The sequence below is a fragment of the Variovorax sp. UC74_104 genome (genome assembly GCF_044055375.1).
GTDB lineage: Bacteria > Pseudomonadota > Gammaproteobacteria > Burkholderiales > Burkholderiaceae_C > Variovorax.
Genome location: NZ_CP171978.1, coordinates 5,044,418 through 5,275,103 on the forward strand (window position 1 = coordinate 5,044,418; position 230,686 = coordinate 5,275,103).

The following is a 230,686-nucleotide window of genomic DNA, read 5'->3' on the forward strand; positions in this document are numbered from 1 at the left end:
AGGCCGGCCAGCCGGTGGTGGTGACGCAGGCCGAGCTGCGCGGCCAGAGCTTCAAGGGCGAGGTGGCGCGCACCTCGGGCGCCATCGACACGACCACGCGGATGATGCAGGTCGAGGTCTCGCTGCCCAACAAGGACGGCGCCCTGCTGCCCGGCGCCTATGTGCAGGTGTCGCTGCCGCTGGCCGCGAGCCGCACGCTCACCGTGCCGGCGAACGCGCTGCTGTTCCGCGCAGAGGGCACGCGCATCGCGGTGGTCGATGCGCAGGGCCGCGTCGCCCTGCGTGCGGTGACGCTGGGGCGCAACTACGGCGAGAACGTGGAAGTGATCGACGGGCTCCAGGGCAGCGACCGCATGGTGCTGAACCCGTCGGACTCGCTGGCCGATGGCGACATCGTGGCCGTCGCGCCCGAACAGCCTCCCGCCAAGGCGGCGCCTGCCGGGACAAAGAAGGATCCGGCGTGAAGTTCCTTCGACTGCCCTGCGCGGCCGCGCTGCTGGCACTCGCAGCCGGCTGCGCCGTCGGCCCCGACTACAGGACGCCCGACACACCCCTGCCCGTCAGCTGGAAGCTCGAGGAGCCCTGGCGCCTGAGCACGCCCAGCGACGGCGCCGACAAGGGCTCCTGGTGGAAGCGCTTCGACGACGCCACGCTCGACACGCTGCAGGCGCAGGCCCTGGCCGGCAGCCCCACGCTGGCCATCGCCAACGCGCGGCTGGCGCAGGCGCGCGCCACGCTGGCGGCCACGTCGGCAAGCCGGTATCCGCAACTGGGCCTCGGCGCGCGCGCCTCGCGCCTGAAGATCTCGGCCAACCGGCCGCTCACCAACTACGCCACCGCCAATTCGTCGACGGTGCAGAACGACTTCGCCGTCTCGCTGAACGCGAGCTACGAGATCGACCTCGCGGGCCGCGTGCAGCGCACCGTCGAGGGCGCGGCCGCCTCCGCCGAGCAGTCGGCCGCCGACCTCGCCAACACCCGGCTGCTGCTGAGCGCCGAGCTCGCCAGCAACTACTTCAACCTGCGCTCCACGGATATCGAGCTCGACGTGCTCTCGCGCTCGATCGGCCTGCAGCGCCGCGCACTGGAGCTGGTCACGGCGCGCCACGACCTGGGCGCGGTGTCGGGCCTCGACGTGGCGCAGCAGCAGGCGCTGCTCGAAACCACGCTCACGCAGGTCGACGTGCTGAAGAAGCAGCGCTCGCAGTACGAGCACGCATTGGCCACGCTCACCGGCACGCCGGCGCCCAACTTCTCGCTGCCGGTCGACCTGCGCGAGATCCGGCCGCCCGCGGTGCCGCTGGGCGTGCCGTCCGAGATCCTGCAGCGCCGCCCCGACGTGGCCTCCGCCGAACGCGCGATGGCCGCGGCCAACGCGCAGATCGGCGTGGCGACGGCCGCCTTCTATCCGAGCTTCGTCATCTCGCCCACCGTGGGTGTGGACAGCCGCCTGATCGAGACGCTCTTCAACGGCCCCAGCCTGCTGTGGTCGGTGGGCGTGTCGGCCACGCAGGTGCTGTTCGACGGCGGTCGCATCCGCGCGAACGTCGACTTCGCGAAGGCCGGCTACGACGCCACCGTCGGCAACTACCGCCGCACCGTGCTGACGGCGATGCAGGAAGTGGAAGACGGCATCACCGGACTCTCGGCGCTCGACAGCGCCACCACCCAGGCACAGTCGGCCGTGACGGCGGCTCGGCGCGTGCTCGACATGGCGACCAGCCGCTACGAAGGCGGTGCGTCGACGTATCTCGACGTGATCACCGCTCAGCAGTCGCTGCTGACGGTGGAACGCCAGGCCGCGCAGTTGCAGGGGCAGCGGCTGCTGACATCGGTGTTCCTCGTGAAGGCGCTGGGAGGAGACTGGTGCGGCGCCGATGTGTCCGGTGCGCCCGCGAACTGCCTCGCGCCCGGCGCCGACCGCACCGCCAAGGCCGACTGATCGTCGCCGGCCGGCGTTTCAGCCGGCGGGCATCCCCGGAGAAGCCGGACTCCAGTCCGGGCTGGCGGCAAGCTTCTCCATCGCCATCTCGACGAAGGCCGAGACCGCGTGCGGAATGTGATGGCGGCTGGCGTAGATCACGCTCAGCCCGCGTCCGGCGCGCCTGTACTGCGGCAGCACGCGCACCAGCCGGCCGGCGGCCAGGTCGGAAGCCACCACGATCGAGGGCAGCGCCGCGATGCCCAGGCCGGCGCACGCGGCCTTGCGCCGCACGTCCTCCATGTTGCTCACGAAGCGGCCGCACACGTGCACGTCGTGCTCCACGCCTTCGGCGTCCTGCAGGAGCCAGGTCGACAGTCGGCCCGTGTCCGGCGGCGGCGTCACGCAATGGTGTTCGCCGAGTTCATCCAGGCTGGCGGGCTGGCCGTGCGCAGCCACGTAGCCGGGGCTCGCGAAGAGGCCGCCGTAGCTGGCGAATATCCGGCGCTTCGCATCGCTCGCATCCCGCAGCGGACCACCGCGGAAAGCCACGTCGATGCGCTCCGCGACGAGGTCGGCCACCGCGTCGCTGAGGACGAAGTCGAGCCGCACGCGCGGATTCGCCGACAGAAAGGCGGACACCCACTCCATCGGGAAGAAATCGAAGAAATTGGCCGGCGCGGCCACGCGCACCGGGCCGCTCGGCTCCTGGCCGCCCGCGAGCTGCAGCTTTCCGGCACCCATGAGCTCCTCGACCGCGGGCAGGCAGCGCTCCAGAAAAGCCTGCCCGGCGCTCGTCAGCGCCAGCTTGCGGGTCGAGCGCTGCAGCAAGCGGGTGCCCCAGGTGCGCCTCCAGCTGCCGCACTCGCCGGCTCAGGGTCGCGGAGGGCATGCGCAGGTGTCTCGCGGCTTCGGCAAAACTGCCCAGCCGCGCCACCTGCACGAACATGGCGACTTCGTTGAGATCCAGCACCGGGAACTGCCTGCCTGTGCTTTTTCAGAAGTCCATCAGCTTGTCGACTTCCATCGTCTTGCGGCGTGCCAGCGCGAGGTTGGCGCGCTGCTTGTCGAGCACCACGTATAGGAAGAGCCCCTCCTTCGCGGCCGAGGGCCGGAGGATGTGGTACTGCTTGCCGAGCGTGATGAGCATGTCCTCGATCACGTCGCTCAGGCCCAGCGCGCGCATGGTCTTGAGCTTGGCGCGCACCACTTCCGTGTTGCCGGCCGCGGCGATCTCCATGTCCACGCCCGACCCCACGCTGCCGAGGATCATGCCGCTGCCGGCGTCGACGACGGCCGCGCACATGGCGCCGTCGATGGTGAGGATGTCTTCGAGCGTCTGCTTGATGGAAGCCAAGTTTTTCTCCAGTGGAACAGTTGAAAGTTGAAGTTGCTGCGTACAGGAATGCACCCGCGCCACGCAGCCGCGCGCGGGAAGATCGGTGGTCATGCCTCGGCGAGGGTCCTGGCGAGTTGTGCGGCGCGGTAGGCCACCATCGCGGGCACGGCGCTGTCGCGCGCCAGGACGTTGATGACGAGTTCCGCGTCGCGGCGATGCACGCTGTGGAACACCGCGAAGCCCGAGTCCGTGAGCACCATCACGCTCTCGCGGCGGCCGAGGCGGGCCTCCTGCGAGACCACGTCGCCGATCGCCACGATGGAGCTGCCCATGGCGGCCACGCGCGCCGGGTCTGCATCGCCGGCGGAGGCGGAGGCCACGTCGAAGCCGTCCGCGGTGGCGACCACCGCCGCCGTCACGCCGGTCAGTTCCTCGACGAGCTTGCGCACTTCGCGCTGCGCGTGCGCCGTGGCTGTCCTGGAAAGGCCGTGTCTTGAATTCACTCTTTGTCTCCCCGCATGTCGGCTTCGAGTTGCATGAGCAGCGTGTCGATCAGCAGGAGCACGTCGTTCCTGCGGCGCACGTCCACTTCGAGAATGGGAAACACCCGGCCGGTGGATGCAAGCCGGTCGGCATAGTCGTCGAGGGTGGGCACGGGGTGGGACTGCATCCGTCCCACGCCCACGACGCAGGGCAGCGTCCGAAGGTGCTCGGCGAAGCCGTCCAGGTAGACGCACAGGTCGGCCAGCGGATCGCTCCGCGAGTTGTCCATCAGCACGATCAGGCCCAGCGCGTTCCTCGCGAGGATCTTCCAGAGAAAGTCGAAGCGGGTCTGCCCGGGCGTGCCGAACAGGCGGACGATGTCGCCGTTGTCCAGCGTGAGCTGGCCGAAGTCCAGGCCCACCGTCGTGCGGGCCTTGTCGATGGACGCGTCGGAATTGCGCACGTCGGTCACGACGGGCGCGATCTCGCTCACGAGGCCGATGGCCGTCGTCTTGCCGGCACCCACGGTACCCGTGACGAGGATCTTGTATTCCCTCATGGCACGCGCAGGCCCAGCCGGCGGCGGATGCCGTTGATGAAGCTGCGCGCGAAATCGCCGCTGCCCCCCGTCTTGTCGCTTCGGGGCATGACGGGCGGCAGGGCCTGTGCCACGTGCAGCTCCAGCACGCCGGCCTTGCGCAGTTCGAGCAGGAAGGCCACGCACTGGGAAAAAGGAAGCTGGCTGATGTCCGACAGCTCGGTCGCGTTCAATGCGCGGCGCGACAGCAGGCTCGCCATGCGGATGTTGTCGAGGTCGTTGCGAAGCAGCAGGGTCGGCGGCCAGCGGCGCAACATGAAGTACTCCGCGTCGGACACCTCGACTTCCAGCGCCGTCTGCTCGTGCGGCATGAGGCCGCCGGGCTGCGCCTCGCGCAGCGCCTGTTCGATGCTGCAAAGCCACTGCTGCAGCCTGTCGGCACGGATCGGCCGCTCCATGGTGCCGGGCTGCCCGCCCGTGTTCATGCGCGTGAGCCTGAGCACCGCGGCGGCCATGCTGCCGACCACGCCGGGATATTCATGTTCCGCCGAAGAGTTGTCGACCAGCAGCGCGTCGTAAGGCGGCGCATCGACCAGCTGCCAGGCGAAGCCGGGCTGGCTCGCCGAGAGCCGGACGATCGTCCGGACCAGGACGACCTCGGCCATCGGCAGTTTGTAGACACCGAGCCTCAGCACGACAAGCTCCCTTCCGCCATGCCCGTGTCAGTTCATCGCCGGAACTTCGCGCCAGTTCAGCAGGCGCAATGAGATGCCGCTCGCCAGGTCCGCGTCGACCTTCTTCGTGTCGCCCTTGGTGGTTCCGGCAATGATGCGGGTGGTGCCGTCCACGCTGACGAAGCGCAGATCGATGACCGAGCTCGAGACGCTCACGAACCCGGTGCTTGCCGGCAGCAGCACCGACCTGCCCGTGCCGTAGTTGACGGCATAGACCCTGCTCTGTCCCGAGGGGCTGCAGGCGTCGCCCGCCGTCAGCAGGCTCGAGAAACCCACGATCCCGTTGAATGCGACCGGGTTGATCACCATGCGCCATCCGACGGCACCGGTGGTGCCAAGGTCGAAATACCAGCCCTTGGATGTGTTCGACAGGGTGATGCCCGCCGTCACGTCGGTCACCTGTGTGAGTTGGCTGCGCGTGATGGGAGTGCTCACGGCGTTGAAGGCTCCCGCAGTGCCGTCGAGGATGGCGTAGAAGGTCTGTGCCGCAGTCGAACTCACGTCGGACGAGTCGAGCAGCCTGCCGGTGCCCAGCAGCACGAAGCGCTTGCGCGAGACGGGGTGGATCTCGATCAGCGGCGCGGTGGTGACGGGCTGCGCGTTGGTGGACGCGTCGGTCAGCGTGGCCAGCAGGGTCGGCGCCGGATAAGAACCGGTGCTGCCCTTGTCAGCGGTGAGGTCGAAGCGCCAGAGCTGGCCGTCCAGGTCGCCCGCGTACACCGAGTCGGTCGTGTTGTCGCCGAAGTCCGCGACGTAGGCCGAGGCCTGCGTCAGCCCGTTTGACGACGTCGGCGTGGCGATCTTCTCGAGCAGCGCGCCGGTCTTCGGATTGACGAGGTACAGGTAGCCCTTGCCGTCGCTGTTACCGTAGCCCGAAGTGAGCATCACGACCCAGCCGTACTTCTTCGTCTTCACGACGACGGGGGCGCCGTAGCTGTAGCCCATGGTGGTGTCGGTGAACTCCCACTTCACCTGGCCCACGACGGCGGCCTCCGTGCCCATGCTGGCGGGGTCGGTCACGTCGATCGCGTAGTAGCTCTTGCCGCCCTTGCCGAGGCCGCCGATCAGCAGTGTGTGCCAGTCGGCCCCGGTGCCGTTGCTCTTGGTGATGAACGCGCCCCCGGCGCTGCCGAAGTCGATGTCGAAGGCCAGCGGCGTCGCGTCGACGTAGTAGTGATGGGCGTAGCCCGGATTGCCGAGCTGCGCCAGCCCGTCGACCTGCGGCGTGCCATTCGGTCCCTGGAACAAGGCGCTCGGCATGTAGGCGAACTGCTCCGTGCCTGCCGTGCTTCCGGTGAGCGCGCCGTTGAAGGCGTGCAGCATGCCGTCGTTGGCGCCCACGTAGACCATGGTGGGGCGCGCATTCCACTTCGTCTTGAATGCAGCGTAGCCCGGGTTGCTGTTCTCCGCGTAGATCGAACTCGGCGGCCCCACGGGCGTCACCTTGGCGTTGACGATGTCGCCCAGCAGCAGGGTGCGGCTGCGCAGCGCCTTGGTGCTGCCGGCGGCGGTCGAGGTGCTTTCGTTCGTGCGGTCGCCACGCAGGTAGTTGAGATAGTCGGCGGCGGTGTTGCTCTTGGCGTAGGAAGGCGTCAGCGCAGCCAGTTGGGCCGCGCTCAGGCCGTCGGCGCGGAACGCGACGCCCTTGCTGCCGTCCCACGTGGCGACGCGGCGTGCGGTGTCCCAGCCGCCGCTGGCCAACTGCGCCTCCAGCGTAGTGCTGCTCGTCCATGCGGTGGCGGTGGACGGTGTTCCGTCGCTGGCGAAGCTGATGGTGCTGGCCGTGAGCACACCGGTCCAGCCCTTGGAGTCGTACTGCGAGGCGTAGGACGCACTGCCCGTGGAAGAGACCTGAGCGCTGGAGAGCGAGAACGACGTGGTGAAGGCCTGGATGGCATTCGCGATGTCGATGAACGCGGCCTTCAGCCCGCTGACCATCTGCCCCGCGTTGCCGGCCAGGAAGTAGTTGTCAGGCCGCAGGCGGGTGCTGCCGTTCATGTTGATGCTGTCGCCCGACGTGTTCCACCAACTCTGCGTGAGCGGCGTCTTGGTATTGGCGGGGTCGTAGTTGGAAGGCACGCTGAAGCCGCCGTACTTGGCCGCAAGGTAGTACGGGTTCAGGTTCTCCGCCCGCTGGTATTCCATGACGTCCATCCAGTAGGTGGAGATGTTCTGGACTCCAGTGAGATCGGGCCGGATGTCGTTGACGTGCACGCCGTAGGCCAGGCCCGCGATGTAGTAGGTCGAATCCGTGCCGCCGGTGCGCCACCATGGGGTGGTGGTCGAGAAGCCCTCGAGCGTCTGCAGGTTCTTCGTCCAGGTATCGGCCTTGTTGAACGTGTCCGCCGTGACGGCCGAGGGTGCGGCACGCCCGCTCATGGTGACGGAGCTGCCGCCGACGTTGTAGTCGTAGTGCGTGTGGTCGTCGCCGATGCCCAGGATGAAGTTCTTCTGGCACGAGTAGGCAATGGGGTCCTTGCCGCTCCAGTCGATCACCGCAGGAAAGCCGTCGAGCTTCGCGTCTCTACCCGCCGCGCCCGTGGCCACCGAATTGGTCCACTCGGGCACGTTGCCTAGGTTCTCGAAGTAACGCACCGCCGCGTAGTAGAGCTCGCTGACGTTGTCGTACGTCATGTAGGTCTTGGCGGCCTGCCCGAACTTGTTCAGGTAGTTCATCACCCCGCTCTGAGAGACGCCGCTCGCCGTGGCGGAATCCGTGTCGGGGTTGGTGTTCATGATGCCGGTGGTGGCATCCCATTCGCCCCGGGTGTTGGTGATGACCGAGGTGGAAAGCGGCTGCGGATAGGTCGGTCCGATGAAGCCCATCGGCGCGCGCATCACGCCGCCCTGCTGCGTGTTGCCGCCAGCGTTCAGGTAGGAGAAGGCACCGTAGCGAATCTTGTTGGCGTTCTGCTGCAGCAGGCCTTCGGGCTTGTAGTTGGTTCCGTACTTGACGCAGTTGGCCTCCACGCCACCGGCCGCATCGGACGAGTCGCAGACCTTCACGCGCACGTAGACCCGGTAGACCGACTTCGCGCCGTTTTTCTTGTTTGCGGAGTCGAGGTCGCTCAGGTCCGTGGCCGAGCCGGTGGAATCCCCCGTACCGGTGAATGCCATCGCGTTGCCACGGGACCAGATGCTGGAGTTGAAGTTGCTCCACTTGTCGAATGGCGTAACGGAGGAAACCAGGCTTTGCGGCAGCTTGTGCCCTCCGTTCTGGTCCGTTCCCCGCAAGGGGAAGTTGCCCAGGCCGCCCTGGGCGGAGCCCCATGCCTTCTCGAGGATCGTCAGGCTCGTGGTGTCGACGCTGCGGTAACCGCCCGAAAGCGCCCAGCGGAACGGGTCGATGGTCTGCATCGTGGCCCAGTTCATGAAGTTGCCGCTCCACTGGCCCGAGCAGCTGTGCTTGTTGGTGCCGGTCGACGCGCCCGCGGGCTGGAAGTAGCTGTCGGACGCGGGATTGGTCGACACGGCCGGCGCGACGTACTGGTACGTGTAGCACTTCTTCGGATCGAAGTAGCCCAGATACTCGGTGGCATCGGCGTAGTCGCCGAGGTTGGCCACGCTGATGGCGGTGGGGTACTCGACCGAAAGTGCCAGCGCGAGGTTGCCCGGCACGTCCGACGTGGCGAACACCGGCTGGTCGGCCAGCTTGGTGGCCGCCGCGGCGGTCATGCAATGCAGCAACAGCAATCCGAGAACGGCTGTTGAAACGGGAAGCGGCGAGCGACGAAGAACGCGTGTCATGGCGATGCGGTGCTTTCTCAGTCCGGCTTGGTGAAGGTCGATTGCAGGAACACTTGCGTGTCGCGCGGGCCGCTGACCCGCATGCTCAGCCGGTAGACGGTGGCCGTAGGTGGAGGCGGAGGCGGCACGGGGCCCGCGGTGCCGCCACTCGGTGCGGCGGAGGATTGCACGCAGCCTGTGCTGGTAGCCGTGCCGCTTGCAGCACATAGGCGGTCGATCACGTAGCGGATGCTCACCTGCGCGGTGCTGTCCACGATGTCGTTGGCGACCTTGCCCACAGTGGCGAAAGCCGTGTCGTCGAAGAGCACGGTGGGCATGCCCTGCGCGTTGGTGTCCAGCCTGCTCGCCTTGAAGTTCTCGGCCGGCATGTCGGCAGTGGCGGTCGCGAGCGTGCCGCCGGTGGCGAACTTGGCGAGCACCGCGGACACGGCCCGCTCTCCCTGGTTCACGAGGTCGCGCCTGAAAGCCAGGTTGCCGGCGGAGGTCAGCGACGTATGCATGGACCGCACCACGGCGACGCCGCCGGCCAACAGGATCACGAGGACGATGAGGCAGAACAGCAGGACGACGCCGCGCTCCCGCTTCGCCGTCCTCCGCAGCATGGGCAACTTCGTCTTCATGGCAGCAGGAGCATGTTTCGCAGCGGGACGGTGAAGTCGATGACGCGGTAGCGGTAGAGCGTGTCGTCCGCCCCCTTCAGGCTGACGGTCTGCGCCAGCGACTTCTTCGAAGCATCCACGGCATCGCCGAAGAGGGTGAGCGAGTCGGCCGACACGGCGTCCCGCTCCTTGCTCGCGCTGCGCATGACCAGCGCGACGCGGACCGCCACGATCTGGCGCAGCGTGGCGGTCGTCGTCATGACGGTGGAAATGTCGTAGCCCGTCGCGCCCGGGTCGGCCCAGGCGTCGAGGATGCCGTCGCCGTTGGTGTCGAGGCCGTACAGGGCGCGCATCTGGATCACGCCGTCGGCCAGCGCCTGCGAGGTGGTGGTTCCTCCGACCTGCAGCAGGTCGTATCCGTAGAGCGTGCTGTTGTCGCCCACGCCGAAGAGCTGGACCTGCACGTTGCCGTTCGCGGGGTTGCCCAGCGGCGTGACGTAGGTCGAGGTGCTGGCTGCGAGCGTCTCCAGCGAGATGGTCTTGCCTGCGGTGTAGTAGGTGCCGCCCACGGTCAGCACCTTGGCCGATGTGCCCGTCACCTGCTCGAGCAGGCAGTCGGCGGTGCCGTTCTGGCTCACCAGCACGAGGTCACCGGCGGAGATGCCGACGGTGTTGTCCATCGAGAGCGTGTTCGCGCTGCCAGGGTCGGTCAGGCCGCGCGGCACACCGCCGGCGACTGCGTCGCCGCCCATGACGACCAGCACGTCGGAGCCTGCGTCGGACTGGCTCTTGCCGATGAGCACGGGTGCGACACGCAGGTTGGAGGGCTTGCCGGCCAGGAAGCTCTTCTTGAAGGGCGCCGGGAACGCGCTTGTCGACGGCAGCATGGACGCCACGTTGAGCCTGCAGCCGAACACGCCCCGGTCGGTCGGCTGCGTGGACTGGATCAGGCTCGAGCCGGCGCTGCGCACCGCGCGGTCGAGCAGGTAGGCGGCGTAGGCGCCGGCCTGGTCCATGTCATTGGTGGAGGTGGTGGTGCGCCTCTTTCCTTCCCCGACCGTGATGACGCTGGTGACAGCCAGCGTCACGATCAGCCCGATGACCATGGCCACGAGCAGTTCGATCAGCGAAAGGCCTCGCTGCCGCGATGGCAGCGCCGTGGAGAAAGCGCCCCTCATGGCAGCGTCACCTGCGTGGAGAAGGTGCTGCCGTCGGAATCCGTTCGGGAAGGCGCCTTCCAGGCGATCACGATCGTCGCGCTGTTGGTGCCGACCGGGGTCACGGTGACGGAGCCGTTCGGCAATCCGCCATTCGCCTGGTCGGCCACCCGCTTCTGCCATGCCGAGCCCGCACTGGTGTCCACGGAGACCGACTTGCCCAGCCACATCGCGCTGGCGATGTCGCTGGCCAGCAACGCGGCGCGGTTGCGATCCTCCGCATCGGTCGACAGCGAAATGGCGCGCGCCTGCAGACCGACGAGGCCGAGCACGCCGAACGAGAAGATCAGGATGGAAACCAGCACTTCGAGGAGGGCGAAGCCCGGCTGCCGAGAGGCGCCACAGGAGGAGCGCCGGAGAATCGGAAGTCTTTTCTTCATGGGCAGCCGTCGGGAGAGTCGGCCAGCTTGCGGGCCGGATCGCACATGCGGACCTGTCCTCCCAGGGCGACCAGCACACGCAGCGGACGATCGGCTCCCGGGGACAAGGTGACGTCATAGGTCTGCAGCGCCGAGGTCGCATCGCAGCTGGCGCCATTCACGTCGGTGTCGGTGTTCGTGACGATGCGCCCCAGGGCGTTGAAGCAGACGGCCGCGGGGCCGGTGATCTGCACGCCGGACGCGACGTCGGAGAGCACGCCGGCCTGCACGAACGCGCTCTTCGCGTCCAGGCTGGACTTGGACACGTTGATCGACCAGCCGCTGCCGTTGGCCACGGCCGTAAGACTGGTCTGCGGCGCCGGGCTGTTGGTCAGCGAAAACACCACCGGCCGGCTGCGTCGCAGCGCCTCGGCCTGCGCGAAGCGCAGTCCGTTCTGCAGCGAATCGCTCACGGTGCGGACCTTGTTGTTGTTGATCCAGGTGGAGAACGAAGGCATGGCCAACATCGCAAGGACGCTCAGCAGCACGATCGTCACCATCAGTTCGATGAGGGTGAAGCCCGCCGGTGCATGGCGCGCGCGACCTTCTCTCATGCCGGGCACGCCTGGCCTCGTCGCGTCACCCAGGCGGTCTTGCAGCCGGTCCATCCCGACACGCCGGTGATCGTCGTCGACTGCACACCGAGCTGGTCGATCGTGAAGGTGAAGCCGGCCGTCGGGCCGCTGCCCACGGCCTGCAGCGTGTAGGTCGTCGATGTCGCCGCGGGGCTCGCGGCGCAGGACAGCGTGAAGTAGCCGGCGACGTTGGTCTTGCTGCAGGGAGGCACGAAGCTGCCGGTCTTGAGATAGCTGCGGTTGTCCTGGTAGAAGCGCTCCATGTCCGCTCGCAGGGCGGCCAGGCCATTGGTGCCATCGACGAGTTGGCCCCGCAGCACGTAGTCGCGGTAGCTGGGCAGCGCGAGCGCCGCGAGGATGGCAACGATGGCCACCGTGACCATGACCTCGATCAGCGTGAAGCCGGCGGCGCGGCGCATCCGCCGCCCGCCTCCCGATTGCTTCGCCGCGCTCATGGACCGTGTCCGCATCTGCTTCCCTTTCCCCTGTCCAAGAAAATCCATCCATTCCGGAAAGTGCGGAAAAAGATGAAAATGAATGAACTGGTCCAGCACTGAAGCTCGCCCAATTCGAAGCAATCCAGCCGCCGTTCTCCGCGACACCAAATTGGATTGCCGATACACGTGCCCGCAACGGACCGCTTGTGACAATTGTTTACGAACTTTGTGGCTTTCTACTAGCGTCCAAAATGAGATTCAGCTGCTCAACTTTCGATGCAATCGGCACGGCAAGGCTCCAACGACGCGCACCAAAATAATGCCGGCCGCCCCAATATGGCTCACCTTTGCAGGGCGATGAATTAAGAAACCAATTTCTTGGTCAATTGGAGAAAGAATTGCTACCCGCTGAGCTCACGGCGTCGACGCGCCTGACGACGGCGTCCACTCCCGCAGACTGAGCTTTTCCACCGCCATGTCGACGAAGGCCGAGACGGCCAGAGGCCGCTGCTGGCGGCTGGGATAGACCACGCTCAGCCCGCGTCCCGCGCGCATATACCCGGGCAACACAGGCACCAGCCGGCCCGCGGCCACATCCGCCGCTGTCAGGATCGTCGGCAACGCGACGATGCCCAGCCCAGCGCATGCGGCCTCGCGCAGCGCCACCTGCACGTTGCTGGTGAAGCGTCCGCGCACGCGCACTTCCTCCTCCACTCCGTCGGGGCCCTGCAGGCGCCATACGGCGAAGTTGCCGGTGTCGGGCGGCTGCGTCACGCATTCGTGTTCGCCCAGTTCGCGCAGATCGGCGGGCGCACCGCGTGCTGCCAGGTAGGCCGGACTGGCAAGAAGCCCGCCATAGCTCGCGAATATCCTGCGCGCCACGTAACTCGAATCTTCCAGCGGGCCGATACGAAACGCGACGTCGATGCGGTCGGCAATGAGATCGGCCGGAAGGTCGCTGAGCACGAAATCGACCTGCACCAGCGGATGCGCGGCGAGGAACGCCGAGACCCATGTCATGTCGAAGTACTCGAAGAAGCTCGCCGAGGCCGCCACCCGTATCGCGCCACTAGGCTCCTGACTGCCAGAGACGTGCGACTGCCCGGCCTCGATCAATTCCTCGACCGCCGGACCGCACCGTTCGTGGAAGGCCTGGCCCGCGCTGGTCAGCGTGAGCTTGCGGGTCGAGCGCTGCATCAGCCGGGTGCCCAGGCGCGTCTCGAGTTGCTGGATGCGGCGGCTCACGGTGGCCGACGGCATGCGCAGGTGCCTCGCCGCCTCGGCAAAGCTGCCCAGACGCGCCACTTGCACGAACATCGCGACTTCGTTCAGATCGAGCACGGAATCCTTTCCTGATTGATTGAATGAATGGCTGCAATGCATTTGCCGCCTTATCAATTCATTGATTGCTATCGATTGATCACCAATTTGCAATCACTCCATTCAAAAGAATGAGATAAACACTCTATTGCCAGAGAAAAAAAATCGAAGTCAAACTGAGCAGCAGCTGACTTAATGGAATTGACGGGAAGCTGGATAAACAATCCGCAAACCACCTTGCCGTTGCGGCAATATCCATCCTTGTGATTGTTTATAAATATTAACAAGTAATTAACCTAATCCATTACCCACCGCCGCGGTGGGTCGGTCTTCTTTCCCTGTATTCGCCCGGATTCCCATGCAAGTTTTCACCGATACCCAGGCACTGCGCGCCCCGCGCTCCCTGGACGACCTGCTCCTGTACCGCCTCCACCGTGCCATGCGCCCGGGCAGCGGCATGGCGACGCGCCTCGTCGAAGGCGGCTTCGGCATCACGCACCGCGAGTGGGGAATGATCGGCATGCTCGCGCAGATCGGCGAGATCACCTCCTCGGCATTTGCCGAGCGCCTGCAGCTCGACCGCGTGCGCACCTCGCGCGGCCTGCGCAGCCTGGCCGAGAAGAAGCTGGTGGAGCGCAGGCGCGATGCCGACGACGGCCGCGAGGTGCACGTGCGGCTGAGCGCCGCGGGCCGGGAGATGTGCGATTCGGTGTTTCCTCGGATCGCGCGCCTCAACATGGACCTGCTCGAAGTCATCGACGAAGAGCACCTCGACGTCTTCCTCATGTGCCTGCACCGGCTCGAGCTGCGAGGCAAGGAACTGAGCGCGCTGGGCGCGGTGCCCGAGAAGGCCGACCGGCGCTCGGGCGGCACCCGCCACAGGTGGCCGGGCCGCAGCGCCTGAGCGGGCCCGAAGCGCGATCGTTCGGAGATCGTCGGAAATTTGACAGTTCCGGCGCTGCCCGGTGCCTACCATCCGGCACCACATGAACACCGACACCGAAGACGACCGCCCTTTCCGTCGCACCCGCCACACCCGCCGCACCCGGCGCGCCCTGCTGACCGGCGCCGCGCTGCTCGCGGGCGCGGCGGCCGCGGGTGCCGGCTACGTCCTCACCCACCCCGACCAGCCCATCGCCATGGCCGATTTCTCCGACCTTCCCCGCGCCATGCGCACTCTCGAACGCCTGCGGACCACGCCGCTGCGCACCCGCTCCGGCTGGGACCTGGCGCAGGTGCTGCACCACAGCGCGCAGAGCATCGAGTACTCGCTGGACGGCTTTCCGCAGCTCAAGCCCGCGTGGTTCCGAGCCTCTCTGGGCAGCATGGCGTTCGCGGTGTTCTCGGCGCGCGGGAAGATGAGCCACGGGCTCGAAGAGCCCATCCCCGGCGCACCGGCGATCGCCTCGGGCCAGCCCCTCGACGCGGCCGTGGAGCACCTGATGAGCGCACTGGGCCGCTTCGAGCGGCACGGCCTGGCGCTCGCGCCGCACTTCGCCTACGGCGCGCTGAGCAAGCCGGAGTACACCCGGGCGCATCTCATGCACCTGGCGAATCACTGGGAGCTGGTGGACGCCGGCTGACCCGTGCCGGCGCGCAGCAACCGCCCACGCAAGGGGCGGCGGCTGCGCGGGTATCCTCCCGGGCCATCGAAGACCCGACGGAGACAAGGCGGTGGACATCTACATGGAACAAGGCGGCGAAGGCCCCGACCTGCTTCTCATGCTGCACGGGATGGGCGCGACCGGCGCGGTGTGGTCGCCTCTGTGCGCGGAGATGCACACCGGCACCAGCGCTGGCTGGCAAGGCCGCTGGCTGGCGCCGGACCTGCCCGGCCACGGCCGCTCCGCCGCACAGGACTCCTATGCCATCGGCCAGCACGCCGCGAGCGTGGCGCGCGCGGTGCTGCCGCACATCCAGCCCGGAGGACGCCTCGTGGTGCTCGGGCATTCGCTCGGCGGCGTGATCGCCCTCGCGCTCGCCACCGGCTGGTTCGGCCTCGTGCCGCATCGCGTGTTCGCGGCGGGCATCAAGATCGCGTGGAGCGACGAGGAAGTGCAGCGCATGGACTCGCTCGCGCTGCAGCCCGCGAAGCTGTTCCCGACCGAAACGCAGGCGCAAGAGCGCTACCTCAAGGTGTCGGGCCTCGCGGCGGTTGCCGGCACAGCATCAGCGGTGGCCGCGCGAGGCGTCGCCCGTGAAGGCGACGGCTGGCGCCTGGCGATGGATCCGCGCGCCAATGCGGTCGGCAAGCCGCCGCTGTCCGAACTGATGGCGCTCGCGCGCTGCCCGGTCCATCTCGCGCGCGGAGGCAACGACGCGATGGTGACGCTGGAGCAGACCCGCTCGCTCGATGCCGATGCGCGCGACCTCGGCCCTCATGGGCACAACGTGATGGTCGAGGCGCCTGCCCAGGTCCTGGACTGGATGGCTTCCTTCAGCTGACGCGCAGTTCTTCGATCCTGCGGATCGGTATCGCTGCCTCCGCAGCACGCGCCCTGAGCTGGCCGCATCCGCCGTCGACGTCCTGCCCGGCCGAGTGGCGCAGCTTCGTCAGGATGCCGCGCTGATGCAGCGTGCGGGCCATCTCCTCGCAGCGCTCCAGCGACGGGCGGCTGAAGCCGACGCCGTCCACCGCGTTGAAGGGAATCATGTTCAGCACGCCCCACTTGCCCGAGAGCAGCCGCACGATGCCGTCGATCTCGTCCTGCCCGTCGTTCACGCCCTCCAGCAGCGTCCACTGGTACTGGATGGGGTAGCCGCTGGCCCGCGCATAGCGTTCGCCCGCCTCTACCAGTTCCTCGGGCGTCATGCCTGGGGCGCGCGGAAGCAGCTTCCTGCGCAGCTCGGCCTTGGTGGTGTGCAGCGAGAGCGCCAGCGCGGGCCTCACGCGCTCCTTCATCAGCCGCTCGAACACGCGCGGATCGCCCACGGTGGAGAACACCAGGTTCTTGTGGCCGACGTTGCCGACCGTGCCCAGCAGTTCGATCGCCTCCAGCACGTTGTCCATGTTGTGCGCCGGCTCGCCCATGCCCATGAACACCACCTTGCGCACCGGCCTGCGCATGCGTGCGAGCGCGACCTGCGCAATGATCTCGGCGCTTCCAACCTGCCGCAGCAGGCCGTCGCGGCCCGTCATGCAGAACTGGCAGCCGACGGCGCAGCCCACCTGCGAGGAGACGCACAAGCCGTCGCGCGGCAGCAGCACGCTCTCCACGGTCTGGCCGTCGGCGAGAGCGACCAGCAGCCGCTCGGAACCGTCGGCGCCCGGATGCGCCGCGACGACGCGCGCGAGCCCGGCCAGCTCGGCCTCGATGGACGGCAGTTCCTCCATCAGCGAGGCGGGGAAGAAGCTCGCGGGCAGCCGCCTGCCGCTGTTCCTGGGCAGCGCGTGGGACCACAGGCGCAGGATGCGCTGCTCGTGGCTGGGGCCGGCTCCGGCCTTTCTCAGCCGCTGTTTCAGTTCGTGGATTCGCATGTGCCGCCTGGGGCAGGAAAGCGCCCGCATGCTTGCGGGACGGTGATCGACATGCGCAGGATTGTGCACGGCGCCGGCGCCTCACCCCTGCGGCTGCAGCCGGCCAGGCACATCAATGCACTACGGCGCCCGGCTCTTCGGCAACGCCGCGCGCAGGCCACAACGCGAGGCCGCCCGAGAGGCTCCATGCCTGCGCATGGCCGAGGCGACGAAGCGCCTTGGCGGCCTGCGCGCTGCGGTTGCCGCTTCGGCAGTAGAAAAGCACCGGTGTCGCAGCCGGCAGCGCCAGCCATGCGGGCAAGGCATTGAGCAGGCCCGACAGCGGCACGGCCTCGCAATGCGCGCTGGCGCCGAAGGGCAGCGATTCGCTCAGGCGCTGCTCGTAGGGCTCGCGCACGTCCACCAGCAGCAGGCCCGGGGTTTCGCGCAGCAGCCGCTGCGCTCCGGCGGCGCTCATCTCATGGCCAGCGCCGGCGCAGCCGCTGTCGACGCGCGCGCCGCATGCCAGGGTCTGGTATTCGGTCAGCGCGAGTCCTTCTTCGAGCTCGGCCTTCGCCGCCGCGAAGTGGTGTGCGTCGATGCTGCCGGCGAGCACCTGTGCGAGCAGCGGCTGGGCGGCGCATTCGCGGGCCAGGGTGCTCGCGAAGCGCTCGTCGTAGTCGTGCGCCGACAGCAGCAGCGTGTGCGGGCCCACGGCCTGCTGCAGCCTCTTCAGCGAAGGGCCGAATGCCAGCGGCGCACTCTGCGCGAAGTCGCTGCGGCCCAGCGCGCCGGGCATCACGGTGTCGCCCACGAAAGCCAGGCGGATGTTCATCTGCGCGTCGTGCAGCAGGTAGGCGGTCGAGTCGGCGGTGTGCCCGGGCGTCGCCAGCCGGGTCAGCATCTGCGCACCGAGGCAGATCGCATCGATGCCCAGCGGCCAGCCGAGCGCATCGACCCCGCCCTGCGCCTGGAGCCGCGCGGGAAGCGCCGCGCGCAGCTCGCCGCCCGAGGACACGTGATCGCCGTGGCTGTGCGTGTCGAGCACGGCGACCAGCGTGTACTCCTGGCAGCGAAGCAACTGCGAGATGCGCCCGGTGAGCTCGGGCAGCGGATCGATGACGACGCAGCGCCGGCTCTCGGCGTCGGCCACGAGGTAGCAACAGGCACCGCCCACCACGAACCGGGTCAGGCCGTCGAGCGCGCTGCCGGGGCGCGGCGCCTCTTCCGAGGTACTGAGGCAGCTGGCGCGCAGCGAAGCGCCGCAGGAGCCGATGCGCGCGCAGGCTTCGTCGATGAAGGTCGGATCGCTCGCCGGGCCGAAGGACAGGCGCACGGCCGATGCCGCCTGCCAGGCGGGCAGGCCCATCGCCTCCAGCACGTGGCTGGGCAGCGCCTTGGCCGCGCCGCAGGCCGAGCCCCCGCTCACCCGCACGTCGGCCGCGTCGAACAGGTCCTGCAGCAGCTTGGAGTCCAGGCCGGGCACCGAGAAATTGAGGGTGGTCGGCAGGCTCAGATCGAAGGGGGCGTTGAACACCACGCCGGGGAACGCGCTCTTCAGCGCGGCGGCGATGCGTTCGCGGTACGCCTCCAGCGTGCGCCTGCCCATGAAGGTCTGGCCGTCCTCGAGCGCCTCCAGTACTGTGCCGAGCGCGGCGATGCCAGACATGTTCTCGGTTCCGGAGCGCAGCGCGCCTTCCTGGCCGCCGCCCGCCATCAGCGGCGTGAACGGCGCGCCCTCGCGGACGTAGAGCAGGCCGATGCCCTTGGGAGCGTAGAGCTTGTGCCCCGAGAACGGCGCGTAGTCGATGCGGTGGGCCGCGAGACGCAGCTCGAGCTTGCCCAGCGCCTGCACGCTGTCCACCATCCACAGGGCCGGGCTGCCGGCCAATGCCTGCTCGATGCCGTCCAGGTCGCTGATGACGCCGGTCTCGTTGTTGGCGGCCATGGTGCAGACCAGGCCGGCCCGGCCGGCATGCGCGCGCAGCCATTGCAGGTCGTGGCGGCCGTCGCGGCCGACCGGGATCGGCAGCACGCGCAGGTCCAGGCCCAGCAGCCGGTTCCAGTGCCTGATCGCCTCCGGCACCGCCTTGTGCTCGGTCGCTCCGTACAGGATGCAGTCGACGTCCGTGCGGCCGCGCAGCGAGCTCAGCGCCGACAGCACCGCCGTCTGGATGCCTTCGGTGGCGCCACTCAGAAAGAGCAGGTCGCCGGAGGGAGCGCCGAGCAGGCGGCGCGCGCGGGAGCGCACCGAATCCATCAGGGCGCGCGCCTTCAGCCCGGTGCTGTGGACGCTGCTGGGATTGCCGAAGTCGTCGGCCATGGCTGCGAGTGCCGCGGCCCGTGCGCGTGGCAGCACGGGCGTGGTGGCGTTGGCGTCGAGGTAGATGTCCATTGGGGTGATTCCGGCGAAAGGGGCGGCGCGGCGGGTGCCGCGCTCCTGAAGGAGTCTGCCGGCCGGGCCTGGGAATCGGCTTGCCTTTTGCGCAGGCGATACTTATAAGATTGGAATCTGATGCTCTTTTCTGGATAACTAGTGAAACTGGATTCCATAGATATCCGAATTCTTGATCTCCTGCAGCGCGACGCCGAGCTGCAGGTGGCCCAGATCGCCGAGCAGGTCGGCCTCTCCGCCACGCCGTGCTGGCGGCGCATCCAGCGCCTGAAGGAGGCCGGCGTCATCACGCGCTCGGTGGCGCTGCTCGATCCGCGCAAGGTCAACGTGGCGGTGACGGTGTTCGTGTCGGTGCGCACCAGCACGCACTCGCAGGAGTGGTTCGACCGCTTCACGGCCACGGTGCATGCCATTCCGGAGGTCGTCGAGTTCTACCGGATGAGCGGCGACGTCGACTACCTGCTGCGCGTGGTGGTGCCTGACATCGCGGCCTACGACGCGGTCTACAAGCGCCTGATCGCGGGCACCAACCTGCACGACGTCAGCTCGAGCTTCGCGATGCAGGAGCTGAAGCAGACGACGGCGCTGCCGCTGAGCTACGTCTAGAAGGAAAAAAAGAAAGAGAGAAGGCCCGACGGCCCTCGACTCGTCAGAACAGGCCGCCCTGCCCCACGGCACCCGGCGGACGGAATGCCGACACATCGAGCGGAATGCGCTCGCGGTTGTAGCCCAGGCGGTTCGTGGCCTTCTGGAAGCGCTGGTGGATCAGGTCGGCCCAGAGGCCCGAGCCCTTCATGCGCGTGGCGAAGTCGGCGTCGTAGTCCTTGCCGCCTCGCATGTCGTGGATGCGCGCCATGATGCGGTCGGCGCGCTGCGGGTAGTGCAACGCGAGCCACTCCTTGAAGAGCGGCGCCACTTCCCACGGCAGCCGCACCACCGTGTAGAAGGCGCTGCGCGCGCCGGCCTCCCACGCGGCCTCGAGCACCTGTTCCATGTCTTCGGTCACGAAGGGAATCTGCGGCGCCACGCTCACGCCGACCGGCACGCCGGCCTCCGCGAGCGTGCGAATGGTGCGCAGCCGGCGATGCGGCGCGGCGGCGCGCGGCTCCAGCTTGCGGGCGAGGTCGCCGTCGAGCGTGGTCACGGTGACGTACACGGCCGCCAGGCGGTCGGCGGCCATGGGCGCGATCAGGTCGAGGTCGCGCTCGACGGCGCTCGACTTGGTGACCAGCGCGAACGGATGGCGCGCTTCCCGCAGCAGCTCGATGACCGAGCGCGTGAGCCGCAGCTCGCGCTCGATGGGCTGGTAGCAGTCGGTCGCGGTACCGATGGCGATGTGGCTCGGCCGGTAGCTGCGGCGCCCGAGCTCCGTGCGCAGCACCTCGACGATGTTGCGCTTGGCGATCAGCTTGGTCTCGAAGTCGAGCCCCGGCGACAGGTTGAGGTAGCTGTGCGTGGGCCGTGCGAAGCAGTAGATGCAACCGTGTTCGCATCCCCGGTACGGGTTGATCGAGCGGTCGAAGGAGATGTCGGGCGAGTCGTTCTCGTTGAGGACCGACTTCACGTCCTCGAAGCGCACTTCGGTGGCGAGGGGCTGCAGTTCCTCGGCCTCGGCCGCGCCTTCCTCGAGCGTGCCCCAGCCGTCGTCGAAGGCATTGCGCTCGTCCTTGGAGAACCGATGCGCGATGTGCGTGGCCGCGCCGCGGCCCTTGATGGCATGGATGGGAATGAAGGCGGCTGGCATGGTCGGCGACTCCTTGGCAACTCGGTTTTCTGTTCTATTTACTGTTTATTCATACAGTATTCCACCGATTCACCGTCGCTGCCGAATTTTTAATTTCTTTCTTGACAGAAATTTCGAGAATCCTAAACTCGGCGCATGGAACTCACCGACATCCAACGCAAGTTCGTCCTGCACTGGGGCGAAATGGGGTCCCTTTGGGGCGTGAACCGCACCGTCTCGCAGATCCATGCCCTGCTCTTCGCCCACGGCAAGCCCATGAACGCCGAGGAGCTGTGCGACACGCTCGGCGTGGCCCGCTCCAACATCAGCAACAGCCTGAAGGAGCTGCAGGCCTGGAACCTGGTCCGCGTGACCCACACGCTGGGCGACCGGCGCGACTACTTCGAGACCAGCGTCGACGTGTGGGAGCTGTTCCGCACCGTGGTGCGCGAGCGCAAGGAGCGCGAGTTCGACCCCACCGTGCGCGTGCTCCGCGAACTGGTCTCCAGCCCCGACTTCCAGAAGGAGCCTGCCGACGCGCAGGACCGCATCCGCTCCACGATGGAGCTCATGGAAAAGCTCGCCACGTGGGCCGACGAGATGCTGCGGCTGTCGCCCGGCACGCTCGACAAGGTGATGACGCTGGGCGCGAGCGTGCAGAAGTTCGTGCGCGGCGATTCGTCGCAGGGCGGCAAGGGCACAGGCAAGGGCGAAGACCCGGATGCGCACCACGCCAGCCTCCCAATGATCTGAAGGTCTCTTTTTTTGCCCATCAATTTCTGTTTTGACAGAAATATCGATAACAAGGAACATCATGAGCCGCATCCCCACTCCCGCCTACCCGCTCACCGTCTATTTCGACGCGAGCTGCGCGATCTGCTCGGCCGAGATGGGCAGCCTCAAGGCGCGCGACACGGCGGGCCGGCTGCGGATGGTCGATTGCTCGCCGGCCACGTTCAACGACGGCCCGGCACCGCGCGAGGCGCTGATGGCGGCCATCCATGTGTCGGACGCCGAGGGCCGCGTGCACGTCGGCGTGCCGGCCATCCGCATCTGCCGCACGGCGGTGGGACTCTCCAGCGGCAGCTTCCTGCTCGACCTGCCGGTCGTCGCTCCGCTGGCCGACCGCGCCTATGCACTGCTGGCGCGCAACCGCTACCGCATTCCGCGCTGGCTGGCCACGAGGCTCGCCGGGCGCGTCGCGCCCTCATGCGACGACAACTGCCGCATCTGACCCGAAAAGAAACCCGACGAACAAACCAGCGAGGGAACCGCCATGCCGACCGTCTTCCAGCCCGACTTCCGCATGCCGCACGAGACGCTCGCGCACAGCCAGTCCGAGAACACCGTCACAACTGAAGACACGCAGGACTACTTCACCGAGGTCGCGACCGACTACAGCGCCTGGAGCCCCAGCTACAACATGCACTTCGGCTTCTGGCGCGCGGGCCTGAACCCGCTGCGGCGCGAAGGCATGCTCGTCGAAATGAACCGCATGGTCGGCCGCGCGCTGCGTCTCGGCGAGGCGTCCCAGGCCAGCGACAGGCGCCGCTGCGTGATCGACATGGGTTGCGGCGCCGGCGCCACCGCGCGCACGTTGGTCGGCGACGACGCATCGCTCTACGCCGTCACCGTGACCAACGTCGCCGTGCAGAACCGCATCGCCGCGAAGCTCGACGCTGCCGCCGGCGTGGCCGACCGCATGGCGCACATCGAAGCCGACTACACCCGCACCGGACTGCCCGCCGCACAGGCGGACGGCGCCTGGGCCCTGGAAAGCGCCTGCTATGCCGGCGGCACCGACAAGGCCGACTTCGTCCGCGAAGCCGCACGGCTGCTGAAGCCCGGCGCGCGGCTGGCCGTGGTCGACGGCTTCCTGCTGCGGCACCGGCCCGGCCGCCTGGCGAACTGGCTGCACCGCCTGTGGGCCGACAGTTGGGCCGTGCCCACGCTGGCCGTGCGCGACGACTTCGTCGCGGCACTGCGGGCAAACGGCTTCGACAACGTGGAAGTGAAGTCGCTGCGCTGGCGCGTCGCACCCAGCGCGCTGCACATTCCCGTGCTGGCCACGCGCTTCACGCTGGCCGAGCTGTGGAAGGCGCGCGGCAGGCTCAGCCCGTGGCGGCGCAAGCACATCGTGGCCAGCTACTGCGCACTGGCGCTGGGCATGTTCTGGCGCGACTTCGACTACTGCATGGTCACCGCCACGCGCCATTGCGACTGAACGGCAGCCCCCGAAACGACACAACGAGGAGAAGAAGAGGTTCCCGCATGCAAAAAGACTCCGAAGAAAGCAGGTTTTCCGAACTCGCCCCCATCGAGCAGCCAGCACATGAAGAAGCGCAGCCCAAGCCCGTTCGTGGCATGCCGTTCGGCTGGTTCTGGCCCATGGCGTCCGGCGCCGCGATTGCGCTCGTGCTGCGCATCGTCTTCAGCAGCGCACCCGGCAAGCCCTACTCGGCCATGCTGGGCTCCTTCGTGTACTTCGTGCCGGCGGTGTGCGGCGCGGTCACCGTCTACATGGCCGAGCGCATCGAGCGGCGCAGCTGGGGCTACTACATCTGGGCGCCGTGGGTGGCGACCTCGCTCTTCGTCGGCGGCACGCTGCTGGTGTTCATCGAAGGGCTGATCTGCGCCATCGTCATCGTGCCGCTGTTCGCCACCATGGGCAGCGTCGGCGGGCTGGCGATGGGCATCGTGTGCCGCATCACCAACTGGCCGAAGCAGGCCGTCTACAGCTTCGCGATGCTGCCGCTGGTGCTGGGCGCCATCGAGCCCCAGCTGCCCAACCCCGACCGCTACTCCGACACCTCGCGCGCACTCTTCATCGCCGCGCCGCCCGAGCGCGTGTGGCACGAACTCAACGCCGCGTACGACATCCGACCCTCCGAAGTCGGCGACGCCTGGGCCTACCGCATCGGCGTGCCGATGCCGGTGTCGGGCGTGACGGTCGACACACCCGAGGGCCGTGTGCGCCAGGTGCAGTGGCAGAAGAACGTGCACTTCGAGGAAGTCATCACCGAGTGGCAGCCCAACCGCCTGCTGAAGTGGCGCTTCCGCTTCTCGCCCGACTCCTTCCCGGCCGGTGCGCTCGACGATCACGTGATGATCGGCGGCCAGTATTTCGACCTGCGCGACGCTACCTACACGCTGACGCCGCGCGATGGCGGCACCGAACTGCGCGTGGCTGTCTCGTGGCGCATGAGCACCAGCTTCAACTGGTATGCCGACCGCGTCATGCATCTCATGCTGGCGGATGCCTCGCAGAACATCCTGCGCTTCTACAAGGCGCGCAGCGAGGCGGCCGTGACGGCGGCGGCAGCTGAAGCCCAATGACGATGCAGCCCGTCTTCCAGCAGGCGCTCGGCCCCGCCTGGGACCGGCTGGGCGGCGTCATCCGCCGCCACTACGCGATGCGGCCGTTTTCCGACGACCACGTCTGCGTGCGCGGCACCATGAGCGAGGTCTGGCACGCGCCATGGGCCGCGCTGCTGATGCCCTTCGGCCGGCTGTTCGGCGCGCTGGTGCCGCACCAGGGCAAGGACGTGCCGATCGAAGTGCACTACCGCTGCCGCCCCGGCAACGCCATGCTCCACTGGGACCGCATCTTCAGTTTCCCTGGCAGGCCGCCCTTCCATTTCCGCTCGCACATGGAACACGATGCGGCCCGGGGCAGCGAGGTGATCGAGTACGTGCGCTTCGGCATCGGCATGCGCCTCGCGGTGAGCGCCGAAGAAGGCGCGCTGGTGTTCCGCGACCTGGGTTATGTCTGGCGGGTCGCGGGGCTGCGCATTCCGCTGCCGCTCGGGCTCTTCCTCGGCACTGCCTACGTCGAGGAGCGGCCCGACCCCGCCGACGCAGACCGCTTCACCATGAAGATGCTGCTGCGCCACCGCTGGCTGGGCGACGTGTTCCGCTACAGCGGGCGCTTCAGCCTCGGAGCGCGAACGGGATCACAATGACCGCACCATGCCACGCCGCCCAGAAAACCTCTACGCCCAGTACCACGCCCACGTCTATTTCGGCCCCGACACCCTCGCGCAGGCCAAGGCCCTGTGCGAACGCGCGGGCCACGAATTGATGGTGGTGGTCGGCCGCGTGCACGAGCGGCTGGTGGGCCCGCATCCGCACTGGAGCTGCCAGCTTGCCTTCGACGCCGCCGAGTTCGACCAGGTGATCGGCTGGCTCGAGGCCAACCGCGACGGGCTCGACGTGTTCGTGCACGGCGTGACGGGCGACGACCTTGCCGACCACACGACGCACGCGATGTGGCTGGGCGAGGAAAGCGAGCTCGACCTGCGGATGTTCAGGCGCTAGACCTCTTCCCGGGCCTCTTTCCGGGCCTCTTCCTCGATCCCGGCGCCGTGCACCTTGAAGAAGGAGGCGCCCTCCACCTTCTGGCCGATGGCCTGCTCATAGGCCACGCGCACCTCGTCGGGCTGCCCGGCCTGGCCGAAGAAGTCCTTCAGGTACGGCCCCAGCAGCGGATGCGCCGCCAGCTCCCTGCGCGGCAGGCCGTTGATCATCTCGTCGCGGCAGGCCGAGGGCAGGAACACGTTGCGGTTCTTCTCCGGATCGCGGATCAGCCCCTTGGGCTCGTGGGCCGGGTCGGCCTGCATCGCCTCGAGTTCCTCGAAGAAGCGGCGCCGCATCATCACGATGCCCTTGTCGCTCTGGCCCAGCTTCTCGCGCGTGCGGTCGGTGATGGCGCCCTGCCCCACCCACACCACGAAGTCCTGGTTGGCGACGTGGCTGATGATCCAGCGGCCCGTCACCGGGTCCTTGATCGGGCCGTACCACGACGGGATGCGATCCTGCACGTAGGGCTCCTGCTCGCTGGGCACGCGGCTCAGCACCCACAGCACGCTCAGCGTGTTGTGGTCGTCGATGGGCACGCGCCATTCGAAGTGATGGCCCAGGAAGAAGCCGTTGGGCCACAGCGTGACGCGGCCGGTGGTCCACATCACGTTGTCCTCGCGCTCGCCGCCGCGCAGGCGCTTGTAGACGAAGCCGTGCTCGAACTCCTCGAAGGCCAGCTTCAGGTGCGTGGGCACGTACGGCCCTTCGTCGCCCTGCAGGCGCGTGGTCCAGTTGTTGTGGGTCCACTCGAAGTGCACCGGGTCGATGGAGTTCTCCTGGCACTGGAACCAGTTGCAGGGGATCTCGGCGAACACCGCCTGCGCGAAGCCGTTCGCGCAGTTGAAGAGTTCCCAGTCGGGCAAAAGAGGCGCGGGCTGCGGGCCCATGTACGTCCACAGCAGGCCGGCCTTCTCCTGCACCGGGTAGGCCTTGATCCTCGTGTTCCTGCGCATGCGCGCGCCGGGGTCCAGCGTTTCCTCGAAGGGCTGGTGCACGCATTGGCCGCTCTGGTCGTACTGCCAGCCGTGGTAGCTGCAGCGCAGGCCGCATTGCTCGACGTATCCGTACGACATGTCGGCGTTGCGGTGCGGGCAGCGGCGGTCGACCAGGCCGTAGTTGCCGCTCAGGTCCTTGTAGAGCACCAGGTCCTCGCCCAGGATGCGCAGCGGCTTCACCGCCTTGTCGTCGAACTCGCTGGCGCCCGCGATCGGGTGCCAGTAGCGGCGCAGGTAGTCGCCCATCGGCTTGCCGGGGCCCACTTCGGTCAGCAGGCGGTTCTTTTCTTCGCTCAACATGCGCAGTCTCCTTGTCGTTGCTTGTCGCTCGTGTTCTTCATCGGTCAGTCGGCGCGGATGCCGAACTCGCGCACCAGCCTGCCGAAGCGCTGGTCGTCGTCTGAAATCTGCTGCGCCAGCACCGAGGGCGCACCGCCCACGGGTTCGATGCCGAGCGCGGCCATCCTCGCCTGCACGTCGGGCATCTTCAGTATCTCGTTGAGATGTCTGTTGAGCGCCTGCACCACGTCGGGCGGCATCGCCTTCGGCCCGAGCAGGCCCATCCATGCGCTCACGTCCACGTCCTTGAAGCCCAGTTCGACGAAGGTGGGCACCTCGGGCATCAGCTTCGTGCGCTGGCGCTCCGCGACGCCCAGCGGCACCAGCTTGCCCGCGGCGATGTGGCTCGCCACCGCGCCCGGCGTGATCCAGCCCACGGCCACGTGGCCGCCCAGCACGTCGTTGACCACCGGCGCCACGCCGCGGGTACGGTGCGTGCGTGGCCGCGATGCCCGCGTCCTTGTTGAAGAGTTCGCCCGCGATGTGCATCGGCGAGCCCGCGCCCGGCGTGCCGTAGCTCAGCGCCTTGCCCGCTTTCGCGCCGGCCACGAGCTGCGCGACGCTGCGGATGCCGGTCACCGGCGCGGTCACCAGCAGCAGCGGGATGTTGCCGGTCTTGACGATGGGGGTGAAGTCCTTCACCACGTCGTGCGCCACGCCGGGGCCGGCCTTCAGCACGTGCTGCGCGATGGGAAAGGTGCTGGGCGTGAACAGCAGCGTGTAGCCGTCGGCCGGCGCCTTCGCGACCCAGGCGTTGCCGATCATCCCGCTCGCGCCGGGCCGGTTGTCGATCAGCACCGGCTGGCCGGTGCGCTGCGAGAGCTTCTCGGCATAGGTGCGCGCGATGGCGTCGGTGTCGCCGCCGGCCGGATAGGCGACGACGATGGTGATCGGCTTCGACGGCCAGGACTGCGCCATGGCCGCGGCAGCGGCGCATAGCGAAAGAACGGCTGCTGCAGCGGCTCGGGCCGCGTTTCGCGGGTGAAACAACATGCTCTTTTCCTTCTCGGTGGGACGACGTTGGTGTCGTCCGCACTGTAGGAACGGGGCCGCGAAGCCAGAAGATATAGTTTCACGCAGTGAACCTTTTTCCGGAGACCGGCATGTCGGACACCACGGGCGCGCAGAGCGTGAAATCCATCGACGCATTGCGCCGCGGGCTCGACGTGATGCTGGCCATCCAGCGCTCCTCGGCCGTGACGCTGCAGGAGCTGCACCGGCAGACCGGCCTGTCGAAGGCCACGCTGCTGCGCATCCTCAAGACGCTGCAGCAGGCGGGCTGGGCAGAGCGCAGCGAGCACGACCGGCGCTACGTGCCCACCTCGGCCACGGGGCAGTCGGGCGCTGCGGCGGCATGGCGCACGCGACTGTCGGCACTGGCGGCGCCGGCGCGCGCCACGCTGCAGCGCGTGGTGCCATGGCCCATCGACCTGGGCGTGCGCGACGGCACGGCCATGCTCATCCTCGACACCGACAGGCCGCGCAATGGGCTGGCGGTCAACTACCGGGCGCTGGGCTTCAGACCGCCGATGCTGCTGTCCTCGCTGGGGCGCTGCTATCTCTCGTTCTGCCCGGAAGACGAGCGCCGCGAGATCCTCTCCGCGCTGGCGCGCTCGCCCAACGACTTCGACCGCAGCGCGCGGCGCCCCGAGAACATCCGCCGCATGGTGGCGCATGCGCGCGACCTCGGCTACGTGGCGCGCGACCCGACCTCGACCAGCATGGATTCGCCCGACCGCTTCGGCGCGATCTCGGTGCCCCTGCGCCAGGGCGAGCGGGTGGTGGGCTGCCTCAGCTGCGCCTGGCTGCCGGCCGTGAAGAGCGAGCGCGAGATCGTGTCCGCCCACCTGGGGGACCTGCAGCAGGCCGCGCAGAGCATCGAGCGCAAGCTGACGCAGGCAGGCTTCGGACCGCCCCCTGCAAGTTCATGAAGCGCGCGGCTCAGAACTCCGCGTCGAGCTCGTCGATCTCGTCGGGCTCCTGCTTCGCGGCCGCCACCCATTCCTTCATGGCGGGCAGTTCCATCACGCGCTTGCAGTAGGCCGCGCACACCGCGTCCAGCGCCACGTCGTAGCTCAGGAAGCGCGTGACCACCGGCGCGTACATCGCGTCCGCCATGCCCGGCTGCTTGCCGAACAGGAAGGGGCCGCCATAGGCCTTCAGGCACTCGCGCCAGATGGCGACGATGCGGTCGATGTCCGCCTGCGCGCGCGACCACACCTTGAAGTTCTTGAAATGGGCCTTGATGTTCATCGGCAGCGCGCCGCGCATCGAGGCAAAGCCGGAATGCATCTCGCCGCAGATGGCGCGGCAATGGGCGCGGGCGGCGATGTCCTCGGGCAGCAGGCCGGCCTTGGGCTTGATCTCGTTGAGGTATTCGCCGATGGCCAGCGTGTCCCACACCTTCACGCTGCCGTGCTGCAGCGAGGGCACCAGCATCGACGACGACAGCAGCAGCATCTCGGCCTTCATGGCCGGATCGTCGGGCGGGATCACCTTCTCGCTGAAGTCCAGCCCCGCCAGCCTGCACATCAGCCAGCCGCGCAGCGCCCAGGCGCCGTAGTTCTTGCTGCTGATGGTGAGTACGGGTTTGGCCATCTCGGAGCTCTCCTTGGGCGTTGCGCCTTTGCCCGTGCCGCGTGCAAGCCCCATGCCATGCGGCTGGCCCGCAACTTGCCTGCGCGAGATTCATGCTGTACCGGGCCTACCAGAACCAAGCCGACCTGCTCTCCCCGGCGCGGCTTGCGGCGCAGTACCTCGCCAAGGCCCTGTGGCAGGAAGGCACCGAGCGCACCATCTTGCGGCGCATGGCCGCCCAGTTCGAGGTGTTCTCGCGCATGCGCCTGACCCACACCCGGCCCGACTACGGCATCCACAGCGTGGTGTCCGACGGCGTCGAGGTGGCCGTGCACGAGGAGAAAACCCTCGTCTCGCCCTTCGGCACCCTGCTGCACTTCCGCAAGAACACCGATGCGGTGCATCCGCCCGTGCTGCTGGCCGCACCGTTGTCGGGCCATTTCGCCACGCTGCTGCGCGAAACGGTGCGCACCCTGCTGCGCGACCACGACGTCTACCTGACCGACTGGCACAACGCGCGCGACGTGCCGCTGTGGCACGGCGGCTTCGGCCTGGACGACTACACGCTGCAGCTCATCAGCTTCCTGGAGGCCGTGGGCCCGGGCGTGCACATGGTGGCCGTGTGCCAGCCCTGCGTGGCCGCGCTGGCCGCCACCGCGCTGATGGCCGAGGACGGCAACCCCGCCACGCCGCGCAGCCTGACGCTGATGGCGGGCCCGGTCGATTGCCGCATCAACCCCACGGCGGTGAACAAGCTCGCGACCGACCGCCCCATCGACTGGTTCCGGCGCAACCTCATCAGCCACGTGCCATGGCCGCACGCCGGCATGATGCGGCGCGTGTACCCCGGCTTCCTGCAGCTGTCGGCCTTCATGAGCATGAACCCGGAGCGGCACAAGAAGCAGTTCGAGGACATGTACACCCACCTGGTCGAAGGCGACGTCGAGAAGGCCCGCACCATCGGCACCTTCTACGACGAGTACCTGGCGGTGAACGACCTGCCGGCCGAGTTCTACCTGGAGACGGTCGAGCGCGTGTTCCAGACCTACGACCTGCCGCTGGGCAAGCTCACCGTGGGCGGGCGCACCGTGAACCCGGCCGCCATCCGCCGCACCGCGCTGCTCACCGTGGAAGGCGAGCGCGACGACATCTGCGCCGTGGGCCAGACGGTCGCGGCGCAAGACCTCTGCACCGGCATCCGGCCCTACCTGAAGGCGCATCACCTGCAGGCCGGCGTGGGGCACTACGGCGTGTTCAGCGGCAGCAAGTGGAACGCGCAGATCTATCCGCGCGTGCGCGAGACGATCCACGCTGCCGCGGAACTGGGCTAGAGCCAGGTCTAAGACGACCGCCGCCCCCGCGCCCCCTTGCCACTCACGCGCCGCACCGTCGCCTCGCCGGCCTGCGGCAGCCGCTCGCGCAGGAAGGCGATGAGCTCCTGCGCCACCACGTTGCGCATCGGCCCCGGCAGGTAGGCCAGCACCACGCGGCGCTCGACGCGCGGCTTCAGCAGCGGCACCACGGCCAGTTCGGGGTCTCGCAGCGACGAGGTGTACAGGCGCGGCATCAGACCCAGGGCCTGGCCGCCGCGGACCAGCGCATAGAGCGTCTCGGAGTAGCTCACGCGGTACGGCTGCGGCCCCTGCGCGAACTGCGCGCGCGCCGGATTGCCCAGCGCCGGCATGCTGCCGCTCTCGAAGAGCACCAGCCGCTCCTTGCCGATGGCCTCCCAGCTCGCATCGCCGGCCGCCGCCAGCGGGTGGTCGCGCCGCACCACCAGCACCAGCGGGTCGCGGAAGAGGTCGATGCAGGTGAGGCCGCCCGGCGGCTCGGTGATGGCGGCCACCGCCATGTCGATCTGGCCGCTGCGCAATTCGGCCAGCAGGGTGTTCGACGGGGCATCGCGCCAGGACAGCTCCACCTCTCGATGGCCGTCCTGCAGGAACTCGCTGGCGGCAGCGGCCACGCGCGCGCTGGCCGAGGGAATCACGCCGATCCGCACATAGGCCCGGCCGCGCTGCACGGTGCTCTCGATGTCGCGCAGCGCCACCTCGAAGGTGTTGACCAGGAAGTCGGTGCGCGCGAGCACCTCGGCGCCCACCGGCGTGAGCTCCAGCCGGTGGGTGGAACGGGTGAGCAGCTCCGCGCCGAGCAGCTTCTCCATCTGCTTGATGGCGTTGCTCAGGGCCGGCTGCGTGATGGCCAGCCGACGCGCGGCCCTGCCGAACTGGCCTTCTTCCACCAGCACCGAGAAGAACTGCAGCTGGCGCAGCGTGAGCGCGCGCAGGGGCAAGGCGGCCATGGCGAATCCCTGGTTATTGATTCAGTGAATCAAATTATAGAAATTCAAAATTTTCCTTATGGGCACGCCATTACTAGACTGCCCGCCATGATCAGCCCCACGTCCGCGCCCGTTGCCTCCGCAGCGCCCCTCACGCTGGAGGCGATGCTGCATGCGATGCCCAAGGCCGAACTGCACTGCCACCTGTTCGGCACCGTGCGCCATGAGACCTTCAAGCAGCTCAACCGGCGCGCCGGCTCGCCGCTGGCCGACGACGAGATCGAAGGCTTCTACACGCGCGGCGAAAAGCCCGTCGGCGTGCTGCGGGTGCTCCGCGCGCTCGACGCCCAGTTGGTGCGCAGCCCTGGCGACCTCTACCAGCTCACGCTCGAATACCTGCAGGACGCCGCCTCCCACAACGTGCGCCACGCGGAGTTCTTCTGGAACCCGACCGGCACGGTGCATGAGTCGGGCATCGACTACCCGCTCGCGCAAAGCGCCATCGTGCGCGCCATTCAAGACGCCAGGCAGGAGTTCGGCATCTCCGGCCGCCTCATCGCCGCCATCGACCGCGAGGCCAGCCCCGAGGCGGCCGTGGAGATGGTCGAGTGGGTGAAGGCCAACCGCTGCGACGAAGTGATCGGCATCGGCATCGACTACCGCGAGGTCGACCGCCCGCCCGAGATGTTCGCCCGGGCCTACACCGAAGCAAAGAAGGCCGGCCTGAAGACCACCGCGCACGCTGGCGAGTTCGGCATGCCGTGGACCAACGTGCGCACCGCGCTCGACGACCTGCAGGTCGACCGCATCGACCACGGCTACACGGTGGTCGACCAGCCCGACTACGCGCGCCAGTGCGCCGAGCGCGGCGTGATCTTCACCGTGGTGCCCACCAACTCCTACTACCTGCGCACCCTGCCGCCCGAGCGCTGGGCAATCGACCACCCCATCCGCCGCATGCCCGGCCTGGGCCTGCGCATCCACCCCAACACCGACGACCCGACGCTGCACAAGGTCACGCCCACGCAGGCCTGGCTGATGATGGTGCGCGACTTCGGCTTCGGCCTGGACCACCTGCGCGGCTTCATGCTCAACGGCCTCGACGGCGCCTGGATCGACGACGCGCAGCGCCGCGAATGGCGCACGCAGTGGAGCGCCGAGTTCGACGCGCTGCGCGCCCGGCTCGAAAGCGAGCCCGCCCCCTCCCCCGATCACCAAGGATGACCCACGCCATGAACACGCCCCGCCGCCTGCTGCTAGCCACTGCGCTCTGCGCCGCCCTGCCCACCATGGCCCTCGCGCAGCAGGCCTGGCCCTCGGCCAAGCCCATCACGCTGATCGTGCCCTTCACCGCCGGCGGCAGCGTGGACGTGAACGCCCGCCTGGTGGCCCAGCGCCTGGGCGAACGGCTCAAGCAGTCGGTGGTGGTCGAGAACGTGGCCGGCGCGGGCGGCGCGATCGGCGTGGCCAAGGCCGTGAACGCGGCGCCCGACGGCTACACGCTGGTGGCGGGCCCCGACAGCGCCATCGCCATCGGCAAGCTGGTGAACCCCTCGGCCTTCCGCTTCGATCCGCTGAAGGACCTGGCGCCGGTGGGCATGCTCAACACGGCGCCGATGGTGCTGGTGGCACGGCCCGGCCTCGAGGCGCAGACCTTCTCCGACTTCGTGAAGCTGGCCAAGGCCAAGCCCGGCAAATACAACTACGCGACCTCGGGCGTGGGGACCGTGCTGCAGCTGGCGATGGAGCTGCTGAAGGAGCGCAGCGGCTTCTTCGTCACGCACGTGCCCTACCGCGGCGGCGCACAGATCGCCACCGACGTGATCGGCGAGCAGGTCGACTTGGCGATGCTGGTGAGCACCAGCGCGATTCCGCACGTGAACGGCAAGCGGCTGAAGGCGCTGGGCATCACCGGCAGCAAGCGGCTGGCCGCGCTGCCCAACGTGCCGACCTTCGACGAGATGCCCGGCCTCAAGGGCTTCGACATGGTGAGCTGGACCGGCATCTTCGCGCCCGCGAAGACGCCGCCGGCCGTGGTCGCGCAGATCAACCAGGAACTCAACGCGGTGCTGCAGGAAGAAGGCGTGCGCAGCAAGCTCGTGGAGCAAGGCGCGCTGCCGGGCAGCGGCACGCCCGAGGCCTTCGCGAAGTTCGTGCAGGCCGAGTACGCGCGCAACCAGAAGATCGTGCAGACCGCCAACATCAAGGAGTGAGCGCATGACCAGGCCTTTGCTGTCCCGCCGCGCCCTGCTGCTTGGCGCATCCGCCGCCGGCCTCGCGGGCATGGCATGGGCCCAGAGCCCGAGCCCCGCCGAACTGGCGCAGGCGCTCGCCGGCACCCCGGCGACCCGGCTGCCTCCGGCAACAGGCAAGCGCCAGGTCATCATCGACACCGACCCCGGCCAGGACGACGCCATCGCCCTGCTGATGGCCATGGCCGCCACCGACCGGCTCGACATCAAGGCGCTGACGGTGAGCGTGGGCAACCTGCCGCTGGCGGTGACCGAGAAGAACGCGCGCATGGTGCGCGACTGGGCCAACCGGCCCGAGATCCCGGTCTACGCCGGCTATCCGCGCCCGCTGGTGCGCGAACCCATCTTCGCCGACGACGTGCATGGCAAGACCGGCATGGAAGGCCCGACGCTGCACGAGCCGCGCGGCCCGCTGATGCCCACCCACGCGGTGCAGTACATCATCGAGACGCTGCGCGCCGCGCCGCCGAAGAGCATCACGCTCGTGGGCCTGGGGCCGCTCACCAACTTCGCGGCCGCGCTCAACTCGGCGCCCGACATCAAGCCGGCCATTGCCGAGATCGTGGTGATGGACGGCTCCTGGGGCGTGGGCGGCAACATCACGCCGGCCGCCACCTTCAACGTGTATGCCGACCCCGAGGCCGCGTCGATCGTGTTCCGCAGCGGCGTGCCGGTCACGGTCATGTCGCACGACGCGGCGCGCCGCGTGCTGCTGACGCCCGAGCGCATCGCGCCCTTCCGCGCCATGCGCAACAACGCCGGCAGGGTGGTAGCGGACATCTTCGACTCGATGATGGCCTACGGCCTGCGTCGACGGGGCGTGGCCGTCGGCCCGATCTACGACCCGTGCGTGATCGCCTACCTGCTCAAGCCCGAGCTCTTCAAGGGCGCGAAGGTGAGCGTGGATGTGGAGACGAAGGGTGAGTTCACGACCGGCGCGACGGTGGTCGACTTTCGCGGCTACAACCGCCGCACGCCCAATACGCTGTGGATCAGCGAGGCCGATTCCGAGGGCTTCTACGCGCTGCTGCAGGCGCAGATCGCGCGGCTGCCCTGAGCAGGGCCCGCCGCGCTGGGGGAGGCCGGCAGGTCAGCCGGCCTTTTCGTCTTCTTCGGGCCAGTCGCGGATGTAGGCCTTGAGCATCTTGTTCTCGAAGTTCTGGCTGTCCACCACGGCCTTGGCCACGTCGTAGAAGCTGATCACGCCCATCAGCATGCGCTTGTCCATCACGGGCATGTAGCGCGCGTGGCGCTCCAGCATGATGCGGCGGATCTCGTCGAGGTCGGTTTCCAGCGTGCAGGTGACGGGGGCGTCGTCCATGGCCTTGCGGACCTGCGTGGTGCCGACCTGGCCGCCGTTGGCGACGATGGTCACGATCACCTCGCGGAATGTGAGCATGCCGACCAGGTCGCCGTGCTCCATGACCACCAGCGAGCCGATGTCCTTTTCCGCCATCGTCTTGGCGGCTTCTGCCAGCAGGTCGTCTGGCGTGATGGTGAAGAGCGTATTGCCCTTGACGCGAAGGATGTCGCTGACTTTCATCGTGTGCTCCTCTCGAACTCGATCCCGGCTATCTGGGCGGGGGTTACGTTTTTGAATATAGCCCACAATCGACGCCGACCTGAGCGCCCCTGTCGCGCACGCATGAATTGCAGACGTAACGGGGCTTTGCCAGGAGACAACAGCTCAGACACGAGAAAGGCCCTCATGCCCGGATATTCCGACCCCGGTTTCGACACCCTCGCGCTGCACGCCGGCGCCGCGCCCGACCCCGCCACCGGCGCGCGGGCGGTGCCGATCCACCTGACCACCTCCTTCGTCTTCGAATCCAGCGACCACGCCGCCGCCCTTTTCAACCTGGAGCGCGCCGGCCACGTGTACTCGCGCATCAGCAACCCGACCAACGCGGTGCTGGAGCAGCGCGTGTCGGCGCTCGAAGGCGGCATCGGCGCCATCGCTACCGCCAGCGGCCAGGCGGCGCTGCACCTTTCGGTGGCCACGCTGATGGGCGCGGGCTCGCACATCGTGGCCAGCACGGCCCTGTACGGCGGCTCGCAGAACCTGCTGCACTACACGATGCGCCGCTTCGGCATCGAGACCACCTTCGTGAAGCCCGGAGACCTCGACGGCTGGCGCGCCGCGGTACGCCCCGAGACCAAGCTCTTCTTCGGCGAGACGGTGGGCAACCCCGGGCTCGACGTGCTCGACATCCCGGCCGTGGCCGACATCGCCCACGAGGCCGGCGTGCCGCTGCTGGTCGACTCCACGCTCACCTCGCCCTACCTGATCAAGCCCTTCGACTGGGGCGCCGACCTGGTCTACCACTCGGCGACCAAGTTCCTCTCGGGCCACGGCACCGTCATCGGCGGCGTGGTGGTCGACGGCGGGAGCTTCGACTGGGAAAAGTCGGGCAAATTCGCCGAGCTGACGCAGGCCTACGACGGCTTCCACAACATGGTCTTCAGCGAGGAAAGCACCGTCGGTGCCTTCCTGCTGCGCGCCCGCCGCGAGGGGCTGCGCGACTTCGGTGCCTCGATGAGCCCGCACACTGCCTGGCTGATCCTGCAGGGCATCGAGACGCTGCCGCTGCGCATGGAGCGCCACATCGACAGCACGCAGAAGGTGGTCGAGTTCCTCGCGAGCCATCCCTTCGTGTCGCGCGTGGGACATCCGCTGATCGAATCGCACCCGAGCCACGCGCTCGCGCAGAAGCTGCTGCGCCATGGCGCGCGCGGCGCCGGAGCCGTGTTCAGCTTCGACATCAAGGGCAGCCGCGCGCAGGGCAAGGCCTTCATCGAGACGCTGAAGATCTTCAGCCACCTGGCCAACGTGGGCGACTGCCGCAGCCTGGTGATCCACCCCGCGAGCACCACGCACTTCCGCATGACCGACGAGGCGCTGGCGGGCGCGGGCATTTCGCAGGGCACGATCCGCCTCTCGATCGGCCTCGAAGACCCGGCCGACCTGATCGACGACCTCAAGCGTGCCCTGAAGGCCGCGGAAAAGGCGGGTGCCTGAGATGAACTACACCGTCAACGGCCACACCACCTACTGCTACACCGGCGGCAAGCCCTTCGATGCGGCCAAGCCCACGATCGTGTTCATCCACGGCGTGCTGAACGACCACAGCGTCTGGATCCTGCAGAGCCGCTGGTTCGCCAACCACGGCTGGAACGTGCTCGCGGTCGACCTCCCCGGCCACTGCAAGAGCGAAGGCCCGCCGCCGGCCAGCGTGGAAGAGGCGGCGCAGTTCGTGATCGCGCTGCTCGACGCGGCCGGCGTGCAGAAGGCCGCGCTGGTCGGCCACAGCTTCGGCTCGCTGATCGCGCTGGAGGCGGCCTCGCGCGCGCCGGATCGCATCACGCAGCTCGCGATGGTCGGCACGGCCTATCCGATGGTGGTGTCGCCCGCCCTGCTCGAAAGCTCGGTGAGCGATCCGCAGCGCGCCATCGCCATGGTCAACACCTTCTCGCATTCGCTGCTGGCGCCGCCGCCCTCCTCGCTCGGCCCCGGCACCTGGCTCTACGGCAGCTCCCGCGCGCTGATGCGCCGCGTGCTCGCGAGCAACCGCGAGGCGAACGTGTTCCACATCGGCTTCAAGGCCTGCAACGACTACGCGAACGGCGAGGCGGCCGTCGAGAAGGTGCAGTGCCCGGTTCTCTTCCTGCTGGGCGATGCCGACCAGATGACGCCGCCGCGCGCGACCAAGGCGCTGGTGAGCAAGGCGCGCAACGCGAAGGTGGTGACGGTGCATGCGGGCCATTCGCTGATGAGCGAGGCGCCCGACGCGGTGCTGTTCGCGCTGCGCGACTTCGTGTCGACCTGACCTACTCCGCCGCGATGCCCGCCCGGTGGGCGAGCGCGCGGTAGCGCGAGATCTCGCCTTCCATCTGCGTGCGGAAGGCCGCCGCGCCGATGGCCACCGGCTCCATGCCCTGCGCGCGCAGCTGCGCCTGCAGCGCCGGGTGCCCCATGGTCGCGACGACCGTGCGGGCGAGCTTGTCGATCACCGGAGCCGGCGTGCGCGCCGGGGCGGCGAAGCCGTACCAGGCATCGAAGGTGGCCTCGGGCAGGCCCTGTTCGGCCAGCGTGCGCACCTCCGGCAGCATGCTGGAGCGCGTCGCCCCCACGATGCCCAGCGCGCGCAGCTTGCCCGCGCGCACGTGCGGCGCCACGGCCGCCACGGTGTCGATGGCGATCTCGACCTCGCCGCCGATCACCGCCAGCGAGCTCTGGCTGCTGCCCTTGTACGGAATGTCCTGTAGCTGGATGCCCGCGGCCAGCGCGAACAGCTCGCCCGACAGGTGCGGCCCCGAGCCCGAGCCGAAGGTGGCGTAGCGGATGCTCTTCGGCTTTGCCTTGGCCGCCGCGACGAGTTCGGGCAGCGACTGCCAGGGCTGGCCCTTGCCCACCACCAGCACCAGGGGCGTGCGCGCGACGATGGCAATCGGCGCGAGGTCGCGCACCGTGTCGTAGGGCAGCTTGGCACGCAGGGCCGGGTTCACGCTGAAGCTGGTCGAGCCCGACAGCAGCAGCGTGTAGCCGTCGGGCGCGGCCTTGGCGACCGCGTCGGTGCCGATGATGGTGGAGGCGCCGGGCTTGTTGTCGATCACGACAGGCTGGCCGAGCTGCTCCGACAGCGTCTGCCCCATCGCCCGCGCGACCAGGTCGGTGCCGCCGCCCGGCGGGAACGGCACGACCAGCTTGATCGGACGTTCGGGCCAGGCCCCCTGGGCGAAGACGGGCGAATGGGCGCCCAGCACGGCGGAAGCGGAAAGCAGCAGGCCGAAGCGGCGACGTGAGATGGCGATGTCCATGGTGCGTGTCAGGAGAGAGTGGAAGCGGATTGCGCAAGCCGGCCGGCAGCCCACGGCGCGAGTCCCGGCTCGCCCAGGTCCCAGTACAGGCCGGCCATGATCTGCAGGCCCTCGCGCGCCAGCGGCGCGAGCAGGTGCTCGTTGGGCGCGTGCTGCGCGCAGGCGGGGTACGAATGCGGCACCCACAGCGTGGGCAGCCCGAGCAGGTCGGCGAAGACGTCGTTGGGCAGCGAACCGGCGAGGTTGGGCAGCAGATCGAGCCGCTGGCCGCTGCTTTCCTCGATGGACCGGCGTGCCCAGCCCACCCAGGGGTTCTCCACGTCGAGCCGCGTCGCTGCGCCGGTCAGCGTCACCTGCACCTCGACCTGGCCGAAGCCGTGCGCGTCGAGGTGCGCGCGAACGATCTTCCGCAGGTCCTGCCAGGGCGTGCCGACCACGAAGCGCAGCTGGCAGTGCGCCACGGCTTCCGAGGGAATCGCGTTGACGGGCCGCTGCGGCGAGCCCGCGCCGAGCGCCAGCACCTCGATGGTGTTCCAGGCCACCAGCCGTTCGGCCGGGCTCAGGCCGGGCTCGCCCCAGCCCTCGTCGACCTCGGGATCGTCCGCGCCGCCGCCGATGGCGATGCTGGCCAGCGCGTCGCGCACCGCCTGCGTCACCGGCGGCGGGCGCAGCGCCTCGACGAGGATGCGCCCGCGCGCATCGACCAGCGAGGCCACCGCATGGCTGATGACCGTGCCCGGATTGACCAGCACGCCGCCCCAGTTGCCCGAGTGATAGCCGCGCGGCCGGGCGCGCAGCCGCAGGCTGAAGTTGACCGCACCCCGCGAACCGAGGAACAACGTGGGCCGAGCGGCGCTCACGCGCGGGCCGTCGCTGGCGATGAACAGGTCGGCGCGCAGCTTGTCGCGCTGCTGCTCGCACACCGCATGCAGGCCGGGCGAGGCGGCTTCCTCGCCCATCTCGACCAGCCAGGTCACGTTGTAGCCAAGCCTGCCGCCGCGCGCGTCCAGCGCTGCCGCGAGGCCGCCGATGTTGATGCTGTGTTGGCCCTTGTTGTCGGCCGTGCCGCGCCCGTACCAGCGTTCGCCGCGCGCCGTCAGCGCCCAGGGGGCGAGGCCCTCTTCCCAGTGCGCGTCCTGACCGCTGACGACGTCGCCGTGGCCGTAGGTCATTACCGTAGGCAGGGACGGATCCTCGACGCGGCGTGCGATGAGGAAGGGGCCGCCGCCAGGCACCGGGTTGGCGACCACCTCGCAGGCGAAGCCGAGTGCGGCGAGCGGCGGAATCATCTCCTCGCGCAGATAGGCCTCGAGCGCGGGCGTGGCGGCGCCGGTGTCGCTCTCGGTGCGGAAGGCGACGCGGCGCTGGAGGTCGGCGAAGAAGCCGCCCTTGTCGAAGTAGGCGGCTGCAGCGGCGAGGCTGTCTTTGCGTGGCATGAAGGAGGTCCTTGTCTGTCTGTCCATCGGGTGGAGCAAGTACAAGGCCTGAAGGCCGATGCTTCCAGCATCGTTTTGGCAAGCTACCATTGCCTTGAAGGCAATACTTCGGGCACTTCCATCCCTGCCATGACGCTCCCGCTCCTCAGCATCCCGATGCGGCACTTCCTCGAAGTGGCGCGCAGCGGCTCGGTCAACCAGGCGGCCGCGCGCCTCTTCGTGGCCTCGTCGGCGGTGAGCCGGCAGATCGCCAAGCTGGAGGACAGCCTAGGCACGCCTCTCTTCGAACGGCATGCGCGCGGCATGGCGCTCACGGCCGCCGGCGAACGGCTGGCTGCGCATTTGCGCAATGCGCAGCTCGACATCGAGCAGGTGATCGAACAGGTACGCGACCTCGGCGGACAGAGCGCGCGGCGCATCCGCATGGCCTGCACCGAAGGCTTCGCGGGGCACTTCATGCCGCTGGTGATGCGCAGCTTCGAGTCGGCGAACCCCGGCTGCCAACTGGAGCTGCACGTGGGCTCGCCCGATGGCGTGAGCGCGCTGCTGGCGCGCGGCGAGACCGACATCGCGCTCAAGTACGTGGTAGCGCCCGAGCCCGGCTTGAAGATCGAGCATTCGGCCACGGCGCCGGTCTACGCGGTGCTGAGGCCCGACCATCCGCTGGCGCGCCAGCGCGTGGTGTCGGTGGCCGACGCGGTGCGCTATCCGCTGGCCGTGGGCGACAAGGGCGTGACCGCGCGCCAGCTGTTCGACCAGGCCTGCAGCCTGCAGGGGCTGCAGTACCGCGCGCTCTTCGTGAGCAATTTCTCGTCGGTGCTGCTGCCGCTGCTGCGCACGCCCGACGTGATGCTGTCGGGCCTGGTCACGGTGATGCACCTGATCGACGAGGGCACATTGGTGGCCCGGCCGTTCGCGGAAGCACCGCTGCAGCAGCGCCAGCTGCAGGTGCTGGCGCTCGAGGGCCGCACGCTGCCGCCGCTGGCGCAGGACTTCGTTCGGCACCTGGTCACGGCCATCGCCAGCGCGGGGCGCCGCAAGCTGGGGCGCGCGCAGGCTTTCGGCGCAACGAAGAAGGAGATCAGCCCAGGGCGTTGATGTCGGCCGGGTCGAGGATCGGCTTCGGCGCACCGTTGCGCGCCACGGCCAGCATCGCGCGCCCCACCTTCTCGGTGGTCGTCACCCGGTTCGGCCAGAGGCGGAAGGCCAGCCCGAGCACGGGCTTGAGCACGACGATGGCCGCGTCGTACAGCGGAGTCTTCGAGCGGATGCCGTGCAGCGGCTGGATCATGCCGGGGCGGAACATGTAGGCCGCCTTGAACGGCAAGCGCAGCAGCGCGTTCTCGGTCGCGCCCTTCACGCGCGCCCACATGCTGCTGCCGCGCTCGCTGCTGTCGGTGCCGGCGCCCGTCACGTAGGTGAAGGTCATGCCCGGGTTGAGCCGCGCGAGCACGGTGGCGGCCGCCAGCGTCAGGTCGTAGGTGATGCGCCTGTACTCGGGCTCCTTCATGCCCACCGACGATACGCCGAGGCAGAAGAAGCACGCATCGAAGCCTTGCAACTGCGATTCGATGTCGCCGTAGTCGTACATGTTCCTGTGGACCAGGTCGCGCAGCTTCGGGTTCTGCTGCCCCGTGGGGTTGCGGCCGATTGCGACGACGCTTTCCACGTCGGGCGCCAGCAGGCATTCACGCAGCACGCCCTGCCCCACCATGCCGGTGGCGCCGAAGATCAGGACTTTCATGGGAAGGGCTCCGGCCGGTCAGACCGCGAAGACGGCTGGCTTCTTGTTCAGCACAGCCAGCAGCAGGTCGACGTCGAGGCTGGAGGGCTGCGGCGCCTGCAGCGCCGAGAGCATGCGCGAGAGCGTTTCGGCATGCGGCAGCAGCGGCCCAAGGAAGCGCGTGCCATCGGCACCGGCGACCAGCAGCGTGGGGAAGGTCTCGACGTCGAAGGCGTCGGCGATGTCGGCGTGGTCCTCGATGTCGACCCAGGCGAAGCGGAACTGCGGATGCGCACGCGCCACTTCCTGGAGCAGCGGCCGGTAGTCGCGGCAGGTGCCGCACCATTCGGCGCAAAGGCAGACGACCCAGGGCGCATCGCCGGCCGGATCGGCGGATTCGGGGGGTGCTTGGAAGGCTTGGAAGAGCGCTCAAGGCTGATGCGTCGGTGGTGTGATCGGAAGACCGGGTGGTACGGCCGGGAGGTCGTGGCTATTATGGACAAAGCCCTCCCGCAGGGTACAGGAGACTCGCACGATGAACACCACGACCGCCCCAGCATCTGCCGTCGATCCTCGCCAGTTCAAGAGCTTCGCGCAGTTCTATCCCTTCTACCTGACCGAGCACGCCAACCTCACCTGCCGGCGGCTGCACTTCGCCGGTTCGACCATCTCGCTGCTGTGCCTGGTGGCGCTGATAGTCACGCTCAATCCGTGGTGGCTGCTGGCGGGCCTCGTGGCGGGCTATGGCTTCGCCTGGGTCGGGCACTTCGGCTTCGAGAAGAACAAGCCGGCCTCGTTCAAGCGGCCGCTCTATTCCTTCATGGGGGACTGGGCGATGTATCGCGATGTCTGGCTGGGGCGGGTGAAGATCTAGCGAGCCCCGTAGACCTTCCCCATCACTGAGTAGCGCTGCTCCCGCCATCGGTCCATACCATTACTTTGGGAAAACGGCACTCGAAGAAGCACTGTCAGACCGCCCCGCGGCGGCGACGATCATCTTTTCCTCTAGACGCACACTAGAACTTTCCAGCAGGCTTTCAATCGCTTCAGAAATAAGTTTGCGAAGCTGGGTGCTAGTAGCCTTGAAACCGAGCATGCGAGAAACAGCAATGATGATCTCGTCTTCGGTCGCTCCGAAATTCGTCGTTACAACGTGAACAACACCAGCTGCAATCTCACGCGGAGGAATCATTTCAAGCTTTCGCAGGCCCGCCGACAAGGTAGCACCACGGTCACGAGGAAACGGGTCATGCCCTGGGCTGGAAAGAAACGCACCATCGCGGGTAATACGGCCTCTACCCAGAGCCAGACCGGCGCCTTGTTCGACTGCAGCCTCAATTCGGGCACCGGCGCGCAGAAGACCCCATGCAGTACGAATCCGTGTGATCACTTCGTCGATGTGAACTGGCGCCTCGACACGCACGACTTGCTCAACCAGATCAGCCATAACGCCGACAGGTGTTTCGTGAAGCTCATATGGCCCCGCTCTCACGGGGGTGGCCTCGACATAGACGCGATCGGAGGGCTTGCCGTCTTCGGCGTCTGACAGACCGATCTCTGTGATGTCCCCCCGATCTACGGTGACGATCTCGACAGGAACTGCACGCTGTTTGAAAAGGCCGTTCTCAAGTCTCGCATCGAGTTCAGCCTTGGCGGCTTCGATCGCGGCGACTGTTCGTTCCAGTTGTTCAATTGGGCGTTGGAACCAGTCCGTACTCCAGATGCGATGAATGATCCATCCATGGTCTTCGAGCACAGCTTGACGCAGGCGGTCTCGATCTCTTGCTGATCGACCCGAGTGGTATGAAGCACCATCGCATTCAATTCCAATCAAGTATCGACCCGGGCGCTGTGAATCTGCTATCGCCAAGTCGATGAAGAATCCGGCAATTCCAACCTGCGGATGAACTTGATATCCCCTGGCTTGAAGTGCATTGGCGACCTGCTCTTCGAAAACGCTGTCCATTCCCCGGCCACTCGACTGTGCAACCGAAAGCCGCCCTGTACGTGCGTAGTGGAGAAACAGCTTGAATGCAAAGACACCCTTGCCTTTTGCTCGGCTGAGGTCGATGTCTTCGTCCGTCATTGAAGCGAACACTTCGCACCGTCGTTTTGCACGGCTGATGAGCACATTCAAACGACGCTCACCACCGTCTGCGCCGAGTGGACCAAAGCGCATAGCTATATACCCCTGCGAGTTCCTGGCATAGCCGACCGAAATGATGATGACGTCGCGCTCATCTCCCTGGACGTTTTCTAAGTTCTTGACGAAAAACGGCTCGCTCGGGTGGGCGTGAAAGAAATCTTCCGTATCCGGATTCAATCGGCGTAGCAATTCCAGCTCGTCCTGAATTGCGCGGCGCTGAGATACGGAGAATGTAGCGACACCCAGCGATTGCTCCGCACTAGTCTTGGCATGCCGAATAATGGCTTCTGCCACCACCCGGGCCTCGATAGCATTCGTCCCGGTGCCACCAGAGTCGAAGATGCCCTCTGGAACATGATGAAAGCGCAGTCCCATTCCCGCTTCCTGCGTATACGGGCTGGGCACGATGAAGAGCTTGTTCTCATAGAACTGACTGTTCGAGATCGCGATCAGGGATTGATGCCGACTGCGATAGTGCCAACGCAACATTCGCTGAGGCAACCCTCGCGCAACAAACAGTCCCAAGATACTTTCGATGTCCGCCACAGGGGTGCCGTCGTCGTCATCCTCGCCAGCTTGTGATCCAGTCATCTTGGAGAAAAACTTCGTCGGTGGAAGCTGCCTTTCATCCCCAACTACGACAACCTGCTTGCAACGCGCGATCGCGCCGAGCGCGTCGACTGGCTGGATCTGACTCGCCTCATCCATTACAAGAAGATCGAAAGTGAGGCGTCCAGGCGTCAAGAACTGCGCCACAGACAGGGGGCTCATCATCAGAACCGGCTTGAGTGCTTGTACGGCGGGTCCGGCCTTCTGCATGAGTTGCCGGATCGGCATGTGTCCCCTGCGCCGCGCCATTTCAGCGCGCAGAACGCCGACAGGGCCAACGCCGCCGTCACGCGGCGGGATTCTCTGATGGTGGGTCCTCACAACCTCAATACTTGCTGCTTTGATGCGCTGCAGATCGAGATTTGCAAACTCTTGAACCTGCCTGGCATGCAGATTTCCGTCGAACCGCCCGATTTCGGCGTCGAGCCGAACTAACTCAGCCAGTATCGCTTCGTAGTATGCGATCTCGAACGTCGAGCGCGCCGCCTCGGTCTTCAGGCGTCCATCAACAAGGCGATCGACGATTGAAGTCAAACCCGCAACTCGGGCCTTGTTCGCGCGCTCTCGGTAAGTGACCCACTTCGACAGTTGTTCAGGGTTAGCAAGCCATGCGACTAGCTTGCTGGCCGCGGTGCGAATGGGCGTCGCTGCGCAGGACGACGTGCCGAAAATCGCGGCGGCGTCCGTTCGCAATGCAACAAGCACCTCGCCAAGCTCAGACGAAGCCGTATCGGATGCACGGTCTACAAAGCGCGCTCGTTCGGCAATCTCCCCGCGATGCGGAAGTCTCGCCGCGAGTTGCCGGTGTGCGCCATGCTGCTTGATCCAATCGATTCCGGACGAAAGGAGCATCCAGTTGGAGGCAAGCCCGGCCCACGCGCCGTCGAACGCCTGGCGACCAGTTTCGTCGTAAGCGCCTATTGTCTTGGCTAGCTCTTGCCATGCCGCGAGGCGTCTAACCAGATCCAATCGTTCGCCCAACCTTTCCGGTACCGTCTTCAGCACCTGGCCCGAAAGGTCGTTCGCCCAGACCATCCCCTTAACTCGCAGTTCGATCAGTTCCAGTGCAACACGCTCCACCGAGGCAGCACCGTTCATGGCACTTGACGCAACGGTCGCAAGGTCGGACCAAAGCCCCATCAGGAGTGGCTGAGTACGGTCAAGGAGTTTTCTCAGCTGGAGCGACCGGTCACCAACCTCAGCACGCTGAGCCAACTTTCCGGCGATCAGCCGCGGCTCGGCTCCAAGGCCTCGCAAGGTCCGCATCCAAGCGACAAGCGCCAGCAATGGTGCGCTCGCGGACCGCTCACCCCGCCAGTCTGCACCGAACGCCGAGCGGCCAAAAGCGTCGCCGTCACGGACTTTGGCCGCTGACGCCTGCCCTCGCACGAGGATATCGAGAAGCTTGACAACCTCCGATGTCTGTGCATTCTGGTCGCTGACGATTGAACGTACGAGCGCTCTCGCCTTGCGCCAACCGCTGTTGAAATGTCTGAGCCAGCCCGTGTTCGTCGCCAGGAACTGGCGCGCGGCCCTGACGTCGGTAGTCCAAGCCACGTCCAGCAGGCGATTCCCAATCTTGCCGCGTGCTTCCTCCAATGCGGCTACGGCCTCAGCCAAGTCACCAGCCTGCTCAACGCCGTGATCCCAGACGGTCGCGGCGAAGGCATCGGGACTGGCATCAGGCGCAGCAGCAACACGTTCACCGGTAGCGGCGATCTTTGCGATCGCCGCGAAGGTATCAATCGCACCAATAGAGCCAAGCTCGAGCCTCAATCTCTCGGCATCGGCCCGCAGCAATGGAAGGACCGCAGTCAACTCTCGCGCTTTCCTGAACACATCGGGCGAGATGTCGACCGGAAGCCAAGCCAGCCCCGCCTCCAAGCCGTCTATGGACGTACCAAGTGCCTGTGCAGAGAACAAAGGCGATAGTTCGTTCGACACCCGTTCAAACATCAATCCGTAATCCACAAGATCTCGGATCTGCGTCAGACCTTGGTCCCATATCGGCGCGGTCAACGCACGCTCGGAAAAATCAGGGCCAGCCTCCATAATCTCCGCGAGTTCGCGAATGCTGCGGACATCCGCAAACGTCTCAGGCAGAGGGTTGAGCTCGAGCGCCTTAGCTAGCTCGGCCACCTCGTTGTGCAACCTTTCAATTTCTGCACGCAGACCGTCCAGCCTCGGGACTAATCTCTCGACAGTCGTGGGCAACACCATATCCAGTCCCACGCCGTTCCATGGGTGGCTGGCAGGCAACCCGATTTCATCGATGCGCTGCGTGAGTTCGTGAATCAGATGACTGCGAGCGGCGAGGCCATCCGGCGTCCATGAAGTTGCACCGTCCAGAGAAACATCTACGGGGCTTTGGCCTTCCTGTCGGAGGCGGGTCAAGTGCCCGATGACGTCATACGCAGTCAATGCCGAAGGCATGTGACGTGCGTGCATGCGAGAAGCATGGCTGTTGAGAAGATCTCGCGCATCCTTGAGCTTTGCGGTCAACGTGGACGGGAACTCACCGCGCGGAGAGCCCAACTCCCAGGTTCGCCGCAATTCGTCAAGCAGAACTCGCTTGTTCGCCTTATTGCTATGAAGCTCTAGACAGGTGTCGCCTACACCGGCTTGATCCAAGCGCCTCTTAACGACATCGAGCGCAGCCATCTTTTCTGCCACGAAGAGAACGGTCTTGCCATCTGCGACGGCAGACGCGATGACGTTGGCGATCGTTTGCGACTTTCCAGTGCCTGGAGGCCCCTGAATGACCAGATCACGTCCGCGGCGCACATCGTGAACAGCCAGGGTCTGCGAACTATCGCAGTCGACGATATGAAGCATCTCCTCGGGCTCAATATGAGCATCGAGCGGCAGATCTTCCGACATGAGAGGCTCTCGACCTTCAAAGCCGTCGGACAAGAGCGAGCGGATCATCGGTTGGTCCGTCAGCTTTCCCACCGCAGGCCAGTTTTCTGGATCTAGATCTCTGTACATCAAAAATTTGGCGAACGAGAAAAAGCCCAGGACGATGTTGTCTGGAACAACCGCCCAATCGGGCTTTGTAGATATCGCTTCCGCCACGGCAGAAAGGTATGCGGCGGGCTCGAACTCATCTCCTGCCTCGAAGGAGGGGAGCTTGAGCGCATGCACTCGGTCCAAATAGGCCTCGAGCGAGAGGTTCGAGGTTTGGTCTTCCGGTCGCAGTCGAAGCCGAAACTTTTCGCCGGCGGTTCCGCGCTCCAGACTCACCGGGATCAGGATCAGCGGAGCATTGCGAATGTTCTCTTTCTTGTTCGGATCCACCCAATTCAGAGTGCCAAGTGCCAAAAACAGGATATTTACGCCCTGCTCTTCCTCAAGCGTACGGGCGTCGTGATAAAGATCCAGAAGGCGCTTTTGGAGCCCCTTCGGCGTCATCCGTGTTTGAAGCTTAGTGTCGGTATGCCGTAGGAATACGCCTCGCGCATCGGCGTCCCCTTCATCTTCCTCAGGTTGGGCAAGTTCAACGACTGAAACCTCTTCCTCGTCCTCTATCTCATCCGCAGCGTCGCTGCCAGCTCGATCTGGTCGCCCGGCAATGAACGTGAACGCCTTGTTCTCGCGCACCAGAAGACGGAACACTTCCGACGACTTCTCGTCGATGACGTCGATGGTTTTGGCGCTCTTCGAGAAGCGGGGAACATGCAAAAGACGATTGCGCGCGGAAAGGTCCAGCAATTCCATCCGAGCTCGCTCGAGCTTGGTTTCCAAAGGCAGATTGCTTTGGAAGACAGAGGATTCAGATTCAGACATTGGGCTCCCTTGACTGAACCGACGGCGCTTCACCGAAGGCACACGCGGCAAAGTAGCTAAAGCTTGAAGGCGGCCCTATTGACCATAAGAAACGCCAACCGCCTCAATCGGTTATGTAAAGTAACACATTGTTTGCAGTCATGGCTTGAGAGTTAGCCCTAAACGGTTCGCTCTTGAAGGCCCGCCGCTTCAAATTGTTTATGCATGCGTCGAGTTCCTAGAGGGCAGCAGCTTGAATTCGGCGCTTGTGCTGAGCTTCAGCTCGCCCCGTCTGAACGAGATCACCTTTGAAACTGGACAACGACGCAAAACCTTGTCTAGCCAGGCCGGCTCCTATTCAGATCAGAAGCACGTCGCCCAGCCTTAGGGAGCGCAGCGGCCCCTTCTGCCAGAGGTCCTCGAGCGGCTCGGCCCGGGGCATCAGCAGTTCCTTCAGCAACGGCTCGATGGGCGTCGAAGGGTCGGCCAGCAGCACGTAGCGCGGGTCTTCGTTGGCGGGCTCTTCCGCCAGCGGCGCGATCCAGTCGAGCGCCACCAGCGTCTCGAGCACCGGCGCGAGTTGCAGCGCATCGACGCGCATGCGCGTCACCAGTTCGGTCGCGCCCATGCCTTTGGCCGGCGTGGCCTGCGCGCGGGCCAGGTGCTGCAGCGTTTCCATGGCAAGTTGCATGGGCCATCCGGCGGAGCCTCCGCGCCGCGCGACGCCCGTCAAGAGGCTCGGCAGGTAGGCCGCGATGACCGCGCCGAGCAGCACGATCACCCAGGCCACGTAGATCCACACCAGCAGGATCGGCACCGTGGCGAAGGCGCCATACAACACCGAGTAGGTCGGCACCAGGCTCAGGTAGTAGCCCAGCACGCGCTTGGCGATCTCGATGGCCGCCGCCACGAAGATACCTCCGGCCCACGCATGCGACCACCGTACGTTGGTGTTGGGCACGTAGTGGTACAGAGACGCCATGCCGACCGCGAGCAGCATGAACTCGAAGGTGTCGAAGAAGAGCTTCACCATGCCGCGCCCCACCACGTCGCTGGTGGCCGAGACCACGTAGGAAGTGGTGGAGAGGCTCACCGCGAGGATGATTGGCCCCAGCGTGATGGCCGCCCAGTAGATCAGCACCCGCTGCGCGAACGGCCGCGGCGAGCGCACGCGCCAGATGTTGTTGAGCGTCTTGTCGATGGTGAGGATCAGCGCGATGGCGGTGATCAGCAGCACGATCAGGCCCGCGATGCCCAGCCCGCTGGCCTTGCTCGCGAACTGGTTCAGGTAGCCCAGCACCTGCCGCGCGATGTTGTCGGGAATCAGGCTCTCGATCAGCCAGCGCTGCAGGCGGCCCTGCATCTTCGCGAACATCGGGAACACGGTGAACAAAGCCAGCGCCACCGTGAAGAAGGGCACCATCGCGATGGTGGTGGTGAAGGTCAGGCTGCTGGCCGTGAGGCCGAGCCGGTCTTCGCGAAAACGCTCGCCCAGCACCGCTGCGGTGTTGCGCCACGGAAAGCGAGAAAGATCCCTCCAGAGTTGCCTGCGATTCATGGCCGGTATCATGCCATCCGCCCTTTTCGCAGCGCCCGCCGCCCACCGTGTCCGACAACCCGCTTACTCCATCTTCCGTCCGCGCCACCCGCTGGGCCGCCGTGGGCAGCGTCGTCGGCCTGATCGTGCTGGGCCTGGCCTGGGAACTGTGGCTTGCGCCTCTGCGGCCCGGCGGTTCGCTGATGGCTCTGAAGGTGCTGCCGCTGGTCGTTCCGCTCGCGGGCCTGTGGAAGAACCGCATGTACACCTACCGCTGGGTCAGCCTGATGATCTGGCTCTATTTCACCGAGGGCGTGGTGCGCGCCTGGAGCGACACCAGCGGCGTGAGCCAGGTGCTCGCGCTCGTCGAGGTGCTGCTGTGCCTCGTGCTCTTCGCCGCCTGCGCCTGGCATGTGCGGCTTCGCCTGCGCCACGCCAAGAACGCTGCCCGCCAACTGGAGGCTTCCGCCCAATGACTTCTTCCACCGACCTGATCGAACAACTGCGCGCCATCGTCGGCGCATCGCATGTGCTGAACGAGGGCGACCTCACCGCCTACGAGCAGGACTGGCGCAAGCGCTCGCGCGGCAAGTCGCTGGCCGTGGTGCGGCCAGCCAATACGCAACAAGTGGCCGATGTGGTCAAGGCCTGCGCCGCGGCCGGCACGGCGGTGATTCCGCAGGGCGGCAACACCGGCCTCGCGGTCGGCTCCATTCCGGACGACAGCGGCACGCAGGTGGTGCTGAGCCTGCAGCGGCTGAACGCGATCCGCACGATCGACGCTGCCAATCTCACGATGACGGTCGAAGCCGGCTGCATTCTTCAAACGCTGCAGGAGACGGCCGAGCAAGCCGGCTACCTGTTCCCGCTGAGCCTCGCGGCCGAGGGCAGCTGCACCATCGGCGGCAACCTCGCCACCAACGCGGGCGGCACGCAGGTCGTGCGCTACGGCAACAGCGCGCGAGCTGTGCCTGGGCCTCGAGGTGGTCACGCCGCAGGGCGAGATCTGGGAAGGCACCAGCGGCCTGCGCAAGGACAACACCGGCTACGACCTGCGCGACCTCTTCGTCGGCAGCGAGGGCACGCTGGGCATCATCACCGCGGCGACCATGAAGCTCTACCCGCTGCCCGCCGCGCAGCTCACCGCCTGGGCCGCGGTGCCATCGCTCGACCATGCGGTGACCCTGTTGGGCCTCGCCCACAGGCACCTGGGCTCGGGCCTCACCGGCTTCGAGGTGATGGGCAAGTTCGCGCTGAGCCTGGTCGACAAGCACATGCCCCAGCTGCGCGTGCCTTTCATCGGCGATGAGGCAGTGCCCTACTGCGTTCTGCTGGAGAACTCCGACAGCGAATCCGAAGACCACGCCCGCGCACGCTTCGAGGCGCTGCTCGAAACCGCCTTCGAAGACGGCTGCGTGACCGACGCGGTGGTTGCCGAGAACCTCACGCAGGCGCATCAGCTGTGGCACATCCGCGAGAGCATTCCGCTCGCACAGGCCGAGGAAGGCCTGAACATCAAGCACGACATCTCGATCCCCGTCTCGCGCATTCCTGCCTTCGTTCAGGAGACCGACGCGCTGCTGGCGCGCGAGATCGCCGGCGTGCGGCTGGTCAACTTCGGCCACCTGGGCGACGGCAACCTGCACTACAACGTGCAGGCGCCGGAGAACGTCGATACCAAGGCCTTCCTGAAGAACGAGGAAGAGCGCATCAACACGCTGGTGTATGACGCCGTCGAGAAGTTCGGCGGCTCGTTCTCGGCCGAGCACGGCGTCGGCTCGCTCAAGGTCGACAAGCTCGAGAAGCACAAGTCGCCGGTGGCGCTGGAGATGATGCGGGCGATCAAGCGGGGGCTTGATCCGAAGAACATCCTGAATCCGGGGCGGGTGATCCGGGTCTAAGGCATCGGCCCACCGCCGAACGGCTGGCTCAGGGACGAACGATCACGCGCCGCAATTGCGGATCGCGTGCGATGTCCTCCTCCCGGAACGGAAAGCGCAGCCAGTCCTTTTTCGCGTAGCGCGCCACGGAGGCAAGGCCTTCGCCGCCGGTCACTGCGGTTTCGCGCTCGCCGTGGGCGAGCAGCGTGCGCGCCTGCACGCCGCGCCGGTCGAAGTACACGACCTGCAGATAGGTATTGCCATGCGAGCGATTGCCCATGGTGTAGTCGCCCCCGTTGGCACAGGCCACCGTGAAATAGCCTTCGGCATCGCAGCCGCCGAAGAGCGGCACCTCGCGGCCCTCGCTGCGGACGAAGCGGCGTTCGCCTAGCGGCGTGTCCAGTGGCCATCCCTTGCGCGCCATGTCTTCCACGGCCCCCACCAGCGCCCGCGCCACGCGCGGGTCCGCGGCATTGATGCCCGAGGGTGTCTGCAAGGGCTCCGCTGCCGAGAACGGTTGCGCGTAGAGCTCCTTGGCGGGGATCTCCAGCACCCGGGTCCAGAAGGCGTCCCACAGCAGCGCGCCCCGGTCGCCAGCGCCGGCGCGGTTCTGCCAACGCCGCAGCACTTCGCAGGCCTGGCGGATGTCGACCGTTCGCGTCCTTGCCGTTGCGTTTTCGGCCGCCAGTTCGACCTGGCCTGCCGCGCAGGCGCCATCGAGCAACGCGGGCTTGAACCTGTCGGCGGTATAGGAGCGTGCTTCCAGCGTCTTCCGCATCACCCGGCTGGCCAGTTCCCCGGCGGAAGTCGAGCCCGCCGCAGCGAGTTCGCCCGCGATGCGATGCCCTTCGCGTCCGCGCATCGACAGTGCCTCGCCCTCGCTGCCGAGGACCGACGCGAAGCCCGTCAAGGGCTGCGCCGGGTTTGCCAGCCAGTGGCTGTCGTTCATGTTGGCGACATAGTCCTCGCGCAGCAGGCTGGGCATGCGCTGCGCCACCAGCGCACCGGACTGCACCGCGTTCTTCGCGGACTGCCATTCGCAGGCCGAACGACTGCCGTCGAGCACGGGCGTGTCCGCATCGAATGCGGCAAAGGCCTTCGACAACGGCGTTGCGCAGGCCGAACGCAGGTCGTCTGGCACGCCGGGTACCGCGCCGATGTCCGCATACCAGGCCCGGCCGTCACCGCGCCCGATGGCCACGGTGTTGACCCACGGCATCGCCGTCTCCTCCCGCTGGATGCCGATGAACTCGTCGAGCGAACGTGCCTGGTCCCAGCGAAAGAAGTTGCGGAAGATGCGCAGGTTGTCGGCGTTGATGTCGCGCATCGCCAGCGCCTTGTGTGCGCTCCACGCCAGCGCGGGGTTTCGCGCGCCGAGGTCGACCACCGGTCCGAAGCGCGTGCGGTAGAGCGTACGGCGCGCCAGGTCCACCGTGCCGTCGGGCCGGCGCACCGCCACGGCCAGCGCCTGGGCCTGCATGGGCTCGGAACGGCCGTCGACGAGGTAGCGCGTGGCGTCGGCCGGATCCAGCGTCAGGTCGAACAGCCCGAAGCGCCGCGCGGCGGACACCGTGTGGCTCCAGGCCACGTCGTTGTTGAAGCCGATCATGATGACCGGGATGCCCAGGAAGGACACGCCCGCTACGTCGAGCTTTCCCGGCAGTGTGAGATGCGCCTGGTAGAAGCGGTCGGGCCCGCCCCAGTACCAGTGCGGGTTGCCGAACAGCACGCTGGTGCCGCGCTCGCCGGTGGCCGCCTGGCCGAACGCCAGCACGTTGCTGCCGATGCCCCTTGCGTCGCCCACCGGGATCTCGAGCCGCAACGACAGCGAGAGCTTGTCCGCCGGTGCGGGCGGTGCAGCCGCCGCGGGTTTTGCGTTCACGATCTCGGAGACGAAGTGCGTGTACCCGCCCGCCAGCCCGGCGGCGATCATCCGCCGGTAGATGTCTTCAGGCCCGATGGTTCGCACCCACGGCGCGCCGGCACACGCGTGCGCCGCGCCATGGCCAGGCTTGTCGTGCTGCGCCTGCAGTGCCCGCACGTGGCGGTTGTAGCCTTCCGCATAGCCGGCTATGAGTTCGTTGAGTTCGGCCGGCTGCTCGCGCCTCAGGGCCTCGACCGCCTCGGGGCCAGCAAATGCCTTGAAGAAGAAGTCCAGGTCGAGATTGGCGGGCTCGCCGAAGGTGGAGCGCGTCTGCGGCTTCCCTTCGGCACCGAAGTACAGGGAGCGCTGCCCGCTGTAGGTGACGAAGGCATCGGCCAGCGTGCACAGCGCGTCTTCGGCCTGCGCCTGGCCATAGCCGATGCCCAGCCCGCGCCAGCTGCTGGCGCGCACATGGGGAATGCCGTCGGCGGTGCGGCGGATCTCGATCGGGGCAGCTGGCGTGTCGCGCCGAGCCCAAGCAGGAGCGGCGCCGAAGGCTGCACACGCGAGCGCGACGGCGGCCACAAGGCGATTCCACGTGAGGGCGCGAAACAAGAAAAAGTCGTTCATGTCGTTCAGTGGTTCCAATGGCTCGACGGCCGTCTATTGCAGGTCAGGGCCGCAGCGCTGCCCCTCTTCGAGCACGGGCTTGACCAGGGCAGCGCCCGCCAGCGCCCACAGCGTGAGCGCCTCGTCGAACGCACGCACGTGGCGGGGGTCTTCGCCCAACCAGCGGATGAGCTGGTCGGCGTGGTCGCGCGAGGGCGTGTCGTGCAGCCGGCAAAAAAGCGCCCATGCGGTGTCGACAGCCGTCTTCGTGCAAGCCGGGGTCCTCTCGACCATCGCCATCGTCGGCCGCCTCGTCCGCGGCCGGCTAGACCCGGACCGCCTGGGCGTCGTCCCGCGCGGTGTTGCGCGTGCGCGATTGGGCGGCAAGCAGCGCGTTGCCGATTTCCCCGGTACGCACGGAAGTGACCGAAAGCAGCGTGTCGCTCAGGCCGTGGCTGTCTTCGCACGCGCCCTGCAGGTAAATGCCCGGATGGAAGTCGGGCGATGCCTTCAGGCGGTAGTAGCGATCGACCTCGTAGTCGCCGAGGTAGGGGGCGAGCGGCAGCAGCAAGTCCTTGTGGTGGTCGCGCGCGTAGCCGGTGGCCAGCACCACCGCGTCGTAGCGCACGGTGCTCTCGCGCTGCAGGTCGCGGTCGAGCAGCGTCAGGTGGACCCCGTCCGCGGAGGCGCGTACCGAGCGCACCTCATGCTGGCGCAGCATGCGCAGGCGGGTTCCGCGCGCCACCTTCTGGTCGTAGAAGACCTTGTAGATCTGCTGGATCAGGTCGAGGTCCGCCACCGCGTAGTTGGTCTGCGAGAACTCGTCGAGCAATGCGGCGCGCTCGTCGCTATCGCGGCTGTACATGTAGTCGGTGTAGTCGGCGTTGAACACCTCGTTCACGAACGGGCTGTCGTCCGAAGGCCGGATGGAACGCGCGCGCATGATCAGGTCGACCTGCGGCGCACCCGGGCGGCCCTGCAGGTCCATGAAGATCTCCGCCGCGCTCTGGCCCGCGCCCACGACGGCCACCCTGCGGGCCTGCGGATGCCCCGCCATGTCCTTCAGGTAGCTGCTCGAATGGAAGACGCGCGCGTCGTCGCGCAGCCCGCGGAAAGCCTCGGGAATGTTGGGCACGCCGCCGATGCCGACCACCAGATTGCGCGCGAGCCGCTCCTGCACCCGGCCGCTTCCGTCGCGCGAGCGCACGCGCAGCAGCGGCACCTCGCCGCCCTGCTTCTCGGGCAGCACCTCGAACACTTCCTCGCCGTAGCGGCAGGCGTCCTCGAACTGGCTCGCTGCCCAGCCCAGGTAGTCGTTGAACTCGTGGCGGCTCGGGAAGAAGCTCTTGAGGTTGATGAAGTCCGTCAGCCTCCCCTTCTCGTACAGGTAGTTAACGAAGGTGAAGCGGCTGGTCGGGTTGCGCAGCGTCGCCAGGTCCTTGAGGAACGAGATCTGCATGTGCGCCTGGTCCAGCAGCATGTGCGGATGCCAGGCAAAACCGGCCTGCCGCTCGATGAACAGGGCGTCCAGCGGCTTGGTGCCGTGGCGCTTCTCGTCGAGTGCGATGGCCAGCGCGACGTTCGACGGGCCGAAGCCGATCCCGATCAGGTCATGGATGTGCTGCATGGATGTCAACTCCTCTGTGCTCTGTGTGTTGGATGCGGGCGGACAGGCGTCCCTCAGGCGGCCAGGCCGTGCGGTGCGCGCGCCCGGTCTTCCTCGATGCGTCCGGCCTTCATGGTGATCACGCGGTCGGCCAGGTGGAAGTAGCGGTCGTCATGAGAGATCACCACCAGCAGGTGGCCCCGCGCACGCAACTCGGGAAGCAGTTCCGTGTAAAAGAGATGGCGGAAGGTCGGATCCTGGTCGGCGGCCCATTCGTCGAACACCAGCACCGGCCGGCCCTCGAGATAGGCATGCACCAGGGCCAGGCGCTTGCGCTGCCCGGTCGACAGATCGACCGTGCTGAACGAGCCGTCCTTGATGCTCACCTTGTGGGCGATCTCCAGGCGCTGCAGGTAAGGCAGCGCGGCTTGCGGCAATGCGTGCGTGCCCGCCTCGCCTTTCTCGTTCGCGACGAGGTTCTCGAACAGGTAGAAGTCGGAGAACACCGTGGTGAAGAGCTGCCGGTAGTCATCGCGAAGTTCGGGCGTGACGATGGCGCCGTCGCGCAGCACCTCTCCATGCTGCGGCGCATACAGCCCCAGCAGCAGCTTGACGAGCGTCGTCTTGCCGGAGCCGTTGTCGCCCACCACGAACACCATCTCGCCGCGGCGCAGCTGCAGGTCGATGGGCCCGAGCACGAAGGGCTCGCCACCGTCGGGCGCCTCGAAGGCGTAGCGCACGCCCTGCATGCCAATGCCATCGGACAGCGTCTGCGGGCCGCCCGCGCGCTCCAGGTGCAGGTGGGGCTCGGGGCTGGCAAAACGCGCCGAGAGGTCGGCAATGCGCAGGAAGGCCACCTTGGCACGCGCCATGTGCGGCAGCGTCCCGGCAATCTGGTCGATGGGCCCGCGCAGGAACAGCAGCACCAGCACGAAGCCGCTCAGCACCGCGGGCTCGGTGGTGCGGAATGCGGCCCAACCGAGGATCAGCGCGATCAACAGGAAGAACAGCGCCGAGCCGAAAGACGTGGCCATCACGAAGGTGTTGATGGCGCGGCTGTTCACGGTACGGATGCTGTCGACGATGCGTTCGATCTGCCCGTCGAACATGCCGACCCGGCGCTCGCGGTGCATGCGCAACTCCTTTGCGCCCTCGCTGATGGCTCGGTAGGCCTTGTGCAGCTGATCTTCATGCTCGCGTGCCTTCCAGAAGCCGATGTTGGCGCGGTTCTGCGCGATCATCTGGAAGGAGGCACCGATGATGAGCGCCACCAGCAGCAGGCAGAACAGCGGCAGCGAAAGCCAGGCCAGGTAGGCCAGGCAGCCCAGCGCGACAGCCACCGCGATGAGCGTGGTCGACAACGCGAATGCAGCGTCGCTGATCATGTCCACGTCTTGCGACAGCACCGGCATGAGCCGATGCGTGCGATAGCGCTCCAGGGCATCGATGGGGGCCGAAAGAATCTTCTGCGCCAGGCTCTTGCGCACCTGGGCCACCAGCTTCTGGCCTACGAAGTTGGTCGACACGTCGGAAGCCATGCGCCCGAACAGCGCGATCAGGCACAGCGCAATGAAGGTCAGCAGCAGTCCGCCGGCCATGCTGCCCTGCTGGTTGAGCACCTGGTTGATGGTGCGCAACAGCGCGACGGTCGCCACGCCCGCACCGACGCCCGTGACCATGGACAGCACGATCCAGGGAAGAAAGGGTTTCAGCAGGCGCGCGACTTCCGCGCCATTGCCGCTACCGCTGCCACCGCCGCCACCGTTGTCACTTGGAGATGTCATGCAAGGAATCTTTCCGCCCGCCGGGGCGATTGCGTTCATGCGGCGCGATGCCGCTCCTTGCATAGACGACCGGGCCCCGCCGATGTTCATGGCGATGCCGGCGCGAGCCCTCCGACGCGTGTCCGGTGAACATGCGGGCCGCTCGCGCGTCTTGGAGGCATGCACCCTGAGCGACGCCTCGCTGCGCTCTTGCGAGCCGGCCCATGATCCCGCTGCTGGCGCCCATCTTCCGGGGCGAACTGGCGCCGCTCGGCGAAGGGCTCCAGTGCGCGCAAGCCCCTCCCGCCGACGCCGTGCGCCTGGCCGACCTGCTGCAGCCGGGCCCACGCCTGGGTGAAGTGCTGCGCCGGCACGCGCGCTTCAGGGGCGATGCCGATGCCGACCCGCGGGCTGTCGCTTCCGTGTGGAGCCTTCGATACCTCGACGTGCTGCTGCCGCCCGTGGTGGCGGGAGCAAGCGTTCTGCAGCATGTGTTTCCGGTCTCGGCCGGGCAGGTCTGGGTGCGGTTCGACGACAACGGCGATGCGGTCAGCTTCCACATCGCCGGGCTCGGCGAGTCGCGGCATGGCGCAACGACCCAGCAGCGCTATGGGCCTTTGCTGTGGCACCACCTCGCACCGCTTTTTGCCGAGCTCGCACGGCGCACGCGGCTGGCACCCAAGATCCTGTGGGGCAACCTGGCGCGCCGCCTCGAACCCATCCTCGCGCAGGGCCTGCTGCTGACCGGCGGCTCCGCCACCATCGCGCAAGACCAGGCCCACCTGCTGCATGCCGCCGCCTGGCCGGACGCCCCCGGCGGCCTCAACCCTTTGCATGGACGCCAGCGCGAAGTGCCGTGGCACCACGAAGGCCGCACCGTTGCAATGAAGCTGCACCGGCAGTGCTGCCTGTACCACCTGCTGCCGGGCGAAGACTATTGCGGCGCCTGCCCGCTGGCGCCGCAGCATCGCCGGGGCCACGGTGAAGACGAAGACGCGGCCGAGGTCGGGTGAACAGATTGCCGGGTATTTCGTCTCCCTCGGAGACCCGAACCATTCATCCCACGCCGACACCCTCCACTTCCATGCCCAAGGCCAAGCTCGTCTACGTCCTCTCGCTGAGAAATGCCGCCGCCGACAAGGCGGGCCAGAACATCGACTACAAGGGAGAGCCGCGCTACATGAAGTCGCCGCTCGAGTACCTCGCGGAGGCACTCGACACCACGCCGCTGGGCGACGCGTACTCGCTCGAAGGCATCGTCTACGACGACGATCCGCAGTCGCCGCGCGACCAGGCCGCGCTGGCCGACTACGGCTTTGCATGGCACCCCGGGCGCAAGTGGATCTTTCCCGGCGAACTGCGCGCGCAAGGCCGGCTGCTGAAAGACATGCTGCACCCGGTGCCCTCGTCGTACCGGCGCCTGCCGATGGATTCGACCGAGCGCGTGGCGGGCAAGAGCGCCTTCGAACGCGCGCTGCTCGACAAGCTGCTCACATTGCGCGCCGACGCAGTGGTGCTCGACGGGCTGCTGGTCATCCTCGATGAACTGGTGCGGCCCGGCGCCCGCTTCTACCGCAGGATCGTCAACATCCATCCGGGCATCACGCGCCTCGAGTCGCCGTTCCAGCGACGCGGCGCCTACGCCACGCTCGATGCGCTGCACGGCGCGCGGGGCGAGAAGGTGGTCGACTGGCAGCGCATGGCCACGGTGGCCACGAAGCCGGTCGTCAAGACCGGCGCGTCGCTGCACTACGTCGACAACGGCATCGATTCGGGCGAGGTCATCTTCGACGTGCTCGGCACCGACATCGGGCCGGACGATTCGATTCTCGAGCTGCGCTGGAACAACTTCAACCGCAGCCTCTTCCCCGCCATGCACCAGGGCCTCGCCCTGCTGGCCCCTCACCTCTGAGCCCGCCCGACGCGGCTCACCCCAAGGAGACATATGACGCTTGCCCCAACGCAGCCCACGCCGGCCCCCCTCCGGAACCCGATCACCCCAGGCGCTGACCGCTTACGTGGACGGTGCACCGCACGACGTCGCGTACGACGGCCGCGGCCTCATGGTCCGCAACCGCGTGAGCGGCTCGCAGTCGCAATGGAGGCTCGACGGCACCGGCGAAGGCCTGGTGCTGGCACAGATCGAGGGCGAGGCGTCGAGCGCCACGCCGCACGTGCTGGCCGCGCTCGAAGCCGCGTTTGCGCACCACCCCGGCAGCAAGGCCCTCACGCTCGCCGGCGCCGGCCGCTTCGATGAACTGGCGCATGCCGGCGTGCTGGTGCCGGCGGAAGACGGCAGCGCGCGCGCCTTCAGCGAACTGCTGTGGCAGCAGCCCAGGCTCTGGCTGCCCGAGGTGCACGCGCCCATGGCCCAGCAGTTCGTGCTGACCCACGGCAAGTACCACCCGCGCCGCACGCCCAAGCCGCGCGGCACGCTCTACCAGCGGTTCATTCCCTGGCTCGGCAAGACCTTTTCTTTTCGCAGCATCGACTTCGAGCGCGACCTGCCGCTGTTCAACCGCTGGATGAACGACCCCGACGTGGCGAAGATCTGGGAAGAAGAAGGCGACCTCGACAAGCACCGCGCCTACCTCACGGCCATCGACCGCGATCCGCACATGTACTCGATGATCGCCAGCTTCGACGGCGAACCCTTCGCCTACTTCGAGATGTACTGGGCCAAGGAAAGCCGCATTGCGCCGTTCTACGACGCGCAGGACTACGACCGCGGATGGCACGTGCTGGTGGGCGATCCCGCGTTCCGGGGCAAGGCCTACGCCACGGCGTGGCTCACCTCGATCTCGCACTACATCTTCCTGTGCGATGCGCGCACGCAGCGCGCCGTGGGCGAGCCGCGCATCGACCACGTGCAGCAGATCCGCAACCTCGACAAATCGGGCTACGCCAAGCTCAAGGAATTCAACCTCCCGCACAAGCGCGCGCAACTGGTGGTGATGCTGCGGGAGCACTATTTCTGCGACGCCCTCTGGCTGCCGCGGGCCCAGGAACCGGCGTCGCACGGCGCCTGAGCGCACAACCGTCGTGAACACGCCGCAAGCCGGCGTTGCGCCGCGAGATAGCGGTCGAGAGCGTGGATTTCTGTGGTCGATGCACAACTATTTGATGCAACAGCAGTATCAAAATAAGAACCATTCTCATTAAAATCCGCCGGCCTAACTATTTTGGAGTCCTTTTCATGCGCCCTCTTCCCCTGCCTCGGCAGCGTCTGTTGAACGCGTCGCTTGCGGCCGCCTTTGGAACCGCTGCAGCGTTCTGGAGCCTTTCCGCTTCCGCCCAAGCCGTCGCCCAGCCGCAGGGGCAGCAGTCCCCCAGGCCGTCGGCCGCCGCCGCACCGTCCGATGCGACAAGCGGCACGCTGCCGGTCGTGACCGTGCGGGACGAGCCCGTCGCGGAAACCGCGAACGGACCCGTGCAGGGCTATGTGGCGCGCCGCAGCGCCACGGGCACGAAGACAGACACCCCGCTGATCGAAACGCCCCAGTCCATTTCGGTGATCGGCCGCGACGAGCTCGAGGCGCGCGGCGCACAGAACATGATGGAAGCGGTGCGCTATGCGCCGGGCGTGGCGGTCGGCAACTGGGGCTACGACGCCCGCGGCATCGACTGGCTGCTGATTCGCGGTTTCGACGCCACCAACGCCATGTACCGCGACGGCCTGCTGCTGCAGCCCTACTCGCTGACCGAACCCTACGGCGTGGAACGTGTCGAGCTGCTGCGCGGCCCGGCCTCGGTGACCTTCGGCCAGAGCGATGCCGGCGGCGTCGTCAACCGCGTCAGCAAGATGCCCAGTGCCACGCCCATTCGCGAAGTCGAAGTGCAGTTCGGCAGCTTCAACCGCAAGCAATTGGCCGTCGACCTCGGCGGCGCGATCAGCGACACGCTGAGCTATCGCCTCGTGGGCGTGGCGCACGACAGCGACACCCAGGAGCGCTATCCGAACGGCGCGGCCGTCAAGGTGAAGCGCGACTACCTGGCGCCCTCGTTCCGCTGGCAGCCTTCGGCATCGACCTCGTTCACGCTGCTGACCGAATTCCTGCAGGCCAAGGCCGGCGACGACACCGGCTATGTGGTCGGCCCCGAAGGCATCCCGACGCGGGTCAAGGAAGGCGAGCCGCGCTACAGCTGGATCAAGCAGAAGCAGAACGCGATCGGCTACCTGTTCGAGCATCACATCAACGACGCGTGGACGGTGCGCCAGAACCTGCGCTACAACGGTTTCGACACCGACAAGCACCACATGATCTCGCGCCTGCTCGACGACGGCCGCACCCGCTCGCGCACCGCGAAGTACGACGGCGAACGCGCCAACCAGCTCACGGTCGACACCAACCTGCAGGGCCGCGTTCGCACCGGCATTGCCGAGCACACGCTGCTCTTCGGCATCGACTGGACCCGCAGCAACACGTCGACCCGTTCGTTCGTCGGCCCGGCACCCGACCTCGACCTGCTGTTCCCGGTCTACGGCCTGCCCATCTCGGAACCGAACGAGGCCACGCTGAATTTCACGCAGAACACCGAGCAGCTCGGCGTTTACCTGCAAGACCAGATCAAGATCGCCGACCGCTGGGTGGTCACGCTCAGCGGCCGGCAAGACCACGTGAAGACCGTCACCTATGACCGCCTGGGCGACACGCTCACCCGGCAGACCGACAACAAGTTCAGCGGCCGCGCCGGCCTGACCTACCTGTTCGGCAACGGCTGGGCGCCTTACGTCAGCTACGGCGAGTCGTTCCTGCCGACTGCCGGCGTCGATGCCGACAGCCAGCCCTTCCGCCCGAGCCGCGGCAAGCAATGGGAAGCCGGCGTCAAGTTCCAGCCCGAAGGCGCGCGCTCGCTGTTCACGGCCGCCGTGTTCGACCTGCGCAAGTCGAACGTGGTGACCTACGACCAGGAGACCGGCATCGGTCGCCAGATCGGCCGCATCCGCTCGCGCGGCCTCGAGCTCGAAGCCAAGACCGAACTTGCGCGCAACCTGAACCTCACGGCCTCGTACACCTGGCTCGACATGAAGGTCACCGAGAGCGCCAACACCGTCGAACTCGGCAACACCCCCATCCAGGTGCCCAAGCAGAATGCATCGCTGTGGCTCGACTACACGATGGACAACGGCTTTGGCGTGGGCGGTGGCCTGCGCTACATCGGCCGCCGCTACAACAACGAGGCCAACACCTCGGCCGAAGGCGGCGTGACGCTGATCGACGCCACCGTGCACTACAAGCGCGGCCCGTGGCGTTTCGCGCTCAGCGCCACCAACCTGGCCAACCGCAAGTACACGGCGTCGCGCGCCTACGGCGGCTACTACCCGGGCAACGAGCGCGCGCTGCTCGCGAGCGCCAAATATCAGTTCTGATCTGACGCATCCGCAAAAAGGCCACGGGGCGCCAATCTGGCGCCCCGTGGCCTTTTGCATTTCCAGAGGCTCGCGCTAGCGGCTACGGGCGCCGGCTTCCTGCAGCGCTTGCTGCACGGCCGCATGCAGCGCGCGATCGGCGAGCACGCCGACATGGTCGCTGCCCGCGATCACCTCGACACCTTCGGTCCGCGCCCCCGGGCTCGCGGCCATTTCCTGCGACATCCACCAGCGCACCGGTGCCGGCTTGTCGTCGCCCGCCACGTGCGCAATGCCGAGCCGCATGCAGTTGACGCGGCTCCAGAGCGTGTGCTCCTGCGAGCCGGCCGCCGGCCCGTCGGCGGGCAGCGCAGCGCCATACGCCTGCACCACTTCGCGTAGAAACATGTCGTGCTGCGGGCGTGCCATGCGGCCCAGCGTTTGCTGCCAGAGACCGCGCATGGCCGAGCGTGCCAGCCAGTCCTGCAGCACGCCGTCGAGCGCCTCGCGCTCCGTGGCCTCGAGCGGCGGTATACCGGCCAGCGCCGCGCGCATCTGCGGAAAAGCCGCGATGTCGACCGCACCGACCCATGCGATGTCGAAACGCTCGCGCAGCAGGCGCGCGACCTCTAGCGCCACGAGCGCACCCACGGACCATCCGAACAAGGCGATCGGCCGTGGCTTCGTCTTCTGCGCATGCAATGCGATGGCCTGCGCGTAGCGGTCGGCCATGGCTTCCACCGAATCGCCGGCCCATGTGGCCTCGCCGTCGGGCTCGCTGAGCACGACGAGCGACGGCGCCACCGCGGAGTCTTGCAGCGCGGCGTACTCGTCGCGCTTCCAGGCCCGTGCGGGAAATGCATACAGCACGACCGGCGCGGAGGCGGCCGTTGCGGGTTGGTCAAGAACGGGTTGCGTCGTCGTCATCAAAGGGTCTCCTCGAGGGTGGCCGCGGGCGCATGGCGCGCGTGCGGATCTGCACGGCCGGCCGGCACCCACAGGGCGGCCGCCAGGTCGTCGAGCACGGGGTGTTCGAACACTTCCGCCAGGCGCATCTTTCTTGCGGGAAGATCCCCGCGATCCACCCGCGCGTTCCACTGCGCGACCAGCCGCGCGGCCAGCAGCGAATCGCCTCCCAGTTCGAAGAAGTTGGGGCACGGTGTCCATGCGGCCTGTCCTCGCTCTTGCTCTTGCTCTTGCTCTTGCGGCGCCGCGAGCACACCGCGCCACGCATCGGCCAGCGCCGCGAGCATCGGTGCCGGCGGCAATGCCTTGCGCGGCGGAGAGGTCCGCGAGGCTTGCTTCATCAACGCGGCCTGCACGCCAAGGGGCGCCGTGGCTTCCAGCAGCGACGCCACCGTGCGGCCCGCGCCGTTCAGCAGGGCCTTGACGATGCCTTCCATCTGCGCGGCCAGCCCGGCCACGCCTTGGGGGTCGAACACGTCGCGCGCGTATTCGAGGAGCAGCCACATCTCCTCACCGTTCGGCTCGACGATCAGCACCAGCGGCACGCCCAGCGTTCCGCTGCTCGTCGAGGCCCGGATGCCGATATCAGGCCCCGTGCCGCCCGAGATCGCCGCGTCCACCGGGTAGTTCTCGAAGATCACCAGCGTGTCGTACAGCGATTGCCCCGGCGTGCCGAGCCAGCCCTGCACGACAGGCAACGGCGCGTGCTCGCGCTGGCGCAGCGCCAGGTTGGCCGAAACGATCTGCCGCAGCCAGGCACCCACGCCCATCGCAGCGTCGGGGCGCAGCATGAGCGGCAGGCTGTTCACGCACAGCCCCACCACGTCGTCGATGCCGCGCATCTCGAACGAGCGGCCCGACATCGTGACGCCGAAGCACACGCCCGGCCGGCCGGTACGCTGCATCAGCAGCAGTGCCCATGCGGCCTGCAACACCGTGTTCAGCGTGACCTGCTCGGCCTGCGCCAGCGCACGCAGTGCGCGGGTGGTGCCGGTGTCGAGCACCACCCTGTGGCTGTGGCTTCCGCCCCGCGCCCAGCGCTGCAGCGGCACGCCGGCGAGCAGCGTCGGCACCCGGTCGATGTCGGCATGGCGGTCGCGCCAGTAGGCCTGCTCCTCGCTGCCGGCGTTGCGCCCACCGCGCACGGCACCGACAAAGTCGGCATAGGGCTGCAAGGCGGACGCGACCCGTTGCCCCGCGTACAGCGCGAACAGTTCGCCCATCACGCGCGAGACACTCCAGCCGTCGAACAGGATGTGGTGCCAGGTCCAGGCCAGCCGGTAGATTGTGTCGTCCACGCGCACCGCCACCCAGCGTGCCAGCGGCGGCCGCGCCATGTCGAACCCGACGCGGCGTTCCTGTTCGCACAGTGCCTCCCACGCCTGTTCCAGCGCTGCTTCGTCGCGGTGCCGGCCACGCCAGTCGAGCAAGCGCACCGGCGCGTCGAGCTGCCGCAGCAGCACCTGCACGGGCTCGCCTTCCGGCAGCCAGTGGAAGCCGCTGCGCAGCGCGTCATGGCGCGACACGGTGGATTGCCAGGCCGACTGCAGGCGCGCCGGATCGAAGTCCACCATGGTCACCAGCGTCTGCACGACGTTGACCTCCGTGTCCGGCGCCAGGCTGCTTTCGAACAGCATGCCCTGCTGGCCCGGCGTGAGCGGGTAGATGTTCTCGATCTGCGCGGCGGCCCCGGGCAGGCGCGAGACCAGCGCGCCAAGCGCCTCGGCCCCGAGCCCCGCCAGCGGAAAGTCGCTCGGCGTGACGCCCTGCGCATCCGCCAGTCCGCTGGTGCAGTGCGCCACCAGCGCCAGCAGCTCCTGCCTGAAAAGATCGACCCAGCCCTGCACGCTGGCCGCGTCATGGCGGGCGCGGCTGTACATCACGCGCAGCGTGAACTCGCCTGCGTACACCTGGCCGTTCACCAGAAACTCGTGCCCCATGGGCGCGCCTTCGTCCACCGAGGCGCCGGTGCCTTCGGCCGCCGGCAGCCACAGCGCCTGCTCGTCGAAGTTGCCGTCGAACTGGCCCAGGTAATTGAAGACCACCTGCGCGCCATGCGGCAGTGGCGCCCCCCAGGTCGCCGCGCTGGCGCAGCAGGCCGAAGCCCAGCCCCTTGCCCGGCAGGTTGCGCAGGCTTTCCTTCACCCGCATGAGCGCCGCGCCCGGCTCGCCCAGCGGCGCCAGCGCCACCGGGAACATATGGGTGAACCAGCCCACGGTGCGCGTCAGGTCGATGCCTTCGAACAGGTCTTCGCGGCCATGCCCTTCAAGGTCGACCAGAATGCGCTCGTTCCCGCTCCAGGCGCAGAGCGCACGGCCCAGCGCGGTCAGCAGGATGTCGTTGACCTGCGTGCGGTAGGCGGCTGGCGCGTCCTTCAGCAGGGCTTCGGTGGTGGCCTTGTCGAGCTGCAGCACCACGCTGTCCTGTTCGGCCGTGGTGGCCGCGCCCGCCGGGCGGTCGCACGGCAGTCGCACCGGCACGCCGGCCAGCGACTGCCAGTGCGCGCGCTCGCGTTCGTCTTGCGCCAGTTGCAAGGCATGGTCCTGTAAGGCCTGCGACCAGTCCTTGTAGCTGCTGGTTTTTTCGGGCAGCACGATGGCCTCGCCCCGCAGCGCCTGCGCACAGGCGGTGCCCAGGTCTTCGAGCAGGATGCGCCACGACACGCCGTCCACCGCCAGGTGATGGATCGCGAGCAGCAGCCGCTGGCTGCCGTCGTCGACCTCGATCGCCAGTGCGCGCAGCAGCGGGCCCTGTTTGATGTCCAGGCTGCGCTGGGCTTCGTCGCACAGTGCCTCGATGTGCGCGGCGTCGCGCGCCTGCCGCACCCAGAGCAGCTCGTGCATGGGATGGCGCGGCGTGGCGCCGTAGCGTTGCGTCCAGCGGCCCTGCGCATCGCGGCTGAAGCGCAGCCTGAAGGCGTCGTGGTGCGCCACCACGGCTTCCAGTGCCTTGCGCAGCGCCGCCAGTTCGACCGGCGTGCGCGGCTGCAGCAGCACCGACTGGTTCCAGTGGCCGGGCACGGGCAGTCCGGCGCCGAGAAAATCGGACTGGATCGGCAGCAGCGGCACCTCGCCGTCGAGCAGGCTCGTGCGGCGCTTCGCCTCGTTGTTCACCGCCTGCACAACCGTGGCCAGCAGTGCCACCGTCTGCCGCTCGAACAACTGCTTGGGCGTGATGCGCCAGCCCGCCTTGCGCATGCGCGCGACGATCTGCAGGCTCAGGATCGAATCGCCGCCGAGCTCGAAGAAGTTGTCTTGCCGGCCCACCCGCGCCACGCCCAGCACCTCGACCCAGCTTTGCGCCAGCGCCGCTTCGGCCTCGCCCTGCGGTGCCTCATAGGCAGCTTCGGCACTGGCAATGTCCGGCGCAGGCAGCGCCTTGCGGTCGATCTTGCCGTTGGCGTTGAGCGGCAGCTTGTCCAGCAAGACGATGGTGCCGGGCACCATGTAGTCGGGCAGCACTTCGCCCAGCGCCTGCTTGAGGCGCGGCACCTCCAGCGCTTCGGCCGCGCCGACATAGCCCACGAGCCGTGCGCCGCCCTGCCCCTCGAGCGCCACCACCACCGCCTGGCGAACGCCGGGCTGCCGTAGCAACTGGGCCTCGATCTCGCCGAGTTCGATGCGAAAGCCACGCACCTTCACCTGGTGGTCGATGCGCCCCAGGTACTCCAGCTGGCCATCGCTGCTCCATTGCACGAGGTCGCCCGTGCGGTACAGGCGGCTGCCCGGTGCGCCGAACGGGTCGGCCACGAAGCGCTCGGCCGTGAGGCCGGCCCGGTGCAGGTAGCCCCGCGCCAGGCCCGCGCCGCCCAGGTACAACTCCCCCGGCACGCCGCGCGGCACGAGGTTCATGTCGGCATCCAGCACGTAGGCGCTGCGCTCGCCCACCGGCCGGCCGATGGGCGCATAGCCTGGCGCGCAACGTTCGTCGGCGCCCACCCTCCAGAGCATCGGCGTCACCACCGCTTCGGTCGGGCCGTAGCCATTGATGAGGATCTTCGGCTTCAGGTAGCGGCACACCGCCTCGAAGCCTTCGCGCGGCATCGCTTCGCCGCCGAACGAATACAGGTGAATGGGCGGGCACTGCCCGCTGTCGCGCGCCTCGTTGGCCAGCTCGCGCAGGTACACCGGCGGAAAGCCCGCATTGGTCACGCCGTGCCGCTGCATGGCGGCCAGCGTCTGCTCGGGCGTCCAGAGCGAACCGTCGCGCACCACCAGGCTGGCGCCGCAGCCGAGCGCGGTGTGCAGCCGCTCGTGCGCACCGTCGAAGGCGAAGGACAGAAAGTGCAGCTCGCGCGAATGCGGCCCCATCTCGTAGAGCACGGCCGTGTCGCGGCAATGCATGTCGAACGGGCCGTGCATCACGCTCACGCCCTTGGGCTTGCCGGTGGAGCCCGAGGTGTAGATCACGTAGGCCAGGCTGTGGTCGTGCAGCGCAACGCCGGGGTTGTCGCCGCGCTGGCCCGACAGGTCTTCGCGGTCTATGCACAGCACGGTGTTGTCGCCCTCGGGGCGCGGCATGCGGCCGGCCAGGCTTTCGCTGGTCAGCAGCAACTCGATGCCGCTGTCCCGCACCATGTAGGCCAGCCGTTCGGCCGGGTACTCCGGGTCCATCGGCACGTAGGCGCCGCCGGCCTTCAGCACCGCCAGGATGGCCACCACCATTTCGAAGGAGCGCTCCAGCGCAATGCCCACCCGTGCTTCGGGCTTCACGCCCAGCGCGATCAGCCGGTGCGCAAGGCGGTTGGTACGCGCGTTCAGCGTGCCATAGCTCATGGCCTCTTCGCCGAAGATGACGGCCACCGCATCGGGCTGCGCCTGTGCCCGGGCTTCGAAGCGCCGATGCACCGCGCGCACATCCGATGGCACGGCCGACGCGCCGGGCGGGTTCACGCCCCAGGCACGCAGCAGTGCCTCTTCCACCGGAGGCATCAGGTCCAGCGCGCGCATGCGTGTGCCGGGACGCGTGGCCAGTGCCGTCACCAGCCCGCGAATCGCCTCCTCCATGAGGCCGCACAGGCGCAGCGCGCCCACCGCCGCCGTGACCTGCGCGCCGATCTCGAAACCGTCGCCCACGTCGTCCACCGACACCGCGACCGGGTAGTTGCTGCGCTCGCGGCTTCCGACGTCTTCCATGCCGAGCCAGGCGTCCGATGGCGCCTGGTCGCTGCGTCCCGCGTGGCGGCAGTTCAGCAGCGAGGTAAACAGCGGCGCACCGCCCGAGAGCCCGCTGCAGCGCTGCGCCAGCGAAAGGCTGGCGTGTTCGTGGTGCAGCAGGCCGCTGAGTACAGTGTGCGTCTGGCGCAGGCATTCCTCGACCGTTTGCGCGCCCAGCCGGATGCGCAGCGGCAGCGTGTTGATGAACAGGCCCAGCGCACGTTCGCCCCCCTGCATGCGCCCGAACAGCACGGTGCCGAACACCACGTCGTCCTTGCCCGCTGTCCGGGCGGCCACCAGCGCCCAGGCCAGGTGGAACAGCGTCGCGGCGCTGACGCCGTGGCGCTGTGCCTGCTGCCGCACCTGCGCCGACAGCGCCGGCTCCAGCGGCAGCCGCACGCCTTCGACATCCGTGCCGTCGCCCCGCACGTCGAGCAGGTTGAACGGTGCCGTGGTCTCCTGCACGTCGCCCAGCAGCTTGCCGAAGAAGGCCTCGTGCTCGGTCCGGCTGGTACCCAGTCTGGCCTGCCCCACAAAGCGGCGAAACGGCACGGGCTCGGGCAGCTCGCCCTGGCGGCCCTGCTGGATCAGCGCGATCTCTTCGACCACCAGTTTCAGCGTGGTGTTGTCGTCCACGAGGTGGTGATTGAAAAGCTGCAGCAGCCAGCGCTGCCGCGCGGGGTCGTGCACCGCGATGGCATGGACCATCGGTGCCTGCCGCACGTCGATGCGGTAGCGCCCGGGTGCCGCGTAGAGGTTCATCCGCTCGGTTGCGCCGAGCGAGGCGCAAGCCCCCTCAGGCGGCGCCACGTCGTCCAGCCAGCGCAGCCGCAGCGGGGCATGCCGGAACACCACCTGCACCGGCTCGGCCAGCTCTTCCCACAGGATTGCGGTGCGCAAGATGTCGTGCCGCGCAATCACCTGGTTGAAGCTGTCGATGAAGCGCTCCAGCCGTTCGCGGCTGTCGAAGTTCAGCGCGCTCGATGTCACGTAGGCATCGCCTTCGGTCTGCAGCAGATGGTGAAAGAGCATGCCTTCCTGCAGCGACACCAGCGGATAGATGTCCTGGATGTTCGCCGCGCCGCCGGGCACCGCGGCTTCGATGCGCCGGATCTGCGCGGCGTCGAGCGTCATCAGCGTCACCATCTCCGGCTGGATCGCCTCGCAGCCTTCGGGTATGCCGTTGGGCGGCACGACCACCTCGCGCCGCGCCTGCAATTGCTCCTGCTCGACCGCCTGCGCAAAGCGCGCCAGCTGCGGCCACTGGAACAGCGTGCGCACCTGCACCGCCCAGCCATGCGCGCGAATGCGCTCCAGTAGGCCGAGGGCCAGCAGCGAATGGCCGCCAAGCTCGAAGAAGTTGTCATTGCGGCCCACGCGCCCGACGCCCAGCACCTGCGCCCAGATGGCGGCCAGCACCGTTTCGGTTTCGCCCTGCGGCGCCTCGTACGCGGCGCTGGCCACGAATGCGGGTTCGGGCAAGGCCTTGCGGTCGACCTTGCCGTTGGCATTCAGCGGCAGCGCCTCCAGCGCCACGATGACGCTGGGCACCATGTAGTCGGGCAGTTGCAGGCCGAGTCGCTCGCGCAGCCCGTCCGGCGCCAGGTCGTGCCCGGCCTTGGCCGACACATAGCCTGCCAACCACGCGCCGCCGGGGCCGTCCCTGGCCACCACCACCGCCTCGCGCACCTCCGGCTGCGCGAGCAATTGCGCCTCGATCTCGCCGAGTTCGATGCGAAAGCCGCGAACCTTCACCTGGTGGTCGATGCGGCCCAGGTATTCGAGCTGCCCCGCATCGTTCCAGCGCGCCAGGTCGCCCGTGCGGTACAGCCGCGCGCCGCCCTTCGCGTCGAACGGATCGGCAACGAAGCGCTCGGCGCTCAGGCCAGGTCGTCCCAGGTAGCCGCGCGCCAGGCCCTCGCCCGCCACATACAGCTCGCCGGGCACGCCGATGGGGGCGGCGTTCAGCTCGCCGTCCAGCACGCGCAGTCCCAGGTCGGGAATCGGCGCGCCGATGGGGCTGCGTCCGCCTTCGAGGTCGCGCCGCGTGATCGGCCGGTAGGTCACATGGACGGTCGTTTCCGTGATGCCGTACATGTTGATGAGCCTCGGCTGTTCGTCGCCGAAACGGTCCATCCACGAACGCAGCGTCTCGGGCTCCAACGCCTCGCCGCCGAAGATCACGCAGCGCAATGCAAGCGGCGTACCGGCCAGCGTCGGCAACCGCGCGAGCTGCCCGAACGCCGAGGGCGTCTGGTTCAGCACCGTCACGCGTTCACGCGTGAGCAGCGACAGGAAGTCTTCCGGCGAGCGGCTGACCCAGAACGGCACCACCACCAGCTTGCCGCCGGTGCACAGCGCGCCGAAGATTTCCCATACAGAGAAATCGAAGGCGTATGAATGGAACATCGTCCACACGTCGCCGGGTCCGAAGCCGAACCACGCGTCGGTGGCGGCCAGCAGCCGCGTCACGTTGCGGTGGCATAGCTGCGCGCCCTTGGGCCGCCCCGTCGAGCCCGAGGTGTAGATCACGTAGGCCAGGTTCTCCAGGCCCACGGCGATGCGCGGGTCGTGTGCGGGCTCGCCCGACAGGTCGAGCGTGTCGAGTTCGAGCACCGCCACGGCGTCCGCCGCCGGCACCTTCTCGCGCACCGCATGCTGGGTGAGCAGCAGCGCGATGCCGCTGTCTTCGATCATGTAGGCCAGCCGGTCCCGCGGATAGTCGGGGTCCAGCGGCAGGTACGCCGCGCCGGCCTTCAGGATGGCGAGCAGCCCGACCACCATGTCGGCCGAACGTTCCACCGCCACGCCGACCAGCGTCTCGGGCTTCACGCCCCGCGCCAGCAGGTGGTGCGCAAGCTGGTTGGCCCGCGCGTTCAGTTCGCCGTAGCTCAGCACCTGCTCGCCGAAAGACAGTGCCGCCGCGTCGGGCCGCTTGGCCACGTGGCGCTCGAAGAGACGGTGGATCGGCTCGACCTCGTGATGTTGCCGCGCGTCGCCTTCCCACAGCGCGAGCCGCTGCCGGTCGAGGGCACCGGTCAGCGCGAAGCTGCCGCAGGGGCGCTCGACATCGGCCGCCATGTGCCGCAGCACTTCGACATAGGCGCCCACCATCCGCTCGATGGTGGCCTGCCCGTACAGCGCGGTGTTGTATTCGAGGCGGCCGCGCACCTGCCCGCCGCCGATGTTGAGGTCGAGCGAGAGTTCGAACTTGGCGCTGCGGTCGGGCGCGGACAACTGCTCGACCTGCAGCCCCTCGAAGTCGGGCCCCGCCGTGCCGTCTTCCATCTGCAGGCCGAACATGACCTGGAACAACGGGCTGCGCCCCGGTTCGCGCCGGTCGTTGCGGCTCGCGAGCAACACGTCGAACGGCAGGTCGGCATGGTCCAGCGCGGCCAGCAGGTCGGTGCGCACCTGCCGGCACACGTCGCGCAACGACATCCGGGGCGTCAGCCGCGCACGGAAGACCTGCGTCGTGACGAAGAAGCCCAGCATGCCGTGCAGCTCTTCGCGGTGCCGCCCCGCCGAAGGCACGCCCACCGCGAAGTCGTACTGGCCGCTGTAGCGCGCCAGCAGCACCTGCCAGGCGGCGAACAACACCACGAAGGGTGTGCTGCGTTCGGCGCGGCAAAGCTTCTGGAGGGCCTCGCCCAGCGATGCATCGAGCGTGAACTGCGCCACCGCGCCGTCGAAGCCCAGCTGTTCGGGCCGGGCATGGTCGGTCGGCATTTCGAGCGCCGGCACGTCGGCGCCCAGGTGCGCGTTCCAGTGGTCCAGGTCGCGCTGCATCGCGCCGGATGCCGCGCGCTCGCGCTGCCAGCGTGCGTAGTCGACGTATTGCAGCGGCAGTGCGGGCAGGCGCACCGCGCCGGCCCGGCGCAGTGCGGCCGCATAGGCATCGGCCAGGTCCTTCGCAAGGATCGGATTCGACCATGCGTCGGACACGATGTGATGCAGGCAGACGGCCAGTACATGCTCCCGCTCCCCAAGCCTGACCAGCCGCGCCACCAGCGCCGGCGCCACGCCCAGGTCGAAGACATGCGAGACCGTACGGCGCACCGCGTCCTGCAGCTTTTCTTCGCGCGCCGCGGGCGATTGGTCCCGCAGGTCGATGCGCTCGATGCCGAAGGCGACCTGTTCCTGCACGGCCTGCAGCGCCGCGCCGTCCCGGTTGAAGAAGCGCGTGCGCAGCACCGCATGCCGCTCGACCAGCGCCTGGAATGCGCGCTCCAGCGCATCGGCATCGAGCGCACCCTCGAGGCGGAAGACGCGCGGCAGGTTGTAGGCCGTCAACCGCGGCTCGAGGTTCTGCAGAAACCAGAGTTGCTGCTGCGCAAAGGACATTGCCACCGCCTCCCCGGGCACCGTGCATGCGGCTATGGCTTCAGGCTCCGCTTCGCGCGGCAACTTCGTGGTCTCGTTCATCAAGCGGTTCCGTTCAAGAAAGTGTGGCTTCGGCGTCGAGGCGCCAGGCGTCGGCCAGCTGCTCCGTCTGCGCAAGGTCGGTGCTCGCGGCGCGCACGGCGGGTGCCAGCGCCGAGACGCTCGGGTGGTCGAACACCAGCCCCGGCGCAATGTCGACCCGCAGCAGCCGGCGGATGCGCGCGGCCAGCTTGATGACCAGCAGCGAGTGCGCGCCGAGTTCGAAGAAATCGTCATCGACGCCGATCGACGCGCGGCCGAGCAGCTCGGCCATGCCGGCGGCCAGCAGGTGCTCCAGCGCATCGCGCGGCGGCTGGGCGGCTTCGGGTTCGTCGTATGCGGCCACGGGGGAAGCAGACGCCAGCGCCAACCGGTCGATCTTGCCGTTCGCCAGCCGCGGGAACGCCGACACGCCAATGCAGCGCACCGGCACCATGTGGGCCGGCAGCAGCGCGGCCAGCCGCTCGCGCAGGCCGCCGGTTTCGCCGACCACATGGGCGACCAGTTCCACGCCGCCGGCCGGAATGGCCACGGGCAGCACCACGGCCTGCCGCACGCCGTCCTGCGCCAGCAGCACGGCCTCGATCTCGCCGGGTTCGACCCGGAAGCCGCGCACCTTCAATTGGTGGTCCGCACGGCCCGCGATGCGGATCGCGCCATCGGGCAGCACGCACGCCAGGTCGCCCGTGCGATAGAGGCGCTCGCCCGGAAGGAAGGGGTCGTCGACGAAGGCATCGGGCGACACGCCGCCCAGGTAGCCGCGGCACAGTTGTGCACCGCCGACGTACAGCTCGCCCAGCGCGCCGGTGGGCGCGAGCCGCAGCGCCGCATCGAGCACGCGCACCCGGTTGTTGGCCAGCACCCGCGACAACGGCAACTGCCCGGGAAATGCGGCACCGGCTTCGAGCCGGTGCACCATCACGCCGACCGTGGTTTCGGTCGGGCCATAGTGGTTGTAGACCGTGCAATCGGGTGCCAGCCGCGCGATGCGCTCCAGCAGCGAACGCGATGCCGCCTCGCCGCCCAGCACGAGCAGCCCCGGCAACACCGGCGCCTCGGCTTCGAGCAGCGCCTCGAGGTGCGAAGGCACGATCTTCAGCGCGTCGATGCGCCGCCCGGCCATGAAGCGGGTAAAGGCTGCCGCATCGTTCGTGGCCTGCGCGCCGGCAACCACCAGGCAGGCGCCGTTGAAGAAGGCGCCGAAGAGTGCCGTGTTGCCCAGGTCGGCCGCCACCGTGCTCGTCAGCGCCCAGCGCCGGTAGCGTTCGAGCTGCATCGCGGCGGAAACGGCGGCCACGTAGTTGAGCAGTTGCGCCTGCCCGATCACCACGCCCTTGGGGCGCCCGGTGGAGCCGGAGGTGTAGAGCACGTAAGCCAGGTCTTGCGGGCCGGCCTGGACACCGGGGGCGGTGACGTCGAAGCCGGCCAGGTCGACATCGGCGGCCACCGCCACGCGCCAGCCGGAAGCGGCGGCGTCGGGCACCAGCGGCTCGGCCTGCAGCAGCAAGGCGGGCTGCGCATCGGCCAGCACCGCGGCACGGCGCGCCGCGGGCCATTCGGGCTCCAGCGGCAGGTAGCCCGCACCCGCGCGCCAGGCCGCGAGCATCGCGACCAGCAGGTCCAGCGAACGCGGCAGCACGAGGGCCACGAGCGACCCGCGAACCACGCCCTGCGTCTGCATCCAGCGCGCCATGCGGTTGATGCGCACGTGGAGCGCGGCATAGCTCAGGCACTGGTCGCCGTCTTCGATGGCCGGTGCTTCGGGCGTTACTTGCGCCCAATGCGCGATGCGACCGGCAATGCCTTGCGTGCCCACGTCCAGCGATTCACCTTCCAGCGAGAGCAGCGCCTGGCGCTGCGCGGCGTCGATCAGCGGCAGGTCTTGCAGCGGCGTTGCGCAAGCATCGACCACGCCTTGCAGCAGGCAGGACAACTGCCGCAGCAGCAGCGCCAGCGCGGCTTGCCCGTAGCGGCTTGCATCGGCATGCAGTGAAAGCGTGACGCCCTGCGCCGCCCATTCGACTTCCAGCGCCAGCTCGAAGCAGGGCAACGGGCCCGGACGCTGCGTCACACGCCACGCCGTGCCCGCACCGGCCGGTGCGTACAGCGCGAATCCGACGGCGAGATGCGCCGCGTCGGGCGCCGCATCGAGCCCCCAGTACTCCTGCGCCCCGATGTGCGCGCCGACCTGTGCGCCGAAGCGCGCAAGCCAATCCGAAAACGGCACATCCGCGGTGGCGGCCACGCGCACCGGCAGCACCTTCTCGTAGACGCCGATGGCGCCCTGCATCACTTCGTAGTCGCGCCGGCAGTCGTGCTGCAAGCCGCCGACGAACGGAGCGAAGCCCGTCAGCCGCGCAAGCAGTGCCCACCAGGCGGCCTGCAGCAGCACCGGGGCCTCGGTGCCGTGCGCCCGGGCCAGCGCGTCGATGCGCGCCAGCAGCTCGGGAGCGAGCGGGCGCGCCACCACATGGCGTGCCGCGCGCTCCGGGCTCCTTGCCTCTGTCTCTGCCTGCCGGCTGGCCAGGCGCGGCGGTGCCGGCGTTTCGGTGGCCGGCATGTGGCCGGCCCAGTAGGCCCGCCCTTGCACCGCGTCCTCTTCCTCGTCGTCCTGCGCCAACGCCTCCCGCCACGCCGCGAACTGCGCGTACGCGAAAGGCTCGGTGGCTTCGGCGGAGGTGCCGGCAAGGGCATCGGCGATGCGTGCGAACAGTGTTTGCAGGCTGCCGCCGTCGGCCGCGAGCGGATGGGCCGCCAGCGTCAACCGGTGGTGCGACGCATCGATTGCCGCGAGCTCAGACAGCACCACGCCGCCCTGCGGCACCAGCGACGCCTGCAGCACGCCAGCCACGTCAGCGCGCAGTTGCGCCGCATCGATCGCGCCGCCGATTTCCACCGACATCACCAACGGCTGCAGCGCGGCGCCGCCGAGCATGGCCTGCACGGCACGCTGCTCGGGGCTGAGCGGCAGGGCCGCATTGAAGTTCTCGAACAGTGGCGGCATCGTCATTCGCTCACCGCCATTTCGGCCGCGCGCAGTGTCGAGCGCTCGAACATCGCGCCCATGGCCACGACGATCTTCCGGGGCCCTTCGTATGGATCGCGCGCATGTGCCGCGAGCATGTTGTCGAGCATCACCACGTCGCCCTTGCGCCAGTCGAAGCGCACGGCGCATTCTTCGTAGGTGCGGCCGACGATGGCCATGGTCTCGTCGTCGATCGGCGAACCGTCGCCGTAGCAGACATGGCGCGGCATTCGGTCGGCGCCGACCAGCGCCAGAAGGTCCTCGCGCACGTCGGGCTCCAGGCAGGCAGGGTGATGCAGCTGCACCTGGTTGAAGAACACGCGCTCGCCGGTCAACGGATGCGTCATGACCGCGGGGCAATGGGTGCGGGTCTGCAGCGTGTCCGCGTCGAGCCAGCGCCATTCGATGCCGCCGGCGGCCAGCCGCGCCTCGACCTCGGCGCGCTGGTCGGTCTTGAAGAAGTCGCGCCAGCTCACGTCCAGGTGCGGCGTGAAGGTGCGAACGTAGATCAGCGCCTTGCGCTCGAAGGCCTCGACGATGTCGACCGGCAGGCGGCGCAACATCTCGCGGCAATCGACGATGGGCGTCGCACCGCCCACGCGCGAGGGCAGCTCGCAGTAGAACCACTGCTTGCGCGGCCAGCGCTCCATGTGCGAGCTCTCGTTGTGGTACAGGATCATCTGCCGCTCGGGGTACGGCGTGGAGCGGTAGGTGCGGCGCCCGCCTTCCTTCTTCGGCAGGTCGCCATAGCTACCGTACAGCTCGGGCTCGACGTTCTCGGCAAAGGCCTCGAAGTCCTGCGGGGTCGCCAGGCCGAAGTTGCGGAACAGCAGACCGCCATGACGGGCCAGCGCATCGTCGACGAAGCCGCGGTGCTCGCGCACCCAGGCCACTGCGTCGAAGCCGCCGCTTGCGGGCTCGATGACGAGCGGGAACTCGCGGTCTTCGGAAAGAAACGATGTCTTGACCTGCGGGCGTTGCGTGGCGGCGGCCACAGGCGCGACCGCGACCGGCTTGGCGGCGGCGGCGGCGAACTTCTTGAGCTTGTCCAGCTTGCCCGACGAGGGCGACGGCATCGGATTCATTGGAGATTCCTTGCGAACAGGTGTTGATAACAGTTGCTCGACCCTTGCATCGGGCGAGGTGACCAGTTGCCGCAGCAGCGCGCACCAGTCGGCGGCCCAGCGTTCGATGGCTTCGCCCGCGTAGAGGCCGGTGTCGTAGACCCATTCGGCGCTCCACGCCTGCGGGCCTTCGTGCACGAAGACAGCCAGGTCGAACTTGGAATGCAGGGTGCGCTGCGGAACGACTTCGATGCGCAAGCCGGGAAGCTCGAAATGGCTGGGCGGCGTGTTCTGCATGACGAACAGCATCCGCACCGGTCCGCCCTGCGCGCGCGGCACCCCCGCGAAATCGAGGATGCGGTCGAAGGGAACGCTGCCGTGCGCAAAAGCCGATTGCGTGCTTTCGTGCACCTGCGCCAGCCATTCCCCCACGCCCGATGCGGCGCCGCGGCGCGAGCGCAGCGGCACCACGTTGACGAAGAAGCCCATCAGCTTTTCGAGCTCGGGGTGGTCGCGCCCCGCCACGTCGGTGCCGACGACCAGGTCATCCGCCGAGGTCTCGCGGTGCAGCAGCAACAGGAAGGCCGCGAGCAGCACGGTGAAGCGCGAGGTCTTGTGGGCCCGGGCCAGCGAAGACACCGCCTCGGCCTGCGCCCGTTCGATGGGCACGCGCAGGCTGCTGCCGGCATGAGAAGAAGCATGGGCGGCGGGCGCCGGCCGCTCGACGGACACGGGGAAGCGCGAGCGCTGCGGCGCCTCCGCGAGATAGCGCTGCCAGAACGCGGCGTCTTGCGTGCGCGTGGCCTCCAGCGTTCGCGCATGCCAGACCGCGTAGTCGGCGTACTGCACGCGCAATGGTTCCAGCGCCAGTGCCGGCGGCTGGTTGGCGCCCAGGGCCTCGTAGGTGGCCAGGAATTCGCTCGCGAAGATGGCTTCGGACCATCCGTCGAATGCGATGTGGTGCACGCACAGCAGCAGGACATGGCGTGCCGGCCCGAAGACCAGCAACGCGCCGCGCAACGGCGCTGCCGCGGCCAGGTCGAAAGGCTGCGCCGCCATTGCCTCCAGTGCGGCATCGACGCACGGTGCCTGCTCTTGCGGCGGCACCGCCGACAGGTCCGTCAGGGGCAGGTCGAACACGGCGCCAGGAGCGATGGTCGCAATGGGCTCGCCGAGTTCGTTTTCCGGATAGGCCGTGCGCAGCACCTCGTGCCGCGACACCATGGCCTGGAGCGAGCGCTGCAGCACCACCGCATCGAGCGGGCCTTCGAAGCGCAGCGCCGTCGACATGTTGTAGGCGGCACGCGCGCCGGCATTCGACAGCCGGTCGACCAGCCACAGGCGATGCTGCGCAGGAGACAAGCTCATCTGCGCGGTGCGTGCCACGGGCTCCAGCGGCGGCGCAGGGGCCAGCGCCGGCGCGCCGGCATCCGCACCGGCGGGCTGCAGCCTTGTCGCCATGTCGCGCAGCACGGCGTGCCCGAACACTTCGCGCAGCGGAAGCTGCAGCCCACCCGCCGCGCGCAGGCGCGAGATGAGCTGCACGGCCATCAATGAATGGCCACCGAGCTCGAAGAAGTTGTCGTTGCGGCCCACGCGCGCCACGCCGAGCACGTCGGCCCAGACGGCGGCGAGCTGCGCCTCGACCTCGCCCACCGGCGCCTCATAGGTCTTGTCGTTCGCGAACTCCGGCGCCGGCAGCGCCCTGCGGTCCAGCTTGCCGTTCGCGTTCTGCGGCAGGGCATCGAGCGCCACCAGCACCGAAGGCACCATGTAGTCGGGCAGCAAGACACCGAGCCTTTGCCTGAGCAGCGCCGTGTCGATGCCAGCGTCGCCCGACACATAGCCGACCAGGCGCGCACCCAGGGGGCCTTCGTTCGCCACCACTACGGCTTCGCGCACTTCGGGTTGGGCCAGCAGCGCGGCCTCGATCTCGCCCAGCTCTACGCGGAAGCCGCGGATCTTCACCTGGTGGTCGATGCGACCTAGGTACTCCAGCTGGCCCTGTGCGTTCCATCGCACGAGATCGCCCGTGCGATAGAGCCGCCCGCCGCGGTCGTCGAACGGATCGGCAACGAAGCGTTCGGCACTCAGCCCCGGGCGCCCCAGGTAGCCGCGCGCCAGCAGCTCGCCGCCAATGCACAGCTCTCCTGCCGCGCCTTGCGGCACGGGGTTGAAATCGGAGCCCATCACGCGCAACGCGCGGCCGGCCAGGGGCACGCCGATCGGCATGCGCTGCGGCAGTTCGCGGCCCGCTTCCAGGTAGGGCGCGCAGTCCAGCACCGTCGCGGTGACGGTGGCTTCGGTCGGCCCGTAGGTATTGAGCAGCGTGACCCCCGCCAACCCGGCCTTGCGCCAGGCATTGAGGCCTTCGGGCGGCATGGCTTCGCCGCCCGCATGAACCTGGCGCAACGCGCCGTAGGAACGGGGCCCGTGCCGGGCAAAGTCCTGCGCCAGCAGCAGCCAGTAGGCGGTGGTGAGGTCGGCCACGCTGACCTGCCGCTCGATCAGTTCGCGGTAGAAGGTGTCGCTGTCCCACAGCACCGGCCCGCGCAGCACGATGGCCGCACCCGCGATCAGCGGCGGAAATGCCTGCTCGACGAAGCCGTCGAAGTTCAGCGTCGAGAACTGCAGCATGCGGTCCGCCGGCGTCAGGCCGAAGAACCGGACCGACTCCTGCGCGTGCTGCACCAGCGCCCGGTGCGCAATGCCCACGCCCTTGGGTTTGCCGGTGGAGCCTGAGGTGTAGATCAGGTAGGCCAGGCTGTCGCCATGGAGCGCGACCTGCGGGTCGTGCGCCGGCAGCGCGCCCAGGTCGAGGGTGTCGAGCGCGAGCGTTTCCAGCGACCGGCTGAAGGAAAGGCGCCGCGCCAGGTGCGACTGCGTGAGCAGCAGCCCGATGGCGCTGTCTTCGACCATGTAGGCCAGCCGGTCCGCCGGGTACTCCGGGTCCAGCGGCACGTAGGCGCCGCCTGCCTTCAGGATTGCCAGGATACCCACCATCATGTCGATGGAGCGCGACACCGCAATGCCCACTTTCGATTCGGGCCCGACGCCGAGGGCCAGCAGGCGGTGCGCAAGGCGGTTCGCCCGTGCGTTGATTTCGCCGTAGCCCAGGGTCTGGTCGCCGAACACCAGCGCAGGCGCTTGCGGCCGTTGTGCCGCATGCTGTTCGAACAGGCGGTGCACGGGCAGCGCGTCGGGGTAGCGTTGCGCGTTCACGCCCCAGGCGGCCGTTTCGCGCTGCTCCGCCTCGGACGTCAGCTCGAGCTCGCAGACCGGCCGGCCGGGGTGGTCGACCAACGCATCGACGATGCCCCGCAGCGCCGCATGCATGTAGCCGCATACGCGGGCCACGTCGACCGCGTCATGCACCTGCGCCACCAATGCAAAGCCTTCGCCCTCGTCGTCCACCGACAGCGCGACGGGGTAGTTGGTGCGCTCCTCGCCCTGGAGCACTTCCATGCCTTCCCAGGCCGGGGGGGTGCGGGTGCTGACTGCCTCGGCCTTCGGCGTGTAGCGGTAGTTCAGCATCGCCGAGAACAGCGGCGTGCCGCCGGGCAACGCGCTGCAGCGCTGCGCCAGCGACAGGCTCGCGTGCTCGTGGCGCAGCAGTTGCGTCAACGCCGCGTGCGTCTGCTTCAGGCTCTGCGCCACGCCGCGCGCGCCCAGCTTTACCCGCAACGGCAGGGTGTTGATGAACAGGCCCATTGCCCGCTCGGCACCCTCGCCGCCCTGCATGCGACCGAACAGCACCGTGCCGAACACCACGTCGTCCTTGGCCGCCGCCTTGCCCAGCACCAGTGCCCAGGCCAGGTGGAACAAGGTGGCGGCACTCACGCCGTGGCGCTGCGCCTGGCTGCGGATCTGCGCCGCCAACGCTGCGTCCAGCGGCAGGTGGGCTTCCTTGACGCGGGTGCCGTCGCCCTGCACGTCCAGCAGGTTGAAGGGGGCCGTGGGTTCGTCCACGTCGCCAAGCATCTCGCCGAAGAATGCTTCGTGCTCGGCCTGGCTCACGCCCAGGCGTGCCTGCGCCACGTAGCGGCGAAACGGCACGGGCTCGGGCAGCGCATGCCGGCGGCCTTGCTGGATGAGCACGATCTCCTCGACCAGCAGTTCCAGCGTGGTGTGGTCCAGCACCATGTGATGGCTGGGCAGCATCAGCAGCCAGCGCTGCCGCGCGGGATCGTGCGCGGCCAGGGCGTGGATCATCGGGGCCTGCCGCACGTCGATGCGGTAGCGGCCGGAGTTGACGCAGGCATGGAGCCAATCCGCCACCGGCAGCGGGTCGGCCCCCATGTCTGGCCATTGCAGGCGGATTTCCGCATGCCGGTGCACCACCTGCACCGCGGCCTGCAGGCCTTCCCACAGCACGGCGGTGCGCAGGATGTCGTGCCGCGCGATCACCTGGTTGAAACAGTCGACGAACTGCTCCAGCCGCTCGCGTCTGTCGAAGCTCAGCAGGTGCGAAATGACATACGCATCGCCTTCCGCCTGCAGCATGTGATGGAACAGCATGCCTTCCTGCAGCGGCGCCAGCGGGTAGATGTCCTGGATGTTCGCGGCGCCGCCCGGCACGCCGGCCTCGATGCGCCGGACCTGCGCATCATCGAGATCGACCAGCGTCAGCATCGCGGGATGGATGGCATCGCAACCCGGCGGAATGAGGTTCGGCGGCACCACCACCTCGCGCTGCCCCTGCTCCCGCGCCAGCACCTGGGCGAATGCGGCAAGTTGCGGATGCTGGAACAGCGTGCGCACCTGCCCCGGCCAGCCCCGGCTGCGCGCACGCTCCAGCAGGCGCAGCGCAAGCAGCGAATGGCCGCCCAATTCGAAGAAGTTGTCGTTGCGGCCGACCCGGTCCACGCCGAGCACTTCGGACCAGATGGCCGCCAGCGCTTCCTCGATTTCGCCTTGGGGAGCCTCGTAGACCCGCTCGCTCGCGAACTCCGCCGCAGGCAGCGCCTTGCGGTCGACCTTGCCGTTCGCGTTCAGCGGCAGGCCGTCCAGCACCGCGAGCACCGAGGGAACCATGTAGTCGGGCAGCGCCGCCGCAAGGCGCTCCCGCAACACCGCCGTGTCGATGGCCTGGCCCGCATGCGCGGACACGTAGCCCACCAGGCGGGCGCCGCTCGCGGCTTCCCGTGCCACCACCACGGCTTCGCGCACTTCGGGCTGCGCCAGCAGCTGTGCCTCGATCTCCCCGAGCTCGATGCGAAAGCCCCGTACCTTCACCTGGTGATCGAGGCGGCCCAGGTACTCCAGCTGGCCCTCGGCGTTCCATCGCACCAGGTCGCCGGTGCGGTACAGGCGGCTTCCATCGGCGGCCGCCACGAAGCGCTCGGCGGTCAGGCCGGGCCTGTTCAGGTAGCCGCGCGCCAGGTTCACCCCGCCCAGGTACAGCTCGCCCGCCACGCCGATGGGCACCTCGTCGAGCTGCGCATCCAGCACATGCGTGCGGGTGCTGCTGATGGGCCTTCCGATGGGCACCTGGCTGCGGCCGTCGTCGCGGCAGGTCCAGTGCGTCACGTCGATGGCCGCTTCGGTCGGGCCATAGAGGTTGTAGAGCACCGCCTTCGGCAGCCGCTTGAAAACCTCGTTCCGGGCCTCGGCCGACAGGGCTTCGCCGCTGCACACGATGCGCCGCAGGCTGGTGCAGTCCTCGATGCCTTCATGCGCCAGGAAAGCCTGCAGCATCGACGGCACGAAATGCAGGGTCGTGACGCGGTGCCGGCCGATGAGCGCGCGCAGGCGCTCCGGCTCGCGGTGATCGCCCGGGGGCGCCACTACCAGGCGTGCCCCGGTCATCAGGGGCCATAGAAATTCCCACACCGACACGTCGAAGCCGAACGGGGTCTTCTGCAGCACCGTGTCGCCGGCATCGAGCGCGTAGGCCTGCTGCATCCAGGCCAGGCGGTTGTGCAGCGCAATGTGCCGGTTGGCGGCGCCCTTGGGCTTGCCGGTGGAGCCGGAGGTGTAGATGACGTAGGCGAGGTTCTCGCCATCGAGCACGACCTGCGGGTCGGCTTCGGGCCGGCCGGTGGTGTCCAGGCTGTCCAGTGCCAGCACCCGCAGGGCCGGATCGACGGGAACCAGCGGCTGGATGCGGCGCTGCGTCAGCAGCAGTTCGATGCCGCTGTCCTGGACCATGTAGGCCAGGCGGTCGGCGGGGTATTCCGGGTCGAGCGGCACATAGGCACCGCCGGCTTTCAGGATGGCCAGGATGCCGACGACCATCTCGATGGAGCGCTCCACCGCAATGCCCACGCGGCTCTCGGGCTTCACGCCCAGGGCCATCAACTGATGGGCTAGCCGGTTCGCTCTTGCGTTGAGTTCGCCGTAGCACAGCACCTCGTCGCCGAAGACCAGCGCGGGGGCCTCGGGGGCCCGGCGCACCTGGCACTCGATCAGGCGGTGCACGGGCTGCGCGCCTTCGTGGCGGTCCGCGTTCTCGCGCCATGCGGCAAGCTGCGCGCGCTCCGCCGTGCCGAGCAGTGCCACCTCGCCCACGCTCTGCCGCGGCGTTTTCGCCAGGGCCTGCAGCACCGCCAGGTAGTGGGCCGCCATGCGCTCGATGGTCTGCAGGTCGAACAGCTCCGACGCATAGTGGATCGTCGCGTCGACCGTGCCGTCTTCGAGTTCGAGCGTCTGCAGGGTCAGCTCGAACTGCGCGGCGTCCTCCTCGAAGTCCAGGCGCCGCACGGCGACGCCCGGCCATTCGCCCAGCGACCGGTGGTCGCGGCGCAGGTGGTTGAACATCACCTGGAACAACGGATTGGTGCTCAGGCTGCGTTCGGGACGCAGCGCACCGACCAGTTGCTCGAAGGGCAGGTCCTGGTGCGCCTGCGCGCCGATGGCGGCATCGCGGGTCTGCGCCAGCAGGTCGGCCAGCGGCATGCGTGCATCGACCTGCGCGCGCAGCACCTGCGTGTTGACGAAGAAGCCCACGACACCCGCCGTCTCGGCGCGGTTGCGGTTGGCAATGGGCACGCCGACGCGCAGGTCGGTCTGCGCCGTGTGGCGGAACAGCAGTGCGTTGAAGCCGGCGAGCAGCGCCATGAACAGCGTTGCGCCCTGCCCTTGTGCCTGCTTGCGCAGCCGTTCGACGGTATCGCCCGGCAGCGCGAAGCCGTGGTGCGCGGCGCCGTAGCGGCCGTCGGCCTTGCGCGGACGGTCGGTGTGCAGCGCAATCACCGGTTGCCCGGTGCCCAGGTGGGTGCACCACCAGGCCAGTTGCCGCTCGCCCTCGCCGCCCTCGAGCCACTGGTTCTGCCACACGGCGTAGTCGGCGTACTGGATCGGCAACTCGGCATGCACGGGCGCCAGGCCTCGCACCAGCGCCGCGTACTGCACCGCCAGTTCGTCGAGGATCAGCTGGACCGACCAGCCGTCCGAGACGATGTGATGCATCACGACCAGCAACCGGTGCGCGGCCGCCCCGGTGCGCAGCAGCACGGTGCGCATCAGCGCATCGCGCGTGAGGTCGAAGGGCTCGGTACGGATTTTCTGCACTTCGCGCTGGATCGCGCCTTCGCGCTCGGGCCCGGCGAGCGCGCCCAGGTCGATGCAAGGCAGCGCAACGGCAACCGATTCCCGGATGAGCTGCGTCACGTCGCCGTCACCCGTTTCGCGAAAGACGGTGCGCAGCGACTCGTGGCGATCGACCAGTGCCTGCACGCTGTCGCGCAGCGCCGCGATGTCGAGCTGGCCGTCCAGCACAAGGCCACCGCTCAGGTGGTACGCGGTGCTGGCCGGGTCCAGCTTCCAGAGAAACCATTGCCGTTGTTGCGCATAGGACAACGCCGCCTGCCCAGGGTCGGCGCGCCGTGGAATCGAAGAATGCCCGCCGCGGCTTGCGCCTCCCGTGCTGCCGCGCAGTCGCTCCGCCAGCCTGGCGCGCTGTTCCGCCGTCAGGTTGGCACGGCGCGTGGAGATGTCTTGGATGTCGGACATGGAACTTTTTCAGACGGTTGCGGGGGATCTGTCGGACGCGGCGTCGGCCGGTGCATCGACCGGATCGGCGGCTTCGATCTCCTCGATCAGCCGCGTCTCGACCAGCACGGCCAGGTCGCGCAAGGTGGGTGCCTTGAAGAAGGCCGCCGGGTGCAGTTCAACGTCGTAGGTCTTGCGGGTACGCGCCAGGATCTGGATGGCGAGCAGCGAGTCGCCCCCCAACTCGAACAGGTTGTCGTCGGCCCCCACGCTGGCAATGCCCAGCATGTCCTGCCAGATGGCGGCCAGGCCGCTCTCGAGCTCGCCTTCGGGTGCGACGAAAGGCGTGGCGAGCGCCGGGCGCGGATGATCGCGGCGCTTCTTCTTCGCGACCGGGCCGGTCTCCAGCAGGTCGAGCATGCCGTTGTCGAGCTCGCCGAGCCGCTGGTTCAGGTCGGTGGTGGAGATGACGACCTGCGCGAACGCCGGGCCATTGACGATGCGCTCCAGCGCCCGCGCGCCTTCGGGGCCGCTCATGCCGATGCCTTCGGGCAGAACACGGCCGGCGGCCATGCCGAGATCGCGCCACGCGTCCCAGTTGACTGAGATGACCGGGTGCCTGGCGCTGCGCTGCCACAGTGCGGCCAGCGCATCGAGGTAGGCGTTCGCGGCGGCGTAGTCGCTCATGCCGAGGCCGCCCGCCATGCTGGAGATGGACGAGCACAGCAGCACGAAGTCGAGCGGCTCGTCGCGCAATGCCTCGAGCAGGAAGCGCGTGCCTTGCAGCTTGGGCGCGAACACCTCCTGGGCTTCGGCGCGCGTGCGGGTGGCGATCATTCCGCTGTTGGCGTGCCCTGCCGCGTGCACTACGCCCTGCACCATGCCGAAGCGCGCGCGGGCCTGTTCGGCCGCTGAGCGAATCGAAGCCGCATCGGCCACGTCGGCAGCCACAACCAGCACTTCGGCGCCCAGGCTTTCGAGTTCGAGCAATTGCGTGAGCCGGGTCCGCAGGGCCCGGGGCTGGTCTTCCGCCGCGGCGATGGCTTCCCATGTGCTGCGCTCCGGAAGCGGTGTACGGCCGAGCAACACCAGCCTTGCCTGCCACGACTTGGCCAGATGCCGAGCAACGGCGAGTCCGACCCCGCCGAGGCCGCCGGTGATCAGGTACACACCCGTCGAGCGCAACCGCTGCTGCGGCGCGGATGCAGCGGGCAGCGGCTCGTAGCTCTTGACCCAGCGGTGTGGGCCGCGATAGGCCTGCAGCATTTCGGTGTGGGCGGCCTGCGCCTGCCCAGCGAGTTGCCGCGCCAGCCAGGCTTCTGCGGCGCTGCCCGGCACGGGCAACACGATGTCGGTCACCCGGCAGGCGATGTGCGGGAATTCCTGCGCGATCACCTTGCACAGGCTGAACAGCATCGCCTTCTCGGGGCACAGCGCTTCGAGGCCGCAGACGTCTTCCATCTGGTTCACGATGACGTCGATGGACAGCTTGCGGTCAGATCCGGCGGAGGTACTGTCGATGGCCTGGGCCAGCGCGAGCAGGCTGAAGTAGCCCCGCTCCAGGACTTCTTCCGGCGTTGGCGGCACCTCCGATGGACCATCGATTCCCCACATGTGGCAGACCCTGGCGACGGGCCCGCAATCGGCCTGCACTTTTCGCAGAAACTGTTCGTGATCGGCGCGCTCGCCGGGGCGAACCGTGAAATGACGCGCCCCCGTTTCGGCATAGCCCGCGCCCGCCGTCACGTGAACGACCGGATGGCCTGGCGATTCGTCCTGCAACTGCCGGATCAACAGTTCGCCCAGCCCGCCCGCTTCCGCGAACACCAGCGTGCACCCGTTGACGGGTACGACTTTCGGCGAGGTGTCCGAAGCTTCGGTGCGCTGCCAGGTCGGCACATGGAACGCGTCGGCCGCCTTGCGCGCGGACGGACCCGATGCCTCGCGGCCCGGTTCCGGTGCGTCGGTCCAGTACGACTGGCGCTGGAACGGATAGGTCGGCAGCGGCACCTGGCGGCTCTGCCGCCCGGGATGGCACGCGACCCAGTCGACCTGGACGCCCGCACACCAGAGGGCGCCGATCACGCTCGCCATCTGGCGTTCGTTGTGTGCCTGTTTTTGCGGATGGGCCTGGCTCGACCAGATGCCCGCGGCCGACGCTGCCAGCGGATGCTGCCGTGCAAGCCCGGCCAGTGTTTCGCCCGGGCCGACTTCGAGGAGCACCCGGCCTTCGACGCGCAGCAGTTCGGCCAGCCCGTCCGCGAAGCGGACAGTGCCACGCAGGTGCCGGCCCCAGTAGGCCGGATCGACCGCCTGCTGCGCGGTGATGGGCTTGCCGGTGACGTTGGATATGAAGGGAATGCGCGGCGCGTGCCGGGGCACGGAGGCAACCACCTGCTGCAGTTCGGCCACGATGGATTCGGTCATCGCCGAATGGGAAGCGATGGACACCAGCAGGCGGCGCGGCAGCAGTTGGCGCGCCGACATCCGGCGCTCGGCGGCCTCGATGGCGGCCAGCGGTCCGGCGAGCACGCACAGCTGCTCGCCGTTGATGGCAGCGACGTCGCAGCCGGTGGCAAGGTACGGCGCGAGCTCGGCCTCCGACAGCGCAACGGCTGTCATGGCGCCCGGCGCCATCGACTGCATCAGGCGGCCTCGCGTGGCCACGATGCGCAATGCATCTTCCAGGCTGAACACGCCCGCCAGGCAGGCCGCCACGTACTCGCCCAGGCTGTGCCCCAGCATCACGGCAGGCTGCACGCCGCGCGACATCCAGAGCCGCGCCATCGCGTACTCGACGATGAACAGCACCGGCTGCGTGTACTCGATGCGGGCCAGCTGCTCGTCGGCCGCGGCTTCGGTGCCGGCGGCCGGATAGAGCAGCTGCCGCAAGTCCATGCCCATCGCGCCGCGCAAGGCATCGCAGCAGCGATCGACTTCTTCGCGGAAAACCGGATGGTCGCGGTACAGCGCAAGCCCCATGTTCGCGTGCTGCGTGCCACCGCCCGGGAAGAGAAACGCGACCTCGGGCGCGGAGGCCGGAATGCGGGTCGCCTCGTCGAAGCCGCTCTCGGGGGCGCGCAGCGCCTGGACCGCTGCGGCGAGTCCGTCCGCGACGATCGCGCCGCGGAATTCCTGTGCGCGCCGGCCGGTCTGCAGCGTGTGAGCAACCTCGGTGAGCGACGGCGCTTCGGGATTCGCGTCCAGATGATCCGCAAGACGCTGCGCGGACTGAGCGAGCGCCGCCGTGTTCCGGGCGGACAACGGCAGGACCTGCCAACCGGGCACGGGCACCAGCCCGGAGGAACGTAGAACCGGCGCCTCTTCGAGCACCACATGCACGTTGGTCCCGCCGATGCCGAACGAGCTCACGCCCGCGCGGCGCGGCGTGCTGCCTTCCGGCCAGGGCTGGCACTGCGCATTCACGTAGAACGGGCTGCCGGCAAAGTCGATCTGCGGATTGGGTTTGGTGAAGTGCAGGCTCGGCGGCAGCGTGCGGTGCTTGAGCGCCATCACGGCCTTGATGAGGCCCGCGACGCCCGCTGCTGCATCGAGGTGGCCGACGTTGGTCTTGACCGAGCCCACGGCACAGAAGCCGCGCCGCTCGGTGTCGGCCCGGAAGGCCTGCGTGAGCGCCGCGATCTCGATGGGGTCGCCCAGCGTGGTGCCGGTGCCATGCGCTTCGACGTAGCCGATGGTGTCGGCCGAGACGCCCGCGATCAGTTGTGCGGCGCGGATCACTTCGGCCTGCCCGTCGATGCTGGGCGCGGTGAACCCCACCTTGGCCGATCCGTCGTTGTTGGCCGCGCTGCCCTTGATGACGGCGTGGATGGTGTCGCCGTCGCGCAGTGCCTCGTCGAGACGCTTGAGCACGACCACGCCCGCTCCGCTGCCGATCACGGTGCCGTCGGCATCGGCGTCGAAGGCGCGGCAATGGCCGTCGCGCGAAAGGATCGCACCGGCCTGGTAGCGGTAGCCGCCTTCCTGCAGGAGGTTGAGCCACACGCCGCCGGCCAGCGCCATGTCGCAATCGTGGCTCAGCAGGGCCTGGCAAGCGGTGTGCACGGCCGTGAGCGATGTCGAGCAGGCGGTCTGCACGGTGACGGCCGGGCCGCGCAGGTTGAGCTTGTAGGCCACGCGCGTGCACAGCGAGCCGGCGGCATTGCCACTCATCAGGCCCAGCAGGTCGGCGATGCCGGTATGCGCGCCAAGGCCGAAAGACGGCAGCAGGTTGCGGATCAGGTAGACGTTGGTGCCTTCGCCCGCATACACGCCGACCTTGCCGGGCCAGCGCTCGGGGTCGCAGCCCGCATGCTCCAGCGAGGCCCAGGCGCATTCCAGGAAGATGCGTTGCTGCGGGTCGAGGTTCTCGGCTTCGCGCGGCGTGTAGCCGAAGAAGCTGGCATCGAACTGGTCGAAGCCGTCGAACAGCACGCCGGCCTTCACGTAGTCGGGATCGTCCAGTTGCGACTGCGGCACGCCGCGCTCTCGCAACTGGTCGTCGGTGAATGTCGACACCGACTCCACGCCGTCGCGAATGTTTCGCCAGAACGCATCGACGTCATCGGCGCCGGGAAAGCGCCCGGCCATGCCGACGATGGCGATCTCGAGACCGGTTGGCTCTGCAGGTTCGTTGTGGATGGACATCAGCTGACTCTCTCTGCCGCTTTGCGGCGTTGAAGCATCGCGGCGCGTTGGCGCAGCGCGCGCTCGTCACCGCCCGCGGCAGCTGCGGCGGCGGTCTGCGCGCCTCCCTGCTCGATCCAGCGGGCCAGCGATTCGACGGTGGGGTACTTGAAAAGGCTGACCAGCGGGAACGTGGCCTGCAGCCGGTCTTCCAGCAGCCGGTGCGCGCGGATGAGCAGCAGCGAATGCCCGCCCAGGTCGAAGAAGTTGTCGTGCAGGCCGACCCGTTCGACCTTCAGCACCTCGGACCAGATGGCCGCGAGCGTGCGCGCCACATGGCCTTGCGGCGCTTCGTAGGCCGTCGCACGGCCCAGCCCCTCGGGCTCGGGCAACGCCTTGCGGTCGACCTTGCCGTTGGCGTTCAGTGGCAGCGCGGGCAAGGTGACGATGGCGCGCGGCACCATGTAATCGGGCAGCACATGCGCCAGGTGTTCGCGCAGCGCGGCGCCATCGACAGACCGACCGGCATGGGCACTGACGTACGCCAGCAGCGAGGCCCCGGCGACACCCTCGCGTGCCACGACGACGGCTTCGCGCACCTCGGGCTGCGCAAGGATCTGCGCCTCGATCTCTCCGAGCTCGATACGAAAGCCGCGAATCTTCACCTGGTGGTCGATGCGGCCCAGGTACTCGAGCTGGCCTTCGGCGTTCCAGCGCACGAGGTCGCCAGTGCGGTAGAGCCTGTCGCCGTTGCCGAAAGGGTCGGCCACGAAGCGCTCGGCACTCAGGCCCGGCTTGTTGAGGTAGCCCCGCGCCAGGCTCACGCCGCCGAGGTAGAGTTCACCGGCCACGCCGCGCGGCACCTCGTTGAGCTCGGCGTCGAGCACGCGAGCGCTGGTATCACTGATCGGCTGGCCGATGGGCACCAGGCTTTGCCCGTCGTCGCGGCAGGTCCAGCGGGTGACGTGGATGGTGGTCTCGGTCGGGCCGTACAGGTTCTGCAAGGTGGCGCCGCTCAGGCGCCGCAGCGTTTCCCTCTGCGTCTCGGCCGGCATGGCTTCGCCGCCCACGATGATGTGCTTGAGCCGCGTGCTGGCCTCGATGTCCTTGTGCGCCAGGAAGGCCTGCAGCATCGAAGGCACGAAGTTGAGCGTGGTGACCTGGTGGCGCTGGATCAGCTCGACCAACCGAGCCGGATCGCGGTGATCGCCAGGGTTGGCGACGACCAGCCGCGCGCCCGCGGTCATGGGCCAGAACATTTCCCACACCGACACGTCGAAGCCGAACGGCGCCTTGTGCAGCACGGTGTCGGCACGGGTCAGGCGGTAGGTCTGCTGCATCCATGCCATGCAGCTGTGCAGCGCGCCGTGGCGCACGGCGGCGCCCTTGGGCTTGCCGGTGGAGCCGGAGGTGTAGATGACGTAGGCCAGGTTCTCGCCATGCAGCGCGACGCACGGGTCGGTGACGGGTTCGCCCGACAGGTCGATGGTGTCGATGTCGAGCACCGCCTGGCCGCTGCGCCCGGCGATGTGGCCGCGCGTGGCACGGTGCACGAGCAGCAGCTCGATGCCGCTGTCTTCCACCATGTAGGCGAGGCGCTGCACGGGGTAGTCGGGATCCAGCGGCAGATAGGCGCCACCGGCCTTAAGGATTCCCAGGATGCCCACCATCATCTCGATCGAACGCTCCATGACGATGCCCACGGGCATGTCGGGCCTGACGCCCAGCGCGATCAGCCGGTGCGCAAGCCGATTGGCGCGGCGGTCGAGTTCGGCGAAGCTCAAGGCCTCATCTGCGAAAAGCAGCGCGGTGGCTTCGGGCTGCTGCCGTGCGTGCCGGGCGATCTGCTGGTGCACGGGCTGCGGCTGCGGTTCGCGCCGCGCGTTCACGCTCCATTGCGCAAGCCGCGATTTCTCGGTGGCGTCCAGCAGGTCGATGTCTCCCACCGCGAGGCTTGCGTCTGCGCAGAGCGTGGACAGCACCGCCACGTAGTGCTGCGCCATGCGCGCGATGGTCTCGCGATCGAACAGGTCTTCGGCGTAGATCACGTCGAGCATCAGGCGACCATCGGGCCGCTCGCGGGCTTCGAGCACCCAGTCGAACTGGGTCTGGAGATCGGGCAACACGTGGTCGCTCACCTCGATGCCGTCCAGGCGCTGGAGCGCCCGGTGGTCTTCGAACAGGTGATTGAACATCACCTGGAACATGGGGCTGTGGCTCATGCTGCGCTCGGGCTGCAGGCGCTGCACCAGTTGCTCGAAGGGCAGGTCCTGGTGGGCCTGCGCGCCAAGCACGGTTTCCCTGGCCTGCGCCAGCACGCGCGACAGCGGCGTGCGGCCTTCGATCGAACTGCGCAGCACCAGCGTGTTGACGAAGAGGCCGATGACGTTCTCGAACTCGACCCGGTTGCGGTTCGCAACGGCGGTGCCGACACGGATATCTTCCTGACCGGTGTAGCGGTGCAGCAGCACCTGCAGGCCCGCGAGCAGCGCCATGAACAGCGTGCCGCCTTCGGCCTGGGCCACGCCTCGCAACCGGCCGAGCAAGGGCGCAGGCAACTCGAAGGCATGGCGGGCCGCGCGGTAGCTGGCTTGCGGCTTGCGCGGGTGGTCTGTACGCAGTTCGAGCACCGGGTGCTCGTCGCCGAGTTGCACCCGCCACCAGCCAAGCTGGCGCTCCGCCTCGCCGGCGGCGAGCCAATCGCGCTGCCATGCGGCGAAGTCGGCGTACTGCACGCGCGGCACAGGCAGCGCCGCCGCACGCCCCTGCAGGCGCGTGGCATAGCCGGCGGCAAGTTCGTCGATCAGCACCTGCATCGAGGCGCCGTCGGACGCGATGTGATGCATCACCACGACGAGCACATGCGTGTCGTCCGCCAGGCGGCACAGTGCTGTGCGCAGCAGCCCGCCCTGGGAGAGGTCGAATGGCGCGGCCTTGATGCGGCGGGTTTCCTTTTGCAGCTGTTCGTCGCGCTGGCCGTCGGGCACGGCTCGCAGGTCGATCACTTCCAGCGCCAGAGTGTTGGTCGGATTGATCCACTGCGCGGCAACGCCGTCGCTGCCAGCGCGGAACACGGTGCGCAGCGATTCGTGGCGCGCGACGAGATCGTTCAGCGCGGCCTGCAGCGCATCGGCCTGCAGTGCCCCGGTGAGGCGCAGCGCGCCGCTCATGTGGTACGCCGCGCTGCCCGGGTCGAGTTGCCAGAGGAACCACTGGCGCTCCTGCGCATGCGACAGCGGCAGCGCATGCACCCGACGCTCGGCCGGCAACACCGCGATGGGCGCGGGCCGTGCGCGCGCACCTTGCGCCAGCCGCTCCCGGATGGCAGCCGCGCTCTCGTGCAGCCGCGGGTGTTCGAACATCAGCCGCACCGGGTAGTCGATGTCCCAATGGCTCGATATGCGTGCCGCCACCTGCGTGGCCGTGAGCGAGCTGCCGCCGCGCGTGAAGAAGTGAGCATCGCGCGAAAAGGGCTTCGCGTCGGCGGGCCTGAGCACTTCGCGCCAGATGGCATCGAGCGCGCGTTCGGTATCGTCGAGCGCGCTCCCTTCGGCTTTCGCCTCGGCCGGGCCGCCCTTGACGAAGGCGCCGCGCTCGTAGATGGCATAGGCGTCGGCGCTGCGGTCCAGCCAGCCTGCGCGGCACGCACTGCGCTGCAGCTTGCCGCTGGTGGTCTTGGGCATGCCGCCCGGGTTGAGCAGCAGCACGGCCGACAGCGGCTCGCCGAAAACTTCGCTGACCGCGGCACCGAGCGCTTCGACCAGCACCTGCGGGGGCACCAGCTTCTGCATGCTGCGCGACACTTCGGCCGCTGCGCCGATGCCTTCGCCATCGGGCCCGCTGGCCGCGAACACCGCGACGCGGCCCTTGCGCACCGCATCGACCTCGGCTTCGATGACACGCTCGATGTCCTGCGGATAGATGTTGTGGCCGCGGACGATGATCAGGTCCTTGATGCGGCCCGTCACATAGAGTTCGCCGTCGCAGACGAAGCCGAGATCACCGGTGCGCAGCCAGCGGCGTCCTTCCCGCTCGACGAAGGTCTCGCGCGATTCGCGCTCCTTGCCCCAATAGCCCGCGCCGACGCTGGGTCCGTGGACCCAGATTTCGCCGATACGGCCAGGCGCCACCACCGACAAGGTCGCGGGGTCGACGATCTCGACGTCGTGATGAACAGCCACCGCGCCGCAGCCGACCAGCAATGTGCCGCCTTCGCTCGGCATGCCCTGCCCGCTGGCCAGGCCCTCGGCGCTGAAGCAGCGCGCGACCATGCCGCCGCCGCGCCGGCCACCCGTCACGAAGAGGGTGGCTTCGGCAAGGCCATAGCAGGCGTAGACCGCTGCGGGATCGAAACTGGCGGCGGCAAAGCGTTCGATGAAGTCGAGTTCGGTGTCGGCGCGCACCGGCTCGGCACCCGTGTAGGCCACGCGCCAGCTCGAGAGGTCGAGTTGCGCGATCTGCGCATCTTTCACGCGCTCCAGGCACAGGCGGAACGAGAAGTCGGGGCCGCCGCTGAGCGTGGCGCGATGGCGCGAGATCAGTTCGAGCCAACGCACGGGCCGCTCGAGAAAGTAGCGCGGCGAGGTCAGCACCAGCGGGATGCCGCTGTACAGCGGCTGCATCAGGCCGCCGATGAGGCCCATGTCGTGGTACAGCGGCGCCCACGAGACGAACTTGTCGTCGGGCCCGATGCCCATGCCGACCTGGATGGCGTGCTCGTTGGCCATCAGGTTGCCGTGCGTGACGATGACGCCCTTGGGCGCCGAGGTAGAGCCCGAGGTGTATTGCAGGAAGGCGACGTCTTCGTCCGCCGGCTCGAAGGGCTGCCACGCATCGGCGAGCGCCGCATCCACCGCATCCACGGCAATGACCGTCACGTCACCGAACTGGCTGCCGGCCCCGGCCATCGCATTGCCGAACGCGGTCGAGGTCAGCACGCAGCGCGCCTGCGAATCGGCCGCCACGCCCGTGAGCCGGGCCAAGTGCTGGGGCCGCGTGGATTCGGGCGGGAACACGGGCACGGCGATCACGCCGCAATAGAAGCAGGCCAGCATGCTCACGGCATAGTGGTCTCCGTTGTCGAGCATGACGAGCGCGCGCTCGCCCTTGGAGAACTGCTGCTGCAGGCGGGCCGCGAGCGCGCGCACGCGGCACTCGAAGACGGCGTAGGTAAAAGTCTGCTCGCTGTAGACGCCATCGACCTCGTCGACCACGGTGAGCCAGACGTCGTTCGCGCGCTGTTCGGCGAGTGCGCGCAGGTGCGCCACGAAGTTGCGCGGTTGCCGCCCGGCGGATTCCGTCGCGAGCAATTGATTCATATCGAGCCTTTAGTGCGCGTGAAGATGCGTCTGCGCGGACAGGCGCCTCGCGAGCGCCGCGAGGAATCCGGTCTCGTGCTGCCGCAGGAAGAAGTGCCCGCCGTCGAACCAGTCGAGCGTGAAAACGCTGGCGGTTTCTTTAGACCAGGCCGCCATGGCCGAGGCCTCGATGTCGTCCTGGCGCCCCGCGAAGGCATGGATGGGCAACGGCAACGGCGACGCACCCGCGGTGTCGTCGACATGGCTGCGGCAGACGCGGCGGTCGGCGCGCAAGGTGTCAAGCGTGATGCGCATGAGCTCGTCGCTGGCGAACACTTCCTCGGGCGTGCCACCCTGCTTGCGCAACTCGGCAATCAGCGAGGCGTCGTCTTCTCCGCCTTCAAAGCGCGAGGGGTCGCGCCGCGAAGGGGCTGCGCAACCCGAGACCAGCAGAGCGCGCGGCAACGGCCGCCGCGATGCCTGGAGCCGCCGGGCCAGACCGTGGGCCAGCAACCCGCCCATGCTGTGGCCGAAGATCGCGAAGTCGTCGCGCATCGCTTCGCCCTGCTCGGCGCAGATCCGCGCGACCAGGGCGTCGAAATCTTCGACGAAGGACTCGCCCATCCGCGCGCCGCGCCCCGGCAATTCCACCGGCACGACGCGAATCCACGGCGGAAGGAAGCGACGCCAGCGCAGGTACATGGCAGCGCTCGCGCCGGCGCAAGGCAGGCACAGAAGCGAGAGAGGCGCCTGCACGGACATCAGCCGGCCACGCGCTGTGCTGCCCGTGCGTTTTCTCTTTCCTGCTGCTGCATCCATTCGCGCAGCGAGCGCGGACGCATGTCGATCCAGTGGCTCTCGACGTAGGCGAGCACAGTTTTCTTGTCTCCGCGCACGCCGTCGATGGCAGACCATCCGCCAGGAACGGCCTTCCAGTGCGGCCAGATGGAATACTGGTCTTCATGATTGACCAGAACGATGAAGGTTTCGTCTTCGCGGTCGAAGCAGCTGGTCGACATCGGTGCATCCTTGTGTGATTGAACAGAAGGAGCGCCCGATGTCCGGTCGTGGACCGGATCGAATCGCGGCGCCCTTGCTGACAGGACGCTTGGCGGCCGAATCTGTTCATTTCACGATGCACCTGCCGGCACTGTCGCATTCGTCGGGCTGTTATCGACGAGGCAACCGCAGGAACGCGCGGCGCGGCGCGCGTTCACGGGCTCGTAAAGGAGCGGGAGTTAGCTGTCGGCCTGGGGCGAGGTGTCGGACGGCTCGTCACCGTCGCCGAAATCATTGACCGGCGGGACGAAGCCCGCGAGCAGCCAGAGTTGCGCGGCCTTGTCATAGGCACGGCGATGCGAGGGCTGCGCCAGGAGCCAAGCCGTCATTTCGGAGCGCGCCGCGTCGTCGAAATTTTCGCGGTCGTGTTCACGCTGCACCCATTCCCATGCGGTGTTCCAGATGGGATCGTTCTTTTCTTGAGTCATTGAAGCCGCTCGCGTTTTCCGTGCAGGCCGGGTCTCGAGCGCCCCTGCCGATGCACCCATCCGCGCATTCTCGCGGGAAACGGGCCAGCCCTTTCCCGCAAGCTGTGGTGCGCGCCTCTAGATCGCGTCTCTTTCGAGCAGCAGGTGGCCGCACGACTTGATGGCCGTCGCAGCCTCGGCGATCAGGCCGTTCACCAGCCCCAGCGCACAGCCCAGGCGCGCCGCGATCTCGCGCTGTGTCAGGCCTTCCAGCCGATAGAGCTCAAACACGAGGCGCGTTCTCGGCGCGAGTCCGGAAAGAACCCTGTCGATCGCGCTGATGACCTGACGCTCGCACATCACGCGGTCGGGCGTGCCGACGGCTTGCACGTCGAGCAGTTCCACGTCGACATCGAAGGTGCGATAGCTCGCTTCGACGCGGTGGCGGCGGCAGTAGTCCAGGGCCATGTTGCGCACCACCTGGCAGCAGTAGCCGATGGGCCGCTCGGCATGCCGCACGCAAGGGCCGTCCACGATCTTCAGGTAGGCGTCCTGCACCACGTCGTCGGCCAGATCCGACGTATTGACGATCTTGCGGGCCACGCGCCAAAGCTGCGCGCGATTGGCGATGAAGACCTCCCCGAGCGGAGACTCGGACGAATGCACTGGCATGTTGAACACCTCTTCCTCCTGTGAGCGAGCCCCAAGGGCCGCAAGTCCGATTTACTACTTTTGATGCACAAATCTAAACAAGAATCATTTCTATTTATATACAAACTTCGAGGCACCCTGTTGACCTATCGCGTCAACGTTCAAAACAATGTGTGGGGCCCCAGAAGCATTCGGCGCGGCGAATCGCTTGGTCCGGAAGCTCTGCAGAAACGCGGAGACCGGCATCGCTCAGGTGGGGACCGCGATGATAGTCCACTTCGCGCGATGTAATCGTCCGTGAACTTGCACGGGGCCGTCGAAACAGACCGCTTCCACTTCGCACGCGACCGGCATAGTTGCGTGCAGACGCAAGCGCCGGTGCAGCCGGTGCCGTCGCGCTACGCCGGCCCATCTAGAATCCCGCCCTCTCCCCGATCCCCGCCCCATGAACATCGTCGTCAACGAAGAACTCAAAGCCTATATCGATCCCATGACACCGGAGGAACACGAGGCGCTGGAGCGGAGTATCCTGGCCGAGGGTTGCCGCGATGCGCTCGTGCTTTGGGGCGACGTGCTGGTGGACGGCCACAACCGCTATGGCATCTGCCAGAAGCATGGCCTGCCGTTCAAGACCGTGCAGAACCCGCGCTTCAAGACCATCGAGGACGTGCACCTCTGGATGATCGATCAGCACCTGGGCCGGCGCAGCATTTCGGACTATCTGCGCGGCGTGCTCGCGCTAAGGAAGAAGGACATCGTCGACCAGCAGCGCAGCCGTTCCGCAACGGCACCGGCGGAGTCGGCAGCCTCCTCGTCGGACGCGCCGTTCGACGTCGATCCGCCCGCCGACGCAACGCCGGACGACGGCGCAGCACCCCTGCCGCCGCCCGCGCCGCTCAACAGCCGCGAAGCCATCGCCCGGGCCGCGCGCCTGAGCAGCAGCCAAGTCGTGATGATCGAGAAGATCCAGAAGCAGGCTGCGCCGGAACTGGTGGCAGCCGTGAAATCGGGCGTGATCTCGATCAACACCGCGGCGGCCGTGGCCACGCTGCCGGCCGAAGAGCAGGTGTCAGCCGCGAATGCCGGCAAGGACGAGCTCAAGCAGGCGGCCAAGCGCGTTCGCGAGTCGAAGAAGAAACCGCGTGCGGAATCCGCCGAAGCCTCGCCGGACGACGAAAGTGGCACGGACACAGTGCAGGCGCTTCAGCAGCGCGTGGCAGAACTCACGGCCGAGAACGAATCGCTGCGCAGGCAGGTCGCCGACCTGCAGGCGCAGCTCGCGCATTGAAAGCTCCGCCGGTCCGCTCGGGACCGACGGGCTTTCTTTATCAAGATTGACTAATTAGGGCTGGATTGCGCTGATCTTGGCGCCCGACAGCGAAACGCCGGCCTCAAGCCCCACGTTGGTCATCACGAATCCCACCACCGGCTGGCGAAGGGTGTTCGTGTCGATGCTGCCGTTGGCTCCGATGGTCGCGAGCGCCACGGTGGCATCCGCACCGGCCGTCCAGCCCTTGCTGTTGCGGAACTGGTCGAGCGCCGCCTGCGTGGTGAAGAGATAGATCACCGCCTTCGACTGCGCCCCGGCCTGGAATCCCACCGAGCCTGCGGTCGTGCTGTAGTAGGCCTGCGTGCGGCCGTTCACGCGCAGGGCGCCTCGCCCATATTCGGCACCCACGCCCATGCTGGCGCCCACCACGGCGGGGAACACCAGCACGCCGCTCGACCTGGCGACCAGCTCACGCGAGCCCTTCACGGAGTCGTACAGCTTGGACAGCGAGGCATCGACCTGAGCGTCGATGGAAGTGCGCGAAGACGCGCTGCTGGCCTGGTCCTGCGGCCGCGTGGTGGTGCACCCGACGAATGCCAGGCTGCACGCCGCCACGATGGACGAGAACGCCAGCGTTCGGAAGTTCATGGCTTTCATGACGGAATCCTTTCCTTGCAGAGAACATGGATCGGCCCATGCTAATTCCGCGAAAACCAGGCAAAACCGGTTGGAGGCATCGGCCTACGCAAGGTCACGGCCTCGATGAACCGATGGCCGCTCGTCCTACCGCATCTGGCGCAATGTTCGTGCAATGCTGGTTCGTAGCATCGCGGCTCAGGAGCGGGCGGCTGCACGCGGCCGTCCGCGATCTGACATCGAACCGACTTCGCGCCCTCCCATGACACTCGACCTCGCAAGGCTCCCGCGCCAATCACGCGCCGGGAGCGTTCGCCGCCTCGAACTGCCCGACGCTCTGCGCGGCTTCGCGCTGCTTTGCACGCCCGTGCTCGATCTGCTCTGCACTTCGGCACTCGAGCTCGCAGCGATGTCAGCCGCCCTGCTCGCATTGCTCCTGGGCGTGAGCTTTGCGACGCGTGTCGACGGCCCCGGCGAGAAGCCCGGGGCCGTACGCCTGATCGCGCGACGCATGCTGAAGGAGTCCGTCGCATACCGGCACCTGTGGGTTCGCCTGCTGCAGGCGGCGCTTGCCGCCGGTCTTGTCGCGGTCGCACTGCCGCAAGGCGGCGCGCCGCTCGCACTGGCTCTGTTCGCGGTCTGCATCGCAGCATTCGTTCTGATGTTCCAGCAGCCGCGCTGGCGCCGATGGCTGCGCAAGCTCTCCCCGACGGGGTGCATCTGGTCGGCGAACTACCTTGTGCAGGTGCTGTTCGTACTTGGCCTTTTCCATGCGCTGGAGCCGCGCTTCGGGCTCCTGCTGGGGGTTGCCGTGCCTGGTGTCGCGATCGCCGTGCTGCAGGCCGTGTTCAGCTGCATGTGGCTGGCGAGGTCCCACCCCGCGGCGCTCGAAGGGGTTCGTCTCGGCGGGCTGGCCGGCTGAACGCGGCCCGCCCCGTTCGCCGTCACCTGCTCAGGGAAGAACCGTGATGCGGTTGGTGGCCGGCGGCGTCAGCGGGCTGTTCGCCTTGATGTAGGCCTCCAGGGCATCCACGTCCTGGTCGCCGCCGAGCGCATCGGTGCCCTGGTTGAAGACGGTGAAGTTGTCGCCGCCGGTGGCCAGGAAGCTGTTCATGGTCACGCGGTAGCTGGTGCCGTCGGCCATCGCGGTGCCGTTCGAGCGACATGTTGCTGATGCGAGAACCGGCGGGCGCCGAGAGGCTGTAGCTGTAGGTGAAGCTTGCCGAAGGCAGCAGCACCTTCGGCGAAGTCGTGGTGTTGGAGCCGCTGTTGAACTGCTGCTCCAGCACCGCCTTGATCTGCGCGCCGGTCATGGTCTTCACCACCAGGCTGTTGCCGAAGGGCTGTACGGCGAAGATCTGGCCGTAGGTCACGCTGCCGTCGCCTGCGGGCGCGAGGTCGGCGCGAACGCCGCCCGGGTTCATGAAGGCGATCTGCGCTTCACCCTTGCCGACGGGCTTTGTTGCGGCCAGTTGCGCATCGGCGATCAGGTTGCCCAGCACGCTTTCCTTGGACGCAGTCTGCGTGCGTGTGGCCGTTGCGGTCAGCGAGCCCACCACGCGCTGTACCAGCGGCCCCGCGATGGCGAGGTACTGGCTGATGAGCGCGGCCACTTCCTGGTTCTTGCCGAAGACGGGGTACTGGTCGGTCAGCGCGACGGTGGTCGAGCCGCTGGTGTAGGCCTCGCCCTGCACGATCACGTTGTCCGCGGCCTTGGCCGTCACCTTGCGCGTGCGCGTGTCGATGGTGAGGTTGATGTCGGTCAGCAGCGTGCCGTACTGGCCGGCGCTGGTCAGCAGGAAGGGCTTGGCCGGATTGGTCTTGCCGTAGTCGCACACGTAGGAGCGGTGCGTGTGGCCCGAGATCACGACATCGACCGCGGAGTCGAGCTTGTTGAGAATCGGCAGGATGTCGCCGCTCAGGCCCGTGCAGCTCCTGTCGTTGTAGCCCACGGTGGTGGTGCCGCCTTCATGGATGACGACGACGATGGCGTCCGCGCCCTGCGACTTCAGCTGCGGAATCAGCGCGTTCGCCGTGTCGGCCTCGTCCTTGAAGCTCAGGCCGGCGACGCCGGCCGGCGTCACGATGTTCGGCGTGCCCTTGAGCGTCATACCGATGAAGGCGACCTTCACCGTGGCGCCGTCTTTCGTGAAGGTCTTCATGCCCGTGGCGGGGAACAGCGTGTTGCCGTCGCTCTTCACCGTGTTGGCCGCGAGGAAGCCGAAGTTGGCGCCCGGGAAGCTCTTGTTCACGCGGCAGGGCTCGAGCGCGGTGTTCTTCGCGCAGCCGCCATTCTTCATGCGCAGCAGTTCGGTCTGGCCCTTGTCGAACTCGTGGTTGCCGACCGCGTTGAAGTCGATCTTCATCGCGTTGACGGTTTCGATGGTCGATTCGTCGAGAAAGAGCGCCGAGACCAGCGGCGACGCGCCGATCATGTCGCCGGCCGACACGACTGCGTTGTTCGGATTCTTTTCCTTCAGCGAGGCAATGGCCGATGCCATGTAGGCAGCGCCGCCGGCGGGCACCGGCACCGTGCCGCCCGCCTTGGCAGGCGCGGTGATCGACAGCTTCGGCGGCTCGAGGTTGCCGTGCAGGTCGTTGAAGGCGATGAGCTTCACGTCCACGCTGCCGGGAGCGGCAGGCGCGGGCGCCGGAGCTGGCGGATTGCTTGCCGTGGGAGGCGGCACGAACGGAATGAAATTGTTCGAACTGCCGCTGCCGCCGCAGGCAGTCAGGGCAGCCGCCACCGCGCCGGCAAGGGCGAAGTGCTTCAACGATGAGCGCATGGGAACCTCTCTCCTTTGTTTGGAATGCAGCGGATGCTGGACATGGCACATGACGAAGCCATGAAGGCCCGATCGCTTCGCAAGGAGATCGGTCGCGGGCTCAGGGCAACTGAACGAGGCGAATCGAGACACCAGGGCCGAAGGCGGCCTGTAGGAGCGTCTTGGCCTGCAGGCTGCGCTCGTCGGCTGGGAACTGCACTGCGAGCCAGCCTTCGGTCGGCCGGCGCTGCAGATGCCAGCCCTCCTGTCCGAGGAGGATGAGCCGGGCGAGCGCGGCTGGATCTGCCACCGGCGGCGCGGCGGGCGTGATGTCTAGCCAGTCGATCACCTGCTCGCTCTCGCCGCCCAGGCGTGCGGCCGCGCTCGCGGCGAGGGCTTGTTGCGTGACGGCATCGCGCACCATGCCCTGCAACACGATGCCGCCACCGTGCCAGCGGATCTCGAGCGAAGGGCTTGCCCTGGCGGCGCTGGCCTGCGCCTCACCCGCAGCGATCAGGCGCCACGCGATGCCCGCCGCCAGGATGGCGACGCAGGCGATCGACGCCGCGAGAATCTTGATCCGCTTTGGCATTGGAGGCATGAGCGTGCCACGCCAGGCATGACGCCGGTGTGACGCCCGCCTGCAGCCGGCCGACAGCCATTCGGCCTACACGGATAAACGCATGCCGGCGCACCCGCTGAGCACCGGATTCCTATACGCTTGAGTTCCGTCCCCCGCATTCCCCAACACCCCGAGGAACGAACATGGCAGCCAATGCGAAAGTCACAGGAAATGTCGAATACCGGGCCGGCGACGGCCCCCTGATCCTCATTCCCCAGGGCCCCATCGAGATCCAGCTGGCGCCCGACAGCGCCGTGCTGAGCTGGGGCGATGCCGGCACCATGCAGACGACGGCGATCCCGATCGCCGAATACCAGCGCTACCTGAACGAGGGCGTGATCCAGCCCGACTGAAGACTCACTTTGTTTGCCGGCGGCAATAGCACTGCCCATGAAAAACGGCCCCGAGGGGCCGTTTTTCGTTTGCTCTGCATCAGCAGCCTGCGGCTACTGCAATGCATGCGTCACCGGTTCTTACTTCTTCTTGGCAGCAGCGGCCTTCTTGGCGGGTGCGGCAGCCTTCTTCGCTGCGGGCTTGGCGGTCGCAGCCTTGCTGTCGGCCTTGCGCTTTGCAGCCTTGGGGTCCACGGCGGCCTTGAAGGCTGCGCCCGGCACGAACTTCGGCACCTTCTGTGCGGCGATCTTGATCTTGGTGCCGGCGCTGGGGTTGAAGCCCGAGCGTGCGGCGCGCGCCACTTGCTTGAAAGTGCCGAAGCCGACGATCTGGACGGGATCGTCCTTCTTCACGGCTGCGACGATCGAGCTGGTGATGGTCTCGAGAACGCGCGCGGCTTCTGCCTTGCTGAGGTTGTGGGCGACGGCGATTTTTTCGACGAGTTCGATGCGGTTCAACTGAGTTCCTAGTAGGTTTGATTTCGCCATGTTGCCTATGGCGGCGCAGCACGAATCACGCTGCAAGCGGGCGGGAGTTTATTCGACTGCGAGAGCCCGGATGTAACGCGGTCGCTTCGGGCTGTCGTTGATTTGCCTCATTCGGTCTTCGAGGAGGTCTTGTGCTCGCATGTCGGCGTGCGCTGCAGGGCATTTCACGGGCAATCCAGGTCACGGATGACCATCTATCCGCGAGAAAAATCTAACTCTGTGCGATGACAAGGACGCCGAGCCACGACGAAGTTCTCCGATGAGATTTGACGACACCGTGCTTGCGAGGGCTGCTGCGGCTCATCAATGCCCCTGCGATGGCGACACTACCGTCGCTACAAAGCTACGTATCGAGCGCGCGTCCGCTACGTTGTTCTCCAACAGCATCGGCGGGCCAAGCATCGGGCGTCTCTACCGATGCTCTTCATGAGCAAGCGCATCGTGAGCTCGCCCCGAAACTGATCGTCCATTCATTCGATACGCCGCACTTGCCATGCTACGAGCGCACGCGCTCGTAGCCGTGATGCAACAGGCGCACGCAGACCAATGAATGAATCGGGAGAGCAAAGAAAAGGCAGAAGCCAGAAAGTGAAAAGCCCCTGCAGCTTTTGACTGCAGGGGCTTCTGACTGGCGGAGTGGACGGGACTCGAACCCGCGACCCCCGGCGTGACAGGCCGGTATTCTAACCAACTGAACTACCACTCCTGGTAGACAACGTTCGCTCCATGCGGAACCGAGTGTTGACGACTCGTGCCGGCTTCACCGAAGTGAAACTGGCGACCCTACGGGGATTCGAACCCCGGTAGCCACCGTGAAAGGGTGGTGTCCTAGGCCTCTAGACGATAGGGTCAAAACCTTGGACGTGCTGCGATCAGCATCTCAAACCATCTCGACACTCTGGTGGAGGTAAGCGGGATCGAACCGCTGACCTCTTGCATGCCATGCAAGCGCTCTCCCAGCTGAGCTATACCCCCGTGTGGGTGTCGAGCCTCAGATTATAGCCCGAATTTCAGGCCTTTCTCAATCGTTCGATAACTTTTTCGCGGGAAAAAATTTCGAGGACTGAATCCAAGGACGGTGTTTGCGGTGTTCCCATCACAAGCACTCGTACTGGCATCGCTAACACTGGCATCTTCAATGCGTGTGTCGCGAGGACTTCCTTGATCATAACTGCGATCGAGGCCTTATCCCACGCGACCGTCATCATTTTTTCTGCGAGCGTTGCGATTGCGGGCTTCACTGCATCGGTGATGTGCTGTGCGCGATCGGCTTCGGTCACGGTGATGTCCGCATAGAACGCAGCAGCCCAGTCGGCCAGAGCCACCGTCGTGTCGCAGCGATCCTTGAAGAGCGCGCAGATCGCAGGCAGACGCTTATCTGCAACGATGCCGCGCTTCTGCAACTGCGCTGCAACGAGCGGCGCGAGTTCATCGCCGCTCTTCGCCTTGATGTACTGCGCGTTGACCCACGCGAGCTTGGCCGCATCCCACTGCGCGGGGCTCTTCGACAGGTGCGAACCGTCGAACCAGCTCACCATCTGCTCGCGCGTGAAGAGTTCGTCGTCGCCATGGCTCCAGCCGAGGCGCGCGAGATAGTCGAGCATCGCTTCGGGCAGGTAGCCGTTGTCCTCGTAGGCAGTGACGCTCACCGCGCCGCGGCGCTTCGAGAGCTTCTGTCCGTCGTCGCCGAGGATCACCGGCACGTGGCCGAACTCGGGCAGCGGTGCACCCAGCGCGCGGAAGATGTTGATCTGCCACGGCGTGTTGTTGATGTGCTCGTCGCCGCGGAACACGTGCGTGATGTTCATGTCCAAGTCGTCGACCACCACGGCGAAGTTATAGGTCGGCACACCGTCGGGCCGCAGGATGATCAGGTCGTCGATCTCGCGGTTGTTGATGGTGATCTCGCCCTTCACGAGGTCGTTCCACGTCACGTCGCCTTCGGGCGGGTTGCAGAAGCGCACCACGGGCGGCACGCCTTCGGGCACGGGCGGCAGCGCCTTACCCGGCTCGGGACGCCAGCGGCGGTCGTACAGCGTCTTCTCGCCGCGTGCACGTTGCGCCTCGCGCATCTCCTGAGCTCCGCTGGGGTGCAGTAGCAGTAGTAGGCGGTGCCCGCCGCGATCATCTGCGCGATCACTTCGCGATAGCGCTCCAGGCGCTGCATCTGGTAGATCGGGCCTTCGTCGTATTCGAGGCCGAGCCAGTGCATCGACGCGAGGATCTGGTCGGTGGAGTCCTGCGTGGAGCGGGCCACGTCGGTGTCCTCGATGCGCAGCACGAACTCGCCGCCGTAGTGGCGCGCATAGGCCCACGAGTAGAGGGCCGTGCGAGCCGTGCCCAGGTGAAGAAAACCCGTGGGGGATGGTGCGATGCGGGTGCGTACTTTGCCGGTCATTTCGTTATCGTGGATTCAGTGTGCTCAGGCCGCGCGCGATGTCGGCCTTGATGTCTTCGACGTGCTCGAGGCCCACCGCGAGGCGGATCAGCCCCTGGCCGATGCCCGCCGCCTGGCGCTGCGCTTCGGTCAGCCGGCCATGCGAAGTGGTGCCGGGGTGCGTGATGATGGTCTTCACGTCGCCGAGGTTGGTGGCCAGGCTCACCACGCGCGTGCTGTTCATGACGTGGAAGGCATTGGCGCGCGCCGTCTCGGGCGAGTCGCCGACCACGTCGAACGACACCACCGCGCCGCCCTGCCCCGACTGCTGCTGCATGGCCAGCTCGTGCTGCGCATGCGAGGCGAGCCCGGGGTAGTACACGCGCGAGACGCCCGGCTGCTTCTTCGAGCCACTGCGCGATCTCCATCGCATTGGCGCAATGCGCCTTCATGCGGATGCCCAGCGTCTCGATGCCCTTGAGCACCACCCACGCGTTGAACGGCGCCAGCGCCATGCCGGCGGTGCGCACGATGGGCCCGAACACGTCGACGATGAGCTTCGAGGGACCGCAGATCGCGCCCGCCATCACGCGGCCCTGGCCGTCGAGGTGCTTGGTGCCGGAATGAATGACGAGGTCCGCGCCCAGCGCCGCCGGACGCTGCAGGATCGGCGTGCAGAAGCAGTTGTCGACCGCCAGCAGCGCGCCCGCGGCGTGCGCCACGTCGGCCAGCGCGCGGATGTCGCAGACCTCGGTGAGCGGATTGGTCGGCGTCTCGGCGAACAGCAGCTTCGTGTTGGGCTTCACGGCCGCGCGCCATTCGGCCACGTCGGTCTGCGACACGAAGGTGGTCTCGACGCCGAATTTGGCGAACTCCTTGCCGAACAGGTTCAGTGTGGAGCCGAACACCGAGCGCGAGCAGACCACATGGTCGCCGGCCTTCAGCAGGCCCATGCACATCATGAGGATCGCGCCCATGCCGGTCGATGCGCCGATGGCCGCTTCCGTGCCTTCGAGCGCCGCGATGCGCTGCTCGAAGCTGGTCACGGTCGGGTTCGAGGTGCGCGAATAGGTGAAACCCGGCTCGGTGCCCGCGAAGCGGCGCATCGAGGTCTCGGCATCGGGCTGCACGAAGCCGCTGGTCAGGAAGAGCGCGTCGGAATGCTCACCGTACTGGCTCGGTGCCAGGCCGGTGCGCAGCGCGAGCGTCTCGGGATGCAGCCCGGGCGGCAGTGTTCGATCGTCGTCGGTCACTTCGGCTGCCCTCACTCGCTGTGATTGGGGAGCGCGAGGCGCGAAGAGTCCTCTTCGGTCTCTTCGATGCGCGGGCGGTTGCCGTTCATGCGCGAGATGGCTTCGGTGTCGATATCGCCGGTCACGTACACGCCGTCGAAGCACGATGCGTCGAAGCCGTCGAGCTTGCCGTTGAGCGAGCCGATGGCGCGCTTCATGGCGTCGACGTCCTGGTAGATCAGCGCGTCGCAGCCGATCAGCTCACGGATTTCCTCGACGCTGCGGTCGTGCGCCACCAGTTCGTCCTTGGTCGGCATGTCGATGCCGTAGACGTTGGGGTAGCGCACCGGCGGCGCGGCACTGGCCAGGTAGACCTTGCGGGCGCCGGCGTCGCGCGCCATCTGCACGATTTCCTTACTGGTGGTGCCGCGCACGATGGAGTCGTCGACCAGCAGCACGTTGCGGCCCTTGAACTCGCTGCCGATCACGTTGAGCTTCTGGCGCACCGATTTCTTGCGCACGCCCTGCCCCGGCATGATGAAGGTGCGGCCTACGTAGCGGTTCTTCACGAAGCCCTCGCGGTACGGCACGCCCAGCAGGTGCGCCAGCTGCGTGGCGCTCGGGCGGCTCGACTCGGGAATCGGGATGATCACGTCGATCTGGTTCGGCGGCACCGTCGACACCACGCGCTTGGCCAGCGTCTCGCCCAGGTTCAGGCGTGCCTGGTAGACCGAGATGCCGTCGAGCACCGAGTCCGGACGGGCCAGGTAGACGAATTCGAAGATGCAGGGGTTGAGCGTCGGCGACTCGGCGCACTGCATCGAATGGACGTTGCCCTCGAGGTCGATGAACACCGCCTCGCCCGGATTGATGTTGCGCTCGAAGGTATGGCCCGAGCCTTCCAGCGCGACCGATTCGCTGGCCACCATCACGGTGCCGTCGGCGCTGCGGCCCATGCACAGCGGGCGGATGCCGTACGGATCGCGGAAGGCCAGCAGGCCGTGGCCGGCGATGAGCGACACCACGGCATACGAGCCGCGCAGGCGCTTGTGCATGCTCTTCACTGCAGCGAACACCTCGGCCGGATGCAGCGGCACGCCACGCGAGGCGCGCTCGAGTTCGTGCGCCAGCACGTTGAGCAGCACTTCGGAGTCGCTCTCGGTGTTGGTGTGGCGATGGTCGGTGGAGAACAATTCCGAACGCAGCGCGTGGGCGTTGGTCAGGTTGCCGTTGTGCACCAGCACGATGCCGAAGGGCGCGTTCACGTAGAAGGGCTGGGCCTCTTCCTCGCTGTAGGCGTTGCCGGCGGTCGGGTAGCGCACCTGGCCCAGGCCCACGCTGCCGGGCAGCGCGCGCATGTTGCGCGTGCGGAACACGTCGCGGACCATGCCCTTGGCCTTGTGCATGAAGAACTTGCGTTCCTGCAGCGTGACGATGCCTGCGGCATCCTGGCCGCGGTGCTGCAGGAGCAGCAGCGCGTCATAGAGCAGCTGATTGACGGGTGCGTTGCTGACAACGCCGACGATTCCACACATGAACGATTCCCCTTAGGGCAGGTAGCTGGCCAACTTTTCAGGCAGGGAGGGCTTGAGGCCCTGCAATGCCGCATCGAGAACAACGGCGCTGCGCGATTCGTGCCACCAGGCACTGTCGCTCAACACCAGCAAATGGACAACGACGGCGAACACGAGCAGGGCCACCACGCCCCGCGCCGCGCCGAACGCCGCGCCCAGAATCCGGTCCACCGGCCGCAAACCCACGACCGTGATCAACTTGCGCGTGAGCGCTGCCACCAGCCCCACGCCGAACACCACCGCCACGAACACCAGCACGAAGGCCAGCGGGTAGCGCCACGCCCCCTGCGGGTCGCCGAACGGCAGCCATGCCGCCACGCCCGAGGCCAGCCACTGGGCTGCAATGAAGGCGGCCACCCATCCGATCAGCGAAATCACTTCGAACACCAGCCCGCGCACCAGGCCGAAAAGCATCGACACCCCGATGAGCGCGACGGCGATCCAGTCGAGCAAGGCCACGGCAACGGAAGGCGACGACTCTTACAACGTGAGGATCGCGGCCGACAAAGACAAGCCCTTGACCTTCTCGGCAGCGCGGTCGGCCTCGGCACGCGAGCTGAAGGGGCCGACACGCACACGCGTGCGCTCACCGTCGGCCGTCTTCGCAACGTGCACATAGGTCTTGAGACCGGCCTTCTCGAGCTTCTGGCGCACCTCGCGCGCCTTGTCGGCATCGGCGAAGGCGCCGACCTGCACCACGAAACGGCCGGCATCGTCGGCTGCGGCAGGCTTGGCCGCGGCAGCGGTGGCGGGCTTGCCCTCGAGCAGCGCGCGGGCACGAGCGCCATCGTCGACGGCGGCGGGCTTGGGTTTCGCTTCAGGCTTGGCTTCCGGCTTCGGCTTGGCCTCGGGCTTGGGTTCCGGCTTGTGTTCGGGTTTCGGTTCCGGCTTCGGCTCCGGTTTGGGCTCGGGCTTCGGCTTCGGTTCGGGCTTGGGCTCCACGTCCGCAACGGGCGGCGTGGCGGGCAAGGGCTTGCCGGGGTCGATCACGGTGCCGTCGGCGGTCTCGGTGATCATGCCGCTGGACGAGGAAGAGGCAACGCGCGAGTTGCTGCCGCTGTTGTCGGGCGCCGCCGACGAGGTGCTCGCGGCAGGCGCGGGCGTCGCGGGAACGGGCAGCGGCTTGACCTTGTTGCGGTCGGGAATCTCGATGGGGATGTCGACCGATACGGGCCGCGGCTGGGTATCGAACAGCAGCGGGAAGCCGATCACGCCGAGCAGCACCAGCACCGCCGCGCCGAGCAGCCGGTGGCGCGCACGCCGACGCATGGTTTCGACACTTTCCGCGGGGACGGCTGCCGGGGCGCCTCGTCCTTCGTTGCCTTGCGGGCCGCGCGTGCGGAACTTGAAAAACGCCATGAAGTTCGATCCCTGAAGGAGTGCAGCGAGCTTGCGCCAGAAGGTGTGTACGGCCCGACGGTCAGCCGCCCGGCGACAGGTGTTTGGCTTGCAGCCGGGGGGTGCCGTTTTCGAGCACGCCACCCACGGTGAAGAACGATCCGAAGACCACGATTCTATCAGCGACCCCTGCCTGCCCGATGGCCGCGTCCAGCGCTTCCATGGGGCTCGCGTGCACGCTGCCGGAGGCGTCGGTGCGCTTGTTCTGCGCCTGCCAGGCGGCCAGCAGATCGGACGCCTTGGCGGCGCGCGGCGTGGGCAGGTCGGTGAAGTACCAGCGGTCGATCAGCGGTCCGATGCGCGCGAGGATCGGGGCCAGGTCCTTGTCCGCCATCACGCCGAAGACACCGTGCGTGGTCGGGTAGAAGCCCATCGCATCGAGGTTCTCGGCCAGCGCGGCCACCGCGTGCGCGTTGTGCGCCACGTCGAGCACCAGTGCCGGCTCGCCCGGCACGATCTGGAAGCGGCCCGGCAGCTCGACCATCGCGAGCCCGTTGCGCACGGCCTGCGCGGTGATCGGCAACTGCGGCCGCAGCGCCTTCGAGCGCCGCCAGCACGCCGGCCGCATTGATGAGCTGGTTGGCGCCGCGCAGCGCCGGATAGGCCAGCCCGCTGTAGCGCCGCCCGCGGCCCGACCAGCCCCACTGCTGCTTGTCGCCAGAGACGTTGAAGTCGGTTCCGAAGCGCCACAGGTCGGCGCCGATCGCATTGGCGTGGTCGACCACGCTCTGCGGCGGCACCGGGTCGCTCACGATGGCGGGCTTGCCCGGGCGCATGATCCCGGCCTTCTCGAAGCCGATGCTCTCGCGGTCGGGACCGAGGTATTCCATGTGGTCGAGGTCGATGCTGGTGATGACCGCGCAGTCGGTGTCGATGATGTTGACCGCGTCGAGCCGGCCGCCCAGGCCGACCTCGAGGATCGCCACGTCGGGCTTCTGCTCGATCATGCAGTGCAGGATGCCGAGCGTGGTGAACTCGAAATAGGTCAGGGGCATCTCGCCGCGCGCCTTTTCCACCACTTCGAAGCTTGCTATCAGTTTGGAAGCATCGACGGCCTCGCCCAGGAGCCGCAGCCGCTCCTCGAAGCGCACCAGGTGCGGAGAGGTGAACACCGCCGTGCGGTAGCCCGCGTGCGTCAGGATCGATTCGAGCATGGCGCAGGTCGAGCCCTTGCCGTTGGTGCCGGCCACCGTGATGACGGGGCAGCCGAAACGCAGGCCGAGACGCTGCGCCATCTCTTTGGCGCGCTCGAGTCCGAGCTCGATGTTCTTGGGATGGAGTCGCTCGGCGCGCTCGAGCCAGTCGTTCAGGGTTTCCATGGAGGCGGGCATTGTCGCCGACCCGTCGACCGGGGCATCATCGCGGCCATGACAACCCTATACGGCATCCCGAACTGCGACACCGTCAAGCGCGCCCGCGCCTGGCTCGACGAACACGGCGTGGAATACACCTTCCACGATTTCAAGAAACAGGGCGTGCCGGAGGCCGAGCTCGACCACTGGCTGAAGAAGCCCGGTTGGGAGGCCCTGGTCAACCGCAAGGGCACCACCTGGCGCAAGCTCGACGACGCCACCCGCGAGGGCGTGGTCGACGCCGCGTCGGCGCGTGCCGTGCTGCTGGCCAACCCCAGCCTGATCAAGCGGCCGGTGGTCAACTGGGGCCCGAAAAAGCCCGTTACGACGGGGTTCGACGCCGAAACCTGGGCTGTCAACGCCGTGTAAACCGCGGAACCCGACCTGCCACCCGGCGTCGAACTTCGATCCGCAGGAGAGACACACCATGAAAAATCGCAGTTTTCGCACTCTCGCCGGCATTTCGGTCGCCGGCATGCTGGCCGCCGGCACCGGCCTCGTTCATGCCCAGCAGAACCAGGTGGTCCAGGCCCGGGTGATCTCCGCCACCCCGATCCGCGAGACGACCGGCAGCGACGTCAACTACAACGTCACCTACGAATACAACGGCCGCCAGTACACCACCCGCATGAACAGCCGGCCCGGCGCGACGATCCCGATCCAGGCCAGCGCTTACGGGGTCACGGGCGTGACGGGCGCCACGACCTCCCCGGTGGCGCCGCAGCCGCAGCTGCAGCCCTATCCGGTCGAGGCCAACAACGGCGGCGGCTATGCCCCGCAGTCCGGCGGTTCGCCGTGGGACAACGTGGTGCCCGAGCCGGGAGTCGTCGTTTCCAGCGCCCCCGCGCCGGTCTACCAGCCGGCCCCGGTTTACGCCGCTCCCGCACCCGTCTACGTGGCGCCTGCCTACGCGTACCCCTATGCCTACCCCTACGTCTACCCGCCGGTCGGCGTCTCGCTGAACCTGGGCTATTCGCGCGGCTGGGGCGGCGGCTACTACCGCGGATACGGCTATCGCGGCTGGGGTGGCTACCGCGGCGGCTGGCACCGCTGAGGCGCCGGCTGGCGGGCTGCAGCGCCCGAGCCCCTAAAATCGAGGACTTTTCCAACCCTTGACGGGTGCGCCGCTGGTGCGGTGCGTCCTCGATTCGCTGGCCGCCAAGGCGCCGGCGCCACCCAATGACGACGACTACCGACACTCTGAACAGCGCCGCAGTGGCCACCAAGGCCAATGTGTATTTCGACGGCAAGTGCGTGAGCCACAGCCTCACCCTGGCGGATGGCACGAAGAAATCGGTCGGCGTGATCCTGCCGTCCACCCTCACCTTCAACACCGGCGCCCCCGAGATCATGGAAGGCACCGCCGGCAGCTGCGAATACCAGCTCGCAGGCTCCGACGAATGGATCGCCTCGGGCCCCGGCCAGAAGTTCAACGTGCCCGGCAACTCCAGCTTCAAGATCCGCGTAACGGGCGAGCCCTACAGCTATATCTGCCATTTCGGCTGAGCCGCCCGAAACCACGCCAACCGGACTACCCAGACATGTCGACCATCCTCCAAAACGTTCCCGCCGGCCAGAAGGTCGGCATCGCCTTCTCCGGCGGCCTGGACACCAGCGCGGCGCTCCACTGGATGCGCAACAAGGGCGCGATTCCCTACGCCTACACCGCCAACCTCGGCCAGCCCGACGAGCCCGACTACGACGAGATCCCCCGCAAGGCGATGCTCTACGGCGCCGAGAACGCCCGCCTGATCGACTGCCGCGCGCAGCTGGCCAACGAAGGCATCGCCGCCCTGCAGGCAGGCGCCTTCCACGTGACCACCGCCGGCGTCACCTACTTCAACACCACGCCTCTGGGCCGCGCCGTGACCGGCACCATGCTCGTGTCGGCCATGAAGGAAGACGACGTCCACATCTGGGGCGACGGCAGCACCTACAAGGGCAACGACATCGAGCGCTTCTACCGCTACGGCCTGCTGACCAACCCCGCCCTCAAGATCTACAAGCCCTGGCTCGACCAGGTCTTCATCGACGAACTGGGCGGCCGCGCCGAGATGTCGGCGTTCATGCAGAAGGCCGGCTTCGCCTACAAGATGTCGGCCGAGAAGGCCTACTCGACCGACTCGAACATGCTCGGCGCCACGCACGAGGCCAAGGACCTGGAGCACCTGAACAGCGGCATCCAGATCGTGCAGCCCATCATGGGCGTGGCCTTTTGGAAGGACGAGGTCGAAGTCAAGCGCGAAACCGTGTCGGTGCGCTTCGAGGAAGGCGTGCCGGTCGCGCTGAACGGCGTGCGCTACTCGAATCTGGTCGAGCTGATCCTGGAAGCCAACCGCATCGGCGGCCGCCACGGCCTGGGCATGAGCGACCAGATCGAGAACCGCATCATCGAGGCCAAGAGCCGCGGCATCTACGAGGCTCCCGGCCTGGCGCTGCTGTTCATCGCCTACGAGCGCCTGGTCACCGGCATCCACAACGAAGACACGATCGAGCAGTACCGCGAGAACGGCCGCAAGCTCGGCCGCCTGCTCTACCAGGGCCGCTGGTTCGACCCGCAGGCCATCATGCTGCGCGAGACGGCCCAGCGCTGGGTGGCGCGCGCCGTCACCGGCGAGGTGACGGTCGAGCTGCGCCGCGGCAACGACTACTCGATCATGAACACCGAGTCGGCCAACCTCACGTACAAGCCCGAGCGCCTGAGCATGGAGAAGGTCGAGGGCGCATTCACGCCGCTGGACCGCATCGGCCAGCTGACGATGCGCAACCTCGACATCGCCGACACGCGCGAGAAGCTGGGCATCTACACCCAGACCGGCCTGCTGTCGTCGAGCGAAGGCGCCTCGCTGCCGAAGCTGGCGAACGACGGCGACGCTAGCTGATCGGCAACAGACCGCTCCAATGACAACGGGCCCTTCGGGGCCCGTTTTTCATGGGTAAAGCGCGTGAAGCACGCGAAGATCAGTCTCCGCCACCTCCGCCGCAGCCGCCCCCGCAACCACCGCCGCCATCGGACGAACCACCGTCGCCGGAGCCGCCGTCACCGCCGCTGCTGCTGCTCGACTCGCTGCCGCCGAAGCCGCCTGCGTCGCCCGAGCTGCCGCCGTCCGACGAGGACGATTCCCCGAAGCTCGTGCCGCAGTGGGCATCCGAGCCGATGTGCCGCTCCACCGCACGGCAGTCGGGCACGTAGTGGAAGCCGCCTTCAACGGCGAACTTGATGTCCAGTGCGAACAGCAGCGGCAGCCGCGCCGGCTTGCGCGGGTCGATGCTCTCTTCCTTGCAGGCCCAGTACCAGGTGCGGCGCAGACCGTCGTTGCGCTTGGCGTCCCTGCCCAGCACCTCCGCCGGGCTGTGGTGCAGCATGCCGCCGAAGGCCGCCTTGCACCAGTTCTGGTAGCCCTGCGTGTGCAGGATGAACTCGTGCCAGGCCGTGTCGACCACCTTCGAAGGCATGGCCACGAACTTTCGGTCGCTGCGCAGGTGCGCCATGAAGAACTGGCGCAGGCCGCGCAGCACCAGTTCGGCATCGCGCCGGCTGAGCTGCGGATGCGCCTGGCACAGCTTGCCGACCAGGAATGGCGGCAGCCGCGCCTCGCGGATGAACTGGCGCCGCAGGCTGGTCTCGAGGAACTTGAGCACTGCGGCGAACAGCAGCGCGAACACGATCACCGCCACCATCGAGCCCCAGCGCCGCGTTCCGAGGACGAGCGCCAGCAGCGCGACCACGGGCACGGCCCGGCGAGCCCAGACGAGGGCACCGATGCGGCGGCGGAAATTCAGGTGCAGGAAGTCGAGGTCCATGTCGCCCGACGGTCCGTCAGACCACCACCGGCTCCGGCTCCAGCCGGATGCCGAAGCGTTCGTACACGCTGGTCTGGATGGCCTTGGCGAGCGTCATCACCTCGCCGCCGGTCACCGGGTTCTCGCGGCCGCCGCGGTTGACCAGCACCAGCGCCTGCCGCTCGTACACGCCGGCATTGCCCACCGACTTGCCCTTCCAGCCGCAGGCGTCGATGAGCCAGCCGGCCGCCAGCTTGATGCTGCCGTCGTCCATCGGGTAGTGAACGATCTTGGGGTCGCGCGCGATGATGTCGGCGCACTGCTCGGGCGTGACCGTCGGGTTCTTGAAGAAGCTGCCGGCATTGCCCAGCACGCGCCAGTCGGGCAGCTTGGCGCGGCGGATGGCGCAGATCCAGTCGAAGATGTCCTGCGCGCTCGGCGTGAAATTGCCGGTTTCCTCCATCTTGCGCTCGAGATCGAGGTAGCCGACCACCGGTTTCCAGGGCTTGGGCAGGCGAAAGCGCACCCGGGTGATCACCGCCCTGCCCGCCAGCCCGAAGTCGTTCGGGCCGCTGCGCACGTGCTTGAAGACCGAGTCGCGGTAGCCGAAGGCGCACTGGGCCGCATCGAGGGTGAAGCTGCGGCCGGTTTCGAGGTCGAAGGCGTCGAGCGAATCGAAGCGGTCCTGCAGCTCGACGCCGTAGGCGCCGATGTTCTGCACCGGCGAGCCGCCGACCGTGCCCGGAATGAGCGCCAGGTTTTCCAGCCCCGGATAGCCGCTGCGCACCATCCATTCGACGGCGTCGTGCCAGGTTTCGCCGGCTCCAGCCTCCACGATCCAGGCGCGCGGGGTTTCCTCGAGCAGCCGCAGGCCCTTGATCTCGACCTTCAGCACCAGCGATTTCACGTCGCCCGTCAGCACGATGTTGCTGCCGCCGCCCAGCACGAAACGGGGCGCGTCGCGCCATGCCGGATCGGCATGCAGCGCGGCCAGATCGGCCTCGCCGGCAATGCGCGCGAGGTTCTGCGCGCGCGCGACGATGCCGAAGCTGTTGTAGGGCTGCAGCGGGACGTTGGACTCCACGATCATGGGAGAATTGTCGCATCTGCACCCGTGAAGAATTCAGGAGAGAGTCCATGCCGTCCTTCGATACCGTCTGCGAACCCAACCTTCCCGAGGTGAAGAACGCGGTCGAGAACACCGCCAAGGAAATCGCAACGCGCTTCGATTTCAAGGGCACGGCCGCCGCCGTCGAGCTCAAGGACAAGGAAATCACCATGATCGGCGACGCGGAGTTCCAGCTCGTCCAGGTCGAGGACATCCTTCGCAACAAGCTCACCAAGCGCAGCGTCGACGTGCGCTTCCTCGACAAGGGCGACGTCCAGAAGATGGGCGGCGACAAGGTCAAGCAGGTCATCAAGATCAAGAGCGGCATCGAGAGCGAGCAGGCCAAGAAGATCACCCGCATCGTCAAGGACAGCAAGCTCAAGGTGCAGGCCGCGATCCAGGGCGACGCGGTGCGCATCACCGGCGCCAAGCGCGACGACCTGCAGGCGGCCATGGCGCTGATCAAGAAGGACGTGCCGGACATGCCGCTCACGTTCAACAACTTCAGGGACTGAAACAGGTACTCCCCCAGGCTTGCCCACTTCGTGTGGCCGCCAACCCCCTCGCCGGGGGCAATACCGGCGGCCCGGCGGAGCCGGTTCCGCGGTATTCCTGGTCTATCAAGTCGAACAACCGACGCTGGAGCAGCAAGCCTCGTATGAAACACCTTCTCGTCGCAGCGCAGCTGTTTGCTGCCGCCGCCGTGGCGCACGCGGCCGACTCGGTCACGCTGACGGGCAGCATCGGCAGCCGCGCGATCCTGATCGTGAACGGCAATCCGCCCAAGACGGTGGCGGTCGGCGAGAGCTACCAGGGCGTGAAGCTGATCTCGCTGCAGGCAGAGCAGGCCGTGGTCGAGATGGAGGGCAAGCGCGTCAACCTGCGCATGGACACGCCGGTGAGCATCGGCGGCGGTGGCGGGTCGGGCGGGGGCGGGAGCCGCGTGGTGCTGTCGGCCGACAGCCGCGGGCACTTCATGACGCAGGGCGCCATCAACGGCCGGCCGGTCACCTTCATGCTCGACACGGGCGCGACGGCCATCGCGTTGTCGGCCGACGATGCCCAGCGCATCGGACTGGACTACAGCAAGGGCCAGCGCGTGCTGATGAACACCGCCAACGGCACGGCCACCGGCTACAAGCTGCGCCTGCAGTCGGTGCGCGTGGGCGACGTGGAGGTCTACGACATCGACGCCATCGTCTCGCAGCAGGCCATGCCCTTCGTGCTGCTGGGCAACAGCTTCATCAACCGCTTCTCGATGCGGCGCGACGCGGACCAGATGGTCCTCGAAAAGCGCTATTGAGCCTCAGGCCTGCGCGGCCGTGACGACGATCTCGATCTTGTAGGCCGCATTGGCCATCTTGGCCTGCACGGTGGCGCGCGGCGGCGTGTTGCCGGCCGGGATCCAGGCGTCCCACACCTCGTTCATGGCGGTGATGTCGTCGATGTCGGCCAGGAAGATCTGCGTCATGAGGATGCGCGACTTGTCGCTGCCGGCCTCGGCCAGCAGGCGGTCGACCATGCCGAGCACCTGCGTGGTCTGGCCGCGGATGTCCTGCGTGGTGTCGTCGGGCACCTGGCCCGCGAGGTAGACGGTGCCGTTGTGCACGGCCGTCTCAGACAGGCGGGGGCCGACGTGGTAGCGGGTGATGGAAGCCATGGAGCGTGCTCTTTCTTGGGTTCAGGTTGGTTTCTTCTTGGAGCCGAGCTTCGACTCCGTGCCGGCAGCCAGCCGGCGGATGTTCTCGCGGTGCCGCCAGATCAGCAGCAGGCTCATGACGATGATCGCGACCAGCGCCGTGCGGTCCAGCGGCCAGGCGATGCCGCCGCCGATCAGGTAGTAGGCCGGCGCGAAGAAGGCAGCCACCAGCGAAGACAGCGACGAGTAGCGGAAAAAGATCGCGATGATCAGCCAGGTGGCGCCGGTGGCCAGCCCAAGCCAGGGCGCGATGCCCACCAGCACGCCGGCGGCAGTGGCCACGCCCTTGCCGCCCTGGAAGCCGAAGAACACCGGGTACAGGTGCCCGAGGAACGCGGCCACGCCGGCCACCGCGGCAACGCCCTCCCCCAGGCCCCACTGCGCGCCGAACTGATGGATCAGGAACACCGGCACCCAGCCCTTGAGCGCATCGAGCAGCAGCGTGGCGAGCGCCGCGCCCTTGTTGCCCGAGCGCAGCACGTTGGTGGCGCCGGGGTTCTTGCTGCCGTAGCTGCGCGGATCGGCCATGCCGAGCGCCTTGCTCACGATGACCGCGAAGGAAAGCGAGCCGATCAGGTACGACGCCACGATGGCAATGAGGGAAGGCAAGGTGAAGCTCAAGACGGCACTCCGCGTGGGACGGTTGTTGTTCTGTTGCGCGACCACCGCCCGAAAGAGCGATCGGGATCGCAAGTCGGTGATGTCGCCATGGCGGCGGCTATTCTGCCAGCGCGCATTGCACGGGCTTCGCGCCCAGCAGCGCCACGCACACCTGCGGGTCGATGCCGATCAGGTAGCCGCGCCGCCCGCCGTTGAGCACGATGCGCGGCAGCTCGAGCACGGTCGATTCCACGTACACCGGCATCTCGCGCCGCGTGCCGAAGGGCGAGGTGCCGCCCACCATGTAGCCGCTGTGCCGCTGCGCCACCTCGGGCTTGCAGGGCTCGACCGACTTGGCGCCGATCTGGCGCGCGAGATTCTTGGTCGATACCGTGCGGTTGCCGTGCATCAGCACGACCAGCGGCTTGGCGTCCTGGTCCTGCATCACCAGCGTCTTGATGACGGTGAACGGGTCTAGCCCCAGCATCTCGGCGCCGCGCTGCGCGCCGCCGTGCTCGACGTATTCGTAGGGGTGCTCGGTGAAGGCGATCTTGTGCGCGCGCAGCAGTTGCGTGGCGGGTGTCTCGGAGGTGTGGGTGCTTTTCTTGGCCATCTCGGTGGCAATTTCGGATTCAGGATCACTTCAGAAAACCTGGTGCTCTGCAGCAAGAATCTGCCGCACCACTTGAATTCCGGTCGAGCCATGCAGCATACGCCAGCCCCGGTGGGCGCGATTCCGTTCCACCCGGTGCGCCGCCCGGCTCTCACGGCGATCGTGCTGGCGGTCGCGGCAATGCACGCGGCGGTGCTCTGGTTGCTGGTGATTGCGACGAAGCCGCATGGGCGCATTGCCGATGCTGCGAAACGCATCGTCGTTGAAATGGTGCGACCGGAGCCTCCCGCGAAAGCGAAAACGGAAGCGGCATCGCCGCCCTCCGCATCGTCGCCGCGCCCTGCGGTCAGGCGCCCGCCGCAATCCGCTCGCGCCAGATCGATCGCCGCGCCCGAAGCACCCGCCGCCACCGCTGCGCCATCTCAAGCCGCAAGCGATGCACCCGCGCCGCCGCTGATCCTCCACTCGGAAAGCACTCGCCGCGCCCTGCGCGACATCGGCCGCGAACACTCCTTCGCCGAGCGAGCCGGTCAGGAAATCAACGGCAATTCGCGCTCAGCCTTCGATTCCAGGCTGAGCGCCGGCATCTCGGGTGCCGCGCGCGGCGACTGCGCCAAGGGCGAGTTCAAGGGCGGCGGCATGGGCCTGCTGAGCCTGCCCGCGCTCGCCCTGGCCGCCGCGAACGGCGAATGCGGGCGCTGACGAATCAGGCCGCCGGATCGCGGATGTCCCAGCGGATCTTGTCGATCTCGGCCAGGATTTCGGGCGACAGCGTGGTGCCGTACACGTCCAGGTCTTCTTCCAGCTGCGCCAGCGAGGTCACGCCGATGATCGTGCTCGCCACCTGCCACTTGGTGTAGCAGAAGGCCAGCGCCAGCTGCGTCGGCGTCAGGCCGTTGTCGCGGGCGAGCTGGTTGTAGCGCTTCGCGGCGCGCAGCGAATCGGGGCGGCCCCAGCGCTGCTTGCGCACCGACTCGTAGCTGGAGATGCGCGCGCCCTTGGGTGCATCGGGCCCTTCGATCCCGCTCTGGTCGTACTTGCCGGTCAGCAGGCCGAAGGCCAGCGGCGAATACGCCAGCAGCGACACGCCCAGCCGGTGCATCGTTTCGTCCAGGCCGTTCTCGTGGCCGCGGCTGATGAGGCTGTAGACGTTCTGCACCGTCGCCACGCGCGGCAGGCCGTGCTGCTCGGCAAGCCGCACGAACTCGTGCACGCCGTAGGGGGTTTCGTTCGACAGGCCGATGGCGCGCACCTTGCCCGCCTTCACCAGCTTGCCCAGCGCCTCCAGCTGCTCGTGGATGGAGGTCTTCGAGGTTTCCTTGGCCGGGTCGTAGTAGATGTTGCCGAAGGCGGGCACGTGGCGCTCGGGCCAGTGGATCTGGTAGAGGTCGATGACGTCGGTGCGCAGCCGCTTCAGGCTGGCGTTGCACGAGGCCTCGATGTCCGCGGCCGTCATGCCGCTGCCTTCGCGCACCCAGGGCATGCCGCGCGAGGGGCCGGCCACCTTGGTCGCGACCACCAGCTTCTGGCGCGCGCCGGGGTTGGCGGCGAACCAGTTGCCTATGATGGTCTCGGTGACGGAATAGGTTTCCTTGCGCGCGGGCACCGAGTACATCTCGGCGGTGTCGATGAAGTCGACGCCCCGCTCCAGCGAGCGGCTCAGGATGGCGTGAGAGGTGGGCTCGTCGACCTGTTCGCCGAAAGTCATCGTGCCGAGGCAGATCGGGGTGACGTGCAGGTCGCTTTGACCGAGTTGGATCTTTTTCATGCGCGGGATGCTACCGCCCCGGTCCGCGGCCCGCCGGCCGACGCGCCAAAACCCGAGCGCCGCGCGGGCGGGAGCTGTCCTGTGCCGGACTGCGTCAGTACAAAGGCCTCCTTATCATCGGCGCCCATGTACCAAGCCCTCCGCCCCTCCCGCAGCGAATTCGTGCCCGTGCGCAACCTCAGCTACCACGTGCGCCTGTGGGGCCAGCCTTCCGACACGCGTCCGCCGCTGGTGCTCGCACACGGCTGGATGGACGTGGCGGCGTCGTGGCAGTTCGTGGTCGATGCGATGGAGAAAGAGCGCTTCATCATTGCCCCCGACTGGCGCGGCTTCGGCCTCACCGACGGCGGCGGCGTCGACAACTACTGGATGGCCGACTACCTCGCGGACCTCGAATGGCTGCTCGACCACTACGCAGGCGAAGGCGACGGTGCGAGGCAGGTCGACCTGGTCGGCCACAGCATGGGCGGCAACGTCGCCATGCACTACGCCGGCGTGCGGCCGCAGCGCATCCGGCGCCTCGTCAACCTCGAAGGCTTCGGCATGCCCGCTCGCAAGCCCGACGAGGCGCCCGCGCGCTACGGCCAGTGGATCGACGAACTCAAGCGCCTGCACCGCGGCGAAATGGCGCTCGCCGGCTACTCGGCCGTGGACGGCGTGGCCCGCCGCCTCATGAAGACCAACCCGCGCCTCACGCCCGACAAGGCCGCCTGGCTCGCCAGCCACTGGTCGGCGAGCCAAGCTGAGCCCGACGGCAGCGAGCGCTGGCAGATCCTGGGCGAGGCGGCGCACAAGATCGTCAACGCGCACATCTTCCGCGTCGACGAGACGCTGGCGCTCTATGCGCGCATCACCGCGCCGCTGCTGATGGTGGAAGCCTCGGACGACAGCCTGCACGGCTGGTGGAAGAACCGCTACACGCTCGACGAATTCCACGACCGGCTGAAGTCGGTGGGCAACGTGCGCATCGAGCGGCTGGAGGATGCGGGCCACATGCTTCATCACGACCAGCCGCGAATCGTCGCGCGGATGATCGAAGAGTTCATAGCCTGAAGAAGCCGGCCGCGGCCCGGTACTCCTGCGCTCCCTTCCTTCCGCACGCGCGGCACGACATCGCGACCGGTGCGGCCGGCGCGGCTGCTTGGCCTGCTACTTGCAAAGAAAGCCTCACGCCGCTTCGTTGGCACAACGATGAGGCAGACCGTGGTGCGCGTGCGCGCCCAGGCGAGCAAACGTTTCACACCTAAGTTCGCAAACACGGCCTGCGGGTGCACGCGGAGTGGTCGATGCTGGTGCAGCCAGCACGTCCTGGGTGATCTTGAGCGAAAGGGAGTCCTCGAATGACCAGAGTCGTACGCGCCCACACGCCGCTGGGCGAAGAGCAGCTCATGTTCCGTTCCATGCGCGGCGTGGAAGGGCTGTCGCAGCTGTTCGAGTTCGAGGTCGACCTGCTGAGCCCGAGCATGTCGATCGACATGAAGGCCGTGCTCGGCAAACCTCTCGCGCTCGAGATACAGACGGCCGGGGAGCCCCGCTTCCTCAACGGCCAGATCGTCCGCTTCACCATGATCGGCAAGGAAGGCGACACCTCGCGCCACATCGTCTACCGCGCGAGCGTGCGGCCCTGGCTCTGGTATCTCACGCGCAGCAGCGACTGCAAGATCTTCCAGAACAAGTCGGTGGTCGAGATCCTCGAGGAGGTGTTCGCCGACTACGGCTTCGCCTTCGAGAAAAGGCTCGGCGGCAGCTACCGGCAGTGGGAGTACTGCGTGCAGTACCAGGAAACCGACTTCGCCTTCGTCAGCCGGCTGATGGAGCACGAAGGCATCTATTACTTCTTCGAGCACGGCAAAAGCCAGCACACGCTGGTGCTGGCCGACGACATCGGCGCGCACGAGCCGCTGCCGGCCTATCCGAAGATCAGCTACCTCGCCACCGACCGCGACCTGGCCCCCTTCCAGGAAGTGATCGACCAGTGGCAGGTCACGGAGGAGATCCGTCCCGGCAGCTACGTGGTGGACGACTTCGATTTCAAGAAGCCGCGCGCCGACCTCATGAACGTGCGAAACCAGCCGCGCGGCGGCGATCACGGCCAGTACGAGATGTACGAATGGCTCGGCGGCTTCAGCGAGTCCGAGCAGGGCGAGCACTACGCGCGCATCCGCCTCGAGGAGGCGCAGGCCCAGGCCGAGCGCGACACCGGCCACACCAACGTGCGCGGCATGGCCCCCGGCTACCGCTTCACCATGCAGAACTGCCCGCGCGAAGACGACAACCGCGAGTACCTCGTGGTGTCGGTCTCCTACGCACTGCGCGAGGGAGGCTATGCGAGCGGCAGCGAGCCGGGCTCCTACAGCTTCGACTTCGCGGTGCAGCCCGCCAGCTGCGCCTTCCGCGCGCCGCGCGTGACGCCCATGCCGCGCGCCAACGGCCCGCAGACGGCCACCGTGGTGGGCAAGGCGGGGCAGGAGTTCTGGGTCGACCAGTACGGCCGCGTGAAGGTGCAGTTCCGCTGGGATCGCTACGGCAAGAGCGACGAGAACAGCTCGTGCTGGGTGCGCGTATCCAGCGCATGGGCCGGCTCGAACTACGGCGCCGTGAACCATCCGCGCCGGGGCCAGGAGGTAGTGGTCGACTTCATCGGGGGACACCCCGACCGGCCGATCATCATCGGCCGCGTCTACAACGCCGACCAGATGCCGCCGCTGGAGCTGCCGGCCAAGGTCACGGTCAGCGGCTTCGTCAGCCGCAGCAGGGACGGCTCGGCCGCCAATGCCAACGAGTTCATCCTGGACGACGCGCCGGGCTGCGAGCTGGTGCGCATCCACGCCGAGAAAGACTTCGAGATCGACGTGGAGAACGACCTGCGGATCCACGTCGAGAACGACGAGACCGAGACCATCGACGGCCACCGCAACACCCACGTGCTGAAGACCGACACGCTCACCGTCGACCGCACCCGCGACACCATCGTCAAGCAGAAGGACACCGCCGAGTACCGCAACGGCTCCAAGCTAACCGTATCGGGCGCGCTCACCGAGCATTTCTTCGACAACCGCATCGAAACCACCACCAAGCTCGGTTCGAAGGAGACGGTGCTCAGCGGCCAGTCGGAGGTCGTCGTCAACGCGGGCCTGCGCCACGAGACCTTCGACAAGGGGCTGCTGGTCGACGTGAAGGAGGGCATGGACGAGGAGGTCCACACCGGCAACTCGATACTGAAGACGCTCGCCGGCAACCGGCAGGAAACCTACCAGACCGGCTGGCAGCGCACCGTGGTGGGCGGCGGCGGCAAGGACAACATCAAGGGCGGCCTGGAGGAAACCATCGAGACGGGCGACCACAACTCGACCGTTTCGGCCGGCAACTATTACGGCAAGGCGAAGAAAGTGACCATCGAGGCCACGGCGGGCGACGTCGACATCAAGGCCAGCGGCGACTTCACCTTCGAGGGCAACCACGTCAAGCGCGTGAACCGCGTGCTGCTTTGGGACTGGTCGCCGACCGCGGTGACGGCCACCGGCCTGTCGAGCGCGACCTACGGCGTGAACAACAGCAACGCCGGCCTCACGCTCACGAGCAACATCAAGAAGATGGACGCCACCGCGCAGATCATGAACATGTATGCGCACCAGGCCAACTTCGGCTCGGTGAGCTTCTCGAACGTGGTGGCCGAGGAGCACGCCGGCGGCTTCTGGGGCGCGCTCAAGGGTTTCGTGCTCTTCGGTTGAGCGCAAGGCCGGATGCCGGATGTCTCCTTCTCGATCTGGTGGGTGCTGGCACCGCTGCTTGCGTGGCTGGCGTTCACCCTGTGCGTCACGCTCGTGCGCGAACGCCGCAAGCACGCCGCAAGACTCGCGCGCACGCGCAGGGCCGTCGACATCCTCGCGAACGGGACGCCCGCCATGGCGCTGGTGATCTCCCTGTCCGACACCGGCCAGCGCCGCTCGGGCGAAGGCGCCACCTGGGCGATCGCGAAGCTGCATCTTCGCGTGCAGCCCACGGCTGGCAGCGAAGCCTTCGAGGTCGACCAGACCGCCGCCATCGCCCTGCCCGAACTGCCTGGGCATGCGGCCAGAAAGACCGTCGCGGTGCGCTTCGACCCGGCGAGCCATGAAGTCGTGCTGGAGCGCAGCGGCGACTTCCCGGCCCACCACGGCGACGATCTCACCCGCCCTCGCCCATCCCCGGAGGCCGCCGGCCGATGAAGACCGTCAAGCCCCTGCGCCTCGGCATCCTCACCCGGCCGTATCGCTGGCAGGGCGTCGACCAGCTCGGCGTGGCCGTCACGGCGCTCGCCAGCCTGGAAGCGGAACCGAAGCTCATGGCCGACCAGGAGCTGTGGCAGACCGTCGGCGAGGAAGTCGGCGGCATGGGCGTGTTCGACATGGGCGTGCCCAAGTCCATGCCGGAAGTGCTCGCGAGCGGCCACGCCTACACCCGCCACCAGCAGGACAAGACCGAATGCGCCGTGCGCCTGCGCGTGGCCGGCCTGGAGAAGTCCCTGCACGTATCCGGCGACCGCTACTGGCTCGACGGCCGACTGAGCGCGCCGCAGCCCTTCGACGCGATGCCGCTGGACTGGGCGCATGCCTACGGCGGCCCGAACGTGCCGGAAAACCCGGCCGGCACCGGCGCGTTCGACGAGACGGTCAACGGCGTGCACACCCGCCGCGCACCCAACGTGGAAGCCGTTCACGGGCGGGTGCGCTCGCGCGGGCAGGAGGTGGCGCCCGCCAGCTTCGGCCCGCTGCCCATCGACAGCCCCCGGCGCATGGCCCTGATGGGCAGCAGCTTCGGGCAGCACTGGCTGGACAGTCACTTCCCCGGCTTCGCTGCGGACATGGACTGGCGCTTCTTCAACGCCGCGCCCGAAGACCAGCGCTGGCCCGCCCTGCAGGAGCTGCCGCCCGGCGCTCCTTACGAGATCCTCAACATGCACCCCGAGAAGCCGGTGCTCGCCGGCACCCTGCCCGACTGGCGCGCACGCTGCTTCGCGAGCTTCGACAAGGACGGCAACGGGCTGCGCGAGATCGGCCTGCGGCTGACCACCGCCTGGTTCTTTCCGCATCGCGAGCGCGTGGCGCTCGTCTGGCACGGCGTGCTGCCGGTGCGCGAGGACGACGCGGCGGACGTGCGGCACATCATGCCGGCGCTGGAGTTGCCCCGGCAGCCGCGCACGCCCGAGCACTACCAGTCCGTGCTGCTCCAGCGGCTGGACACCGCCCGCGGCGGCCTGCTCGCCTTTCGCGACAGCGATCTCGCGCCGAGGGAGGTCCTGGGCAACTGGAGCGTCCTCGACGCACCCGACCCGATGCAGCGGCCGCTGGTGCGCAACCTCCGCGCCGGACAGCTGCGCGACCACGAGAAACGGCGCGCCGAGCTCATCGCACTGGGCGTGGACCCCGACAAATACCTACCAGCGCCCCAGCCCCCGGCCGCGCCGCTGGCCTTCGACGACGTGCCCGAGCATTTCGAGCGCATGCAGGGAGAAATGATGGAAGCCCGAAGCAGACTCGAGGCGAAAAGCGCGCAGATGCGCCGCAGGCAGGAAGACGAGATCGACCCCGCCCTGCTCAACAGGAGCCGCGAGCAGCCGCAGCGCTTCGATCCGGATGCGCTCATCCGGCAGCTCGAACAGCTCGCCGCCACGCCGGCCGCCTCGTCGTCCACCACGAGCCCCGCCCCCGCGCTCTTGCCCGCCGGAACCAGGGAGCGGATGACGGTGCAGATCAGGCAGGGCTACCTCCACGGCGCCCACCTCTTCGACCCCGCGCCGCCCATGCCTTCGTTCCGCTCGGCAAAGCTGCGCCGGCAGCTGGAGGCGGCGGCTCCCGGCGAGCGCGATTTCCGCGGCATGCGGCTCGTCGGTGCCGACCTCTCGGGCATGGACCTGAGCGGCGCGGATTTTTCCAGCGCCGCCCTCGAAGACGCCAACCTCGAGGGAACGCTGCTCGCAAACGCCAACTTCAATGGCGCGGTGCTGGCGCGCGCCAGGCTGTCTCGCGCCTCGCTGGCCGATGCGACCCTGCGCGGCGCCAACCTCGGCGGCGCGCAATGCGAGTTCGCGGACTTCTCGGGCGCCGATCTGAGCGAAGCCAACTGCGAGAAGACGCGCTTCGTGTCGTGCAACATGGCCAACACCACGTTCGACCAGACGCGCCTGGGCGAGAGCGAGATCAGCCGGTGCGACTTTCGCGGCTCCGATTGGCACCAGGTGTTCCTGACGAAGCTGCACATGAACGGCATCGCCTTCGACGGCGCCTCGTTCCGGCAGGTGGTGTGGCTCGAATGCACGCTGGCGGACGTGCGCTTCGTCAACGCGTCGCTGGTGCGCTGCGGCTTCGTCACCACCGACTGCAGCCAGTCGGCCGACTTCTCCGACGCGCGGCTCGACGCCTGCAGCTTCGCGCACGGCAGCACCCTTGCCACAGCCGTGCTGCGCCGCTGCGTGCTCAAGCATTGCGGGCTGCGCACCACGCCCCTGACGCGCGCGGACCTGGCGCAGGCGCGGCTGGACAACTGCGACTTCTCCGAATGCGCACTGCAGGAGGCCAACCTGGAGCGGCTCATCGCCGGCGAAAGCCTCTTCGTGCGCGCCGACCTCACCGGCGCCATCCTGCGCGGCGCCAACCTCATCGATGCCAACTTCTCCAAGGCCGTCTTCACGCAGGCCGACCTGAGCGGCGCCAACCTGTTCCGCACCGACGTGTCGCAAAGCCTGATCGACGGCACCACGCATCTGCTCGGCGCCTACACGCGGCACGCCCGAACCTTGCCCGCGCGACGCGCCCCCGCCGCCGAATGACCCGCGATGAACTGGTCGACAAGGTCCGCCACGGCATTCAGGTCGGCAGCGCCGACTGCAGGGGGTGGGACTTGAGCGGCCTCGACCTCTCGGGCGCGATGATGGACGACGTCGACTTCGGCGGCGCGAACTTCTCGCACGCCAACCTCGAGGGCAGCTCGCTGTCGCATTGCACGCTCTCGGGCTGCGACTTCTCCTTCGCTCGCCTGAAGGAAGTGCAGTTCTTCCGCAGCCGCATGGATGCCGCGCGCTTCGAGGCCGCCGAGCTGGAAGGAGCCTCTTTCGCCGAATGCCATGCGGCGCGGGCCAGCTTCGCGCAAGCCGGGCTCGACCTCGCGAGGTTCTTTCGCTGCGAACTGACTGAAAGCCGGCTGGGGTCGTCCCGCTTCGAACGGGCGAGCTTCATGGAGTCGCAGCTCGGACATGCCGATTTCAGCGGCGCGGTGCTGGCCTACGTGACCTTCCACCGGCTCGACCTGAGAACTGCCGTCTTCCAGGGCGCGTCGGCCATGAACGCGATGTTCCTGGAGTGCGACCTGAGCGGACAGCGCTTCACCGGCCTTTCGCTCCCCATGTGCCAGTTCACCGACAGCCGCCTGGACGACGCCGAATTCAGCGGCGCCACGCTCACCCAGGCCAACTTCAAGGGCGCGACGCTGAAGCGGGCGAACTTCTCGAACGCCGATGCATGCCAGGCCCTGTTCCCCGAGGCCGACCTAGGCGACGCCCGCTGCAGCGGCGGACGCTTCGACCAGTCGATCTGGGCGGAGGCCCTGCTGGAGCGCACCGACTTCTCCGGAGCCCGCCTGCCGCTTTGCGTGTTCCATCGCGCACGCTGCACCGGCGCGAGCTTCCGCGACGCCGCGATGCAGGACGCCGACCTTTCGTACGCCGACCTGAGCGGCGCCGACCTCGGCGGCGCTCACTTCCTGCGCACCCGCCTGCATCGCGCGCAGCAGCAAGGCGCCCGGTTTTCCAGCCGCGCCGGAATCATCGAGAACGAGCCCGAACTCTTCCAGGCCCAGGCCTGGTCCGGGCCGCACTGAACCCCGCCTCCGACTGCCCTCTTTTTCCGAAAAACAAACCAACCCACATCGAAAAGGAATCAGCCATGAATGTCGTTCCACTGCGCCCCGGCCTCGCGACGACCGCCGTGCCGGTCCATTTCGTCGGCCGGCTGACGGCCTCGCTGCCCGATTCGAACTTCGAGGTGGAAGACGACCACGGCGAAACCTGGCGCTGCCGCCGGGCGGCCAGCTGCCTGCTGCGGCCCGAAGCGGGCGACACCGTGCTGCTCTCGGGCCCCGACAGCGCGCGGGTGTACCTGATCGCCGTGCTCGAACAGGCCGACAGTTCGGTCAGCCGGCTCGATGCGGCCGGCGCGCTGTCGATCGAAAGCCCGGCCGGCCTGCAGTTGAGCAGCGGCGCGGAACTGCAGATGCGGGCCGCGCAATGGAACCTGCAGGCGGACAGCGGCCAGTGCCGCGTCGACGACATGCGCTTCACCAGCCAGGCGCTCGACGCCACGGTGGGCCGGCTGCGGCTGGTCGGCCAGGTCTTCGAATCGGTGGCGGACCGCGTGGTGCAGATGGCGCGAAAGGTACTGCGCGTGGTGGACGAGACCGAGCAGGTCCGCGTCGGCCATCTCGACTGCGAAGCCGGCGGCACGGCGCGCGTGCACGCCAAGCACACCGTGGTCACGGCCAGCGACCTCGTCAAGGTCGATGCCGCGCAGATCCACATGGGCTGACCCCCACCCAAAGGAGCACCGCCATGTTCGCCAACTGCCAGCTGATGGGAATGGACCTCGCCTTTCCCGACGTCTGCAAGACGCCGCCCGCCGCGATGGCGCCCATTCCATATCCCAACATGGCGTTCGGCCCCACGGCCGTACCGAATGCCTGGAACATCCTCTTCATGTGCATGCCCGCGCACAACATGGCGACCACCACGCCGATCACGCTGGGCGACACCACCGGCGCGGGCGGCGGCATCGTCTCGCAGACCTTCATGAGCCAGTCGCGGCATGTGACCGGCGCGTTCACCGTGCTGGTCAAGGGCACGCCTGCAACGCGCATGACCAGCCTGAGCACGCAGAACCGGGGCAACATGGTGGGCATGCGCATCGTGCCCAGCCAGTGCAAGGTGATGATCCTCTCGCCCTGAAACCGGGGGCCCGCCGGAGCCGGGCCGGCATCCCATATCCGGCCAGCGGATAAGGAAGCGCGCAAATCTTCGTTCGCCGCACAGGCATCGCGCCCTAGAGTGCCCAACTCCTTTTCGCCGTCCCCCTGGAGTTGTCGTCATGTCTTCCTCTTCGCGCGCGCCGTCGTGGCTGCGCCGCTTTGCACCGCTGCTCGGCGGCTTCGCCCTGAGCCTGGCGGTGCAGCTTCCGCCCACGCCGCCGACCTGCGCGTGGGCTTCATGCCCGGCCCCTACCGCGATGCCTTCACCAACGGCATCGAGCCCCAGTTGAAGAAGCTGGGCTACACCGTCAAGTACGTCGAGTTCAGCCAGGGCGTGCAGCCCAACGACGCGGTGGAGCGCGGCCAGATCGACGCCAACATCTTCCAGCACACGCTGTACCTCAATGCCACCAACAAGCAGCAGGGCTTCGACCTGGTGCCGGTGGTGCACGTGCCGACGCCGCCGATGGGCCTCTATTCGCAGCGCCACAAGTCGCTCGACACCGTGCCCGACGGCGCCACGGTCACGCTGCCTTCCGACCCCGTGAACGCGGCGCGCGCGCTCAACATCCTCGCGGGTATCGGCTGGGTGACGCTCAAGCCGGGCGTGAGCCCGATCTCGGTGTCGGAACGCGACATCGTCGCCAACCCCAAGCGCCTGAAGCTGGTGCCGCTGGAGGCCGCGCAAGCGCCGCGCTCGCTGGCCGATGCCGACATCGCCGCCGTGCAGGGCAACTTCGCCATCGCATCGGGCCTGAAGCTCACCGAGGCGCTGAAGCTGGAGAACATGACGCTGCCCTACGTGAATGTTGTGGCCGTCAAGCGCAGCAACGAGAACGCGAAGTTCGCGCAGGACATCGCGGCGGCGTACCAGTCGGCCGAGTTCCAGCGCTTCTTCAGGGCCAACCCGGCATGGGCCGGCTACCGGCTGCCCGACTACTTCTCCCAATGAGCCTTTCGAACAACAAGACCGCGCCGCGGCAGCTGCACCTCAACGTCAACATCCTGCATTCGGGCTTCGTGCCCTCGGCGTGGCGCCTGCCGGAGAGCGATCCGTGGGCCTTCGCCGACGTCCAGCACTACATCCGCACCGCGCAGATCGCCGAGGCGGGCAAGCTCGACGCGGTGTTCCTCGCGGACAACGCGGCCATCGTCGACCAGATCCACTTCCGCCCGATCACCGCGCTGGAGCCCACGGTGCTGCTGGCCTGCGTGGCAGCGGCCACGACGCACATCGGGCTGATCGCTACCGCCTCGACCAGCTACAACGAGCCCTACAACATCGCCCGCCGCTTCGCGACGCTCGACCACGTGAGCGGCGGCCGTGCGGGCTGGAACGTGGTGACCACGGCCGACCTGCCTTCGGCGCGCAACTTCGGCCTCGACGCCGTGCCCGACCACGCGAAGCGCTACGCGCGCGCCTCGGAGTTCACCGACATCGTGAAGGCGCTGTGGGACAGCTGGGAGGACGACGCCTTCGTCGGCGACAAGACCAGCGGCAGCTTCATCGACACGGCGAAGGTGCAAGCCATTGCGCATCGCGGCGAGCACTTCGCGGTGCAGGGCCCGCTGAACCTGCCGCGCTCGCCGCAGGGGCACCCGGTGCTGGTGCAGGCCGGAGCTTCGGCCGACGGGCGCGAGCTGGCCTCGCGCCATGCGGAGGCGGTGTTTTCCGCCTCGCAGTCCTTCGAGGAATCGCTGGCATACGCCCGAGCGCTCAAGACCCGCGCCGCCGAACTGGGCCGCGGCCCCGACGCGGTGAAGGTGCTCGCGGGCCTGACCACCATCGTCGGCGCCACCGAGGCCGAAGCCATCCGCCGGCGCGACGAGCTGGTGGACCTGATTCCCTGGGACTACAGCCTCACGCGCATCGCCGGCACCTTGGGCATCACGCCCGACCGCCTGAAGCTCGACGAGCGCCTGCCCGACAACCTGCCGCTGCCCGCCAATGGCAACGGCAACCACACCTTCTTCAACGCGGTGGTCGCAGCCGGCCGCACGCACGGCTACACGGTGCGCCAGCTGATCCGCGAACTCGCGGGCGGCGGCGGGCACCGCGTGATCGTCGGCACCCCGGAGCAGATCGCGGACGACATCGAGCGCTGGTTCAGGGCCGGTGCCGCCGACGGCTTCAACCTGATGCCTGATGCGCTGCCGCACGGGCTGCAGGATTTTGTCGACGGGGTGGTGCCGATCCTGCAGAAGCGCGGGATCTTTCGCACGGAATACGAGGGGCGCACGCTGCGCGATCACCTGGGGCTGGCGCGGCCTGCGGGGCGGACAGCACAGCAGCGGCTGGCGGCCTGAAAAGGCTTGTTGTTCAGGGGACGATCACGCCGACGGGGTACCTTGCTCCGCGAATGTCCCCCGGCCTTCGGCCTCCTCCTTTATTTCGCTGCGCAAGGCACCCCATCGTCGTGATCGACAAGCGCGACGGTCGAACCACCGGCACCAGCAGAGCGCCCATAAGCACAGGGCGTCGGGTGCTCCCCGCAGCGAAATAAAGGAGGAGGGCCGCAGGCCCGGGGGACATTCGCGGAGGGGAGTACCCGGCGGCCTGTGCACGCGCCCCGGAAACCATCCGACTCACTCTTCGTCGGCGTCGTTTCCCGTCAGGGCCAGGACTTCTTCGACGAAGCCTTCGAACAGCGGCAGCGAGGCCGGCAATCCTTCGAGCGATTCGGCTTCACCCGCATCGAAGAAATGCGCCTTGCCCGCTGGAATGGAAGCCCACTCGCCGGCTTCGAGCAGCAGCCCGATATAGCCGTCATCGGTCGGCAGATAGAAGAGCCCCGCGCTGTCGAGCACGCGCTGCCCCTTCTTCCTGCCGCGCCCCCAGCTCACGCCCTGCCCGGCCAGGTGTTCGGTGATCCAGCCGTCGCACACGTGCGTGTCGCGCCAGCTTCCCTGAGCATCGAATACGGCCAGAACGGGCATGGGGAGCCTTTCTTGAAAGGAGGATTACTGCAGGAAGCTGGGCTTGGCGTAGCCCTGGAACTTGCTGTCGACCACCGCCTTGAACTCCTTCGAGCGATAGGCATCGGCGATGTCCTTGGCCCACTGGGTGTTCTTGTCGGCGGTCTTCACGGCGACCACATTCAGGTAGTAGTCGGGCGTCTTTTCGAGCACCACGGCCTCGGTGAGCTTCAGGCCCGAGGAGATCGCGAAGTTGCCGTTGACGATGGCGTACTCGGTGTCGCCGAGCGAGCGCGGCAGCTGGGCGGCTTCGAGCGGAATGAACTTCAGCTTCTTCGGGTTCTCGGCCACGTCCTTCTCGGTGGCGCGCAGCGGATCGATGCCGGTCTTCAGCGTGAGCAGCTTGTTCTGCTCCAGCAGCACCAGCGCGCGGGCCAGGTTGCTCGGGTCGTTCGGCAGCGTCACGCGGTCGCCTTCCTTCACGTCGGCCAGCGTCTTGCGCTTGGTCGAGTACACGCCCATGGGCGCGATCGGGCCCTGCACCAGTTCGGCGAGGTCGAGCTTCTGATCGGCCGCGAACTTCTTCAGGTAGACCTGATGCTGGAAGAAATTGGCGTCGAGCGAACCCTGGGCCAGCGCGAGGTTGGGCTGCACGTAGTCGTTGAACTCGACCAGCTTCACCTTGTAGCCCTTCTTTTCGAGGATGGGCACGATGCCGGCCTTGAGCTGGTCGGCGTTGGAGCCGGCGGTGCCGCCGATCACCAGGTTCTTCTTGGCGGGGTCTTGCGCGTGGGCCTGCAGCGAGAGGCCGCCCAGGGAAAGGGCTGCCAGCGACAGGGCGAGAACGGAACGGCGCAGGAAAACGGTCTTCATGAGATTGGAAAAGCTGGAAGGAAAAAAGTGAGAGATCAACGCTTGTCGAGCCTGCGTGCCGTGGCGTTGCCGGCGAATTGCAGGATCTGTACCAGCACCACGAGCAGCGCCACGGTGAGCACCATCACGTCGGTCTGGAAACGGTAGTAGCCGTAGCGGATGGCCAGGTCGCCGATGCCGCCGCCGCCCACCACGCCGGCCACGGCCGAGTACGAGAGGAAGCTCACGGCCAGCACGGTCAGCGCCAGCACCAGGCCCGAGCGGGCCTCCACCAGCAGCACGCGCCAGACGATCTGCAGCTCGGTCGCGCCCATGGCGTGGGCCGCCTCGATCACGCCGCGCGGCACTTCGCGCAGGCACTGGTCGACCAGCCGCGCCAGGTAGGGAATGGCCGCGAACGACAGCGGCACCGCGGCCGCCAGCGGCCCGATGGAGGTGCCCGCGATCACCCGCGTGAACGGCACCAGCGCCACCAGCAGGATGATGAAGGGGAACGAGCGCACCGTGTTCACCAGCCAGTTGAGCACCAGGAACGCCGGCTTGTTCTCCAGCGACTGGCCCGGCCCCAGCAGGAACAGCAGGATGCCCAGCGGCCCGCCGATGAGCACGGCAGCCGACAGGCCGATGGCCAGCATCATGAAGGTCTGGCCGGTGGCGACCCACAGCTCGGGGAGGATGGGGGCGATGTTCTCAAACATAGGCCAGCTCCTGTGCGCCAACCTGGGCGGACGGCTGCGCGGAACGCGATTCGCGCGCCTCTCGCTCGCGGCGGCGCACCAGCTCGTCGATCTCGCGGCCCAGCGCGGTCTTGCGTTCGGCCTCGCCCGCGGCATCGACCGCGAACTGCTCCACCAGCCGGCCCTTTTCGAGGATGGCCACGTTGCGGCACAGCACCTCGACCACCGACAGCTCGTGCGTCACGATCACGATGGTCACGCCGATCTTCTGGTTGATATCGCGCAGCGTCTCCAGCAGCGAGCGCGTGGTTTCGGAGTCGAGCGCCGAGGTGGGCTCGTCGCACAGCAGCACCTGCGGGCGCGGCGCCAGCGCGCGGGCGATGGCCACGCGCTGCTTCTGGCCGCCGGAGAGCTGGGCCGGGTAGGTGTCGATCTTCTCGGCCAGGCCGACCAGGGCCAGGCATTCGCGCACGCGCGCATCGATCTCGGCCTTGGAGTGGCGGCCGTGGATCTTCAGCGGGAAGGCCACGTTGTCGAACACCGTGGCGTTCTGCAGCAGATTGAACTGCTGAAAGATCATGCCGATGTTCTGGCGCGTGTCGCGCAGTTCGCTGCGCGAGAGCGTGGTGAGGTCGCGCCCGCCGACGAAGACGCGGCCCGCGTCGGGCCGCTCCAGCAGGTTGATGAGGCGCAGCAGCGTGGACTTGCCGGCGCCGCTCTTGCCGATCAGGCCGAACACGTCGCCCTGCTGGATGTCGAGCGACAGCGACTGCACGGCGTCGAACACCTCGCCGTTGGGCAAGGCGAAGGATTTCTGCACCGATTGGAGACGGATGACTGGCGCCGCGTGATCGCCGCGGCCCTGGTCAGGCGTAGGGTGGGTCATGGAGAAGAAGCGCGGCCCGCGCGGGTGGCGCAGGTCGCGTAGGTTCGCAAAAAGGTGCCGAGTATGAAAAGAAACGCAGCGAAAGGGAACGAACAAAAAGGATGCTGTTTATATGGATACGCACATAAGAGCATCTTGTGGCGGGCGCGACACGCCATATCGATATGCACATTGGTTCGTTCCTTTTCGGACCCGGCAATGCCACATTCGCGCCTTCGTTTTTTTCGATTCGCGCAAGCACATGCATACCAATTTCCGTCGCCGCACCCTCGCCCTCGCCACCCTGGCAGCCGCCCTCTTCGCAGGCTCCGGCGCCTTCGCGCAGGACAAGAACAACATCAAGGTCGGCGTTTCCGTCGGCAACGGCGAGCAGATCTTCGAGGTGGTCAAGAAGGTCGCCGCCAAGGACGGCCTGAACATCCAGGTCGTGGTGTTCAACGACTATCAGCTGCCCAACGCCGCCCTGGCCTCTGGCGACCTCGACGCCAACGCCTTCCAGCACCAGCCCTTCCTGGACAACCAGAACAAGGCGCGCGGCTTCGACATCGTGCCCGTGGGCCTGACCATCACCGCGCCGCTGGGCTTCTACTCGCGCAAGATCAAGTCGATTGACCAGTTGCCCGACGGCGCCTCGGTCGGCATCCAGAACGACCCGTCCAACGGCAACCGCGCCCTGCTGCTGCTGCAGTCGGCCGGCCTCATCACGCTGAAGCCCGAGGCGGTGAAGAACAACAACGCCACCCCGCTGGACGTGGTCACCAACCCCAAGAAGCTGAAGCTGGTCGCGCTCGACGCCGCCCAGCTGCCGCGCTCGCTGGACGACCTGACCATCGCCTCCATCAACAACGACTACGCCGAGAAGGCCGGCCTGTCGCTGAACAAGGACGCGGTGATCAAGGAATCGCCCAAGAGCCCCTACGCCAACCTGATCGCCGTGCGCCGCGCCGACAAGGACAAGCCCTGGGCCAAGCGCCTCGTGGCGGCCTACCAGTCGCCGGAGGTGAAGAGCTTCATCGAGACCCAGTTCAAGGGCTCGCTGGTTCCGGCGTTCTGACACGCACCCCGGTTGTCCCCCCTTGCCCCCTGTGCGCCCGCGCCGCGCCCCGGGGGCTTTTTCTTTTTACGCCTGACATGTGTCTGAAGGTATCTTTCGGGCTTCATCAACCCGGAGGGTCCTTTCCATGTTCTCTCGACGCACCTTTTCCGCCGGCCTGGGCGCCCTCGCGCTGGCCGCCGCGACCACCGCCCCGGCGCAGCCCGCGCTCAGGGAAGCCGGCAACCAGGCGCCCGGCCAGATCAGCGTGAGCGGCTCGGCCGCCGTGCGCGTGGCGCCGGACGAGGTCTACCTCACGGTCGGCGTCGAGAGCCGGGACAAGAACCTGCAGGTCGCCACGACCGACAACCGGGAGCGCATCGCCAAGGCGCTGGCGGTCATCAAGCGCTACGGCATCCCCGAGAAGAGCGTGCAGGTCAACTACATCGACGTCCAGCCCACGTACGACTACCAGAGCAGCTATACCGTCCCGAGGGCCTACGTGGCCCACAAGAGCATCGGCATCAAGGTGACGAAGCTCGACACCTTCGAGCCGTTGCTGACCGACCTGTACGCGGTGGGCGTCAACCAGGTCGAGAACATCGAATTCCGCAACACCGACATGCGCAAGCACCGCGACAAGGCCCGCGAGCTGGCGGTGATCGCGGCGCGCGAGAAGGCCGACGCTCTGACCTCCCAGCTCGGCGTGAAGCGCGGCCGCGCGATGCGCATCAGCGAAAGCTCTGGCTGGAACTGGGGCGGCTGGGCCGGCCGCTACCGAAACGAGGGCCAGCTGATGCAACAGAACGTGATGCAGGTGGCCCCGCGCTCCGGCGGCCAGGGCGAAGGCGGAGAAAGCGGCGAAGGCGACCTGTCAGTCGGCCAGATCAGCATCACGGCCACGATCAGCGTCGACTTCCAGCTTGAATAACGCTGCTTCCGGGGTCATCTGTCACCCGTGAGAAAATGGCGGGTTCCCCCGGGACACCCTCCCCTACACAGCCAGACAGTCAGGACACCCCATGGACGCAGAACAGATCAACCAAATCGGCGCAATGCTCGCGGACCTGAGCGCCCGCACGGTCGATTTACGGAGGTATCTTTGACTACGATGCAAAAGCCGAACGTCTGAGGACGGTCAACGCATCGCTCGAAGATCCCAACGTCTGGAACGACCCGAAGAAGGCCCAGGAGCTGGGCAAGGAAAAGAAGGCGCTCGACGACGTGGTCGTCACGCTCGACCGGCTCACCAGCGGCCTGTCGGACAACACCGAGCTCTACGAGATGTCGAAGGAAGACGGCGACATCGCCGGCCTGCAGGCCATCGCCGATGACGCCGCCACGCTCGAAGCCGACATCAAGCAGCTCGAATTCCGCCGGATGTTCAACAACCCGGCCGACCCGCTGAACGCCTTCATCGACATCCAGGCCGGCGCCGGCGGCACCGAGGCTTGCGACTGGGCCAGCATGCTGCTGCGCCAGTACACGAAGTACGCCGAGCGCAAGGGCTTCAAGGCCCAGCTCGAGGACGAAACCCCCGGCGACACCGCCGGCATCAAGAGCGCCACCATCAAGGTGGAAGGCGACTACGCCTTCGGCCTGCTGCGCACCGAGACCGGCGTGCACCGCCTGGTGCGCAAATCGCCCTTCGACTCCTCGGGCGGGCGCCACACCAGCTTCGCCAGCATCTTCGTGTACCCGGAGATCGACGACTCCATCGAGATCGAGATCAACCCGGCCGACGTTCGCACCGACACCTTCCGCGCCAGCGGCGCCGGCGGCCAGCACATCAACAAGACCGACTCGGCCGTGCGCCTGACGCATATCCCGACCGGCATCGTGGTGCAGTGCCAGGACGGCCGCAGCCAGCACAGCAACCGCGACGTGGCCTGGAAGCGCCTGCGCTCGCGCCTGTACGACCACGAGATGCGCAAGCGCCAGGAAGAACAGCAGAAGCTGGAAGACAGCAAGACCGACGTGGGCTGGGGCCACCAGATCCGCAGCTACGTGCTGGACAACAGCCGCATCAAGGACCTGCGCACCAACGTCGAGGTCTCGGCCACGCAGAAGGTGCTCGACGGCGACCTCGACGTGTTCATCGAGGCCTCCCTCAAGCAGGGCGTGTGAAGCCGATGAGCCTGCAAAGCCTGAAGGGTGGCAAGGTCGAAGCCTTCATCTTCGACATGGACGGCACGATGATCGACTCCATGCCGTGGCATGCGCGGTCGTGGGTCGAGTTCGTGGCGCGTCACGGCCTGAAGCTCGACGTGAGCGACATCCTCGCGCGCACCACGGGCCGCACCGGCGCCGAGTGCATGCGCGAGCTGTTCCAGCGCGAGCTCTCCGACGACGAGTGCCTGGCACTGGTGCACGAGAAGGAAGAGATCTACCGAGCCATGTTCAGCGACAACTTCACCGAGGTGGCAGGCTTCACGGCCTTCGCCAAGGCAGCTGTTGCGCGTGGCCTGAAAGTGGCAGTCGGCACGGCCGGCGACAGGCACAACATCGAGTTCGCCATGTCGCGCCTGAAGATGGACCCGCTGCCGCTAGCCATTGTGGGCGGCGACGAGGGTTTCTCCGGCAAGCCCACGCCCGCCATCTTCCTGGAAGCCGCGCGCCGCATCGGCGTTGCGCCCGAGCGCTGCATCGTCTTCGAAGATGCCCCCTTCGGCATCGAGGCCGCCCGCCGCGGCGGCATGCGCGCCGTGGCCGTGTGCAGTACCCATACCGCCGCCGAGCTGGCGGGCCCCCATGTGATCGCCGCGGTTCGCGACTACGACGAACTCGCCCATTCGAAATTTCTGGAGACCCTCGATGCTGCTACCTGATGTTCGCGGTGCCCAAGGCCAACCGATCGCCATCCGCCGCGAAGACTACGCCGCTCCGGCCTACTGGATCGACACCGTCGACCTGACCTTCGACCTCGACCCCGCCAAGACCCGCGTGCTCAACCGCATGCAGATGCGCCGCAACCCCGAGGTGCCGGTGCAGCCGCTGCGCCTGGACGGCGACGAGCTCAACCTGGCGCGCGTGCTGGTCAACGGCCAGGGCGCCTCGTTCCGCATGGAGGGCGAGCAGCTCGTCATCGACGGCCTGCCCGACAGCTTCGAGCTCGAGATCTTCACCACCTGCTGCCCCGTCAAGAACACCAAGCTGATGGGCCTGTTCGTGAGCGAAGACACCTTCTTCACGCAGTGCGAAGCCGAGGGCTTCCGCCGCATCACCTATTTCCTCGACCGTCCGGACGTGATGGCGATGTACACCGTCACGCTGCGTGCCTCGAAGGCGGCCTACCCGGTGCTGCTGTCGAACGGCAACCTGGTCGAACAGGGCGAGCTGCCCGAAGGCCGCCACTTCGCCAAGTGGGTCGACCCGTTCAAGAAGCCCAGCTACCTGTTCGCCCTGGTGGCGGGCAAGCTGGTGGCGCGCGAGCAGCGCATCAAGGCGCGCAGCGGCAAGGAGCATCTGCTGCAGGTGTACGTGCGCGCCGGCGACCTCGACAAGACCGAGCACGCGATGAACTCGCTCATCAACTCTGTGCTGTGGGACGAGGCCCGCTTCGGCCTGCCGCTGGACCTCGACCGCTTCATGATCGTCGCCACCAGCGACTTCAACATGGGCGCCATGGAGAACAAGGGCCTGAACATCTTCAACACGAAGTACGTTCTGGCCAACCAGGCCACCGCCACCGACGCCGACTACAGCAACATCGAGAGCGTGGTCGGCCACGAGTACTTCCACAACTGGAGCGGCGACCGCGTGACCTGCCGCGACTGGTTCCAGCTCTCGCTGAAGGAAGGCCTCACCGTCTTCCGCGACCAGGAATTCAGCCAGGACCTGTGTGCCGACGCATCGGCGCGCGCCGTCAAGCGCATCGAGGACGTGCGCGTGCTGCGCACCGCCCAGTTCCCCGAGGACGCCGGCCCCATGGCCCACCCGGTGCGGCCCGACAGCTACATCGAGATCAGCAACTTCTACACCGTCACCATCTACGAGAAGGGTGCCGAGGTGGTGCGCATGATGCAGACGCTGGTCGGCCGCAAGGGCTTCGAGAAGGGCATCACGCTCTACTTCGAGCGCCACGACGGCCAGGCCGTGACCTGCGACGACTTCGCGCAGGCGATCGCCGACGCCAACCCTGAATCGGAACTCGCCCGCCTGCTGCCCCAGTTCAAGCGCTGGTACAGCCAGGCCGGCACGCCGCGCCTTGCCGCCCACGGCGTGTACGACGCCCAGAACCGCAGCTACACCCTGAGCGTGGTGCAGAGCTGCCCGCCCACGCCGGGCCAGCCGACGAAGGAGCCCTTCGTCATTCCGGTGAACATCGGCCTGCTCGACGCCAGCGGCCGCGAACTGCCGTTGCAGCTCGAAGGCGAGAGCCAACCGACGCACGGCACCCGCACATTGGTGCTGTCGCGCGCCGGCGAGCAGATCACCTTCACGGGCCTCGATGCCGAGCCGGTGCCCTCCATCCTGCGCGGCTTCAGCGCGCCGGTGATCCTCGACTTCGAGTACACCGACGCCCAGCTGCTCACCCTGCTGGCCAACGACCCCGATCCGTTCAACCGCTGGGAAGCCGGCCAGCGCCTGGGCCTGCGCGCCGCGCTGAACGGCATTGCCGCCCTGGCCACCGACACCACGCCGGTGCTGAACGACGCGTACATCGACGCCATGCGCAGCGTGCTGCGCAACCCGCAGCTCGACGCCGCCTTCAAGGAACTGGTGCTCACGCTGCCTTCGGAAACCTACATTGCCGAGCAGCTCGAAGTGGTCGACCCGCAGCGCGTGCACCTGGTGCGCGAAGCCATGCGCGCCCAGCTGGCCACGGCCCTTTTTGCCGACTGGGAGTGGGCCTACGAACAGAACCACGACACCGGCGCCTACAGCCCCGACCCCGACCTCCTCCGGCCGCCGCGCGCTGGCCGGCATGGCGCTCAACTTCCTGTGCCTGGCGGTGCGCTCCTCGGGCGACGTCGTGTGGCCGGGCAAGACGCTGCAGCGCTTCAAGGACGCGGGCAACATGACCGACCGCTTCAACGCGCTCAACGCGCTGGTGTCGTCGGGCCACACGCTGGCGGCGCAGGCGCTCGCGCGCTTCCACGCCATCTTCAAGGACGAGGCGCTGGTCATCGACAAATGGTTCTCGCTGCAGGCCGGCGCGCCCGACCGCGGCGGCGACATCCTGCCGCTGGTGAAGCAGCTGATGAAGCACCCCGACTTCTCGCTGAAGAACCCGAACCGCGCGCGCAGCGTGATCTTCAGCTACTGCAGCGCCAATCCCGGCGCCTTCCACCGCCCCGACGCGGCCGGCTATGTGTTCTGGAGCGAGCGCGTGATCGAGCTCGACGCCATCAACCCCCAGGTTGCCGCCCGCCTCGCGCGCGCGCTCGACCGCTGGAGCAAGCTGGCCGAGCCGTATCGCAGCGCCGCGCGCGAAGCGATCGCCCGCGTGGCGGCCAAGCCGGACCTGAGCAAGGACACGCACGAAGTGGTGACCCGCGCTCTTGCAGGAAATTGAGCACACCCCCAGGCTTCGCGCACTTCGTGTCGCTTCGCCAACCCCCTTGCAGGGGGCAACACCTGCGGCCCGGCAAAGCCGGTTCCGGCGGTGTTTCGCGAACAGACCCTCAACATTGCATAGGACATATCCCATGGCCCAGAAGATTTCCCTCACCCGCTACCTCGTCGAACAGCAGCGCGCCGACGGCCTCATTCCCGGCCAGCTGCGCCTGCTGCTCGAAGTGGTCGCGCGCGCCTGCAAGAGCATCAGCCAGGCCGTCAACAAGGGCGCACTGGGCGGCGTGCTCGGCACGGCCGAGAGCGAGAACGTGCAGGGCGAGATCCAGAAGAAGCTGGACATCATCGCCAACGAAGTGCTGATCGAGGCCAACGAATGGGGCGGCCACCTCGCGGCCATGGCCAGCGAGGAAATGGAATCCATCCACGTGGTGCCCAACCGCTATCCGCAGGGCGAATACCTGCTCATGTTCGACCCGCTCGACGGCAGCAGCAACATCGACGTGAACGTCAGCATCGGCACCATCTTCAGCGTGCTGAAGAAGCCCGACGACCACCCCGGCGTGCAGGAAAGCGATTTCCTGCAGGCAGGCACCCAGCAGGTGGCCGCCGGCTACTGCATCTACGGCCCACAGACCACGCTGGTGCTGACCGTGGGCAACGGCGTGGCCATGTTCACCCTCGACCGCGAACAGGGCAGCTTCGTGCTGACGCAGGAAGACATCCAGATTCCGCCCGACACCAAGGAATTCGCGATCAACATGAGCAACATGCGCCACTGGGACGAGCCCGTGAAGCGCTACATCGACGAATGCCTGGCCGGCAAGGAAGGCCCGCGGGGCAAGGACTTCAACATGCGCTGGATCGCCAGCATGGTCGCCGACGTGCACCGCATCCTCATGCGCGGCGGCGTCTTCATGTACCCCTGGGACAAGCGCGAGCCCGAAAAGGCCGGCAAGCTGCGCCTGATGTACGAGGCCAACCCCATGAGCTGGCTGGTCGAGCAGGCCGGCGGCGCAGCCACCAACGGCAAGCAGCGAATCCTGGACCTGCAGCCCACCAAACTGCACGAGCGGGTGAGCGTGATGTTGGGTTCTAGAAACGAAGTTGAGCGTTTGACGCAGTACCACGCAGAGAAGGCCTGATTTCTTGGCTATAATCTGAGGCTTCGCCGGTGTAGCTCAGTCGGTAGAGCAGCTCATTCGTAATGAGAAGGTCGGGTGTTCGATTCATCTCTCCGGCACCAACTAAAAGTCCCGAAAGCCCCTATCCATGCGGCTTTCGGGCGATCCGAAGGTCTCCAGTGTGGTAGTTTCTGTGGAAGCTATCCCTGTGAGACTTTTTTCGGCCCCCTCGAAGTGACCATCAAGTACACGTACCCGCGAGGCGGTACGACGATCTACCAGCGGTCTGTGCCCACGGCACTTCGTGATCGCTACCCAAGCCCTACGATCAAAAAGGTCCTCAAAACGACGGACCCCGTGAAGGTGGCCCGATTGGTGGCCGATCTGAATCGTCAAGTAGAAGCTGAGTGGGCCGGTCTGCTGGCATCGCCGGAGTCCTCCCCGAAGGCACTTCAGGTTCACGCTGATGCGCTCCTCCGTTCGTATGGGCTGGCCCCACACTCGCCAGACAACGATCCTCGCGCCATCGAGCTGCTGCATGACCACATTGACAACAAACTCATGCGCCATGCTGGCGGGAATGATCGTGTGTACCAGGACGCCGACCCCGCCGACTACTTAACGACTGTCGAACGGGATGTTAGCGCCAGTGCAATCGAGATCAGCTGTGCCAGTCGAACATTGACCAGGGGCTGGAGCTGGTTCCGGTAGGAGCCAACTGTGGATAACTATAGGTTGGATGCCTCGGTAGGTCCTCCTTTTCTTGAACCGGTTGTTGGTACTTCCGAGCCGTCAGGCGAGGCCCCTTCCTCCGCGACCTCGCTCACCTGGGCGGCCGCTGCCTTCCTGGTCTGTTCACGCGTCTTGATGCGCCCCTTGGCTTCGCGCGTGCTGTGGCGGAAGCGGTAGGACTCATTGCCCGTCTCGATGATGTGGCAGTGATGGGTCAAGCGATCCAGCAGCGCCGTGGTCATCTTGGCGTCGCCGAACACACTGGACCACTCCCCGAAGGTCAAGTTGGTGGTGATCATCACGCTGGTGTGCTCGTACAGCTTGGACAGTAGGTGGAACAACAAGGCACCACCGGCCTGGCTGAACGGCAGGTAACCCAACTCGTCGAGCACGACCAGGTCCATGCGCACCAGACTCATGGCGATGCGTCCGGCACGTCCCTGACTCTTCTCATGCTCCAGGGCATTGACCAGATCGACCGTGGAGTAGAACCGCACTCGCTTCGCGTGCCGGGTGAGCCCGGCAATCCCCAACGCCGTGGCCAGGTGGGTCTTGCCAGTGCCTGGGCCACCGACCAGCACCACATTCTGCGCATCCTGCGTGAACGACAGGTCCGCCAGTTTCTGGATCAACGCGCGGTCGACCTGCGAGACGGTGAAGTCGAACCCGGCCAGGTCACGGTGCATGGGGAAGCGCGCTGACTTCATCTGGTGAGCAATGGAACGCATGGCCCTGTCAGCATCTTCGGCCTGCAGCAGGTGCTCCACCAGCCAGCGCGATGCGGCCAGGGTCGTATCGCCGCCTTGCTCCGTCAGATCGGCCCAGGCCGTGGCCATGCCGTTGAGCCGCAGTGCCTTCAGCTGAGCCTGTACATCGCTGGAGGTCTCACGCATGGCCGACCTCCTGTCCGTCCAGATGATCCTGGTGGGTGGGGCGCAGCCGGTCGTAGCGCGCGGTGTCGGCCTTGGGCGCCTGGGTGAGTCGCAAGGACGTCTGCGCTTGGTCTGGCGTGGCCGGGCTGTTCAAGCGAGCCAGCACGTTGCGCACGTGCTCCACGCTGATGCTGCCGCTGGGCGCTCTGCCTTCGAGCACCAGCTCGATGGCCACCAGCACCGCCTCCAGCCCGGCCTGCGGCACCACAGCCAGCACCTGTGCCATGACCCGGTCTCCTCCAGGGTGCCTGAGCAGCGACTGGCGCAAGCGCAGCAACGGCGCCGGCAGGTCCAGGAACGGCGTGCCGTTGCGCAACGCGCCCGGCTTGCGCTGCACCAGCTCAATGTAGTGCTGCCAGTCGTAGCTGGTCTGGCCGCTGCCCGGCAGCCGGGCATGGCTGGCCACGACGGCGTCCGCGGCCGCCACATCGATTCGCTCGGGATAGACGCGGGTGCTGACGATGTGGCCGGCCCACTCGCACGGCACGGAGTAACGGTTGCGCGCGGCGGCCACCAGGCAGGTGCTGCTGACCCGGGCCAGCCGCTCGACGTAGCCGTCGAAGGGAGCAGGCATGGACATGAGGTGAGGCTTCTCCAGCTCCCACATCTCGGCCACGGTGAACTGCCGGTGGATCGGGTGCGTGGTATCACTCCACACCGAACGACACCGCTCGCTCAGCCAGGCATTGAGTTCGATGAACGAGCCGAAGCGCCGGGTCGCGGCTTCGATCCAGATGCGCCGGCGGCTGTCCTGCACGTTCTTCTCGACCACCCCCTTCTCCCAACCCGAGGCGACGTTGCAGAAGTCGGGGTCGAACAGGTAGTGGCTGCACATGGCAGCGAAGCGGGCGTTGACGGTGCGCTGCTTGCCGCGCTGCACCTTGTCCACGGCGGTGCGCATGTTGTCGTAGATGCCGCGCCGGGTGACGCCGCCGAGTGCCTGGAACGAGCGGGTGTGCGCATCGAACAGCATCTCGTGGCCCTGGCTGGGGTAGGCCACCAGCCAGAAGGCCCGGCTGGCGCACAGCTTCAGGTGCGCCACTTGCACGTTGTAGAACACGCCGCCGACGACCATGGCTTCGACGCTCCAGTCGAACTGGAAGGCCTCGCCCAGCTCGAAGCTCATCGGAACGAACGCCTTGGCCGGACTGGCTGCCGACTCCACCCGCCAGCGCCGGATGTAGTCGGTGACGGCGCTGTAGCCGCCGCGGTAGCCCTGCGCCTGTATCTGGGCAAACAGTGCACGGCCGCTGCGCCTTCCATGCTTGGGGCGATGGCTGTCGGTCGTGAGCGCTTGATGTAAGGCCGGTTCGAACGCCGTGAGCTTGCCGTCGAGCTTCACCCGCTCGTACTTCGGCACCACATCGCTGGGCGCCTTGAGCCACTTCTTGACCGTATTGCGCGACAGGCCCGTGCGCTTTGCGATCTCGCTAAGGGAGAGTTGGTCGCGCAGCCTCATGCGCCTGACCTTGCCAATCATGTCCATGGTGATCACCTTGAATCCCCTGCTGAAATTCTCAGCAGGTCAGTGGAACACCCTGGTCAATTTTGGATTGGCACTTTGCGGTTTAGCTGGTCAAGATTGCGCTGGCACTAACAAACATGCCGCTGAGGTGGAGGAGATGAGTCAGCGCATTGCTGCCTGTGACCCAATGTGGATCACCCTCGCGGGCGACCACACCAGCCTCAACATCGGCGGCTCTCTGGAGGTCTCGCTGAAAGACTTTTAGGTGGTCCCACTGGGGTAGCGGGAGGGAGAAAACGCGATGCACGCGCGGAATGTGTTGTGCCATTACAAGCTCGTATGAAGTGGAGAGACAAAGAAAAAGCCCCGACACCGGAGAGGCGTGGGGGCTCGGAGGAGGACGCAGAGGGCGGCCTATCGGCAGCGACTTGGAATCACGGGAAGATGCCCCAAGGGGGTATCAAGTCGCTGTCGATAGGGCCCCTGAGGGGGATCGCGTCCAAGGGTGAGACCATGAAGAAGTCCTTACCGGAGGGAGCGCTTGAAGGACGGCAGTTGGTCTTACGCCGAAGGCGTTGCATAGGAATCAACTGGGTTACCTTCAGGTGTATCTCTATGGTTTGATTTCTTTAGATCATCCTCATGAGAGATGCACCCTCGGGACATCTTCAGGATGTCTTTAAGGAGGCTCCGCCTCGCCCCCAAACCCCCACGGTCCTTCCGGGACCTCAGGGTTCTAGGTCTTATCACCGGGGCGGATGCATATCCGGTGAAGTTGGAGGGGGCTGATCTCCGGCGCATGGCAACGGCGCGTGTCACCAAGTGAGGGCCGCAATCGCCATGGTTTGTGGTTTCCCGAGCACGGCCGGGTGACCACCAAATGAAGGGGTTAATCGAGGAGGCCCGGCCTTGGCGGTGTCGGACTGCTGGTTCTACCTAATGAGTGGGCAAATCCGCAGGCGAACAGTTCGGAGGAGAATCGACCAAGATCGTGACTAACAATGCACGTCTTAATCCATGGGAGCTAGCCTTGACCGTTGCGCAGTTTTTTGATTTCACGGGTCTGTTCTTCGGTTTGGCGAGCGGAGGAGCGTTTAGCTACGGGGTGCTGACGATCAAAAGCGAATCACTCCGAATTATTGCCGGCTCGTTCTATGACGGCGGCCAACAACAGGTAGCAGAACTCGGACAGCAAAAAGCTGACTTCAGATACGGAGCAGGATTCCTCGTCGTCTCGTTCTCGCTTCAACTTCTGGCGAAGTTGGAACCAGTGATGCCGACCACGCAATTGCCCAATTTCTGGCTGTCGCTGCTGGCGAGCGCATCGGTTGTCTCAATCGTGGTGCTCGCCTGTGTCCCATCCTGGCGGCGAGCCAGATCGGCGGCAGCCACCGACGCTGCTGAAATGAATCGGTAACCGCTACGGCAGCCCCGACAGATTCAGACAGGCGCGGCTGCGTCTCGAATCCGCATGATGGTCTGCCGACTGGTACTGAACGCCCTGGCAATCGCTGCAACGCTCTCACCCGCCGCAAGACGCTCGCGCACATCGTCAATTTCACGGCCCCGCAAAGCCTGCGGCCTGCCGAGCATCTTCCCTTCGGACTTTGCCCGAGCGAGGCCAGCCTGAGTCCGTTCGATCAAAAGGTCTCGCTCGAATTCCGCGACGGCGGCGATAACGCCCATCGTCATCTTCCCTGCAGGACTCGTCAGGTCCACCCCGCCGAGCGCCAAGCAATGGACGCGCACGCCCATCCCTGAGAGACCCTCTACCGTTCCCCGGACATCCATCGCGTTGCGCCCAAGGCGGTCCAGCTTGGTGACCACCAGGACGTCGCCAGCCTCCAGCTTGTTCAGAAGCATCCTGAACCCAGCCCGCTCGGAGGCCGCTACTGAGCCCGACACGGTTTCCGCGACGGTGCGCTGAGGGGTGACACTGAAGCCCGCAGCAGCGATCTCCTGTACTTGGTTGTCGGTGGTCTGCTCGGTAGTAGAGACACGGCAGTAGGCGAACACGCGGGACATAGAGGGGCCTCTTGATGTACGGAAAGGATGTCCGAATCATCGCACATGTCCTAAATTGCGCAAAGCTATCTTTTGGACATCGCTGCAGAGGGTGTCCGTATTTGGTCGATTTCGGGTAAGCCGTCAATTAACCACGCCCTTGTTCAGGGAGCAATGAGCTGTGAGGCTACGTGCCCATGTATAGCAACATGGACACGTAGACATGACAGAGCAGTACGCAGAGTTGAGAGGCCGGTTGGTTGTGGGGCGCAAGAGTGACGGTCGCGGCGTCTACGACGAATCCGCCAAGAGGGAGTTGATCGTTGCCTGTCTCAAGCAGGGAGTGTCGGTGGCACGCATGGCGATGGAGCACGGTGTCAACACGAACCTGCTGAGGACCTGGATCGCGGCTTACCAGAGGCGAAGCGCCCAAGTGTCGGCGGGCGACATCGCGCGAACGCAAGATGCGGCATTCGTTGCCGTACACGTGGAGGGCGAACAGGATCCGCCGCAGCGCGAGCGTGCGGTGGCTGTGCCCGCGGTAGCCCACACACCTGCCACGGCCGTGGCGGTGATCCCGGATGAGAGCCCCTTGGCGACACCGACTCCGATGGTCGGTTTGCAGGTGCGGCTGCCCAACGGTGTGCAGCTCGATCTCGGCGAGACGAGCTTGCAGGAATTGCCGACGCTGGTGCAGATGTTGAGCCGATTGCCATGTTCCGCTTCGACGAAGGGCTGAAGGTCTACCTGCATCGCGAGCCGGTGGACTTCCGGCTGAGCATCAACGGCCTGGCGGTGCTGGTGGAGCAGGCGCTGGGCCTGGATCCGTTCGCATCGTGCGCCTACGTGTTCAGCAACCGCAGGCGCGACCGGGTGAAGATCCTGGGTTGGGAGCGCAACGGCTTCTGGCTGTTGCTCAAGCGGCTGGAGAAGGACAGGTTCATCTGGCCCTCGGCCGAGGCGGTTCCGGCGCTGACGGCCGAGCAACTGCACTGGTTGCTGGAAGGCATCGACATCGCGGTGGTGCAACGCCACCCCCATCTGCGCTATTGCAGCGTGGCCTGACGGAACAATGCTGGGGCACGCCGATCCAAGCTGGCGTGTCCACGCCTGCCACCATCACCGCTGAAGAACTCGCTGGCCTCATCGCCGAGCGCGATGCGCTGGCCGGCGCGCTTCGTATTGCGACCACCGAACGGGACTTGGCGCTCGAACGGTTGAGGTCGCTGCAGCGCCAGCTGTTCGCCGCCAAGAGCGAAGCGCGCGGCACCGAGCAGAAGGATCTGTTCCTCAACGAGGCCGAAGCACTCGCGCCCACTGATCAGGCACCGCAGGCCGAGACTGACGAAGAGGAATCGACACCGGTCGCCGGGCATCAGCGCAAAAAGCGCGGACGCAAGCCGCTGGACCCCGCGCTGCCGCGCGAGATCGTGCGCCACGAGCTGCCCGAGGCCCAGCGCGTGTGCGCACACGACGGACACGCGCTGGTGGAGATCGGCTCCGAGATCAGCGAGCAGATGGATGTCATTCCCGAACAGGTGCGCGTGCTGCAGCACCACCGCATCAAGTACGCATGTCCCTGCTGCGATCAGAGCCTGAAGGTCGCACCGGCGCCGGCGCGCATCATCCCTCGCGGGCTGCTCACCGAGCAGGCCCAAGCCTGGGTCATCACCGGCAAGTATCAGTTCGGCATGCCGCTGTACCGCACGGCCGCGCTGCTGCGCCGCTTCGGTGGCGACATCGTGAGCAACACCCTGGCCTCTGGCGTCGTGCGCATCGGCCGGGCTGTGCAGCCCGTCATCAACCTGCTGCGCGATCACCTGCTCGACTCGGACCTGATCTACGGTGACGAGACCACGGTCCAGGTGCTCAAGGAGCCCGGAAGGAAAGCCCAGACGAAGAGCTACATGTGGGCGCAGATGAATGGCACGGGTCCACCGGTACGGCTGTTCGCCTATGCGCCGGGGCGCGGCGCCGTGCACGCCGAGAAACTGTATGCCGGCATCCGCCCCGGCACCACGCTCATCACCGACGGCTACGAGGTCTACAACGGCATCGCGAAGGCCGGTGGCCTCACGCATCTTGGATGCTGGGTTCACGCGCGCCGACCGCTGATCAAGGCCGAGGAGGCCATCCCGAAGGCAGCTCGTTCGCTCGACCAGCTCGCGACCCGGTTCGTGCGGCTCATTGGCAAGCTGTACCGCGCGGAGGCACTGGCCAAGGACTGGACGCCCGCGCGTCGGCTGCGGCTGCGTTCGCGCTACAGCGCCGCCGTTGTGCGCAACATCGAGCGGTTGCTGCTCACGCACCTGCACAGCGTTGCGCCGTCGAGCCTGCTGGGCGAAGCACTGCACTACCTGCATGGGCAGTGGCCCAAGCTCGTGCGGTTCCTGGACAACGGAACCTGGCCGCTGGACTCCAACCCGGTGGAGAACGCGATCCGGCCCTTCGTCGTTGGAAGACGAAGCTGGTTGTTCGCCGACACCGTGGGCGGCGCGAACGCCAGTGCCAACCTGTACTCGCTGATCGAGACGGCCAAGGCCAACAACGTCGAGCCCTACCGCTACCTCGTCGCGCTGTTCAAGAAGCTGCCGCTGGCACAGACCGTCGACGACTACGAGGCGCTGTTGCCCTGGAACATCGAGCTCGGCTCGCCGTAGACCACCCCGTGCACGTCGATTCCGACACCGCGCGCAAGGGCGTGGTTTATTGACGGCTTACGATTTCGGACGCCCCCATCGCAGACAATCAGCACCTCTAACTACTTGTCCACACTATGTCAGAGCTAGTTACCGACTGCCCACGGTGTGGCAGTAAGAAAATCACCTTCGCGCTCTCGCGAGCTTCGTTCATCGGCATCCGTGGCGTCGAATGGCAACGGAGTTACGAGACTTTTTGCGTCTGCCGACATTGCCATAGGGCCACGGTCTTCATACTGACGGCTTCCGAGTACTTTGCGCGTGAAATCTTCGCCAGTGCGGAGAAGCTCGCCTCCCATGCGGGCTCAGTGAACGCTTTCATGAGTATCGACGGCTACGTATCTATCAAGGATGTTGCAGCTGAAGCTCCGCCTGAACACCTTCCGGAGAGCATCGATGCGGTTTTTCGGGAGGCCGTCACGTGTAAATCTGTGGGCTGCTACAACGCGTCAGCGACCATGTTTCGGTTGTGCCTTGATCTCGCCACTCGCGACAAGCTGCCACCCATCGTCGCAGGCGAAACAGCAGTCCCTAACTACAAGACCCGGCGCGATCTTGGGCTACGTCTCCCTTGGCTTTTCGACAACAACATACTGCCCGAAGACCTCAGAGACTTATCCCACGCCGTCAAGGAAGACGGGAACGATGGTGCGCATGCAGGAACAATAACCGCTGAAGAAGTTGATGACCTACTTGACTTCACGATCACACTTCTAGAGCGGATGTTTACCGAGCCTGCACGAGTAAACCTCGCACGGGAGCGACGAGAAGCAAGGCGAAAGCCGAGCGCGAGCTAGGCTGCGACATCCCCCGCTTCTGATTCATCGTCCGGCTATAGCCCCCGATGGCCGGTGCATAGGTGGAATTCAGAGTGTCTGCGCGTGCCCCTGCAGAACAAGTAGCCGAGGCGGCGTCGATAGCGCCCCGCCACTCAGACTGCGAGACCAACATATACGCGCCAGCGGGTGCCCACGCGGTCCGCCTGCGTTGACGGGCGCGGTACGCGGGTGGGTGCGCACGAGGGGGCCAGGGGGGGATTCGCCGCCCGGATTTCTTCGAGGGGGCTTTCGCATTTTTGGACCAAAAGCAAAACCGACTCAATGGGGAGACACCGCGCGAATGACTGACGATTCAATCGAGAAGTACGTACTCTTGTTCCTGGGGTGGCTCCTGGGCCTTCTATCGCCGGTCATCGTTGACGGCATTAAGCGAAGGCGCGAAAACAAGTTGGGCCGCGCTGCAATCCGTGAAGAACTGCGGCAACTTCGGGAGCGGCTGGTTCTGGCGGCCCATGGAGTAGAGGACCATCTTGGAACGCAAACGAAGGAGAAAATCCGTTGGACCTTGGAGCATCTGTCCACCCGCGAAGACGACAAGATTCGCCCTGCGTTGGAAATGCTGCTTAAGCTATCAGACGAGCAGTTTGATGCGGTCGCCCACCGTGTTGCAGGAAAAGAAGGTCAATCAATCCGATTGCAGAACTATGCCACGCCACTTCTAGACGCGAGGGTCTCAGCCCTCTGGAGCTTTAGCACTGAAGCGCAACGCACTCTGCTGGAGTTGAAGGCTGCGATGAGCTTCATTGAAGATGCCGTGGACCAATCGCGGTACTTCAATGAACTGACATTCAAGGACCTCCCATCGGTCAACCACGATATTGCCGTGCGGAGCGTCGATGAATACTTCGTGCTGTACGCCAAGCGGGCGCGACGGGCCGTCGAATTGATCGACAAGTTTCTGTAGCTGTTCGCGGGTCGACGCTCCGTAGCGGGCGCGATTACGAGCCCAGGTGATGGGCTCAGTTCAATCTTCTTGAGATGCCGTTGAGCGCTGCGGGAACAAGCCGACCAAGGGCCGTGAGGCGGACCACTTGGCGTCTGCCGCTCTCCGGGTCTCGACGCTGGACGAGGAGTCCAGCCTTCACCAACTTCGCTACGTGCCGCGATGTAGCTTGCCTCGTAAAGCCGGTGATTCTGCAAATCTCGATCTGCGAGCATCGCCCCTTGCGCAGGACCGCGATGAACGTCTGAATTTGCTCGGCGGTGATCCCGGGCGCCGCCTTGCGCATCTCGGAGGTCACCCGCTCGTAGCTCAGCAGTCCGACGCTCAAGGAGGGCGGACAGGTTGCGACATCAGGCGGTGTCTGATCGGCCATGCGCGTATCCCGCATCTCTCAATGACACACAGCTTCGCGCACAAGGAGGAGGAAAGTCGCCGCCGTTTCCGAGCTACTGGGTTCTTCGTTGTTGTAGAACGGCTCGACCTCGCGGAACACTTCCTCGCTAGGCAGCGACCAGTATGACTCCCATTCCTGCATATCGTTAGCGATGCATGCCACCGCACCCGCTAGGAGCGAAGCCCTGAGGTAACGAACCTCAGCAGCAGCGAGGTCGGTTTCGATGTCGAGGGGAAAATCGTTTTGAGGGTCGAACGCCATAGGGTGATTTCTTCATGGTTAGGCCGCGCCGGGTTTGACGTGACGGGCCGAATGATCGCCAGGAAGACAGGCCATCGCCATACGCGGAACCACGCCTAGAAAACGGCTGTGATAGAGTCGATTTTGAAGCGGGAAACAGCGAGGCGCCCCGCCCTCAGCGCAACTTCAATGCTCTCGTTTCTGAGAACATCTCGCCATCGAAACGACCTCCCTCCCTGCCCCTTTACAGCCCTGCTACGATGCCTGCGGCTGTGCAATGGAAGTTTAGAACCCAGTCGGGCGTCGAACTTCTTTTGAGCAGAAGACGCAATACCCCCTTTAGATCGGTCGGCCGCGTGTACGCTGCGCCGCCTAAAGAAAATCCTCGCACCGGAATTGAGCAGCCATGAACTATGACAACCCGGCAGCCCGCTTGCTCGCCCTTCTCCAAAATGGAAAGAGGCTAGAACGATCAACCACATGCCGGACAGCGTGGACAGAAATACTTGATAGCAACGGCAGCGAGGCGTTGCTAATGTCACGGCTCGGAAAAGTAATGGAGTTACCTCAAGCAGCTGTGACCGCGCTACAGGAGCTTTACCCGACCGAGGACGCCACGTGGGCGCACTGGCAGAACCAAATAGTTACTGCATTTGCATCACAGCAGCTTCACGGACCATGGCAAACATTCATCGATCACATTGATGATCACACCATCACTTACCTGAAATTGTCGGCCACCCTTTTGCAGCAGAGGACGACAACTAAGATGGTTGCGGGTGAAGATCTTCGAGCGATCCGCGAGGAACTCGAAAAAATCGTCGGTGACGTCCTTGATTCGGATCAGCCCGCCGAAATCAAAAAGTATCTCGGGAGACACCTGCGAAAAATTATCGTTTCAATCGACGAGTACCGTCTCACTGGTGCACTGCCGCTCCTTGATTCGCTGGAGAGTACGCTTGGTCACGCGGCCCTGGACAAGCAGTATGCGAGCTTCCTTACGGATCATGAGATCGGTAGACGGGTTCTCGACAATCTCTATGCGATGGCGAATGTCATCACTGTCGCAGTTGGCCTGACACAAATCTCACAGGCCGCAGCACTCCTCCTCGGAACACGCTGACCGCGCCCCCTTTCGTGTTTTGTGGTAGTTTCGGTGGTAGTTGCAATCCGCTATCGCGCTGGCACCCCTTACGAATCAATCACTTGGTGGCCTCGACAGGATGCCTTCAGGCATCTCTCCGGCACCAAAATTAAAAGCCCGCTATCCAAAAGATAGCGGGCTTTTTTTGGTCTGCGTGGGCAGTCGTACAGGGCTTCTCTTGCAAGTTCGCCAGTTCGACGTGCCCTGCCTCACTATGAGGCCCCCACAGTAATGCACCGCGCCAGCCCCCGCCGCTCAAGAGGAATGCCTTCTCCTCCGCCAAGGACACCCGCTTCAGTGGGCAACGCGGTGCGCTCGTACGCCCGCGCAACTCCAATCCAGTTTTTCGTAGGCATCATCCGCGCGGTCCTTGAGGCGCTCACTCGAACAATTGCAAGCGTTTATCGGCGGCGCGCATGCCGCTGCTGGAGGTGTTCATTGCAGAGTTTTTGCGCGCGATCGAACACGTTGTTAAGCACGGTCTGCGCGGTGACTATTCCGGCAGGCAAGACAACCTCTTCGCGCTGAGAGGCAAGCTGCTGATGGCGTCACACTTGCGGCAGAACCTATTTCGGGCGGACCGTTTCTTCACCGAACACGACGAGTTTTCGGTCGATCGACCCGAAAACCGTCTGATGCACGCCGCATTGCGGCGCGTCCTGACATTGACTAGGTCACAGGACAACCAGCAACTGGCGCGCGAACTAGAGTTCGTGTTCGCGGATGTTCCAGTGTCAACACAACCCCGAGCTGACTTTCAACGTGCGCGCTTGGATCGGGGAATGGGACACTACGAGGATGCGTTGGCTTGGTGCCGGCTCATCCTCGAAGAGAGGTCGCCGTTGACGGGCACGGGCGGGCACAGTGCGCCGTCGTTGCTGTTTCCGATGGAGGCAGTGTTCGAGGCCTTCGTTGCCAAGCATCTGGCAAGACAGCTGGCCTGGCCGCTGGTCCTCAAGACTCAGGCCCGCAATCACCACCTGGTTCGCCATTGCAAGCAGAACTGGTTTCGGCTGAAACCGGATCTTTTGATTCGTGACGCCGGTCGCGACAAGTTGGTGCTGGACACCAAGTGGAAGCTGTTGGATGGCCTGAAAGCAAATGGCACGGACAAGTACGGCTTGTCGCAAGCTGACTTTTACCAACTACAGGCCTACGGTCAGAGTTACCTGGATGGCGTGGGCGACGTCGTGTTGATCTATCCAAAGACTGACGCGTTCGCCCAGCCACTGCCAGTGTTCGAGTTCCCCAAGACGGGTGGCTTGCGGCTCTGGGTATTGCCGTTCTGCCTGAAGTCGCGGCGGCTTTCTGTTCCAGACGAGGCGCCAGTCAAGACGATGATGCTGAGCGATGCGGAAGAGTTCGTGGCTTGACGGTCACGTCAGGCGGTCTTGTGCGCCTACAAACTCCAGGGGTTTTGACGAACGATCTCGAAACGAGCGCTTCAGTTTCTCGGTGCTCAAATTTATGGGATAGATCTCGACGTACATTCGTCGACCTGCCGCGACGTGGCTACAAGACTCGATTCAAGGCCAATCCCAAAAAGCGCCGCTGCAGAGGCGGATCTCATCATCAAGAACACCTACCGCACGTCGATGACGCGTGGCATGAAAGGGTGTTACGTCTACTGCAGCGACGAAGAGACCGCGAGCTACTTTCGCAACCGGCTGTCACTAGGTGTGCTCGCTGCGGTCCAGCCATGATGATCAGCGGCGGGCGGCAACGCCTGCCGGCTGACGGCATCAGGCTTGTTGCTGATCCATCGCATTGAGCCTCTTCAGAAGCTCCTGGACAAGCCGGGCAATGTCGTCCGCTAGATCGGAGGCGAGCCACATCAGGTTGTCTCGATGCCGTTCCCCGATTTCCTGGAACCATTCACTCCAGTCCCCATGGCAGCAACTCAGCAGAGATTGCATTTGGGTCAACTTGTTCTCAAGAACGTCTAACGAGTCCGGCCTCCCGGCGGTGTCGTCAGATGAGGGCGAGTCTTGCCCGGCGATAATTCGATCAGCCACTTGATGTGCTCCTTCCAAGGTATTGCACGTTGATTGGTCAGACGGCCATGGTGTTAGCGCACCTTGGCCGTCGCCTTTTGTGCCTCACATCGACATCGCTACGGTGTGCATCGATGTCCCGCCGTGAGGCGCGGCGGTCGTTCAAATGTATGGGAGAACCGTGCTGGCGGACGGCTCCATGCAGTGAACAAATTGGGGATCGCGCCGACTTTGCGCACATGACCACGATCGTTGCGGCGTTCGCGCTCCGTCCTTGATCTGCCCGGCATTGCCCATTTCCCGCCAAACGCAAAAAGGCCCGCCATCGAAACGATGACGGGCCTTTGATTGCAGGCGTCCAAATGAACTACGAGCCCGCTTCGCTCAACCACCTGGCAGCCAGCGCAGGCACCATGTCCGTCGCCCTGCCCTGCAGGAAGGTGAAGCCACGCGGCACCTCTTCGATGTCGAGCGCGACAAGCACCTTCTCGGCGTCGCGGTCCGCGTACCGCACGAGCAACGCCGCCGGATAGACCGTGAGCGAGGTGCCCACCACCAACACGCGCGCAGCAGTCGCCACGTGCTCCTCTGCTTCCTCGAAGTGCTGCACCGCCTCGCCGAACCACACGATGTCGGGCCGCAGTTGGGTGCCGTCTTCGCAGAGTTGCCCCATGGCAATGGGATTGCCATCGATGCGATAGCGCTTCGGCTCGGGCTCCGAGGTGCCCCGCGCGTAGGCGAGTTGCCCGTGCAGGTGCACCACGTTGCGCGACCCGGCACGCTCGTGCAGCGCATCGACGTTCTGCGTGACGATCACGACTTCATATGCCGCCTCGAGCGATGCGATGGCAGCGTGCGCGGCATTCGGCTGCGCCTGCCACGCCTTCTCGCGCCGCTCGTTGTAGAAGGCCAGCACCGCCTCCGGGTGCCGCTGCCAGCCTTCGGGGCTGGCAAGTTCCTGCCACGAGTAGCTGTTCCACAGGCCCTTGGCATCGCGGAACGTGGGCAGACCGCTCTCGGCGCTCACGCCGGAGCCTGAGAGCACGACGATCTTGTTCGGTTGGACCTTGGGCTTCATGCTTCGGGGCTCCTTCTGCGTTGCTGTCGTTGAATTGTTGGGTGGCTCCCCGAACACGGATCGAACGTGTGACCTGCGCATTAACAGTGCGCCGCATCTACCAGCTGAGCTACCGGGGAAAAGTGGGTTGAAGGATATTGATATGGATGGAGGCGCGACCCGGAGTCGAACCGGGCTGGGCGGATTTGCAATCCGCTGCACTGCCGCTTTGCTATCGCGCCGAGATCGAGCTTGCTGATGGCGTTGGTGGTGGATCGTCTTCGAGTCGAACGAAGTATTCCCGAAGGAGACGGGGTTACGGCCCGCTGCAGTCGCCAGTGCTGCTCACGATCCATCGAAAGGAAAAGTCGATCGATGAATGGCGTTCCGCAGGGGAGTCGAACCCCTGGCTTCCTCCTGGACAGGGAGGCACTCTGGCCACTGAGTTAGCGGAACGAAAAAAGAAAAAAGAAGAAAAGCTGGCAAGCCCTCAAGGATTCGAACCTTGGATCCCGGGATCAAAACCCGGTGCCTTGGACCACTAGGCGAAGGGCCGGCAAAAATTGGTTGGCGCGCGCGGAAGGATTCGAACCTTCAACCGTTGGGTTTGGAGTCCAGTGCTCTGCCAGTTGAGCTACACACGCACAAGAAAAAAAGAAAGAGAAAAGATGGTCTGGGTGGCAGGATTTGAACCTGCAGCCTCCTGCTTCCAAGGCAGGCCGTCTACCAGATTGACACTACACCCAGAGAAATTGGTGCCCCAGGGGAGACTCGAACTCCCAGAATTCCGCTTCTAAGGCGGACACGTCTACCAGTTGCGTCACCGGGGCTGAAAAGAAAACGTTTATGGCTGCTGCGAATTTTTAAGGAGCACTCACAAGGTTCGAACCTTGTGCGGGCAGCACGATCGCTGCTCGTGAACGAATGGCATGAAAACGAAGAGGCCCGGAACCTCGCGGTGTTCGGGCCTCTTCTGTTCGAGAGAGAGCTTGGGAAGTCTGCGCCTATGCGCGTCCTCCACCCGGTTGCACCTGATCCTGGTAATCGCACGGCCACAGATCGGCCTGCGGGTTGGACATCGGATACGGGAGCTGATTGAGTTGCTGCTGCAGCAGCGGCTGCAGGCCGAGGCCATCGTGCGAAGCGACGCGCACGAACACGTTGCCGGATGCGGGGCAAGTGCTGTAGATGCGGATCGTTGCGGCTTTCACGTTGGGTCCTGTTGGCGTTGAGTGGGATGGACTGTAAATAGTCTTTACACAATCGTCAACTGCTTGGGCAAACTTTTTTCAAGCACCGTTGCAGCAAGCGGCGGACAACGACGCCTTCAATGCGACGACGGGTGCCGCGTAGCCCTGCGCACTGTCTGTGCGCTTCAACAGGGCGTCCGCAATCAATGACGGCAGTGCAGGGGTCGTGCGCTCACGGAGTCGAATGTCAGTCGCAGAACGCTGCGAGCCCCATGCCCTGTGCCTTCGCCTGGGTCAAGATCGCATGCATCGACTTGAAGGCCGCAATCCGCGCGTGTTGAGCGCCAGCTTCAGGGGCGTTGGCGGTGAATACCTCGAGCATGGTCATGACCTGCTCGACGCTCAACAGCGAATCGTCGAAGTATTCGAGGTTTACGCCCTTCTGGGCACATCTGTCCAAGAGGGCTCCAATTGCGCGATGCGCATCCAGATCGACAGAGCCCGCATGCTCAAGGCCACGCGGGTCTTTCGGCAAGTGGCTGCAGGTCGACTCGACGAAGTAGAGGTCCAGCATTCGGCACTCTATCGGGGCATCCGTTTCGCCAGTTCGGCGCAGGTCAGGCCCAGGCCATCGGCGTGCGTTGCCAACGGCACGCCAAGCTTGTTTTCCAGGCCCTCGAGCCACTGGAGGAAGCCGACGGTGTGCACTTCGTCGGCCTCGGTCATCTCGAAAATTCCGTTGCTCGCATGCCATCGCTGGACGAGCTCGATGAGCGAGATGAACGACGCCAGATCCGTCGCGATGTCGGTGGTGTCCAGCGCGCGTATGTCGCGGATCAGGCCCAGCTCTTCCTGCAGTGGTATCACGGTCGGCTGCGCCGTCCAGTACGCCAACAGTTTGCTGAGCGCCGTCGTGGTCATGGCACCACTGCGTACTTGAGATCCTTGTGCTTGACCTTGATTACCGAGTTCGTGAAGACGATCTCGTGACTAAGAAAGCCGTCCTCGAGCACCAGCATTTCATCGATGAGCCAATCGCCGTGGGACCGGTCGCCAGCGGGCCAATCGCTCTTGGTTTTCTCGACCGCATATGACTGCACGTCGCGATAGTGCAGCGTGATGCGATTCCCATGCGCTCCGGCCAGTTGCATCTCGATGTCATTCGCCCGGAAGTCGCCGTCCTCGAACTCTCGTACGAGCAACTGCTCCAGCTTGGCATCGTGCGGGCATCGCTCGTCCCGATGCTCATAGTGCCACGCTGCACTCATGAATTCGAGAGCGTCCGTCGGCACCAGGCTGCTTACCTGCCGTACATAGGCCGGATAAGCGGAGCTGTCCATGGAGTAGCCGTCGCTGGTTTCACTGAACTTGATGATTTTCATCGTGCTTGAGCGCATCCTGCGATGGCTGATCGCTCACTTTCGGTGCAGTGCATTTTCACGGGGCGTAGCTGCTGGATTGCTTCGTCGGCCAGTTGGTTTTCGTCAGCACCAGCACGTCATGTGCACAGCACCTCGCTCAAGGTAGGGCATCAGGCCTAGCTGCCTCGCCATGGTTTGCTTCAACCTCCCACGTCGAATGCGTTCAGACGATAGCTTGGCGTCAGGACTGCGAGCGGTTGTAGAAGCGCGGCAGGCCGGTGCGCGTGAGTTTCAAACAATTTCCGCGAAAAGACATTCAAAAACATTTGCTGGCAGATCGTCCATCTGCGTAACGCAACCAGCTGCAGGCAAGAAAAAATACCGGTGTTCCACTTCCTTGAAGCCGCGTTCTGATAACAAGTTTTTCGCGATGTCTAGGGATGCCGAAACCGATTTCGGTAGTCTCTCCTGCGCGATGGGGTGATTGACTCCCCCCCGATCCGTCATGCCCCACTTTCTGTCGAAACAATAAATCGCGAACAAAGGCGATTTCGACGATATGTAGAACCTGACATCGAATTCATAAGCCTTGGCCAGCGCCTCATCCTTGCCGACCAGCTTGCAGCTCAGCGATTGAGCCGCGTTGTAATTCATATCATCGTCCAGTAGCAGATTCGTTCTCAAGGCAATTTCCAGCGGCTCTTTCAACGCAAGAACCGAGCGAGCGTAAGCATCCGCGTAGTTGACCGGCTTTGCCAATGCTTCGGAAATGAATCCCGGCAGTTCGTTCATTTGGGATATTGAGTAACGACGTCGGCGGGATTGTAGACATTCGGGTTCAACGCAGGATTGCCCTCCACAATGACCTGGCCGCCCCTGACGGGCGCCCCCGCCTGGTTGGTTCCGATAGTTCTTCCAATGTCGTCTACCGAATATTTCCAACGCCCGGAAGATTGCTGTTCCGCTCGCACATTCGGATGGCTGAAGACTTCGTCGGCAAATTTCCCACCGCCTTCGCCCTGGCCAAATCTGCTCTTGTTGGGCGTGGTCGTACCGTAGGCATGCCCGCCCTTGTTGGCGCCGTGCCAGCCGGCCTCGTGTGCATAAGACTCATAGGTGTAATTCGGCCGTGGAGGCGCCTTGGCGAACTTCCCCTGCGAATCGATCCATTGACCTCGGCTGTTTTTTCTTGCCGCAGGACCGCAAGCCCAGCCCAACGGATCGACCCATGATATGGCGTTGGGGGCGTACTGATGAAGGTTGGTCCCGCCACGCAACCCGATCGGGTCGGGACTGATGAACCGCCCGATGTCTGGGTCATAGAACCTGAAGGTGTTGTAGTGCAACCCCGTGTCCCGATCCAGGTACTGGCCCTGGAAGCGCAGATTCTGCGTGAAGGTTTCGGGGGTGTCCTCGACAGCGCTCAGGGGACGCCCGTTCAGTGAGGCGACCTCCCAGTGCTCTGCAACCGTCGCACCCCAGGTACGATAGCTTGCGCGCCAGCACAGGCTTCCGCTGTTGTTGCTCAGCTCCTCGGGCAGGCCTGCAGGTCCGTTGTGAAAGTGAAAGACCTGCGCGACCGGAGCGTCGTGGTGAGCGGGCTCGGCCCTGGCATCCAACCGTGCCACCGGCACATAGCTCCCAGCCTCATACACATAGCTCACCACCTGAGCCCCCCTGCGCTCCTCGATCAGCCGCATCCCCTCCCAGACAAACCGCGTACTGTCGAACGCATCGTGCTTCGCCACGCGCCGCCCCATCGCGTCGTAGTCGAAGCGTGTGACCTGCGTGGTGGCTTCGGGCGTGCCCGGGCGCCGCGTGGTGTGCACGGCCACGAGGCGGCTTTCGTCGTCCCATTCGAAGCGCTGGTCGGTGTGTCTGCCCGACAGCTTGCGCACCAGCCGCCCGTGGCCGTCGTAGCTGTAGCGCTTGTCCTCGAACACGCGCACGAGGTTGTCGCGCACATAGCCGGGCGCGGTTGACGCATCAAGCAGGTTGCCTGCTGGGTCGTAGGCAAAGCGCTCGCTGTTAGCGGCAGCCGCGCTGCGCACGCTCTCTTCGACGCGGCCGGTGGCGTCGTATCTGTGCCCCGTCGTGCCCTGCAGCGAATGCCGGCTCTGCCGCAGTTCGCCCACGGGGTCGTAGCTGTATTCCTTCATCAGCCCGTCGAGCAGGCGAGCCCCGGGGCTGCCCGCGGCGTCGAAGGCCTGGCGCCAGCTCGGGTCTTGCGTGGTGAATGCCGCATCCAGTCCGCCGGGCCTGCACCACGATGCGGCGCGCCGGCCCAGCGGGTCCAGCGCGAATCGGGTGTGCAGCGCGCCCTGGCTGCGCGCCACTTCGCGGTGCAGGTCGTCGCGCTCGATGTCGCTGATCAGCTGGTGCACCACGGGCGCATCGCCATGCTGGTGCGACAGATTGACCTGGTGCAGGTGTCCGGATCCGTAGTACAGGTAGTTCAACGCACGCTGCGCACCCGGCTGCGAAGCGATGGCCGGCAGAACTGTCTGCGTGCGGTTGCCGAGTTCGTCGTGCGCGTGGCGCAGGGTGTGGGTCTCGCCGGTGAGCTCGTCGATGGCCGTCTCCTCGACGAGCCGCCCGAGCTTGTCGTAGACGAACACGGTGCGATGCAGCGCGCGCGGCTCGCCGCCCGTGCCGGGTTGCGGCGCTTCCAGCTTCGTTGCTTCGGTCAGGCGATCCAGCTGGTCGTAGCTGTAGCGATAGCGGTGGCTCCCGGTGCGCTTCTCGACGAGGCGGCCCACGGCGTCGCGCTGCAGTTCGGTGCGCAGGGGGCCGGCCGGGCGATGCGGCTCGGCGCCGTCGTGCAGCGCGAGGTCGTCGTCGCCGATGCCCGGTACATGGGTGATGCACACCGGCCAGCCGTTGGCGTCGTATTCCACCTGCACGCGCGTGCCGCCCACGCGGCGCTCTTCCACCACGCGGTCGGCGGCGTCCCGCACGAACTCGAAGTGCAGGCCGTTCTCGTTGACGAGCGCCTGCAGGCGCTGGGCGCTGTCGTAGTGCCAGGCGATGCGGCGTCCCTCGGCGTCCTGCCGCACCAGCGGCTGGCCGCGCAGGCCGAGCGCGAAATGCGTGCTGCGGCTCAGCGCATCGGTGGCGGCGACGATACGGCCGGCCGCATCGCGGCGGAACGACTGGTGACTCTGGTCGGGCTGCGACACCGACACCAGGCGCCCCATGGCGTCGTGCGTCAATCGCGTGCGCTGGCCCATGGCGTCGGTCACGGTCTGCAGGTGGCCCCAGCCGTCGTAGGTGTAGCGCGTGGTCTTGCCGGAGCAATCGGTCAGCGAAACCAGCTGCGCGCATTCGTTCCACGTCATGCGGTTGGTGCCGCCCTTGCCGTCGGTCACCACGATCGGCAGACCCCTCCTGTCATAGGCGTACTCGGTGGTGTGGCCCAGCGGGTCGGTCTCGCGCACCAGGTTGCCCTGGTCGTTGTAGGCGTAGGTCCAGGTGCTGCCGTCCGCGAGGGTCTGGCGCCAGGGCTCGCCGAACTCGGTCCAGCCGGTGCTCTGCGTGCGGCCCAGCGCATCGGTGCGGCTGGCCATGAAGCCCATGGGATCGTAGGTGCAGCGCGTGGTGGCGCCGCCGGGCTCGGTGATAGCGACGAGCTGGCGCAGCTCGTTGTATTGCGCATGCCATTGACGACCCGCCGCGTCGATGTAGTCGGTGACCTGATGGTCGGCATTCCAGTGCCAGGCGTACTCGCGGCCGAGCTGGTCGACGACCAGTGTTTCGCCCAGTGCCAGCGCGTCATCGGCAGCAGGCGGCATGCGTCGGACGGTGTAGCTCTCGCCGTCGTTGGTCCAGTGGCGGACCACGTGAGCTTCGCCGCCCTGGCCGCGCCACTCGTAGCGGCACTCCAGCCCTGCGGCGTCGGCATGGAAGTTCATGAGGCCTCGGGCGTCGTAGCCGAATCGGCGCACCACCACGCCGTTGCGGTCGGTCACGTCGAGCAGCCGGCCTTCGGCGTCGTGCCTGTAAGCCACCAGCAGGCGCGGCAGCTCGCCGGGGGCGCCGGCGGCCAGGCGCACTGCGCCCAGCCGGTGGCTCTCGCCCGCGTACTCGAGCGCCAGCAGCCGTCCGGTGCTGTCGGTCAGCTCGACCAGGCGGCCCAGCGCGTCGTGGCGCAGGTCGATGAAGTTGCCGCTGCGGTCTTCCAGCCGCGCGAGCTTCAGCGTCCGGGCGCGCGGCTCACCATCGGCTGGCGGCTCGAACAGGAAGAACAGTCCGCCCGGCACGTGGATGAAGTAGTGGCCGCCTTCGGTGCGGCACAGGTCGAGCCCGTCGCGCAGGCTGTACTGCCGCGTGCCGGGCTCGATGTCGGACAGCACCATCGGCCTGCCCTGCTCGTCGATGAGCGTGACGATCGGCTGGCCTTCGTCGTCGCTGCCCAGCCGCAGTTCCATCGAATAAGGCAGGTTCCAGCCCTGCCCCAGCGGGCCGTCGCGGCGCAGGTCGTGGCTGCTGTAGAAGCGCTGCCATGCGATGGGCAGCGGCCCCGGCAGGCTGAAGTCGAGCTCGCTCTCGCCGCCCAGGAACTTGCCGCCCGTGGCCGCATGCACCGGATTGCCGAAGGAGCTGACCATGCCATGGATACCCATGCCAAGCCCCACCGCTCCTTCGATCAGACAAGGCAGCGCGTTCTTGCCCTGCCGTGCGAGCTTGGGCAGGCAGCGCAGGCCGCGGTAGATCATGACCACGTTGAAGATGGTCACCAGCACCTTGGAGATGAGCGGCACCTCGTCGGCCACATCGCGCACGCGCGCCGTCGGGCCGCCGATGAAGACGGTGGGCGCCCCGTCGCTCACCTTGGCGCCGCACTCGGTGTGGTCGTCCTTGCGCGAGGCCACGCCCATGTTGATGAATACGGTCTCCGCGCCCTCGGCAAGAAGAATCTGCGGCGAGTCGTTCTTGCAGCTCACCGTGTCCATGGGAGCGTCGGGCGAGGCGCGCGCGGCGCCCAGGGCCTTGCCGCCGATGAACACGTCCGACGATCCGCTGGTGATCATCCCGGTCACGGTGAGCGTCTCGGGCACCAGCGCATCGGCGATCGACTCGCCCAGGCTCGCGCCGACGTAGCCGCCGGCCATGCGCGCGCCCACGACCACCGCGCCCGCGACCAGCGGTCCGGCGAGCCCGCCGGTGCCGACCACGGCTGCTGCCGCCACACCCACCGCGAAGCCTACGGCGATGCCGCCGATCAGTCCGCCCGCGAACTTGGCCCAGAAGCGCGCGTGCGCGTTGGTGTGGGCGATGGGGTCGTGCAGGCGTGCAGCTGGTTGGCCGGCCATGGCGCCTCAGGCCCTCGGCTGGAAGCTCTCGAGCACGCGCCGCCACAGCGCGATCGCCTCGGCGTCGAAGGGCACGGGGCTGCTGGCCGTGAGGATCAGCACGCTCCTGCCGCCAGGGCCCTGCGGCAGCAGGAACACGGCCTGGCGTTGATGCAGCGCCTGGCCGTTCTGCTTGAACTGCGTCACGAGCTCGATGGCATGCAGGCTCGCGATGGCCGGGCCCACGGCGATGTCGGTGCGCGACACCTCCTTGAGCTGGCTCACCTGGCGCGTCAGGTCGTTCATCTGCCGCGTGACGAACTGCGGCAGGGTTTCCTGCGCCCGCAGCGCGTCGCGGCTCACGATGAGCGTGGTGCCCGAGCCGTCGGGCATCGCGAGGATGTTCATCGAGCGGTCGATGCGGCCGTCTTCGGGGATGTCGAACTGGCCTTCCTGGATGTGGTACTTCATCGGGCTGCTTTCTTGCAGTGTTCCATGCCGGTGTTCTATGCGGGATCGAAGGCCACGAAGGCCAGGCAGTCCGGGTTGCGCTCGGTGAAGCCGAAAGACAGCCGGCCCCAGTCGGGCGTTGCCGTGAAAGTGGTCGCCTCGTCGAGCGAACGGCCGCGCGGCACGTCGGTGATCTCGAGCGCGGCGTAGTGCTGGCGCACTTCGCCCAGCGGCACGCAGCGCCCTTTCAGCTCCAGCACCAGAAAGCCCTGGCTTACGTCTTCACGCTTGATGCGCAGGTCGATGCGCGCCAACTCGGCGCCATCCGCAAGGCGCAGCGGCGTGCCTTCGAATAACTGGAACACGTTGCCGCCAGCGGCATGCGTGTCGGCCAGGGTGGTCGACAACGTGCGGCCCACGTTCTGCGTGGAGAACGGCAACTGCGCAGCCAGCGTCTCGATGGCCTGCCAGAGCGTGAGGGTCGTCGTAGCTTGTTGATTCATGGTTCAGTGCTTGCCGGCATATTTCTTGTCATAGCCTTTGCCGTAGTACTGCGTGTACTGCTCGCCGGTGGTCGATGTGGTGAGCGTGCCGTAGTACTTGCCGGCCGCGGCCCTCGCAGCCTCGCGGGTGCCCCCCTTCGCCCAGATGTTGTAGGCATCGTTGAAGGCTTCCACGTTCGCGGGGTCGGCCCCCTTGAGGATGTCGACCTTGGCCGCGCGCCAGACCTCGCGCCGCACCTGGATCTGGTTCAGCGCAGCCTCGCCCTCGGAACCGAGCATGCCGTTGACGTACGCGGTCTTCGAGGAAATATCGGGCTTGAAGCTGTACGAATACATCGCGTGCCCGACCTCGTGCGACAGCGACGCGGCGGTCTTGTACGGGTCTTTCTGATAGGCACCGTCGATCACGATCTTCTTGATGCCCGAATTGGTATTGGCATAGGTGCCCCCGCCCGCAGGCCCGTAGCTGATGGACCACTTGTCGCCCTGCAGGAACTTGAGCTGCCGCTGCAACGTGGGTGACCGCGCTGCAATCGCATCGACGCCCTTGCCGAGGCCGGTGGTCACATAGCCCGGCGGCGATGCCGCGGGCAGGGCATGCTCCGAGGCTTGCGCAGACGTGGCGGCGGCGGCGGGCGCCACTGGCACGTCCTCCTCCGCCACGGCTTCTTCAGCCTGGCTGCCGATGGGCGCATCGCAGTTCAGGAAGATCTTCCCGCCCCGCTGGTCGAGGTTCTCCGTGAAGTTCACCAGCCCCTTCACTCCGTTGATCTTCACCGTGCCATCGGCCAGCAGCACGATCGACGACTTGCCGCAGATCAGCGAGATGCTGGTCTTCGCGGTGACGAACACGTCCTGCTCCGCCGCCTGGACGACCACCGACTTCTGGCCGGTGAGGTTCGCGTTGGCTGCGGTGGAGGTGACGGAGGCGTCGGTCTTCGACACCAGGTTGATCGCGCCCGCACTGGCGTGCGAGACGATGTCGCCGTCGGACACCACGTTGATCTGCCCGCCCTCGCTCACCTGCGTGAGCATGCCCTTGGCGGCGAGCTGCGTGAGCTGGGCGCCGGTGGTCATGGTCAGCGCCGAGACGGAGCGCATCGACACGCTCTGCCCCGAGCTCACCACGATGGGCCGGGGGCTGATCATCGTCTGGCCCTCGGGGCTCACGATGGAGACCACGGGCTTGTCGATCTTTCGCGAGAGGTCGAGCATCTGCTGCGCGTCGGCCATGGCCGGATCGGGGTCGTCCGACACGCCGGCCTCGGGAGATCCGCCGGCCGCCAGCGCGGCAACGGCCTGCGACATGCCTCCGAGCGACTGCACGCCCTGCACCAGACCCGAGAGCGTCTGGTTCTTGCCCTGGGCCATGGCGCTCACGAGCGATTTGGTGGCGGCCACGGCCTGGCCAGCCGCCTGCATGAGCGCATTGCTCTGCGCGAGCGTGGCGCCCATCTGCTCGTGGCCGTCGGGGTTGTCGCGCGAGGTCTTCTGCGCGAAGTCCTGCGTATAGGTGGTCAGCAGCAGGCCCTTGTCGGCGCGGATGGAGCCCCACTCGTTGGTGCGCAGCTCGAAGCCGTAGCTGCGCTGCACGCCCGAGCCCTGGTTCATCAGGTAGCCCATGTGCAGGTGGGTGTTGCCGTGGTCGGTCGACAGTTCGATGTGCTCGGTGCCGCGGCTGTCCTCGAAGCGCAGCATGTGCTTGCCGCCGCCGCCCTTGCTCCAGTGGGTCTGGAAGCCGGTCTGGGTCTTGTGGCGCGGCAGCTCCCACGGCGGCATCTGCGCGGCGTTGTAGACGCAGCCGGTGACGATCGGATGGTCGGGGTCGCCGTTGAGGAAATCGACGATCACCTCCTGGCCGATGCGCGGGATGTGCATCGCGCCGTAGCTGCTGCCGGCCCAGGTCTGCGAGACGCGGATCCAGCACGAGGAGTTCTCGTCGCGCTTGCCGTATCGGTCCCAGTGGAACTGCACCTTGATGCGGCCGTACTGGTCGGTGTGGATCTCCTCGCCCGCAGGGCCGACCACCACCGCGGTCTGCGGCCCGGTGGTGCGCGGCTTCGGCGTGACGCGTGCGGGGCGGTACGGCGCGCTGTCGGGCAGCACCTCGAAGCTCTGGCGATAGCTCGTGCTGCTGGTCGACTCGCTGTAGGCCGCGTCCGGCGCGCCGACCACGCGCAGCGCGTTCTCCTGGAAGTCGTAGGTCACGGCCTCGATCAGGTAGCGGCGGTTCTCCTGCGCGTTGGGGTGGCGCGCCAGCTCGAACAGGTAGCCGGGCGCCATGTGGCGCAGGTTGCCCTCGGCGCTCACCAGCTCGCGGCGCCCAGCGAGCTGCTCCAGCCGCAGGCGCGCGTAGTTCTCGCCGTCGGCCAGTTCGGTGTAGCCGCCGGGCCAGTCGTAGATCTCGAAGCTGTCGCGGCTGTGGCCGGCCGGCTGCTGGCGCACGGTGTCTATCTCGGCGTTCGGCTTCCTGAAGTCGTAGTCGTCGGCCGCGAAGTTGCCCGATGCGATGTCCTCCGAATGGCTCCAGCTGTCGATGAAGTCCTGCTCGAGGATCTGCGCGGCGAGCACGCCCGCGTGATAGGGCACCCTCGCCGGACCGGCGGGCAGGTCGGTGTGCGAGTCGGAGCCGTCGCACAGCACCAGCTGATGGCTGCCTTGCGCATGCGAGAAGAAGTAGTAGATGCCCTCCTGCTCCATGAGCCGGCTGACGAAGTTGAAGTCGCTCTCCGAGTACTGCACGCAGTAGTCCCAGGTGCGGTAGCTGCCGCTCAGCCGCGCGTCGATGGCGAAGCCGTAGGGCGCGAGCACCTCCTGCAGGATCTGCGGGGCGGTCTTGAACTGGAATATCCTGAAATCGGAGCGGCGGGTGGCGTACCACAGCCAGGGGCGCAGCGTGGCCTCGTAGACGCACATGTCGCCGTCGTCCTTGCCGATGTAGGCGAAGCGCGTGACCTGGCCGCTCAGGAAGCGGCTGCCGGCGCCGCCGAGTTCGGTGGCGAGGTTCACCTCGATGCTCATGTCCTCGCCCAGCATGCTGCGAGGCTGGATGTTGGGCATGTCGCTGATGAGCCGCACGCGGTGCTCGAACAGCGTGGAAATGCGCTCCTGTCCCGTCATCGAGCGGAACTTCAGGCGCTCGCCCAGCGCGCTGTGGGCGATGAAACTGCGGGTCATTCCTGGAAAGCTCCCTGGTCAATGCAAGCCCGGCGCGTGCCGCGCAAGCGGCAACCCGCGCCGGGCAAAGGGAGTTCAGGCCTCCTTGTTTTCCTTGATGTTCCAGCCCAGCACCGTCTCGGCGCCCTTGCCGCCCTTGTCGGTCTGTTCCCAGTACTGCTGCTTCACCTTGGCGGCCTGGAATGCGTACTGCACGAACACGGCGTCGGAGCCCTGTTCTGCCGTGTACTGCACCGAGGTCACCAGCACCTCTTCGAGCGTGACGCGCGTGTATTCGATCTGCGAGCCGCCGGCCTTGCACACCGACACTTCCACCTTGCTCAGGTGCTTGCCGCTCGCACAGTTCTTCAGCACCGAGGGTGCCGCCTTGTCGATGCGCGCCAGAACCTGCAGGTCGTTGAAGCTGGCCTTGCCAACGCCACCGCCACCGCCGCTGACCATGTTGCCGGGCTGCGTGGCGCCCCATGCGAACGACTTGATGTCCGTCCACTCCTTGTGGTTCGAATCCTTCGATTCGCCGTTCGCGCCTTCGACGCGCATGAACATGTCTACTGCCATGAGATCAACTCCCTCGAAAATTGCGTGCCCGCCGGGGGCACATTGGAACCAGCCGCTCTCCTGCTGGAGGACGGCAACGAATCACGGTCAGGCGGTGCCGACGCTGGTGACACAGCGGTGGCGGCCTTTTTCTGAAGCACAACGCTTCAGCGCACGCACCTTAATCGAGGGGTTCGTGCGCAACCAGTGCCGAACGGCATGCGTAAAAAGAACTACCAGAGCCGGCGTTTGGCTCCCGGAATCACATCCTGTACTGTTGCAGGCGCACCGTCCCATTCATCCAGGAGCCCGCATGGCGTCTTCCACACCCGCTGCCCACCCGCACTACGACCGCCTGATCGCCGCCGCACGCGGCCTGCCCTCGCTGCGGGTCGCGGTGGTACACCCTGCCAACGCGGCGTCGCTGGAAGCTGCGCTGGCATCGGCATCGCTGGGCCTGATCGTGCCGACGCTCGTGGGCCCGCGCGCGAAGATCGAGGCGGCCGCGCAAGAGGCCGGCATCGATCTCTCCAGGATCGCGATCGTCGATGCGCCCCACAGCCACGCCGCGGCCGACGCGGCCGTGGCCATGGCGCTGCGCGGCGAGGTCGATGCGCTGATGAAGGGCAGCCTGCACACCGACGAGCTCATGGGTGCCGTCGTGCGCCGCGAAGGCGGGCTGCGCACCTCGCGGCGCATCAGCCATTGCTTCGTGATGGACATCCCGGGCCACGCGCAGCCGCTGATCATTTCCGACGCGGCGATCAACATCGCGCCCACGCTCGAGGAGAAGGCCGACATCGTGCAGAACGCGATCGATCTTGCGCACGCGCTGCACATGCCGGCGGTGCGCGTCGCCATTCTTTCCGCGACGGAGACGGTCAACGCCAAGGTGCCTTCCACGCTCGACGCCGCAGTGCTTTGCAAGATGGCCGATCGCGGCCAGATCACCGGCGCGGTGCTCGACGGCCCGCTCGCGATGGACAACGCCATCGACGCCGAGGCCGCGCGCATCAAGGGCATCGTCTCGCCGGTGGCGGGGCGCGCCAACGTGCTCATCGTGCCCGACCTCGACGCGGGCAACATGCTCGCGAAGAGCCTGACCTTCCTTGGCGGCGCCTATGCGGCGGGCATCGTGCTGGGCACGAAGGTGCCGGTGATTCTCACGAGCCGGGCCGATTCAGAACCGGCGCGGCTCGCCTCGTGCGCCGTCGCCTCCATGCTCGCGAAGGCGGGGCGCGACAAGCTCATCAAGGCGGTGGGCTGAGCCCGGCGCTCAGCGCGCGCCGGCCACGATCGCGATTCCCCTGATCTGCCCCGCCGAGGGCGCCCGCTCCGGCTTCGGATAGCGCGCGGGCGCGAAGCGGTGCAGCAGCTCGGCCTCCTGCATCTTCGCGGCCTCGAAGTTCGCGAGCTTGACGTGGCCGAAGCCGCGAATCGACAGCGGCAGCGCCGCGATGCGCGCAGCCGTCGCCTGGTTGCCCGCCGAGAGTTCGCCCGCCATCGCTTCGAGCAGGCCGTCGAAGTGCGAGATCAGCTCGCGCTCCATGCGCCGCTCCGCGGTGCGTCCGAAGATGTCGAACGCCGTGCCGCGCAGCCGCTTGCCATGCGCCAGCCAGCGCATCGCAGGCAGCATCCAGCTTCCGATGCGGATCTTGGCGGGCGCCTTGCCGTGCGCGGCGCGCGAGAGCACCGGCGGGGCCATGTGGAATTCGAGCTTCAGGTCGCCTTCGAACTGCTCGTTGAGCTTCTGCAGGAAGGCGCCGTCGGTGTAGAGCCGCGCCACTTCGTATTCGTCCTTGTAGCTCATGAGCTTCAGCAGGCTGCGCGCCGCATTGCGCGTGAAGGGCAGGCTCGCATCGCCGCCCTGCAGTGCAGCCTCGCGCTCGCGAAGGCTGCGGATGCGCGCCTCGAAGCGGTCCGCCCATGCGGCGTTCTGGTAGCCCGTGAGGTGCCGGCGCGCCTCGGCGATCAGCACGTCGAGCGGTCGCTCGTCGAGGGAAGCAGCCTGCGCATCGGCGGGCGCCGCGCGCAGCGCGTCCAGTGCCTCGGGGCTGCCGGCCGCGAGCCGCCCCAGCGAGAAGGCCGACTGGTTGGCGGCCACCGCCACGCCGTTGAGCTCGATGGCATGCATCAGCGCCTCCAGGCTCAGCGGCACCAGCCCGCGCTGCCATGCATAGCCGGCCGCGACGATGTTGGCGGCCAGCGTGTCGCCGAGGAACTCCTCGGCCAGGCTCTGCGCGTCGAAGGTCTCGACCTGTTCCTCGCCGGCCACGAAGCGCATCTTCTCCAGCAGCAGGTCGACGTGCAGGTCCGCATCGGGGTTGCGCAGCGACTCGGCCACCGGAATCTCGTGCACGTTGGCGAGCACGCGGGTGCGGCCGTGCCGCACGGTCTGCAGCGCGTCGGCCGATGCGCCCACCACCACGTCGCAGGCGAGGATGGCGTCGGCCTGCTGCGTGTCGATGCGCACTTGGTGCAGACGATCGCGCGAATCGGCCAGCCGCACGAAGCTCAGCACCGAGCCGCCCTTCTGCGCGAAGCCCATGAAGTCGAGCACGCTCGCGGCCTTGCCTTCGAGGTGCGCGGCCATCGCGATCACCGCGCCCACGGTCACCACGCCGGTGCCGCCCACGCCTGTCACGAGCAGGTCGTACGGGCCGGTCCATGCGTGTTCGGCCGGATACGGCAGCGCGGCAACGCGGTGCAGGAAGGCATCGCGCCCGCCGGCAAGCGCCCCGCTCTTGCGGCGCAGCTTGCCGCCCGTCACGCCCACGAAGCTGGGGCAGAAGCCCTTGGCGCAGGAGTAGTCCTTGTTGCAGCTGGTCTGGTCGATCTTGCGCTTGCGGCCCATCGGCGTCTCGTGCGGCAGCACGGCCACGCAGTTGCTCTGCACGGTGCAGTCGCCGCAGCCTTCGCACACGGCCTCGTTGATGAACAGGCGCTTGGGCGGATCGGCAAGTTCGCCCTTCTTGCGGCGGCGGCGCTTCTCGGCGGCGCAGGTCTGTTCGTAGATGAGCACCGTCACGCCCGCCATCTCGCGCAGCCGGCGCTGCACGTCGTCGAGCGCGGCACGGTCGTGGAACTCGGTGCCGTTCGGAAAGCGGTCCTTGATGGCGTCGTACTTGCCGATAGCGTCGCTCACCACCACCACCTTGCTCACGCCTTCCGATTCCACCTGCCGCGCGATGGCGTCCACGCTGATGACGCCGTCGACCGGCTGCCCGCCGGTCATCGCGACCGCATCGTTGAAAAGAATCTTGTAGGTGAGCGTGGCCTTGGCCGCCACGGCCTGGCGGATCGCGAGGTAGCCCGAGTGGTAGTAGGTGCCGTCGCCCAGGTTCTGGAAGACGTGCGGCGTCTTCGTGAACATGGCGTGCGAGATCCAGTCCACGCCCTCGCCGCCCATCTGGATGAGGCCCGCGGTGCTGCGGTCCATCCAGTTCGCCATGAAGTGGCAGCCGATGCCGGCGCGCGCGGTCGAGCCCTCGGGCACCTTGGTGCTGGTGTTGTGCGGGCAGCCGGCGCAGAAGTACGGCAGGCGCTTGACCGCGTCGCTCGCGTTGGCCAGCAGCTCGGGCGGCGTGAAGTCGCGCACGTGCTGCAGGTGATCGCCCAGGTCGTGGTTCTCGGGGAAGTGAACGGCCAGCCAGTGCGCGACCAGCTCGATGAGCCGCGAGGGCCGCAGCTCGCCCAGCGCCGACACCAGCGGCTGGCCGTCGCGGTCGTGCTTGCCCACGAGCACGGGGCGCGCTTCGGGCGGCGCGTTGTAGAAGATGTCGCGCAGCTGCGTCTCCACCACCGCGCCCTTCTCCTCGACGATGAGGATCTCTTCCAGCCCCTGCGCGAAGGCCTTGATGCGCGTCTGCTCGACCGGGAAGCTCAGGCCGATCTTGTAGAGCCGCACGCCAGCGCGGGCCAGCTGCTCGGGCGAAAGCTCGAGCCGGCGCAGCACTTCCATCAAATCGTGGTGCGCCTTGCCGCAGGTGACGATGCCGACCTTCGCGTGCTCGCTGACGATCACGTGGCGGTCGATGCTATTGCGCCTGGTGAATGCGGCTACCGCCGCGAGCTTGTCTTCCAGGCGCGACTCGATGCGCAGCGAAGGCAGGTCGGGCCAGCGGTAATGCAGGCCGTCGGGCGGCGGGCGGTGGCCGGTGGCGGCGCTCACCGCGTCGGCGTCTTCCCAGGCCTCGACGCGGGCGTTGATCGCGTCCAGATCCACGGTGCCCGCGCTCTCCACCACTTCGGAGAGTGCCGCCATGCCGACCCACGCGCCCGAATAGCGCGAGAGCTCGTAGCCGTACAGGCCGAACTCCAGGTACTCGGCCACGCTGGAGGGCTGCAGGATGGGCATGCGCCAGGCCATGAAGGCGTGGTCGCTCTGGTGCGGCATCGACGACGACACGCAGCCGTGGTCGTCACCCGCCACCACCAGCACGCCGCCGTGCGGCGAGGAGCCGTACGCATTGCCGTGCTTGAGCGCGTCGCCCGCGCGGTCGACCCCAGGGCCCTTGCCGTACCACATGGCGAAGACACCATCGACGGTGCGCTCCGGGTCGGACTCCACGCGCTGCGTGCCCAGCACCTGCGTGGCCGCGAGCTCCTCGTTGACGGCCGGCACGAAGCGGATGCCCGTCTGCTTGAAGCGCTCGCCGGCCTTCCAGATCGCCTGGTCGACCATGCCCAGCGGCGAGCCGCGGTAGCCGCTGACGAAGCCCTGGGTGTGCAGGCCGCGCTGCGCATCGCGCCGGCCCTGCATCACGAGCACGCGGATCAGCGCCTGCGTGCCGGTCAGGAAAACCGAGCCGGACTCGGCCCAGATGTTGTCGGAGAGTTGGTAGCCGGGCCGTCTGATCGCGGTGGCATCGAGTGGGGCATTCATGCCCGGGATTGTTCTGCCGCGGCGCAGGTAAGTGCTTCTTCAATGCACTAGCGCAGACCCTCGTTTCGAGAAGAATCCACTTCAAAATCAGCCAAAAAAGAAGGTTTTCTTTTTTATTTCGTCTAATCCGGAGAAAACACCTGTCTCCCCGCGTTACATCATCTTCTCGCGCCCGCGTGCCGGGCCCGGAACTCGCCCGGCGTCATGCCTTCCAGCCGCCGGAAGTGGCGGTTGAAGTTCGAAAGGTTGTTGAAGCCCACCTCGTAGCAGATGCTGCTCACGTGCTGGCGCGTGGAGGCCAGCAGGCGGCAGGCCTTCGCCAGGCGCAGGCCGATGATGAAGTCGGTGAAGGTCTTGCCGGTCGCGCGGCGGAAGCTGCGCGAGAGCGACGTCCTGCTCGTACCCACGAGCGCGCTGACCTCCGAAAGCGACAGCGGCTCCGCATAGTTGTTCCGGATGTGATGCAGCGCTCTCTGCACGTGCAGCGTGCGGCCCGGGCCGGCGGCATCGGCGTGCACGGGGGTTCGGGCCAGCAGCCGGAAGTCGGTCCATTGCGCGAGCTCGTTCAGCACGGCGGTGAATGCCGAGAACCGTGCCAGCCCGTGCAGCGTCGAAACGCGCCGCAGCTTGGACAGAGTCTCGGCACCCAGGCCGACGAAATGCACACCCTGGCGCGCGCGCGAAAGAAGCGGCCCGACGTCCGACAACTCCGGAAATATCGCCGCACCGCGCCGCAGCGGCTCGTCGCTGAAGCGCAGCACCAGTCCGTCGTCCGCCTCCACGCACTGCGCGAACCTCAGCGTGTGCGGCAGCAGGGGGCCGAGCAGCACGACCGCGCCGGGCGCGAGCGCGTGCGTCTCTTCGCTCGCGCCGCTGCCCACGCGCAGGCATGCCGGAGCGCTTCCGATCAGGTGCAGTTCGTGGTCGTGGAGGCAGCTGCCGGCGTCGAAGCCTCGCCCCGCGAACGGGCTCGGCTCCTCGCAGAGAACGGTGGCATTGGCGTCGGACATTCGATTGCGATCCACAAGGCCAAGCGGCCGCATATCCGCAGGGTCAGTCCCGCGAGCGCATCGCGAAGAAGCCGCCGGCCACGAGGATGAACGCCCCGATGATCACCTTCTGCCAGGTGCTCGGCACCCCGGCCAGGATCAGCACGTTGTTGATCAGCGTGACCAACACCACGCCCAGCAGCGTGCCGCCCACGGTGCCGCTGCCGCCGGTGATGCGCGCACCGCCAAGGATCACGGCCGCGATCACGTCCAGCTCGTTGCCCACCAGGTCGAAGGGGTTCGCCAGCCGCGTGCTCGACACGTGCACGATGCCCGCCAGCCCCGAGAGGAAGCCCGCGTACGCGAACACGAAGACATGCACCGTGCGCAGGTTGTAGCCCAGCCGCTCGGCAATGGCCAGGCTGCCGCCGATGGCGTACACCGCCCGGCCGATCAGCGTGCGGTTCAGTAGCCACCAGGTCAGCACCGCCGCGAAGGCCAGCACCAGCACCGTGGCCGGCAGCACCACGTGCAGGCCCTGCGGCGTGTCGAAGCGCCACAGCGCCAGCTTGCCGAAGGCATCCATCGGCGCGGGCACGTTCATGAAGAACACCGTGCCCACGAAGGTCAGCAGGATGCCGCGGTAGAGGTACTGCGTGCCGATGGTGACGATCAGCGAAGGCGCCTTGAGCCAGTGCACCAGCAGCCCGTTGATCACGCCCAGCAGCGCGCCGCTGGCCGCACCCGCGATCAGCAGCAGCGCGATGGGCGCTTCCGGAAAATAGTTCAGCACCAGCTTGGTGATGCTGTACATCGTGAGCGCGGCGATGGCCGCGAACGACACGTCGATGCCGCCGGCGGCCAGCACGATCAGCACGCCCAGCGCGAACAGCCCCAGCACCGTGCAGGCGCGCACGATGTCGAACAGCACCGGCAGCTGGAAGAAGCTCGGGTTGATGGCGCCCACGGCCAGGCTCGCCAGCACGATCAGTGCGAGCGTGAAGACCGAGGGGCGCTGCGCGAGCCAGGCGCGCAGCGAGACCCGCGCCTGCGGCGGGTGCGGAGCCGGTTCCGGCGCGGCCGGTGCGGACTGCGCTTGCATGGTGGAAGCCGTCATGAGAATGCGGGGGAAGGTGTGTCGGAAACCAGCGCGTGGTAAAGGTCGCTCTCGGCGAGCCCCTGCGCGTCGAAGTCGTTGGCGATGCGGCCCTTGCGCATCAGCAGGATGCGGTCGCAGTTCTGCAGCAGCTCCTGCAGGTCGTCGCTCACCAGGATCACGCCCAGGCCCTGCTCGGCCAGCCGCTGCACGATGCGGTAGATGGTGTCCTTGGAGCCCACGTCCACGCCCACGGTGGGGCCGTGCAAAATCAGCACGCGCGGACCGATGGCCAGCCAGCGCCCGATGAGCACGCGCTGCTGGTTGCCGCCAGAGAGCGACTGCACGGGGCGGTCGACGTCGGGCGTGGCGATCTGCAGGTCGCTCACCGTGCGCTCGGCCAGCGCCTGGCACTGATTGGCGTCGAGCGCGCCGAAGCGCCCGCGCAGCCGGTTGAGCACCGCGGTCACGATGTTGTCGCGAATGGGCTTGTCCAGGAACAGGCCCTCGCTGAGCCGGTCTTCGGGCACGTAGCCGATGCCCTGGCGGATGCCGTCGGTGGGCGTCTTCAGCACGATCTCCTTCGCGTCGAGCAGCACGCGCCCGCGGTCGGCGCCCTGCACGCCGGCCAGCGCCAGCGCGAGCTCGTTGCGGCCGGAGTCGAGCAGCCCGGTCACGCCGAGGATCTCGCCCTTGCGCAGCGCGAAGCTCACGTCGCTGAACTGCCGGCCACGGCCCAGCCCTTCGACCTTCAGCAACTCGTCGCCGCCGTGCGTACCGTGGCGATAGCGCTCGCCGTCGAGGTGCTTGCCGGTCATCCAGTGCGCGATCTGCGCCTTGGTGAAATCGCGGATCGGGCCCTGCGCCACCTTCGTGCCGTCGCGGAACACGATGGCCTGGCCGCCCATGGCCATGCATTCGTCGAGCTTGTGGCTCACGAAGAGCACGGCAACACCCTGCTCGCGCAGCACTTCCACCACATGCACGAGGTTGTCCACTTCCTTCTGCGTGAGCGAGGTGGTGGGCTCGTCCATGATGACCATGCGCGCTCGGGTGGCCACCGCGCGCGCGATGGCCACGAGCTGGCGGGTGGCGATGGGCATTTCATCCACGCGCCGCGCAAGGAACGCCGCGTCGGTCGGCAGCTTCACCGCCTCCAGCGCCCGGGCGGCCGTGGCCGCCAGCGCCTTGCGGTCGAAGCGGCGGGCCAGCCTGCCGCCGGTGGCGACGAGCTGCTCGCTGAGCGCGACGTTCTCGGCCACGCTCATGTTCGGCAGCAGCGACAGGTCCTGGTAGACCGTCTCGATGCCCAGGCTGAGCGCCTGCAGCGGCGACAGCGAGTCGTACGGTTGCCCGTCGATCACGATGCGCCCCTGGCTCGGCGGCTGCGCGCCCGAGATGATCTTGATCAGCGTGCTCTTGCCGCAGCCGTTCTCGCCGAGCAGGTGGTAGATCTCGCCGGCCTCGATGACGATGTCGATGCCGCGCAGCGCGTGCACGCCCGCGAAGCGCTTGTGCACGTCCTGCACCTCGAGGAACACCCGGCGCCCGGCCTGGCTCGCGGAGCCGGCCGGACTTGCTTGCGTGGAAGGCGCGGTCAAGGTCATGGCTTGCGTAGCGTCAGAACGAGTAGTTCTTGTAGTTCTTCTTGTCGACCTCGACCCAGGCCTGGCCCGTGACGACGATGCCGGCGCCAGGCCCCTTCTTCACGGAAACCTTGTTGTAGCCCGGCACGCCCATGTCGGTGCCTTCGGTGATGGTCTTGCCGTCGAGCAGCATCTTGGCCGCCTTGTTCATGGCGAGTCCGGCGTCCTTCGGGTCCCAGAAGGCGATGCCGCCGACCGCGCCCGACTCGAGGAACTTGGCCGCCTCGCTCGGCAGGCCGGTGCCGAAGACGCAGATCTTGCCCGCCAGGCCGGCCTCTTCCACCGCGCGGCCGATGCCCAGCACGTCCAGCGACGACGAACCCTGGAAGCCCTTCAGGTCGGGGTGCTTGCGCAGCATTTCCTTGGCCTTGCCGTAGGCCTTCTCGGCGTCGTTGAGCGACTCGTTCTTGGCATCGACCAGCTGCATCTTGGGGTACTTCTTGGCGTTGGCCGCACCGCCGTCGGCCCACTGCACCTGCGACTGGCTGCCCAGCGAACCCACGAGCGAGGTCCACTTGCCCTGCTGGCCCATGCACGCGGCCAGGCGCTCGTTGATGCGCGCGCCGTAGGCCGTGTTGTCGAAGGCCTCGATGTCGACCATGGTGTTCTTCTGGTTGTCGGCCTCGTGCGTGACGACCTTGATGCCGCGCTCCATCGCGCGCTTGAGCACCGGCTCCAGCGTGGGCGGGTCCATCGACACGATGGCGATCGCATCGACCTTCTTGGCCACCAGGTCTTCCACCAGGCGCTGCTGCTGGGCGGCGTCGGACTGGGCCGGGCCGATCTGGCGCGTGGTCACGCCCGGCGTGCTGCTGCCGAACTCCTTCACGCCCACTTCCATGCGGTTGAACCAGCTGATGCCGGTGATCTTCACCACTGTGACGATGTCCTGCGGCTTGCCCTGCGCATGGATCGCCGAGGCGAAGGCCACGGTGCCCAGTGCCAGCACGGTGCAGGCGATCTTGGTTTTCTTCAGCATGTTCGTTTGTCTCCTAGCCCTCGGTGGTTCTCTGCGTCGCGCCAGGAGGGGGCTGATGCGGCGGTGCGCTGGTGCGCGAAGCGGGAATGAAGCTGCGAAGGTCGCTCAGGCTGAAGCGTGCCGATGCCAGGAAGAACAGCAGCAGCAGGCCCCAGGCGCAGTCGCGGAAGAAGTTGGAGATGCCCAGCAGGTTGAAGGTGCTCGACAGCAGCTGCAGCGCCACGGCCGAGAAGAACAGGCACACCATGCGCCCGTAGCCGCCCTGCGGCCGCACGCCCGCCATCACGGTGATGAGGATGGCGATGAGCAGGTAGGAGTTGCCGTAGTCCGACTTCACGCTGGCCGTGCGGCCCGCGATGATCACACCCGCCACCGCCGCCAGCACGCCGCACAGCGCGTAGGTGGCGATCAGCATGCGGCCCTGCGGAATGCCCGCGTAGCGCGCCGCCTTGGCGTTGGTGCCCAGCAGGAAGAGCCGGATGCCGAACGGGCTCTGCTTGAGCAGCCAGCCCACCGCCAGCAGCATCGCGATGAAGATCGCGAACGGAATGGGCACGCCCAGCACGTTCTCGTTGCCGATGGCCGAGAGCGGCTCCGCGTTGCCCACGCGCAGGCTGGAGCCGCCGGTGAGCACCACGGCCAGGCCGGTGTAGAGCAGTTGCGTGCCCAGCGTGCACAGAATGGGCGTGAGGCCGGCGCGCGCGATCAGCACGCCGTTGAGCAGCCCGCCCGCCAGCCCCGTCGCGAGCGCGACCGCGGCGAAGGCTCCGGTGTAGGCCCACGGCGCAGCATCGGCATCGACCAGCATCGGCGCCAGCGTGGCCGCCACCACCCCCGAGAGGTTGGCCAGCGCCACGCCGGAGAGGTCGATGCCGCCGTTGCCGGAGATCATCGACAGCGCCACGCCCATGGCCAGCAGGCCGAGCTCGGGCAGCTGGCCGCCCATCGACTGGAAGTTGTAGACGTCGAGGAAGTCGCCCTTCGACAGCACCGTGGCGATCACGAGGATCGCGACGTTGATGCCGACCAGGAAGTTGAGCTCGCGGTCTGAAAACCTGAATTTCACGGAAAGGCTCCTTTGCGGCTCGCGTCTCAGGCTGCCGCGCGGTTCAGCAGCGCATCGACCTCGATGCGCTTGGGCATCGAGGGCGCGGTGCCGGCGCGCGTGACGGAAATGGCGGCCACGGCCGAGCCGAAGCGCGCGGCCTCCAGCGGCGACGCGCCCTCGGCCAGCGCAGCCGCGAAGCCGCCGTTGAAAGCATCGCCCGCACCGGCCGTTTCCTTGACCGCGCCCGCATGGAACACGGGCAGGTGCACCGATTCCTTCGCGCTGTGCAGCAGGGCCCCCTTCTCGCCGAGCGTGATGAGCGCGCAGCCCACGCCCTTGGAAAGGAAGAAGTCGCCCGCGCGCCGCGCGTCATCGACGGTCTCGATGGCGATGCCGCTGAGCGCCGCCGCCTCGTGCTCGTTCGGCGTGATGAAGTCGCACAGCGGATACACCGCATCGTCGAAGGGCAGCGCGGGCGCGGGGTTGAACACCGTCACCGTGCCTGCGGCGCGTGCGAGTTCCAGGCCGCGCTGCGCGGCGCCCGGCGGGCTGCTCCAGTTGCGTGACGAACACCCGCGCGCCGCGGATGGCGTCGGCGGCCGCATCCACGTCGGCCGAGTCGATGAGGGCCGCGGCGCCGGGCACCACGATGATGGCGTTGTCGCCCGTGACCTCGTGTACGTAGATGAAGGCAGCGCCAGTCGGCTGCGTCGTCACCTGTGGCACGCGCGGCGTGATGCCTTCCTGCGCCCACAGTGCGAGCGCGTTGGCGCCGAAGGCGTCCTGCCCGAGCTTGGAGATGAAGGTCACCTGCGCCCCGGCACGCGCGGCGGCCACGGACTGGTTCGAGCCCTTGCCGCCAGGCCCCATCGCGAAGCCGGAGCCCGCGATGGTCTGGCCCACGCCCGGAAGGTCGGCCGCGCGGAAGGCGAGGTCGGCCACGAAGATGCCGAGCACGGCGACGCCGCGCTGCTGGTGGTGATGCTGGTGCGAGGAAACGGCGCTCATCGCGATCAGGCCTCGGGGGCGATCACGCCCTTCTTGAACACGAAGCAGCCGTAGAAGCGGCGCTCGCCGGTGGCGATCACGCAATATGCGCGGCGCGCGGCTTCATAGAAGGCAAAGCGCTCGATGGAGCCCATCGGACGCGGGCGCCCTTCGGCCGCGTCGATCTCGCGCTGCATCTCCTGCTGCACGGGCGGGATCTCGTGGGGTGCGCCCATGATCTCCATGCGCCGCGCCGGATCGTCCACCGCGTTGTCCAGCGGCAGCACCGACAGGATGGCGCGCGCCGCCTCGGTGGTGCCCACGCCGTCGATGCGCAGCAGGCGGCCCAGCGAGGTCTGGCGGGCGACCGAGTCGGCCGGGAAATTGGCGTCGCACAGCACCAGCTCGTCGCCGTGGCCCATCGCGCGCAGGGCGTAGAGCACGTCTGCGTTGAGCAGCGGATGGATGGACTTCAGCATTCGGTCTCCTGAATTGGTATGGCTTTCGCGGTTGCGATCTTAGAGAAAGAAAACGTTTGCGCAAACGTTTGCTTCTCGGGGATTTCCCTTGGTTTCGATAACAGGAACGACGGCTGCGCGCTCATTCGCCATAGGGAATCCAGATGTTCTTGACCTGCGTGGCGTGCCGCAGGAACGCCGGGCCTTCGCCCGATGCAGGGTCGTGCCAGTCGGTGGCCAGGCCGTGGTCGACGAGCGTGCGCTTGAGATTGCCGACCGACAGCCGTTCGGCATCGCGCGACAGTTCCTTCGCGCCGAAGACCCAGAGCGCATCGACGTCGTCGTGCTCCGCCAGCGTGCGCACGAGGCTCGCGGCCGGGCCGGTCACGATGTTGACGACGCCGCCCGGCAGGTCGGAGGTTTCGAGCACCTGGTAGAAGTCGGTGGCGACCAGCGCGTGCTTCTCGCCCGGCACGATCACCGTGCGGTTGCCCATGGCGAGGTTGGGCGCCAGCAGGCTCACGAAGGACAGCAGCGGTGTCTCGTCGGGGCACACCACGCCCACCACGCCGATCGCCTCGACCGTGGCCAGCGCCACGCCGCGCAGTGGCGGCACATGCACCGTGCCCTCGTACTTGTCGGCCCATGCTCCGTAGGCGAACAGGCGGCTCACCGACGCATCGACCTCGGCCTGCGCGGCTTTGGCGGCAACGCCGGTCAGGCTCGCGATGCGCGCGGCGAACTCGCCTGCGCGGGCCGAGAGGTTCTCCGCGAGGTAGTACAGCGCCTGCGCGCGGCGATGCGGCGTCGCGCTCGACCACGCGGCAGCCGAACGTGCGGCGGCGACCGCGTTGCGGATGTCCTTGCGGTTGCCCGTGCCCACCTCGCCGGCGCGCTGCCCGTTGGCGGCGAAGACGCTGCTGGAGAGTTCGCCATCGGGCCGCACCTGCTTGCCGCCGATGAAGAGCTTGGCGGTTCGGTCGATGGCAGGCAGCGCGAGCACAGGCTCGCTCTTCGCGTCCGCTGCCGTGGCTGCACCAGCCACTGCAGACGAACGCGGCTTTCGCTGCACCCACGCGCGCGGCTTCAAATATTCGTAGCAGCCCTCTCTCCCGCCCTCGCGGCCGTAGCCCGATTCGCGATAGCCGCCGAAGCCCACACCCGCGTCGAACAGGTTGGTCGCGTTGACCCACACCACGCCCGCCTGCAGCTGCGGCGCGATGCCGAGCGCGAGGCCGATGGTCTCGCTCCACACGCTGGCCGCGAGCCCGTAGCGCGTGTTGTTGGCCAGCGCGACGGCTTCGTCGGGCGTGCGGAAAGTCATCGTCACCAGCACGGGGCCGAAGATTTCCTCGGTCGCGACAGTGGATGCCGGCTGCACGCCCGTCAGCAGCGTCGGCGGGAAGAAGCTGCCGCCCGGCGGCAGCGCGCCCGGCGCCTGGTAGCAGCTTGCGCCCTCGCGCACGCCGGTGGCCACGAGCGAGCGTACGCGCTCCAGTTGCGTAGAGTCGATCAGGCTGCCCATGTCTATCGCCTTGTCCAGCGGCGGGCCCACGCGCAGGGTCTGCATGCGGCGCTTGAGCCGCGCGATGAAATCGTCCGCAATGCCTTCCTGCAGCAGCAGCCGCGAACCGGCGCAGCACACCTGGCCCTGGTTGAACCAGATCGCATCGACCACGCCCTCGACCGCGGCATCGAGGTCCGCGTCGTCGAACACGATGAACGGCGACTTGCCGCCCAGCTCCAGCGTGAGCGACTTGCCCGTGCCCGCAGTGGCGGTGCGGATCAACCGCCCCACCTCCGTCGAGCCGGTGAACGCGATCTTGTCCACGCCCTCGTGCGCGACCAGCGCAGCGCCGGTGGCGCCATCGCCCGTCACCACATTGAGCACGCCGCGCGGCAGGCCGGCCTGCGCAGCGAGTTCGGCAAAGAGCAAGGCGCTCAGCGGCGTGAACTCGGCGGGCTTGAGCACCACGGTATTGCCCAGTGCGAGCGCAGGCGCGATCTTCCACGCGAGCATCAGCAGCGGGAAGTTCCACGGAATGATCTGGCCGACCACGCCCAGCGGCACCTGGTCGGCGAACTCGCGCTCCTGCAGCTGCGCCCAGCCGGCGTGGTGATAGAAGTGGCGCGCGACCAGCGGCACGTCGAGGTCGCGCGTCTCGCGGATCGGCTTGCCGTTGTCCAGCGCCTCCACCACCGCGAGCAGGCGCGCATGGCGCTGCACCATGCGGGCGAGCGCATACAGATGCCGTGCGCGGCCATGGCCGCCGAGCGCGAACCAGCCGGGCTGCGCTGCGCGCGCGGCCGCCACTGCGGCGTCGACGTCCGTCGCCGAACCCTGCGCGATGCGCGCGAGGCGCTGGCCGGTGGCCGGCTCGGCCGTCTCGAAATGCGCGCCCTCGGCAGCGGGCGTGAAACGCCCGTCGATGAAGTGGCCGAAGCCCTCGGCATGGCGCGCGAGCCATTCGCGCGCGTCGGTGTCGCTCTCGGGCGCGGGGCCGTAGTCCATGGTGTCGAAATAGCGTGCGACGCTGCTGCTGCTGTTGTTGCTCATCGGGCTCATCCGATCGGGTGGCGGTTGTAGGCCGAGTAGCGGCCGGTGACGTGGTGCTCCAGCTGGCGCTCGATGTCGGCCAGCAGCGTGGAGGCGCCGATGCGGAACAGGTCGGGCTCGAGCCAGTCGCGGCCCAGCTCTTCCTTCATGAGCACCTGGTAGTCGAGCGCGGTCTTGGCGGTGGAGACGCCGCCCGCGGGCTTGTAGCCCACGCGCAGGCCGGTGCGGGCCTCGTACTGGCGGATCATCCGCAGCATCGCGAGCGTGACCAGCGGCGTGGCGTTCACGCCCTCCTTGCCGGTGGAGGTCTTGATGAAATCGGCGCCGGCCATCATGCAGACCATCGAGGCCTTCGCGACGTTGCGCAGCGTCTTGAGCTCGCCCGTCGCGAGGATCGCCTTCACGTGCGCCTCGCCCGCCGCGCGGCGAAAGTCGAGCATCTCGTCGTAGAGCTTCTTCCACTGGCCCGCGAGCACGTGCTCGCGGGTGATGACGATGTCGATCTCCGAGGCGCCGTCGCGCACCGCGGCCTCGATCTCCTTGAGCTTCAGCTCGTGCGGGATCAGCCCCGCCGGAAAGCCCGTGGACACCGCCGCCACCGGAATGCCGGTGCCCGCCAGCGCCTCGACCGCCGTCGATACGAAGCGGTGATAGACGCACACCGCACCCGTGTGCAGCTTGCGGTCGGTAAAGCCGAGTGCGGCCAGTAGGTCGGGGCGAACCGGCGTCACGGCCTTGGCGCAGAGCCGCTTCACGCGCTCGGCGGTGTCGTCGCCGCTGAGCGTGGTGAGGTCGATGCAGGTGATGGCCTTGAGCAGCCAGCCGGCCTGCGCATCCTTCTTGACCGAGCGACGGCCGGGCAGCGTGGCCACGCGGCGCTCGGCGGCGGAAAGGTTGAAGCGGATGCCGTCGATCCAGCCGAGGTCGAAAGGCTGGGCGGTGTTGCGCGCGGCAGCGGTGTGGGTCTGCGCAGGCGTCTCGGCGGGCGCCTGGGGCGCGGCCGCAGGCGAAGCCGGGCGCGAGCGCACCGCGCCGCTGGGGCGAACGAGGGAAGTGGAGGTCATGGATGGGCGGGCGCCGTGGCGCGCAAGGGCCGCGAGTGCGGCGGGACGGCAAGGGGCATGTCTTTTGTCTCCGGAGGCTCGTCGCATCGCATCGCGGTGAGCCTTGGTGTTCGTGTTGACGCAAATGTTATTACAACAACATTTATCTGCGCAATATGTTTTTCAAACAACATTGAAACGGCATGCAATGCCCGATACTCCGGCACGTGGACCTGAGGAAACCGAACATGAGAAGAACCGCCGGAGCGGAGGCCCGGGCTGTGCGCCTGGCCAGGATGCAGGAACTCGTGGAAGCCGGCGGCCCGCTGCCGATCAAGCAGGCGGCGCTGCAGCTCGAAGTGACGGAGATGACGATCCGCCGCGACCTGGCGTCGGCCGAATCGCCACTTTCCGCTCTGGGAGGCTACGTGCTCGCGACCACGCTGCCGGGCGCCGAGCGCTACTCGCTCGACGAGGCCAGCGACCAGCACGCGGCCAACAAGCGCCTGGCCTGCGAGCGCGCCGCCGAACTCGTGCAGCCGCACGACAGCCTGTTCATCGACTGCGGCACCACCATGGTCCATTTCGCGGAGGCGCTGCCGCCCGAGATGCCGTTGAGCGTGGTGTGTTACTCCACGAACATCGCGCAGGTGCTCAGCCGCCGCCCGAACACGCAGCTGATGCTGCTCGGCGGCCTGTACCACCCCTCCTCCGCCACCTTCTTCTCCGACGAGGGCCTGCAATACCTCGCCAGGCTCGGCGTGAACAAGGCCTTCATCTCGGCGGGCGGCATCGACGTGGAACGCGGCGCGAGCTGCTCCAACTTCCACGAAGTGCCGGTGAAGCAGGCGGCCATCCGCAGCGCGTCGCAGAGCTACCTGGTCGTCGACGAGAGCAAGCTCGGCACGCTGCGCCCCGCCTTCTTCAGCCCGCTCGACGCCTTCGCGCGCATCGTGGTCGGCGGCTCGCCCGAGGCCTCGCTGAAGAAGCAGTTCAAGGACCTGCCGGTGGAATTCGCGCGCACCTCCGACGCATAACAGGAGCGCCGCCGGCGGCCGGGGCGCGGCATTGCGCTGCCGCATCGATCAAGGAGAATCGCGACGACGGCCGGGATCGGCATCCGATCCCCCGAACCCCACTACCCGCGATGAATGCCGGCCCTGTTTCCCTCGACGAGCACTGCCTCAAGATCCTCTCCGCGCTGCAGCACGACGGCCGCCAGACCGTGCAGCAGATCTCCGAGGCCGTCGGCCTCTCGCCCACGCCCTGCTGGAAGCGCATCAAGGACATGGAGGCAGCCGGCGTCATCCGCGGCTACACCACGCTGGTCGACCCCGAACTCGTCGGCCTGCACGTCTCGGCCGTCGCCGAGGTGAACCTCGACCGCCACAGCGAGACGATGGTGCAGCGCTTCGAGGAGGCCGTGGCCGCGAGCCCGCAGATCATCCGCTGCGTGTCGGCCACCGGCCCGGCCGACTACATCCTCAACGTGACCGTGCCCGACATGAAGCACTACGAGCGCTTCCTGCACGAGGTGCTGTTCAGCCTGCCCGGCGTGACGCACGTGCGCTCGAGCATCGTGCTGCGCGAGATCAAGTCGGAAACCGCGCTGCCGCTGGACCACCTGCTGCCGGGCACGCCGCGCGCCGCGGGTTCGCGGCGGGGCTAGCGCTCCCGACGACAACGACGACAACGACGACGACAACAACACGAACATGAACCTGCCGTTCCGCCTCGCACTCACCGCGCTCGTTCTCTCGATGAGCACAGCCCCCTTCGCCGCGACGCCGGCCGCAACGCAGGCCGCCGCCAAACCCGTCCCCGGCGCGCCGGTGCCCGCTGGTTCGCCGCAACAGACCGGGCCCGTCCGCTTCCAGTTCGCCATCTACTACGCCAAGGCGCCCGCAGCCGACCCGATGGCCGCGCTGCGCGGCGCGCTCGGCAAGACCGGCGGCAGCCCGAAGCTCCTGGCGTCCATGCCGGCACCCTCCTCGGTCACCGCGCCCGTGGTCTTCGCGAACTGGAACACCACCACCGTGCTGAAGGACTACCGCGCACCCGACATGGAATCGCTGCAGCGCTTCGGCCGCGGCATCTCGCGCGAGCAGGCGGAAGCGCTGCAGAAGGCCGACAAGGCGCTGATCCTCGATTTCGCGCACCCCGCGCAGCAGTCTTCCGCCGCCATGCAGAAGGCGCTGCAGGTCGCCCTGCAGGTCGCACGCGACACCGGCGGCCTTCTGTGGGACGAGGAAACGCGCGAAGTCTTCTCGCCCGACGAATGGCAGAAGCGGCGCATCGACACCTGGGCCGGCGGCCTGCCCGACGTGTCGCAGCACATGACCATCCACGCCTACCGCAGCGGCGAAATGGTGCGGGCCATCACGCTCGGCATGGGCAAGTTCGGCCTGCCCGACGTGGTGGTGAGCGATTTCTCGTGGTCGAGCAACCGGCCCATGGGCAGCCTCGTCAACGCCTTCTCGCAGGCGATGGCCGAGGGCATCACGCTGGCGAAGCCCGGCCAGTTCGACATGGACCTGCGCGCGCTCAGGCACGCCGGTGCGCGAGACCCGTTGCTCTCGGGCCTCAAGCCCAACGCAGCCGCGGTGGCAAGACTCTCGCTGGTCAACGGCACCTGGGAAAGCGGGGATCCGCAGAACAGGCTCTACGAGATCCGCTTCGACCGCTACAAGGGACCCGACCGCTACGCGCAGCAAGACGCCATGTTGAGCTCGGTCTTCGGCACCGGCGAAGACTCGGTCACCCGCGTGAAGCACAACGACGAACTGCTCGCTGCCAGCAAGGCGGCCACCGCGCAGCTGCCCAAGCTGCGTGAAGCCTTCGCCAAGGGCCTGCAGCCGGGTGAATATATCCTGGTGAAGGCGCCGTTCACCACGACCGGCGGCGGCAACGAATGGATGTGGGTCGAGGTCGCCCGCTGGAACGGCGACGCCATCGAGGGCCTGCTGAGGAACGACCCGGTCGATGTTCCGGACCTGCGCGCCGGCCAGATGGTGAAGGTTTCGCAGGCCAAGGTCTTCGACTACATGCGCATCTATCCGGATGGCCGCCGGGAAGGCAACGAGACTTCGAAGATCATCGCGCGCATGCAGGGCGCAAAAAAGTAGCATCGACGGCTCCAGCCGCGGCCGGCTGTCCGCCGGGGATGACGAGACGGTGAACGCACATCCCCGACCGGCACGCATCAAACCGATCTGGCGCAAACTGGAGGTCCGCCCGATCACCGAGGAGCCCCCGATGCGCATCCGCGAACTCGCCACCGGCCTGCAGTTTCCAGAAGGTCCGATCGCCATGGACGATGGCTCCGTGCTGCTGGTCGAGATCGCGCGCGGCACGCTCACACGCGTGCGCGCCGACGGGCTCGTGCAGGTGGTTGCCGACCTGGGCGGCGGGCCGAACGGCGCGGCCATCGGGCCCGACGGCGCGGTCTACGTCTGCAACAACGGCGGCTTCAGGTGGCACACCGAGGCCGACGGCTGCCTGCGGCCGGTTGGCCAGGCAGAAGACTATTCGGGCGGCCGCATCGAACGCGTGAACCTCGCCACTGGCGGCGTCGAGCGTCTGTACGACACGATCGACGGCGGCGCACTGTGCGGCCCCAACGACATCGTGTTCGACGCACATGGCGGCTTCTACTTCACCGACCTGGGCAAGGTGCGCGAGCGCGACATGGACCGCGGCGGCCTGTTCTACGGGCACGCCGACGGCAGCGCCGCCAGCGTGATCGCGCGGCCGGTGATGACGCCCAACGGCATCGCCCTCTCGCCCGACGGCGGCACGCTCTACTACGCCGAGACCGAGGGCGCCCGCGTCTGGGCCTTCGACATCACGGCGCCGGGCCGCGTGCGCAAGGACGGCTGGCCCTCGCCGCACGGCGGCCGCATGCTCTGCGCCTCGCCGGGCGGGCACTACCAGCGCTTCGACTCGATGGCGGTCGACGCGCTCGGCAACATCTGCGTGGCGACGCTGCTGCATGGCGGCATCAGCATCGTCGCGCCCGACGGCAGCACGGTCGAACACGTGCCGCTGCCCGACCGCTACACCACCAACATCTGCTTCGGTGGACGCGAGCGGCGCTCGGCCTACGTCACGCTCTCGGGCAGCGGAAGGCTCATCGCCATCGACGACTGGCCCACGCCCGGCCTCGCGCTGAACTTCGAGGCCTAGGAAACGACCTGGTAGTACAGGTTCTGCGGATGCCGGGCCTGCGCGAAGAAGAACCAGCGCTCGGCCAGCAGCCCCGGCGCCTGCACCAGCGCCGCCAGCACCCACGGCAGTGCGCCCGCACCCGCCACGCCCCACGCCAGCAGCAACGCGGGCAGCACGAAGGCCAGCAGCAGGAAGCCGAGTTTCATGTTGCCCAGCACGGCAAGCGAAGCGCCATGGAAGAACTCGCGGGTGTTGAACGACCCGGCCGACATGCCCATCGATTTCTGCACCAGCTTCTGCGTGCGGATGCCAGTGGCCGACTGCAGCGTCGACTTGTGCCGGATGCCTGCATTGCGCCGCAGCGCAGTGCCGCGCGCAGCCCACGCCGCCAGCGTAGCGGCAAGCGCACAAGGCCCGAACACCTGGACGAAGCGCGCTTCGCCGGCCAGCGCCGCCATCGCGCAGGCCAGCACCAGCCCCGACGAAAGCCCGATCAGCGTGAAGTTGACGATGGTCAGCGGATGCGCCCATTCCTCGATGAAGCGCAGGCAGGCGTAGATCATCGCGGTGCAGTACCAGAGCAGCACTGCGCCGCACAGCGTGAGCAAGGGCAGCAGCCACGACCACGGCGTGCCCCCGCCGGCCCGCAGCGACAGCCACCACAGCGCCACCAGCGCGATGAAGGCCGGCAGCACGATCACCTCGCGCGACATCCACGAGGTGCGCCACATCAGCACCGCGCGCCACGCGCGCGTCTTGCGGCCCAGGTGCATGAAGGATGCAGCGAGGCCCGCCACCAGCAGCACCTCGGCCACGCCCAGCGCAAGGCCCAGGAAGCCCGGCGCGAGTTCGAGCCCGAAGAGCACGGCCAGCGCGAACGCGAACACCAGCCCCTGCGCAGCGCCGGCCAGCGTGGTGAAGAAAAGAATCGAGAACGCGGGATGCATGGTGCGGCCTACTCCAGCTCTTGCGTCGACGATGTGATGCGCCGCGGCAGGTAGCGGTTGGCCGGGTTGGTCTCCCACTCGGGCATCAGCTGGTAGCCGCCGCGCTCGCGGATCGCCTTCGACACTTCCGACTCGGGGTCCTTCACGTCGCCGAAGAGGCGCGCGCCGGTCGGGCATGCCTTCACGCAGGCGGGCTTGCGGTCTTCCTTGGGCAGTTGCTCGTCATGGATGCGGTCCACGCACAGCGTGCACTTGGTCATGACCTGGCGCTCCTCGTCGAGCTCGCGCGCGCCGTAGGGGCAGGCCCATGCGCAGTATTTGCAGCCGATGCACTTGTCGTAGTCGACGAGCACGATGCCGTCTTCCTTGCGCTTGTAGCTCGCGCCCGTGGGGCACACGGGCACGCAGGGCGGGTCTTCGCAATGCAGGCAGCTCTTGGGGAAGTGGATAGTCTCGGTGGCCGGGAAGGCGCCGGCCTCGTAGGTCTGCACGCGGTTGAAGAAGGTGCCGGTGGGGTTGGCCGCATAAGGCCGCTCGTCGGCCAGCGGGCCTGCGCTGCCGGAGGTGTTCCATTGCTTGCACGAGGTGACGCAGGCGTGGCAGCCGACGCAGACGTTGAGGTCGATGACGAGGGCGAGTTGCTTGGCGAGGGTTTCGCCCTGCTCCGCGCGCTTCGTCGCATGCCTCCCTCCCCCGCTGGGGGAGGGTCGGGGTGGGGGCACATCGGCTTTCAACGCAACGAGGCTTCCAGTTCCAGCGCCCATGCCCCCACCCCCGCCCTCCCCCAGAGGGGGAGGGAGCGATACCGAAGACATAAGCTCCTTCAACCACTGCATCATTTCCTGCCCCTCCCCGCAAAGTACGTCAGCACGCTCGCCGCCTTCCCCAGCACCCCAGGCACCGCCGGCATGCTCGCGACCTGCGGGTAGCTCTCCTCCGGTTCACCCGGCTCGGCTGGCCGTATGCGCACGCGTACGTCGTACCACCCAGCCTGCCCCGTGATCGGATCGGAGTTGCTGATGGTCCCGCTCGCGGTGCCTGCACAGGGCAGCTCCTCGCTGATCAGGTGGTTCAGCAGGAAGCCCTTGCGTGCCTCGTCCGCGCCCGGCGCGAGCTGCCAGGCGCCGTCGGCCTTGCCGATGGCGTTCCACGTCCACACGGTGCCCGGCTCCACCGCCTCGCTGTGGCGCAGCATGCAGCGCACCTTGCCCCAGCGGCTCTCGACCCAGCACCAGCCGCCGTCGGCGATGCCCGCGGCTTGCGCCGTCACCGGGTTCACGTGCAGGTAGTTGTGGCTATGGATCTGCCTGAGCCACGCGTTCTGCGAGTCCCACGAGTGGTACATGGCCATCGGACGCTGCGTGAGCGCGTTGAGCGGAAACGCATCGAGATCGGTCGCGGCCTCTTCCAGCGGCGGATACCAGAAGGGCAGCGGATCGAAATACGTGTCGATGCGCTCGCGCAGCGCGTCGGGCGGCTGCCGCCCCGGGGTCTTGCCCTGCGCCGCGAGCCTGAAGCTCTGCAGCGTATCGGAGTACAGCGCCAGCTGCACCGGATCGTTGCGCTGGCGCCAGCCCTTGTCCTTCGCGAAGTCGAGGTACTCCCGGTTCCAGTTGCGCATGTAGTGCATGGTCTCGGGCATGTGGTAGTGGAAAACGCAGTTGTTCTTCTCGTAGGCCTCCCACTGCTTCGGGTTGGGCGCGCCGCGCAGATGTTCGGTGCCGTCCTTGCCGCGCCAACCCATCAGGAAGCCGATGCCCGGCTGCGGCTCGAAGTTGACGATGAAGTCGGGGTAGCCGCTGTACTTGCGCTCGCCCTCGGGCGTGGTGAAGGCCGGAAACTTCAGCCGCGAGGCCAGCTCGATCAGCACCTCCTGGAACGGCTTGCACTGCCCCGTGGGTGGCACCACCGGAATGCGCACCGAATCGACAGGCCCGTCGAATTCCGAAATGGGCCGGTCGAGCATGCCCATCACGTCGTGGCGCTCGAGGTAGGTAGTATCGGGCAGCACGAGGTCGGCGAAGGCCACGGTCTCGCTCTGGAAGGCGTCGCACACCACCAGGAAGGGGATCATGTGCTCGCCCTTCTCGTCCCTGCGGTTGAGCATCTCGCGCACCGCCATCGTGTTCATGCTGGAGTTCCAGGCCATGTTGGCCATGAAGATCAGCAGCGTGTCGATGCGGTACGGGTCGCCCTTCACCGCGTTGGTGATCACGTTGTGCATGAGCCCGTGCGCCGACAGCGGGTGTTCCCACGAGAACGCATGGTCGATGCGGATCGGCGAGCCGTCGGGGTTGATCGCCAGTTCGTCGGGGCTGGCCGGAAAGCCCAGCGGCGCGGCATTGAGCGGCGTGTTCGGCTGGATCATGCCGGGGTCGTTGAAGGCCCTGTAGTTCGGCACGATGTGGCGCGGATACGGCGCCTTGTGCCTGAAGCCGCCCGGCGCGTCGATGGTGCCGAGCACGCTCATCAGCACCGCCAGTGCACGCACCGTCTGGAAGCCGTTGGAATGCGCCGCGAGACCGCGCATCGCGTGGAAGGCCACGGGCCGCGCCTGCGTGGTGGGATGCTCCTTGCCCCATGCGTCGGTCCACGGAATGGGCAGCTCGAAGGCCTGCTTCAGCGCCGTCTCGCCCATCTCGCGCGCCAGCTTGCGGATGCGTGCCGCGTCGATGCCGGTGATGGCCTGCGCCCATTCGGGCGTGCAGGTCGCCACGCGCTCACGCAGCAGCTGGAACGAGGGCGTGACGCGCGTGCCGTCGGCCAGTGTGTAGTGCCCTTCGAGCGCGGGATCGCAGCCATCGGCGATGCCTTCGGGGTACGCGGGCTTCACGCTGCCGCTGGCCTTGTCCCACACCAGCTTGTTGTGCGGATTGCGGCCGTCGCCCGGCGGGCCGCGCTCGGGATCGAAGGCGAAGAGTCCCTCGCGCTCGCAGTCGTCGAGCACCACGAGCTGAGGCGCATTGGTGAAGCGCTTGAGGAATGCATGGTCCACCAGCTCGTTGCCGATCAGCTCGTGCAGCAGCGCCATGAAGAGCGCACCGTCGGTGCCGGGCTTGATCGGGATCCACTCGTCGGCGATGGCCGAATAGCCGGTGCGCACCGGGTTGATGGAGATGAAGCGGCCGCCAGCGCGCTTGAACTTGCTGATGGCGATCTTCATCGGGTTGCTGTGATGGTCCTCGGCCGTGCCGATCATCACGAAGAGCTTGGCACGCTCGAGGTCGGGCCCGCCGAACTCCCAGAAACTGCCGCCGATGGTGTAGATCATTCCCGCGGCCATGTTGACCGAGCAGAAGCCGCCGTGCGCCGCGTAGTTGGGCGTGCCGAACTGACGCGCGAACAGGCCCGTGAGCGCCTGCATCTGGTCGCGCCCGGTGAAGAGCGCGAACTTCTTCGGATCGGTGGCGCGGATCTTCGCGAGCCGCTCGGTCAGCATGTCGAAGGCGCGCTCCCAGCTGATCGGCTCGAACTCGCCCGCGCCGCGCTCGCTGCCGGCCTTGCGCAGCAGCGGCTGCGTGATGCGCGCAGGAGACACCTGCTTCATGATCCCCGAGGAGCCCTTGGCGCAGATCACGCCCTGGTTCAGCGGGTGGTTCGGGTTGCCGTCGATGTAGCGGACCTCGGGGCCCTTCTCACCTTCGCGCAGGTGCACGCGGATGCCGCAGCGGCAGGCGCACATGTAGCAGGTGGTGGTCTTGACCGTGGTGTCGGCCATGGGCGTGGGCGCTGCCAGCGGGTCGTGCACGGGCTCGCGAGACAGGAAGCTGAACACTTGGCGGTCCTTTGTTTTCTTGTTTTCAGGCGGGGTCCGCTCGATGGTATGCAGCCTCGATCAAACGAAAAAGCAGAGAATATCGCTCACCATGACCGGAAAAACTGATCAGCAGCAGGGCACGCCATCGAGCTCCCGCCTGCGCCTGAACCTGCGCCAGCTCGAGGTGTTCGTCGCCACCGCGCGCGAAGGCAGCACCCGCGCCGCGGCCGACCGCATCGCGCGTTCGCAGTCGGCGGCCAGCAGCGCGCTGGCCGACCTGGAGTCTTCTGTGGGCGTGCAACTCTTTGACCGGCTGGGGCGCCGCCTGGTGCTCAACGAGAACGGCCGCGCGCTGCTGCCCAAGGCGCAGGCGCTGCTCGACCAGGCCGCGGAGGTCGAGGCGCTCTTCAGCGGCGAACATGCGGCGCCGCTTCGCGTGGCGGCCAGCTTCACCATCGGCGAATACCTGCTGCCGGAGCGGGTATCGACGTGGACGGCACTGCATCCGCAGAGCCAGGTGCACCTGCACATCGCGAACACGCACGACGTGATCGAGGCGGTAGCGGGCTTCGACGTGGACGTAGGCTTCATCGAAGGCCCGCAGACGCACCCCGACCTCGTGGTGCGGCCCTGGCGGGAGGACGAGCTGGTGATCGTCGCCGCGCCCGGCCACGAACTGGCGGGCCGCATCGCCACGCACAGGCAGCTCTCGCAGGCGACCTGGGTGCTGCGCGAGCATGGCTCAGGCACGCGGCAGGTGACGGATGCTTGGCTGATCCAGAACCTGGAGCAGGTGCACGTAGGCTTCGAACTGGGCAGCACCGAAGCCATCAAGCGCGTGGTGGCTTCGGGCACCGGGCTCGCGTGTCTCTCGCGCTACACGGTGGCGCAGGCGCTGGAAGACGGGCACCTGGTCGAGCTGCGCACGCGCCTGCCGGCCGGCGTGCGGCGGCTGGCGACGGTGATGCACCGCGACAAGCTGCTGGGCCGCGCGACGGCGGATTTCCTGCGCCACTGCGGCGCGGTGGTGCCGCGCCCCTCCTCGTCGCGCTAGCTCTTCAGATGCCCAGGTAGGCGCGGCGCACTTCGGGGTTGTCGCGCACCTCGGCTGCGGTGCCGGACAGGATCACCCGCCCCGTCTGCAGCACGTACGCGCGTTCGGCGATCTGGAGGCTTTCGGCCAGGCGCTGCTCGACCAGCAGCACGGTGACGCCGGCATCGCGGATGGCCACGACCGCGTCGAAGATCTCGTCGACCAGCTTGGGCATGATGCCCTGCGAGGGCTCGTCGAGCATCAGCAGGCGCGGCCGGGTCATCAGCGCACGGCCGATGGCCAGCATCTGCTGCTCGCCGCCGGAGAGCGTCTCGGCGCGCTGCGGCAGCCGTTCCTTCAGGCGGGGGAACAGCTTGAACACCATCTCCAGCGGCGCTTCGCGATCGGCCTTCTTGCGATGCAGGTAGCTGCCCAGGCGCAGGTTGTCCGCCACCGACAGGCGCGGGAACAGGCGCTTGCTCTCGGGCACGAAGGCCAGCCCTCGCGCGGCGATCTGGTGACCCGGCAGCGTCTCGATGCGCTCGCCGGCGAAGCTGACCTCCCCCGAGCGCGGCTTCACCATGCCTATCAGCGACTGCAGCAGCGTGGACTTGCCCGCGCCGTTGGCGCCGGCGACGACGACGATCTCGCCCTCCTTCACCGAAATCGAGATGTCGGAGATGGCGACGAGCCCGGCATAGGCCGAAGTGAGCCCGCGAACGTCAAGCAGCATGGTGGCGCTCTCCCAGGTAGGCGGAAATGACGGCGGGGTCGCGCACCACGTCGCGCGGCGAGCCTTCGGCGAGCACCTGCCCGAGATTCAGGACCAGGGCCCGGTCGACCAGCGGCATCACGACCTCCATCACGTGCTCGACCATGACCACGGTGACCCCTGCATCGCGCACCTTGCGGATCAGCTCCACACCCAGCCGCGCTTCGCTGGGCGTGAGGCCTGTCAGCACCTCGTCCAGCAGCAGCAGCTTCGGTCGGGTGGCCAGCGCGCGGGCTACTTCGAGGCGGCGTTTCTCGGGCGGGGTGAGCTGGTGGGTCGGCGTGTTGGCCTGGCGTGCCAGGCCGGTGAACTCGAGCATCTCCAGCGCCGCGTGGCGGGCGGCCGACGCGCCGGAATGTCGCACGAAGCTGCCGATCATCACGTTCTCGACCACGCTCATCGAATCGAAGGACCGCGGCACCTGGTAGGTCCGGGCGATGCCCAGGGCGCAACGCCGCGTGGCGGGCAGCGCAGTGATGTCCCGGCCTTCGAAGAAGATGCTGCCGGAAGTGGGCGGCAAGGCACCCGCGATCAGGTTGAACAAGGTCGACTTGCCCGCCCCGTTGGGCCCGATGAGCCCGAGGATCTCGCCCTTGCGGATCTGGGCATCGACCTTGGAGTTGGCCACCAGGCCGCCGAAGCGACGCGTCACCTGGCGGGCCTGCAGGAGGATGTCGCCGCTCATGGCGCGGCCTCCTTCCGACGACCCTGGCGCACCGGCCAGAGGCGGACCAGGCCCTCGGGCTTGAGCAGCGCCACCGCCATGACGAGGCCGCCGTAGATCATCAGGTCGAAGCCCGATCCCGAGCCGCCCATGTAGCTGCGCGAGAGCTCGGCCAGCGGAATCAGGATGACCGCTCCCAGCATCGGGCCCCACAGCGTGCCGATGCCGCCCAGCACGACCGGCAGCACGATCAGCAGCGAGAAGCGGAACTGCAGCACGCTGTCCGGGTCGACGTAGGAAACGAAGGCCGCGTAGAACCCTCCGCCCACGGCGGTAAGGAAGGCCGAGATGGCCGCTGCCGCCAGCTTGGAGCTGAGCACGGTCACGCCCAGGCTCTCGGCCGCCTCGGGGTTGTCCTTGACCGCGCGCCACCAGTAGCCCCAGCGCGAGTCCTCGATCAGCCAGCAGATGAACCAGGTGAGCGCCAGCAGGCCGAGCGCGAAGTGGATGTAGGGCGTCTTGTCGCGGGCGAATTGCAGGGTGGCCCAGCTGTCCTCGCCGAAAGGCCACTGGATGCCCGACGCGCCGCCCAGCCATTCCCAGTTGTGCACGATGAGCAGGCCCATCTCCGCGATCACGATGGTGGCGATGGAGAAGTAATGCCCCTTCAGCCGGAAGCAGCCGTAGCCTAGAACCACCGCAAGCGCCGCGGCCATCAGCCCGCCGCTCAGCATGCCGAGCCAGGGCAGCAGGTTGAAGCCGACGTAGAACTTGCTGGTGGCATAGGCACCGACGCCGAAATACAGCGCGTGCCCCAGCGAGATCTGGCCGCAGTAGCCTCCCAGGATGTTCCAGGCCTGCGACAGCGCGGCGTACATCAGGGTGAGCACGATGACGTTTCGCAGATAGGCGTTCTGCACCACCAGCGGCGACAGCGCGGCCAGCACGAAGATCGCCAGCGCAACGACGAGCTGCATGCGTCGGCGGCGGCCGAAGCTGTGCACCGCGTCGGCTGCGGCGTTCGTGGAAGCCGCCACGGCGGGTGCCGTGGTGGCGGCGAGGATCGTCGGTTGCATCAGAGTCTTCCGAAGAGGCCCTGCGGACGCAGGAAGATGACGGCCAGGTAGAGCACGTAGATGCCCATGGACTTCATGGCCGGCGGCAGCACGACGGCCGTCAGCGCCTCGACCAGGCCGACGACGATGCCTGCCGCGAAGGCGCCGAACACGCTGCCGAAACCGCCGAGCGCCACGGTGATGTAGGCGATGGTGCCGAACGCGGCGCCGACCTGAGGATGGATGTAGTAGAAGGTGGAGAGCACCGCGCCCGCCACGCCGACCAGCGCAGCCCCCATGCCCCAGCCCAGCGCGAAGACCCGGTTGCTGTCGATGCCGACCAGCGCCACGGCGCCCTTGTCTTCCCGCGTGGCTTCCAGCGCGCGACCGAAGTCGGAGTGCTTCATCAGGAGGTAGAGGCCGCCGAATGCGACCAGGGAAACCACCGCGCCGAACACCTGCGGCAACGGCAGGAACAGGCCGCTCAGCTCCAGCGTCTTGCCGCCGAGCCAGCCGTTGTCGCCGATGTTGCGGTAGTCGGGCGTGAAGAAGAACTGCGCCGCGCCCTGGATCAGCGTGGCCAGGCCGAAGGTGGCGAAGATCTGCACCATGCCGGCGTTGACCTTCACCCGCAGCGCATGGCGCACCACGCCGGCATAGACACTGGCCCCGAAGATGAACATCACGGCCGCCACGAGCGGCAGGGCCAGCACGGGGTCGATGTGGAAGAAGACGAAACACCCGAAGGTGGCGTACATGGCCAGCATCATGAATTCGCCATGGGCGAAATTCACGACGTCCATCAGCCCGAAGATGAGAGACAGGCCTACGGCGACCATGCCGTAGATCAGCCCCATCAGCAGGCCGCTGGCCAGGATCTGCATCAATGCGGAAGCGGTCATGGTGCAAAGGGCGGCATTGCGAACCGGGGCGCTCAGGCGTTCATCGGCCACGCCAGCTTGGCGGTGGCGACTTCGAACGGGTACACGGTGACGAAGCGGCCCTTGGTCCACTGGATCAGTACCGGGTTGGCGAAGGTGTTCTGGCCGGTGGCGTCGAACTTCACGCGCGACCACGGCATGATGGTTTTCTCGCCGGGGATGTCGGTGGCGGCGAGCGCGTCACGGATCTTGCGCGGATCGACCGAGCCGGCGCGGTCGATCGCTTCGGCCAGCACCATCAGGGCACTGAACTGGCGCGACGTCTGGTCGTTCATGTCGCGGCCCGCCTTGGCCTTGAACATCGCATTGACGGCCTTCGCGGAGGCGCGCTTCTCGCCCATGTCCTCGGAGAAGCTCGCGCGGCTGATCATCCCGACCAGCTTGTCGCCGACCGCGTCGAGCGCCGGCTTCTCGACGAAGCCCGCGGCTTGGGCGACGATGTTGCGCGGCTTGTAGCCCAGCGATGCCATGGTGTTGGTCAGCAGGATCGCGTCGGTGGTGTAGCTCGACGGCATGAGCACGTCGGGATTGGCATTCTTGATCTGCTGCACTTCCGCGGTCAGCGACGGAGAGTTGTTGCGGTACTTGATGTCGCAGGCGATCTTGTAGCCGCGCTCGGTGGCGAGCTTGCGCTGCACGGTGGAGGAGTCGGTGCCGAAGATCGTGTCTTCGTAGAAGAGCCCCACCGAGCCGATCTTCTGACCCTTGGCCTTGAGCGCATCCATGAAATCGAACATGGCCTCGGAGAACATCTCGTCGTGCGCTGCCGTGCGGAAGAAGAACTTCAGGTTGCGGCGGTTCAGGCTGGGCGAGGAGGAGTCGGCACAGACGAAAGGCACGCCGTAGCGCTCGCAGGTGGCGCTGACGGTGGTGGACACGGAGGAGTGGTAGCAGCCCACGATGGCGCAGACGCCGTCCTGCGTGATGAGACGCTCGGCCTCCGCGCGGCCCTTCTGCGGATCGGCCTGGTGGTCGGCATAGACCACGCGCACCTTGGCGCCGCCCAGGTTGGCCAGGCCGGCATTTTTGGCGGTCGGCAGGTCGAGCGCACTGGCGCTGTTGATGATGTCCAGCGCAGTCTCGAAGGCCTGCTTGGCGTCGATGCCGACTTGCGCGCTGGAGCCGGTCAGCGGGTAGATCGCGCCGACGACGACCTCCTTGCCCTGGGCCAGCGCCTCGGTCCATGCGCCCTGCAGGACGGCCACGGCGCCCGCGCTGAGAAGAACTTGCCTGCGTTTCATCGAATGACTCCTGGTATGGATGGGTGACGGAATCGGGAAGGCGCTTCAGAACACCGCGAGGTGGCTGTTGCGGACGTCGGTGACCAGCATGTGGCCGGGCTTGTGGGTGATCGCAAAGGGCAGGCGGGCCGAACGGATGGCCTGCTGCGGCGTGACGCCGCACGCCCAGAAGACGGGAATCTCGCCGGGACGGATCTCCGCGGCCTCGCCGTAGTCGGGCGCATCGATGTCGGCGATGCCGATCTCGGCCGGATCGCCCAGGTGCACCGGCGCGCCGTGCGTGCTGGGAAAACGCGACGTGATCTGCACGGCGCGGATGGCCTGCGCCGCCGTCATGGGCCGCATGCTGACCACGCCCATGCCGCCGAAGCGCCCGGCGGTCCCGTTGGGGCGGTTGGTGTCGTACATCGGAACGGTGGTGTTCTGCTCGATGTGGCGAACGGGCACGCCGCCTTCCAGCAGCGCCTCCTCAAAGGACAGCGAGCAACCGATGACGAAGCCGACGAGGTCGTCGCGCCAGAGGTCTCGCAGATGGGGCACTTCGGCGACCTTCTCGCCATTGCGGAAGACGCAGTAGCCGGGAACGTCGGTGCGCAGGTCGATGTCGTCGCCGAGCTCCGGCACGGCCGGATCGCCGGCCTGGGTGATGCCGATCACCGGGCACGACTTCGGGTTCAGCCGGGCGAAACGCAGGAACTCGTCGGCGTACTCGCTGGGCATGATCGCGAGATTGCCCTGTGTGTAGCCCGGGCACTGTCCGGCGGTCTGCGCGGTGAACCGGCCGGCACGTACGAGCTGCCTGAAGGCAAGGGGCGAGGAAGCGACGGTCATGGCGTTTCGGCGTGTGAGCAAGGAAGTTGCTTACTCTATGAAGCGTGCCGGTCCACCGTCCATCGAAGAATTGTCAAAGCAGCTGTTCAGAAGACTTGAACAGCAGCGCACAACAATCGAACACGGCCCACCAAGACGGAGCGCCGCACGCACCATTTGGAATAACGACGATGAACACCCGTTTCGTGGAAACCTTCATTCTTCTGGCCCGCATCGGCAGCGTCCGCCGGGTTGCGGAAGTCATGCACACCACGCCCGGCGCCATATCGATGCGCCTGCGCTCGCTGGAAGAGGAGCTGGGGGTGTCGCTGTTCCTGTACGACGGCAGGAGCATGACGCTGACGGAGCATGGAGCACGGCTGGTGCAGCCCGCCGAGTCGCTGCTGGAGACCACGCGCAAGATGGAGGCCACCGCGCGCGACACCGGCGCGGAGATCGGCGGGCGCGTGCGCGTGGGCATCATCGAGACGGTCGTGCATACCTGCCTGCCCGACCTGATGAAGCTCATGCGCTCCAGCCTTCCCGGCGTCGAGCTCGACCTGCAGGTGGACCTCACCGTGAACCTCGCCGAACAGATGCTGTCGGGCAACCTCGACCTGGTGATGCGCGTCTCCAGCGCCGTGCATCCCTCTCACGCCACGGTGGAAGACCTGATGATGCTGCCCGTGCACTGGGTGGCGCGCAAGGGACTGCTTCCCAGGCGAGACCTGCAGCACAGCGTGCTGCGCCAGCAGCTGCTGACGCAGGTGCGCGGCACGCAGCCCTACCTGGATGCGATGAACGTCATCCAGCAGATGGCGGGCCGCCAGGGCGTGGCGCTGAGCGAACTGCGGGTGTCGGCGGCACCCAGCATCGCCGCCCAGCTGGCGCTGACGCGCGAAGGCGTGGGCGTGGCGCTGGTGCCGGGCATCTTCGTGAAGGAACAGATCGAGCGCGGCGACCTGGTCGAATTCGACCTTCCGCCGCTGCCGGCCTTCAAGATGTCGCTCTGGTACCCGTGGAATGCCTCACCGCTGGTGGTACGCACCGCGGAAGTCCTGCGCAAGGGAGCGCGCAATTTCTGCAGGCGCCACGATGCACGCTGGGTGACCCCTCTGGCCTGACCTGAGGCGCGCGCAGGCGGCCGGGCGCGGTGGCGCTTGTTGTCACCTGTTCAATATTCCTGAATGGATCGGCGTAAAAGTTCTGGGTTGGCAATGCAGGCGGCCATTCCTAGACTGCCTCCTCCTTTCATTCACGACCGCCCACGTGTTCCAGAAGATCCTCATTGCCAACCGGGGAGAGATTGCCTGTCGCCAGTTGGGAGCTGCCACCATCGCGGTCCATTCCGATGCGGGCGAGTGCCGGCTCCATGTCGAGGACCCGATGATCGCCAAGCTCATCTCGCACGGCTCCGGCTGCGAGACCACGATCGCGATCATGCGGCGCGCCTTGCAGGCGCTCGAGATCGAAGGCATCCACCACAACGAGGCGTTGGAAGCCCGCGCGGCGCAGGCGGCGTCATGAGCGTCCTGTCGCCACTCCCGGCACGCATCGAGCCGCTGGGCGACAGCGCGCTGCGCATCGTCCTCGGCGACACGCTGGACCCCGGCGTCAACCGCCGCGTCTGCGCGCTGGCCGACCGCATCGCGGTCGCGCTCGCCGCCGGCCGCCTGCCGGGGGTGACCGATGTGCTGCCGGCTTTCAGCGTGGTCGGCGTGCACTACCGCGCCGACGCCGTTCCCACTGATGGCAACGAGAGCCCTTTCGCTGCGCTGCTGCGCCTGCTGTCGCCCTTGCTTCCCGAGCGCGAAGGGCTGTCCGTCGGCACCACGGACCGGCTGATCGAGATTCCCGTCTGCTACGGCGGCGAGTTCGGTCCCGACCTCGAGGAGACCTCCGCCGCCTGCGGCATGACGCCGGACGAGCTCATCGCCCTGCACCAGAACCCCAGCGAAGAGCAGCGCGTCTACATGATCGGATTCGCGCCCGGCAATCCTTACGTGGGCCGGCTCGATCCGGCGCTGGCCATCCCCCGCCGCGCGACGCCGCGCACCCACATGCCCATGGGCACCGTGTGCATCGCCAACCGGCAGACCGTGGTCTACCCGGTGGCTGCACCCGGCGGATGGCACATGATCGGTCGCACCCCGCTGCGGCTGTTCGATCCTGCGCGCGCCGAACCATGCCTGCTGCGCCCCGGCGACCGCATCCGCTTCAAGGCGATCGACCCGGACAGCTTCGCGCGCGCCATGGAGGCCGCATGAGTCTGGAGGTGGTCAATCCGGGCTTGCTGAGCACCTTCCAGGACCTGGGGCGCATCGGCTCGCAGGCCATCGGCATGCCGGTGTGCGGTGCCATGGACCCGCTGTCGCACGGCATCGCCAACCTCATCGCCGGCAACGCCTGCGAGGAAGCCACGCTCGAAATCACGCTGATGGGGCCTTCGCTGCGCTTCGGCCGCGACAGCCGCATCGCACTGGCCGGCGCGGACCTGAGCCCCACGCTGCAGCCCCCCGGCACCGACGCCGCCACGCCGATCCCCATGCTGCAGCCCGTGCATGTGCCGGCCGGCGCATTGCTGCAGTTCGGCAGGCGCCGCCGCGGCCTGCGCAGCTACCTGGCGCTGGCCGGCGGCTTCGGGCTGCCGGCTGCGATGGGCAGCCGCAGCACCTACCTGCGCGGCGCGCTCGGCGGCTTTCAGGGCCGGGCGCTGCGCAAGGGCGATGTCGTGCCCCTGCCGGCCTTCACGCTCGGCGCAACGCCCGTCGTCACGCCGACCGCGAACGCTGTGCTGCACGGCTTGCTGGAGCGTGGCGCGGCGGGCGCCACGGTCCGCATCGTCGAGGGGCCGGAATGGCCCCAGTTCACCGATGCTTCGCAACGGACTCTGCTGTCCGAGGCCTACCGCATCGGCTCGCAGTCGGACCGCATGGGCTACCGGCTCGAAGGGCCCGTGCTGCAGCGCAGCGCACCACGCGACATGCTGTCCGAGGCCGTCGCCTTCGGCACGATGCAGGTTCCGCCGGACGGCCAGCCCATCGTGCTGATGGCCGACCGCCAGACCAGCGGCGGCTACCCGCGCATCGCCCAGGTCGCGGGCGTCGACCTGCCCTTGCTGGCCCAGCGCATGCCGGGCGAATCGATCCGCTTCGAGCGCATTGCGCTGGAAGCCGCGCAGCGGCTGCTGCAGCGCCGCGCCTCGGCCATGGCGAGCCTGGCCCGGGCGCTGCTAGCCTAGGGCCTGATCTTGTTGTGCTCCGGCTGAGTTCGTCGGCAAGACACCGCGCCGCTGAGCTCCGAGGCGATGGGCTCCTTGCAACCAGCAGAGAAGAGAAAGAGAGAGCGCCCTTCAGCCGGCCGCCCGCAGCACGCGCGCCGTGTGCCTGGCGATCACCGCTTCTTCATCGGTGCGCAGCACCCATGCACTGACGGGGCTCTCGGCCCTCGTCAGCCGTGCCGCACCGCTGCGGTTGGCGGCGGCATCGACATTCACGCCCATCCACTCGCAGTCTTCGAGGATGCGTTCGCGCAGCGCCGCACCGTTCTCGCCGATGCCGCCGGTGAACACGATGGCATCGATGCCGCGCAGTGCCGCCGCGAGGCTGCCCATGTGCTGCACCACCTGCTCGGCGAAGTGGCCGATGGCCTCGGCAGCGGCAGGCTCGGCCGAAGCTTCCAGCACGCGCATGTCGCTGGAGACGCCCGAGATGCCGAGCAGCCCCGACTGGCGGAACAGCAGCGCCTCGACCTCGTCGGCGGACATGCCGCGCGAGCGCATCAGGTAGAGCACGACGGCCGCGTCGAGGTGGCCGCAGCGCGTACCCATCGTGAGACCGTCGAGCGGAGAGAAGGTCATCGTCGTCGCGACCGAATGGCCCTGCGCGATGGCGCACATCGAGGCGCCGTTGCCCAGGTGCGCGACGATCACCCGCCGCTGCGCGAGCTCGGGCGCGATGTCCGCGAACTGCGCGACGATGGATTCGTAGGAAAGGCCGTGGAAGCCGTAGCGACGCACGCCCGCGTCGTGCAACTCGCGCGGCAGCGCAAAGCGCCGGTTGACCTCGGGCTGCACCGCGTGGAATGCGGTGTCGAAGCACGCCACCTGCGGCACGCCATCGAAAGCGGCCATCGCGGCACGCACACCCGCGAGGTTGTGCGGCTGGTGCAGCGGCGCCAGCGGCTCCAGCGCGGCCAGCGCTTCGAGCACGCCGGCATCGATGTGCACCGGCGCCACGAAGTCCGCGCCGCCATGCACGATGCGATGGCCCACGGCCGCGATGCGCCCTTCTCCCGACTGCTTCGCGTGCCAATCGAGCAACGCCGCAAGCGCGCCCTGGTGCGAGGCCTGAGCGCCTTCGAGCGGCGTGTCGTGCAGCGTCTGCCCGTCGGCATCTCGCACGCGCAGCCGTGCCTTCAGGCCCGCGCCGAGCCCGTCGGCCTGCCCCGACCAGCGCGCAGCCGGCAGCGCGGCATCGCCATCGCCGGCCGCGTCGAACAACGCGACCTTGATGGACGACGAACCCGCGTTGAGCGTGAGCAGCGAACCGGTCATGGGGTGCAGTGGCTGGCGTTCAGACGTAGTCCTTGTACTTGTCGAGGAATCGTACCGGCTTCGACAGCGCATCGCGGCGGAACGGGTCGCCCAGCTCGCGGGTGCACATGATCTCGATCACGCAGGTCTTGCGCTCGTTCATCTGCATGTCGATGGCCTTCTTCAGCGCCGGGCCCACGTCTTCGAGCCTGTCGACCACGATGCCCTCGGCGCCCATGGCCTTGGCGATGCCCGCGAAGCTCTCGCTCTCGAGTTCGCCGGCCACGAAGCGGCGGTTGTAGAAGTCGACCTGGTTCTTCTTCTCGGCGCCCCACTGGCGGTTGTGGAAGACCACCGCCGTCACCGGGATGTCGTGGCGCACGGCCGTCATGATCTCGACCATGCTCATGCCCCACGCGCCGTCGCCGGCATAGGCCACGGCCGGGCGGTCGGGTGCCGCGCACTTGGCGCCGATCATGGTGGGCAGCGAGTAGCCGCAGTTGCCGAAGCTCATCGGCGCGAAGAAACTGCGCGGCTCCTCGAAGCGCAGGTAGCTGTTGGCGATGGCGTTGATGTTGCCGATGTCGGTGGAGACCATCACGCGCGGCGGCATGGCCTTCTCGAGCTCGCGCAGCACCTGACGCGGATGCAGGTAGCTGCCGCCGGTGGGCGTCTTCTCGCCCTTGGCTTCCTCGATGACGTCGAGGCTGAACTGGTCGCGCTCGTGGGTCCACTCGTCGAGCTCCTTCTCCCACGCGGCCTTCTCGGCCTTGATCTTCTCGGCGCGCTCGGCCTTGGTGGCGTCGCAGGCCAGCGTCTTGCCCTGCAGCCGCTTGAGCAGTTCCTTGGCCGTGGCCTTGGCGTCGCCGTGGATGCCCACGGTGATCTTCTTCACCAGGCCCAGGTTGGTGTGGTCGGCCTCGACCTGGATGATCTTGGCTTCCTTCGGCCAGTAGTCCATGCCGTGCTGCGGCAGCGTGCCGAAGGGGCCCATGCGCGAGCCGAGCGCGAGCACCACGTCGGCCTGCGCGATGAGCTTCATCGCGGCCTTGGAGCCCTGGTAGCCCAGCGGGCCGGCCCACAGCGGGTGGCTCGCGGGGAAGGAGTCGTTGCGCAGGTAGCCGTTGGCAACCGGCGCGCCCAGGCGTTCGGCGAGGGCCTTGCACTCCTCCACCGCGTCGCCCATGACCACGCCACCGCCCGAGAGGATCACCGGGAATTTCGCGGAGGCCAGCAGCTCGACCGCCGCCTCCAGGCTCTGCTCGCCGCCCGCGCCGCGCTCCACGCGCATGGGCTTCGGGATCTCGCACTGGATCTCGCCGTAGAAGTAGTCGCGCGGAATGTTCAGCTGCGTCGGGCCCATCTCGGAGATGGCGCGGTCGAAGCAGCGCGCCGTGTACTCGGCCATGCGCTTGGGGTTGTTGACGTGGCCCTGGTACTTGGTGAACTCCTGGAACATCGGCAGCTGGTTGGCCTCCTGGAAGCCGCCGAGGCCCATGCCCATGGTGCCGGTCTCGGGCGTGACGATGACCACCGGGCTGTGCGCCCAGTAGGCGGCCGCGATGGCGGTCACGCAGTTGCTGATGCCGGGGCCGTTCTGGCCGATGACGAGGCCGTGGCGGCCGGACACGCGCGCATAGCCGTCGGCCATGTGCGCGCCGCCCTGTTCGTGCACCACCGGGATCAGCCGGATGCCCGCGGGCGCGAAGATGTCCATCGCGTCCATGAAGGCCGAGCCCATGATGCCGAAGATGTCGGTCACGCCGTTGGCGACCATGGTCTCGACGAAGGCCTCGGAGGGCGTCATCTTCTGCACGCCCTTGACGGCTTCGCGTGCGGGGGCGGCGGCTGGCTTCTGGCTCATGGGGGCGTCTCCTGGAAGGATGAGGGGGGCGAGTTGCGCTCTAAAAGTCGGAACGACTTGTTCCGGAATTCGTTTCGGCGGAATATAGGACGGCATCCGGCTCGCGTCAAACAATTTACAAAAATCGGAACGCCTTGTCTCTTTTTTTGTAAAACGCATATGATCCGCGCCATGAAGATCGTCAAAGGCCTCACGCCTGAAGCGCAGGACCCGGCGGGCCCGGGTGGCGATTCGCCGACCATGCGCCTGTTCTCGCTGCTCGAAGTCATGGCCGCGAAAGACCAGCGCTATTCGCTGCAGGGCCTGGTGGAAGAAACCAGCCTGCCCAAGCCCACGCTGCACCGAATGCTCCAGCAGCTCGAAGGCGCGGGGCTGCTGCAGCGCGAAGGCGACGGGCGGCACTACGGCATCGGCACGCGGCTGCGGCGGCTGGCCGAGAACCTGCTGCTCAACGACAGCCTGCACGGCGCGCGTCACATGGTGCTGCGCCAGTTGGTCGAGGAGATCGGCGAGAGTTGCAACCTCACGGCCCTCTCGGGCAGCGAGGTCGTGTACCTCGACCGCGTGGAAACCGCCGCGCCGCTGCGCTTCTACCTGCACTCGGGTTCGCGCGTGCCGGTGCACTGCTCGGCCAGCGGCAAGATCTTTCTCTCGCAGATGAGCGCGGCGCAGCGCCGCCGGCTGCTGTCGCATGCACCGCTGGAGCCGTACACGCAAAAGACACTGACCGACCCCGAGGCGCTGGAGAAGGAAGTGCAGCGCGTACGCAAGGACGGCTACGCCATCGACCACGAGGAGTTCCTGCCCGGACTTCTTTGCATCGCCACGCTGGTGCCCTCGGGCGACGGCGCGCCTTCCAACCTCTGCATCGCGGTGCAGGCGCCGGTGATGCGGCTCGACGCCGCCAAGGCGAAGACGCTGCTGCCCGCGCTGCAACGCGCGGCACAGGCGCTGAGCCGCATCGACGCCGACGCCGCCTCCGACCGAGCGCTGGCCTGAAGACACCCCTTTCGCAGGAACCGCCATGACCGACACCGCCGACCTTCGACCCGACCGGATGCTCAGCGTGCGCGAGGTGTTCGGCATCGACTCCGACCTGCGCGTGCCCGCCTTCAGCGAGCGCGATGACCACGTGCCCGAGGTCGATGCGGTCTACCGCTTCAACCCCGACGTGACGCTCGCCATCCTCGCCGGCTTCATGCGCGACCGGCGCGTGATGGTGCAGGGCCTGCACGGCACCGGCAAGTCGACCCACATCGAACAGGTGGCGGCGCGGCTGAACTGGCCCTGCGTGCGACTGAACCTCGACGGCCACATCAGCCGGCTCGACCTCGTCGGCAAGGACGCGGTGGTGCTGCGCGAGGGCAAGCAGGTCACCGAGTTCCAGGAGGGCATCGTGCCCTGGGCGCTGCAGCGGCCGGTGGCGCTGATCTTCGACGAGTACGACGCGGGCCGGCCCGACGTGATGTTCGTCATCCAGCGCATCCTGGAGCGCGACGGCAAGTTCACGCTGATGGACCAAAACCGGGTGCTGCGCCCGCACCCCTTCTTCCGCCTGTTCGCCACGGCCAACACGGTAGGGCTGGGCAACCTCAACGGCCTGTACCACGGCGCGCAGCGGCTCAACCACGCGCAGATCGACCGCTGGAACATCGTGGCCTCGCTCGACTACCTGCCCGCGGCGGAAGAGATCGCCATCGTGCAGGCGCGCGTGCCTTCGCTGGCCGACGAGGCGGGCACGAAGCTGGTCGCAGCGATGGTGGCCGTGGCCGACCTCACGCGAAAGGGTTTCGCGGCCGGCGACCTCTCGACGCTGATGTCGCCGCGCACCGTGATCACCTGGGCCGAGAACGTAGAGATCTTCAAGGACGCCGCACTGGCCTTCCGCCTTTCCTTCGTCAACAAGTGCGACGACGCGGAGCGGGCGCTGGTGGCCGAATACTTCCAGCGCTGCTTCGACCGCGAATTGAAGGAGTCGCACCAGCTCTCGTCGGGCCCGCGCGAATGACCGCCGGCCCCGCGAGCGCGATGCAGCGCCGCGTGCGGCAGGAAGAACTCGTGGCGGAGCTCTGCGCGGGTGTGGTGCGTGCCTTCAGCGGCGAGCGCGACCTGCATTTCCGCGGACGGCGGCTGCACCGCGGCCGCACGGCGCTGCCGTGGTTCGCGCCGCACCTGCATCCATCGCCCGACACCGACGACTTCGCATCGTTCCGCGGCGTGGCCGACGGGCTCGCGCTGCGGCTCATCGCATCGGATGCCGCGTTGCATGAAAGCCTGCGGCCCGAGGAGCCGGTCGAGCGCATGCTGTTCGAGATGCTGGAGCAGTTCCGCGTGGAAGCGCTCGCGCCCGAGGTCATGGCCGGCATGCGGCATAACCTGCGGCATCGGCACGAGCAGTGGTCGCTCGCCTTCCATCACTCGGGCCTGACCGACACCGCGCGCGGCCTGCTGCTGTACGCGGTGGCGCAGATCTGCCGTGCGCGCGTCAGCGGCGAGCAGGTGGTCGAAGAAACCGAGGACATGCTCGAAGCCACGCGCTTCGCGCTCGCGCCGCTGATCGGGCATGCGCTGGCCGGCCTGCGCAAGGACCGCGCCGACCAGGCCGCCTACGCAGCACACGCCCGCACCATCGCGCGCACCGTCGCTGCGATGCTTCACGAGGCCGGCGAGGAAGACGGCGAAGCCCAGCGCGATGCGCACGTGGACGACAAGCGCAGCGTGTTCAGCCTCGTGGCCGACATGGACCAGGAGATCGTCGAGCGCTTCACCACCGCCGAGTCGGGCCGCAGCGAGGTGCTCGAGGGCGCGGGCGGCGCCTACCGCGTCTTCACCGATGCCTACGACCGCGAGCACGACGCCGCCACGCTCGCGCGCAAGGAAGTGCTCGCGGGCCATCGCGAGAAGCTCGACCGCCGCATCGCCGCGCAGGGCGTGAACGTCGCCCGCCTCGCGCGCGAGTTGCGTGCCCTGCTCGCAGTGCCCGAGCGCGACGGCTGGGACGGCGCGCAGGAAGAAGGGCTCATCGATGGACGTCGCCTCGCGCAACTCGTGGCGTCGCCCACGGAGCGCCGGCTGTTCCGCATCGATCGCATGGAGCCGATTGCCGACTGCATCGTCACCTTCCTCATCGACTGCTCGGGCTCGATGAAGGAGCACGCCGAGTCGGTCGCGATGATGGTCGACGTGTTCGCGCGCGCGCTCGAGCAGGCAGGCGTGGCCTGCGAGGTGCTGGGCTTCACCACCGGCGCGTGGAACGGCGGACGCCCGCAGCGCGAATGGGTGCGCGCGGGCCGGCCGCCGCATCCGGGGCGGCTCAACGAGCGCTGCCACATCGTCTTCAAGGCCGCGGCCACGCCGTGGCGGCGCGCGCGCCCCGCGATGGCGGCGCTGCTCAAGGCCGACCTGTTCCGCGAAGGCATCGACGGCGAGGCCATCGACTGGGCCTGCACGCGGCTGCGCCAGCGCGGCGAGGCGCGCAAGCTGCTGCTGGCGATCTCCGACGGCTCGCCGATGGACAGCGCCACGCACCTCGCCAACGACGCGCACTACCTCGACCACCACCTGCGCGACGTGATCGCACGGCAGGAGCAGCGCGGCGACATCGAGATCGCCGGCATCGGCGTGGGCCTCGACCTGAGCCCCTATTACAGCCGCAGCCACGTGCTCGACCTCGCGAACGCGAGCGGCAACGCCATCTTCCGGGAAGTCATCGAACTCATGGCCGGGCGGCATCGGCGCTGAGCCGCTGGACAGCCGGACTGCTGAGGCCTTTGGAACTACATCCAACTCCCCGATTGACAAAGGGCGTGTCGGGTCCATCATTGCGTTTCAAATTCAAGAACGCTGTTCTATTATTTGGAACATTAACGAAAGCCCCAGCCTCATGGATTCGACGCTTGCCAAGGGCCTCGCCGCCCTCGAATGGATGGTGCGCCAGCAGCGCGACTGCCGCGTCACCGAGTTGGCCCAGGCTTTCGGCATGGCGCGCAGCAACGCGCACCGCACGCTGCAGACGCTGGTCGAGTGCGGCTGGGCCGTGCAGGACCCGGAGACGAGCGCCTACCGGCCGAGCCTGAGGCTCTTCGAGCTGGGAGCGATGGTCTCCGAGGCATCCGACATCGGCTCGCTGCTGCGCCCCCACCTCGCGCGGCTGGCGCAGGCCACGGGCGAGACCATCCACCTCGCGGTGCTCGACGGCGCGGAGATCGTCTACCTCGACAAGTTCGACAGCCCCCTGCCGGTGGCCGCCTACTCGCGCATCGGCGGCCGCGCGGCGGCGTACTGCGTGGCCTCGGGCAAGGCGCTTCTCGCTGCGGCAGGCCTGGGCGTGCCGGCGCTGCAGGAGTGCCTGGGCACGCTGGAGCCGCACACCAGGAACAGCATCACCGACTTCGACACCCTTTTCAGTGAACTGGAACGCTCCCGCGCCCGTGGTTATGCAGAGAACCGCGAGGAATGGCGCATCGGCGTATGCGGCCTCGGCGTGCCCGTGCTCAATGCACGCGGCGAGGCCGTGGCGGCCGTCGGCATGAGCGTGCCCTCGATCCGCTTCGCGCGCACGCAGGCGCGCGGGCTGGCCGACCACCTGATGGCCTGCGCGCGCGATGCCAGCGTCACGCTGGGCTATCGCGTGGGCACCGCACCGGCCGGGCCGTCGCCGATGTCCACCATAAAGAGAAGGAGACCCGAATGAAGTTGTTCTTCGCCCCCTGGCTGCGCGCCGGGATGCTGGCTCTAGTCACCCTCGCAGCGCCCTTCGCCGCGCAGGCAGACAACGCAGGCGACTATCCGACGAAGCCCATCCGCCTCGTCGTGCCCTACCCGCCCGGCGGCGGCACCGACGTGATCGCGCGCATCGTGCAGGAGCGCTTCTCGGCCCTGCTCGGCCAGCAGGTGCTCATCGACAACCGCGGCGGCGCGGCGGGCTCGATCGGCACCGAGCTGGTGGCGAAGGCGCCGGCGGATGGCTACACGGTGCTCTTCACGCTCTCGTCGCACACCATCAACCCGGCCATCTACGCCAAGTTGGGCTTCGACACCGCGAAAGACTTCGCACCCGTCGGCATGGTCGCCTCGCTGCCGCAGATCCTGGTGGCCAATACGCAGTTTCCGGCGAATACCGTGGCGGAACTGGTCGCGCTGGCCAAGGCCAAGCCCGACAGCATCTCCTTCGCTTCGGTGGGCAACGGCTCGCCCGGGCACCTGGCGGGCGAGCTGCTGAAGCTGCGCACCGGCACGCAGATGACGCACGTGCCCTACCGCGGCGGCGGCCCGGCCGTGACCGACGTGATGGGCGGGCAGGTGCCGCTGCTGTGGGTGTCGATTCCGGCCGCCGCGCAGTTCGTGAAGGCCGGCAAGCTCAAGGCGCTCGCCGTCTCCACCACCAGGCGCAGCGCGGCCTTCCCCGACGTGCCGACGATGCAGGAGGCCGGCATTGCCGACTTCGACGTCGACTCCTGGTACGCCGTGTTCGTGCCCGCCAAGACACCCAAGCCCGCCATCGACAGGCTCAACCGCGTGATCAACACCGTCGTCAAGGAACCGGAGATCCGCGACAAGCTGCTCGCACAGGGCAGCGAAGGCGTGGGCGGAACGCCGGAGCAGCTCGGCAAGGTCGTGACCGCCGAACTCGTGCGCTGGCAGAAGCTCGCGAAAGAAGCCAACATCAAGGTGGATTGATCCACACAGGTCCCCATGGAACATACGAACAACCCGCCCTCCCCCATCGCCGAGCTGGTGGCACGCGCCCGCGCCGCACAGCGCATCTACGAGACCTGGTCGCAGGCGCAGGTCGACACCGCCGTGGTCGCGGCGGGCTGGGCCATCATCGAGCCGGCACGCAACCGCGAGCTGTCCGAGCTGGCCGTCAAGGACACCGGCGTGGGCAACGTCGAGGACAAGGTGCGCAAGAACCACCGCAAGACCTTCGGCCTGCTGCGCGACCTGCACGGCGCGCGCTCGGTCGGCGTGATCGCCGAAGACCCGGCGCGCGGCATCGTCGAGATCGCGCGGCCGGTGGGCGTGGTGTGCGCCATCACGCCGTCGACCAACCCGGGCGCGACGCCCGCCAACAAGATCATCAATGCGCTGAAGGGGCGCAACGCGGTAATCGTCGCGCCCTCGCCCAAGGGCTGGTCGACGGCGGCGCGGCTCATCGAGTTCATCCACCGGCAGTTCGACCGCATCGGCGCGCCGCGCGACCTGGTGCAACTGCTGCCGGCACCGGTCAACAAGCAGTCGACCGCCGAGCTGATGCGCCTGTGCGATCTGGTGGTGGCCACGGGCTCGCAGGCCAATGTGCGCGCAGCCTATGCAAGCGGCACGCCGGCCTTCGGCGTGGGCGCGGGCAACGTGGCGGGCATCGTCGACGAGACTGCGGATGTCGAAGCGGCGGCCGACCGCATCGTGCGCTCCAAGACCTTCGACAACGCGACCAGCTGCTCGTCGGAGAACAGCCTCGTCGTCGTCGATGCGGTGCGCGCGAAGATGCTCTCCGCCCTGAAGGACCGTGGCGCCGTCATGCTCGCCGACGCGCAGAAGGCCACGCTGCAGAAACTGATGTGGCCCGAGGGCAAGCTCTCTGCCGCTGTCATCGGCCAGTCGGCACGCACCATCGCCGAGCGCGCGGCCGCCGTGGATGGCGCGAACCGCGCCGCCTGGCAGGCGATTGCCGAGGCCGACCCGCGCATCCTCATGGTGGCGGAGGACGGCGTGGGCCACGACCACCCCTTCTCCGGCGAGAAGCTGAGCCCGGTGCTCGCGGTGTACGCTGCGCGCGACTTCGACGAGGCGGCCGCCACCGTGGCGCGCATCTATTCGTACGAAGGCGCGGGCCATTCGGTGGGCCTGCACAGCGCAGTGCCCGAACGCGCGCTCACGCTCGGCCTCACGCTGCCGGTGTCGCGCGTGATCGTCGACCAGGCGCACTGCATCGCCACCGGCGGCAGCTTCGACAACGGGCTGCCCTTCTCGCTGTCGATGGGCTGCGGCACCTGGGGCAAGAACAACTTCTCCGACAACATGAACTACCGGCACTACCTGAACATCACGCGCGTGTCGCGCCCGATTCCCGAGGTGGTGCCGAGCGAGGAAGACATCTTCGGCGCCTTCTTCGCCAGCCACGGCGCGAACTGACGATGACGGCGGCCGCGACCACGGTGCACGCGCTGATCGAGCGCCACGCAGACGAGCAGCCGCACGCGGTATACGCGCGCGCCACGGAATCGGAACGGCACATCACCTATGGCGAACTCGCGCGCGGATGCCGCCGCGTCTCGGCCGTGCTGCGCGGGCTCGGCATGCAGCCGGGCGACACGGTCTCGGTCGTCATGCCCAATGGCCTGCAGACGCTGCGGCTGCTGCTGGGCGCGATGCACGGCGGGTTCCGCGTGAACCCGGTCAACCTGCTGTCGCAGCCCGAGCAGATGCACTACGTGCTCTCGCATTCCGACTGCCGCCTGGTCTGCGTCGCGCCCGAGTGGGAATCGCGCGTGCGCGGCATCGTCGAAACCTTCGACCGGCCCGTGGAGCTGATCGTGGTCGACCCCGAAGGCGACGCGCTGCCCGGCGAGGAAGAAGCCGCTGCCGACGTGCCTTCGCCCTCGCCCGATGCGGTCGCGCTGCTGATGTACACCTCGGGCACCACCGGCAACCCCAAGGGCGTGATGCTCACGCAGCGCAACCTGGCGGCGAATGCGCATGCCATCAGCGTCGAGCACCAGCTGCGCCCTTCCGACCGCGTGCTGGCGGTGCTGCCGCTCTATCACATCAACGCCTTCACAGTGACCATGCTCGCGCCGCTGGCGCACGGCGGCAGCCTCGCGATGCCACCGAAGTTCTCGGCCGGCCGCTTCTGGGAACAGGCCACGCAGACGCAATGCAGCTGGATCAACGTGGTGCCCACCATGATCTCCTACCTGCTCGAGGGCCCCAGGCCGCCGCTCGCGCAGACGCTGTCGATCCGCTTCTGCCGCTCGGCCTCGGCCGCACTGCCGCCGGAGCACCTGCGCGCCTTCGAGCAGATGTTCGGCATCGGCATCGTCGAGACCATGGGGCTCACCGAGACGGCAGCGCCCTCGTTCTCCAACCCCATGGACCCGGCCGCACGCAAGATCGGCTCGGTCGGCCGTGCCTCGGGCTGCATGGCCGGCGTGGTGGATGCGCAGCTCGCGGCCGTACCCGACGGCACCACCGGCGAACTCGTCATTCGCGGGCCCAACGTGATGCTGGGCTACTACAAGAACGAGGAAGCCACGCGCGCGAGCTTCACGCCCGACGGCTGGCTGCGCACCGGCGACCTCGGCCATCGCGACGAGGACGGCTTCTTCTTCGTCACCGGCCGCATCAAGGAACTCATCATCAAGGGCGGCGAGAACATCGCGCCGCGCGAGATCGACGAGGCCCTGCTGAAGCATCCCGCCGTGCTCGAGGCCGTCTCCGTGGGTGTGCCCGACCGCCACTACGGCCAGGAGATCGGCGTGTGCGTCGTGCTGCGCGAAGGCAGCGCCTGCACCGAGGAGCAACTGCGCGAGTTCGCCGCCACCGTGCTCGGCCGCTACAAGGCCCCGGGCCACTACCGCTTCGTGCAGGACCTGCCGCGCGGCCCTTCGGGAAAGGTGCAGCGGCTGAAGCTGATGCCGCTCTTTCAGGCATGACGGCTGCCGAACTGCTGGTGCCGCCGCTGGCGCCGGCAACGCTCGCCTACAGCCTGTGCGTGGTGTTCGCGGCCGGCATCGTGCGCGGCTTCGCGGGCTTCGGCTTCTCCGCCATCACCGTCGCGGGCATGTCGCTGGTGATCTCGCCCGCGCTGGTGGTGCCCGCCATCTTCATGCTGGAGATCCTCGCCAGCCTGAGCCAACTGCGCGGCATCGCGCGCGACGTCGACCTGCCATGGCTCGGCTGGCTGATGCTCGGCAACCTCATCTGCATTCCCATCGGCGTGGCGCTGCTCGCATGGCTGCCCGAGACGCCGCTGCGCCTTCTGATCGGCGTGCTGCTGATGGCCGCCGCCCTGTTGCTGCGCGGCGGCGCACATGTCGCACTGGAACCCACGCGCGGCCTGCGTCTTACGGCCGGTCTGGCATCAGGCTTCATCAACGGCGTCGCGGCCATCGGCGGCATCGCGGTCGCGGTTTTGCTCAGCACCGCGAAGATGGCGCCCGCCGCGCTGCGCGCCACGCTGATCGCGCTGCTGCTCTTCAGCGACGTGGTGTCACTGATCAGCGCGGCGCTGATGCCTTCGTCGGCACACGCGTCCGGCAACCTGCTGGGGCCCGACACGCTCAAGTGGGCGCTGTGGCTCGCGCCCGCGATGCTGGCCGGCATCTGGTGGGGGCAGCGCTCGTTCAAGGGCGTGTCGCCGGAGCAGTTCAGGCGGCAGGTGTTGAATCTGCTGATCGGGCTGGCGACGGTGAGCGTGGTGCGGTCGGTGGTCGGGCTGATCTGGTGAAGACTGTCGGCGATCAGGCCGGCGGCGCCATCAGCCCCGCGTCATACGCTTCGCAATAGAGCGCCCAATCCTCCACCACCTGCGCCGCACACTGATGCGCCGCAGCCAGCAAGTCCCCGCGCCACGATTTCGCCGACGCCCCGAAGTCGATCAGCGCATCTGCGATGGCCGAACCCTGGCGGCCCGAGCTGCGCAGTTGCGCCCAGGCCATGAGCTGGCCCATCTCGGCGATCACGCCTCGAATATCGGCGAGGCGCGTGCGGTTCACGTCGAGCATCACGCGGTCTTCGCTGGGCTGGAGGCCGCGCAGCACGTACGAAGACTTGCGGCCGACGATGGGATGCAGGAAGGCCATCGACACGGCCTGCATGCGGCGCTGCAGGCCAACCACGCGGTGCGCTTCCGACGGCCATTCGGGCTGCTTCGTCTTCTTCAGGTGCGGCACGAGCGAGGACGGCAGCGCCTGCTTCAGGTCGAGCAGGAAGTTGGCGTCGGGCGAGCCCTTGCCTTCGATCAGCACGATGTAGCGCTCCACGCCGAGGCTGCCGGTTCCGGCGATCCGGCGGGCCACGTCGAGCACCTTGAAGAAGCCGGGGTTGGGCTGCGAGGCGGCGAAGGTGTCGATGAGCCTGGTGACCCGCTCGCGCTGCGCCTCGGTGGCCTGCAGCGCGTGCCTGCCATCGCAGCGGATGGAGCGCCTGCGGCCCTTGCGGTCGCTGCGCCGGTCGAGGAACGCGGGGCGGGTGCGCGCCTTCAGGGTGTCGAGCAGGTCTCTGACGAGGCCGCCTGCGGTGTCGCGCTCGATCCAGCGGGCCTTGCCCGGCACGAGCGCGCCGGCATAGGCATCGAGGAAGGTCTTGCACAGGGCGTCCGCGTCGGCGGTGCTCTTGCACAGGCCCTCGCCCGCCACCAGGATGCTCGACAGGAAGCGCACCAGCTCCCACGTCACCGGCGCGAGCGCGGCTTCGTCGAAGTCGTTGAGGTCGAAGTAGACGAGCCGGTTGTCGCCCTTGTAGCTGCCGAAATTCTCCAGGTGCGCGTCGCCGCACAGCCATGCCGCCGGTGCCTTGGAGAACAGCGTGCCGGCCGGCAGGCGGTCATAGAACAGGTGGCAGGTGCCGCGCAGGAAGACGAAGGGGCTGGAGCGCAGGTTGGCGTATTTCATCGCCAGCCTCTCGGGGTCGCGCCCGGCGTTGAAGCTGCGGATGGTCTTGGCGGCGTTGGGCATGCGTTTCGTTCTTTCTCCTGCGCTTGTCGCGAGCGGCGGATTCTGCGGCTGCGTACCCACTCGAAGCTGACGAAGCCCAAGACAGGCTTCGGCGCCGCCGCTCAGAGCAGCCCGGTCATCTTCTGCGCCGCCGCCTTCAGCGCGTCGATGCGCTGGAGGGCGTCGTCCATCGACATGCGCGCCGTCGGCGCATGCACCGCCAGCGCGGCACGCACTGCGCCGACCGCGTCGCGCACCGGCACGGCCACCGCCACGAGGCCGGCAATGAACTCCTCGTTGTCGCGCGAATGGCCTCGCTTCGCGATCGCCTCGCACTCGGCGCGCAGCGCATCTGCACTGGTGATGCTGTTGGGCGTCATGCGCTCCAGTGGCAGTCCGTCGATGAACGCATCGCGCGCCTTCGCCGGCATCAGCGCCAGGAAGAGCTTGCCGCTGGCCGTGCAGTGCAGCGGCACGTGCGAGCCCACGTCGAGCGTCAGGCGCAGCGGCCACTGGGCTTCCACGCGGTCGAGGTACAGCACCTGAGCGCCGTCGAGCGTGGTGAGGTTGCAGGTCTCGCCCACCTCGCGCACCAGCGCCGACAGCACCTCGTGCCGCAGTCCGCGCACCACGCCGTGGTTCAGCGTGTCGAAGGCCAGCCGGCGCAGCGCGGGGCCGACGGTGAAGGAGCGCTCGTCCACGTCGCGCGCGAGGAAACCGGTGGACAGCAGCTGGGTGCAGATGCGGTGCGCCGTGCCCTTGGGCAGGCCGAGCTGCGCGGCCAGTTCGGCCAGCGTCAGGGCACGGCCTTCGTTGGCGAGCAGTGCCAGCAGGCGCAGGCTGCGCTCGGCCGAGGAACCGGAGGCGGAGGCGGATTCCGGCTCCTCCGGGGGAATCGCCGCGGCGGATGCGCGCGCAGAACGTGACATGCAGATAAACCTTATGGGTTGGCCTGGGAAACAGCTAGGCGGGGCGATTGTTCCACCGCTCGGCCTTCCGGGCATTCCCGAAACTCCGGACGCAGCTTGCGTTCGCCGACGCATGCAGCATTCAAAGCATCGATAAAAGCTCGCTTCGTAAACAAAAATCCGTCATTTGTTATCAAAAACAAAAAAGGAAGAAGCAAAGCTTAAGAATCAGCATTCATGGCCGAAAAGAAAGGCACGGAAATCAGCCGCCCCGGAACGCGGCGCTTCCGGCACTGCGCATTGCCCTTTTCTCTTCCTTCTCTGCGGAATCGGACCCATGAAGACTCTCTCGACCCGGAAACTGCTCGCCGGGACTTTCACCGTACTCGTGCTGCTGGTGCTGCTCGTGAGCCTGCTGGCCCAGCGTTCGCTGAGTGCGGCCGACCATCGATTCTCGGGATACATCGCCGGCATCGCGCACCGGCAGGCGCTGGCCACCGGCATCAGCGTCGCGGCCAGCCAGCGGGCGATCGGCGTGCGCGACATGGTGCTTCTGGGCCATCGGTCCGATCGCGAATCGGCCAAGGCGATGGCGGTCGGCAGCAACGAGCAGCTGGCATCGAGCCTGAAGCAGCTCAAGGAAGCGCTCGAAGCCGGGGAAGACATCACGGCGCGCGAGCGGGCCATCTTTGCCAGGATCGAAAAGATCGAGAGGGAGTACCTGCCCATCGCGGTGTCCATCGTCGAACTCGCGGGCACCGGAAAGCGCGAGGAGGCCATCGAGAAGATGAACGTCGAGTGCAGGCCGCTGCTGGTGCAACTTCTCGCCGCCTCGAAGGAATACACGGACCACAACGAAGAGATATCCCGCACGAGCGTCGAGGCATCCGCGGCGGCGTACTCGAGGCAGCGGGTGCTGCTGCTCGCCCTGAGCATCTTTGCCGTGCTTGCCGCCGTGGCGCTGGGCATCTTCATTGCGCGCCGCCTTTTCGCGGCTCTTGGCGACGAGCCAGCCAAGCTCAGCGTGGCTGCCCACAAGGTGGCCCAGGGCGATCTGAGCGAAATCGACGGCGCGCACGAGGCCCCCGAGGGCAGCGTGCTGGCCTCCATGGCCGTCATGCAGCGCCAGCTGGTCGGCCTCATCGGCCAGGTCCGCTCCTCCGCCGACAGCATCGCCGCCGCGAGCGCCGAGATCGCCCATGGCAACAACGACCTTTCCCGCCGAACGGAATCGCAGGCGTCCTCGCTCGAGGAAACCGCCGCCTCCATGGAAGAGCTCAACTCCACCGTCAGGCGCAATGCCGACAACGCCACCGAAGCCAACAGGCTCGCCGACGGCGCGAGCAGCGTGGCCATGCGCGGCGGCGAGGTCGTGGTGCAGGTGGTGGAGACGATGAAGAGCATCAACGACAGCAGCAGGCGGATCGCCGACATCATCGGCGTGATCGACGGCATCGCCTTCCAGACCAACATCCTCGCGCTGAACGCGGCCGTCGAGGCCGCGCGCGCGGGCGAGCGGGGCCGAGGCTTTGCCGTGGTCGCGTCCGAGGTGCGCAATCTCGCGAGCCGGTCGGCCGACGCCGCCAAGGAGATCAAGGCGCTGATCAGCGCGAGCGTCGATCGTGTCGAGACCGGCTCGGCGCTGGTGGACCGTGCCGGAGTCACCATGTCGGAAGTCGTCGAATCCATCAGGCGGGTCGCGGACATCGTCGGCGAGATCAGCACGGCCAGCTCGGAGCAGAGCGTCGGCGTCGCGCAGGTCAGCGAGGCGGTGGTGCAGCTGGACCAGGCGACGCAACAGAACGCCGCGCTGGTCCAGGAAAGCGCGGCCGCGGCCGGAAGCATGAAGTTCCAGGCCGACCAGCTGGTGGAGGCTGTCTCGGTCTTCCGGATCAAGACCGGGCGTCCCGAATTCGCTGCTGTGGAGGGCGCCGCACTTGCCTTCCAGATCTCGGCGGAAGGCGCCACAGCCTAGGAACCAGGGACCGGCCGGGCCGCCGGTCATTCGGGTAAACCTTAAAAACGGAACATTGCGTTCCGAAAATCAATGTCCTAGGATTGGTTCGAACGAGGCGCTCGCCTTCCAGAACTTCCCCCGGGACCCATTGCATGCCTGAAGAAGAGTTCGACTACATCGTCGTCGGCGCGGGCTCCGCCGGCTGCGTGCTCGCCGGCCGGCTCAGCGAAGACCCGGCCACGCGCGTGCTGCTGCTGGAAGCGGGGCCGGCCGACCGGTCGCTGTGGATCCACCTGCCCATCGGCTACGGCAAGACGATGTGGAGCCCCACCTACAACTGGCGCTTCGAGACCGACCCCGACCCGAACATGAACGGCCGGCGCATCTACTGGCCGCGCGGCAAGACGCTGGGCGGATCGAGTTCGATCAACGGCCTGATCTACATCCGCGGCCAGCGCGAGGACTACGACCACTGGGCCGCGCTGGGCAACGCCGGCTGGAGCTACGACGAGGTGCTGCCCTACTTCATCCGCTCCGAAGGCAACCAGCGCGGCGCCGACGCCGTCCATGGCGGCGAGGGGCCGCTGAAGGTTTCGGACATCGCCGCGAAGCACGAGCTGATCGAAGCCTTCATCGACGGCGCCGCACAGACCGGCGTGCCGCGCACCGACGACTTCAACGGCGCCGCGCAGGAAGGCGCGGGCTACTACCAGCTCACCACTCACAAGGGCTGGCGCTGCAGCACGGCCAAGGCCTACCTGACGCCGGCGGTGAAGCGGCGGCCCAACCTGCGCATCGAGACCGAAGCGATGGCCGAGCGCCTGCTGTTCGACGGCAGGCGCGCTGCCGGCATCACCTACCGCCAAGGCGGCCAGCTGAAAACCGCGCGCTGCCGCGCGGAGGTGCTGCTGTCGGCGGGTTCGCTGCAGTCGCCGCAGCTGCTGCAGCTCTCGGGCATCGGGCCGCGCGCGCTGCTCGATCGCTTCGGCATTCCGGTACTGCACGAGCTGCCCGGCGTCGGCGAGAACCTGCAGGACCACCTGCAGATCCGCCTGGGCTACGAGTGCACCAAGCCCATCACCACCAACGACCAGCTCAACTCCTGGTTCGGACAGATGGGCATGGGCCTCGAATGGCTGCTGCACCGCACCGGCCCGCTGGCGGTGGGTATCAACCAGGGCGGCTGCTTCATGCGCGCGCTGAAGGATGCCGAGGGCCGGCCGGTGGCGGCCACGCCCGACATCCAGTTCCACGTCGCCACGCTCTCGGCCGACATGGCGGGCGGCAAGGTGCATCCGTACTCGGGCTTCACGATGTCGGTTTGCCAGCTGCGGCCCGAATCGCGCGGCCACGTGCGGATCCGCTCGCTCGACGCGGCCGAGCCGCCCGAGATGCAGCCCAACTATCTTTCCACCGAGCTCGACCGCGCGACCACCGTGGCCGGCGTGAAGGCCGCGCGCGCAATCGCCGACTCGCCCGCGATGCGCCCGTACGTGAAGCGCGAGGTGAAGCCCGGCCCCGGCGCGGTGAGCGACGCCGACCTGCTGGAGTTCTGCCGCAACAACGGCGCCACCATCTTCCACCCCACCGGCACCTGTCGCATGGGCGCGGACGCGCTCGCCGTGGTCGACGCCCGCCTGCGCGTGCACGGCGTGGCGGGGCTGCGCGTGATCGACTGCTCGACGATGCCGACGCTTGTGTCGGGCAACACCAACGCGCCCGCCGTGATGATGGCCGAGAAGGCCGTCGACCTGATCAGAGAGAACGCGAGAGCGGCAGCGGCCGCGCACTGAGTTCCCGTTTCGAACCCCACGGTCCGCAGAGACCGCCACGACAAACCTCATCGGAGACAGACATGAGTGCAAGCGACGAGAAAGCGATTCGCAGGGTGGTGGTTTCGGCCCTGGTTGGCGCCACCATCGAGTGGTACGACTTCTTCCTGTACGGCGTGGTGGCCGGCATCGTGTTCAACAAGCTCTACTTCCCCGGCAGCGACCCGGTGGTGTCGACCTTGCTGGCCTACACCACCTTCGCGGTGGGCTTCGTCACGCGGCCGCTGGGCGGCGTGATCTTCGGCCACTTCGGCGACAAGATCGGCCGCAAGAGCATGCTCGTCATCACGCTGATGATCATGGGCGTGGCCACCTTCCTCATCGGCCTGGTGCCCACCTACGCGCAGATCGGCATTGCGGCGCCGCTGCTGCTTTTGCTGCTGCGCGTGGCGCAGGGCATCGGCCTGGGCGGCGAATGGGGCGGCGCGGTGCTCATGGCGTACGAATACGCGCCGAAAGAGAAGCGCGGCTTCTACGCCTCGCTGCCGCAGATCGGCCTGGCCATCGGCCTTTGCATGGCCTCGGGCGTGGTGGCGCTGCTGTCGTGGCTGCTGACCGACGAGCAGTTCCTCTCCTGGGGCTGGCGCATCGCCTTCCTGATCTCGGGCGTAATGGTGATGGTGGGCATGTACATCCGCCTGCACGTGAAGGAAACGCCGGAGTTCGCGGCGGTGAAGGCGCGCAACGCCGAGCTGCGCATTCCCTTCATGGACATGCTGCGCCGCTACCCCGGCAACGTGCTCAAGGGCATGGGCGCGCGCTACATCGACGGGGTGTTCTTCAACATCTTCGGCGTGTTCTCCATCAACTACCTCACGAGCACCATCAAGATCAACCGCACCGAGGCGCTGCTGGGCGTGATGGCCGCGGCGGTGGTGATGTGCTTCGCCATCCCCTTCTTCGGGCGCATGTCCGACCGGCTGGGGCGCCCACGCGTGTACATGTGGGGTTCGCTCATCACGGCCGTGTCGGCGTTTCCGGGCTTCTGGCTCATGACGCACAGCGGCGGCAGCGTGCTGCTGGTGTGGCTGTCGATCATCGTGCCCTTCGGCATCCTGTATGCGTCGGTGTACGGGCCGGAGGCCGCCCTCTTCTGCGACCTGTTCGACGCGAAGGTGCGCTACACCGGCATCAGCTTCGTCTACCAGTTCTCGGGCATCTTCGCCTCGGGCATCACGCCGATCATCGCGACCGCGCTGCTCAAGTCCGGCGGCGGCCAGCCGTGGCAGATCTGCCTGTACGTGCTGTTCGCGGGTGTGGTGTCGGCGGTGTGCGCGTGGATGATCGGGCGCAGCGCCTCGTCCGCGGATTCGCCTGTGGCCGTGGCTTCGCGCTGAGGGCCCTTCGGCTTCGCCTCAAGGCGCGCCGGTGCCCATGCCGAGCGCGCGCATCACGGCAGCGGTGCGTGTCTCCACGCCCAGCTTCACGTACACGTGCTCCAGGTGCTTGTGCACCGTGCGCGGGCTGATCTGGAGCAGGGCGGCGATCTCGGCGTCGGTCTTTCCGCAGGAGAGCCAGCGCATGACGTCGCCCTCGCGGGGCGTGAGGCCGGCAGGCGGTGAAACGGCGGGAGCCGGCGCGTCGGCACGGCAGGCCAGCCGGTACAGCAGCGCCACCGCCACCGCATGCTCCAGCCCCGCGCGGCGGTAGTGGTCGGCCTGCATCGAGGCGCGGCGGAACTCGCGCCGTCGCGGCGCCTTTGCCGGGATGCGGCGGATTGCATGCACGCCGCGGTGCCGCACGGGCGATTGTCCGGATTCGAGTTGCTCCAGCAGGCGAAGTGCGCTTGCGCAATCGCCGCGCGTGAGATGCGTCATGGCGTGCCCCTTGTCTCGCTTTCTTCTTCGTGCCGCATACGCATTGCTGCGTATGGCGCCTGCATGCATCGGGACGGACGATGACCGATGTCCCTCTGCCGCGAACCCAGTATAGGCAGGCAGGGGGCGCGCGAGCCGTCCGCCGGCGAAGGGGAAACACATGGCTATCGACGAAACAAGGCTTAACGCGTTCATGGGTAACTTCGTCCATGACATCGGCGCCGTGATGCACGCCGCAACCATCGTCGTGGGCGACCAGCTCGGCCTGTACAAGGAAATGGCAAAGGGCCCCGGCACCGTGGAAGAGCTGGCCAAACGCACCGAGACCGATCCGCGCTACCTGCGTGAATGGCTTTCGGCACAGGCCGCGAGCGGCTATGTCGAGTACGACCCGAAGGGGGAGCGCTTCTCGCTCACCGAAGAGCAGGCCTTCGCGCTCGCCGAGGAAGGTAGCCCCGCCTTCGTGCCCGGCGCCTTCCAGATCGCGGTGGCGCAGTTCAAGGCCGTGCCCAAGATGGTCCAGGCCATGCGCACGGGCCTGGGCATCGGCTGGCACGAGCACGACCCCGCCCTCTTCCACGGCACCGAGCGCTTCTTCAGGCCGGGTTATGCGGCCAACCTGGTGAGCCAGTGGATTCCGGCGCTCGAAGGCGTTCCGGCCGCGCTCGAACGCGGCGCGCGCGTGGCCGACGTGGGCTGCGGGCATGGCGCGTCCACGCTGCTGATGGCGCAGGCCTATCCCGAGTCGAGCTTCGTCGGCTTCGACTACCACGCGCCGTCGATCGAACGTGCGCGCGAGACGGCGCGCAAGGCCGGCATCGACGATCCGAAGCGGCTGAGCTTCGAGGTTGCGAGCGCGAAGGACTTTCCGGGCAAGGACTACGACCTGGTGGCCTTCTTCGACTGCCTGCACGACATGGGCGACCCGGTGGGCGCGGCGGCGCACGTGCGCGCCAGCCTCAAGCCGCAGGGCACATGGATGCTGGTGGAGCCCTTCGCCAACGACCGGCTGGAGGACAACATGAATCCCGTGGGGCGCGTGTTCTATTCGGCGTCGAACTTCATCTGCACGCCAGCCTCGCGCTCGCAGGAAGTGGGCCTGTGCCTCGGCGCGCAGGCCGGCGAGGCGCGCCTTCGCGACGTGGCCTCCAAGGGCGGCTTCGCGCACTTCCGCCGCGCCAGCGAAACGCCTTTCAACCTCATATTCGAAGCACGTCCCTGAGGACATCCAAGGAGTCGCCATGCCACGCCAATACATCGACTGCCGCGAGTACCCGAGCACGACGAACTGCAGCGTCGCGCTGAGCGCCGACAGCGAGAGCGAACTGCTCGATGCCGCGGTGCAGCACGCCGTGACCGTCCACGGCCACACCGACACGCCGGAGCTGCGCAAGCAGCTCGCCGGCCTGTTCAAGACAGGCACGCCGCCGCTGCAGGCACCGGCACAGAAGGCGCCTGCCTGACGCTCCTGGCAGAACGACGACCGCCGCTGCATGTGCGGCGGTGAATACCTTCGATTGAACGCCGGCGTGCGCCGCCCCAGGAAAACCGCGCACGCCGCTTGAACGCGCCCCTGCCCGCCAAGCGCGCTTTGCGAAGTCGCGCTATGGTTCGCTGCCACCCACGGCGAACCACACGAAGAAAGAAGGCGGGGCCCATGATCGACATCAACATCAACGGCAAGTCCGTTGCCCTCGACGCGCCCGACGACATGCCCCTGCTCTGGGCATTGCGCGACATCGTCGGACTCACCGGCACCAAGTTCGGCTGCGGCATCGCCCAGTGCGGCGCCTGCACCGTGCACCTCGACGGCCAGCCCGTTCGATCGTGCGTGCTGCCGGTGGGCTCCATCGGCAAGAAGGCCGTCACCACCATCGAGGCCGTCGCGCAGACGCCCGCGGGCAAGAGCATCCAGAAGGCCTGGCTCGACGTCGACGTGGTGCAGTGCGGCTACTGCCAGTCGGGCCAGATCATGTCGGCCGCCGCGCTGATACAGCGCACGCCCAACCCGAGCGACGCCGACATCGACCTGGCCATGTCGGGCAACGTCTGCCGCTGCTGTACCTACTCGCGCATCCGCGCGGCCATCAAGCAGGCCGCCACAGGCAAGGCCGAGGTGCTGCAGTCGGTGGCGGTGATGCCGGCAAGGAGCGCATCGTGAGCGCCGCGGCGGGCACCGTCAGCCGCCGCGCGGCCCTGCAGGCAGGCGGCCTCGCGCTGGCCTTCACCTGGATCGGTGGCGGCAAGGCCTTCGCCGCGATCAGCCCCAGGCAGCAGCCGGGCGACGCGGCCGCCGCGCTCGCCGACGGCAACCCGGCCTTCGCGCCCAACGCCTTCATCCGCATCGATGCCGACGGCGGCGTGCGCCTCGTGATGCCGATGGCCGAGATGGGCCAGGCGATCTACACCGGCTCGGCGATGCTGCTGGCCGAGGAGCTCGGCGTCGAGCTCGACCAGGTGCGCGTGGAACACTCGCCGGCGAACGAGGCGCTCTACGGCATGCCGCTGCTCGGCGGCCAGATCACCGGCGGTTCGACCAGCACGCGCGGCACCTTCGGCGTGCTGCGCGAGGCCGGCGCCGTGGCGCGCACGCTGCTGGTGAGTGCCGCCGCCGCGCAGTGGAAGGTCGAACCCGAAAGCTGCACGGTGACGCGCGGCGTGGTGAGCCACGCGGCTTCGGGCCGGCAGCTCGGTTTCGGCGCGCTCGCAAGTGCCGCTGCAAAACTGCCGATGCCGGCCAAGGTGGCGCTGAAGGAGCCGAAGGACTTCAGGCTGATCGGCCAGCCGCTGCGGCGCGTCGATTCGTCGGGCAAGGTCGACGGCAGTGTGCAGTTCGGCATCGACGTGCGCGTGCCGGGCATGAAGGTCGCGACGGTCAAGGCGAGCCCCACGCTGGGCGGCGTGCTGGCGTCGGTGGACGACAAGGCGGCGCGGGCGATTCCCGGCGTGATCGACGTGCTGCGCATCAAGGATGCGGTGGCCGTGGTGGGCGAGCATTTCTGGGCCGCCAAGCGCGGCCTCGAGGCGCTGAAGCTGCAGTGGACGCCGGGGCGCAACGCCACGCTCACCACGCAGCAGCTGCGCGACGGGCTGGCAAATGCACTGGCCAAGGACAAGGCCATCGTCGGCAAGGAAACCGGCAAGCGGCCCGAAGGCACGCTGGTGCAGTCCACCTACGACCTGCCGATGCTGGCCCACGCGACCATGGAGCCGCTCAACACCACGGTGCACGTGCGGCCCGATGGCTGCGACATCTGGGTGGGCACGCAGGTGCCGGCGCGCTGCGTGAGCGTGGCCGCGAAGATCACCGGCCTGGCCGAGGACAAGGTGGTGCTGCACAACCAGTACCTGGGCGGCGGCTTCGGCCGGCGGCTGGAGACCGACTCGGTCGAGCAGGCCGTGGCCTTCGCGAAACAGGTGCCCTACCCGCTCAAGGTGGTGTGGACGCGCGAGGAAGACATCCGCCACGACATCGTGCGCCCCATGTACCACGACGAGATCTCGGCCGTGGTGGACGGCGAAGGCCGCATCCAGTGGTTCGGCGACCGCATCTCGGGCGGCACGGTGCTGGGCCGCTGGGCGCCCGCGTTCATGGGCAAGGACGGCATGGACAGCGACCTGATCGAATGCGTGGCCGAGCCCTGCTACGACCTGCCGAACCTCAAGGTCGAGTGGGTGCGGCACGACATGCCGCCGGGCCTGAACGTCGGCTGGTGGCGCGGCGTGGGCCCCACGCACAACCTCTTCGTGATGGAGAGCTTCATCGACGAGCTGGCGCACCGCGCCAAGAAAGACCCGGTGGCCTACCGCCGCGCGATGCTGCAGAAGAACCCGCGCACGCTCGCGGTGCTCGACCTCGCGGCCAGCAAGGCCGGCTGGGGCCAGGGCTCGCTGCCGGCGCGCGTGGGGCGCGGCGTGGCGGTGGGCGATGCCTTCGGCAGCCGCGTGTGCGCCATCGTCGAGGCAGAGGTTTCGCCGCAGGGCGAGGTGCGCATGCGGCGCGCGGTGGTCGCGCTCGACTGCGGCATCGCGGTGAACACCGGCTCCATCGAGGCGCAGATACAGGGCGGGCTGCTCTTCGGGCTGAGCGCCGCGCTCTACAGCGAGATCACGCTGCGCGACGGCGCCATCGAGCAAAGCAACTTCCACGACTACCGCACGCTGCGCATCAACGAGTCGCCGCCGATCGAGCTGCACATGGTGAAGAGCGCCGAGGCGCCCGGCGGGCTCGGCGAAGTCGGCACCGCCATCGCCGCGCCGGCGCTGGCCAACGCGATCTTCGCCGCCACCGGCGTGCGCCTGCGCTCGCTGCCGGTGAACCGCGCGCTGCTGGCGCAGGACAAGGAGGCGATGAAGAAGAAGATCGCCGAAGCCCCGCACGACGAAGGGAGGTCGGCATGAAGCGCTTTCTCAAGGTGCTGGTGGCGCTGCTCGTCATCGGCGCGGCGCTCTATTTCTTCCTGAACCGCACGGACGGCTCCGCGGGCGAAGCGCCCGTGCTGGCCGGTGCGCCGGTCGACGCGGCGCTGCTCGTGCGCGGCGAGTACCTCACCAAGGCCGCCGACTGCATCGCATGCCACACGGTGCCCGGCGGCAAGGGCCAGCCCTTCGCGGGGGGCCTGCCCTTCGTGCTGCCGTTCGGCACGATCTATTCGTCGAACATCACGGCCGACCCCGAAACGGGCATCGGCAAATGGAGCGACGACCAGTTCGTGCGCGCGCTGCACGACGGCGTGCGTGCCGACGGCAAGCGCCTGTACCCGGCCTTCCCTTACACCTCGTACACCGCGCTGAGCCGCGCCGACGTGCTCGCGATCAAGGCCTACCTCTTCAGCCTGCCCAAGGTGAACCAGCCGAACCGGGAGGCCGACCTCGGCTTCCCGTTCAACCAGCGCTGGGCCATGGGCTTCTGGAACGCAGCCTTCTTCAAGAGCGCCCGCTTCGAGGCCGACGCGTCTAAGCCGCTCGCGTGGAACCAGGGCAAGTACCTCGCCTCCGCGCTGGGCCACTGCGCCGAATGCCACACGCCGCGCAACTTCGCCTTCGCGATGGAAAAGGGCAACGAGCTCGCGGGCGAGACGGTGCAGGGCTGGCGCGCCTACAACATCACCTCGGACGCGAAGAACGGCATCGGCGCGTGGAGCGATGCCGAGATCGCCTCGTACCTGACGACCGGCCACGCCGCGGGCCGCGGCTCTGCTTCGGGCCCGATGGGCGAGGCGGTCGAGCACAGCCTGCAGTACCTGAAGCCGGAAGACGCCTCGGCGCTCGTGAGCTACCTGCGCACGGTGCCCGCGAAGGCCGGCAAGAACCAGATCGAGATCGACGCGAAGCCCCCATGGGCCCTGGCCGCGGGCGCGGCTGCACCGGCAGCCAACACCGCCGAGGGCCACGAGCAGGGCCTGCGGCTCTTCGCCGCCGCCTGCGCGAGCTGCCACCAGTGGAACGGACAGGGCCAGCAGACCGCCAACGCGTCGCTGCTGGGAACGCGCGGCGTGAACGACCCCGACGGCTCCAACGTGACGCAGATGATCCTGCAGGGCGTGCGCATGCACGTTCACGACCGGGAGATCTACATGCCGGCCTTCGGCAAGGCCTACACCGACACCGAGGTCGCTGCGCTGGCCAACTACGTCATCGCGCAGTTCGGCAACAAGCAGGCCACGGTGACGCCGGAGTTCGTGGCGAAGCAGCGCGCGCTCGGCCCCAACCCCTGACCCGCCGCCGGAGGCCGGTGGCCGGCTGGTCACCGGGTTTCGCCGCATCTAAACTGCGGCCATGAAAGGAACAGGGGAAGCACAGCGTGGCCTGCAGCCGGTGGTGGAGCTGCGCAAGGAAGCCGCGTCGTATGCCTACTCCGTTCGCGCGCCCCGCTCCAGGGGCGTGATACCTCCCAGCTCGTACCGCAACGGCGGCTTCGCCACGCTGGCCGAATGCCTCGGCGACGTGGCGCGTGCGATGGGCGGCGATTTCGC

Annotated in this window: 180 protein-coding genes, 11 tRNA genes and 12 pseudogenes (2 of these 203 cut by a window edge); 91 read left to right on the forward strand and 112 right to left on the reverse strand. The window is 67.3% G+C overall.

From position 1 onward, the window contains the following. Nucleotides 1-464, forward strand: partial view of an efflux RND transporter periplasmic adaptor subunit gene (locus ACHMXA_RS23740; RefSeq protein ID WP_395316519.1) — the end only. Its footprint begins 793 nt before the window's first position; only the last 464 of its 1,257 coding nucleotides appear in the window; its start codon lies beyond the left edge, outside the window; its stop codon occupies nt 462-464. After that, nucleotides 461-1,942 carry an efflux transporter outer membrane subunit gene (locus ACHMXA_RS23745; protein ID WP_395316520.1) on the forward strand — a complete coding sequence of 494 codons (1,482 nt, stop codon included), beginning with the start codon at nt 461-463 and terminating at the stop codon, nt 1,940-1,942. The genes ACHMXA_RS23740 and ACHMXA_RS23745 overlap by 4 nt, the downstream gene beginning before the upstream one ends. A gap of 18 nt (nt 1,943-1,960) precedes the next feature. Here ACHMXA_RS23745 and ACHMXA_RS23750 read toward each other — a convergent pair. The 12 genes and pseudogenes from ACHMXA_RS23750 to ACHMXA_RS23805 form a co-directional block, all read right to left on the reverse strand. Next, nucleotides 1,961-2,894: pseudogene (locus tag ACHMXA_RS23750) on the reverse strand (LysR family transcriptional regulator). Nucleotides 2,895-2,918: 24 nt separating this feature from the next. Next, nucleotides 2,919-3,278, reverse strand: coding sequence for a hypothetical protein (locus ACHMXA_RS23755; protein WP_395316521.1), 360 nt, complete (start codon nt 3,276-3,278; stop codon nt 2,919-2,921). Between the two features lie 89 nt (nt 3,279-3,367). Next, nucleotides 3,368-3,763 carry a roadblock/LC7 domain-containing protein gene (locus ACHMXA_RS23760; protein ID WP_176667166.1) on the reverse strand — a complete coding sequence of 132 codons (396 nt, stop codon included), beginning with the start codon at nt 3,761-3,763 and terminating at the stop codon, nt 3,368-3,370. Then, nucleotides 3,760-4,302: a GTP-binding protein gene (locus ACHMXA_RS23765; protein ID WP_395316522.1), complete on the reverse strand. Its 543-nt coding sequence runs from the start codon at nt 4,300-4,302 to the stop codon at nt 3,760-3,762. Before ACHMXA_RS23765 ends, ACHMXA_RS23760 begins: the two co-directional genes overlap by 4 nt. Continuing rightward, nucleotides 4,299-4,976 carry a hypothetical protein gene (locus tag ACHMXA_RS23770; protein WP_395316523.1) on the reverse strand — a complete coding sequence of 226 codons (678 nt, stop codon included), beginning with the start codon at nt 4,974-4,976 and terminating at the stop codon, nt 4,299-4,301. The genes ACHMXA_RS23765 and ACHMXA_RS23770 overlap by 4 nt, the downstream gene beginning before the upstream one ends. A gap of 27 nt (nt 4,977-5,003) precedes the next feature. Next, on the reverse strand, nt 5,004-8,762 hold the full coding sequence (locus tag ACHMXA_RS23775; RefSeq protein WP_395316524.1) for a pilus assembly protein: 3,759 nt from the start codon (nt 8,760-8,762) through the stop codon (nt 5,004-5,006). 17 nt (nt 8,763-8,779) lie between these two features. After that, nucleotides 8,780-9,382, reverse strand: coding sequence for a hypothetical protein (locus tag ACHMXA_RS23780; protein WP_395316525.1), 603 nt, complete (start codon nt 9,380-9,382; stop codon nt 8,780-8,782). Next, nucleotides 9,379-10,539 (reverse strand): PilW family protein, encoded by a 1,161-nt coding sequence (locus ACHMXA_RS23785; protein ID WP_395316526.1) that lies wholly within the window; start codon nt 10,537-10,539, stop codon nt 9,379-9,381. The genes ACHMXA_RS23780 and ACHMXA_RS23785 overlap by 4 nt, the downstream gene beginning before the upstream one ends. Further along, on the reverse strand, nt 10,536-10,883 hold the full coding sequence (locus ACHMXA_RS23790) for a fimbrial assembly protein (protein ID WP_395316527.1): 348 nt from the start codon (nt 10,881-10,883) through the stop codon (nt 10,536-10,538). The genes ACHMXA_RS23785 and ACHMXA_RS23790 overlap by 4 nt, the downstream gene beginning before the upstream one ends. A gap of 71 nt (nt 10,884-10,954) precedes the next feature. After that, nucleotides 10,955-11,551, reverse strand: coding sequence for a Tfp pilus assembly protein FimT/FimU (locus ACHMXA_RS23795; RefSeq protein ID WP_395316528.1), 597 nt, complete (start codon nt 11,549-11,551; stop codon nt 10,955-10,957). Then, the gene (locus tag ACHMXA_RS23800) at nt 11,548-11,991 is read right to left on the reverse strand and encodes a type IV pilin protein (protein WP_395316529.1); all 444 of its coding nucleotides are present in this window, start codon (nt 11,989-11,991) and stop codon (nt 11,548-11,550) included. The genes ACHMXA_RS23795 and ACHMXA_RS23800 overlap by 4 nt, the downstream gene beginning before the upstream one ends. A gap of 432 nt (nt 11,992-12,423) precedes the next feature. Then, nucleotides 12,424-13,350 (reverse strand): LysR substrate-binding domain-containing protein, encoded by a 927-nt coding sequence (locus ACHMXA_RS23805; protein WP_395316530.1) that lies wholly within the window; start codon nt 13,348-13,350, stop codon nt 12,424-12,426. A 337-nt stretch (nt 13,351-13,687) separates the two neighbouring features. Between ACHMXA_RS23805 and ACHMXA_RS23810 the strand changes: the two genes are divergently transcribed. The 3 genes from ACHMXA_RS23810 (at nt 13,688) to ACHMXA_RS23820 (ending at nt 15,774) form a co-directional block, all read left to right on the forward strand. Beyond that, on the forward strand, nt 13,688-14,233 hold the full coding sequence (locus ACHMXA_RS23810; protein ID WP_395316531.1) for a MarR family winged helix-turn-helix transcriptional regulator: 546 nt from the start codon (nt 13,688-13,690) through the stop codon (nt 14,231-14,233). A gap of 82 nt (nt 14,234-14,315) precedes the next feature. Continuing rightward, nucleotides 14,316-14,912 carry a DUF1569 domain-containing protein gene (locus ACHMXA_RS23815; RefSeq protein ID WP_395316532.1) on the forward strand — a complete coding sequence of 199 codons (597 nt, stop codon included), beginning with the start codon at nt 14,316-14,318 and terminating at the stop codon, nt 14,910-14,912. A 91-nt stretch (nt 14,913-15,003) separates the two neighbouring features. Further along, on the forward strand, nt 15,004-15,774 hold the full coding sequence (locus ACHMXA_RS23820; RefSeq protein WP_395316533.1) for an alpha/beta fold hydrolase: 771 nt from the start codon (nt 15,004-15,006) through the stop codon (nt 15,772-15,774). Here the strand turns inward: ACHMXA_RS23820 and ACHMXA_RS23825 are convergent. Both ACHMXA_RS23825 and ACHMXA_RS23830 read right to left on the reverse strand, forming a co-directional pair. Further along, nucleotides 15,767-16,807 (reverse strand): RNA methyltransferase, encoded by a 1,041-nt coding sequence (locus ACHMXA_RS23825; RefSeq protein ID WP_395316534.1) that lies wholly within the window; start codon nt 16,805-16,807, stop codon nt 15,767-15,769. The genes ACHMXA_RS23820 and ACHMXA_RS23825 overlap by 8 nt on opposite strands. A 112-nt stretch (nt 16,808-16,919) precedes the next feature. Then, nucleotides 16,920-19,181: an aminotransferase class V-fold PLP-dependent enzyme gene (locus ACHMXA_RS23830; protein WP_395316535.1), complete on the reverse strand. Its 2,262-nt coding sequence runs from the start codon at nt 19,179-19,181 to the stop codon at nt 16,920-16,922. A gap of 147 nt (nt 19,182-19,328) precedes the next feature. Between ACHMXA_RS23830 and ACHMXA_RS23835 the strand changes: the two genes are divergently transcribed. Continuing rightward, a complete protein-coding gene (locus ACHMXA_RS23835) occupies nt 19,329-19,787 on the forward strand; it encodes an Lrp/AsnC family transcriptional regulator (protein ID WP_176667173.1) in 459 nt (152 codons plus the stop codon). Nucleotides 19,788-19,830: 43 nt separating this feature from the next. Here ACHMXA_RS23835 and ACHMXA_RS23840 read toward each other — a convergent pair whose 3' ends face one another. Beyond that, nucleotides 19,831-20,925 (reverse strand): PA0069 family radical SAM protein, encoded by a 1,095-nt coding sequence (locus tag ACHMXA_RS23840; protein ID WP_395316536.1) that lies wholly within the window; start codon nt 20,923-20,925, stop codon nt 19,831-19,833. A 135-nt stretch (nt 20,926-21,060) separates the two neighbouring features. On the opposite strand from ACHMXA_RS23840, the gene ACHMXA_RS23845 reads away from it, so the two are divergent. The 6 genes from ACHMXA_RS23845 to ACHMXA_RS23870 all read left to right on the forward strand — a co-directional run bounded on the left by ACHMXA_RS23845 (nt 21,061) and on the right by ACHMXA_RS23870 (nt 25,221). After that, the gene (locus ACHMXA_RS23845) at nt 21,061-21,657 is read left to right on the forward strand and encodes a GbsR/MarR family transcriptional regulator (protein WP_176667175.1); all 597 of its coding nucleotides are present in this window, start codon (nt 21,061-21,063) and stop codon (nt 21,655-21,657) included. Between the two features lie 61 nt (nt 21,658-21,718). Further along, nucleotides 21,719-22,138, forward strand: coding sequence for a thiol-disulfide oxidoreductase DCC family protein (locus ACHMXA_RS23850; RefSeq protein WP_395316537.1), 420 nt, complete (start codon nt 21,719-21,721; stop codon nt 22,136-22,138). A gap of 42 nt (nt 22,139-22,180) precedes the next feature. Then, the gene (locus ACHMXA_RS23855; RefSeq protein ID WP_395316538.1) at nt 22,181-23,128 is read left to right on the forward strand and encodes an SAM-dependent methyltransferase; all 948 of its coding nucleotides are present in this window, start codon (nt 22,181-22,183) and stop codon (nt 23,126-23,128) included. Between the two features lie 47 nt (nt 23,129-23,175). Next, nucleotides 23,176-24,240 (forward strand): SRPBCC domain-containing protein, encoded by a 1,065-nt coding sequence (locus ACHMXA_RS23860; RefSeq protein ID WP_395316539.1) that lies wholly within the window; start codon nt 23,176-23,178, stop codon nt 24,238-24,240. Then, nucleotides 24,237-24,866, forward strand: a complete 630-nt coding sequence (locus ACHMXA_RS23865) for a DUF4166 domain-containing protein (RefSeq protein ID WP_395316540.1) — start codon at nt 24,237-24,239, stop codon at nt 24,864-24,866. Before ACHMXA_RS23860 ends, ACHMXA_RS23865 begins: the two co-directional genes overlap by 4 nt. Before the next feature lie 7 nt (nt 24,867-24,873). Next, complete coding sequence (locus tag ACHMXA_RS23870; protein ID WP_395316541.1) at nt 24,874-25,221, forward strand: DOPA 4,5-dioxygenase family protein; 348 nt, start codon at nt 24,874-24,876, stop codon at nt 25,219-25,221. Here the strand turns inward: ACHMXA_RS23870 and ACHMXA_RS23875 are convergent. Then, the gene (locus ACHMXA_RS23875; protein ID WP_395316542.1) at nt 25,218-26,558 is read right to left on the reverse strand and encodes a Rieske 2Fe-2S domain-containing protein; all 1,341 of its coding nucleotides are present in this window, start codon (nt 26,556-26,558) and stop codon (nt 25,218-25,220) included. The two genes, ACHMXA_RS23870 and ACHMXA_RS23875, sit on opposite strands and share 4 nt — an antisense overlap. A gap of 44 nt (nt 26,559-26,602) precedes the next feature. Beyond that, a pseudogene (locus ACHMXA_RS23880) lies at nt 26,603-27,590 on the reverse strand (tripartite tricarboxylate transporter substrate binding protein). A 110-nt stretch (nt 27,591-27,700) separates the two neighbouring features. Between ACHMXA_RS23880 and ACHMXA_RS23885 the strand changes: the two are divergent. Next, complete coding sequence (locus ACHMXA_RS23885) at nt 27,701-28,528, forward strand: helix-turn-helix domain-containing protein (RefSeq protein ID WP_395316543.1); 828 nt, start codon at nt 27,701-27,703, stop codon at nt 28,526-28,528. Between the two features lie 10 nt (nt 28,529-28,538). On the opposite strand, the gene ACHMXA_RS23890 is transcribed toward ACHMXA_RS23885, so the two are convergent. Continuing rightward, the gene (locus ACHMXA_RS23890; RefSeq protein WP_176667183.1) at nt 28,539-29,195 is read right to left on the reverse strand and encodes a glutathione S-transferase; all 657 of its coding nucleotides are present in this window, start codon (nt 29,193-29,195) and stop codon (nt 28,539-28,541) included. A gap of 92 nt (nt 29,196-29,287) precedes the next feature. Between ACHMXA_RS23890 and ACHMXA_RS23895 the strand changes: the two genes are divergently transcribed. Beyond that, nucleotides 29,288-30,505: a polyhydroxyalkanoate depolymerase gene (locus ACHMXA_RS23895; RefSeq protein WP_176667184.1), complete on the forward strand. Its 1,218-nt coding sequence runs from the start codon at nt 29,288-29,290 to the stop codon at nt 30,503-30,505. An 8-nt stretch (nt 30,506-30,513) separates the two neighbouring features. On the opposite strand, the gene ACHMXA_RS23900 is transcribed toward ACHMXA_RS23895, so the two are convergent. Next, entirely contained in the window at nt 30,514-31,476 is a 963-nt protein-coding gene (locus ACHMXA_RS23900; protein ID WP_176667185.1) for a LysR family transcriptional regulator, read from the reverse strand. Nucleotides 31,477-31,563: 87 nt separating this feature from the next. On the opposite strand from ACHMXA_RS23900, the gene add reads away from it, so the two are divergent. The 3 genes from add to ACHMXA_RS23915 are packed head-to-tail and all read left to right on the forward strand — an operon-like array spanning nt 31,564 to nt 34,764. Then, nucleotides 31,564-32,679, forward strand: a complete 1,116-nt coding sequence (gene add, locus ACHMXA_RS23905) for an adenosine deaminase (RefSeq protein ID WP_395316544.1) — start codon at nt 31,564-31,566, stop codon at nt 32,677-32,679. An 8-nt stretch (nt 32,680-32,687) separates the two neighbouring features. Next, complete coding sequence (locus tag ACHMXA_RS23910; protein WP_395316545.1) at nt 32,688-33,668, forward strand: Bug family tripartite tricarboxylate transporter substrate binding protein; 981 nt, start codon at nt 32,688-32,690, stop codon at nt 33,666-33,668. 4 nt (nt 33,669-33,672) lie between these two features. Further along, nucleotides 33,673-34,764 (forward strand): nucleoside hydrolase, encoded by a 1,092-nt coding sequence (locus tag ACHMXA_RS23915; protein WP_395316546.1) that lies wholly within the window; start codon nt 33,673-33,675, stop codon nt 34,762-34,764. A gap of 33 nt (nt 34,765-34,797) precedes the next feature. On the opposite strand, the gene ACHMXA_RS23920 is transcribed toward ACHMXA_RS23915, so the two are convergent. Then, nucleotides 34,798-35,250 (reverse strand): CBS domain-containing protein, encoded by a 453-nt coding sequence (locus tag ACHMXA_RS23920; RefSeq protein WP_093209578.1) that lies wholly within the window; start codon nt 35,248-35,250, stop codon nt 34,798-34,800. Between the two features lie 165 nt (nt 35,251-35,415). Between ACHMXA_RS23920 and ACHMXA_RS23925 the strand changes: the two genes are divergently transcribed. Together ACHMXA_RS23925 and ACHMXA_RS23930 are read left to right on the forward strand one after the other, a co-directional pair. After that, complete coding sequence (locus tag ACHMXA_RS23925) at nt 35,416-36,726, forward strand: O-acetylhomoserine aminocarboxypropyltransferase (protein ID WP_093209576.1); 1,311 nt, start codon at nt 35,416-35,418, stop codon at nt 36,724-36,726. Between the two features lies 1 nt (nt 36,727). Further along, nucleotides 36,728-37,534 (forward strand): alpha/beta fold hydrolase, encoded by an 807-nt coding sequence (locus ACHMXA_RS23930; protein WP_395316547.1) that lies wholly within the window; start codon nt 36,728-36,730, stop codon nt 37,532-37,534. 1 nt (nt 37,535) lies between these two features. On the opposite strand, the gene ACHMXA_RS23935 is transcribed toward ACHMXA_RS23930, so the two are convergent. Further along, nucleotides 37,536-38,525 (reverse strand): Bug family tripartite tricarboxylate transporter substrate binding protein, encoded by a 990-nt coding sequence (locus ACHMXA_RS23935; RefSeq protein ID WP_395316548.1) that lies wholly within the window; start codon nt 38,523-38,525, stop codon nt 37,536-37,538. An 8-nt stretch (nt 38,526-38,533) separates the two neighbouring features. After that, nucleotides 38,534-39,961, reverse strand: a complete 1,428-nt coding sequence (locus ACHMXA_RS23940; RefSeq protein WP_395316549.1) for a M20 family metallopeptidase — start codon at nt 39,959-39,961, stop codon at nt 38,534-38,536. Between the two features lie 129 nt (nt 39,962-40,090). Between ACHMXA_RS23940 and ACHMXA_RS23945 the strand changes: the two genes are divergently transcribed. Then, nucleotides 40,091-41,059, forward strand: a complete 969-nt coding sequence (locus ACHMXA_RS23945) for a LysR family transcriptional regulator (protein WP_395316550.1) — start codon at nt 40,091-40,093, stop codon at nt 41,057-41,059. On the opposite strand, the gene ACHMXA_RS23950 is transcribed toward ACHMXA_RS23945, so the two are convergent. Both ACHMXA_RS23950 and ACHMXA_RS23955 read right to left on the reverse strand, forming a co-directional pair. After that, nucleotides 41,043-41,705, reverse strand: coding sequence for an NAD-dependent epimerase/dehydratase family protein (locus tag ACHMXA_RS23950; RefSeq protein WP_395316551.1), 663 nt, complete (start codon nt 41,703-41,705; stop codon nt 41,043-41,045). The two genes, ACHMXA_RS23945 and ACHMXA_RS23950, sit on opposite strands and share 17 nt — an antisense overlap. Before the next feature lie 18 nt (nt 41,706-41,723). Further along, a pseudogene (locus ACHMXA_RS23955) lies at nt 41,724-42,101 on the reverse strand (thioredoxin family protein); the annotation flags it as partial. Nucleotides 42,102-42,219: 118 nt separating this feature from the next. Here ACHMXA_RS23955 and ACHMXA_RS23960 point away from each other — a divergent pair. Beyond that, nucleotides 42,220-42,558, forward strand: coding sequence for an Mpo1-like protein (locus ACHMXA_RS23960; protein WP_395316552.1), 339 nt, complete (start codon nt 42,220-42,222; stop codon nt 42,556-42,558). A gap of 60 nt (nt 42,559-42,618) precedes the next feature. On the opposite strand, the gene ACHMXA_RS23965 is transcribed toward ACHMXA_RS23960, so the two are convergent. Continuing rightward, nucleotides 42,619-48,183, reverse strand: a complete 5,565-nt coding sequence (locus tag ACHMXA_RS23965; protein WP_395316553.1) for a DUF3320 domain-containing protein — start codon at nt 48,181-48,183, stop codon at nt 42,619-42,621. 379 nt (nt 48,184-48,562) lie between these two features. Then, nucleotides 48,563-49,774 carry a YihY family inner membrane protein gene (locus tag ACHMXA_RS23970; RefSeq protein WP_176667196.1) on the reverse strand — a complete coding sequence of 404 codons (1,212 nt, stop codon included), beginning with the start codon at nt 49,772-49,774 and terminating at the stop codon, nt 48,563-48,565. A 35-nt stretch (nt 49,775-49,809) separates the two neighbouring features. Here ACHMXA_RS23970 and ACHMXA_RS23975 point away from each other — a divergent pair, with 35 nt between their 5' ends. Both ACHMXA_RS23975 and ACHMXA_RS23980 read left to right on the forward strand, forming a co-directional pair. Next, nucleotides 49,810-50,217 (forward strand): DUF2069 domain-containing protein, encoded by a 408-nt coding sequence (locus ACHMXA_RS23975; protein WP_395316554.1) that lies wholly within the window; start codon nt 49,810-49,812, stop codon nt 50,215-50,217. Continuing rightward, nucleotides 50,214-51,642 (forward strand): annotated as a pseudogene (locus ACHMXA_RS23980) (FAD-binding oxidoreductase). The gene ACHMXA_RS23975 and the pseudogene ACHMXA_RS23980 overlap by 4 nt, the downstream one beginning before the upstream one ends. A 28-nt stretch (nt 51,643-51,670) precedes the next feature. On the opposite strand, the gene ACHMXA_RS23985 reads toward ACHMXA_RS23980, so the two are convergent. The 4 genes from ACHMXA_RS23985 to ACHMXA_RS24000 are packed head-to-tail and all read right to left on the reverse strand — an operon-like array spanning nt 51,671 to nt 57,484. Beyond that, nucleotides 51,671-54,115: a penicillin acylase family protein gene (locus ACHMXA_RS23985; RefSeq protein ID WP_395316555.1), complete on the reverse strand. Its 2,445-nt coding sequence runs from the start codon at nt 54,113-54,115 to the stop codon at nt 51,671-51,673. Nucleotides 54,116-54,148: 33 nt separating this feature from the next. Further along, complete coding sequence (locus tag ACHMXA_RS23990; RefSeq protein WP_395316556.1) at nt 54,149-54,388, reverse strand: DUF4880 domain-containing protein; 240 nt, start codon at nt 54,386-54,388, stop codon at nt 54,149-54,151. Between the two features lie 31 nt (nt 54,389-54,419). Then, the gene (locus ACHMXA_RS23995; RefSeq protein WP_395316557.1) at nt 54,420-55,721 is read right to left on the reverse strand and encodes a lysine N(6)-hydroxylase/L-ornithine N(5)-oxygenase family protein; all 1,302 of its coding nucleotides are present in this window, start codon (nt 55,719-55,721) and stop codon (nt 54,420-54,422) included. Between the two features lie 53 nt (nt 55,722-55,774). Further along, nucleotides 55,775-57,484 (reverse strand): cyclic peptide export ABC transporter, encoded by a 1,710-nt coding sequence (locus ACHMXA_RS24000; RefSeq protein WP_395316558.1) that lies wholly within the window; start codon nt 57,482-57,484, stop codon nt 55,775-55,777. Between the two features lie 203 nt (nt 57,485-57,687). Here ACHMXA_RS24000 and fhuF point away from each other — a divergent pair, with 203 nt between their 5' ends. The 4 genes from fhuF to ACHMXA_RS24020 all read left to right on the forward strand — a co-directional run bounded on the left by fhuF (nt 57,688) and on the right by ACHMXA_RS24020 (nt 62,834). Beyond that, the gene (gene fhuF / locus ACHMXA_RS24005) at nt 57,688-58,476 is read left to right on the forward strand and encodes a siderophore-iron reductase FhuF (RefSeq protein WP_395316559.1); all 789 of its coding nucleotides are present in this window, start codon (nt 57,688-57,690) and stop codon (nt 58,474-58,476) included. 71 nt (nt 58,477-58,547) lie between these two features. Then, on the forward strand, nt 58,548-59,375 hold the full coding sequence (locus ACHMXA_RS24010; RefSeq protein ID WP_395316560.1) for a N(5)-hydroxyornithine transformylase PvdF: 828 nt from the start codon (nt 58,548-58,550) through the stop codon (nt 59,373-59,375). 106 nt (nt 59,376-59,481) lie between these two features. Continuing rightward, entirely contained in the window at nt 59,482-60,492 is a 1,011-nt protein-coding gene (locus ACHMXA_RS24015) for a GNAT family N-acetyltransferase (RefSeq protein ID WP_395316561.1), read from the forward strand. Between the two features lie 200 nt (nt 60,493-60,692). After that, nucleotides 60,693-62,834 carry a TonB-dependent siderophore receptor gene (locus tag ACHMXA_RS24020; RefSeq protein ID WP_395316562.1) on the forward strand — a complete coding sequence of 714 codons (2,142 nt, stop codon included), beginning with the start codon at nt 60,693-60,695 and terminating at the stop codon, nt 62,832-62,834. Between the two features lie 75 nt (nt 62,835-62,909). Here the strand turns inward: ACHMXA_RS24020 and ACHMXA_RS24025 are convergent, their stop codons facing one another. The 11 genes and pseudogenes from ACHMXA_RS24025 to ACHMXA_RS24075 form a co-directional block, all read right to left on the reverse strand. Continuing rightward, complete coding sequence (locus ACHMXA_RS24025; RefSeq protein WP_395316563.1) at nt 62,910-63,740, reverse strand: alpha/beta fold hydrolase; 831 nt, start codon at nt 63,738-63,740, stop codon at nt 62,910-62,912. Beyond that, nucleotides 63,740-65,719 (reverse strand): condensation domain-containing protein, encoded by a 1,980-nt coding sequence (locus ACHMXA_RS24030; protein ID WP_395321360.1) that lies wholly within the window; start codon nt 65,717-65,719, stop codon nt 63,740-63,742. Before ACHMXA_RS24030 ends, ACHMXA_RS24025 begins: the two co-directional genes overlap by 1 nt. Next, a pseudogene (locus ACHMXA_RS24035) lies at nt 65,637-73,361 on the reverse strand (amino acid adenylation domain-containing protein); the annotation flags it as partial. The gene ACHMXA_RS24030 and the pseudogene ACHMXA_RS24035, both read right to left, overlap by 83 nt. Nucleotides 73,362-73,374: 13 nt before the next feature. Next, nucleotides 73,375-76,368, reverse strand: a complete 2,994-nt coding sequence (locus tag ACHMXA_RS24040; protein ID WP_395316564.1) for an amino acid adenylation domain-containing protein — start codon at nt 76,366-76,368, stop codon at nt 73,375-73,377. Beyond that, complete coding sequence (locus ACHMXA_RS24045; RefSeq protein ID WP_395316565.1) at nt 76,365-85,400, reverse strand: amino acid adenylation domain-containing protein; 9,036 nt, start codon at nt 85,398-85,400, stop codon at nt 76,365-76,367. The genes ACHMXA_RS24040 and ACHMXA_RS24045 overlap by 4 nt, the downstream gene beginning before the upstream one ends. Before the next feature lie 9 nt (nt 85,401-85,409). Continuing rightward, nucleotides 85,410-90,026 (reverse strand): SDR family NAD(P)-dependent oxidoreductase, encoded by a 4,617-nt coding sequence (locus tag ACHMXA_RS24050; RefSeq protein ID WP_395316566.1) that lies wholly within the window; start codon nt 90,024-90,026, stop codon nt 85,410-85,412. After that, complete coding sequence (locus ACHMXA_RS24055) at nt 90,026-95,323, reverse strand: amino acid adenylation domain-containing protein (protein WP_395316567.1); 5,298 nt, start codon at nt 95,321-95,323, stop codon at nt 90,026-90,028. The genes ACHMXA_RS24050 and ACHMXA_RS24055 overlap by 1 nt, the downstream gene beginning before the upstream one ends. Nucleotides 95,324-95,332: 9 nt before the next feature. Further along, nucleotides 95,333-96,058 carry a thioesterase II family protein gene (locus ACHMXA_RS24060; protein WP_395321362.1) on the reverse strand — a complete coding sequence of 242 codons (726 nt, stop codon included), beginning with the start codon at nt 96,056-96,058 and terminating at the stop codon, nt 95,333-95,335. A gap of 5 nt (nt 96,059-96,063) precedes the next feature. Then, nucleotides 96,064-96,321 (reverse strand): MbtH family protein, encoded by a 258-nt coding sequence (locus tag ACHMXA_RS24065; protein ID WP_395316568.1) that lies wholly within the window; start codon nt 96,319-96,321, stop codon nt 96,064-96,066. A 219-nt stretch (nt 96,322-96,540) separates the two neighbouring features. Then, on the reverse strand, nt 96,541-96,849 hold the full coding sequence (locus ACHMXA_RS24070; protein WP_395316569.1) for a DUF4880 domain-containing protein: 309 nt from the start codon (nt 96,847-96,849) through the stop codon (nt 96,541-96,543). A 57-nt stretch (nt 96,850-96,906) separates the two neighbouring features. Next, nucleotides 96,907-97,440, reverse strand: coding sequence for a sigma-70 family RNA polymerase sigma factor (locus ACHMXA_RS24075; RefSeq protein WP_395321363.1), 534 nt, complete (start codon nt 97,438-97,440; stop codon nt 96,907-96,909). A gap of 424 nt (nt 97,441-97,864) precedes the next feature. On the opposite strand from ACHMXA_RS24075, the gene ACHMXA_RS24080 reads away from it, so the two are divergent. Next, nucleotides 97,865-98,707 (forward strand): plasmid replication/partition related protein, encoded by an 843-nt coding sequence (locus ACHMXA_RS24080; RefSeq protein WP_395316570.1) that lies wholly within the window; start codon nt 97,865-97,867, stop codon nt 98,705-98,707. A 54-nt stretch (nt 98,708-98,761) separates the two neighbouring features. Here the strand turns inward: ACHMXA_RS24080 and ACHMXA_RS24085 are convergent, their stop codons facing one another. Further along, complete coding sequence (locus tag ACHMXA_RS24085) at nt 98,762-99,346, reverse strand: YSC84-related protein (protein ID WP_176667212.1); 585 nt, start codon at nt 99,344-99,346, stop codon at nt 98,762-98,764. Between the two features lie 241 nt (nt 99,347-99,587). Between ACHMXA_RS24085 and ACHMXA_RS24090 the strand changes: the two genes are divergently transcribed. Then, on the forward strand, nt 99,588-100,247 hold the full coding sequence (locus ACHMXA_RS24090; protein ID WP_395316571.1) for a DUF418 domain-containing protein: 660 nt from the start codon (nt 99,588-99,590) through the stop codon (nt 100,245-100,247). 30 nt (nt 100,248-100,277) lie between these two features. Here the strand turns inward: ACHMXA_RS24090 and ACHMXA_RS24095 are convergent. Together ACHMXA_RS24095 and ACHMXA_RS24100 are read right to left on the reverse strand one after the other, a co-directional pair. After that, a pseudogene (locus ACHMXA_RS24095) lies at nt 100,278-102,111 on the reverse strand (bifunctional metallophosphatase/5'-nucleotidase). Nucleotides 102,112-102,211: 100 nt separating this feature from the next. Further along, nucleotides 102,212-102,682 (reverse strand): hypothetical protein, encoded by a 471-nt coding sequence (locus ACHMXA_RS24100; protein WP_395316572.1) that lies wholly within the window; start codon nt 102,680-102,682, stop codon nt 102,212-102,214. Nucleotides 102,683-102,855: 173 nt separating this feature from the next. Between ACHMXA_RS24100 and ACHMXA_RS24105 the strand changes: the two genes are divergently transcribed. Continuing rightward, on the forward strand, nt 102,856-103,065 hold the full coding sequence (locus ACHMXA_RS24105; RefSeq protein ID WP_176667216.1) for a hypothetical protein: 210 nt from the start codon (nt 102,856-102,858) through the stop codon (nt 103,063-103,065). Nucleotides 103,066-103,185: 120 nt separating this feature from the next. Here the strand turns inward: ACHMXA_RS24105 and ACHMXA_RS24110 are convergent, their stop codons facing one another. The 10 genes and pseudogenes from ACHMXA_RS24110 to folC all read right to left on the reverse strand — a co-directional run bounded on the left by ACHMXA_RS24110 (nt 103,186) and on the right by folC (nt 111,505). Then, nucleotides 103,186-103,563 (reverse strand): HU family DNA-binding protein, encoded by a 378-nt coding sequence (locus ACHMXA_RS24110; RefSeq protein ID WP_019658275.1) that lies wholly within the window; start codon nt 103,561-103,563, stop codon nt 103,186-103,188. 659 nt (nt 103,564-104,222) lie between these two features. After that, nucleotides 104,223-104,299, reverse strand: a tRNA-Asp gene (locus tag ACHMXA_RS24115). Between the two features lie 69 nt (nt 104,300-104,368). Next, nucleotides 104,369-104,444: transfer RNA gene (locus ACHMXA_RS24120), tRNA-Glu, on the reverse strand. Nucleotides 104,445-104,492: 48 nt separating this feature from the next. Next, nucleotides 104,493-104,568: transfer RNA gene (locus tag ACHMXA_RS24125), tRNA-Ala, on the reverse strand. A 35-nt stretch (nt 104,569-104,603) separates the two neighbouring features. Next, nucleotides 104,604-105,991, reverse strand: a pseudogene (gene gltX / locus ACHMXA_RS24130) (glutamate--tRNA ligase). Between the two features lie 4 nt (nt 105,992-105,995). Beyond that, nucleotides 105,996-107,223, reverse strand: a pseudogene (locus tag ACHMXA_RS24135) (O-succinylhomoserine sulfhydrylase). An 11-nt stretch (nt 107,224-107,234) separates the two neighbouring features. After that, on the reverse strand, nt 107,235-108,737 hold the full coding sequence (gene purF / locus ACHMXA_RS24140; RefSeq protein WP_395316573.1) for an amidophosphoribosyltransferase: 1,503 nt from the start codon (nt 108,735-108,737) through the stop codon (nt 107,235-107,237). A 12-nt stretch (nt 108,738-108,749) separates the two neighbouring features. After that, nucleotides 108,750-109,235 (reverse strand): CvpA family protein, encoded by a 486-nt coding sequence (locus ACHMXA_RS24145; protein WP_176667221.1) that lies wholly within the window; start codon nt 109,233-109,235, stop codon nt 108,750-108,752. Between the two features lie 21 nt (nt 109,236-109,256). Further along, on the reverse strand, nt 109,257-110,135 hold the full coding sequence (locus tag ACHMXA_RS24150; protein WP_395316574.1) for an SPOR domain-containing protein: 879 nt from the start codon (nt 110,133-110,135) through the stop codon (nt 109,257-109,259). 61 nt (nt 110,136-110,196) lie between these two features. Then, nucleotides 110,197-111,505, reverse strand: a pseudogene (gene folC, locus ACHMXA_RS24155) (bifunctional tetrahydrofolate synthase/dihydrofolate synthase). Nucleotides 111,506-111,541: 36 nt separating this feature from the next. On the opposite strand from folC, the gene ACHMXA_RS24160 reads away from it, so the two are divergent. The 4 genes from ACHMXA_RS24160 to argG all read left to right on the forward strand — a co-directional run bounded on the left by ACHMXA_RS24160 (nt 111,542) and on the right by argG (nt 114,408). Continuing rightward, the gene (locus tag ACHMXA_RS24160) at nt 111,542-111,895 is read left to right on the forward strand and encodes an ArsC family reductase (RefSeq protein WP_176667224.1); all 354 of its coding nucleotides are present in this window, start codon (nt 111,542-111,544) and stop codon (nt 111,893-111,895) included. A 58-nt stretch (nt 111,896-111,953) separates the two neighbouring features. Then, entirely contained in the window at nt 111,954-112,580 is a 627-nt protein-coding gene (locus ACHMXA_RS24165; protein WP_395316575.1) for a hypothetical protein, read from the forward strand. A 125-nt stretch (nt 112,581-112,705) separates the two neighbouring features. Further along, nucleotides 112,706-113,032 (forward strand): pyrimidine/purine nucleoside phosphorylase, encoded by a 327-nt coding sequence (locus ACHMXA_RS24170; RefSeq protein ID WP_295988120.1) that lies wholly within the window; start codon nt 112,706-112,708, stop codon nt 113,030-113,032. Nucleotides 113,033-113,067: 35 nt separating this feature from the next. Then, on the forward strand, nt 113,068-114,408 hold the full coding sequence (gene argG, locus ACHMXA_RS24175; protein ID WP_395316576.1) for an argininosuccinate synthase: 1,341 nt from the start codon (nt 113,068-113,070) through the stop codon (nt 114,406-114,408). A gap of 79 nt (nt 114,409-114,487) precedes the next feature. Here argG and ACHMXA_RS24180 read toward each other — a convergent pair whose 3' ends face one another. Together ACHMXA_RS24180 and murB are read right to left on the reverse strand one after the other, a co-directional pair. After that, the gene (locus ACHMXA_RS24180; RefSeq protein WP_395316577.1) at nt 114,488-115,330 is read right to left on the reverse strand and encodes a glycine-rich domain-containing protein; all 843 of its coding nucleotides are present in this window, start codon (nt 115,328-115,330) and stop codon (nt 114,488-114,490) included. A 16-nt stretch (nt 115,331-115,346) separates the two neighbouring features. Next, on the reverse strand, nt 115,347-116,399 hold the full coding sequence (gene murB, locus ACHMXA_RS24185) for a UDP-N-acetylmuramate dehydrogenase (protein WP_176667229.1): 1,053 nt from the start codon (nt 116,397-116,399) through the stop codon (nt 115,347-115,349). Nucleotides 116,400-116,446: 47 nt separating this feature from the next. On the opposite strand from murB, the gene ACHMXA_RS24190 reads away from it, so the two are divergent. Beyond that, nucleotides 116,447-116,932, forward strand: a complete 486-nt coding sequence (locus ACHMXA_RS24190; RefSeq protein ID WP_176667230.1) for a YajQ family cyclic di-GMP-binding protein — start codon at nt 116,447-116,449, stop codon at nt 116,930-116,932. A gap of 143 nt (nt 116,933-117,075) precedes the next feature. Further along, on the forward strand, nt 117,076-117,720 hold the full coding sequence (locus ACHMXA_RS24195; protein ID WP_395316578.1) for a TIGR02281 family clan AA aspartic protease: 645 nt from the start codon (nt 117,076-117,078) through the stop codon (nt 117,718-117,720). A gap of 3 nt (nt 117,721-117,723) precedes the next feature. Here ACHMXA_RS24195 and ACHMXA_RS24200 read toward each other — a convergent pair whose 3' ends face one another. From ACHMXA_RS24200 to ACHMXA_RS24210, 3 genes are all read right to left on the reverse strand, one after another. Beyond that, the gene (locus ACHMXA_RS24200; RefSeq protein ID WP_395316579.1) at nt 117,724-118,077 is read right to left on the reverse strand and encodes a RidA family protein; all 354 of its coding nucleotides are present in this window, start codon (nt 118,075-118,077) and stop codon (nt 117,724-117,726) included. Between the two features lie 21 nt (nt 118,078-118,098). Then, the gene (gene plsY / locus ACHMXA_RS24205) at nt 118,099-118,737 is read right to left on the reverse strand and encodes a glycerol-3-phosphate 1-O-acyltransferase PlsY (RefSeq protein ID WP_395316580.1); all 639 of its coding nucleotides are present in this window, start codon (nt 118,735-118,737) and stop codon (nt 118,099-118,101) included. A 97-nt stretch (nt 118,738-118,834) separates the two neighbouring features. Further along, nucleotides 118,835-119,329: an aminoacyl-tRNA deacylase gene (locus tag ACHMXA_RS24210; RefSeq protein ID WP_395316581.1), complete on the reverse strand. Its 495-nt coding sequence runs from the start codon at nt 119,327-119,329 to the stop codon at nt 118,835-118,837. On the opposite strand from ACHMXA_RS24210, the gene ACHMXA_RS24215 reads away from it, so the two are divergent. Further along, nucleotides 119,309-120,031: a hypothetical protein gene (locus tag ACHMXA_RS24215; RefSeq protein WP_395316582.1), complete on the forward strand. Its 723-nt coding sequence runs from the start codon at nt 119,309-119,311 to the stop codon at nt 120,029-120,031. The two genes, ACHMXA_RS24210 and ACHMXA_RS24215, sit on opposite strands and share 21 nt — an antisense overlap. A 4-nt stretch (nt 120,032-120,035) precedes the next feature. On the opposite strand, the gene ACHMXA_RS24220 is transcribed toward ACHMXA_RS24215, so the two are convergent. After that, on the reverse strand, nt 120,036-121,097 hold the full coding sequence (locus ACHMXA_RS24220) for an aldo/keto reductase (RefSeq protein ID WP_176667236.1): 1,062 nt from the start codon (nt 121,095-121,097) through the stop codon (nt 120,036-120,038). Nucleotides 121,098-121,223: 126 nt separating this feature from the next. Between ACHMXA_RS24220 and ACHMXA_RS24225 the strand changes: the two genes are divergently transcribed. The 9 genes from ACHMXA_RS24225 (at nt 121,224) to ACHMXA_RS24265 (ending at nt 132,398) form a co-directional block, all read left to right on the forward strand. Next, a complete protein-coding gene (locus ACHMXA_RS24225) occupies nt 121,224-122,150 on the forward strand; it encodes an alpha/beta fold hydrolase (protein ID WP_395316583.1) in 927 nt (308 codons plus the stop codon). A 287-nt stretch (nt 122,151-122,437) separates the two neighbouring features. Beyond that, nucleotides 122,438-124,828, forward strand: a complete 2,391-nt coding sequence (locus tag ACHMXA_RS24230) for a type VI secretion system Vgr family protein (RefSeq protein WP_395316584.1) — start codon at nt 122,438-122,440, stop codon at nt 124,826-124,828. A gap of 12 nt (nt 124,829-124,840) precedes the next feature. Continuing rightward, nucleotides 124,841-125,305 (forward strand): hypothetical protein, encoded by a 465-nt coding sequence (locus ACHMXA_RS24235; protein WP_395316585.1) that lies wholly within the window; start codon nt 124,841-124,843, stop codon nt 125,303-125,305. After that, the gene (locus ACHMXA_RS24240) at nt 125,302-127,905 is read left to right on the forward strand and encodes a DUF2169 domain-containing protein (RefSeq protein ID WP_395316586.1); all 2,604 of its coding nucleotides are present in this window, start codon (nt 125,302-125,304) and stop codon (nt 127,903-127,905) included. Before ACHMXA_RS24235 ends, ACHMXA_RS24240 begins: the two co-directional genes overlap by 4 nt. Further along, complete coding sequence (locus ACHMXA_RS24245) at nt 127,902-128,951, forward strand: pentapeptide repeat-containing protein (RefSeq protein ID WP_395316587.1); 1,050 nt, start codon at nt 127,902-127,904, stop codon at nt 128,949-128,951. Before ACHMXA_RS24240 ends, ACHMXA_RS24245 begins: the two co-directional genes overlap by 4 nt. A gap of 65 nt (nt 128,952-129,016) precedes the next feature. Next, complete coding sequence (locus ACHMXA_RS24250) at nt 129,017-129,655, forward strand: DUF3540 domain-containing protein (protein WP_395316588.1); 639 nt, start codon at nt 129,017-129,019, stop codon at nt 129,653-129,655. Between the two features lie 23 nt (nt 129,656-129,678). Then, the gene (locus ACHMXA_RS24255) at nt 129,679-130,071 is read left to right on the forward strand and encodes a DUF4150 domain-containing protein (RefSeq protein WP_019658249.1); all 393 of its coding nucleotides are present in this window, start codon (nt 129,679-129,681) and stop codon (nt 130,069-130,071) included. A gap of 258 nt (nt 130,072-130,329) precedes the next feature. Beyond that, nucleotides 130,330-131,043 carry a MetQ/NlpA family ABC transporter substrate-binding protein gene (locus ACHMXA_RS24260; protein ID WP_395316589.1) on the forward strand — a complete coding sequence of 238 codons (714 nt, stop codon included), beginning with the start codon at nt 130,330-130,332 and terminating at the stop codon, nt 131,041-131,043. After that, the gene (locus tag ACHMXA_RS24265) at nt 131,040-132,398 is read left to right on the forward strand and encodes an LLM class flavin-dependent oxidoreductase (RefSeq protein ID WP_395316590.1); all 1,359 of its coding nucleotides are present in this window, start codon (nt 131,040-131,042) and stop codon (nt 132,396-132,398) included. Before ACHMXA_RS24260 ends, ACHMXA_RS24265 begins: the two co-directional genes overlap by 4 nt. Nucleotides 132,399-132,677: 279 nt before the next feature. Here the strand turns inward: ACHMXA_RS24265 and ACHMXA_RS24270 are convergent, their stop codons facing one another. From ACHMXA_RS24270 to ACHMXA_RS24285, 4 genes are read right to left on the reverse strand one after another with little or no spacing between them, the layout of a single operon-like run. Beyond that, nucleotides 132,678-133,028: a hypothetical protein gene (locus ACHMXA_RS24270; protein ID WP_395316591.1), complete on the reverse strand. Its 351-nt coding sequence runs from the start codon at nt 133,026-133,028 to the stop codon at nt 132,678-132,680. A 24-nt stretch (nt 133,029-133,052) separates the two neighbouring features. Further along, complete coding sequence (locus tag ACHMXA_RS24275) at nt 133,053-133,880, reverse strand: MetQ/NlpA family ABC transporter substrate-binding protein (RefSeq protein WP_395316592.1); 828 nt, start codon at nt 133,878-133,880, stop codon at nt 133,053-133,055. 35 nt (nt 133,881-133,915) lie between these two features. Further along, a complete protein-coding gene (locus ACHMXA_RS24280; protein WP_093200265.1) occupies nt 133,916-134,578 on the reverse strand; it encodes a methionine ABC transporter permease in 663 nt (220 codons plus the stop codon). Beyond that, nucleotides 134,571-135,443 carry a methionine ABC transporter ATP-binding protein gene (locus ACHMXA_RS24285; RefSeq protein WP_176667247.1) on the reverse strand — a complete coding sequence of 291 codons (873 nt, stop codon included), beginning with the start codon at nt 135,441-135,443 and terminating at the stop codon, nt 134,571-134,573. The genes ACHMXA_RS24280 and ACHMXA_RS24285 overlap by 8 nt, the downstream gene beginning before the upstream one ends. 241 nt (nt 135,444-135,684) lie before the next feature. Between ACHMXA_RS24285 and ACHMXA_RS24290 the strand changes: the two genes are divergently transcribed. The 8 genes and pseudogenes from ACHMXA_RS24290 to ACHMXA_RS24325 all read left to right on the forward strand — a co-directional run bounded on the left by ACHMXA_RS24290 (nt 135,685) and on the right by ACHMXA_RS24325 (nt 143,828). Continuing rightward, nucleotides 135,685-136,497 (forward strand): MetQ/NlpA family ABC transporter substrate-binding protein, encoded by an 813-nt coding sequence (locus ACHMXA_RS24290; protein WP_395316593.1) that lies wholly within the window; start codon nt 135,685-135,687, stop codon nt 136,495-136,497. 127 nt (nt 136,498-136,624) lie between these two features. Further along, entirely contained in the window at nt 136,625-137,407 is a 783-nt protein-coding gene (locus ACHMXA_RS24295) for an SIMPL domain-containing protein (RefSeq protein WP_395316594.1), read from the forward strand. Nucleotides 137,408-137,498: 91 nt separating this feature from the next. Continuing rightward, a protein-coding gene (gene prfB, locus ACHMXA_RS24300; RefSeq protein ID WP_176667250.1) for a peptide chain release factor 2 occupies nt 137,499-138,603 on the forward strand; the annotation gives its coding sequence in 2 pieces (ribosomal slippage) (nt 137,499-137,579 and nt 137,581-138,603; 1,104 coding nt in all). 5 nt (nt 138,604-138,608) lie between these two features. Then, a complete protein-coding gene (locus ACHMXA_RS24305) occupies nt 138,609-139,304 on the forward strand; it encodes an HAD family hydrolase (RefSeq protein WP_395316595.1) in 696 nt (231 codons plus the stop codon). After that, nucleotides 139,291-141,994 (forward strand): annotated as a pseudogene (gene pepN, locus ACHMXA_RS24310) (aminopeptidase N). The gene ACHMXA_RS24305 and the pseudogene pepN overlap by 14 nt, the downstream one beginning before the upstream one ends. Before the next feature lie 133 nt (nt 141,995-142,127). Beyond that, a complete protein-coding gene (locus ACHMXA_RS24315; RefSeq protein ID WP_176667253.1) occupies nt 142,128-143,138 on the forward strand; it encodes a class 1 fructose-bisphosphatase in 1,011 nt (336 codons plus the stop codon). 25 nt (nt 143,139-143,163) lie between these two features. Then, nucleotides 143,164-143,239 (forward strand) — tRNA-Thr (locus tag ACHMXA_RS24320). Nucleotides 143,240-143,351: 112 nt separating this feature from the next. Further along, the gene (locus ACHMXA_RS24325; protein ID WP_395316596.1) at nt 143,352-143,828 is read left to right on the forward strand and encodes a DUF6538 domain-containing protein; all 477 of its coding nucleotides are present in this window, start codon (nt 143,352-143,354) and stop codon (nt 143,826-143,828) included. Between the two features lie 17 nt (nt 143,829-143,845). Here ACHMXA_RS24325 and istB read toward each other — a convergent pair whose 3' ends face one another. Both istB and istA read right to left on the reverse strand, forming a co-directional pair. Further along, the gene (gene istB / locus ACHMXA_RS24330) at nt 143,846-144,742 is read right to left on the reverse strand and encodes an IS21-like element helper ATPase IstB (RefSeq protein ID WP_093083094.1); all 897 of its coding nucleotides are present in this window, start codon (nt 144,740-144,742) and stop codon (nt 143,846-143,848) included. Then, nucleotides 144,735-146,267: an IS21 family transposase gene (istA, locus tag ACHMXA_RS24335; RefSeq protein ID WP_395316597.1), complete on the reverse strand. Its 1,533-nt coding sequence runs from the start codon at nt 146,265-146,267 to the stop codon at nt 144,735-144,737. Before istA ends, istB begins: the two co-directional genes overlap by 8 nt. Here istA and ACHMXA_RS24340 point away from each other — a divergent pair. Both ACHMXA_RS24340 and ACHMXA_RS24345 read left to right on the forward strand, forming a co-directional pair. Further along, the gene (locus ACHMXA_RS24340) at nt 146,260-146,511 is read left to right on the forward strand and encodes a hypothetical protein (protein WP_395316598.1); all 252 of its coding nucleotides are present in this window, start codon (nt 146,260-146,262) and stop codon (nt 146,509-146,511) included. The genes istA and ACHMXA_RS24340 overlap by 8 nt on opposite strands. Before the next feature lie 678 nt (nt 146,512-147,189). Continuing rightward, entirely contained in the window at nt 147,190-147,663 is a 474-nt protein-coding gene (locus ACHMXA_RS24345) for a hypothetical protein (protein ID WP_395316599.1), read from the forward strand. Nucleotides 147,664-147,686: 23 nt separating this feature from the next. On the opposite strand, the gene ACHMXA_RS24350 is transcribed toward ACHMXA_RS24345, so the two are convergent. Next, complete coding sequence (locus tag ACHMXA_RS24350) at nt 147,687-148,271, reverse strand: recombinase family protein (RefSeq protein ID WP_395316600.1); 585 nt, start codon at nt 148,269-148,271, stop codon at nt 147,687-147,689. 202 nt (nt 148,272-148,473) lie between these two features. Between ACHMXA_RS24350 and ACHMXA_RS24355 the strand changes: the two genes are divergently transcribed. The 5 genes from ACHMXA_RS24355 (at nt 148,474) to ACHMXA_RS24375 (ending at nt 152,692) form a co-directional block, all read left to right on the forward strand. Then, the gene (locus tag ACHMXA_RS24355) at nt 148,474-148,989 is read left to right on the forward strand and encodes a transposase (protein ID WP_395316601.1); all 516 of its coding nucleotides are present in this window, start codon (nt 148,474-148,476) and stop codon (nt 148,987-148,989) included. Further along, nucleotides 148,965-149,315, forward strand: coding sequence for an IS66 family insertion sequence element accessory protein TnpB (gene tnpB, locus ACHMXA_RS24360; protein ID WP_395316602.1), 351 nt, complete (start codon nt 148,965-148,967; stop codon nt 149,313-149,315). The genes ACHMXA_RS24355 and tnpB overlap by 25 nt, the downstream gene beginning before the upstream one ends. Nucleotides 149,316-149,350: 35 nt before the next feature. After that, a complete protein-coding gene (gene tnpC / locus ACHMXA_RS24365) occupies nt 149,351-150,910 on the forward strand; it encodes an IS66 family transposase (RefSeq protein WP_395316603.1) in 1,560 nt (519 codons plus the stop codon). A gap of 359 nt (nt 150,911-151,269) precedes the next feature. Beyond that, nucleotides 151,270-151,746 carry a DUF4145 domain-containing protein gene (locus ACHMXA_RS24370; protein WP_395316604.1) on the forward strand — a complete coding sequence of 159 codons (477 nt, stop codon included), beginning with the start codon at nt 151,270-151,272 and terminating at the stop codon, nt 151,744-151,746. Nucleotides 151,747-152,068: 322 nt separating this feature from the next. Then, a complete protein-coding gene (locus tag ACHMXA_RS24375) occupies nt 152,069-152,692 on the forward strand; it encodes a hypothetical protein (RefSeq protein WP_395316605.1) in 624 nt (207 codons plus the stop codon). Nucleotides 152,693-152,747: 55 nt separating this feature from the next. Here the strand turns inward: ACHMXA_RS24375 and ACHMXA_RS24380 are convergent, their stop codons facing one another. Beyond that, entirely contained in the window at nt 152,748-153,104 is a 357-nt protein-coding gene (locus ACHMXA_RS24380; protein WP_395316606.1) for a MarR family winged helix-turn-helix transcriptional regulator, read from the reverse strand. An 18-nt stretch (nt 153,105-153,122) separates the two neighbouring features. Then, nucleotides 153,123-153,386, reverse strand: coding sequence for a hypothetical protein (locus ACHMXA_RS24385; protein WP_395316607.1), 264 nt, complete (start codon nt 153,384-153,386; stop codon nt 153,123-153,125). A gap of 385 nt (nt 153,387-153,771) precedes the next feature. On the opposite strand from ACHMXA_RS24385, the gene ACHMXA_RS24390 reads away from it, so the two are divergent. The 3 genes and pseudogenes from ACHMXA_RS24390 to ACHMXA_RS24400 all read left to right on the forward strand — a co-directional run bounded on the left by ACHMXA_RS24390 (nt 153,772) and on the right by ACHMXA_RS24400 (nt 156,212). Beyond that, nucleotides 153,772-154,488: a hypothetical protein gene (locus tag ACHMXA_RS24390; RefSeq protein WP_395316608.1), complete on the forward strand. Its 717-nt coding sequence runs from the start codon at nt 153,772-153,774 to the stop codon at nt 154,486-154,488. A 422-nt stretch (nt 154,489-154,910) separates the two neighbouring features. Beyond that, a pseudogene (locus ACHMXA_RS24395) lies at nt 154,911-155,882 on the forward strand (McrC family protein); the annotation flags it as partial. Between the two features lie 135 nt (nt 155,883-156,017). Continuing rightward, nucleotides 156,018-156,212: a DNA/RNA helicase domain-containing protein gene (locus ACHMXA_RS24400; protein WP_395316609.1), complete on the forward strand. Its 195-nt coding sequence runs from the start codon at nt 156,018-156,020 to the stop codon at nt 156,210-156,212. 39 nt (nt 156,213-156,251) lie between these two features. Here the strand turns inward: ACHMXA_RS24400 and ACHMXA_RS24405 are convergent, their stop codons facing one another. The 19 genes from ACHMXA_RS24405 to ACHMXA_RS24495 all read right to left on the reverse strand — a co-directional run bounded on the left by ACHMXA_RS24405 (nt 156,252) and on the right by ACHMXA_RS24495 (nt 170,090). After that, a complete protein-coding gene (locus tag ACHMXA_RS24405) occupies nt 156,252-156,425 on the reverse strand; it encodes a hypothetical protein (protein WP_395316610.1) in 174 nt (57 codons plus the stop codon). A gap of 445 nt (nt 156,426-156,870) precedes the next feature. Next, a complete protein-coding gene (locus tag ACHMXA_RS24410; RefSeq protein ID WP_395316611.1) occupies nt 156,871-157,581 on the reverse strand; it encodes an SIR2 family NAD-dependent protein deacylase in 711 nt (236 codons plus the stop codon). 42 nt (nt 157,582-157,623) lie between these two features. Further along, nucleotides 157,624-157,700 (reverse strand) — tRNA-Asn (locus ACHMXA_RS24415). Nucleotides 157,701-157,728: 28 nt separating this feature from the next. Next, nucleotides 157,729-157,802 (reverse strand) — tRNA-Cys (locus ACHMXA_RS24420). Nucleotides 157,803-157,940: 138 nt separating this feature from the next. Next, a tRNA-Asp gene (locus tag ACHMXA_RS24425) sits at nt 157,941-158,016 on the reverse strand. Between the two features lie 24 nt (nt 158,017-158,040). Beyond that, a tRNA-Gln gene (locus ACHMXA_RS24430) sits at nt 158,041-158,116 on the reverse strand. Between the two features lie 12 nt (nt 158,117-158,128). Further along, nucleotides 158,129-158,204 (reverse strand) — tRNA-Trp (locus ACHMXA_RS24435). 25 nt (nt 158,205-158,229) lie between these two features. Continuing rightward, nucleotides 158,230-158,307 (reverse strand) — tRNA-Pro (locus tag ACHMXA_RS24440). A gap of 6 nt (nt 158,308-158,313) precedes the next feature. Next, nucleotides 158,314-158,390: transfer RNA gene (locus ACHMXA_RS24445), tRNA-Leu, on the reverse strand. Between the two features lie 174 nt (nt 158,391-158,564). Next, the gene (locus ACHMXA_RS24450; RefSeq protein WP_395316612.1) at nt 158,565-158,771 is read right to left on the reverse strand and encodes a hypothetical protein; all 207 of its coding nucleotides are present in this window, start codon (nt 158,769-158,771) and stop codon (nt 158,565-158,567) included. Nucleotides 158,772-158,997: 226 nt separating this feature from the next. Then, nucleotides 158,998-159,324 (reverse strand): hypothetical protein, encoded by a 327-nt coding sequence (locus tag ACHMXA_RS24455; RefSeq protein WP_395316613.1) that lies wholly within the window; start codon nt 159,322-159,324, stop codon nt 158,998-159,000. 8 nt (nt 159,325-159,332) lie between these two features. Next, the gene (locus ACHMXA_RS24460; RefSeq protein ID WP_395316614.1) at nt 159,333-159,671 is read right to left on the reverse strand and encodes a hypothetical protein; all 339 of its coding nucleotides are present in this window, start codon (nt 159,669-159,671) and stop codon (nt 159,333-159,335) included. Continuing rightward, nucleotides 159,668-160,132, reverse strand: coding sequence for a hypothetical protein (locus ACHMXA_RS24465; RefSeq protein ID WP_395316615.1), 465 nt, complete (start codon nt 160,130-160,132; stop codon nt 159,668-159,670). The genes ACHMXA_RS24460 and ACHMXA_RS24465 overlap by 4 nt, the downstream gene beginning before the upstream one ends. 270 nt (nt 160,133-160,402) lie before the next feature. Next, nucleotides 160,403-160,903, reverse strand: a complete 501-nt coding sequence (locus ACHMXA_RS24470) for a hypothetical protein (protein WP_395316616.1) — start codon at nt 160,901-160,903, stop codon at nt 160,403-160,405. Continuing rightward, complete coding sequence (locus ACHMXA_RS24475) at nt 160,900-165,423, reverse strand: RHS repeat-associated core domain-containing protein (RefSeq protein WP_395316617.1); 4,524 nt, start codon at nt 165,421-165,423, stop codon at nt 160,900-160,902. The genes ACHMXA_RS24470 and ACHMXA_RS24475 overlap by 4 nt, the downstream gene beginning before the upstream one ends. A gap of 6 nt (nt 165,424-165,429) precedes the next feature. Then, the gene (locus ACHMXA_RS24480; protein WP_395316618.1) at nt 165,430-165,873 is read right to left on the reverse strand and encodes a DcrB-related protein; all 444 of its coding nucleotides are present in this window, start codon (nt 165,871-165,873) and stop codon (nt 165,430-165,432) included. 35 nt (nt 165,874-165,908) lie between these two features. After that, the gene (locus ACHMXA_RS24485) at nt 165,909-166,355 is read right to left on the reverse strand and encodes a hypothetical protein (RefSeq protein ID WP_395316619.1); all 447 of its coding nucleotides are present in this window, start codon (nt 166,353-166,355) and stop codon (nt 165,909-165,911) included. A gap of 3 nt (nt 166,356-166,358) precedes the next feature. Then, nucleotides 166,359-169,532 (reverse strand): type VI secretion system Vgr family protein, encoded by a 3,174-nt coding sequence (locus ACHMXA_RS24490; protein ID WP_395316620.1) that lies wholly within the window; start codon nt 169,530-169,532, stop codon nt 166,359-166,361. A gap of 75 nt (nt 169,533-169,607) precedes the next feature. Continuing rightward, nucleotides 169,608-170,090 (reverse strand): type VI secretion system tube protein Hcp, encoded by a 483-nt coding sequence (locus ACHMXA_RS24495; RefSeq protein WP_097198611.1) that lies wholly within the window; start codon nt 170,088-170,090, stop codon nt 169,608-169,610. Nucleotides 170,091-170,382: 292 nt separating this feature from the next. On the opposite strand from ACHMXA_RS24495, the gene ACHMXA_RS24500 reads away from it, so the two are divergent. Beyond that, the gene (locus ACHMXA_RS24500; protein ID WP_176667263.1) at nt 170,383-171,336 is read left to right on the forward strand and encodes a phosphate acetyltransferase; all 954 of its coding nucleotides are present in this window, start codon (nt 170,383-170,385) and stop codon (nt 171,334-171,336) included. A gap of 9 nt (nt 171,337-171,345) precedes the next feature. Here the strand turns inward: ACHMXA_RS24500 and ACHMXA_RS24505 are convergent, their stop codons facing one another. The 10 genes and pseudogenes from ACHMXA_RS24505 to deoC all read right to left on the reverse strand — a co-directional run bounded on the left by ACHMXA_RS24505 (nt 171,346) and on the right by deoC (nt 185,778). Then, nucleotides 171,346-174,954 (reverse strand): indolepyruvate ferredoxin oxidoreductase family protein, encoded by a 3,609-nt coding sequence (locus tag ACHMXA_RS24505; protein ID WP_395316621.1) that lies wholly within the window; start codon nt 174,952-174,954, stop codon nt 171,346-171,348. 158 nt (nt 174,955-175,112) lie between these two features. After that, the gene (locus ACHMXA_RS24510; RefSeq protein WP_395316622.1) at nt 175,113-175,964 is read right to left on the reverse strand and encodes a helix-turn-helix domain-containing protein; all 852 of its coding nucleotides are present in this window, start codon (nt 175,962-175,964) and stop codon (nt 175,113-175,115) included. A gap of 43 nt (nt 175,965-176,007) precedes the next feature. Then, nucleotides 176,008-177,060 carry an ABC transporter permease gene (locus tag ACHMXA_RS24515; RefSeq protein ID WP_395316623.1) on the reverse strand — a complete coding sequence of 351 codons (1,053 nt, stop codon included), beginning with the start codon at nt 177,058-177,060 and terminating at the stop codon, nt 176,008-176,010. Beyond that, nucleotides 177,057-178,646, reverse strand: coding sequence for a sugar ABC transporter ATP-binding protein (locus ACHMXA_RS24520; RefSeq protein WP_395316624.1), 1,590 nt, complete (start codon nt 178,644-178,646; stop codon nt 177,057-177,059). The genes ACHMXA_RS24515 and ACHMXA_RS24520 overlap by 4 nt, the downstream gene beginning before the upstream one ends. Nucleotides 178,647-178,659: 13 nt before the next feature. Continuing rightward, entirely contained in the window at nt 178,660-179,661 is a 1,002-nt protein-coding gene (locus ACHMXA_RS24525) for a substrate-binding domain-containing protein (RefSeq protein ID WP_395321365.1), read from the reverse strand. Nucleotides 179,662-179,677: 16 nt separating this feature from the next. Beyond that, complete coding sequence (locus tag ACHMXA_RS24530) at nt 179,678-180,730, reverse strand: ABC transporter permease (RefSeq protein ID WP_395316625.1); 1,053 nt, start codon at nt 180,728-180,730, stop codon at nt 179,678-179,680. A gap of 26 nt (nt 180,731-180,756) precedes the next feature. Further along, nucleotides 180,757-181,720, reverse strand: a pseudogene (locus ACHMXA_RS24535) (ribokinase). Between the two features lie 5 nt (nt 181,721-181,725). Beyond that, nucleotides 181,726-182,178, reverse strand: a complete 453-nt coding sequence (locus ACHMXA_RS24540; protein WP_019658219.1) for an RbsD/FucU family protein — start codon at nt 182,176-182,178, stop codon at nt 181,726-181,728. Between the two features lie 121 nt (nt 182,179-182,299). Further along, entirely contained in the window at nt 182,300-184,714 is a 2,415-nt protein-coding gene (locus ACHMXA_RS24545; RefSeq protein WP_395316626.1) for an aldehyde dehydrogenase family protein, read from the reverse strand. A gap of 5 nt (nt 184,715-184,719) precedes the next feature. Further along, the gene (gene deoC / locus ACHMXA_RS24550; protein WP_395316627.1) at nt 184,720-185,778 is read right to left on the reverse strand and encodes a deoxyribose-phosphate aldolase; all 1,059 of its coding nucleotides are present in this window, start codon (nt 185,776-185,778) and stop codon (nt 184,720-184,722) included. A 227-nt stretch (nt 185,779-186,005) separates the two neighbouring features. Between deoC and ACHMXA_RS24555 the strand changes: the two genes are divergently transcribed. The 4 genes from ACHMXA_RS24555 to ACHMXA_RS24570 all read left to right on the forward strand — a co-directional run bounded on the left by ACHMXA_RS24555 (nt 186,006) and on the right by ACHMXA_RS24570 (nt 189,942). Continuing rightward, nucleotides 186,006-186,794, forward strand: coding sequence for a DeoR/GlpR family DNA-binding transcription regulator (locus ACHMXA_RS24555; protein WP_395316628.1), 789 nt, complete (start codon nt 186,006-186,008; stop codon nt 186,792-186,794). A 110-nt stretch (nt 186,795-186,904) separates the two neighbouring features. Beyond that, a complete protein-coding gene (locus tag ACHMXA_RS24560) occupies nt 186,905-187,426 on the forward strand; it encodes an Lrp/AsnC family transcriptional regulator (RefSeq protein WP_176667275.1) in 522 nt (173 codons plus the stop codon). Nucleotides 187,427-187,472: 46 nt separating this feature from the next. Next, nucleotides 187,473-188,882 (forward strand): DUF2314 domain-containing protein, encoded by a 1,410-nt coding sequence (locus ACHMXA_RS24565; protein ID WP_395316629.1) that lies wholly within the window; start codon nt 187,473-187,475, stop codon nt 188,880-188,882. Nucleotides 188,883-189,012: 130 nt separating this feature from the next. Next, the gene (locus ACHMXA_RS24570) at nt 189,013-189,942 is read left to right on the forward strand and encodes an SMP-30/gluconolactonase/LRE family protein (protein WP_395316630.1); all 930 of its coding nucleotides are present in this window, start codon (nt 189,013-189,015) and stop codon (nt 189,940-189,942) included. Here ACHMXA_RS24570 and ACHMXA_RS24575 read toward each other — a convergent pair. Genes ACHMXA_RS24575 through ACHMXA_RS24585 form a run of 3 tightly spaced genes read right to left on the reverse strand, consistent with a single transcriptional unit; the run spans nt 189,939 to nt 194,646 of the window. Next, nucleotides 189,939-190,871, reverse strand: coding sequence for a dimethyl sulfoxide reductase anchor subunit family protein (locus tag ACHMXA_RS24575; RefSeq protein ID WP_395316631.1), 933 nt, complete (start codon nt 190,869-190,871; stop codon nt 189,939-189,941). The genes ACHMXA_RS24570 and ACHMXA_RS24575 overlap by 4 nt on opposite strands. A gap of 8 nt (nt 190,872-190,879) precedes the next feature. Beyond that, nucleotides 190,880-191,710, reverse strand: coding sequence for a 4Fe-4S dicluster domain-containing protein (locus tag ACHMXA_RS24580; protein ID WP_395316632.1), 831 nt, complete (start codon nt 191,708-191,710; stop codon nt 190,880-190,882). Beyond that, nucleotides 191,707-194,646, reverse strand: a complete 2,940-nt coding sequence (locus ACHMXA_RS24585; protein ID WP_395316633.1) for a molybdopterin-dependent oxidoreductase — start codon at nt 194,644-194,646, stop codon at nt 191,707-191,709. The genes ACHMXA_RS24580 and ACHMXA_RS24585 overlap by 4 nt, the downstream gene beginning before the upstream one ends. A 91-nt stretch (nt 194,647-194,737) precedes the next feature. Here ACHMXA_RS24585 and ACHMXA_RS24590 point away from each other — a divergent pair, with 91 nt between their 5' ends. Next, entirely contained in the window at nt 194,738-195,682 is a 945-nt protein-coding gene (locus ACHMXA_RS24590) for a LysR family transcriptional regulator (protein WP_395316634.1), read from the forward strand. Nucleotides 195,683-195,686: 4 nt separating this feature from the next. Here ACHMXA_RS24590 and ACHMXA_RS24595 read toward each other — a convergent pair whose 3' ends face one another. From ACHMXA_RS24595 to ACHMXA_RS24620, 6 genes are read right to left on the reverse strand one after another with little or no spacing between them, the layout of a single operon-like run. Continuing rightward, nucleotides 195,687-196,394 (reverse strand): ABC transporter ATP-binding protein, encoded by a 708-nt coding sequence (locus ACHMXA_RS24595; RefSeq protein ID WP_218088042.1) that lies wholly within the window; start codon nt 196,392-196,394, stop codon nt 195,687-195,689. Continuing rightward, nucleotides 196,384-197,118, reverse strand: a complete 735-nt coding sequence (locus ACHMXA_RS24600; RefSeq protein ID WP_395316635.1) for an ABC transporter ATP-binding protein — start codon at nt 197,116-197,118, stop codon at nt 196,384-196,386. Before ACHMXA_RS24600 ends, ACHMXA_RS24595 begins: the two co-directional genes overlap by 11 nt. After that, complete coding sequence (locus ACHMXA_RS24605; RefSeq protein WP_395316636.1) at nt 197,115-198,173, reverse strand: branched-chain amino acid ABC transporter permease; 1,059 nt, start codon at nt 198,171-198,173, stop codon at nt 197,115-197,117. The genes ACHMXA_RS24600 and ACHMXA_RS24605 overlap by 4 nt, the downstream gene beginning before the upstream one ends. Next, on the reverse strand, nt 198,173-199,054 hold the full coding sequence (locus tag ACHMXA_RS24610; RefSeq protein WP_395316637.1) for a branched-chain amino acid ABC transporter permease: 882 nt from the start codon (nt 199,052-199,054) through the stop codon (nt 198,173-198,175). The genes ACHMXA_RS24605 and ACHMXA_RS24610 overlap by 1 nt, the downstream gene beginning before the upstream one ends. A gap of 32 nt (nt 199,055-199,086) precedes the next feature. Continuing rightward, complete coding sequence (locus ACHMXA_RS24615) at nt 199,087-200,334, reverse strand: ABC transporter substrate-binding protein (protein WP_395316638.1); 1,248 nt, start codon at nt 200,332-200,334, stop codon at nt 199,087-199,089. Nucleotides 200,335-200,379: 45 nt separating this feature from the next. Beyond that, a complete protein-coding gene (locus tag ACHMXA_RS24620; RefSeq protein ID WP_395316639.1) occupies nt 200,380-201,165 on the reverse strand; it encodes a putative hydro-lyase in 786 nt (261 codons plus the stop codon). 170 nt (nt 201,166-201,335) lie between these two features. On the opposite strand from ACHMXA_RS24620, the gene ACHMXA_RS24625 reads away from it, so the two are divergent. The 4 genes from ACHMXA_RS24625 (at nt 201,336) to ACHMXA_RS24640 (ending at nt 204,385) form a co-directional block, all read left to right on the forward strand. Then, a complete protein-coding gene (locus ACHMXA_RS24625) occupies nt 201,336-202,268 on the forward strand; it encodes a LysR family transcriptional regulator (RefSeq protein ID WP_395316640.1) in 933 nt (310 codons plus the stop codon). Nucleotides 202,269-202,413: 145 nt separating this feature from the next. Beyond that, nucleotides 202,414-202,671: a biotin carboxylase N-terminal domain-containing protein gene (locus tag ACHMXA_RS24630; RefSeq protein ID WP_395316641.1), complete on the forward strand. Its 258-nt coding sequence runs from the start codon at nt 202,414-202,416 to the stop codon at nt 202,669-202,671. Next, nucleotides 202,668-203,411 carry a 5-oxoprolinase subunit PxpB gene (gene pxpB, locus ACHMXA_RS24635; RefSeq protein WP_395316642.1) on the forward strand — a complete coding sequence of 248 codons (744 nt, stop codon included), beginning with the start codon at nt 202,668-202,670 and terminating at the stop codon, nt 203,409-203,411. The genes ACHMXA_RS24630 and pxpB overlap by 4 nt, the downstream gene beginning before the upstream one ends. Continuing rightward, nucleotides 203,408-204,385 carry a biotin-dependent carboxyltransferase family protein gene (locus tag ACHMXA_RS24640; RefSeq protein WP_395316643.1) on the forward strand — a complete coding sequence of 326 codons (978 nt, stop codon included), beginning with the start codon at nt 203,408-203,410 and terminating at the stop codon, nt 204,383-204,385. Before pxpB ends, ACHMXA_RS24640 begins: the two co-directional genes overlap by 4 nt. Nucleotides 204,386-204,496: 111 nt before the next feature. Here the strand turns inward: ACHMXA_RS24640 and ACHMXA_RS24645 are convergent, their stop codons facing one another. Together ACHMXA_RS24645 and xsc are read right to left on the reverse strand one after the other, a co-directional pair. Then, nucleotides 204,497-205,699: an acetate/propionate family kinase gene (locus tag ACHMXA_RS24645; protein WP_395316644.1), complete on the reverse strand. Its 1,203-nt coding sequence runs from the start codon at nt 205,697-205,699 to the stop codon at nt 204,497-204,499. Nucleotides 205,700-205,718: 19 nt separating this feature from the next. After that, a complete protein-coding gene (xsc, locus tag ACHMXA_RS24650; protein ID WP_395316645.1) occupies nt 205,719-207,542 on the reverse strand; it encodes a sulfoacetaldehyde acetyltransferase in 1,824 nt (607 codons plus the stop codon). Nucleotides 207,543-207,701: 159 nt separating this feature from the next. Here xsc and ACHMXA_RS24655 point away from each other — a divergent pair, with 159 nt between their 5' ends. From ACHMXA_RS24655 to ACHMXA_RS24690, 8 genes are all read left to right on the forward strand, one after another. Beyond that, complete coding sequence (locus ACHMXA_RS24655; protein WP_395316646.1) at nt 207,702-208,541, forward strand: IclR family transcriptional regulator; 840 nt, start codon at nt 207,702-207,704, stop codon at nt 208,539-208,541. Between the two features lie 25 nt (nt 208,542-208,566). After that, nucleotides 208,567-209,550, forward strand: a complete 984-nt coding sequence (locus ACHMXA_RS24660; RefSeq protein ID WP_395316647.1) for an AAA family ATPase — start codon at nt 208,567-208,569, stop codon at nt 209,548-209,550. Continuing rightward, complete coding sequence (locus ACHMXA_RS24665) at nt 209,547-211,283, forward strand: cobalt chelatase (protein ID WP_395316648.1); 1,737 nt, start codon at nt 209,547-209,549, stop codon at nt 211,281-211,283. The genes ACHMXA_RS24660 and ACHMXA_RS24665 overlap by 4 nt, the downstream gene beginning before the upstream one ends. A 142-nt stretch (nt 211,284-211,425) precedes the next feature. Then, nucleotides 211,426-212,235, forward strand: a complete 810-nt coding sequence (locus ACHMXA_RS24670; protein ID WP_395316649.1) for an IclR family transcriptional regulator — start codon at nt 211,426-211,428, stop codon at nt 212,233-212,235. Further along, entirely contained in the window at nt 212,232-213,221 is a 990-nt protein-coding gene (locus tag ACHMXA_RS24675; RefSeq protein WP_395316650.1) for a tripartite tricarboxylate transporter substrate binding protein, read from the forward strand. Before ACHMXA_RS24670 ends, ACHMXA_RS24675 begins: the two co-directional genes overlap by 4 nt. A 15-nt stretch (nt 213,222-213,236) precedes the next feature. Next, nucleotides 213,237-214,676, forward strand: coding sequence for an acylating sulfoacetaldehyde dehydrogenase (sauS, locus tag ACHMXA_RS24680; RefSeq protein ID WP_395316651.1), 1,440 nt, complete (start codon nt 213,237-213,239; stop codon nt 214,674-214,676). Between the two features lie 2 nt (nt 214,677-214,678). Next, nucleotides 214,679-216,196: an AMP-binding protein gene (locus ACHMXA_RS24685; protein ID WP_395316652.1), complete on the forward strand. Its 1,518-nt coding sequence runs from the start codon at nt 214,679-214,681 to the stop codon at nt 216,194-216,196. After that, complete coding sequence (locus ACHMXA_RS24690) at nt 216,193-216,990, forward strand: sulfite exporter TauE/SafE family protein (protein WP_395316653.1); 798 nt, start codon at nt 216,193-216,195, stop codon at nt 216,988-216,990. Before ACHMXA_RS24685 ends, ACHMXA_RS24690 begins: the two co-directional genes overlap by 4 nt. A 13-nt stretch (nt 216,991-217,003) precedes the next feature. Here the strand turns inward: ACHMXA_RS24690 and ACHMXA_RS24695 are convergent, their stop codons facing one another. Further along, entirely contained in the window at nt 217,004-218,218 is a 1,215-nt protein-coding gene (locus tag ACHMXA_RS24695) for a DUF2252 domain-containing protein (protein ID WP_395316654.1), read from the reverse strand. A 101-nt stretch (nt 218,219-218,319) separates the two neighbouring features. Then, nucleotides 218,320-219,126: an IclR family transcriptional regulator gene (locus ACHMXA_RS24700; protein ID WP_395316655.1), complete on the reverse strand. Its 807-nt coding sequence runs from the start codon at nt 219,124-219,126 to the stop codon at nt 218,320-218,322. Nucleotides 219,127-219,442: 316 nt separating this feature from the next. On the opposite strand from ACHMXA_RS24700, the gene ACHMXA_RS24705 reads away from it, so the two are divergent. From ACHMXA_RS24705 to ACHMXA_RS24715, 3 genes are all read left to right on the forward strand, one after another. Further along, entirely contained in the window at nt 219,443-221,080 is a 1,638-nt protein-coding gene (locus ACHMXA_RS24705) for a methyl-accepting chemotaxis protein (protein WP_395316656.1), read from the forward strand. 134 nt (nt 221,081-221,214) lie between these two features. Next, nucleotides 221,215-222,855 carry a GMC family oxidoreductase gene (locus ACHMXA_RS24710; protein ID WP_395316657.1) on the forward strand — a complete coding sequence of 547 codons (1,641 nt, stop codon included), beginning with the start codon at nt 221,215-221,217 and terminating at the stop codon, nt 222,853-222,855. A gap of 62 nt (nt 222,856-222,917) precedes the next feature. Next, the gene (locus ACHMXA_RS24715; RefSeq protein ID WP_395316658.1) at nt 222,918-224,231 is read left to right on the forward strand and encodes an MFS transporter; all 1,314 of its coding nucleotides are present in this window, start codon (nt 222,918-222,920) and stop codon (nt 224,229-224,231) included. Nucleotides 224,232-224,249: 18 nt separating this feature from the next. Here ACHMXA_RS24715 and ACHMXA_RS24720 read toward each other — a convergent pair whose 3' ends face one another. Continuing rightward, nucleotides 224,250-224,711 (reverse strand): response regulator transcription factor, encoded by a 462-nt coding sequence (locus ACHMXA_RS24720; RefSeq protein WP_395316659.1) that lies wholly within the window; start codon nt 224,709-224,711, stop codon nt 224,250-224,252. 160 nt (nt 224,712-224,871) lie between these two features. Here ACHMXA_RS24720 and ACHMXA_RS24725 point away from each other — a divergent pair, with 160 nt between their 5' ends. From ACHMXA_RS24725 to ACHMXA_RS24750, 6 genes are all read left to right on the forward strand, one after another. After that, nucleotides 224,872-225,933 (forward strand): class I SAM-dependent methyltransferase, encoded by a 1,062-nt coding sequence (locus tag ACHMXA_RS24725; protein ID WP_395316660.1) that lies wholly within the window; start codon nt 224,872-224,874, stop codon nt 225,931-225,933. Between the two features lie 19 nt (nt 225,934-225,952). Further along, on the forward strand, nt 225,953-226,174 hold the full coding sequence (locus ACHMXA_RS24730) for a DUF1059 domain-containing protein (protein WP_395316661.1): 222 nt from the start codon (nt 225,953-225,955) through the stop codon (nt 226,172-226,174). A gap of 194 nt (nt 226,175-226,368) precedes the next feature. Further along, the gene (locus ACHMXA_RS24735) at nt 226,369-226,872 is read left to right on the forward strand and encodes a (2Fe-2S)-binding protein (RefSeq protein ID WP_395316662.1); all 504 of its coding nucleotides are present in this window, start codon (nt 226,369-226,371) and stop codon (nt 226,870-226,872) included. Beyond that, entirely contained in the window at nt 226,869-229,112 is a 2,244-nt protein-coding gene (locus ACHMXA_RS24740) for a molybdopterin cofactor-binding domain-containing protein (RefSeq protein ID WP_395316663.1), read from the forward strand. The genes ACHMXA_RS24735 and ACHMXA_RS24740 overlap by 4 nt, the downstream gene beginning before the upstream one ends. Then, complete coding sequence (locus ACHMXA_RS24745; protein WP_395316664.1) at nt 229,109-230,428, forward strand: c-type cytochrome; 1,320 nt, start codon at nt 229,109-229,111, stop codon at nt 230,426-230,428. The genes ACHMXA_RS24740 and ACHMXA_RS24745 overlap by 4 nt, the downstream gene beginning before the upstream one ends. A 61-nt stretch (nt 230,429-230,489) precedes the next feature. Beyond that, nucleotides 230,490-230,686: the 5' portion of a hypothetical protein gene (locus ACHMXA_RS24750; protein WP_395316665.1), read on the forward strand. The gene runs 178 nt beyond the window's last position; the window shows 197 of its 375 coding nt (coding positions 1-197); its start codon is at nt 230,490-230,492; the stop codon falls past the right edge of the window.

Coding starts and splice junctions, on each gene's coding strand:
- ACHMXA_RS23765 (WP_395316522.1), bottom strand. CDS start 4,302: ATGAGGGAATACAAGATCCTCGTCACGGGTACCGTGGGTGCCGGCAAG.
- ACHMXA_RS23775 (WP_395316524.1), bottom strand. CDS start 8,762: ATGACACGCGTTCTTCGTCGCTCGCCGCTTCCCGTTTCAACAGCCGTT.
- ACHMXA_RS23780 (WP_395316525.1), bottom strand. CDS start 9,382: ATGAAGACGAAGTTGCCCATGCTGCGGAGGACGGCGAAGCGGGAGCGC.
- ACHMXA_RS23785 (WP_395316526.1), bottom strand. CDS start 10,539: ATGAGGGGCGCTTTCTCCACGGCGCTGCCATCGCGGCAGCGAGGCCTT.
- ACHMXA_RS23795 (WP_395316528.1), bottom strand. CDS start 11,551: ATGAGAGAAGGTCGCGCGCGCCATGCACCGGCGGGCTTCACCCTCATC.
- ACHMXA_RS23800 (WP_395316529.1), bottom strand. CDS start 11,991: ATGCGCCGCGCCGCCGGCTTCACGCTGATCGAGGTCATGGTCACGGTG.
- ACHMXA_RS23810 (WP_395316531.1), top strand. CDS start 13,688: ATGCAAGTTTTCACCGATACCCAGGCACTGCGCGCCCCGCGCTCCCTG.
- ACHMXA_RS23815 (WP_395316532.1), top strand. CDS start 14,316: ATGAACACCGACACCGAAGACGACCGCCCTTTCCGTCGCACCCGCCAC.
- ACHMXA_RS23825 (WP_395316534.1), bottom strand. CDS start 16,807: ATGCGAATCCACGAACTGAAACAGCGGCTGAGAAAGGCCGGAGCCGGC.
- ACHMXA_RS23830 (WP_395316535.1), bottom strand. CDS start 19,181: ATGGACATCTACCTCGACGCCAACGCCACCACGCCCGTGCTGCCACGC.
- ACHMXA_RS23840 (WP_395316536.1), bottom strand. CDS start 20,925: ATGCCAGCCGCCTTCATTCCCATCCATGCCATCAAGGGCCGCGGCGCG.
- ACHMXA_RS23845 (WP_176667175.1), top strand. CDS start 21,061: ATGGAACTCACCGACATCCAACGCAAGTTCGTCCTGCACTGGGGCGAA.
- ACHMXA_RS23850 (WP_395316537.1), top strand. CDS start 21,719: ATGAGCCGCATCCCCACTCCCGCCTACCCGCTCACCGTCTATTTCGAC.
- ACHMXA_RS23855 (WP_395316538.1), top strand. CDS start 22,181: ATGCCGACCGTCTTCCAGCCCGACTTCCGCATGCCGCACGAGACGCTC.
- ACHMXA_RS23860 (WP_395316539.1), top strand. CDS start 23,176: ATGCAAAAAGACTCCGAAGAAAGCAGGTTTTCCGAACTCGCCCCCATC.
- ACHMXA_RS23865 (WP_395316540.1), top strand. CDS start 24,237: ATGACGATGCAGCCCGTCTTCCAGCAGGCGCTCGGCCCCGCCTGGGAC.
- ACHMXA_RS23870 (WP_395316541.1), top strand. CDS start 24,874: ATGCCACGCCGCCCAGAAAACCTCTACGCCCAGTACCACGCCCACGTC.
- ACHMXA_RS23875 (WP_395316542.1), bottom strand. CDS start 26,558: ATGTTGAGCGAAGAAAAGAACCGCCTGCTGACCGAAGTGGGCCCCGGC.
- ACHMXA_RS23885 (WP_395316543.1), top strand. CDS start 27,701: ATGTCGGACACCACGGGCGCGCAGAGCGTGAAATCCATCGACGCATTG.
- ACHMXA_RS23890 (WP_176667183.1), bottom strand. CDS start 29,195: ATGGCCAAACCCGTACTCACCATCAGCAGCAAGAACTACGGCGCCTGG.
- ACHMXA_RS23895 (WP_176667184.1), top strand. CDS start 29,288: ATGCTGTACCGGGCCTACCAGAACCAAGCCGACCTGCTCTCCCCGGCG.
- ACHMXA_RS23900 (WP_176667185.1), bottom strand. CDS start 31,476: ATGGCCGCCTTGCCCCTGCGCGCGCTCACGCTGCGCCAGCTGCAGTTC.
- add (WP_395316544.1), top strand. CDS start 31,564: ATGATCAGCCCCACGTCCGCGCCCGTTGCCTCCGCAGCGCCCCTCACG.
- ACHMXA_RS23910 (WP_395316545.1), top strand. CDS start 32,688: ATGAACACGCCCCGCCGCCTGCTGCTAGCCACTGCGCTCTGCGCCGCC.
- ACHMXA_RS23915 (WP_395316546.1), top strand. CDS start 33,673: ATGACCAGGCCTTTGCTGTCCCGCCGCGCCCTGCTGCTTGGCGCATCC.
- ACHMXA_RS23920 (WP_093209578.1), bottom strand. CDS start 35,250: ATGAAAGTCAGCGACATCCTTCGCGTCAAGGGCAATACGCTCTTCACC.
- ACHMXA_RS23925 (WP_093209576.1), top strand. CDS start 35,416: ATGCCCGGATATTCCGACCCCGGTTTCGACACCCTCGCGCTGCACGCC.
- ACHMXA_RS23930 (WP_395316547.1), top strand. CDS start 36,728: ATGAACTACACCGTCAACGGCCACACCACCTACTGCTACACCGGCGGC.
- ACHMXA_RS23935 (WP_395316548.1), bottom strand. CDS start 38,525: ATGGACATCGCCATCTCACGTCGCCGCTTCGGCCTGCTGCTTTCCGCT.
- ACHMXA_RS23940 (WP_395316549.1), bottom strand. CDS start 39,961: ATGCCACGCAAAGACAGCCTCGCCGCTGCAGCCGCCTACTTCGACAAG.
- ACHMXA_RS23945 (WP_395316550.1), top strand. CDS start 40,091: ATGACGCTCCCGCTCCTCAGCATCCCGATGCGGCACTTCCTCGAAGTG.
- ACHMXA_RS23950 (WP_395316551.1), bottom strand. CDS start 41,705: ATGAAAGTCCTGATCTTCGGCGCCACCGGCATGGTGGGGCAGGGCGTG.
- ACHMXA_RS23960 (WP_395316552.1), top strand. CDS start 42,220: ATGAACACCACGACCGCCCCAGCATCTGCCGTCGATCCTCGCCAGTTC.
- ACHMXA_RS23970 (WP_176667196.1), bottom strand. CDS start 49,774: ATGATACCGGCCATGAATCGCAGGCAACTCTGGAGGGATCTTTCTCGC.
- ACHMXA_RS23985 (WP_395316555.1), bottom strand. CDS start 54,115: ATGAACGACTTTTTCTTGTTTCGCGCCCTCACGTGGAATCGCCTTGTG.
- ACHMXA_RS23990 (WP_395316556.1), bottom strand. CDS start 54,388: ATGGTCGAGAGGACCCCGGCTTGCACGAAGACGGCTGTCGACACCGCA.
- ACHMXA_RS23995 (WP_395316557.1), bottom strand. CDS start 55,721: ATGCAGCACATCCATGACCTGATCGGGATCGGCTTCGGCCCGTCGAAC.
- ACHMXA_RS24000 (WP_395316558.1), bottom strand. CDS start 57,484: ATGACATCTCCAAGTGACAACGGTGGCGGCGGTGGCAGCGGTAGCGGC.
- fhuF (WP_395316559.1), top strand. CDS start 57,688: ATGATCCCGCTGCTGGCGCCCATCTTCCGGGGCGAACTGGCGCCGCTC.
- ACHMXA_RS24010 (WP_395316560.1), top strand. CDS start 58,548: ATGCCCAAGGCCAAGCTCGTCTACGTCCTCTCGCTGAGAAATGCCGCC.
- ACHMXA_RS24025 (WP_395316563.1), bottom strand. CDS start 63,740: ATGACGACGACGCAACCCGTTCTTGACCAACCCGCAACGGCCGCCTCC.
- ACHMXA_RS24030 (WP_395321360.1), bottom strand. CDS start 65,719: ATGGGGCACGAGTTTCTGGTGAACGGCCAGGTGTACGCAGGCGAGTTC.
- ACHMXA_RS24040 (WP_395316564.1), bottom strand. CDS start 76,368: ATGACGATGCCGCCACTGTTCGAGAACTTCAATGCGGCCCTGCCGCTC.
- ACHMXA_RS24045 (WP_395316565.1), bottom strand. CDS start 85,400: ATGTCCGACATCCAAGACATCTCCACGCGCCGTGCCAACCTGACGGCG.
- ACHMXA_RS24050 (WP_395316566.1), bottom strand. CDS start 90,026: ATGTCCATCCACAACGAACCTGCAGAGCCAACCGGTCTCGAGATCGCC.
- ACHMXA_RS24055 (WP_395316567.1), bottom strand. CDS start 95,323: ATGAATCAATTGCTCGCGACGGAATCCGCCGGGCGGCAACCGCGCAAC.
- ACHMXA_RS24065 (WP_395316568.1), bottom strand. CDS start 96,321: ATGTCGACCAGCTGCTTCGACCGCGAAGACGAAACCTTCATCGTTCTG.
- ACHMXA_RS24070 (WP_395316569.1), bottom strand. CDS start 96,849: ATGGGTGCATCGGCAGGGGCGCTCGAGACCCGGCCTGCACGGAAAACG.
- ACHMXA_RS24075 (WP_395321363.1), bottom strand. CDS start 97,440: ATGCCAGTGCATTCGTCCGAGTCTCCGCTCGGGGAGGTCTTCATCGCC.
- ACHMXA_RS24080 (WP_395316570.1), top strand. CDS start 97,865: ATGAACATCGTCGTCAACGAAGAACTCAAAGCCTATATCGATCCCATG.
- ACHMXA_RS24085 (WP_176667212.1), bottom strand. CDS start 99,346: ATGAAAGCCATGAACTTCCGAACGCTGGCGTTCTCGTCCATCGTGGCG.
- ACHMXA_RS24090 (WP_395316571.1), top strand. CDS start 99,588: ATGACACTCGACCTCGCAAGGCTCCCGCGCCAATCACGCGCCGGGAGC.
- ACHMXA_RS24100 (WP_395316572.1), bottom strand. CDS start 102,682: ATGCCAAAGCGGATCAAGATTCTCGCGGCGTCGATCGCCTGCGTCGCC.
- ACHMXA_RS24105 (WP_176667216.1), top strand. CDS start 102,856: ATGGCAGCCAATGCGAAAGTCACAGGAAATGTCGAATACCGGGCCGGC.
- purF (WP_395316573.1), bottom strand. CDS start 108,737: ATGTGTGGAATCGTCGGCGTTGTCAGCAACGCACCCGTCAATCAGCTG.
- ACHMXA_RS24150 (WP_395316574.1), bottom strand. CDS start 110,135: ATGGCGTTTTTCAAGTTCCGCACGCGCGGCCCGCAAGGCAACGAAGGA.
- ACHMXA_RS24160 (WP_176667224.1), top strand. CDS start 111,542: ATGACAACCCTATACGGCATCCCGAACTGCGACACCGTCAAGCGCGCC.
- ACHMXA_RS24165 (WP_395316575.1), top strand. CDS start 111,954: ATGAAAAATCGCAGTTTTCGCACTCTCGCCGGCATTTCGGTCGCCGGC.
- ACHMXA_RS24170 (WP_295988120.1), top strand. CDS start 112,706: ATGACGACGACTACCGACACTCTGAACAGCGCCGCAGTGGCCACCAAG.
- argG (WP_395316576.1), top strand. CDS start 113,068: ATGTCGACCATCCTCCAAAACGTTCCCGCCGGCCAGAAGGTCGGCATC.
- ACHMXA_RS24180 (WP_395316577.1), bottom strand. CDS start 115,330: ATGGACCTCGACTTCCTGCACCTGAATTTCCGCCGCCGCATCGGTGCC.
- murB (WP_176667229.1), bottom strand. CDS start 116,399: ATGATCGTGGAGTCCAACGTCCCGCTGCAGCCCTACAACAGCTTCGGC.
- ACHMXA_RS24190 (WP_176667230.1), top strand. CDS start 116,447: ATGCCGTCCTTCGATACCGTCTGCGAACCCAACCTTCCCGAGGTGAAG.
- ACHMXA_RS24195 (WP_395316578.1), top strand. CDS start 117,076: ATGAAACACCTTCTCGTCGCAGCGCAGCTGTTTGCTGCCGCCGCCGTG.
- ACHMXA_RS24200 (WP_395316579.1), bottom strand. CDS start 118,077: ATGGCTTCCATCACCCGCTACCACGTCGGCCCCCGCCTGTCTGAGACG.
- ACHMXA_RS24210 (WP_395316581.1), bottom strand. CDS start 119,329: ATGGCCAAGAAAAGCACCCACACCTCCGAGACACCCGCCACGCAACTG.
- ACHMXA_RS24220 (WP_176667236.1), bottom strand. CDS start 121,097: ATGAAAAAGATCCAACTCGGTCAAAGCGACCTGCACGTCACCCCGATC.
- ACHMXA_RS24225 (WP_395316583.1), top strand. CDS start 121,224: ATGTACCAAGCCCTCCGCCCCTCCCGCAGCGAATTCGTGCCCGTGCGC.
- ACHMXA_RS24230 (WP_395316584.1), top strand. CDS start 122,438: ATGACCAGAGTCGTACGCGCCCACACGCCGCTGGGCGAAGAGCAGCTC.
- ACHMXA_RS24235 (WP_395316585.1), top strand. CDS start 124,841: ATGCCGGATGTCTCCTTCTCGATCTGGTGGGTGCTGGCACCGCTGCTT.
- ACHMXA_RS24240 (WP_395316586.1), top strand. CDS start 125,302: ATGAAGACCGTCAAGCCCCTGCGCCTCGGCATCCTCACCCGGCCGTAT.
- ACHMXA_RS24245 (WP_395316587.1), top strand. CDS start 127,902: ATGACCCGCGATGAACTGGTCGACAAGGTCCGCCACGGCATTCAGGTC.
- ACHMXA_RS24250 (WP_395316588.1), top strand. CDS start 129,017: ATGAATGTCGTTCCACTGCGCCCCGGCCTCGCGACGACCGCCGTGCCG.
- ACHMXA_RS24255 (WP_019658249.1), top strand. CDS start 129,679: ATGTTCGCCAACTGCCAGCTGATGGGAATGGACCTCGCCTTTCCCGAC.
- ACHMXA_RS24260 (WP_395316589.1), top strand. CDS start 130,330: ATGCCCGGCCCCTACCGCGATGCCTTCACCAACGGCATCGAGCCCCAG.
- ACHMXA_RS24265 (WP_395316590.1), top strand. CDS start 131,040: ATGAGCCTTTCGAACAACAAGACCGCGCCGCGGCAGCTGCACCTCAAC.
- ACHMXA_RS24270 (WP_395316591.1), bottom strand. CDS start 133,028: ATGCCCGTTCTGGCCGTATTCGATGCTCAGGGAAGCTGGCGCGACACG.
- ACHMXA_RS24275 (WP_395316592.1), bottom strand. CDS start 133,880: ATGAAGACCGTTTTCCTGCGCCGTTCCGTTCTCGCCCTGTCGCTGGCA.
- ACHMXA_RS24280 (WP_093200265.1), bottom strand. CDS start 134,578: ATGTTTGAGAACATCGCCCCCATCCTCCCCGAGCTGTGGGTCGCCACC.
- ACHMXA_RS24285 (WP_176667247.1), bottom strand. CDS start 135,443: ATGACCCACCCTACGCCTGACCAGGGCCGCGGCGATCACGCGGCGCCA.
- ACHMXA_RS24290 (WP_395316593.1), top strand. CDS start 135,685: ATGCATACCAATTTCCGTCGCCGCACCCTCGCCCTCGCCACCCTGGCA.
- ACHMXA_RS24295 (WP_395316594.1), top strand. CDS start 136,625: ATGTTCTCTCGACGCACCTTTTCCGCCGGCCTGGGCGCCCTCGCGCTG.
- ACHMXA_RS24305 (WP_395316595.1), top strand. CDS start 138,609: ATGAGCCTGCAAAGCCTGAAGGGTGGCAAGGTCGAAGCCTTCATCTTC.
- ACHMXA_RS24315 (WP_176667253.1), top strand. CDS start 142,128: ATGGCCCAGAAGATTTCCCTCACCCGCTACCTCGTCGAACAGCAGCGC.
- istB (WP_093083094.1), bottom strand. CDS start 144,742: ATGCGTGAGACCTCCAGCGATGTACAGGCTCAGCTGAAGGCACTGCGG.
- ACHMXA_RS24340 (WP_395316598.1), top strand. CDS start 146,260: ATGTCCATGGTGATCACCTTGAATCCCCTGCTGAAATTCTCAGCAGGT.
- istA (WP_395316597.1), bottom strand. CDS start 146,267: ATGGACATGATTGGCAAGGTCAGGCGCATGAGGCTGCGCGACCAACTC.
- ACHMXA_RS24350 (WP_395316600.1), bottom strand. CDS start 148,271: ATGTCCCGCGTGTTCGCCTACTGCCGTGTCTCTACTACCGAGCAGACC.
- ACHMXA_RS24355 (WP_395316601.1), top strand. CDS start 148,474: ATGACAGAGCAGTACGCAGAGTTGAGAGGCCGGTTGGTTGTGGGGCGC.
- tnpB (WP_395316602.1), top strand. CDS start 148,965: ATGTTCCGCTTCGACGAAGGGCTGAAGGTCTACCTGCATCGCGAGCCG.
- ACHMXA_RS24370 (WP_395316604.1), top strand. CDS start 151,270: ATGAGTATCGACGGCTACGTATCTATCAAGGATGTTGCAGCTGAAGCT.
- ACHMXA_RS24375 (WP_395316605.1), top strand. CDS start 152,069: ATGACTGACGATTCAATCGAGAAGTACGTACTCTTGTTCCTGGGGTGG.
- ACHMXA_RS24380 (WP_395316606.1), bottom strand. CDS start 153,104: ATGGCCGATCAGACACCGCCTGATGTCGCAACCTGTCCGCCCTCCTTG.
- ACHMXA_RS24385 (WP_395316607.1), bottom strand. CDS start 153,386: ATGGCGTTCGACCCTCAAAACGATTTTCCCCTCGACATCGAAACCGAC.
- ACHMXA_RS24390 (WP_395316608.1), top strand. CDS start 153,772: ATGAACTATGACAACCCGGCAGCCCGCTTGCTCGCCCTTCTCCAAAAT.
- ACHMXA_RS24405 (WP_395316610.1), bottom strand. CDS start 156,425: ATGCAATCTCTGCTGAGTTGCTGCCATGGGGACTGGAGTGAATGGTTC.
- ACHMXA_RS24410 (WP_395316611.1), bottom strand. CDS start 157,581: ATGAAGCCCAAGGTCCAACCGAACAAGATCGTCGTGCTCTCAGGCTCC.
- ACHMXA_RS24455 (WP_395316613.1), bottom strand. CDS start 159,324: ATGCTGGACCTCTACTTCGTCGAGTCGACCTGCAGCCACTTGCCGAAA.
- ACHMXA_RS24460 (WP_395316614.1), bottom strand. CDS start 159,671: ATGACCACGACGGCGCTCAGCAAACTGTTGGCGTACTGGACGGCGCAG.
- ACHMXA_RS24465 (WP_395316615.1), bottom strand. CDS start 160,132: ATGAAAATCATCAAGTTCAGTGAAACCAGCGACGGCTACTCCATGGAC.
- ACHMXA_RS24470 (WP_395316616.1), bottom strand. CDS start 160,903: ATGAACGAACTGCCGGGATTCATTTCCGAAGCATTGGCAAAGCCGGTC.
- ACHMXA_RS24475 (WP_395316617.1), bottom strand. CDS start 165,423: ATGGCCGGCCAACCAGCTGCACGCCTGCACGACCCCATCGCCCACACC.
- ACHMXA_RS24480 (WP_395316618.1), bottom strand. CDS start 165,873: ATGAAGTACCACATCCAGGAAGGCCAGTTCGACATCCCCGAAGACGGC.
- ACHMXA_RS24485 (WP_395316619.1), bottom strand. CDS start 166,355: ATGAATCAACAAGCTACGACGACCCTCACGCTCTGGCAGGCCATCGAG.
- ACHMXA_RS24490 (WP_395316620.1), bottom strand. CDS start 169,532: ATGACCCGCAGTTTCATCGCCCACAGCGCGCTGGGCGAGCGCCTGAAG.
- ACHMXA_RS24495 (WP_097198611.1), bottom strand. CDS start 170,090: ATGGCAGTAGACATGTTCATGCGCGTCGAAGGCGCGAACGGCGAATCG.
- ACHMXA_RS24500 (WP_176667263.1), top strand. CDS start 170,383: ATGGCGTCTTCCACACCCGCTGCCCACCCGCACTACGACCGCCTGATC.
- ACHMXA_RS24505 (WP_395316621.1), bottom strand. CDS start 174,954: ATGAATGCCCCACTCGATGCCACCGCGATCAGACGGCCCGGCTACCAA.
- ACHMXA_RS24510 (WP_395316622.1), bottom strand. CDS start 175,964: ATGTCCGACGCCAATGCCACCGTTCTCTGCGAGGAGCCGAGCCCGTTC.
- ACHMXA_RS24515 (WP_395316623.1), bottom strand. CDS start 177,060: ATGACGGCTTCCACCATGCAAGCGCAGTCCGCACCGGCCGCGCCGGAA.
- ACHMXA_RS24520 (WP_395316624.1), bottom strand. CDS start 178,646: ATGACCTTGACCGCGCCTTCCACGCAAGCAAGTCCGGCCGGCTCCGCG.
- ACHMXA_RS24540 (WP_019658219.1), bottom strand. CDS start 182,178: ATGCTGAAGTCCATCCATCCGCTGCTCAACGCAGACGTGCTCTACGCC.
- ACHMXA_RS24545 (WP_395316626.1), bottom strand. CDS start 184,714: ATGAGCAACAACAGCAGCAGCAGCGTCGCACGCTATTTCGACACCATG.
- deoC (WP_395316627.1), bottom strand. CDS start 185,778: ATGACCTCCACTTCCCTCGTTCGCCCCAGCGGCGCGGTGCGCTCGCGC.
- ACHMXA_RS24555 (WP_395316628.1), top strand. CDS start 186,006: ATGAGAAGAACCGCCGGAGCGGAGGCCCGGGCTGTGCGCCTGGCCAGG.
- ACHMXA_RS24560 (WP_176667275.1), top strand. CDS start 186,905: ATGAATGCCGGCCCTGTTTCCCTCGACGAGCACTGCCTCAAGATCCTC.
- ACHMXA_RS24565 (WP_395316629.1), top strand. CDS start 187,473: ATGAACCTGCCGTTCCGCCTCGCACTCACCGCGCTCGTTCTCTCGATG.
- ACHMXA_RS24570 (WP_395316630.1), top strand. CDS start 189,013: ATGCGCATCCGCGAACTCGCCACCGGCCTGCAGTTTCCAGAAGGTCCG.
- ACHMXA_RS24575 (WP_395316631.1), bottom strand. CDS start 190,871: ATGCATCCCGCGTTCTCGATTCTTTTCTTCACCACGCTGGCCGGCGCT.
- ACHMXA_RS24580 (WP_395316632.1), bottom strand. CDS start 191,710: ATGATGCAGTGGTTGAAGGAGCTTATGTCTTCGGTATCGCTCCCTCCC.
- ACHMXA_RS24590 (WP_395316634.1), top strand. CDS start 194,738: ATGACCGGAAAAACTGATCAGCAGCAGGGCACGCCATCGAGCTCCCGC.
- ACHMXA_RS24595 (WP_218088042.1), bottom strand. CDS start 196,394: ATGCTGCTTGACGTTCGCGGGCTCACTTCGGCCTATGCCGGGCTCGTC.
- ACHMXA_RS24600 (WP_395316635.1), bottom strand. CDS start 197,118: ATGAGCGGCGACATCCTCCTGCAGGCCCGCCAGGTGACGCGTCGCTTC.
- ACHMXA_RS24605 (WP_395316636.1), bottom strand. CDS start 198,173: ATGCAACCGACGATCCTCGCCGCCACCACGGCACCCGCCGTGGCGGCT.
- ACHMXA_RS24610 (WP_395316637.1), bottom strand. CDS start 199,054: ATGACCGCTTCCGCATTGATGCAGATCCTGGCCAGCGGCCTGCTGATG.
- ACHMXA_RS24615 (WP_395316638.1), bottom strand. CDS start 200,334: ATGAAACGCAGGCAAGTTCTTCTCAGCGCGGGCGCCGTGGCCGTCCTG.
- ACHMXA_RS24620 (WP_395316639.1), bottom strand. CDS start 201,165: ATGACCGTCGCTTCCTCGCCCCTTGCCTTCAGGCAGCTCGTACGTGCC.
- ACHMXA_RS24625 (WP_395316640.1), top strand. CDS start 201,336: ATGAACACCCGTTTCGTGGAAACCTTCATTCTTCTGGCCCGCATCGGC.
- pxpB (WP_395316642.1), top strand. CDS start 202,668: ATGAGCGTCCTGTCGCCACTCCCGGCACGCATCGAGCCGCTGGGCGAC.
- ACHMXA_RS24640 (WP_395316643.1), top strand. CDS start 203,408: ATGAGTCTGGAGGTGGTCAATCCGGGCTTGCTGAGCACCTTCCAGGAC.
- ACHMXA_RS24645 (WP_395316644.1), bottom strand. CDS start 205,699: ATGACCGGTTCGCTGCTCACGCTCAACGCGGGTTCGTCGTCCATCAAG.
- xsc (WP_395316645.1), bottom strand. CDS start 207,542: ATGAGCCAGAAGCCAGCCGCCGCCCCCGCACGCGAAGCCGTCAAGGGC.
- ACHMXA_RS24655 (WP_395316646.1), top strand. CDS start 207,702: ATGATCCGCGCCATGAAGATCGTCAAAGGCCTCACGCCTGAAGCGCAG.
- ACHMXA_RS24660 (WP_395316647.1), top strand. CDS start 208,567: ATGACCGACACCGCCGACCTTCGACCCGACCGGATGCTCAGCGTGCGC.
- ACHMXA_RS24665 (WP_395316648.1), top strand. CDS start 209,547: ATGACCGCCGGCCCCGCGAGCGCGATGCAGCGCCGCGTGCGGCAGGAA.
- ACHMXA_RS24670 (WP_395316649.1), top strand. CDS start 211,426: ATGGATTCGACGCTTGCCAAGGGCCTCGCCGCCCTCGAATGGATGGTG.
- ACHMXA_RS24675 (WP_395316650.1), top strand. CDS start 212,232: ATGAAGTTGTTCTTCGCCCCCTGGCTGCGCGCCGGGATGCTGGCTCTA.
- sauS (WP_395316651.1), top strand. CDS start 213,237: ATGGAACATACGAACAACCCGCCCTCCCCCATCGCCGAGCTGGTGGCA.
- ACHMXA_RS24685 (WP_395316652.1), top strand. CDS start 214,679: ATGACGGCGGCCGCGACCACGGTGCACGCGCTGATCGAGCGCCACGCA.
- ACHMXA_RS24690 (WP_395316653.1), top strand. CDS start 216,193: ATGACGGCTGCCGAACTGCTGGTGCCGCCGCTGGCGCCGGCAACGCTC.
- ACHMXA_RS24695 (WP_395316654.1), bottom strand. CDS start 218,218: ATGCCCAACGCCGCCAAGACCATCCGCAGCTTCAACGCCGGGCGCGAC.
- ACHMXA_RS24700 (WP_395316655.1), bottom strand. CDS start 219,126: ATGTCACGTTCTGCGCGCGCATCCGCCGCGGCGATTCCCCCGGAGGAG.
- ACHMXA_RS24705 (WP_395316656.1), top strand. CDS start 219,443: ATGAAGACTCTCTCGACCCGGAAACTGCTCGCCGGGACTTTCACCGTA.
- ACHMXA_RS24710 (WP_395316657.1), top strand. CDS start 221,215: ATGCCTGAAGAAGAGTTCGACTACATCGTCGTCGGCGCGGGCTCCGCC.
- ACHMXA_RS24715 (WP_395316658.1), top strand. CDS start 222,918: ATGAGTGCAAGCGACGAGAAAGCGATTCGCAGGGTGGTGGTTTCGGCC.
- ACHMXA_RS24720 (WP_395316659.1), bottom strand. CDS start 224,711: ATGACGCATCTCACGCGCGGCGATTGCGCAAGCGCACTTCGCCTGCTG.
- ACHMXA_RS24725 (WP_395316660.1), top strand. CDS start 224,872: ATGGCTATCGACGAAACAAGGCTTAACGCGTTCATGGGTAACTTCGTC.
- ACHMXA_RS24730 (WP_395316661.1), top strand. CDS start 225,953: ATGCCACGCCAATACATCGACTGCCGCGAGTACCCGAGCACGACGAAC.
- ACHMXA_RS24735 (WP_395316662.1), top strand. CDS start 226,369: ATGATCGACATCAACATCAACGGCAAGTCCGTTGCCCTCGACGCGCCC.
- ACHMXA_RS24745 (WP_395316664.1), top strand. CDS start 229,109: ATGAAGCGCTTTCTCAAGGTGCTGGTGGCGCTGCTCGTCATCGGCGCG.